Below are 229,836 nucleotides of genomic sequence, written 5' to 3' on the forward strand. Positions count from 1 at the left end.
CACTCAAGCGCAATCCAGTGCTCTTCGGCGACGGCATCCCGCTGTTTGAAGGGCGAGGTTACGCACCCGCCGATTTCCGCCCCACCGCGATCACGCCGTACGAGTCGGGAGTCGTGCTCGCCGAATACGTGCGCGGCTAAAGCCCCGCCCGCAGTTTCAACAAGCGCAAATGGCTCCAAATCCCGACCGGATGGAGTCATTTGCGCTTGTCGAACGCTGGAGAAGCCTCGTTCAGCCGGAACGGGTAGTGTGGCGACACCATGAGGATGACGCGTCGCGAGCTGCTGATCGGCGCCGGAGCCGGGGCCCTCAGCGTGCTGCTCGTGTCCTGCACGCCGGAACCTGCTCCCACGCCGACCCCCACTGGCACGCCCACTCCGCTGCCCACAACCACGGTGCCGGCTCCCGCCGCGAGCGTGCGCAGCGCGTGGTCGACAGACCCCTTCTCGCGCGGCGCCGTCAGCTTCACCCGCATCGGTGTGCAGTCGGCTACCCGCGAGACTTTGGCAGAGCCCGTCGGAGGGCGGCTGTTCTTCGCGGGCGAGGCGACGGATGCCGATAATCCCGGCACGATGCGCGGTGCGATCCACTCGGGTGAGAGTGCTGCGGTGCGCGTGCGCGCCACGGCAGGTCCCGGCGAGCGGATCGCCGTGATCGGGGCCGGTCTTGCCGGCGCGACAGTCGCCGCACGGCTCGCGGATGCCGATATCGAAGTCACCGTATTCGAGGCACGCGATCGGGTCGGCGGACGCGTCCACTCGCAGCTCGACGACGACTGGCCGATGCCGATCCAACTCGGCGGATGGCTGCTCGGCGACGCCCCGGAAGACGGTCGCCCTGTCCTTGACGGCCTCGAGACTGTGGACCTGGCATCCGCTCTCTGGCGCTCCCCAGAGGGCGACCTCGACCCGGTCAGCAACGCGTCGCTGGAGCAAGCGATCGCCGCAGCCCAATCCTTCCCGGCCGATGTCTCACTTACTGAGGCGCTGTCAGAGACCGGCGCCGATCCTGAAGAGCCGGGCCTTGCCGCGCTCCTGGCGTACCTCACCACCACCTCGGGTGCGGATGCCGACACCGTGTCATCCTGGTTCCCGCCTGCTCTGCCGATTCCGGCAAAATCAGGCATCGTCAGTGACTTCGGCGCAGTCGTGCAGCAGATGCTGGAGGGCGCGCAGCTGACCCTGTCGTCCGCAGTAACCCGCGTCGCCTATGACGATGCGGGTGTCAGTCTGCGTCTCGGCACGGGGGAGTCGACCTCGTTCGATCGGGTGGTGATCACCGTGCCGCTCGGCGTGCTGCAGCGCGAAGGAATCGAGTTCGCACCGCCCCTGCCGTTCACATACCGCGGCGCAATCAACGCACTGGGCATGGGGCACATCGAGACAGTTTGGCTGCGCTACGACGAGCCGTTCTGGGACACTGAGGCGACGATCTGGCACGCAGTGGACGGCGACCAGTTGGTCCGCACCTGGATCAATCTGCTTCCTGCCACCGGCGAGAACGTGCTGGTGGGAATCCTCGGCGGAGCGGCTGCCGAGGAGTTCGCAGGACTCGAAGAGGACGACGCCCTCGTCGCAGCCCTCACATCGCTGGACGCGTTCCTGCCTTCCGGCGTGACGGACTGATCCGACTAATCACCGCCAGCACCGTCGCGATGAGCGCGAAGATCGCCAGGGCGATGCCGCTCGTCAGCAGAAACTCCCCGGTGCCGCTGACCTGCCGCAGATCCAAGAAGTAGTACGGATACCAGCCGATCATCGGCCCACGCCACATCGTCACCCCGCCCCAGGCCAGGGGAAAAACGAGAGAGCCAGGGATGATCCACCACGGCACCGACCGGTGTCCGGGGGTGAGCGTCCACGCGATCGCAGTGAGGGCCGGCAGCCAGAAATGCAGCACTTGATCTGACCAGGGGACATCCACGCGGATGCCGCGGACTCCTGCCTGCCAGACGATCAGAGCGAATGCGAGGCCGGCCGTGATTGTCCAGGTCAGCACCAATGAGAGAGCGATGCTGAACCAGCGAGGGTCGTCGTCGCGGCGAAACGCCAGGATGCCACCTATGACGAGCAGGACGACGAGTGCGCAGTTCGACTCCACTGTGAGATATGCGAAGAAGTTGCGACCGGAAATGGTCTGCGAACCGAGGCCCCAGAACAAGCGGTGGATGAGCGCGGTCAGACACACGGCTGCCGTGACAAGACGAAGCACGCCGAACGTGGTTCGTGCCCTCACTGTCGCCAGCCTCCCCCGCGGCGCGGTCTCACGCCATCCGGCGATTCTACGGAGAACAGCACGTCTCTACGGCGCGAACATCCTGGTGGCATCCACGAGCGGTTCGGGCAGATCGTGTTTCCAGTCAGGCTGGATCGATCCGCAGCACGCCCGGTGTCTCGCCGCCCGTGACGTCGTCGGCGATGCGGATACTGCGCGCGAGGTCGTCGAGCGCCGGAATCACCGTGGCGAACATCTCCCGAGAGCCGCCGACGGCCGTGAGAGTGATCAGGTGCGTGCCGGTGTCCCAGGTGTAGGTGGCGAACGGGGGAGAGGACGGCTGCTCTGGGAACGAGATCACCAGCTTCTCGCCCGCGCCCAGTCGTGAGGTGAACGACTCGGTGTCGTCGTACTCCATAGGCATCATCGCTCTTGCGCGGCGCACATCGTGTGTGAGTTCCTGGGTCGTCGCCATGGCAACCACAAGTTCGGGGTCGGACTTCCACATCCAGACCAGCACGCGCCCATCGGCCCGCTTCATCATCGCCGGTGCGAGCTGGCTGATCGCCCACGCGCCGACGCGCGTTCCTCGAGGGACGGGTCCGCTTCCTGTCTGCACGGCCTGGCCCATCAGCATCCGCAATGCTGCCTTGCGCTGGCGGCGTCCCTTCCAGCCGAATGATTCCGTCACAGGAATCCAGAGTTGGTGGTCTGCGGATGAGGCGATGCGCATGACCCCACGGTAGAGGATGACCCTGCGTGAGTGCTCTGACCGCGGCTGGCCTACGAGGTGCTGCAGGCCCCTCCGGTAGAGTTGCCAGCGCCCGGATCCGGGCCCCCTGCCGCGTACCGTAAGGCTGCATATCCGTGACCTCCTCTGACGCTCCGTTGAAGATCCTCATCGGATGCGACACCTTCGCCCCTGACATCAACGGCGCCGCGCGCTTCGCTGAGCGCCTCGCGGCAGGGCTGGTGCAGCGTGGCCACGATGTGCACGTTGTCGCACCGAACACGAAGTACCGTCGGGCGACGCCTGCGACCGAGGTCATCGAGGGTGAGCCGATGACGCTGCACCGTCTGCCTTCGGTGCGGTGGATGCCGCATGACTGGCTGCGGTTCGTGTGGCCGTGGCGAACGACCCACTATGCGCGCAAGGTGCTCGATCGCGTGAAACCCGACATTGTGCACATTCAGTCGCACATTCTGATCGGTCGAGGTCTCGCGCATGTTGCAGCAGAGCGTGGCATCCCGGTTATTGCCACGAATCACGTGATGGCGGAGAATCTGCTCGACCACTCCATGTTCCCGAAGTTCGTCGATGATCTCTTGCTGAAGTGGGCATGGGGGGATGCGAAGCGCACCTTCGACCTCACGCGCGCCATCACGACGCCGACCCGTCGCGCCGCCGATTTTCTCGAGCGGACCGTCGACGTGCAGGGTGTTATCCCGATCAGCTGTGGGATCGATCGCACGCAGTACACGCCGGTGATCGCACCGCGTGAGAAGAACCGCATCATCTTCGTCGGGCGTCTGACGGCAGAAAAGCAGATCGAGGTCATCCTGCACGCGATGACGAAGCTCGACCCGGCATTGGAGACCACGTTCGACATCGTCGGCGGTGGCGACCAGCGCAAGAATCTCGAGCGGCTCAGTGATGAACTTGGCCTCTCTGATCGCGTCACGTTCCACGGTCGAACGACTGATGAGGAATTGCGGGCGCTGCTGTCGCGCGCAAGCCTGTTCGTGATCGCATCCATTGCCGAGCTGCAGTCGATCGCGACCATGGAAGCGATGGCCTCGGCGTTGCCGATCGTCGCCGCAGACGCTGTCGCGCTGCCTCATCTCGTACACAACGGCGAGAACGGATATCTGTTCGCGCCAGGTGATGTCGACGAGCTTGCGGCACGAATGACGGATGTGCTGACCGCGTCGCCAGATGAGTATGCGCGGATGCAGCAGGCTTCGTTGGATGGCGTGCTCGTGCACGACATCAACCGCACCCTCGACACATTCGAGGCCCTCTACCGTGACGAACCGCTGCCGGAGTAACCCATGCACATCGTCTTTTTCGGCGATCAGCACCTCGAGTCCCTCGGCGGAGCGCAGGTGTCGATGCGGTTGCAGCGACGATTCCTCGAACGTGCCGGCCATACGGTGACTGCTGTCGCGCCGAAGATGCATGCGCGCGGAATCGCGACGACGGATCCCGGATACCTGGACACACCGTCCATCCCGATCACCCTTGATCGTGAATACTCGATGTCATGGCCGGGACGTCGCACCGATCGTTTCCTTGACCGTGCCTTCGCTACCCGCCCGCCCGTCGACCTCGTGCACGTGCAGGGCGACTTCTGGGGTGCGTTCATCGGGCATCGATTCGCCCATCGCCACGGCATCCCGGTCGTGCACACGATGCACAATCGCGTCGATGTCGGCATGGCCGCGGTCACTCCGCTGCACAGGCAGGTGCTCGCCGTGCTGAATCTGTGGCGACGCCAGACGATGCGCGGCATTGGCTCACGGGTCAGCGGAAGCGACGGCTGGGCATTCCTTCGCGGTATCGCTCAGGGATCCAGTGCAGTCACCGCGCCCTCGGGTCATTTCGCACGACGGCTGGAACAGCACAGGGTCTTCGACAGTGTGGACGTGGTGTGGAACGGCATCGACGATGATTTGCTCGCCGAGACTCTTGCGGCCGAGACTCTTGCGGCCGAGACTCTCGCTGCCGAGACATCATCGTCTGCGCGAGACACCACGCCGGGTGTGGTGTCTCACGCGGTAGATGATGTTCCACGCACCAGGCGTCCGCGATTCGTGTGGCTCGGACGGATGAGTCCTGAGAAGAGGCTGCTCCCGTTCCTGGAGGCGGTTGTCGCATCTCAGGTGGATGCCGACATCGAAATCATCGGCGGCGGAGGGCAGCTGCGCGCAGCGGAGAAGATCGCCCGCCAGCATGCCGGGGTGCGATTCGCGGGGCGACTTAGCTATGCCGAGACCCTCGCCCGGATTGCCGCAGCGGATGCCGTGGTGCAGACCTCCATCGGGTTTGAAACTCAGGGGATGACGCCGTTCGAAGCGGCAGCCCTCGGCACTCCGACCATCGTCTGCGACCCTGACATCGCCGGTGAGCTGCGCGGCGGACTGTGGGCAGTTCCTGGGCCATCGGTCGCTGCGCTTTCCGAGACTCTGCAGCGTGCGGCATCCGACATCATGGCAGGAACCGCGCCGACTCCGGACTCCGAGGTCGCCGAGGCTTTCCGCCAGTCATCGCGCACCGCGGCGATGATCGAGATCTACGAGCGCGTGCTCGGCGAGCGTTCATAACTCCTCAGAGTCGAGTACGAATCACGGTCGCATGGGCGGTGTTGACGTTCACAACGCACATCGTTGAGGAGTTGTGAACGAGAACCGGCGGGTACGCTGGCCGAGTGACCAGCCCTTCAAGCGTGTCCGGCCCTGTTCTTTCGTCGAGCCTGCGAGTGCTGCTGACGCTCGCCGCATCAGTCGTCGTCATCGCCGGGCTTTCGTTCGCCCGCGAGATCGTCGGGCCCATCGCCCTGGCGATCGTGATCGTGGTCATCTGTGAACCGGCCCGCAGTGTGCTGACGCGCCGCGGGATGCCCACCTGGCTGGGATCCACGCTCGTCATAGCACTGGCGTACGTCATCCTGCTCGCGATGGGTGCGCTGCTGTGGTTCGCCGGAACGCAGTTCGCCCGCCTCGTCGTCGACCTCACCTCCGATAACGGTGTAATCGGCCAGTTCAACGAGTTCGTCGCATGGCTGGATGACCTCGGATTCGGGCAGGAGGCGACGGATGCCGTGAGTTCGCTGCTCGCGCCTGCGAACCTGCTGAAGATGGTGCAGAGCGTTGGAGGCACGGTCGTCGCCGTCGGCACCGCACTGTTCTTTGTCTTCGCATACATCATCTTCATGGCGGTGGATGCGGCACGCTACCGCCACGCGCCTGCCGTGTTCGGAGCAACGCGCAGCCACGTCATCGGACGCATCACGCTGCTGAATCGTGGCATCCGCCGGTATTACATCGTCAACGCGAGTTTCGGCGCGATCGTGGCGATCATCGACGGCCTCGCACTGTGGTGGATGGGGGTACCGGCTCCCATCGTGTGGGCGATCCTCGCGTTCGTGACGAACTTCATCCCGAATGTCGGTTTCATCCTGGGTCTGGTGCCGCCAGCGATCCTCGCATTCGCCGTCGGCGGCTGGCCGCTGCTGCTCGGTGTCGTCGCCGTGTACAGCGTCGTCAACGTCGTGCTGCAGGTGCTCGTGCAGCCGAAGTTCGTCAGCGACGCCGTTGATCTCAGCCTCACGCTGAGTTTCTTCTCGGTGATCTTCTGGACCTTCGTGATCGGGCCGCTCGGCGCGATCCTGTCGATCCCGTTGACGCTGCTCGCCCGCGCACTCGTGCTGGAGGGCAACCCGGATGCGCTCTGGCTGCGCTGGGTCACGGGCGATCGAACGGCCGTACCGCCGCCGGAGCCCGAAGCTGTGCCGGTACGGCAGCGACGCCGGCGCCGGTGGATCTGGTCGCGCTGATCTGGCCGCGCTGATCTTCGCTAACGCTGATCGGCGTCGACGCTGATCCGTTCTGGCGCTGATCGGCGGCAGGTAGCGGAGCTCAGTAGAACAGAGCGCCCAGCGAGCTGATGAGGAAAGAGAGGATGCCGCCCGCGACGCCGGCGATGCCGAGGCCGACGGCGATACCTGCCTGTCCGTGCGGAACGCCGACTCGCTTGAGGCCGACCAGGCCGAAGACCAGGGCGGCCAATGCGGCGATGAACACGAGAAGTGAGCCGAAGCCAGCGAAGATCGAGACGATCTGGAAGCCGACACTGCGGATCGTGATCTGAACGATCACGCTCATCAGCAGGCTCAGCGCCAAGCCGGTGAGCCCGATGATGAAGCCGATCCGTCCGGGAGTGTTGCCACCGGTTGAGTCTGGGCGTGATGGATGCGCGCTCTGCCCGTTCAGCACGTAGCCCTGCTGGGCAGCGGGCGGCTGGGGCTGGCTCTGGTAATACGGCTGCGCGGCTGCCGAGGGCGGTGTCGGATGCCCGGGTTGCGGGTGCTGACCGGGCTGGGACGCATACGGCGGAACCGGGGGCCGCTGAGGATCGCTCATGCCGTCGAGACTAGTCGCGACCAGGAACCTGGCCGCGGGTAGGCGGCGTCCAACCATCAGCGGTAGCTGATCGAGGCCTCGGCGCTGTCGAGGGCGTCGCGGTCGGCGACGCGCGACCAATCGGTGGCGACCGCGTGGAAACCATCGCGACGGAGTTCGACGACGGTGGCGATGAGTCCGACGAGGGCAAGTACTGCGAGGAGGATGAGAATGGACATGGCAGAAAAGCTACGCCTGTTGATTTCGTGCCACTAGTGGCAGAATTGACATAGGTCATCGAAAAACTGCCAAACTGGGCAAGGTCACACATCGTCGTTGAAGGAGCACCATGAGAACAGTCGCCTGCATCGTCCAAGACGGCTTCGCACCGTTCGAGTTCGGTGTCGCCTGCGAGGCGTTCGGCCTTGATCGATCAGATGACGGCGTCCCGAACTTCGACTTCCGTGTCGTTGCCGTCGAGGCGGGGGTCGTGGCATCCAAGTTGGGGTTCTCTATCAACGTCGAGAACGACCTCTCCTTCGCCTATGAGGCCGACCTCGTCGTCGTCTGTCCGATCCCCCGTGAATGGTGGGGTGCCACAGACCCACGCATTCTCGATGTGGTGCGGGATGCCGCGGCCAGGGGTGCCTGGCTGCTCAGCGTCTGCAGTGGCTCATTCGTCATCGCGGAAGCGGGCGTGCTCGACGGACGACGGGCGACGACACACTGGAAGTACACCGACGAGATGACGGCGATGTTCCCGCTGGTCGATGTCGACCCTGACGTGCTGTTTGTGCAGGATGGTCGCATCATCACCAGTGCGGGCACCGCGGCGGGCCTTGATGCCTGCCTGCACCTGCTGCGCCAGGAGATCGGCGCCGAGCTCACGAATCGTGTCGCGCGGCGCATGGTCGTGCCGCCGCAACGAGATGGCGGTCAGGCGCAGTACATCGATCGACCGATCGCTACGGTGCAGAACGACTCGCTCGCGGCTATCACCGACTGGACCATGGAGAATCTGCGCGAGGATCTGACGGTCGACCAGCTCGCCTCACGCGCGCACATGTCGCCTCGTACTTTCGCGCGTCGCTTCAAAGCAGAGCATGGCGCGACACCGGCGGCCTGGCTGGCGCGCCAGCGGATCATTCAGGCGCAGCGGATGCTGGAGCGCACCGACCTGGGTCTCGACGAGATCGCGCAGGAGTGTGGCTTCGGCTCGGCCGCAGTGCTGCGCCAGAACTTCGCCCGCGTACTCTCAACGACGCCGACCGCGTACCGCACGCTGTTCGCATGCGTCGCGGACGAATCGGCGGCCTGAGCTACCAGCGGCCAGGTGCCGACAGATCTGATTCGTGCACCTCTACGCCGGAATGATTCACCGCGGCGACGCAGTACAGCAGTGACTGGGTCGGATAGCCGTGCGGCCGGTTGTCTCGGATGATCGCCGCATCATCAGTGGGGTCAAGAACGGTGGATGCCGCGAGCATGTCGATCCATTCGCTTTCCCAGGCATCCGTCCGAGCGGCGTGAGCACGAAACTCCGGCAACCAGCGCGCGATGCGTGCGGTCGCCGGATCATCCAGACCGTCGTGCGCAATCATGTGCACACCGTGCGGAACCGGAGTCTCGCGCAGACTCTCGCCGTCCCACGACAGCACGCGAGCGGAGTCGGGTCCGACTTCGAGCAGGTTGAATCCGTGCATCGGCAGTGGAGCGACTGGCCCCCGGCCGGCAACGGACTCCAGCGCGAGACTGCCCCGGCTGAGTACCTGATCCTCGGGCAGGTCGAGGGTGTCGGCCCGGTTCAGGAGCACGGCGAGGCGTCGGGTCGCCGGGTTAGCGGCGAGCCAGGCACCGCCAGCGCGGCGGTCGCGGATGCCGATCACCCCCGGGTATTGCTCGGGCCACCACGGGCCGAGCGAATCCCACGCACGTTCGGGATCCTCGTCACGGACCGCAAGTAGACGCGACCCTCCGGGCTCAGCGACATCGATCACGACCGTACACACGCGGCCAGTCTAGGTGGCCGCGGTCCGGTGTCGAGCCTTGGCTCTGCCGCGCGCTCGGGCGGAGAAAACACGGTTGGGCGGAGCCCCAGCTCTCAAAGCTCAGCCCATCGCTGCGTTCTCCGCCCATCGCTGCGGGATGGATCCGCGCGGCGTGGGTGTGTTGCGACAGGATCCTCCAGAGGCCCACAGCGATGCGCAGCTCAGGCAGAATCAAGGAATGAACATCGTCGTTGGAGTCACGGGCGGCATTGCCGCATACAAGACCGTTCACCTGGTGCGCCTGCTGATCAAGGCCGGTCACGAAGTCACGGTGATTCCGACCGATGATGCGTTGCGGTTCGTGGGCGCACCGACGTGGGAGGCGATCAGTCGCAATCCGGTCACCACGAGCGTGCATGACGACGTCGCGAAGGTTCGGCACGTCGCTCTCGGCCAGGCCGCTGAGCTCGTAATCATCGCTCCGGCAACGGCCAACACGATCGCGAAGATGACGGCGGGGCTTGCCGATGATCTGCTCGGGACGACTCTGCTGGCGACAACGGCGCCGGTCGCGATCGCCCCGGCCATGCATACGGAGATGTGGCGGCATCCGGCAACGCAAGCCAACATCGCGACCCTCCGCGAACGCGGCGTGCACGTGCTGGGGCCGGGCGACGGCGAGCTGACCGGCGGCGACTCGGGACCAGGTCGGATGCTCGAGCCGGAGGACATCTTCGATGCCGCTCTTGCACTGCTTGCTCCGCAGGATCTTGCCGGACTCCGCGTTGCTGTGTCTGCCGGTGGCACGCGCGAGCCGATCGACCCGGTGCGCTTCCTCGGCAATCGCTCCAGCGGCAAGCAGGGCGTCGCGCTCGCCGCCGAAGCCGCAGCCCGCGGTGCCGAGGTCGATCTGGTCGCTGCGAACATTGCGTCTGACGTGCTCGCCGAGGCGCGGCATCCGCGAATTCGGGTGCATCCGGTCGGCACGGCTGCGCAGTTGGGTGAGGCGATGAGGGATGCCGCGGCATCCAGAGATGTGGTCATCATGGCGGCGGCCGTCGCGGACTACCGCCCGGCCGAGGCCTCGGAACAGAAGCTGACCAAGGAAAGCGGTGTTCTCGACCGCATCGATCTGGTCGAGAACGAAGACATCGTGGCGGGGCTTGCCGCGGCGCGCGCGCAGGGCCAGACCATTGTGGCCTTCGCCGCCGAAACCCTGCGTGACCCGGAGGAGCGGCGCGAGCGAGCCCGTCGCAAGCGCGCGCGCAAGGGAGTCGACCTGCTCGCCGTGAACCTCGCGGATGCCGAGCACGGCTTCGAGAAGGCAGACAACGCGGTGGAGATCATCGGCGCAGAGGGAGTGGTCGTGGCATCCGCCGAAGGTTCAAAGCGCGAGGTCGCTCGCGTGATTTGGAATGCCGTGCGCGCAGTGCGCGGGTGAGGTAAAGTTGCGCCAACGCGACTCAACTTGATGAAAACTTCACTGGAGGGAATGCGATGACCAACCCCGCACAGCCGCAACAGGACGACCAGCAGTCTGCACTTGAACAGTTCGGCATCAACCTGACCGACCAGGCCCGCCAGGGCAAGCTCGACCCGGTGATTGGCCGTGACAGCGAGATCCGGCGCGTCAGCCAGGTGCTCACCAGGCGCACGAAGAACAACCCAGTGCTCATCGGCGAACCAGGTGTCGGGAAGACCGCCGTCGTTGAGGGGCTCGCACAGCGGATCGTCGCGGGGGATGTCGCAGAATCGCTCAAGGACAAAGATGTCATCACCCTCGACATCTCCGCTCTCGTCGCCGGCGCCATGTATCGGGGCCAGTTCGAGGAGCGGCTGAAGCAGGTACTCAAAGAGATCACCGAATCCGAAGGTCAGATCATCACCTTCATCGACGAGCTGCACACGCTGATGGGCGCTGGCGGCGGCGAGGGATCGGTCGCGGCATCCAACATGCTCAAGCCGATGCTCGCCCGCGGGGAACTGCGCCTTATCGGTGCCACCACGCTCAACGAATACCGTGAGTTCATCGAGAAGGATGCCGCGCTTGAGCGCCGCTTCCAGCAGGTGTACGTCGGTGAGCCAACGGTCGAGGACACCATCGCGATTCTGCGCGGGCTCAAGGAACGATACGAGGCGCACCACAAGGTCGCGATCTCGGACAACGCGCTGGTCGCCGCGGCATCCCTGTCGAACCGCTACATCCCCTCGCGTCAACTGCCGGACAAGGCGATCGACCTGATCGATGAGGCAGCATCCAGGCTGCGCATGGAGATCGACTCGGCCCCTGTAGAGATCGACGAACTGCGCCGTTACGTCGACCGGCTGAGGCTCGAAGAGCTCGCGCTCAAGAAGGAGAAGGATGACGCATCCAAGGAGCGCCTCGCCGCGCTCCGCGAAGACCTTTCTGCGAAGCAGGCGACGCTCGGCGAGTTGCAGGCGCGGTGGGAACTCGAGCGCGCCTCGCTGAACAAGGTCGGCGATCTTAAGGCCCGCTTGGATGCCGCCCGCGGCGATGCGGAACGTGCTCAGCGCGAGGGCAATCTCGAGAGGGCATCGCGCCTGTTGTACGGGGAAATCCCCGCGCTCGAACGCGAAGTGTTCGCGGCAGAGCAGTCCGAGGGTAACGGTGACGGTCGCATGGTCAATGACCAGGTCACCGAAGAGGACATCGCCAGCGTCATCGCGGCGTGGACCGGCATCCCAGTCGGTCGTCTTCTGCAGGGCGAAAGCGAGAAGCTGCTGCATCTGGAGGCTGAGCTCGGCAAGCGACTGGTCGGTCAGAAAGAGGCCGTCGGGGCGGTTGCGGATGCGGTGCGCCGCTCACGCGCGGGCATCAGTGACCCAGGCCGGCCGACCGGATCGTTCCTGTTCCTCGGCCCGACCGGTGTCGGCAAGACCGAACTCGCCAAGGCGCTCGCCGACTTCCTCTTCGATGATGAGCACGCCATGGTGCGCATCGACATGTCGGAGTACGGCGAGAAGCACTCGGTGTCGCGGCTCGTCGGCGCCCCTCCCGGGTACATCGGCTATGAGCAGGGTGGTCAGCTCACCGAGGCCGTGCGCCGCCGCCCGTACAGCGTCGTGCTGCTGGATGAGGTCGAGAAGGCGCATCCAGAGGTGTTCGACGTGCTGTTGCAGGTGATGGACGACGGTCGCATGACCGACGGCCAGGGGCGGACGGTGGACTTCTCGAACGTCATCCTGATCCTCACCTCGAACCTGGGCTCGCCGATCCTCATCGACCCGATGCTGTCGCTCGACGACAAACGGGAGCGCGTCATGGCGCTGGTGCGTCAGGCGTTCAAGCCGGAGTTCGTGAACCGCCTCGATGACATCGTCATTTTCCAGGCGCTCACTGAGGATGATCTCGCGCAGATCGTCGAACTGTCGGTTGATCAGCTGCACACGCGGCTGCGCGAGCGCCGGCTCACACTGGCTGTCACACCCGATGCCCGAGCGTGGCTCGCCGAGCGCGGCTACGACCCGGTGTACGGGGCGCGGCCGCTGCGCCGGCTCATCCAGAATGAGGTGCAGAACAAGCTCGCCACGGGGTTGCTCTCCGGCAGGGTGCGCGACGGTGACACCGTGCGCGTGGACGTGTCTGCCGACGGTGCGGGGCTGGTGCTGACGAGCGAGGGGCCGCCTGAAGTTGAGGACGAGGTCGTCGAGGCGGAGCTGATCGACGACTGAGGCAGATTCCGTGCGCGAGGGCGGCCGGGCTCGTGGCCCGGGGCCCCTGGCGGCGGCCCCGGGCCCCGGCCCGGTCCCGGTCCCGGCGCGGACGCGTCCTGCAGCTGATGCGGGAATGAAAACCCGGCTCCGAGCGCCTTCGGAGCCGTTTTTTCATTCCCCCACGCGCGCGGCCGGCGCTGGAGTCGGTGTCAGACTTTCACAAATCTCAAAGAGCGCGATTCTTTCGAGTCCGAGGGCCGCAATCCTTGCCGAACCTGCACGTCCGGCCCAATATGGTCGTAAGTCAAGTGCCCCGCGCCGGCCCGATCTGGGTGGCCGGCTGATGGCCCGCGACGTGCAAGGGAGCAGTGGATGATGCGAATCGGCATCGTGAAGGAACAGAGCGGTGAGACGAGAGTCGCCGCGACGCCGCAGACGGTGGGTGCGCTGCGAGGGCTCGGCTACGACGTCGCGGTCGAACGGGGCGCTGGCGCGGCATCCGCCTTCCTGGATGATGCGTACGCCGCGGCTGGCGCCGAGATTGTGGAGGCCGATGAGGCGTGGTCGTCACCGATCCTGTTGAAGGTGAACGCCCCGACGGATGCCGAGATTGCTCGCATCGCGGACGGCGCAACGTTGATCGCGCAGCTCAGCCCGAACCTGAAGCCAGAGCTGCGTCAGGCTCTCGCGACGCGGGGGATCACGGCGCTCGCGCTGGATGCGGTGCCGCGCATCTCGCGCGCGCAGTCGATGGATGTGCTCAGCTCGATGTCGAACATCTCCGGTTACCGTGCGGTGATCGAGGCGGCGAATGAGTTCGGGCGCTTCTTCACCGGCCAGGTGACCGCGGCGGGCAAGGTGCCGCCGGCGAAGGTGCTCGTCGCCGGTGCAGGTGTCGCCGGTCTCGCCGCCATCGGTGCGGCCTCGAGTCTCGGCGCGATCGTGCGTGCGACTGATCCTCGCCCGGAAGTTGCAGATCAAGTGAAGTCGATCGGTGGGACGTATCTCTTAGTCTCTGTTCCCGATGAGCAGAAGGAGGTCTCCTCCGACGGCTATGCCAAGGCGACCAGCGAGGCCTACGATCGTCGGGCCGCTGAGCTCTATTCCGAGCAGGCCGCCGACGTCGACATCATCATCACCACGGCGCTGATTCCGGGGCGCGCAGCGCCCAGACTGATCACCGCAGCTGACGTCGCCGGCATGAAGCCGGGCAGCGTCATCGTCGATATGGCCGCGGCGCAGGGCGGCAACGTCGAAGGCTCCGTCGCGGGTGAGAAGTACGTGACCGAGAACGGTGTGATCATTCTCGGCTACACGGACTTGGCCGGGCGTCTGCCCACCCAGGCCTCGCAGCTGTACGGCACGAACCTCGTCAACCTGCTGAAGCTGTTGACGCCGGAGAAGGACGGCCAGCTCACACTCGATTTCGATGATGTGGTGCAGCGGGCGGTGACGGTGGTGCGTGACGGTGAAGAGACCTGGCCTCCGCCTGCCGTGCAGGTATCAGCGGCTCCTGCGGCCGCCGCAGTCGAGGTCGTCGAGGTCGCGCCGAAGCGCACCCTCGGCGCTCGCGGCAAGGCCGCGCTGATCATCGCGGGCATTGCCGCATTGTTCCTCGTGAACGCGGTCGCACCCGCTCCGCTGCCGCAGCATTTCACGGTGCTGTTGCTGTCGATCGTGATCGGGTTCTACGTGATCGGCAAGGTGGCGCACGCTCTGCACACACCGTTGATGAGCGTCACGAACGCCATTTCCGGCATCATCGTGGTCGGTGCGGTCGTGCAGATCGCGAGCCCGAACCTCGTGGTGCAGATTCTCTCCGCGGTGGCTGTGCTCGTGGCATCCATCAATATCTTCGGTGGCTTCGCGGTGACCAGAAGGATGCTGAAAATGTTCTCCAAGGGTCCTGAGCAATCCGCGGATAAGGGGGCCCGTCGATGAGCGCCGTTGAGATCTCGGCATCCGTTGCCGGAGCTGCGTACATCGTCGCGGCACTGCTTTTCATCATGAGCCTCGCCGGCCTCAGCCGGCACGACTCCGCTCGCTCGGGCGTTGGTTACGGCATTGCCGGAATGGTCATCGCTCTCGTCGCTACGGTCTGGGTCACGTTCCAGGGGGCGTGGGCACAGCCGCAGGCCCTCACCGGTCTGGTGCTGCTCGTTGTCGCGATGGTGGTCGGCGCGAGCATCGGTCTCTGGCGCGCACGCAAGGTCGAGATGACCGGGATGCCGGAACTCATCGCACTGCTGCACAGCTTCGTTGGTCTCGCCGCGGTATTGGTCGGCTGGAACGGGCACCTCGCCGCTCCCGACTACACCGGCGCGCTGGCCGATATCCACCACGGCGAAGTGTTCATCGGCATCTTCATCGGTGGTGTGACTTTCACTGGCTCCATCGTCGCGTTCCTGAAGCTCTCGGGGCGGATGTCGTCGAAGCCGCTCATGCTGCCGGGCAAGAACGTGCTGAACCTCGGTGCGATCGCCGTCTTCATTGCGCTGACCGTCTGGTACGTGATCACCCCTGGCCTCGCGCTGCTCATCGTCGTGACGCTGCTCTCGCTAGCTCTCGGCTGGCACCTGGTCGCGTCGATCGGCGGTGGGGACATGCCGGTGGTCGTCTCGATGCTCAACAGCTACTCGGGATGGGCGGCCGCGGCAGCGGGCTTCTTGCTGAACAACGACCTGCTCATCGTCACCGGCGCGCTGGTCGGCTCCTCCGGTGCGTATCTGTCGTACATCATGTGCAAGGCGATGAACCGCTCCTTCATCTCGGTGATCGCCGGAGGTTTCGGCATCGCAGCGCCCACAGGCACCGAGGTCGACCACGGCGAGCACCGTGAAATCGATGCGGCATCCGTCGCCGACATGCTCAGAGAAGCATCGACCGTTGTGATCACGCCCGGCTACGGAATGGCCGTCGCTCAGGCGCAGCATCCGGTCGCCGAGCTCACGCAGAAGCTGCGTGACCGAGGGGTGGATGTGCGATTCGGCATCCATCCGGTCGCCGGTCGTCTGCCAGGGCACATGAATGTGCTGCTGGCGGAGGCCAAGGTGCCGTACGACATCGTCCTCGAAATGGACGAAGTCAACGATGGCCTGGCATCCACCGCCGTCGTGCTCGTGATCGGCGCGAACGACACGGTCAACCCCGCCGCGGCGGAAGATCCTTCAAGCCCCATCGCCGGGATGCCGGTGCTGCGGGTGTGGGAGGCAGAGAACGTCATCATTTTCAAGCGATCGATGGCGTCCGGTTACGCGGGCGTGCAGAATCCGCTGTTCTTCCGCGACAACGCGCAGATGCTGTTCGGTGATGCCAAGGAGCGCGTCGACGACATCCTCCGCGTGCTCTAACGCCGCGCGTCCCGCCGGCTGCCGCCGCCGCCGCTGCCGCCGAGAACACGCAAACCGTCCTTCCACATGCTTGGGAAGGACGGTTTGCGTGTTCTCGACGCTCGGATGCCGGATGGCCCCTGGCGGAATGGTGGCCGCGGGTGCGTGTTCTCGACGCTCGGATGCCGTGCGCTAGTCTCGGCGGCATGAGACTCTCCGGCCGGTTCGTTCGCGTCTTCCAATGGATCGCGCCCGTGCTCCTCCCACTCCTCGTCTTGTTCGGGCGAGGGTTGCTGGGGGCGCCGATGGGCTGGATGTTGTTTATCGGCATATTTGCCGCACCGTTCGTGATCATCGCGTTGTTTATCCCTCCGATCATCGTGGCCTTCGATCGCGACGCGAAGGCGGGACGCAGTACACGGCTGGGCTACAACGTCGCGAGCTGGGTTATTTGGGGTGCACTGCTCGTGATGATGCTCACGCTCACTGACGGCGGCGACTCCCCGCCCGTCGGGTCTGTGCTCTCCACCTGGGGGCTGGCGAACGATGCCGTGACCGGCGTGCTCTTCGTCGCCGCGATGTTCGCCGTCTTCATCGGCTGGATCGTGGCGTTGGTGTACGCCATCGCCGGTGTCGTGGCGTCCCGCAGCGAGGTGCGGGTTGCCCCCGGAGCCCAAACAGTGGTCCCGCCGCTCACTGGCCGGTGAATTGGGGCTGCCGCTTCTGCTGGAATGCGGCGAAGCCTTCGCGGTAGTCGGCGGTGTCGCGTAGAGCCGCCTGGTTCGCGTTCTCGGCGGCGACGGCATCCCAGAGTGCGAGGCGCTCATCGCGCAACCGGGCGACAAGCGACTTACTGGCCAGGAACGCCTGCGTCGCGCCGGTGGCGGCCCGGGATGCCGCGGCATCTGTCGCGGTCGTGACCTCATCAGCGGGGAACACCTGTGAGAATAACCCCGACTGCACAGCTTCGGCGCCGCTCATGAGACGTCCGGTGTAGATGAGGTCGAGCGTCTTGTGCGCGCCGAGACGCTCGAAGAACAGCGCGTGCCCGCCTGAGTCGAGCGTCGCGCCGAGCGCGGCGAACGGGGAGCCGATCTTCGCGGTGTCGGCGACGTAGACGACATCCGTTGCGATCAGCAGCCCGAGCCCGACGCCGAGGCAGGCGCCGTGTGCGGCGGCGAACGTTGGGGCAGGGAATGCGGACATCTTCTTGAGCAGCGGAGTCACGAGGCCGTCGAGGTAGCCGGTGACATCGTCAGTGACGGGGTCGACTCCGGCGATGTCGCGTCCAGCGCAGAAGCCAGCGCCCTCGCCACGCAGTACGAGCGCACGGACACCTGCCGCCGCGGCCTCGTCATATGCAGACCCAAGGTCAGTGAGAGCCTGCTCGTTGAGGGCGTTGCGCTTCTCTGGAGCATTCAGCACGACGTGGGCGACCGCGTCGGTGATGGTCAGGTCGATCATGTTCGCTCCTTCATTCAGGCATTCAGGCATTCAGACGTTTAGGCGTCGTAATCGACGACGACACTCTTTGTCGTCGGGTGGGATTGGCAGGTCAGCACGAAACCCCGCTCGATCTCGTCCGGCTCGAGCGCGAAGTTCTGCGTCATACGCACCTCGCCCTCCACGAGTCGTGCGCGACACGTGCCGCAGACACCGCCGGCGCACGCGAACGGCACGTCACCACGGACGCGCAGTGCAGCATCCAGAATCGCCTCATTGGCCGAGGCCGGAGACTCCACTGTGGACGACAGCCCATCGAGGGTGAATTCGATGCGGCGCATCTCGTCACCCTCGTTCACGATGACGGGGCGTCCGCGGTCAACGCGAGGACCGTCGGCATCACTCGTGAAGAGTTCGAAACGGATGCTGGAGGAGGGCACACCGCGGTGTTCGAGCGTCTCGCGGCACAGCGCGACGAGATCGAATGGCCCGCACAGGAACCACTCGGTGACGGTGTCCGGCGGCAGCAGCCCGTCGAGGATTGCGCCCAGCTTCTCCGCGTCAATGCGACCGGAGAGCAGAGGAGCAGTGCGCTGCTCGCGAGAAAGCACATGATGGAGAGCAAGACGGGCCGGGTAACGGTCCTTCAGATCGGCGAGCTCGTCGAGGAACATGACGTCCTGCGTGGCGCGGTTGGTATAGACGAGGCTGACCTGCGCCGTCGGTGAGGATGCCAGCACATGAGCGGCCAGCGCCATCATCGGTGTGATGCCCGAACCAGCCGCGATGCCGGCGATATGTGCCCCGGTGAGGTCGGGAAGGTTCGTCGTGAAGGTTCCCTCCGGACTCATCACTTCGATGCGCTCACCGGGAGACAGGTGCTCGTGTGCCCACACTGAAAACAGGCCGCCGAGGTCGCGCTTGATCCCTACGCTGATGTGGCCGGGGGTCGGCACCCGGCAGATCGAATAGCTGCGCCGCACCTCTCTTCCGTCGACATGTGCGCGCAGTGCGACGTACTGCCCTGGCAGGTATTCGTAGTCGCTCTGCAGCTCCGGCGGCACGGTGAAGGTCACCTCGATGCTCTCCGGGGTCAGCGGCCTGACCTCAGAGACCACGAGTTCATGGAAGCGCCCTCGGCGGCGGACGGTCGTATTCATCAGCGCGGTGTTCACAGCACTTTGAAGTGGTCGAAGGGTTCGAGGCAGGCACGGCACTCGAAGAGCGACTTGCAAGATGTCGAGCCGAACCGGGAGACCTCGCGAGTGTCGAGGGATCCGCAACGCGGGCACTTCACCGCGAGCCGAAGGCGGATTGGGCCCTGACCGATCAGACCCTGCCCATTCAGACCCTGCCCGGTCGCCGCGCGGGTATGTGGGGGAGCGATGCCATAGTCGCGGAGCTTCTGCTTTCCGGCATCCGTCATCCAATCGGTCGTCCACGCGGGCGACAGAGTGGTTCGCACCACGACGTCGTCGAACCCGGCGGCGGTCAGCGCGAGCACGACATCGTCGCGCATGGTGTCGAGAGCGGGGCAGCCGCTGTAGGTGGGGGTGAGCGTGACGATCACGCGCTCACCGTCGACGGCGACCTCGCGGAGCACGCCGAGATCCTCGATCGTGAGGACGGGGACCTCAGGGTCGGTGACGGTCGCGGCGATCTGCCAGGCCATGTTCCGTGATGCGAGGGTCACCATGATGCCCCCGGATGTTGCCTCGCCAGCACCTGCATCTCGGCAAGCAGATGCCCCATCTCTGGAAAGTGGCTTCCGCGGCGACCGCCGCCTGCTGATGCGTGTACCTCTGGAATCTCGAGTGCGGCCTCGGCGAACACTGCTGCGATCACGGCATCGAAGCCGTCGCGCAGTGTCGACGGTCGCACCGCGATCCCGTCCAACTCGTCGATCAGTGGTTCATCGCGGAACAGCTCATCGACGTATGGCCAGACGTTGCCGATTGCGCGGATCATCCGGCCGCGTGACTCTGCGGTGCCGCCGGCCAGGCGCAGCGTCCACTGCACCGCGTGGTCGCGATGGTAATCGACCTCCTTCAAGGCCTTCTCGGCGACTGCGGCGAGCGTCGCATCCGTCGAGGAGCGAAGCGCCGAGTACAGCTCGAACATGTAGGCGGATGCCGCGAGCTGCCGCGCAATCGTCTGCGCGAAGTCGCCGTTGGGCTGCTCGAACAGCCACGCGCTGCGGAACTCCGACTCATCGCGGAAGTACGCCAGATCGTCTTCGCTTCGGCGGTTGGCGGTGCCTGCGTAATGCAGCAGAGAACGCGCGTGGCCCAGCAGGTCGAGCGCGATGTTGCCGAGCGCGACGTCCTCTTCGAGCTCGGGGGCATGCGCGATCCACGCACCGAGTCGTTGGGAGAGGATCAGAGCGTCATCGCCGAGCCAGAGCGCGTACTCAGCGGTGGCCATCGTGGCGACCGACGCGTCGGCCCCGGTCAGTTCGTCGGCGAGGTCGAGCGCATCCACGGTAACTGCGCCGTGCGGGAGGGGGCGCACATTGTCGCTCGTGCGCGGGGAGGGGTCGCGGATGGTCGCTTCGCCCGCTCCGATGCGGCCATCTGCGACCCCTGCAGGTGGAGCGGATGAATCGCGGCGCGAGGAGGGGTCGGAGATTGTCGCCTCGGCCGGGTCAATCCGGCCATCTGCGACACCTGCCGCGTGCGTGTCATCAGTCATAGGTGCGGCACCCCCTCGGATGCCGTGTAGTACACCGCGTGGCGGTAGTTCTTGCCCGCAGGGCTCTCGAAGAACGCGCCCTTGGCATCCGGATCGCTCGTGGTGATGGCATCCGCTGGCACGACCCAGATCGAAGTACCCTCGCCGCGCCGCGTGTACAGGTCACGGGCGTTGCGGATCGCGAGCTCAGCATCCGGCGCGTGCAAGGAACCGGCGTGCACGTGACTCATGCCTCTGTTCGCGCGGACGAACACCTCCCAGAGCGGCCACGGCTCGGTGAGGTCGGTGCCCGGTGTCGCCATCACGCCACCGCCTTCGCTGCGCGCATTTCCTGCTTCCTGGCATACTCCGAAGCCGCTTCGCGCACCCAGGCGCCCTCTTCGTGGGCCTCGCGACGCGCTCGCAGCCGCTCGGCATTCATCGGCCCGTTGCCGCCGAGTACCTCGAAGAACTCGGTCCAATCGATCTCGCCGCCGATGTACTGCTGGGTCTCGTCGTCGAAGTGCAGTTCAGGATCTGGCAGGGTGATGCCGAGGATCTCGGCCTGCGGCACCAGCATCCCGATGAAGCGCTGACGCAACTCATCGTTCGAGAAGCGCTTGATGTTCCACGCCATCGATTGCGCAGAGTTCGGAGAATCGCCATCGGGAGGCCCGAACATCATCAGGCTGGGCCAGTACCAGCGGTCCACGGCATCCTGCGCCATCTTCTGCTGCGCATCCGTGCCCTTCATGAGGGTGAGCAGAATCTCGAAACCCTGTCGCTGGTGGAAGGATTCCTCTTTGCACACGCGGATCATCGCGCGCCCATACGGCCCGTACGATGCTCGGCACAGCGGCACCTGATTGCAGATCGCGGCGCCGTCGACGAGCCAGCCGATCGCGCCCATGTCGGCCCAGGTCGGGGTCGGGTAGTTGAAGATCGACGAGTACTTCGCCCTGCCGGTGATCAGCTGATCGGTCATCTCCTCGCGAGTGATGCCGAGGGTTTGGGCTGCGGAGTAGAGGTACAGGCCATGGCCTGCTTCGTCTTGCACCTTCGCCATCAGGATCGCCTTGCGCTTCAGGCTCGGCGCCCGCGTGATCCAGTTGCCCTCGGGCTGCATGCCGATGATTTCCGAGTGTGCATGCTGTGAGATCTGGCGGATCAGCGCGCGGCGGTAGGCATCCGGCATCCAATCGCGCGGTTCGATCCGAGAATCTGCCGCGATGATCTCGTCGAAGCGGCGCTGTTCGTCGGAGTATTCCTCCTCGACGGATGAAGGACCTTTGGGGGCGGTCATCTTCGGCTCCTTTGCCATACACGTCTTTACTGACCGATCGTTTAGTTATTCTCCCATAGTGGGTCGGGGAGTGCAAAGGCCGTTCGGTCGAGGCGACGCGAGGGGCGAACGCGATGTCAGTCGAGTGAGGCAGAGTGGGGACATGACATTCGACGCGCCGAGCTCACCCGCACCTACAGCGGATACTCGCGACGCAGCCCTCGCTGCGCTGCGCGACCTGGTGGGGCGCCCTGATGTCTCGTTCCATGACGGGCAGTACGAAGCGATCGAGGCGCTGGTGGCAGAGCGTCGGCGGGCGCTCGTCGTGCAGCGAACGGGATGGGGAAAGTCCGCGGTGTACTTCGTCGCGACCCTGCTGCTGCGTAAGCAGGGTGCGGGTCCGACGGTGCTCGTTTCGCCTCTGCTGGCGCTCATGCGCGACCAGGTCGCTGCAGCCGAGCGGGCCGGCGTTCGTGCGGTCGCGATCAACTCGACGAACGCGCATGAGTGGAGCGACGTGCTCGCCAGTCTCGACCGCGATGAGGTCGACGTGCTGCTGGTCTCGCCGGAGCGGCTCAATAATCCCGCATTCCGTGAGCAGCAGTTGCCTGCCCTTGTGAAGCGCATCGGCATGCTCGTCGTCGATGAGGCGCACTGCATCAGTGATTGGGGGCACGACTTCCGCCCCGACTATCGACGGTTGCGCGATCTCATCGCACAGATGCCCGCCGAGGTGCCCGTGCTCGCTACGACGGCGACCGCGAACAGCCGCGTCGTGGCGGATGTCGCGGAGCAACTGGGAACAGGTCCGACGGGCGGAGGCGAGGTGCTCACCATTCGCGGGCCTCTCGCGCGTGCATCGTTGCGGCTCGGCGTGCTGCGATTGCCCGACGCCTCGAGTCGTCTGGCATGGCTGCTCAGCCACCTCGACGAACTGCCTGGTTCTGGCATCATCTACACGCTGACCGTAGCGGCGGCGGTCGACACTGCTCGTCTGCTGCGCGAGCGCGGCCACGAGGTGCGCGCCTACACCGGGCAGACCGACACCGATGAGCGGATGGAATCGGAGGGCATGCTGAAGCGCAACGAGGTGAAGGCACTCGTGGCAACCAGCGCGCTCGGGATGGGCTTCGACAAGCCCGACCTCGGATTCGTGTTGCACCTCGGCGCGCCCTCGTCACCGGTCGCGTACTACCAGCAGGTCGGGCGCGCGGGGCGCGCGAGTGAGAGCGCTGACGTGCTCCTCCTTCCCGGCGTTGAAGACCGTGACATCTGGCACTATTTCGCAACGGCCTCGATGCCGAATCAGGAGCGCGCCGAGCGCGTGATCGCTGCGTTGGGCGACTCGCCCGTCTCGACTCCGGCGCTCGAGGCGATGGTCGACATCCGCCGCACGCCACTTGAACTGCTGCTGAAGGTGCTTGACGTCGACGGCGCCGTGCGCCGAGTGCAGGGCGGCTGGGTCGCCACCGGCGAGCCGTGGGCCTATGACGCGGAGCGCTATGAGCGCATCGCTGCCGAGCGTCTCGCCGAGCAGCAGCACATGATCGACTACGAGCAGACTGGCGGGTGCCGCATGGAGTTCCTCCAGCGTTCGCTCGACGACGACACGGCTGTGCCGTGCGGTCGGTGCGACAACTGTGCAGGCATCTGGTTCCCTCGGGAAATCGCGACAGCCGCGAGCGCGGTGGCCGCCGAATCGCTCGACAAGGTCGGCGTCGCCATTGAACCTCGACGTGCGTGGCCGACCGGTGCTGACCGTCTCGACGTCCCTGTGAAGGGGCGCATCTCTGCTGCGGAGCAGGCCACTGAGGGCAGGGCGCTCGCGCGTCTGACCGACCTCGGATGGGGTGGCACGCTGCGCGCGCTGTTCGCGGCCGGCGCTCCCGATGAGCCGATCTCGCCGCAGATGCTCGCGGCGTGTGTTCGGGTGCTCGCCGAGTGGGGTTGGGCAGAACGTCCGGTCGCTGTCGTCGCTATGCCTTCGCGCTCCAGGCCACTCCTCGTCGATTCGCTCGCTCGAGGACTCGCAGAGGTCGGGCGACTGCCCTACATCGGGGCACTCGAGCATGCGAGTGGCGGCCCGACTGGCCAGCCGGGCGGAAACAGTGTGTTCCGCCTCGCCGGACTCTGGGACCGCTTCAGGGCCGATGGGCTCGAGATTCCTGCGGGCCCGATCCTGCTCGTTGACGACCAGGCCGACAGTCGGTGGACGTTGACTGTCGCCGCCCGCATCCTGCGTCAGTCCGGCGCGACCGAGGTGCTGCCGTTCGTGCTCGCGCTGCGCGGGTGACGGGGCGGGATGCGTGACTACCCCTTCTTCACGGTGCTCTTCTCCGCAGCGCCCTTTTCGACCAGGGTCAGTACGTCGTAGGTCGCGACGGTGTCATCGTTCTGATTGCGGATCACGGCATCCCAGCACACTTCGCCGTAGTCATCCGTCTCACGCGGAGTGATTTTCTTGGCAGTTAGCTCGACACGGATGCTGTCGCCGGGCGAAACCGGAGTCACGAAGCGCAGGTTCTCCAGCCCGTAGTTCGCCAGCACCGGCCCTGGCTCTGGATCCACGAAGAGCCCCGCAGCCCACGACACCAGGAGGTAGCCGTGCGCGACGCGTCCGGGGAAGAAGGGGTTGGCGGCGGCCGCTTCCTCGTCCATGTGAGCGTAGAAGGTGTCTCCGGTGAAGTGCGCGAACGTCTCGATGTCGTCGAGGCTCACTTCGCGGGATGCGGACGAGATTCGGTCGCCCAACCGCAGCTCGGCCAAGGATTTCCGGAAGGGATGGATGCCGTCTTCCCTGACGGCAGCGCCCGCGTGCCACACTCCGGTCAATGCCGTGAGCATGTCGGGGGAGCCTTGCACGGCCGTGCGCTGCATGTGGTGCAGTACGGCGCGGATGCCACCCAACTCCTCGCCCCCACCGGCCCGGCCCGGCCCGCCGTGCACGAGACCCGGCAAGGGGGAGCCATGACCTGTGGATGAGCGCGCATCGTCACGATCGAGGAACAGCACACGCCCATTGGATGCCGCGATCCCGGCCATGATCTCCGTCGCGAATGCTGCGTCGTGTGTGGCGACACTCGTGACGAGTGAACCGCCGCCGCGCGCGACGAGGGTCGCCGCTTCGGAGGAGGTGTCGTAGGTCAGCAGCGATGCGACCGGGCCGAACGCTTCCACCTCGTGTACGGCATTCGTCTGTGCGTCATCGAATCGCAGCAGCATCGGTGAAACGAAGGCGCCGTCTGCCGACACCGAGGCGGGCGGCTCGGTGGACCCGACGACGATCCGCCCACCGGCATCCTGCAGCACCCGCACCTGCCGCAGCACCTCGTCGCGCTGCGCGAGCGATGCCAGGGGACCCATCGTGACGGCCTCGTCGCGCGGGTCACCGATCACCACCTTGTCGGCGATCCGAGCGCGGACGGCGTCGATCACGGCATCAGCTTGCCCGGTCGGCACGAGCGCTCGCCGGATCGCGGTGCACTTCTGCCCGGCTTTCGACGTCATCTCCATGACAAGCTGGCGCACGTAGGCATCGAACTCGGCCGTGCCCGCCACGGCATCCGGGCCGAGCACCGAGGCGTTGATGGAATCTGTCTCGGCGGTAAATCGCACGCCGGCGGGGGTGCGCTCGCGCAGCGCTGAAGCGGTCGACGCGCTGCCGGTGAATCCGACGGCATCGCCCAGACGCAGGTTCTCGAACAGCGTTGGCACGCTGCCGCTCACGAGCTGCAACGATCCCTCGGGCAACAGGTTCGAGTCGACCAGGATGCGCACGAATGCCTCGGCGAGATAGCCGGTCGGCGTCGCCGGTTTCACCAGTGTCGGCATCCCGGCGAGGAAGGCGGGCGCGAACTTCTCCAGTGACCCCCACACCGGAAAGTTGAATGCGTTGATCTGCACGGCGACACCGGGCAGTCGTGTGTAGACATGTCGGCCGAGGAAGCTGCCATCCTTCGACAGCGGCTCGACCGGGCCGTCGACGTACACCTGCGCGTTCGGCAGCTCGCGTCGGCCCTTGCCTGAGTACGCGAACAGCACGCCGATGCCGCCGTCGATGTCTACCCAAGAGTCAGCTTTCGTCGCTCCTGTTCGCGCGGACAACGCGTACAGCTCGTCTTTGCGTTCGGTCAGCGCCAGGGCGAACTGCTTCAGCAAAACCGCTCGCTGGTGGAAGGTCAGCGTGCCGAGCGTCGCCTGTCCGGTGGTGCGCGCGTAGTCGAGCGCGGCGGCGAGATCGAGGCCATCCGTGCTCACGCTCGTGACTTCCTCGCCAGTGGTGGCATCGCGCACGATGCTCGCTCCGGTCGCGGCTCCGCCCATGGCTCCGGTCGCGGTGGGTGTCCACCACGAACCCTGCACGTAGCTCGGCAGGATCTCGGTCATCTCGCATCCCATCTGTAGAAGCCTTCACCGCTTTTGCGGCCGAGTTTTCCCTCCGCCACCATTTGGCGCAGCAGGACGGGCGGGGCGAAGCGCTCGCCGAGGGTGGCGTGCAGTTCTTCCGCGATACCCAGGCGCACGTCGAGTCCGACGATGTCGGTCGTGCGCAACGGACCCATCGGATGCCGGTAACCGAGCTCCATCGCGGTGTCGATGTCTTCGGCGGATGCTACGCCAGCATCGAGCATTCGGATCGCCTCGAGAGCGAGCACGAGACCGAGCCGGCTGGATGCGAAACCGGGGGAGTCGCGCACCAGGATCGGGGTCTTGCCGAGCGCCTCGACCCACCCGTGAGCCTGCGCCGTGACGGCAGGATCGGTGGCTGTGCCGGCGACGATCTCGACGAGGGCGGATGCCGGGACGGGATTGAAGAAGTGCAACCCGAGGAAGCGTTCTGGGCGCGCGAGAGATGCCGCCAAGAAGTCGATCGAGATCGATGAGGTGTTCGACGCGAGCACGGCGGTCGGGGCGAGCACCCTCTCGATGCGCGCGAGTGCTTTGGTCTTCAGGCCGCGGTCTTCCGGAACGGCCTCGATCACGAGGTCGCAGTCAGCGAAATGGGTGATCTCGGTGCTGAGATGCAATGCGGCGTGCAGTTCGTCGGCGGAGGCGCGGGGCGCCCTGTGCTCACTGGCACTGCGCTGTTCACTGGTTTCGCGCTCGATGGATCGCTCCACGTTCTCGCGGATCCGCAGTGCCGCGGCATCCGATGCCTCTTGGTCTCGTTCGACGACCAGCACTTCGCTGCAGGCCAGCAGGAAGGCGTGGGCGATGCCGGCGCCCATGCGTCCGCCGCCCAGCACTCCAACTCTCAGATCGCCGGCATTCAGAACCCCGCCATTCAGAACCCCGACCGTCATCTGTGGCCGCGTCTCTCGAGGAACTCGGTCATCCGGCGCATCTTCTCTGGACTCTCGAACAGCTCCGCCTGCAGGTCGCCGTCGAGCGCGGGGTGGGCGTCGCGGGGTGCGCGCAGGGCGGTCTTGGTGTGTCGGATGGCGAGGGGGTCGGCCGCGGCGATCCGATCGGCGATCGTGTGCGCAGCCGCGAGTAGATCGGCGGGAGGATGGATGCCGGAGATCAACCCCGCAGCCAGCGCCTCGTCGGCGGTGAGCGCACGCCCGGTGAGCAGCATCTCGCTGGCCAGGCCCCCGCCGATGATCTCGCGCAAGCGCCAGGTGGCACCGGCCGCGGCCATGATTCCGAGGCATGGTTCGGGGTTGCCGATCTTCAGAGTCGGAGTCGCGATGCGGATATCGGCGGCGTAGGCGAGTTCGGCGCCGCCACCGAGTGCGTAGCCGTCGAGTGCGGCGATCACTGGCATCGGCAATTCGTGGATGCGGATGAACGCGCCCGCATTGATGGCGCGATGCGCGTCTTCGGCGCGGCGGGCGCGCAACTGAGTGATGTCTGCTCCGGCGGCGAAGACGCCGTCTGTTCCGGTGAGGATCAGTGTGCGGGGTTCGGCTTCGAGTTCCTCGCAGAGGGCGTGGAACGCGTCGATCATCTCGCGGTCGATCGCATTGCGTTTGTCTGGTCGGTTCAGTTGAGCGATGACACGGTCAGAGTGGCGTTCAATGACGAGGGGGATCTCGTTCATCTGCGCTCCTGACTGAATCTTGGGTTGGTCAGGAATTTCTGACCATTCGTTCAGTATTTAATTATGGCAAGGAAGTGTCGGGTCGGCAATGGTGCCAGACTGGAGCGCGTGTCAGTGTCTGAAGAGTCAGTGTCTGAAGAATCGATCGAGGCAGTGCCCGCACGTCGGGGCCGCCCCGGCTACGATCAGCGACAGGTTCTCGAGGTCGCCGTGCAGGTATTCATCGAGCAGGGCTACGACGCGACCTCTGTGGCATCGCTGGCTGGACGTCTTGGTTTGACGAAGTCAGCGCTTTACCACCACTTCGAGTCCAAGGAGGCTCTGCTGGAGGTCGTGCTCGAAGAGGCGATCGGCTCGCTGGAGGGAGTGCTGCGTGAGCCCGGCGTGCAGAGCGGCTCCGCCCGTGAGCGACTTGAGTACGTTCTTCGCGGTGCGGTGCACGTGCTTGTGGAGAAGCTTCCCTACGTAACCCTGCTGCTGCGCGTGCGCGGCAACAGTGATATTGAGCGCGCGGCTCTCGAACGACGACGCGCGTTCGACCGCGAGGTCACCGCGCTCGTGCGTGCGGCCCAGGTCGAGGGCACAGTGCGCGCCGATCTCGATGCCTCGGTGGCCACTCGCCTGCTGTTCGGCATGGTCAACTCGATCGTGGAGTGGTACCGGCCGACCGGTTCCGAAGGCGCGGCCGAGCTGGCTGACGATGTACTGGCGGTGGCGCTGGACGGCCTGCGCACGCGCTGACTCCGCGTCGTTCTTGGTCCGAAATCAGGAGGTTGGCCCCAGATCAGGAGGAATCTGCAGAAGCATCCTGATCTCGGGAGGTTCTCCTGATTTCGGCGACGGATGCCCGCGCAATCAGGCGCTGGCGATGACCGTCTCCGACAGCGAGCGACGTGCGCGCGGTGCGAACTCGCGCTGCTGCAACTTCTCGGACAGCATCGACGGGTCGCCGAGCTCGCCGAGGGCGATCACTGAGATCGGGGCGAAGCGGGCTTCGACGCCGGCCAGGGCGGCGAGCTGCTCGCGCTCGATGCCACCCATCTGGTGCGCGAAGAGGCCGTCGGCGTGCGCCTGCACAGAGAGGTGGGCCACGGCCTGACCCAGGTCGTACTGCGCCCACGGACGCGGCGTGCCTTCGGCATCCGTCATTTCGGCGAAGGCCACGATCAGCACCTGGGCGCCTCCGGCCCACTCCCGGTTGAATCCCATGAGGGCGTTGTCGATCTGGGCGTGCAGCGCGGTGCCACGACGGGCCACGATGAAGCGCCACGGCTGGGTGTTGCTCGCGGACGGTGACCAGCGAGCAGCCTCGAGGGCGGCGGCGAGCTTGTCCTCATCGATCGGCGCGCTGGAGTCGAACGCGCGGGGGCTCCATCGCTCGGCGAGGACGTCGAGAAGGGGGACGGAGGTCTCAGCGGTGCGCTCAATGGTGGGAATGCTCATGATGTCCTTCAGGGTCGGAAGTTCAGGGGGACCCCGTCGTCCGGCACTGCATTCAGGCTAATGGACTGCACTGGGTGCTCGTCACAGACGGCGGCGGATGCCGTGACCACTGTGGCCACGGCATCCGCCGTTCATCGAGACATACTCAGCGAGCGTTGCGTCAGCGTCGCAGCGCCTCCCAGAACTTCACGCGAGCGCCCATCTTCAACAACGAATTCTCGTAGATCTTCGCGCCGATCGAGATCACCACGGCGCATGCGACGAGCATGATAGCCATCGATGCGAGCGGCTCCCACCAGTCGGCCTCATCGAAGAAGAGCCGGATCGGCATCGCCACCGGTGCGGAGAACGGCACGTAGGAGAGCACGGTCATCACCACGGGGTTGTCGCCGAAGAAGATCACCAGGAAGTACGGGATCATCGTCAGATACATCACCGGGGTCAGCGTGGCGCCGACATCCTCCTGACGCGAGACCATGGAGCCGGCAGCAGCGAACATCGCCGCGAGGAGGATGAACCCGAACAGGAAGAACACCGAGAACCAGATCACCGGCCCGCCGATGCCCTGCAGTACTTCGATCTGTCCGGTGACGATGAGTCCTATGGTTCCGATCACCACCAGCAGCAGAATCTGGGAGATCGCGAGGATCGTGTTGCCGATGACCTTCCCCGCCAGCAGTACACGCGCGGGGATTGCGGAGAGCAGGATCTCGATGACGCGGGTTTGCTTCTCCTCCACGACGTTGGTCGCGATCGGCGACCCGAACATCATCGCCGCCATCATGAACACCAGCCCGAAGGCGATGCCGAGGATGTATCGGATCGCTCCGCTGGCGCCATCGGGGTTGAGCAGTTCCACCGTCGGCGAGACAGACAACATCGCCAACAGGCTTTGCGGTGCATCCTTGTCGGCGATGATGAGCAGCCCGGTCGGTGAGGAAGAGTCGTCGACGATCGCGGCGTCCGCGTCGCCTGCACGCACCAGCTCCTCCGCGGCATCCCGGTCATCGACCACCGTGACGTCGTAGCCGTCGACACCTTCGAGCGTGGATGCCGCGGCACTTGTCGCCGCAATCGGCGTCGCGCTCGGGTTCGCACTGGCGATGCCGGCCCAGATGACTCCGGCCAGAGCGAGGAGCATCAGGATCGCGGTCGAGATGAGATAGGCCTTGCTGCGCAACTTGGTGCTCAGCTCGCGCTCGGCGACAAGCCAGATCCCCTGGGCAGGGGAGAGAGACGTCGCCCGCGCCGGTGTGGTGGAAATAGTCACTGGATGACCTCCTTGAAGATCTGCGAGAGAGAGGGATGCTGCGGCGCGAAGCGCGACACGTCGCCGCCGTCGAGGGCCCGGCGGAGGACCCGCTGCGCGGTGGCAGGAGCATCCACGTCGAACACAGCGCTGCCGCCCTCGAAGTCGACGACCTCGACTCCGGGCTCTTCACGGATCCAGCCGACGTCGCCCGTGCTCTCCAGCTCCCACCGGGGTGCGGAGTGCTGCTCGCGCAGTTGTTCACGGGGGCCGGCGGCGCGGATCGTGCCGCCGGCGATGATGACGAGGTCGTCGCAAAGCCGTTCGACGACGTCGAGCTGGTGGGAGGAGAACAGCACAGAGACGCCGCGCGCTGCGCGCTCTTGCAGCACGCTCGCGACCGTCTCGACGGCGAGCGGGTCAAGGCCGGAGAAGGGTTCGTCGAGGATGAGTACCTCCGGATCGTGCACCAGGGCTGTCGCTATCTGCGCACGCTGCTGGTTGCCGAGGGAGAGCGCCTCGATGTTGTCGCCGAGTCGTTCTTCGAGTCCGAGCTCGGTGAGCAGAGCGGAGGATTTCGCCGTGGCATCCGCCTTGGAGAACCCGTGTAGACGAGCGAAGTAGACGACCTGTTCGAGCACCTTCATCTTCGGGTACAGGCCGCGCTCCTCCGGCATATAGCCGAACTGGCGACGGGCGTCGGCGGTGAGCTCGTTGCCGCCGAGGGTGACAGAGCCGCCGTCCGAGTTGAGGAGGCCCAGGATGATGCGCATCGTGGTGGTCTTGCCCGCACCGTTGCCGCCGACGAAGCCGGTGAGGTGGCCGGCCTGGACGGAGAAGGTGATGTCGTCGAGCACGCGGCGAGTGCCGTAGCTCTTGGTGATTCCTGTCAGTTGCAGGGTTCCTGTGGTCATACCTCCACGGTACGAAGGTGCGGTGTGCGGCGGCATCCCCCGTAGGGCGGATCTTCGGTGTCCGCCTTGCGGCGGGGTAGCCGGGAGGTGTCGCGGGTGGTCGCGTCGGGGTGGCGTGAGCGGCCATGTGCGACCCCCGGGCGGGGCGGGGTGCCCGCGTGCGGCGGCGGGGTAGCCGGGAGGTGTCGCGGTTGGTCGCGTCGGGGTGGCGTGAGCGACCATGTGCGACCCCCAGGCGAGGCGGGGTGCCCGGGCGGGCGGCGTCAGCCGAGGTCGAGCAGGCGGGCGGGGTTCGCGACCAGCATTCGGTCGACGGCGTCGGCGCCGATCACCTCGCGCAGGCGCGGCAGGTACCGGTCGCCGAGGTAGGCGAGACCGGGCATCCCACCGTACGAGATGTAGCGGGTGCGGCGGGCGACATCGCCGCCGAGCAGGATGCGATCACCCGCGCCGCGCTCGACTACTGCTGCGGTCAACTGCAGAAGCTCCACGTCGCTGCGCGTGCGTGGCCTCGCGAAGCCGTCGTAGCCCAGGTACGCGCCGCGCTGGGCGAGAGAGGAGTGCAGCCCGGGATCGGGATCACGGTCGGCGTGCGCGAGCACGATGCGATCGGATGCCACGCCCTGGGTCGCGAGCAGATCGAGCACCTCGTGCGCAGCGGTGCAGAACTCCAGGTGCACCATGACCGGCACGTTGGTCTCCCGGTGGGCTGCGGCCACGGCATCCAGCGTCGTTCGCTCGAACGCGCTGATGCGCCAGTAGTCAATGCCACCCTTGAGCATGCCGGCGCGCACCGGAGCGCCCGAGTGCGTGCGGGCGGTGGGGACATCGGGGCTCTCGAAGACGGTCGCATCGTCCGCCGCCATCCCCTTCGTGAGGTCTGAGATGAACAGCTCCGCCAGCTGCTCGACGCTCCAGACCTGCATCGGATGATCCTCGCCGTAGTGCGCCTCGCGGTGCCGTCCGGTCGTTGCCACCACGTGCAGTCCGGTTGTCCTGCTGATGCGCGCGACGCCCTCGGGGTTGCGGCCGAGGCCGAAGGGTGTGGCATCCACCATCGCGGCGAAGCCGCTCGCCTTCAGTAGACCCGCTTCGGCAGTCGAGGCTTCTTCGTCGTTGAGTTCGTCGCCCGGCAGCAGCGGGGTGACCTGGAAAAGATGCTCGTGATAATTCGTCTGACCCAGCAGCGCAGGCTCGATGTCGCCGAGGACGGTGCGGATCATCAGCGCGCAGCCTCTGCGGCGTCGGCGAGCTTTTCGACGATTTCGGGCGTCAGTTCCAGTTCGAACACATCGGCGACCACCTGCGACCAGCCGTGGATGAAGTAGCGCCAGCCGTCGACGACGTGCAGGTCGCGGTCCTCCTCCTGGGCGCGGGCCTGGTGCAGGAATTCCAGTGTGCCGCGGTAGTTGAACTCCCAGACGTACGCGCCCTCAGGGAACACGACGTCATCGGGTACGGGAGAGCCGGGGCGATCCTTGCCGAGGCCGGTGGCGTTGACGACCAGCGAACCGCGGGGCGCGGCAGCGACGAGAGCGGCGGCGTCCGCCGGGGTGTCAGTGCGCACGTACTCGATGAGCCCTTCGCGCGTGCCGTGCTGGCGGTGCACCCCGCGCAGGTGTTCGAGTTTCTCATCATCGCGCGCGGTGACCGTGATCTTCGTGGGGGCGTCTGCCCGCTCGGCGAGCGCCCAGCTGAGCGCGGTGCCGGACCCGCCGGCCCCGAGGATGATCACTTCGCTGCCGGTGGTGGCGAAGTACTCAGCCGGCAGGAAATCCTTCAGCGCGAGGTCGACGGTGATTGGGTCCTTGGCGCGCCCAGACAGGCGAGAGCCGCGCTTGGCGATGCTCGAGATCTCCGAGCACGACACCGCGAACGGGTCGAGCTCATCGAACAGATCGGATGCCGCGGCATACACATTCATCTTGTGCGTGGTGACCAGGGCGCCGCGGTGCTGCGGGTCATCGCGGATCTGCTTCACCAGGTCGACGTATTGCTCGGGGGTGGCATCCATTGGCAGGTCGTGACCGACCAGCGTGCGGGTCGGGAGGCTCAGTATGTCGGCCCAGAGCGGGAACACCTTCATGATCGACGATGACCCGGTGGTCACGCCGACGAAGCCCATGTAGTCACTGTTCATGACTGAACCTTTCATCTTCTGTTCCCGTCGCAATTGGTGCGGTTAAGGCGCTGTTTTACCCGCGTCAACTGCGACGGGAGCGGGGACGGGGACGGGGAAGCGGGGCTCGACGCCGGCGAGGACGGCGAGGACATCACCGAGTGAAAGCGAGCCCATGTTATCGACGGCCTGCGTCGTCTGCGCCCCGAGGTGCGGGGTCACGATCACGCGATCGGCCAGGTCGTCGGCGAGCAGCGGGCTGTTGGATGCCGCGGTGTCGCCGTCGAGTGTGTCAGCAGCGTAGCCTGCCAGACGTCCCTCGCTGAGGGCCGCCGCGACGGCCCGCTCGTCGATCAGGTCGGGGCGGGCGGTGTTGATGATGATCGCGGCGGGGGTGATCGACTCGAGCCGTGCCGCATCGACGAGCCGCTGTCCGCCGGGGGCGTGCAACGAGATGAGATCTGCAGTCTGAAACAGGTCGTCGAGTTCTGCGGGCTCTGCGCCGAGTTCGCGGATCCGATCTGACGGGAAGAAGGGATCGGCGGCGAGGATGCGCGGCCCGAAGCCGCTGAGGCGACGAGCGACGCCCTGTCCGATGCGGCCGAAGCCGATGATGCCGACCGTGGCAGATCCCAGTTCGCGGCCGCGGCGAACGCTCCAGTCGCCCTGGCGCACGCGTCGGTCGCCGTCGGGGATGAAGCGGAGGGCTGCGAGCATGAGACCGATCGCATGGTCGGCGACGGCATCCGCATTCGCGCCTGGAGTGTTGGTGACTCGGATGCCGCGGGCCTCGGCCGCCGCAATGTCGACAGCCTCTGTGCCGACGCCGTAGCGTGCGATCACTTTGAGATTCGGGGCGGCATCCATATGAGCGGCAGTAACAGGGCCGGTGCCCGCGATCCAGGCATCCGCTGTCGCAAGCAGTGGCGCAAGCGCGGCGAGATCGTGGTGTGCGGGGCCGCGGACGATCTCGTGCCCTTCCGCGGCAGCGACGGCGACCAGGTCGATGTCGCCGTCCGAGAAGGAGCGGCTGGTGGCGAGGATAGTGCCCATCAGTGCGTCCTTCCGGCGACAGATGCACGATCACTGTACGGATGCACGACGAAACGGGGCACACGGTCGTGCATCCGTCGCCCAGTCGTGCAGGTGTATGCGGCAGCCATCAGGGCGTCCCGCCCTGGAGGGCCGTGCCCTGAGGAGCCGCATCTCGAGGTGCGGCGGCGAACCACGGCGCGAGCGCCTCGTAGGCGGAGGTGAAGCGGGCGTGCCGCTGGGCGTAGACGCCGTGGCGTCCGTCATTCGGCGTGAACTCCGCCGTCACCTCGCTGAGCGCGCGTGCGGCGGAGAAGTCGGCGAGTCCGAGGCCGACGGCGCCCGTCACTGCTGCTCCGAGGCTGTTCGCCTCCTCGACGATCGTGCGCCGGCGCACCGGTATGCCCCACACATCGGCAAGGATCTGCAGCAACGCGTCGCTCTGCGCTCCGCCGCCGACGGCGTCGATGCGGTCGATTGCGGCGCCCGACTCGCGGAAGGCATGGATGCTGGTGAGCAGGTTGTATCCGATGCTCTCCAGCACGGCACGAACGAGGTGCTGACGGTTGTGATGCCTGCCGATGCCGACGAAGGCGCCGCGGGCATTCGGATCCCAGATGGGTGAGCGTTCGCCGAGCAGGTAGGGCAGGAAGTAGAGGTCCTCGGTGTCGAGGTCACCGCCGGCCTCGGCGGTGAGTCGTGCGGTCTCGGGCTTCGTGGGGTCCTGCGAGAGCGCCTCTGAGACCCACTGGATCGAGGCGCCGCCGGCCTGCATCGTCGCGGTCGGCACGAAGCTGTTCGGTACGACATTGTCGAAGGTGAAGGTGCGAAGGCCCTTGTCAATGAGGGGAGCGTGCGAAGCGAAGGAAATCCAGGAGGATGTGCCCAGGCTCACGTAGGCGCCGTCCTCCGGTGCCACGATGCCGGACCCGACGGCGGCCATCGGGCCATCGCCGCCGCCCATCACCACTCGCACGCCCGTGTGGAGTCCGAGAGCTTCGGCGGCTTCGGCGGTCAACGGGCCTGCGATCGCGGTCGAATCGAGGATCTCGGGGAACAGCGAGCGGTCCAAGCGTGCCGCCTGCAGAACCTCCTCGGACCAGTCGCCGGTGCGCTGGTCGTAGGCGTTCGTGCCGGAGGCATCCGAGCGATCCGTTGCGAGGCGCCCGGTGAGGCCGAGCACGATGTAGTCCTTGGCGACGCAGAAGCGGCGCACTCGTGACCAGACATGGGGCTCGTTGTCGCGCACCCACATGACCTTCTCGATCGAGTAGGTCGGGTTCAGCCGGTGACCCAGCAGCTCATAGGCGTGCTCGGCGCCAAGGGCCTGCTCGAGTTCGCGCTGTTGTGCGCCCGCACGGGTGTCGGCCCAGATGATCGCGGGGCGCACTGGCGCACCATCGCCACCGAGCAGGACCGCGCCCATCATCTGGCCGCTGACGACGAGGCCCTGAACCGCCGAAGCTGCGGTGCTGGTGCGAGCGAGGAGGTCGCGGGTGGCGGATGCGACGGCATCCCACCAGTCCTGCGGGTTCTGCTCGGCGATGCCCCCGGCCGCAAAGTGCGCGGGATAGCTGACCGTCGTGGCGGCGATCAGGCGTCCGTCGTCGTGGTGCAGCGATGCCTTGTTGCCGGTGGTTCCGAGGTCGTGGGCGATGATCACGGGGTGAGCCTATGCCGTGTAGGGGCGCAGTTCGAAGCCGCTTTCGGTGCGGAAGGCGCGCGATCCTAAGCCGTGCTCGAGCACCCAGCTGTAATCGTGTCCTGCGCCGCCGGGGTAGACAGCCAGGAACGCATAGGGTTCAGTGCCGGTGTTGACGGAGCGGTGCGCCCAGCCCGGCGGGATGTAGCCGATGGTGCCGGGGAGCATGTCGAGCCACTCGGTGCGCTCGCCGTCGAACATCAGCAGGCCGCCCTGTCCCTTGAGTGCCAGGTAGATCTCGCCCTGATGGTTGGGATGCTGGTGGCCCTTGGTCATCCAGAGCTCACCGCTCGTGTCGCCCGGCAGGATCGTCGTGATCGACTGGGGGAGTTCGCGATCGACCTCTGGCACCGGGGAGCTGGTCACGGTGTAGACGACAGGGTTGTCGCCCGCGGCTGCAGCAGCGCGAGCATCCTCGTCGCGGAACAGGCCCTCGAGATCTGACATCCGCCGGGTGAGAGTGGGGCCCTCGGGGGAGAGGGTGAGTTTCTCCGCGTCGAAGGTGATCGCCATGGGCAAGATCGGCGGGGTGTGGAACTCGGGCATCGGGGGCTCCTCGTGCAGCGGCGGTGATGCGTTCACGGCGTGACAGAGCATCCGCGAACCTGTAATGACAAGTTGAGTGTACCTGTTATGACAGGTTGCGTCCACGCGTCGCAGTGGCCTCGATCAAGTCGGCTCCGGCGGAGGAGCCGTTCTGTGACCGCAGGCGCTCGCCGATGCGCGTGGCGGCGCCGCGGATTTCAGGCTTGGTGAGCAGATCCCTGATCGTTTCTCGTAGGGCTTCCGGGGAAGACGAGCGAGGGAGGGCGCGGCCGGCGCCAGCGTCCTCTACTGCCCGGCCGATCATCCGCTGATCGGATGTTGGATCCAGTGGGAGGATCAGGATCGGCACGCCGTGAGCGAGTGCGCGCAGAGTCGTGGAGTGTCCACCGTGGCCGATCACGAGATCTGCGTGGGGCATGATCTCGGCGTGCGGAGCGCGTCCGCGGATCTCTATTCCGTCAACCGTATGCAGTGAACCGTCGATCTCGGCGCCGCCGGTCGTGACGATCGCATGGATCGGCATCCCTGTCGCGATGAGCTGCCCAATGGCGGCGATGATGCGCCGGTAGACCTGTCCCTGCTTCCGCTGCCAGGCGCTGCTGAGGCTGACGAGTACCAATGCCGGCGTGCCAGGCGCGCGCTTCGCAGGAGGAATGGCCCGCTCGGTCGTGCCCAGCCAGGCGAAGGGGAATCGTGAGCCGCCTGCCCCAGCCGGATCCAGCTCGCGATCCGTCGGAAGGAGGAGGACATCGGTGTGGGCGAGCAGCTGTTTCGGGGAGAGTGCCACCGGGCGAAGAAACAGATTCGCGACCGGGTTTCCCATTCCGTCGCTCCAAAACTGACCGAGGGAGTGGAAGAGTGCGGCGGACGGGATGCCTCGGCGCTGCACCTCCCGGAGTGAGGTCAGCATGACACCGTCGACGACGACGGCATCGGCGGGATGCCGGACTAGGAGGGCGCGTACATCCCGGGTGACAGCGGAGCCGATTGCCATGCGGCTGAGACTTGGCATGTGTCCGAGGGGTCCGGCGGGTCGGGTGACATCGAGCCCGTCCAGGGCGGGAAGTGGGATAGTCGTGATGCCGTCGGGCCAGGAACTCCCGAGTCTCGGTCGGAGTCCCGCGATCGCGACCGAGTGGCCGCGGCAAGCCAGCTCGCCAGCGATCGCGAGTGTGGGCGGGACGTTTCCGCCGATGTCGCCGCTGATGAAGAGTACTTCGAGAGGATCCATGGCCGCTCCCTTTGGCCGTGATGTTACTCCGCGCATGGCGGGAGCGGTACTGGGTGCCTCAGCGCTGGCGTGCGCGGTATGCGGCGACGGCGTTGCGGTTCGAGCACGCCGTGGAGCAGTACCGGCGGGAGCGATTTCGGGAGAGGTCCAGGGTGACGCCGGAACAGGTGTCGTCGGCGCACACCGAGATTCGGCTGCCTTCGTCGGAGCGAACGACATCGATGAGGGCCATCGCGGTCTCCACGAGGATGCGCTCGTCAAGGGGGTGATCGTCTGCGACGGCGTGCAGGTGCCAGTCCATCGTGTCGTGGCGCACGAGTCTGGCATCTAGGGTCACGTCTTGGAGGGCGTCGTTGACACCGGCGACCATCGCATCTCTCGGTGCGAGCAGCATTCTGCGTAGCCGTGGCCGCAGGGCGCGCAGTGCCGCCAGTTCGGCGGCGTCGTGGTCGATCCGACCCGTGTAGGGGAAGTCGAGGAGGAAGGCGTCGACATCCTGGACAGAGGTGAGTGTGTCCGGATCCTCCGCAGTGTTGGCGAGGTGGACCGCGGCACGCAGCGACTCGACTGTGTCATCTGTGAAGAGCATGTTGACACCTTACACGTGCGCTCGCTAGTGTCATTGATCATGACCACTTTGGCGAATGACACTGGCGTTCGGCCGGGATTGCGGCTCGGGCTCCCGCTCGCGATCGGTGCGGCGTTCGCCTTCGGGATGTCCGGCGCATGGGCGCGCGGTCTCATCGATGCGGGGTGGACGCCGGGTGCTGCGGTCACGGCGCGCATCTGGGTCGCGTCGCTGGTGCTGCTTGTCCCCACGATCATCGCGCTTCGCGGACGCTGGCGGCTGCTGCGTCGAAACGCTGGGATCATCGTCGCCTATGGGCTGCTCGCCGTGGCGGCGACGCAGCTGTTCTACTTCCAGGCGGTCGCTGTGATGGATGTCGGCCTCGCCCTGCTCATCGAATACACGGCGCCGATCGCCGTCGTGCTGTGGTTATGGATGCGGCGGGGAGAGCGGCCGACCTCGCGCAGCATCCTCGGCGCTGCCGTCGCGTTCATCGGACTCGTGCTCATGCTTGACGTGCTCTCCGGTCGCAGCGTCGACATCGGTGGCGTCCTGTGGGCGTTCGGTGCGATGGTCGGCGCCGCGGCGTACTTCCTGCTCTCAGGGAAAAGCGACACCGGACTCCCGCCGATCGTTCTGGCGGGGTCGGGCCTCATCGTCGGCGCTGTCGGGCTGACCGTAGCTGGGCTCATCGGCATCCTTCCGATCGCGTGGAACACGGCTGACGTTACCTATCGCTTCGGTACTGTGCCGTGGTTCGTCCCCGTGCTCGCCATCGGCATCATTGCCACCGCTCTCGCCTACGTGCTCGGCATCACGTCTACGCGGATGCTGGGCTCGCGGCTGGCATCCTTCCTCGCGCTAGCGGAGGTCATCGCCGCCCTGCTGTTCGGCTGGCTGCTGCTCGGTCAGCTACCAAACGTTCTGCAGGGTGTCGGTGCCGCACTCGTGCTGGTGGGGGTCGTGATCGTCAAGCTTGGCGAGCCGGTTGCGACTTCGGAGTCGCTTGTGCCGCCCGTTCCGAACGCCCCTTGAACTCGTCGGCACGTGGGACGAGACTGGCCGCACCGGTGTCCGATCGGGCCCGGCAACGGTTCAGAGAGGACAGGGCCATGGCTCACGGAGACATCACGCACATCGACATTCCGGTGACCGATATGGCTCGGGCGCAGGCGTTCTATTCGAGTCTGTTCGGGTGGAACATCGCCGAGATGCCCGGCTTCGAGGGATACCCGATGTGGCAGGCGCCGAATCAGATCAGCGGGGGAGGGCTCGCGCCACGCAGCGCGGATTTCGATCAGCCGCGCTCGTACGTCGAGGTCGATTCGATTGATGAGACCGTCGCCGCGGCTGTGAGCGCCGGCGCGACCCTCGCGATGGAGAAGCAGCCGATCAGCGAGACGAGCTGGTGGGCTGTGATCACCGACCCCGACGGCAACTCGATCGGTCTGTATGAGGGTGTGACTGACGCCGAAGGGTGAGGTGCTTGTATACGCTGTGCCCTCCTGTTCATAGGAAATTGAGCCCGCAAGCGGAATTGTGTATACACTGATGGCGTGAGTACCGCAATTGAGCGAACCAGAGCGAGTGATCGCGCCTATGCGACTTTGCTGGAGGAGATCCAGTCCGGCGAGCTTGCTCCCGGCACCGTTCTTGCCGAGGTCGAGCAGGCCGCACGTCTCGGCGTGAGTCGCACCCCGCTGCGCGAAGCGCTGCAGCAGCTCAGTGCCGACGGGCTCGTTGAGCAGCAGTCGCCGCGGGTCACCGTCGTTACCGACATCGATGCCGACGACATCCGTGCGCTGTTCGAGATCCGGCGCGCGCTGGAGGAGTCCGCTGCCCGCCTCGCCGCTGCGCGCGGCGACGCGGTGCTGTTCGCGGGCCTGGCATCCGAATTCGCTGCCGCCGGGGCATCCCTCGCTGCCTCGACCGGGCGCGATGACTACTACGCGCTGATCGCCCGCTTCGATCGCGCCGTCGATGCGGCAGTCGCCAACGACTACATCGCCGCAGCTTTGCGCACGGTGCGCACGCATCTCGTGCGCGTGCGCCGTCTGTCGCGCGACAATCCGACCAGGCTCACCGCTTCAGTGGCCGAACACCAGCTCATCGCCGAGGCGCTTGCCGAACGTGACGGCGATCTGGCCGCTCATGCCACGCATGTGCATCTGCGCAATGCGCTCACCAGCATCCTTGAATCCCTCCCCTCCGACAGCCCGCTCGCGACTGAAAGAAGAGCACACCCATGACCGTCAACCACCACGTCCGTGTCTACAAGAGCGAAGAAGATCTGCCCCGCGAGAACCAGCTGGCCTGGAAGATCGCCGAGGTCGCGACCGATGCGGTCGAGGTCGAGCAGGACGTCGTAGACATGATCATCAACCGTGTCATCGACAATGCTTCCGTCGCCGCGGCATCCCTCACGCGAGGTCCGATCAAGGCGGCCCGCGACCAGGCCTTCAGCCACCCGGTTTCGACCGGCGGTAGCGGCGCGACGGTATTCGGCGCCCCGCTCGAGCGGCGCACCAGCCCCGAATGGGCGGCATGGGCCAACGGCGTCGCCGTGCGTGAGCTCGACTACCACGACACGTTCCTCGCTGCCGAGTACTCGCACCCCGGCGACAACATCCCGCCGATCCTTGCGGTTGCTCAGCACGTCGGCGCCGATGGCCGTGCGCTCGTGCGCGGACTTGCCACCGGCTACGAGATCCAGGTCGACCTGGTGAAGGCGATCTGCCTGCACAAGCACAAGATCGACCACGTCGCCCACCTCGGCCCGTCGGCTGCTGCCGGCATCGGCACGCTCCTCGGCCTCGACGCCGCGACCATCTACCAGGCCGTCAGCCAGGCGCTGCACACGACCACCGCCACGCGCCAGAGCCGTAAGGGCGAGATCTCGACGTGGAAGGCGCACGCGCCGGCATTCGCCGGGAAGATGGCCGTCGAAGCCGTCGACCGTGCGATGCGCGGACAGACGAGCCCCTCGCCGATCTACGAGGGCGAAGACGGCGTCATCGCCTGGATGCTGGATGGCCCGGATGCCGCGTACGAGGTGCCGCTGCCCGCAGCGGGCGAGGCCAAGCGCGCGATCCTGGATTCCTACACAAAGGAGCACTCGGCCGAGTACCAGGCGCAGGCCTGGATCGACCTGGCGCGCAAGCTCCACAATGAGGGCATCGACACCGCGGCGATCGAGTCCGTCGTCCTGCACACCTCACACCACACGCACTATGTGATCGGCTCCGGCGCGAACGACCCGCAGAAGTACGACCCGACCGCGTCGCGCGAGACGCTCGACCACTCGATCCCGTACATCTTCACCGTCGCGCTGCAGGACGGCTCGTGGCACCACGTCGATTCTTATGCTCCGGAGCGTGCTGGCCGTGCTGACACCGTCGAGCTGTGGAACAAGGTGACCACCCGTGAGGATGCCGAGTGGACGCGCCGTTACCACTCGAACGACATCGCGGAGAAGGCCTTCGGCGGTCGCGTGGAGATCACGCTCACCGACGGCTCGAAGCTGATCGACGAGATCGCGGTCGCTGACGCGCACCCGCTCGGTGCTCGGCCGTTCGCCCGCGAGAACTACATCGCCAAGTTCCGTCTGCTCGCCGAGCCGGTGCTCGAGCAGGCCGAGATCGAGCGCTTCCTGTCGCTGGTGCAGCGCCTTCCGGAGCTCACTGCCGCCGAGGTCGCCGAGATCTCGATCATCGCGAAGCCGGGTGTGGTGGAGACCGAGCCGACCACCAAGGGGTTGTTCTGATGTTGTACTCGCACACCACTCCCGCCGAGAAGCGGCGGCTGTTCCGTGAGCGTCTCGCTTCTGGCGAGCTGCTGCGTTTCCCCGGCGCGTTCAACCCGCTCTCCGCACGCCTCATCGAGCAGAAGGGGTTCGAGGGCGTCTACATCTCGGGCGCCGTTCTCGCTGCCGACCTCGGTCTGCCCGACATCGGCCTGACGACGCTGACTGAGGTCGCCGCTCGCGGCGAGCAGATCGCGCGGATGACCGACCTACCGGCGATCATCGACGCCGACACCGGCTTCGGTGAGCCGATGAACGTGGCGCGCACGATCCAAGAGCTCGAGAACGCCGGTCTCGCCGGCGCCCACATCGAGGACCAGATCAACCCGAAGCGCTGTGGTCACCTCGACGGCAAGGCTGTGGTCGATCTGGGCACGGCGGCAAAGCGCATCCGTGCCGCTGTTGACGCGCGCCGCGATGAGAACTTCCTGATCATGGCACGTACCGACATCGCGGCCGTCGACGGTCTGGAGGCTGCGAAGGACCGTGCGAAGGCGCTGGTGGATGCCGGAGCCGACGCGATCTTCCCCGAGGCCATGCGATCGCTCGAAGAGTTCGCGGCGATCCGCGCTGCGGTCGACGTGCCGATCCTTGCGAACATGACCGAGTTCGGCAAGAGCGACCTGTTCTCGGTCGACCAGCTGCGAGATGTCGGCGTGAACATTGTCATCTGGCCGGTGTCAATGTTGCGCATCGCGATGGGTGCGACCGGTCGTGCACTCGATACGCTGATCGAAGAAGGACATCTCACGAGCAAGCTCGGCGAGATGCAGCACCGCGCCGACCTCTATGACCTGATCGACTACGAGTCGTACAACCACTTCGACTCTGGCGTCTTCAACTTCACCATCACGAAGGAGTGAACAATGGCTGACAACGACATCAAGAAGGGCCTGGCAGGGGTCGTCGCTGACGAGACTGCTGTCAGCAAGGTCAATCCCGAGACGAATAGCCTGCTGTATCGCGGCTACCCGGTGCAGGAGCTGGCGGCGACCCAGCCGTTCGAAGCTGTTGCGTACCTGCTGTGGCATGGAGAGCTGCCGACTGATGCCCAGCTGGCGGAATTCCGCGCCACCGAGCGCGCCAACCGCGCGCTATCGCCCGCCGTCAAGGATGCGATCGATCACCTGCCGATCGACTCGCACCCGATGGACGAGGTGCGCACCGCGGTCAGCGTGATCGGTGCGATCGAGACGGCAGGCATCAGCAATGTGCTGGATGCCGTCGGAACTCCCGAGGAGAACCTCGAGCGCAGCCTGAAGCTGTTCGCGACGCTCCCGGCGATCGTGTCGTACGGCCAGCGTCGCCGTCGTGGACTTGAGATCGTCGAATCGCGTGATGACCTCGACTACGCGGCGAACTTCCTGTGGCTGACCTTCGGCGAAGAGCCTTCGCCTGTGGTGGTGGACGCGTTCAACCGCTCGATGATCTTGTACGCGGAGCATTCGTTCAACGCATCGACCTTCACTGCGCGCGTGATCACCTCGACCCTGAGCGACCTGTACTCGGCAGTCGTCGGCGCGATCGGCGCGCTGAAGGGTCCGCTGCACGGCGGCGCGAACGAGGCCGTGATGCACATCTTCGATGAGATCGGATCTGCTTCGGAAGTCTCTGGATGGTTGGATACCGCGCTGGCGGAGAAGCGCAAGATCATGGGCTTCGGCCACCGCGTGTACAAGCGCGGTGACTCGCGCGTGCCGACGATGAAGGCGGCGCTCGACACTCTGGTCGCGCACTACAACCGTCCGGATGTCGCCGAGCTCTATGACACCCTCGAGAGCGAGTTCGTCTCGCGCAAGGGCATCTACCCGAACCTCGACTACCCGTCGGGTCCGGCGTACAACCTCATCGGCTACGACACGCTGACTTTCACGCCGCTGTTCATCGCGGCGCGCATCACCGGCTGGACGGCGCACATCCTCGAGCAGCAGGCCTCGAACGCGTTGATTCGCCCGCTGTCTGCGTACAACGGTCCGGATGAGCGGCACATCGAGGAGTATGTGCCGGACACAGCGGCGATCGATGTGCTGGAGCGAGCTGAGGAAGCGGCTGGGTGATGGCTGCCTCTCGGGAGAAGATCGCGATCGTCGCCGGGGCGCGGACCCCGGTGGGTCGTTTCGGCGGGGCGTTCAAGGACACTCCTGCGCATGAGCTCGGTGCTGCGGCGACGGTTGAGGCGCTGAAGCGCTCGGGTATCTCGGGAGACCGCGTCGGCGAGGTCGTCATCGGCAACATCGGTCAGGTTGCGGGGGATGCCTATATCTCGCGTCGGATCGCGCTCGCCGCAGGCCTCGACGTCAATACGCCGGCGTTCACGGTGAACCGGCTGTGCGGATCAGGTCTGCAGGCCATCTGGTCGGCGGCGCAAGAGCTGCTGTGGGGCGGTATCGACGTCGCTGTCGCCGGTGGCGCAGAGAACATGACGCGGATGCCGTTCTACGACTTCAACGCGCGGTTCAACGACCGGCTCGGGCATCGTTCACTGCTGGATGGCACGATCGCGATGCTAACGGATCCGTTCACCGAGAAGCACATGGGTACGACGGCCGAGAATGTCGCGTCTCGTTTCGGTGTGACGAGGGAAGAACAGGACGCGTTTGCGCTCGAGTCGCAGCAACGGGCGGCGACAGACGCCGCGCAAGCGGCGTTCGCGGAGGAGATCGTTTCGGTGACCACGTCGGGTCGTAAGCCCGTTGAGGTGTCGCGAGATGAACACCCGCGACCGGAGACAACTCTGGAGACGCTGGCAGGGTTGCCTTCGGCGTTCGCCAAGGATGGTACGGTCACTGCCGGCAACGCGTCGGGCATCAACGATGGTGGTGCGGCGACGGTGCTGATGCGCGAAGCGGATGCTCGTGCCGAGGGCGCCCCGGTGCTGGCCACGATCGAGGCTGTGACGACGGCGGCGCTCGAGCCGGAGATCATGGGCTACGCGCCGACGCTCGCGCTGAAGAAGCTGTTCAAGCAGACCGGGCTCACGCCGGCCGACATCGACACGGTGGAGCTGAATGAGGCGTTCGCGTCTCAGGCGATTGCCGTCATTCGTGATGCGGAACTCGACCCAGCGAAGACGAACCCGTATGGTGGGGCGATTGCGCTCGGGCACCCGGTCGGCGCGACCGGTGCGATTCTCGCTGTCCGTGCGGCGCTGACGCTGCAGCGCACGGGTGGCGAGTACGCGATCGTGACGATGTGCATCGGCGGTGGGCAGGCGCTCGCCGCGCTGATCCGGCGCGGGAAAGACTGATGTCCGCCTCGATCCGCGGCGCGATGAACGAGCAGAAGCGCGGACGATCGATCGCGATGACCCCCGACGAGCTCGTCAGTTTTATGAGCGAACAGCGGACCGCGCGGGTTGCCACTGTGGACAGGCAGGGCAGGCCGCATGTGACCCCGCTATGGTTCCTCTGGGACGAGGGCGAGGTGTGGTTCTCCTCGATCGTTAAAAGCAGTCGCTGGACCCATCTGCGAGAACGAAGCGAGATCGCGATCGTCGTCGATGCCGGCGAGAGCAAGGCGGATCTGCGTGGTGTCGAACTACAGGGTGACGTCGATGCGGTCGGTTCGATACCTCGCGGCACCGAACCTCACGCGACTCTAGAACGTGTCGAAAGCCGCTATTGGGAAAAGTACGGCAATGGGTCCGGTTTCGTGCCAGACGGGAGACACGCATGGCTTCGATTCACGCCCAAGGCCGTCATCTCCTGGGACTTTCGTAAGCGGGACTGGAACTGACAGACGCCGGGTCCCGGCGGGCAAGCCGCGGGACCCGGCGCATTGTTGCAACTGCGATACCTGTTAGTTCGGCAGTTGGATCTGCTTTGTCTCGAGCATCTCCTCGATGCCCTCCAGGCCACCTTCTCGGCCGAATCCCGACATCTTCACCCCGCCGAACGGTGCGGTGAAGACAGCTCCAGACGTGTTGATGGAGACTGTGCCGCTCTCGATCCGCGGCGCAAGAGCGATGGCTCGGTCAATATCGGGCGTATAGATACCGGCGCCCAATCCGTACTCGCTGTCGTTGACAGCAGCAATTCCGGCGTCGAGGTCGGCATAGGCTTCCACCACGATCACCGGCCCAAACACCTCCTCGCGGTAGATTTTCATCTCTGGTCGGGTGTCGGTGATGAGAGTGGGGGTGAACCAGTGCCCCTTCTCGAATTGCGCGCCTTCAGGCCGCGTCCCGCCGGTCAATATCGTCGCCCCATCCGCCCGAGCAGACTCGACGTAGGATTCGACGCGCTCCACCTGGGCCTGCGAGATGAGCGGACCCACGTCGGTGACGGGATCGGCGGGATCTCCGACCTTCAGCTGCTCGAATGCCGTCGTCAGAGCCGAGATCCATTCATCCTTTCGGCTTTCGGGAACCAGGATGCGGCTTTGAGTAGTGCAAACCTGGCCGGTCTGCACTACGGACCCGCCGGCGAGTTTCGGTGCGAGCTCTTGCGGGTCGGCGTCATCGAGCACGAGCGCGGCGGACTTCCCTCCGAGCTCGAGCGTCAGGCGGGTCATCCGATCTGCGGCTGTTTTCATGACCTGCTGCCCGGCTGCAGTGCTTCCCGTGAACGAGATGTGCGCGATGCCCGGCCGAGAAATCAGGTACTGTCCAACTTCACGGCCCCCGGGCAGGAACGAGATCAGACCGTCCGGAACGCCGACTTCGGCGAATACCTCAGCGAGGAAGAGCGGGCCCAGCGGAGTCTCTGGGGAAACCTTCACAATGACCGGGCAACCTGCCAGCAGGGCGGGTGCGATCTTGACCGGTGCGAGAAGCATTGGGGCATTCCACGGAACGATGGCCGCGACCGGACCGACCGGTTCGCGAAGGATGTAGACCGCCCCGCCTGCGGTATCGCGTCGGGTGGGTCCGAGATCCAACGAACCCGCCAGCTGGGCAGTATCACGGAAAGCGAGTGCGGCCGCCATCGGAGGGAATCCGGAAAAGCGCGTGATCCCGCCCTGATCCTCCACATAGAGCCGCTGGAACTCCGCAGCACGCCGATCGATACCGTCCGCAATCGCATTGAGCAGGTCGGCTCTGTCCGCCAGTGATGTCCGACTCCAGACTCCGGACCGGTGCAGGTCGACGGCCGCTTTGACCGCGCGATCAACGTCGGAATGCGTCGCCTCAGGAACTCGACCGATGATCTCTTCGGTCGCGGGATTCTCGATCTCGATCCACTGCCGGTCAGGCTCGACATCCCAATGTCCTCCAATGAGTACGCCCGGTCGTGACGTCGGTGTGCCGACTTCGCCCATGATTTCTCCTTTGAATGCTCTGTCCGAGCTGGACCAGTTTGAGCGGAGCGCGTGCAGAGCAGCGGCATCCGCATTAGACAGAATGATAGCTGAACGGACAACAAATGTCACTCGATTGCGTTGCCTGATCGACCTGACGAAACGACCCAGTCGACCGCTCACGGCGCCGCTGAGGTCTTCGCGAGGTCAGATGGACAACAATCCATTGCCATCACGCGGACTGCTTCTCGTGGTGGACCGGGTTGTCCGATCATCCGAAGATCCCGTTGAGGCGGCCGGTAAAATTTGTGGGTTGACAAAGTATTTATTCGGTTCCACGATTAGACATTGCGTCGGACTGACCGCCGCGCCGCAGATGTGACCATCCCCGACAAGGTCTCCAGTGCGCCAATACAGAGAGAGATGGCAATGAACGCGAAGACAGAGTTCTGGACGCACTTCAGTACGATCGACCCGCGTGAAGCGGGTGCTCACGCGCGCCGTCTGGAGGACGAAGGATGGGATGGCGCAGTCATGTATGACTCTCAGAGCATGATGCCCGACATCTGGCCCTTCCTCGCGGCCGCCGCCGGAGCGACAAGCCGCATCACTCTGGCGAGCGGCACGACCAACCTGGTGACTCGCCATCCTTCGGTCACTGCCGCGGCCGCGATTGCCATCCAGATGCTATCGGACGGGCGCATGGTGCTCGGAGTGGGTCGGGGAGATTCCGCGCTGGCATTCATCGGTGCATCACCGATGAGAATGGCGGCCTTCGAGCACTATCTCGATGTCCTTCGCGCCTACCTCCGAGGCGAGGATGTCGAGTTGGAGGTCGCGAGCGCTATGCTTGTCGGCGCCGATGCCGGATACAGCAATCTTGCCATCGCGTCCAAGCCGCGCTCGAGCTCGCTGATGTGGCTGAACTACTTCGATGTGGCACCGATCCCGATCGAAGTGATGGCCACCGGCCCTCGGGCGATCAGAGCAGGCGCTCGTATAGCGGACCGGGTAGTTCTCGGTCTGTCAGGTGAGATCAATCGCGTTGCCTGGGGAGCCGAACTCGCACGAGCTGCCGCAGCAGAGGCGGGCCGGGATGTCGGAGTCGGCGCGGTGGTCGTAGTCGTGCCGCACGAGGACATCTCAACTGCACGAGACCTCGCTCGCGTCGGTGCGGTGACGACGGCGAGATACTCGGTGATGAACGGCAAGGTGATCGGGCCCGCAACACCGAAACAACGCGAGACGCTCTTGCGGATCGCTGAGGTCTACGACATGAACCTGCATGGCGGGGACGGGTCCGCGCAGTCTGATGTCGTTGACGAGGAATTCATCGAGCAGTTCGCCATCGTCGGGGACGTCGACACGTGCGTTCAGAGGATCCAGGAGTTCGTCGCCCTCGGGCTGGATCGAATCACCCTCTCGCTCGGGTCCGCTGGCGTCTACGCCCATTCATATGATCTGTTGATCAACGAGGTGCTCCCGCGGGTGAGGCAGGTGGCGTAACGCGTGATCGACTCGAGCCCGCACCAGTCGGTGCGGGCTCAAGTGTTGCCGATCAGTCCTGCGGCGGACTCCACTGGCCGCTGCGGGCCATGCCTGCCGCACGTCCCTTTGCGCTCACCACGAGCGCCATCTTGCGTGACGCTTCGTCGATCATCTCATCGCCCAGCATCGCTGCGCCCCGGGATCCGCCAGCCGCAGAGGTGTACCACTCGTACGCGTCGAGAATCTCCTCGGCGCGATCGTAATCTGCTTGTCGCGGGCTGAACGTCTCGTTCACTACATCGATCTGCCCCGGGTGCAGCACCCACTTCCCGTCGAATCCGAGCGCGGCTGATCGCCCGGCCACCGCCTCGAGGCCCTCGATGTCCTTGATACCCAAGTACGGACCGTCGATGGCCTGTATCCCGTGCGCACGCGCGCTGATCAGAATGGACATGAGGATGTGGTGATATGCGTCGCCCACACCGTAGCCCGGAGGCTGCAGTCCGACGGTGAGCGTCCTCATTTGCAACGATGCCATCATGTCGGCGGGCCCGAGGATGAGCGTCTGCGTGCGCGGGCTTGCCGCGGCGATGCTGTCGATGGCGCGCAGGCCTTTGGCACTCTCAATCTGGACTTCGATGCCGAGGCGTCCTTCCTCAAGACCCATAGTGCGCTCGATCTGGGTCAGAAGCAGATCCAGCGAAGCCACGTGTTCGGGGGATTCGACCTTAGGCAGCATGACGCAATCTAGATTCGCGCCGGCGCCCTCGACGACCGTGACGACGTCACGATATGTCCACTCGGTGTCCCAACTGTTCACGCGCACGATCCGCACCTTCTCGTCGAAGCCGCCCTCATTCAGCGCCTCAATGACCGCTTTCCGCCCGCCCGCTTTCTCAGACGGTGCGCAAGCATCCTCGAGGTCGAGGAAGAAGGCGTCAACTGCCAGGCCTCTCGCCTTGTCGATCATTCGAGGGTTCGAAGCCGGTACGGCGAGGGTCGTTCGGCGCGGCCGATGGGCAGTGGTCGGGATCATTGATGGGTCTCCGCTTCGTAAAGAGGGGCGCACAGGCGCTCTGGGGGAATTCTGTGGCGGATCGGCATCACGAAGCCGCCGCGTCGCGGTCCCATCGATCCAGGATGTCCGCGACAGCCGCAGCATGGGTCGGTGGGGGCAGCGGAGTCCCGGTGTCGCTGCGCGAGAATCGTGGCGCCGGGAGCGGTTGAACGATCCCGTTCAGGTCTTCGACGACACGGCGCGCTACGACGTGCTCATCCTGACTGGCCTCGTCGAAAGTGAGGACGGGGGTGACACATGCGTCGATAGCTGTAAATACTTCCGTCCAGTGCTTTCTGGGAGCCGTCCGGAACGCGGCGCCGATGGCCTCGCGCAGCACGGGCCATCCGGTTCTCTCGTGCTGTTCGGGCAGATCGCTGGCGTCCAATCCGAGTCCGGTGAGAAGGGCGTCGAAGAATTGCGGCTCGACTGCACCGACAGCCATGAAGGTCGAGTCGCTGCACTCGTAGACGTCATAGAACGGCGCTGCACCGTCGAGGAAGTTCGTGCCTCGCTCGCCGTTCCATGCCCCGCCGCCGTACAGCGACCAGATGAAGTGTGCCAGCATGCTCGCACCGTCGAGCATCGAAGCGTCAACCACCTGTCCGCGCTCGGAATGCTGACGTTCCCAAAGCGCGGCAAGTATCCCAACGATGAGGAACATCGAACCGCCACCGAAGTCACCGATGAGGTTGAGCGGAATCGCCGGTCGTTCGCCCGCGCGACCTACCGCATTGAGGATGCCCGCGATGCCGATGTAGTTGATGTCGTGCCCAGCGCGCTGCGAGTAGGGACCGTCCTGGCCCCATCCGGTCATCCGTGCGTACACAATCCGCGGATTAACGGTGTCGCAAACGTCCGGCCCGATTCCGAGCCGCTCTGCCACTCCTGGCCGATAGCCCTCGATGAGGACATCGGCTCGACGCACGAGGTCGAGGACGGTGTCACGTCCGGCCACGGACTTGAGGTCGGCGGTCACGACACTGCGGCCGCGGAGTTGTTCGTTTCGTCCCTGGGTACCTAGCCCGAATGGCCGGTCTGGGCGCTCGACGCGGACGACATCAGCTCCGAGGTCGGCAAGGATCATCGCGGCATGGGGCCCCGGCCCGATGCTCGCGAGTTCGACGACGCGCAGTCCTTTGAGTGGGCCGGTCATGTCGCGGTGGTGTCCTTCGTTGGCGGCGGCGAGTCAGCGAGCTGCTTGAGGCACCCATCGATGTAATGAGTGAGTACGGCTGCGGCGTCAATGCCCTCGGGATCGAGCCTCCACACGTAGCCGACGCCGCGCAGTTGAGCAACGATCGATGCCGCGAACAGCGCGGGGTCGTGGTGTGAGCCGACTGATCCATCGGAGATGCCATCTCGGATGGTCACCTCGATTTCACTAATGAGGTGCTGGTTGAATGCAATGAAGCGCTCGTGCAGTTCCGGCAGCGGGCCGACGGCCTCGAAGATTAGTGCATAGAGGATCCGGAGAGACCGCGGGCTTTTCTCGTAGGAATCGCGGATACCGTAGAGAAGTACTTCGAGACGTTCGATTCCGTTGAGCCCTCGCGCTTCGGGAACGATCGTTTTCACGCTCCAGCGGACGACGATCTCGTCGACCAGAGCCTCGAGAAGCTGGGCCTTGGAGCCGAAGCGCGCCGTTGCGAGGCTCCTGCTGTATCCGGCGCGCTCTCCGACCATCGCGAGGGTCATCGCCTGGTAGCCGCCTTCGGCGATAAGGTCGCCGGCAGCATAAATTAATGCCTCTGTCGATCGGTGCGAGCGGATCTGGTGGCCGTTGAGTGCTTCTTTGGTGTTCACAGAAACGATGTTAGTTGAGGGTCTATCATTCCGCACGGATTGTCCCCCTAGCGGAACGGCGTGGGGGGAAGCAAGCGATCGGAGATGAGGCGCTGCATGATCTCCGATGTGCCTTCGAATATCTTCGTGAGCCGTGCGTCCCTCCAGTGCCGCTCGACCGCGAAGTCGGTCGTGTACCCCGCGCCGCCGTGGATCTGGAGTGCAGCCGATGTGACCTCTTCAGACATTTCCGCGGCGGCGTACTTGAGCATTGCTGCCTGCATTTCCGAAGCCGTGCCCGCGTCGACGTCCGCGGCGACCTGATACATCAGCGCACGGCACGTTTCAATAGCGGTGGCCATGTGCGCGATGCGGAACCTGGTCGCCTGGAAGTCGCCGATGGGGTGGCCGAATTGCTCCCGCTCTTGGACGTACTTGATCGAATCCTCCAGCGCGCCCCGCGCGAGCCCGATCGAGCGCGCCGCCGTGTGGATGCGCGGTACCAGCATGCCCTCCGCGACGCGCTTGAAGCCGCGGTCTGGAGTGTCTGACTTCTCGTAGCCCAGCAAGCAGTCATCGGGGATGAAGCAGCCGTCGAACGAGAGCTCGAACGTCCGCCACCCGTGGTATCCGATCTTGCGCACGGGGGTGCCGGAAACGCCTTCCGGGAACGAATCGCGTTCCTTGTGAAGAATGAAGCGGCGGATGCCCTCATGGCGATTCGCCGGATCGTAGGGAGAGATTCGGGCGACGATCAAGATGCCGTCGGCCTGGTCGGCGAACGTGCACCACATCTTCTGGCCTGTGATGCGCCAACCGCCGTCGACCTTGTCTGCTCGCGTTTGGATCGCGGAGATGTCGGATCCCGCGCCGGGCTCAGACATCGCGAAGGCGCCCAGCCATTCACCCTGCGCGGCACGCGGCAGGATCTCGGCGCGTTGAGTGGGGTCGAGTGCCTTGGCAACGCCGGAGCGAGTGATGATACTCGCGACACTCATCCACGCTCGAGCGAGCTCTTCGGTGATGAGCGCGTACTCGAACACGCCCAGGCCCAGGCCCCCGTCCTCTTCGGCGATTGTGATGCCGAAGAACCCCATCTCGGCCATTTGATTGCGCAGCGCGTCGGGAATGATCCCGTGTACGGGGTCAAGCTCGTTTGCGATGGGTAGGACCTGTTGCATGGCGAACTCGCGAGCCAGCGCCTGGATCGCCTCGCGCTCCTCGGTCCGGTATGCGTGCGGAATCGGAGGTCGTGGGTCGATGAGCGCGTGCTTTTTCATGCTGGCGGCCTCCTGGAGTCGCGACGCGATGTAGGCGTGGTTACTTATTTGTTCGTCGACTAGCAATCTACACGCTTTCGCGCCCCTCGTACAGCTTCTCGAAAAACTTGTTCGTTGACAAACATACTTCGAATGGCCATCATGGACCCATGACACACACGTCATCGCCATCGGGCGACACGCCTGATCTCGATTCATTCCCCCTCGTCGCCAAGGGCAATAAGTACGACGCATTCGCGATCGACCAGGTGTGGCACCATCACTGGGGGCGGACGCTCACGCAGTCAGATAATGCCATTTTCTCCACTTCGACGTGCGCGTGGCTACCCCTCTTTCTCAATGCGGAATATGCCCGTGGTCTCGGCTACCCCGACACGGTTGTCAACCCGATGTTGGTGCTGTGCACCGTCATCGGACTCTCCGTTGAGGACCTGAGCGAGGCAGGGGGGCCGTTCCTCGGAATCGATGACTGCGTCTTCCTCCAGCCTGTGTATCCCGGCGACACGTTGACGGCGCATTCGACTGTTCTGAACAAGCGCTCATCGACTAGCAAGCCCGGCGTCGGCATCGTGACTTGGCGCACAACGGGAATGAATCAGCGGGGCGAACCGGTCGTCGAGTTCGTCCGGACGAATCTGGTCGCCGCCGTTGGCGCGTCGGCCGTAAAGTGAGAGGAAAACACGATGAGGAAGAACCGACTGCGACGCAGCGAACTGTCGACTCCGGGCTTCAGCCCGAAGATGATCGCGAAGGCGGCGGCCAGTGACGCGGACCTGGTGTTCCTAGATTTGGAGGACTCGGTCGTCGCTGATCAGAAGGTGCCCTCGCGGGCCAACATCATCGAAGGTCTCAATACTTTGGACTGGGGCCGTAAGACGCGCGCGGTGCGAATCAATCCGGTGAGCACGATGTGGTGTCACGGCGACATCGTCGATATCGTCTCGGCGGCGGGTCAGAACTTGGATGTCATCATCATTCCGAAGGTCCTCGGTCCTCGTGACGTGTGGTTCGTCGACGATCTCCTAACGCAACTCGAGACGCTCCACGGCCTCGAGCCTGGAGGAATCGGCATCGAGGTGCTCATCGAGGAAACGCAGGCGCTCTCGCGTGTCGAAGAAATCGCGGCATGCTCCCCACGGCTGGAAGCGCTCATCCTCGGTGTGGGCGATCTCTCCGCAAGTCAGGGGATTCGTCTCGGCCATATCGGCGCGGCCGCAGCGGGTGCTTACGGTTATCCGGGCGATGTGTGGCACTACGCGCGCAACCGTATGATCGTCGCAGCTCGCGCGAACGGTATCGACGCCGTTGATGGTCCGTTCGGGGCCATCTCGAACCCCGACGGGTACGAGCGCGAAGCGACCTGGTCTGCCACGTTGGGCGCCGTAGGCAAGTGGGCAATCCACCCGAGTCAGATCCCGATCGCGAACGCGGTCTTCGCGCCGACGCAGTCCGAGATCGACCACGCGGCCGCGGCCGTCGACGCGGTGCGCGCGGCAGAGGCCCAGGGGCTGGGAGCCGCGTCTCTTGACGGGATGATGATCGATGCGGCGACCGCGAGGATTTTCGAGGCCGTGCTCGAGCGCGCGCAGTTGTGCGGTGTGGCGTGACCGAAGCCGTGAGGAGTGGGGGCCCGCTGGCCGGTGTCAAGGTCATCGATCTGACGTCCATGCTTGCCGGTCCGTACACCACCATGCTGCTCTCGGATCTCGGGGCCGACGTCGTGAAGGTGGAACCTCGCGGGGGCGATCGAACGCGCGCGGTGGGCCCTTTTCGTGCCGGCGACGGGGAAGGAGCGCTGAGTGGCTACTTCCAATCGGTGAACCGCGGGAAGCGCAGCGTCGTTCTCGATCTGAAACAAGAACGCGACGTCGAGAGCCTCCTCGCGCTCGTCGCAGTGGCGGACGTTCTCGTCGAGAACTACTCGGCGGGTGTCATGGAGCGTCTCGGACTCTCGTACGAGCGGCTGGCTGAAGTCAATCCTCGGCTTGTGTACGCTGCTCTTCGAGGTTTCGGCGACCCGCGCACGGGTGACAGCCCGTATCGGGAGTGGCCGGCGTTCGACGTGGTTGCCCAGGCCATGGGAGGCTTCGCAGGAATTACGGGCGAGCTCGGCGGCGCGCCGTTGAAAGCCGGCCCCGGTATTGGAGACATCTTCCCCGGGGCCTTGCTGACAACCGGCATCCTCGCAGCGCTTCGCCATGCCGACCGCACGGGAGAAGGCCAGTTCGTCGACGTGGCAATGTACGACGCGGTGCTCGCTCTGAGCGAGCGCATCGTTTATCAGCACTCGTATCTCGGCGTGGACCCCGCGCCGATGGGCAATGGGCATCCGCTACTTGCCCCCTTCGACATCATGCCCACAAGCGACGGCTGGATCGCCGTGGCGGCCCCCAGCAGCAATCACTGGCGCATTCTCACGGAGGCGATGGGCCGCCCAGAACTGGCCGACGACCCACGTTTTGCAGACAACGCGGCGCGGATCGTCAATGTCGTCGCGGTGAGAGAGGCGCTCGGGGCATGGCTCAGCTCGCACACGACCGCACGCATCGTCGAGATTCTCGGTGGGCGTGTTCCGATCGGGCCCGTGAACAGCGCATCGGATATCTTCCGCGACGAGCATGTCCGTCTGCGAGACATGCTGGTGGAAGTCGAACAACCTGGATCCGAGACTCCGGTGACGATCGCCGGGACGCCGATCAAGTTCACGCGGACACCTTCCGGGGTCCGCGGACGCGGCCCCCTGCTGGGGGAAGACGACGCCCAATCGGTCGTCAAGTCCTGGACAGAGAGCACAGTGGAAGTTGCGGCGGGATGCAACTCGCAAACGAAGGATGCTGCAGATGACGACGCCCATGGATCTTAACACCCTGGTCGCCGATCACGGCTGGTTCGAAGACTTCACCCCCGGCCAGCGGATGCGGCACTTCCGCTCTGCGACGGTTGGAGAGTTTGAGGGCAGCGGTCCCGCGAAGCAAGTGATGAACACCGCCCAGGCGCACTTCAACGACCACTTCATGGCTGGTTCAAAGATGGGAGACGACCGGATCGTCTTCGGCCTTTCGACCGCCTCGCTCGTTTACGGCCTTGCCTCACAAGACACCGCGGAGCACGTCGTTCGGGAGCTGGGCTGGTCACGCCTACGATTCAAGGCGCCCGTACACCACGGGGACACGATCACCGCGTTCACGGAGGTCATCTCCGTTCAGGATGCACCCGATGAACCGGATGTCGGCATCGTGGTATTCGCACATTGGGGGCGTAACCAGGACGCCGTTGTGGTGTTCGAAGGCGAGCGGTCAGCGCTCGTGAGCCGACGCCCGAAGCGAACGGGCAAATCGGCGTGACGACCCTCACGCAGCAGGTGATCGACCGGGCCCGGGCGCTGGGTCCGCTCCCGCCAGAGGTTGTGGCGGGAGCTCAGCACTGCATACTTGACACGCTCGGGGTCGCCATTGCCGGCTCGCATGAGCGCGTCGCTGTCGAGACGCGCCGATATGCGGAATCCGAGGGTGGGTCGCAGCTCGCGACGATCTGGGGCACGGCGCAACGGGCATCGCGCAGCCAGGCTGCTCTACTGAACGGGACCGCAGCGCACGCGCTGGATTTCGACGACGTCGTGGCGGCAATGGAGGGGCACCCTTCGGCGCCAGTTATTCCCGCGGTCTTCGCTGTGGCTGAGGGAACCACGGTGATTGGTTCCGACCTGATCCGTGCCTTCGTCACCGGATTCGAGGTGGAAGCGCTGGTGGGACAGCTTATGAAGCCGTCGCATTACGCGCGCGGGTTTCACACGACCGCCACGGTCGGCGCGTTCGGTGCGGCGGCGGCGTGTGCCGATCTGCTCCGGCTGGACGCCGATGCCTGGGTGAATGCATTCGGCATCGCGGGCGCGCACGCGTCGGGACTGAAGTCGATGTTCGGCACGATGACAAAGCCGCTGCAGGTCGGATCGGCCGCGGAGAACGGCGTGAAAGCCGCGCTTCTCGCGCAGGCTGGTGTGACGGCGCATCCGGACGTGCTTGGTGCCGTGCAGGGCTTTCGCGACACACAGTCCGAAGGTTCGGGGGAGTTGCCACCCAGTCGTGCTGGGCGGTTCGCGGTCAGCGACGTCCTCTTCAAATACCACGCGGCCTGCTACCTCACCCACTCGGCGATTGAGGGACTACTCCAGCTGGCCCGTGAAGGGCTCTCGCCGGAGGATGTGCATTCGGTCGAGTTGAAGGTCCCGGTTGGCCACCTGCGGGTGTGCAACATCGAGGACCCGGTCGCTCCGCTTGAGGGCAAATTCAGCCTCAAGTTCATAGCGGCATCGGCGCTGGTGACCGGAGACTTGAGTGAACAGGCATTCGATGACGACGCACTCCGGGATCCGCGTGTGCGCGCGCTCATGGAGCGAGTGAAAGTGGGTGTCCGAGACGATGCCGCGAGATCCACGATCGTCGCTGTGCGCACCGCTGACGGCCGTGAGCGGGAGATGGACGTGGATGTCAATGCGCCGACGCGTCCTGAAGATCTTGACGTCCGCTGGCAAGCGCTCTCGCGTAAGTTTGAGTCGATCGTGTCTCCAGTGCTAGGCGCGGCGGCGGCGGCGGAGGTCATCCGACGGGTCGCGGAACTCGACACCGCCGAGAGCGTCACCCCGCTCCTGCGTTCGCTATGCGCGGTCGACATCGGTTAATAGTTGGTTGTTCAGCTAGTATCATCCTGTGAGGGCCGCTGGATGGCGGACCTCGGCACTGGCGCTCTGCCGGTGCAAGGCAAGGCATCGAGCGCGAAGGAGCCGCGATGAGTATAGGTGCGAGTATCGTCGGAATCGGAACGAGCCGTTCATTCGGCCCGGATCTTGGCCGTAGCGCGCTTCGCTTGCAGTTCGAATCTTTTCGAGACGCGCTCGCGGACGCCGGAATCGATAAGAACGAGGTCGACGGCCTGGTGACGGCCTGGGGAGAGCCCCGGGGGGTCGACTACGACGAGTTCGCGATTGCGGCCGGTCTGGACATCCGCTGGGCGACGCAGTTGTGGACGCATGGTCGATGGGCTGCGAGTACCGTGCAGCAAGCAGTCATGGCGGTCTCGCTCGGGCTGGCGGACGTCGTGGCCGTCGTCAACAGTGCGGTCGCGGGTGCCGGATACGGTCGGAACTATCCGCCCACGGTCTCATCGCTCGGTGGAGTCGACGAAGCTCGTCGGGATCAGGGCGGACCGTACGCGAACTGGACGATCCATGGCACTCCCGGTGCCGGTGCCGGTGCCGCGTTGGCTGCGCAGCAGTACATGGATCGTTATGGCGCAACGTCTGAGGACATGGCCGTCATTCCGGTAACACAACGCTCGTACGCGCAGAACAACCCGCTGGCACTTCTTCGAGACGCGCCCTTGAGCTTTGACGACTACTTCGCTCAGCCGAAGCTGTTCGGCGAACTCCGTGCGGCCGATATGTGCGAGATGGTCGAAGGATCGACCTGCATGCTTATCACCAGTGCCGAGCGTGCGGCGGATCTCGGTCGCCCGGCGGTTCACATCACCGGTATGCAGGGAATGCAGGCCGGTCGAGAGAATGCGGTGTTCTTCTCGCGACCCGGTATGGGGGCCGGCACCGGCGCGGTCTTCGACTACAAGGCACCCGACAGCTTCCCTGTCTTCGAGATGGCCGGGATCTCCCGCGAGGATGTGGACGGGTTCTATACCTACGATCCGTTCTCGGCCCAGGTATGGATGGCACTCGAGCGTTGGGGCTATGTTGGCGCAGGTGAGGCAGCCGCATATTGCCGTGAAAGCGGGATAGACCTCAGCTCGCCCCTCCCCGTCAACACGTCAGGGGGGAGTCTCGCCGAGGGGCACCTGTATGGCTACGGTCACATGCTGGAGATGGTGCGTCAGTTGCGAAGTGAGGCTGGCGAGCGCCAGATCGCAGACGCGAAGGTGCTCCAATGGGGCGCCCCGTGGGGAGATTCATTGGTGATGACCAACGAACGGATTAGCTGACTCATGGAACAACACGACAAGACAAAATCGGCTACGAGGCTCGAACGATTCGATGCGCCGGCGGGCACCGACCCTATCGTGCACCCCGACGTCGCCGAATTCTGGAACAACATCGCCGCCAGTCGCCTGACCTTGCAACGGTGTGAGGAGTGCCGCGTACTCCGGTTCCCCAGTGCGCCGAATTGCTTCGCATGCCTCAGTGACGAATTCATCTGGGAAGACATCGACCCGCGCGGGACGACCGATGTCGCCATCGAGGCACACAGCGCCGTGGGTGCGCTTCCCAGCAGTGGGCTCAGCCTCACCGAGCCGTGGCGGTCTATGACACCGTACATGTCCGGTGTGGTGAGGATGAGCACGGAGGGCGTGAAGCTCCCGGGACGTATCTTCTGCACGTGCGGTGCGGCGCTCACGCCGGGGACCGAAGTTCAGGCCGTCGCCATCGCGACCATCGGCGAGGCGGTCAATTACGGATTCGTGCATTCGTGCACGCAGAGAAAGGACTCCGAGAGTGAGTGAACTGTCGGCAAGTGTTGTGAAGGACCTTTCGATTGGCATCGACGTCGGGGGTACTTTCACCGATCTCGCCTGTGGCGACGGCAAGACTCTCTGGCGTGCGAAGTCGCCGACTGATCCTGAAGACTTCGGGCGAGGCGTATTGGGTGCGTGTCGACTCGTCGCCGACCAGATCGGGATCACGCTTGAGCAGATGCTGGGCCAGGTGGCTCGGTTCGGGTTGGGTACGACGGCGGTCACCAATGCTCTCGTCGAGAAGCACGGGGTGAAGGCCGGCCTGCTGACGACGGTCGGATTCGAAGACACGCTTGATATGGCGCGCTCGCGTCGGGTGTCCGAAGATGGATTCCTCGTCCCGCCGTGGAGCCCTATCAGTCGTGATGCGGTGTTGGGCGTCGATGAGCGGATCGATCGTGACGGCAACGTGCTGGTTGAGGTGGATCTCGACCAGATTCGTTCCCAGGTTGACGAACTCGTCACCGTCCATGGCATCGAGGCGCTCGCCGTGTCTTTCCTGTGGTCATTCAAGAATCCGGCCAACGAGCGCAAGGTCGCAGAGTTCGTCCGGAGCGAGTTCCCCTCCATCCCGGTGTACTGCGGCTCTGAGCTTCACCCCAGCATCAGAGAGTACGAACGCACGCTGGTCGCGGCGTTGAACGCCGTCACGAGCAGTGCGCTCGACGGCATCGAGGTGCTCGCCGATACGCTCGCCGGATCGGGCCTCAAAGTGCCGCTGCTTCTGTTGCAGACCTCTGGTGGAACGCTTACTCTCGCGGAGGCGCGGCGCTCGCCGATCGTACTGGTCGCGTCGGGACCCGCTGCCGGTGTGATGGCCGCGGCGGAAGTTACCGTGAGCGAAGGTTTCACCAATGCGATCTGTGGCGATATGGGGGGCACGAGTTTCGATCTCGCGGTCATCGCCGGCGGCGAGCCGCAGCGCTCGGAGCGCGGAGAGCTCCACGGCATGATCATTGCGCAGCCGCGCGTCGACACGCTCTCGATCGGTTCTGGCGGAGGCTCGATCGCCTGGGTCGATGGCCGCGGTCTGCTGCGCGTCGGCCCGCGCTCGGCGCGTGCGTGGCCTGGACCGGCGTGTTACGGCAATGGTGGCACCGATGCGACGATTACCGACGCACTTGTGGTGCTCGGTTACATCGATCCTGCCAAATTCCTCGGCGGATCGATGACGCTCGATCGCGACGCGGCGCTGCGCGTGTGCAGTGACCTCGGTGACAAGCTAGGGCTCTCCGCAGAAGAGGCGGCGTGGGGGATCCGCGAGATCGCGCTGGCCGAGATGACCAAGGCCACGCGTCTGCACGCCGGCGGGAGCGGGCTGGACACCCGCCGCCTCGCACTGATCTCGTACGGCGGCAGCGGTGGGTTGTTCACGGGCAGCATCGCGCAGGCGGCGGGGATCGGAACCGTCCTCGTTCCCGCGGCTGCCTCCGTTCTGTCGGCCTTCGGCGCCGCTTCGGCCGATGTTCGACGTCAGCGCATCATCTCGATGACGACGCTGCTCGGCGCGGTCGACCCGGACCAGGTTACCGCCGACCTCAAGGAGCTCGGCCGCGCAGTGCTGGCGGATGTCGGCGATGACGGTGTGCCGGAAGACGCGCGGTCGGTCACATACGAGGTTGGTGTGCGCTTCTACCGCCAGCAGTCCGAGGTCTCGGTCCCCATCCATGAGGGCGTCTTTGACCCTGTCGCGATTCGCGAGCAGTTCATCGCGGCGTATGCCAACCGCTACGGTGAAGGATCCGTCGGGCGCAGTGCACCGCTGGAGATCACGGCGATCCGCGCCATCGGAATCGGGCGTCTCCCGCGCGCGACCTTCCCCCGATTCGAGCGCCCGGCGGGGCATACTGCCCCCCAGCCTGACTCGGTTCGCTCGGTCCACCTGTCGAAAGAGGGAGCGCAGGATGTCGCGTGCTATCGCACGCCCCAGCTGCACCCTGGCGACACGATCAATGGTCCTGCGATGGTCGATGACGTCGACACGACAGTGTTCGTCCCGGCCGGCGCGACTCTCACTATGGGCGAGCGACGCTCACTCCGATTGGAGATGAACTGATGACGATTGACAGCATCACTCTCGAGGTGTTGAGGCACCAGCTGGACGCATTCTGCGCCGAGGGTGCCGTGACGATTCAGCGCACAGCGGTGAGTCCGCTGGTCGCCGAGGGCGGGGACTACTCGTGCACAATGCTCGACGCGGGCGGGCGCCTGGTCACAGGCGGCGGGCACATCCCCTACCACTTCTATGCGGCCACCAACGCGATCGCGGGCGTGCTCGAGGAACACGGCGGTGACATCCATGACGGCGACGTGTTCCTCGCCAACGATCCTCATCGCGGCGGCGGACTGCACGCTCAGGACGTTTTCATCATGCGTCCGGTGTTCGCGAGCGGCTCTCTCGCCGCGTGGATGGCGAACTCGGCGCACGTCGTCGATGCGGGTGGGATGGTGCCGGGGTCGTTCGCGCCTGCCGCCACAGAGGCATACCAGGAAGCAGTCCGGCTGCCGCCGGTGAAGGTGGCGGCGCGCGGCGTGGAACAGGCAGATATTTGGCGGATCCTCCTCAACAACGTTCGCATGGCCGAGATCGTCGAGATGGACATCCGGGCGTTGTGGGCAGGAGTCGACGCTGCGGCGACGAAGGTTCAGGAACTCGCGGAGCGCATCGGCGTCGACGAGCTTCAGGAAGTGTTCAACGAGCTCAACAGCCGTACGGAAGCAGCGGTGCGCAGTGAGCTCGCTCTGCTCGAAGATGGGGTATACCGATCCACGAGCTGGACCGAGTGGAACGAGGAGCGCTATCGTATTCCGTGCACGACAACGGTCGCGGGCGACACGATCCGCTTCGACTACACCGGTGCCGCGCCGCAGACGCCCCACTTCTTCAACACGAAGCAGTACATCGTCAAGGGCAAGATCGGCGTCGAGCTGCGCCGGATGATGGGGCGGGAGCTCCCGCTGAACCAGGGGTTCTATGACGCGCTCGAAGTGATCTGCCCGGAAGGCAGCATCCTGAACTGCTTGCACCCCGCGCCCGTCGGCGCAGCGCACCTCATGGCATCGCACGATGCAAGCGAGGCCGCCCAGCGGACGGTGCACCAGGCGATCGCGGCGTCGCCGGACAGCCCTGCACGTCGGTTCCTCTCAAGCTCGCAGACGATGTCGGCGAACACGGTCGTCACGTTCCACGGACCTGGACTGAGCGGATCGACCGATTCCTGGATCATGGTTGATGGGGTCGCGGACGGCTCACCGGCGGGCATAGACCGGGACGGCACGGACTTTAGTTTCTACCTGCTCGGTTCGACCGCATCGGTGCAGACGAACGACGTCGAGGTCAGCGAGTCGTGGTACCCGCTCCGCTTCCGGCACCGCCGGCTTCGCACGGGTGTGAGCGGAGCCGGCCAGTATCGCGGTGGAGCAGGAGTCGACCTCGAGTTCGTCGTGGCAGGATCGCCCGAGATCAGCGGGTCGAGTATCGGCGGGCACGGTCTCGTTCCAATGGTCGGCACGGCCGGTGGCGCAGCCGGACTCCCGACCGAGGTCGAATTGCGTGATGAGGCCGGCCGCGCCACGCGTATCAGCACACTCACGCAGGGCTTCCCCCTTCCCGAAGGGCATAGCTATGTTGTCCGCGCCGCGGGCGGTGGGGGTTGGGGAGACCCTCTGGATCGGGAGATCGAAGCCGTCGTGCGTGACGTGGAGCGCGGTCGTTACTCGGCTGCGGACGCGGCAGAGGTGTACGGTGTGGATGTCGCAACGCGCACAGACGGTCTGCGGGAGGGCATTCTCGCAGCGAGGTTGCAGCGCGCGGAGCCGCCTTTGATGCCCCCGCCGAGCATCGACCCGAACGATCTCGTGAACGAGAGCGCGCCCATTGCACCGGGAGTCTCGCAACGCGCCGACATCGCTATCAGCGACCGCTCCGGAGCAGTTCTGGCGCGGGCACCGCACCATTGGACAGATGGTAGCCCCGTACTTCGCGGGGTCGTGGCCGACGGGATCGAGACGAGAAGCTATCTCGATCCACGCACCGGTCACATCCTGCATACGGAAGTCGTTGCCAACGGGGAGCTTCGGAGCTTCGAATCGATGCCTCTCCGTTGGGCGTCGGCAGGACTATGACGGCAGCGTCGGGTGGAGACACGGCGCACTCCACATGACCTCGCCGTGAGTAGAATTGGTAGTTGGATAGCTAGCTAATATTTGGAAGGTTCAACGATGAACACATCACCTGAGTCCGGTACGGGCGCACGCACCAATGCCGTCGTCGCGGGCAAGCGGGTCATTGTCGTCGGCGGGGCGAACGGGATCGGCGCGGCATGCGTGCGTTCCCTTGTCTCATCCGGGGCATCCGTTGTGTCCCTTGATCGGGACGCGGAGGCCGGTCAGCAGGCGGCTGCGGATGCAGGGGCGACCTTCCACCGCTGCGACGTGACGGTGCGCGAGGAAGTGTTCGCGACGGTCGACAGGGCGGTCGATGAGTTGGGCGGGCTGGACGCTCTTGTGCATGCCGCAGGCATTCTCGTGCAGGGCCCCGCCGAGGAGATCACGGACGAGACCTGGAGGCGTGTGATGGAGGTGAACGCGCTCGGTCCGATGCATACCAATCAGGCAGTGTTTCCGCACTTGAAGGACGGCGATCGAAAGAGCATCACTAACTTCGCTTCCTCATCGGCACTGACCTCATATCCGAATGGTGCGCTCTACTCTGCGTCGAAAGGTGCTGTCACCTCGTGGACCCGCACGATCGCGCATGAGTGGGCCAAGTATGGCATCCGGGCCAATGTCCTTCATCCTTCCGCGGCGACCCCCATGTTTCACCAGCACCGCGCCAAGATGTCGCCCGAGGAGCTGGAGGCGTACGACGTGCTCCTGCGCGATAAGGTGCCGCTGGGCGGCACATTCGGCGATCCCGACACCGAGATCGCCCCCGTGATCACGTTCTTGGTGAGCGACGGCGCGCGTTTCATCACTGGTCAGAATGTCGCCGTCAACGGCGGCTATTACATCTGACCGAGGCGTCGCAGCCGCGATGACAGCGTGAGTGATGGGATGATCCCGCCGAGTGCTTCGCACGGAGCGGGATCATCCCATCGGCGCAGACATCTCAGCTGCGCTGGGCGAGGCTCGCACGAGCGACGGTGATGAGGTGTTCACTTTCATCGCCGAGCAACAGTCGGTCCACTTTTGCACGGCGCCAGAAGAGATGCGCGTCGTGCTCCCAGGTGAAACCGATCCCGCCCAGCATATGGACCAAGGTCTCGCTTGCACGTTCGAATGCCTCGGCACAATACGCCTTCGCAGCCGACGCCGCGATGGCGAGTTGGGCGGGGTCATGGTCGGCTGCCCACGCTGCCCACCAGACCAGCGAACGCAGATGATCAACGGCTACCCAGTCATCGACGATCCGGTGCTTGACGGACTGGTATGCCCCGATCTTGCGTCCGAAGGTCTCACGCGTCTTCGCGTGTTCGACGGCGAGTTCGACCACGCGAGAGGCCGCGCCTAGACCCTCGGCGGCGATGATCGTGCACGCGACCATGCGCGCGCGTTCCCACGTGGCGCGGGCGTCGGAGGCGACGACCTCATCTCGCACGAAACGGACGACTCCCAGCCCGCGTGTCGCATCGATCGGCTCTCCACTGGAGACGGTGCCTGTTCCGAGGATGATGTCGTCTCCGTCGAGCACGAGGAACCGGTCGGCGCTCGTCGCGTCGATCGTCGGAGTGCGGGAGTTCGGGCCTCCATCGATGACGGCGGCCTTCAGCCCCCCGGATGCTACCTGCTGAAGCAGGTCGGGTCGAGCCTCAAGGAGAACCGCCACCCGGGCGGCAGTGGACAGAGACGGGCCGGCCAGTCGATAGCCCGCTTGCTCGGCCACGAGCGCCAGGTTCAGGAGTCCGACTCCGACGCCGCCTGCGGCTTCGGGGATGGTCAGGGAGGAGAAGCCATACTCTGCGAGCGAATCGCGGCCGGGCGCGAGGACGTCTCTTCCGTCGAGGAGTGCTCGCGCAGCCGCAGCTCCCGCCTGCTGCGCGAAGAATTCACGAGCGTGCTGGGCAAACTCGCGTTGCTCGTCATCGATGTCGAAGTTCATGGCTGGTTGCCGCCTTCCGGTGTCGCTGCTGCGCGTGGTTGCCGTGGTGTGTCCGGGTCGAGGCCGAGAACGCGCTCTGCGATGACGTTGCGCAGAATCTCATCCGTACCGCCCGCAATGGCGATGCCCGGCACGGATGCCTGTGAGGTGGCCCAGCGCCAGTCGTCTTCCTGTGACCTTGCGAACACGGCATCGTCGCCCAGCAGGCGCAATCCGAGATCAGCTGTCGCGTATGCGACGCGGACAGCAGTCAGCTTGCCGGCGCTGGCTTCGGGTCCGGGACGTCCGCCCTTCTCGATGCTGGTCTGCAGTCGATATCCGGTGTATCGGGCAGCGAGGGACTCGACGAGTACTCGCCCGAGGCTCTCCTCGATGCCGGCTCGCCGCTCAGCGGGCACGCCGGGGAGTCGAGCTGCGGCGTGGTCGAGAAGCGCATCGCTTCGGATGCCGATCTCGCCACCGCCGCCACCCACTGCCATCCGTTCGTTCATGAGAGTGGTCAGCGCAACCTTCCAGCCTTCGCCGACCTCGCCGAGACGCTCCGAGTCGTCGATGAGGACATCGTCGAAGAAGACCTCGTTGAAGCTCGAGTGGCCGTTCATCTGCTGGAGCGGCCGCACTTTCACGCCAGGGGAAGCCATGTCCACCACGAACATTGTCAGTCCGCGGTGCTTCGGTGCTGCGGGGTCGGTGCGGGCGAGCAGAATGCCGTACCTCGCGTGCTGGGCGAGCGTAGTCCAGACCTTCTGTCCGTTGACACGCCAGCTGTCGCCGTCCCGCACGGCGGTCGTGCGCAGCGCGGCCAAGTCGCTTCCGCTGCCGGGCTCACTAAAAAGCTGGCACCAGATGTCGTCTGCGCGGAGGAGCCGTCGGATGTAGCGCTGTCGTTGCTCTTCGCTGCCATGTGCAAGCACTGTTGGCCCGCACATTCCGAGGCCGACGTGGCCGATCGGGCCAGCTACCCGTGCCCGGTGAAGTTCCTCGTTCACGATCGCCTGCTGGGCATTGCTTCCGTCCCCGCCGCCGTACGCCGCGGGCCAGGTGAGACCGATGTAGCCCGCATCGAAGAGCAGGGCCTGGGTCTTTCGGAGAGAGTCAGTTCGGTCGCCGCCGGGCTCTTCGAGATACGCGCCGTCGCCGTGATCGAGTTGCTCGGCATGTTCGGCAAGGAACGCACGCACCTCTGTGCGCAGCTGTGACTGCTCAGGGTTGTCGTCGAAATCCATGTCTATCTCTCTTCGTGAGGCGGCTTCAAAAGGAGCCACGGCGCATCGGCAGAAGCCGTGCGCACAAAGTTATCAAAAATATTGTTGGTTGACCAGTAATAGTCTCTTGAGGCATGCTGTCCTCATGCACAAGACCAAAGAATCCGCCGAGGAAGGTGCTCGAGTGAAGCGCTACGAGAACTGGATTGGCGGGCGCGCGACGCCGCCCGTCATTGACGCGCGCCGTTTTTCCAGGTCGCCCTGGAACAACGCGGTGATCGCTGACATTGCTGACAGCACCCCTGAAGACGTTCATCAGGCGGTGATGGCGGCGTCGGAAGCTCTGCGCGGTTGGCGTGAGATGAAGTCAGGTGCCCGCGGAAAGATTCTTTCCCGCATCGCGGACGGTATACGCGCCGAGAAGGAACTCCTGGCGGAGCTTGAAGGCGCCGAGGCGGGTAAGCCGGCCTCACAGGCGCTTCGCGAGGTTGAGGGCGCTGCGCAGTACTTCGACTTTTACGCCGGACTCTCCCAGATGCCCAGCGGTGACGTTATCGATATCGGTGCGGGCCTCCACGGGTATACGCGGTACGAGCCATTCGGTGTGGTGGGTGTCATTACGCCATGGAATGCACCGCTCAATCAGGCTGCGCGGGCGGTGGCCCCGGCGATCCTCGCCGGCAATACCGTCGTGATCAAGCCAGCGGAAGTGACTTCGGCAACGACGCTTGAGCTTGCGCGCATTGCAACCGACGCAGGCCTGCCCGACGGTGTGCTTAACGTGGTGACGGGCAATCGGATCGGCGTCGGCGCACCGCTCGTCGAACATCCGGGGATTCGCAAGCTCGCGTTCACCGGATCAGTGCGCGGAGGGCAGGAGATCGGCAAGGTTGCTGCCGAGCGGATCCTTCCGCTCACGCTCGAACTGGGCGGCAAGTCGGCGAACATCGTGTTCGCGGATGCCGATCTGGATGCAGCTGCGGCAGGTGCCATCCGCGCTTTCACCGGAAATGCTGGTCAGATCTGCAGTTCGGGCACGCGCCTGCTGGTGCAGGAGGAAGTTCGGGATGCCTTCACCGCGAAGTTGCTCGAACGCCTCGCTGACGTGGAACCCGGTGTCGCCTACGGCCACATCACTACCGAAAGTCAGTTCGAGCAGGTGCAGGCGTACTTCGATATCGCTCGGCAAGACGGCGCCACTCTGGTTGCAGGAGGCCGAGCCACCGGCGACGGATGGCTGGTTGAGCCGACTGTCTACACCGACGTGACGAACGACATGCGGATAGCCCGCGAGGAGGTCTTCGGCCCGGTACTCGCAATGATTTCCTTCACGGAGGAGGACGAGGCGATCGCGATCGCGAACGACTCCGACTTTGGGCTTGCGGCGGGAATTTGGACGAGGGACGTCGGACGCGCACATCGGCTGGCGGGTTCACTCGAAGCCGGTCAGGTGTACATCAATAACTGGCTCTCTGGGCTGGTAGAAGGCCCGTTCGGTGGGATGAAGAACAGTGGCTACGGCCGTGAGAAGGGGATGGAGTCATTGCGCCAATACACGCAGGCCAAGTTTGTGGTGGTCACGCTGTGAGCGGTTTCCTGAACCTTGAGGAGCGCTACGTCCGCTTGCGAGAGCAAGCGAAAGAGCTCGCTGCCGCTGTTGCTCCTATCGCTGGCCGAGCAGACGAAAGCGATTCGATCGACGATGAAACGCGGGCGCTGCTGAGGGAAAGTGGCCTTACGACCATCCAAGTACCGAGCGAGTACGGTGGCATGTTCGCTGCGCCCGATTCGCTCGGCGTCACGATCGTGCGAGAGCAACTCGCCGGTTCATCCAGCCACCTCGACTCGATGTTCGCAATGCAGGGGATCGGTAGCTACGCAATCTCGGTCGGCGGGTCCGATGAGATCAAGCGCGAGTGGTTGCCTCGGGTCGCGACGCTCGACGCCATCTCTGCGCTGGCGCTGACGGAGCCCGAAGTGGGATCAGATCTCAAAGCGCTGAGCACAACCGTCGTCGCCGATGGGGACGAGCTGGTCATCACCGGACATAAGAGCTTCATCACCAATGCGGGCGACGCCGACTACTACTGTGTGCTGGGCAAGGAGGTTGTCGACGGCGTCGAAGCGTTTTCGCTCGTCTTCGTCCCCGCTGACAGGCCAGGGGTCCGCGCGAGCAGACCGCACCAGATCATCGCGCCGCACGTGCTCGGAGATGTCGAGTTCGACGGAGTGCGAGTTCCTGCCTCTTACAGGCTCGGTGGGCCGGGCAAGGGGTTCTCGCTGGTGCTTGCCACGCTCTCGACGTTCCGTGTGACAGTCGCGGGTGCCGCCATCGGCACTGCTCAGGCCGCGCTCGACGATGCGCTGGAGCTCACGACGACGCGCCAGCAGTTCGGTGGACCCGTGGCTCGGCTCGGCTCGGTCTCGCAGATGCTGGCGATGTCTTGGGCAGAGCTAGAAATGGCGCGGTCATTCACCTATCAGGTTGCGCGGGCGGCAGCGTCCGATCCTCGCGGCAGTCTGCACCTCTCCTCGATGGCGAAGATCACAGCAACGGAGATCGCTGGCCGTGTTGTAGACCGCGCAGTGCAATCCATGGGCCGCTTTGGGCTCGTGCGCGGATCACGAATCGAGCGACTGTATCGCGAAGTACGACCCATGCGGATCTATGAGGGTGCCACTGAAGTGCTGCTTGATGGCCTCTCGAAGCAGCTGATCAAGAAGTACACCTCATGATTATCGACGCCCACTGCCATGTATGGCCGGACCAGATCGCTGCAAAGGTCCTCGCTGATCGGCCCGTCGGACTCGACGCGCAGCATGATGGAACGCTCGACGGTCTCCTTCGCACTATGGATGCGGCAGGCATCGACATGGCCATGACGCTGGCTGTCGCCAATATCGCTCGTACGGTCGAGCGGACGAATGAGTTCATCGGCACAGTTGACCGATCGCGATTCGTCCCCTTCGGAACCGTTCATCCAGAGCTCACGGTTGATGAGAATATCCGCGCGCTCAAGGACAATGGGGTAGTGGGCGTAAAACTGCATCCATTGTTTCAGGAAGTCGATTTCGCGGCTTCCAAGACGCGCGAGATTCTTGTCGCGCTCGCTGAGAACGACGTGCCGGTGATCTCGCATGTTGGTTCAGGGGGGGACGACGACGGGAACCGCAGAGGAGCTCCGAAGTACTTGCCCGCGTTCGTCGCAGAGATCCCCGGACTGCGCTTCATTGCGGCGCACTTTGGAGGCTACGAGGTCCTCGATGAGGCCGAGGAGTGGGCGGTGGGACTGGACAACATCATGCTCGAGACGTCCTGGCCACCCACGATGGGCAATTTGTCGAAGGCGCGGGTCGTGGACATTATCAGCCAGCATGGCGCTGACCGGGTAGTTTTCGGCTCTGACTGGCCGATGACTGACCCCGCCACTGAAATCGCCGCGATCCGTGCTCTCGGCCTGAGCTCTGCGGATGAGGACGCTGTCCTCGGGGGGAACCTCGCGCGTTTCCTCCGCCTCGACGGCCATGCGTAGGCCAGCTGACTCGCAGCGATCGATCGCGCGACAGACCCAACTAGGAGTTTTCACATGACGAACAACCAGCCACTGATCGTGACAGATAGCGGAGGGGTACGCACGTTTACCCTCAACCGACCCGATCAGCGCAACGCGGTCAACCTCGAGCTCGCGACAATGATGGACGAGGCGATCAGCGAATTCGACGAGCGAGCAGACCTCACGGTGGGCATACTCGCGGCCAATGGGCCGACGTTTTGTGCGGGGATGGATCTGAAGGCGTTCCTGAAGGGGGAGAGGCCACTCACCCCCGGGCGGGGTTTCGCGGGCATCGCCCAGAAGCCTCCCCGCAAACCGATGATCGCGGCCGTGCAGGGTCCGGCGGTGGCGGGTGGGTTTGAGCTGGTGCTGAGTTGCGACATGGTGGTGGCGAGCGAAAATGTGTTCTTCGCACTTCCCGAGGTTAAGCGCGGCCTTGTCGCGACCGGAGGTGGCCTGTTGCGCCTGCCCGGCCGAATCCCTTACCACCTGGCGATGGAGATCGCTCTCACTGGGAACTCGATCTCCGCAGCTGACGCGCAGCGTTTGGGGCTTGTCAACCGTCTGGTGGCGGAGGGCGCTGTTGCTGACACTGCAACAGATCTTGCCCGCCAGATCGCCGAAAACGGACCGCTCGCCGTCGCGGCTACGAAACGAATCCTTCAGGAGAGCCCTGGATGGGCACCGGACGAGGCATTCGACCGGCAGTTCGAAATCAGCGCACCCGTGCGCACATCGGCGGATGCTGCCGAAGGTGCACGTGCTTTCACTGAAAAGCGTCTACCAGTCTGGACTGGCGCCTGAGCGCGTCTAGAAAGAAAGTGGGATAGAAGATGGATTTGTCGATGACTGGTCACGGAGTGATCGTCACGGGCGCCAGTAGGGGGCTCGGTCGTGCTGCGGCTCGGCATCTTGCTGCCGAGGGTGCCAATGTTCTCGCTGTGGCACGCACCGAGAGCAGCCTCGAGTCGCTTGCAGCGGAGGATTTCGCGGGCACGATTCACCCCCAGGTTTGCGACATGAGAGATCGTGAACAGGTCGCCGCTCTGGTGGACGTCGCCGTCGAGCGGTTCGGTCGCCTGGATGCCGTGGTGAACAATGCAGGCATCGCGCCGGCTGTCGACTTCCTCGAGATGGATATGGCACTGTGGGACGAGATCATGGATGTCAACGTGGCCTCTATCGCGGTCCTGTCGCAGGCTGCCGGTAAGAGGTTTATCGCTCAAGGGCATGGTGGGCGCATCGTGAACATCGCGTCGATCTCCGGAATTCTCGGCAAGGCATCCCTCGTCGGGTATTCAGCCTCGAAGGGGGCAGTGCTTCAGCTGACGAAGGCTCTCGCCTCGGAGTGGGCCCGTCACGACATCCAGGTCAACGCGATCGCTCCAGGGGCGTTCGCGACGGAGGCGCAGGCGAATGTGACCGGGAACCCTGAGGTGCTTGCGCGGCGAGTGCGCAAGGTTCCAGCACGCCGGATGGCTGACCCCGCTGAGATCGGTCCGCTGATCAGCTTCCTGTCGTCGCCGGTTTCGAAGTTCGTTACCGGGGCGGTCTACGTCATCGATGGCGGCGAAACCGCCCGTATTTGACAGGCAGCGAACAAGAAATTCGCAGCCACTTGATATTTGCTAGCCAACAAGCAATGATTATGAAAACTACTGTGAGAATTGAGGAGCACTGATGAGAGACGCCGTCATCGTAGAGGCCGTACGCACGCCAATCGGCAAGCGGGGAGGCGCGCTCGCGGATGTGCACCCTGCGGACCTCGCCGCCGCATCGCTGATAGCCCTGATTGAACGCACCGGCTTTGACCCGGCCCGTATCGATGACGTGATCTGGGGCTGCGTCAGCCAGGTGTCCGAACAGGCCAGCAATATCGCCCGTAACGCGGTGCTCGCTGCGGGTTGGCCCGAGAGCGTACCGGGCACTTCCGTCAACCGTGCGTGCGGCTCCAGCCAGCAGGCGGCAAGCTTCGCTGCGGCCGGCGTGATCGCCGGACACTACGACTTTGCAGTCGCCGGCGGTGTCGAGTCGATGTCACGAGTTCCCATGGGCAGCGCGGCTCAGGGCGCGAAGTCAGTGCCCGATCACGTTCTCGAACGCTATGGGGTCGACGGGTTCAATCAGGGCATCGGTGCTGAGATGATCGCTCAGCGTTGGGGCCTCTCGCGCACGCAGCTCGATGAGTATGCGTTGCGTTCACACGCGCTGACCGCCGCAGCTGTGGATGCAGGAGCGTTCGACGCGCAGCTCGTTCCGGTTGCCGGACTGCAGGCGGATGAGGGACTCCGGCGCGGCGGGAGCCTCGAGAAGCTGGCGACCCTCGCGACCCCGTTCAAGGAGGACGGTGTCGTCTCCGCGGGCAACGCATCGCAGATCTCCGACGGTGCAGGCGCGCTCTTGATCACCACTTCGGAGCTGGCCAAGACAAACGGCCTTACGCCTATCGCCCGTATCCACACCTCGGCGGTCGTCGGAGATGATCCGGTGATCATGCTGACGGGGCCGATCGCCGCGACTGCGAAGGCGCTGAAGATGTCCGGCCTTTCGCTCGGCGACATCGGCGCATTCGAGGTCAATGAGGCTTTCGCATCGGTCCCTCTCGCGTGGCTTCAGGAGACCGGCGCGGACCTGGATCGGGTCAACCCCGTCGGTGGCGCGATCGCCGTCGGCCACCCCCTCGGGGGATCCGGTGCGATCCTCGCCACCCGACTGCTCCACCACATGCGCGACAACGGGATCCGCTACGGACTTCAGACAATGTGCGAGGCCGGCGGCCTCGCGAACGCGACCATCTACGAGCTGCTTTCCTAAGAGGCTCCTCGTTCAACAAAAGCCAGGTCGGATCGATGTTGCCGTCGATCCTCGGACTCAGGAGAAATATGAACATCAACGATTCCGTCATCGCTGTCACCGGCGGTGCGTCGGGGCTGGGATTCGCCACAGCCAGCCGTCTCGCAGCGCATGGCGCAAAGGTGGCACTCGTCGATCTCCCGTCGGCGAACGGTGAAGCCGCTGCGGCCGAGATCGGCCCCAACGCGCTCTTTACCCCGGCTGACGTCACCGACGAGGTGGCGTTCGCAGCTGCGCTCGACGCTGCGGAAACCATGGGACCGCTCCGCGGCGTGGTGCACTGCGCCGGTGCCGGTAGGACGACCCGCCTTCTCGACAAGGAAGGCAACCCAGGTTCACAGGCTGATTTCGAATGGGTTATCCGCCTCAACCTGGTCGGGTCGTTTAACGCCCTGCGCCTCGGCGCTGAGCGGATGGCGAAGCACGACGACATCGAGGGTGAGCGGGGCGCGATCATCATGACGGCTTCGGTTGCCGCATTCGAAGGTCAGATTGGCCAGATTCCCTATGCCGCTTCAAAAGCGGGCATCGTCGGGATGACGATTGTCGCGGCGCGGGATCTCGCGAGCAAGGGCATTCGCGTCAACACGATCGCGCCGGGAATCATGGACACGCCGCTGCTCGCCCGCGTGAGCGAGAAAATCCGCGAGAGCCTTGGAGCCGCTGTGCCGAACCCGCGGCGACTCGGGCGCCCGGAAGAGTATGCGCAACTTGCGCAGAGCATTCTGGAGAATGCCTACCTCAACGGTGAGACCATCCGTCTCGACGGCGCAATCCGCATGGCGCCCCGGTAGAAGGGCTGATCGTGGCCGACCTCGAGTACAGCGTCGCCGATGGAGTGGGCACAATCCTACTCAACCGCCCACAGGCGAAGAATGCTTTTACCTTTGAGATGATCGAGCAGTGGGCGAGCGCTCTGCGGGAAGCGCAGCGCGACCCCGATGTGCGCGTGGTCGTGCTCACTGGCGCAGGAGACGCCTTCTGCGCCGGAATCGATATGTCTGTCCTTGAATCAGTCGGCGACCAGCCGATTGATCTCAAGCACATGCTCACCAAGGGCGTGCACAGCGTCGCTTTGGCGGTCGAGGATCTCGATAAGCCCTTGATTGCAGCGGTCAACGGCGTCGCTGTGGGAGCTGGCATGGACATGGCGCTGATGTGCGACATTCGGCTCATGTCGAACACTGCACGTATGTCGGAGGCGTACGTCAAGGTCGGCCTGGTCCCGGGTGACGGTGGTTGTTACTACTTGCCTCGGATCGTCGGGATGTCGAAGGCTCTTGAGCTGCTGTGGACGGGTGAGTTCATCGATGCGCAGGAATGTGAGCGGATCGGGTTAGTCACGCGCGTGTTCGATGCGGACGGCTTTGCGGATTCCTGCGCTGAGTTTGTCGCCCGTATCGCTGCGCAACCGGCGCTGAACGTGCAGATGATCAAGCGTGCGACGTATCAGTCATCGCGCACCGACTTGCGGACAGCTCTCGACCTGATTTCGTCACACCTGGCCGTGGTGCACGGCACCGCGGACTCACACGAAGCCCGTGCCGCGATGCGCGAGCGCCGAGCGCCGCAATTCGACGGCCACTGATCAGAGGTTATGGTGATGGAAACACAGGAGACGGTTCTCTACGCAGTCGAAGACGGTGTAGCCCGAATTACGCTCAACCGCCCTGAGCGTAAGAACGCGGTGGATGATGCGACGTGGCGGGTGCTGTTGGGCATCCTTGCGGACGTGCGGGTGCACCCCGATATACGCGTAGTCGTCCTCACCGGCGCGGGAGGAGACTTCTGTAGCGGGGCGGATGTGGCCAAGAGTGCGCACGATGAACATCCGATCCCGCGTCTTCGCCGGATCGGCGACGTCGCTCAAGGGATCTTCGAGCTCCCGATGCCGGTGATCGCGCGCGTGGACGGAATCGCGGCGGGCGCAGGATTCAATATGGCGCTGGCGTGCGACTTCGTTATCGCCTCGGATCGAGCCCGATTCAGTGAGATATTCTCCAAGCGCGGTCTGTCGATCGATTTCGGTGGCTCCTGGCTTCTTCCGCGCATCGTCGGTCTTCAGCAGGCGAAGCGGTTGGCGCTTCTCGCCGAGATGATCGCGGCTCCCGAGGCGCTCCGTTTGGGCCTGCTCACCGAGATGGTGCCCGAAGCTGACCTCGACCGCGTCGTCGAGGACTACGTCGCACGACTCACAGCCTTGCCGCCGATCGCTCTCATGCAAACAAAGCGACTCCTGAACGAGGGCGTAGATGCGAGTCTTCGTGACGCAATCGCCAATGAGAGCGCGGCGCAGGCCGTCAATTTCGCGACGGAAGACGCTCCGGCGGCCTTCCGCGCTTTTCTCGACAAAGCAGAGCCCCCGAAGTACTCGGGTCGCTGGGCAGTTCGCTGAGCAGTCAAGGGGTTTCAAATGGACGCGTTTACGCTCGCACCGGTGGTCTTTTCCGATGCGCTGAAAGTGCTCCGCCGGGATGTGCGCGCATTCTTGCGCGATGAGGTGGAATCGGGCTCTATTGTGCCCAAGAGTGACCAATGGCTCTCAGGGTGGGACCCAGACTTCAGTCGTCGCCTCGCGGCGCGCGGCTGGGTGGGCATGGCCCTTCCCGAAGAGTATGGAGGTTCGTCCTCGGGGCCACTCGCGCGATTCGTCGTGATCGAGGAACTTCTCGCCGCGGGCGCGCCAGTCGCCGCCCACTGGATTGCAGACCGTCAGTCGGGCCCATCGATCCTCAAATTCGGCACGGATGAGCAGAAGCAGACGTATCTTCCGCGTATCGCAAAGGGCGAGTGCTTCTTCGGGATCGGTATGAGCGAGCCGGACACCGGGTCCGATCTGGCTTCGGTTCGAACCCGAGCGACGAAGGTCGAAGGCGGCTGGCTTCTCAACGGGACAAAGATCTGGACGAGCGGTGCGCATCGTGCCCATGCGTTGATCGCGCTCGTGAGAACGGAGCCGCTCGGAGATCGCCGCCACGCAGGGCTCTCGCAGATGATCATCGACCTCCCGAACCCAGACGTCGAGATCCGTCCGATTCGTCTCCTGACCGGTGAACACGACTTCAACGAAGTCGTGTTCACCGACGCCTTCATTCCGGATGCGCGCGTCCTCGGTGAGCCCGGCGCAGGGTGGAACCAGGTCACCAGCGAGCTGGCGATGGAACGCAGCGGCCCGGAGCGCATCCTCTCCACCTTTCCGCTGCTCGTTGTCGCGCTGAAAGCGCTCGAGAGCGCGGGAACAGCTGTGGACAGGGTGGGACTCGGAACCCTGATCGCCCGCCTCTGGTCCTTGAGGCAGCTGTCCGTTGCCGTCGCGGGCCGCCTCGAAGCGGGTGAAGAGCCCGCTGTGGCCGCAGCGCTGGTCAAGGACCTGGGAACGAGGTTCGAGTCGGTGCTGGTCGACGGCGTACGTGCTCTGGTGGATATCGAGCCTGACCTTGGATCCAGCGACGATCTTCCGCGCATGCTGGCATACGCGGTGCTCCATAGCCCGGGATTCACTCTGCGCGGCGGAACAAACCAGATTCTGCAAGGAATTGTGGCCAAGGCACTAGGAGGCCGCGCATGAACGAGATCACCGAAGCGCTGATCGAGGCGGTCACTGACGCCTGTGAGCGGCACCCTTCTTTTACGGAGGCCGGTGGCGAGGTCACGTGGAATGCGGACCTCTGGGGCGCCCTTGAACAGATCGGTGTGACGCTGCTCTCGGTACCTGAGCATGCGGGAGGTGCCGGTGGAGACCTCGGAATGGCCGTCTCGGTGCTGGGCGTTCTCGGGGAGCACTCAGCCGCAGTACCGTTCGCGGAAACGGCTCTTTTAGGAGGGTGGCTGCTCGCTGAGTGCGGGGCGCCAATTCCTGAGGGGGTAATCGCCGCCGCGGTGGGCGATGGCGATGTGACACTCGTCGAGGGGTCGGGCGGAGCGTGGGTCGTCGATGGTGCGTTGGGGCGAGTGCCTTGGGCGCGCTACGCGCGCCATCTCGTGGTCTTGGTCGGTCGGCGCGTCTTGTTGCTCGGCATCGACCAAGTGCGGGTGGTCCCCGGCTCGAATATCGCGGGTGAGCCTCGGGACCGAGTGGTGCTCGAGCAGGTCGAGGTCTCGGAGGTCTATGAGCTCGGAGCGGAGTCGATAGTCACGCCACAGGCATTTGCCGTTCGCGGAGCTCTCGCACGTACGGCTTCCATCGCGGGCGCCGCGCGCCGTGCTCTCAATCTCAGCGTGCGCTATTCTGACGAACGCCATCAATTCGGGCGTCCTCTGAAGGCCTTCCAAGCAGTGCAGCAGCTCCTGGCATCCCTTGCCGGTGAAGTTCTCCTCTGCGGCGTCGCGGCAGAGTCAGCCGCACAAGCACTTGACGCTGATGCCGCCGCGCTGCTTCCCATCGCCGCAGCCAAGGCTTCCGCATCGGTCTCGGCGAATGATGTCGCCCGTGCTGCCCACCAGGTGCATGGTGCCATCGGGGTCACGGATGAGCATCAATTGCGTCTGAGCACTACCCGGCTGTGGGCCTGGCGAGACGAATTCGGTTCGGCGCAGACGTGGGCTGCCCACCTCGGAGACCTAGGTATTGCTGCGGGCTCGGATGCGCTTTGGGCGGCTCTCGTGGATGCCTGATGCCGCGAGCCCTGCGATCTCGAGCGGCGCCGTCGGCGCGGTGGGTGAAGGGTGCTTTTTCATCTATGTCGCGAATCGGATATCCGTGTTGCTGGCGAGCAGAGTGTGACTCGGCATCCTGATATCGACTTGTGGGCGCCCGCGCGATCACATGATTTCGAGCACGCCGCGGATGACCACAGCCACTGCGCCGAGCAGCGCCACGGCAAAGCAGAACAGGCGCCCGGCGCGGACGCTGACGCGACGGGCGAGGACCTTGCCACCCATGATGCCGACGACAAGACCAGTGAGACATGCTGCCCACTCGAGAAGCGAGATGGTCGGAGCGACGCGGCGGGCCAGAAGAGACGTCACTCCCAGAACCACTATGTAGAACTGCGCGCTGGCGGCAAATCGGCGCTGATCCCAACGCGAAGCGACCGCGTAGGCCACGAGTGCCGGGCCGCCGACGCCTGCCACTACATTCATGAATCCTGACGTCGCACCCGCAGCGATCTTCATCCAAACCGTATCGATTTGGGGGAGTCGTCGGGCCGCGAAGCTCAGAGAGAGCGCGACGATGATGAGCAGGCCCGCGCCGATTCCTAGCACTGGCTTGGGCAGCGAGGTGGCAAGCGTCGCTCCCGCGATTGCCGCGACCAACGCGGCGGCCAGAATGGGAAGTACTTTGCGGTACTCGACTTCTCTGACGTGAAACACGAAGAAGATGAGTGCCGTTGCCGCACCGAGGATGTTCGTCATCACGATGGCCTGCAGGGGGCCGAGGGCGAGCATGAGGAGCGGAGCCGCCACGAGAGCGAATCCGATCCCGGTGATGCGCTGCGTGAGCGCTCCAAGGAAAACGGCGGAACCCAGAATGACCGTTGTATCCATCACCGTGCTCCGCGAGGGACTATCGAAGAATTCTCGCATGGAGGGACTTCGACGTGGCGTAACGAGTCCATGCTGACGGAAGCCCCCAGAGACATAATTTGATTGTCGAATAGCTAATAATAAGGCAAGGTATAAGTCAGTTGTCCGCCGTCTACTGGCGGTGACGCCGCTCATGGCTGACGCGGCAGATATTTCGCTGCGATCGAAGGGAAATGAACTGTGAGCACATCGGACGAGACGCGCGCACTTCCACACCAGCAGTTGTGGGACCTGCTCGCGAAGCAGGCGCTGTACGACAACATGGTTCGCTACTGCCGGGGAATTGATCGTCGCGAGATCGAACTCATGAAGTCGACCTTCTGGCCGGAATCGACCGACGACCAGGGGATGTTCGTTGGCCGTTCGCACGACTTCTGTGAGCTCATGTGTGCGACGGGGTCCGAATTGCCATTCCGGTCCGGTCACTATGTGACGAACATGGTCATCGATCTCGACGGGGATCGTGCGAGACGCGAGACCGCGTTCGCGTTTCTGAAGATGCCGAGGGATGGCTCGCCCACAGACATGCTCTGGGGTCGCTACCGAGATCTGTGTGAGCGGCGCGATGGAGAGTGGAAGGTTCTCGCCCGCACCTGCATCTGGGACTCGGCGGTCCGGCTCGGCTCCCAGAATGATCTTGCCGAGCTATTCGGCATTCCGGCTTCCTCGAATTTTGGAGGACTGTTTCCCGACGACCCGAGCTATGCCGACGATTGGCAGACGAGCCAGTCGTAGGGCGTCCTGGGCGGCAGTCGATTGGCGGAAACTATATTTTGTTTGTTGACAAACCCGTGACTTTCGACAAGATAGATGGATCGGCGTCGTGCCGGCAGGGAAGCCCGCCATAGCCCGGGTTGCCTACATCACAGAATCTGGAGTGGGACATGAAGGTCGGGATCCTTGGAGCGGGACGCATTGGCGGAACAATTGCAGCGCGACTGGCGAGCGCCGGGCACGATGTGTGGCTCGCGAACTCACGGGGGCCGGAGACCCTGCGGGAGGCGGCGGCCGCGGCCGGCGCCACAGCAGCGACTCGTCGCGAGGCGGTCGCTGGTGCAGATGTGGTCATCACATCTGTGCCCTTTCCTCAGTTGCCGTCACTCCGTGCGGACGTCGAGCGAGCGCCCGCATCTGCGGTCTTCATCGACACATCCAATTATTTCCCGTTCAAGGACGGGGCGATCGAGGGGATGGGGCAGGGGCAGGTAGAAACGCGGTGGGTGTCGGAGCAACTCGATCGTCCGGTCATCAAGGCGTGGAACGCCATTCTCGCCGGCAGCTTCGCGACCAAAGCCCTCCCGCAAGGGAGCTCCGGCCGAATCGCTCTGCCGGTCGCGGGCGACGATGCCAGCGGGAAAGCGCTGGCAATGGAATTCGTCAACCTCACGGGGTTCGACGCTTTCGATGCGGGGTCCATCTCGGAGTCCTGGCGACAGCAGCCGGGTAGCCCCGCTTACACCACGGAACTCGACCTTTCCGACCTCCGTGCGGCCCTGGCGCGTGCGGACCAGTCGACTCTTGCTACCAAGCGCAATCTCATGGTCGCTCGAATGAAAGACGTCGGTGCGGACATCACCAACGAGGATCTCCTTCGGGTTTCGCGCGAGACATACCTCTGATCGCGTTCGCCGAACCCCGAGATAACCGTCCCAACAAGTGAGGAAATCATGAAAGCAGCAGTTGTCAGAGAAGGCAGCACGAAGTTCGAGATCGCCGAGATCGAGATCGCCGAACCCATGGCCCACGAGGTTTTGGTCGACGTACGTGCCTCGGGGCTGTGTCACAGCGACATCCAAGGAGCGCAGCGCGGCGACGGGCCGCGGCCCATGGTCTTCGGTCATGAGATCGCGGGCGTGGTGGCTGCTGTCGGCAACTCCGTCACGCGGGTGACTGTAGGGGATCACGTCGTTGCCGCGGCGCTCCAGCCCTGCGGACGGTGCGCGGCGTGCGTGCGAGGAGCAATCTGGGCCTGCAGTGTTCCCGGCGCGCTCGACCGGGAGCAGTCCGACATGCCACGACTGCACGACGAGCAGGGGGCGATCGCGCAGCTCCAGGGATTGGGCGGATTTGCCGAGCAGGCCCTCATTCATGAGAACCAGCTCGTCGCGATCGATCCCGCGATGCCGTTCGAGCAAGCATCTCTCATCGGGTGTGCGGTGGCGACCGGCGGCGGGAACGTCTTCAACGTCGCGAAGGTGCAGCCGGGCCAGTCGGTTGTGATCTTCGGTTGCGGCGGAGTTGGATTGAATGCCATCCAAGCGGCTCGTCTCGCGGGGGCTGGCCGAATCATCGGAGTGGACGTCCAGTCGGCGAAGCTTGAGCTCGCCCTGACGTTCGGTGCCACCGATGTGATCGACTCGCGTCACACGGATCCGGTGGCGGCCATCTCGGAGCTCACGGATTCTGACGGGGTGGACCATGCCTTCGTCATGGTAAACGTGCCCTCGGTGGCGGAGGCCGCGCTGAAGGTCCTCGGGCACGACGGAACTGTATACGTTGTCGGCGGGATGCCTTCCGGCACCGAGCTGCCGCTGCTTCTTTCGCCAGCAGACAGCAAGATGCTGTCGTTCCAGCAGGGGATCAGGGGAACCTGGCTGGGTTCGTCCAACTTCTACGACGACATACCCATGTACGTCGACCTGTATCTGCAGGGACGCTTGAACTTGGATGACCTCGTGTCGCGCAGGATCTCGCTGGAGGAGATCAACGACGCCTACGAAGAACTCGAAGGCGGCGCCATCGCGCGTAGCGTGATCACGTTTCCTGTGAAGGCGTAAGACGGTTCCGTGCTCTCGGGCGATGGCGCCCTCGCAAGAATATAGATGGTTGACAAATTATTGCCAGCTGACCATGATTGAAATCACCACCTGAACCGAAGAACCATTAGGTAACACGCGGATGGGTGGCCGCATGTATACATCCGCTGCCCGGGCGAGCGGACCATTGAGGGTCCGAACTGGCATCGCTGCCAGTGAGCTCGTCTGTCCGGGCGTGTCCTCGAGGAGAGTCAAGTTGATTGATTTGAAGTTGCTGAGTGACCCCATAACCGCCGACCCGGCCATCTACGACCCCGAGTTCCCGATCTCAGGTGCAATCACGCACTTCCTGAGCGCGGGTGAGGTGGTGCACGCCACCCTCCACTGCGCACAGGGCCCGGAGATCAAGCCCACGGTGATCCTTCCGCCGACGGCATACGGCTGGCACGGGATGGGCAGCCTGATCACGCCGCTGACCTACGCCGGCGTCAACGTGTTCGAATTCCACCCGCGTGGAATGTGGGATGGGAAGTCGGCGTACTCGGTGCAGAGCGCGACAGATGATGTGCTCGCTGCGGTCGAGTTCCTGCGGACCTCTGACGAGGTGGGCAAGAAGACAGGCTTGGGCCAGTCGTACCGCGTCGACCCGCGACGCATCGGGGTGATTGGTCTCAGCGGTGGCGGGGCGACCTCCGGCTTCATCGCCGCCGCGGAGTCGGAGGACGTCACCTTCTCTATCTCGATGGCCCCCGCCAACTATGAGCTCCATCGCGACCTCTCCATCCTTGACATGGGCAAAGCCACCTTTGATTTCGTCAAGGCTGAGAGCGCCGGCCGGATCGACGTCGAGACTCGGGCACGAAACATGTCCGAGGCGGACATGAACCGACTCTCGATCATCGCGAACGCCGACAAACTCATCGACAAGAAGCTTCTTCTGGTTGGCGCAGTAAAGGACAAGGCGACGCCGTACGAGCACTGTCATGTGCCGATCGCCGCGGCGCTGCGTGCCGCGGACGCGCGTCACTTCACGGAAGCGACCTTCGACACCGATCACAGCTTCAGCAATGTTCGTATCGCGTTGGCGCGCCTCATCATCGAGTGGATGCGCAGCGAAGCGATTCTCTGACGGGAGCGGACAGCTTCCTCGCTGTGATCCGCGGCGAGGAAGCTGTCGACCTGGCGGCCAGGGGCGCCGCGCGAATCGCCCCTTCCGTGCAGGTGGGCGTGCAATGGACCGTTGCGAAGACGCGATGGCCAGGTGACGACGGAGTTATCGCTGAGGTTCACTCCGAAGGTGCGCTGTGGCAATCAGAGTTGGCTGACAGTGTTTTCTGCCTGACATGTTGCCGTTGACTGACGCCACCCTTTGGGGTGGACGACTGAGAGTAGGGGACAAAATGAAGATCACACGCCCGAGCTACGTGGTGGGACTGGTGGTGGCTGCGTCGTTCTTGGCAGGTTGTGCAGGTGGCAGCGACGGAGCCGTCTCGTCGAACTCGCCCACGGGAGCAGGCACGATCGTCAAGGGCGGTGACGCCGTCGTCGCAATGTCGGGGGATATCGATGTTATCGATCCCGCGCTGACCGCGTGGCAGCCTACGCGGCAGGTGATGAACGCAATATGTGAAGGGCTATACGACGTCAATGCTGAGGGTGACGTTGTCCCTCAGTTGGCAACGGCGATGCCTGAGATCTCAGCCGATGGTTTGACCCTCTCGATCCCGCTGCGCGAAGGCGTGGTTTTCAACGACGAGACACCATTTAACGCAGATGCTGTGAAGTACAATCTGGATCGCGCGCGAGCCCACGAGGATTCGCTGAGAACTGTCGCTAAGCAGGTGATCAACTCAGTCGACGCTGTGGACGAGCACACCGTATTGATCCGTCTGAACTATGCGTACTCACCGATCGTCGTGGAGCTCGCCGACTTCCTTGGCATGATCGCATCTCCGACCCAGCTGGAAGCGGGGGATGACGTCTTTGCCGCGGCGCCTGTGTGCGTTGGCCCCTTCGCGTTCTCTGAGCGTGCGCCAGGTGACAAGGTCGTCGTCACGAAGTCGAAGGTTTACTACGACAATGCCCTGGTAAACCTAGACTCGGTCACGTTCAAGTCGATCACAGACGCGAACGTGCGCGCGACGAACGTTGAGTCCGGGGACTTGGATGTTGCGCTCATTTCTGAGACTGCGTACAAGCGACTGAAGGATTCGCCGGCTGTCGACACGGTTCTCATGACCGGTCTTGGCTTCGACGGTGTTTCGTTCAACCTCGGGAACGTGGCCGGAGTTGGTGCGCCGGTAGGCGATGCCGACAACATCATGACTAAGCATCCTGAACTCCGTGAAGCATTCGCATTGGCGATTGACCGCGACGCGCTCGCTGCTGCTGTCTCTGCTGGACTTGCATCCGCCACGTGTTCGCCGATTCCGAGTAGTAGTCCATTCGCCGTCGATGTACCGTGCGAGTCGAGGGATATCGAGAAGGCCAAACGTCTAGTCGCACAGTCGGGGGTCGAAACTCCCATCAGACTCAGGTTCGATGTTCCCAGCTGGGAGTCTGTCTCCAGGGGCGCGGAGGTAATCCAAGACATGGTCAGAGAAGCGGGCTTCGAGCTTGAACTTGTCCAGGGAGAGGGCCTCGCTGTGCTGAACGACGCCCGGGCTGGCGACTTTGAACTTACGATCCTCCCCTGGTTGGGAGGATTCGACCCGGCGGCGAACGTCATGTTCAACACGGGGCACCAGGCGAACTACGCCGGGTACAGCAACCCCGAAACTGATGCTCTACTTGACGCCGCGGAGGCCACGTTCGACATCAATGAGCGTCGGGACCTCTACGAGGACGCAATCGCAATTTTCAACCGTGATCATGCGTACATCTACTATGCCGAGCGGGCCGCCCCATACGCTATGGCGAACGGTTTCACGGCTCCTTTGCGTGGCGACCTGATCGTGCAGGTCAAGATGGCGGGGTTCACGCAATAGCTATTCGAAGCACATCTCCCTTTTATGGCCAGGCGTGGTAGCGAGGCAAGCGGCGGGGACCCGTCCCAGGTTCAGTATTCAAGTCCAAGAGGGCTGTCCTCACAGTTGCCAAGTACTGACGCGAAAGGATAATCCATTTGTCATCGTCACTAAGATCGCCGGTAGATGTGCTCCTCGGAGAACTTCTCGACAAGCAGGCGCTGACCGAGAACATGACGCTGTATTGTCGCGGTCAAGACCGCAAAGATCTCGAGTTGATGAAATCGGCGTTCTGGCCCGATGCTACAGATGACCATGGCGCGTTTAGCGGGCTCGCGCATGACTTCTGCGAGTGGGCATATACCAACCAGAAGACGACCAAACACCGCTCGCATCACTACATAACGAATACGTTCATCGAGTTGGATGGAGATCTCGCAAAGCGCGAATCGGCGTTCATATACGTGATGGTGATGCCTGACGGTCTCACCAACGTGCAGGGTGGTCGCTACCGCGATCTGTGTGAGCGGCGAGACCGTGTTTGGAAGGTGATTCGCCGGGTAGTGATCAGTGATCATGGTGCGCAGTTCGCCGCGTCGAGTGATGCCCGGTTCATTTATGGCAGTCCGAAGTCCGCCCGACTTGGTGGTATCTACCCGGACGACCCCATCTACGATCCAGAGTGGTGATGCGAGTCGGAACCTGCAAGGCCGAGGAAAATATGGTTGTCAACCAACCACGTTTATGAGTAAGGTAATCCTTCGTATACCACCGATCGACGAGAACGGTGTTGCCAAGCAAGCGGTCGCCTTGCGTGAAGGCGTCTAGACGTCGCTACGAGTGTCGAGCCAAACTGACTGTGCAAGGGGCAGGATCAATGACATCTTCGTCAGAAGAAAAGTGGGACTTCATCGTCGTCGGGGCAGGCTCGGCGGGGGCTGCCTTCGCAGCTCGTCGCGCGGACAGAGGAGACCGTGTCCTCCTTCTCGAAGTCGGACCGGACTATCGATCGACGGACATGCATGAGGCATGGCGATCTCCCAACACTCTCCAGGCGCTGCGGCGTCCGGACGTTGCAGCGGAGCTCATGCACAAGGATCTCGACGCTCGTCGTACCGCTGTGCAGGAACCTCGGCTGTACGCGCGAGGCAGTGGGCTTGGCGGCAGCTCGTCGGTCAACGGCCAGATTGCGATACGCCCTCCGTTGGAGGACTTCGATGACTGGGCGGCGAAGGGCTGCGTCGGGTGGACATCGACCGATGTGTTGCCTTACTTCAACCGGCTGGAAGCTGACGCACAGTACGGCGACGCCGACTATCACGGCGACGAAGGACCCATACCCGTGTATCGAATGCCCCGGGTCGAGTGGGGGCTGGTCGACGATGCCCTCGCCGAGGCGGCTCTCGCGATGGGTTTTGAGTGGAGCGACGACGTCAATGCTCCCGGCGCCAGCGGCGTTTCGCCCTATCCGATCAATTCAAGGAATGCTCGACGCGTCACTACCAACGATGCATATCTTGAGCCGCGACGCGCCGACACGAATCTCGTGATCCGGGGCGGGGCCCTGGTGGATCGTGTCCTGTTCGAAGGCACCCGCGCGTATGGGGTCAGCGTGGTCACGGAGGACGGCGAGGGTCGTTATGAAGAATATGCCGATCAGGTGGTGCTCTCGGCCGGTGCTATCCATTCGCCGACTATCCTCGTCCGCTCTGGCATCGGACCTGCAGAAACTCTGGACGCCCTTGGCATCGAGCACATTTCGGTGCTCCCCGTCGGCGAAGGACTGCAGGATCACCCGCTCATCAGCGCCGGCTTCCGCCATGCTGACCTCCCAGGGCGTCCTGGACCGCACGACCGCTTCACAAACTGTGTCGTGCGGTACGGCAGCGGCGATCCCGAGGGGAAGCCTCTCGACCTCATCCTTGTGGCTATGAACAACACCGTGCTGGCGATGGACGACTCCAATCTCGACGCCGGGGTCGGCGGCATCGGCGTGTGGTTGAACTCGCCTTACTCTCGAGGGCGCGTTGAGGTGGTCTCTGCCGATCCCCGGGTGCAGCCTGTTATCCACGAGAACATGCTGGACGATGTCCGTGATCGTAGACGTCTCCGCCACGGAGTGCGCCAACTCGTGAACCTCATACAGCACCCGTCCGTGCAGCGCATTTCGCTCAGCCCCATCCAGGAGGAGAATGCCCCACTCTTCGCTGCTGCTGCCGCTGGCGACAGGGAGCTCGACGAGTACATCCTCACCAACGCCGCTGATACCCAGCACGCGACAAGCACGTGCCGTATGGGTGCCGACGACGATCCTCACGGGGTCGTGGACGCCGCGTGCCGCGTGCGCGGGGTGACAGGATTACGGGTCGTCGACGCCTCCATCTTCCCCGATTGTCCGCGTTCCAACACTCATCTCGCAACGGTGATGGTCGGCGAACTCATGGCCGACCGTGTCGACCAAGACTGACAACTCGGGCCCGAAGAGATCGCTGCGGCTCAGTCCACGGCGCCGGGCCCGAGATTCGCGTCACCTTTCTTACGTGATGAACGAGATGCGCCAGCCGCCCAAGAGAGAAGGGCGGGGTGTCGCAATGGATGAACGTCCTGCAGCGCTGCTGGATGCTCTCTACAAGTCCATCACCGCATCACACGATGTCTCAATGCTGAGCTAAGGAGAAAAATAGTGGTCACTTCCAATGAGCGCACGATCAACGTGGACGGCGTTGTCGCTGAAGGATTCGAGCGGGTCCGCACAATCTTCGAAGAGAACTTTTCCGAGCGGGGTGACATGGGGGCGAGTTTCGCAGCCCGCGTCAACGGTGAACCGGTAGTCGATCTCTGGGGAGGGACGGCCGACCCCGCGACCGGTCGACGGTGGGAGCGGGATTCCGTCACGATCATCAACTCGGGCACCAAAGGGATGGCATCGATGTGCCTCCTCGCTCTGTACGATCGCGGACTCTTCGAACTCGACATGCCTGTGGCGCAGATTTGGCCGGGGTTCGGAGAAGGATACGACGAGGTGGTGACTATCCGTCACGTCCTCACCCACAGCTCCGGGATCATCGGCCTGCGCGATGGAGCGACCGCTGCGGAGAAGCTCGACCTCGACGGGATGATCGACCGCGTGGCTCATGAGAGGCCTTTCTGGGAGCCGGGGACAGTGGTGTGCTACCACGCGATGACGATCGGCTGGCTTGCCGGCGGAATTGTGAAGCATCTCGATGGGCGCGACATCGGCACCTTCTTCCGGGAAGAGTTTGCAAATCCGCTAGGCCTGGACGCGTGGATGGGCTTTCCGTCCGATCAGATGCATCGCTTCGCTCCTTTGGGGCTCGCCCCCGACTGGCCGACCGCTGGCCTGTACACTGCCGAGGACAGCGACGCCCCCGAGATCGTGCGGGCGCTCTTCCTGCAGAAGAAGGGCACGGATTCCGCGTCGGTCGGGCCGGAGCGCAACGATCCCTCATCGCTGGCAGCAGTGCTTCCTGCGGGTGGCGGAGTGACCGAGGCGCGCGCGATGGCTAAGATGTACGATCTGCTATCGCTGGGCGGTACAGTCGACGGCAGGCGGTACTTTTCAGAGCAGACGGCGGCCGCGGCAGTGACGAACTCGGTGCCCGGAATCGACTGGATGAGCAAGAAACCGCGTCGGTGGTCCTTCAGCCTCATGCTCGACTACACTCGCCCGTCGCACGATCACAGTGTCATCGATGCCGGCCATCCGGGTGCCGGCGGCTCGCTGCACGGGTCGTGGCCGGAGCTTGGCGTGTCGTTCTCGTACGTGATGAACGAGATGCGTCCCACCGATGTCGATCGTCGAGGTCAGCTCTTGCTCGACGCATTGCACGACGCGGTGACGACGCGTGTTGACGCGTGACTGCGCGACGGTACGGCGATGACTTCACGCCCTCGCGTCGTCAGCCTCACAAGGGTCACCCCTGCGCGTCGGGTCCAACGCTGATCGCACGCAGGGCACGTGAACGAGGGTGGGGCGTAAATGATCGGTGACGCACGGGGCCCGCTCGAGGGCCTTCAGATCCTGGAGATCTCCGCCTTCGTTGCGGCGCCTCTCGCCGGAATGACGCTCGGGCAGTTGGGAGCGGGGGTAGTCCGCATCGATCCGCTCGGGGGCGCCGCAGATCGCGGGAGGTGGCCGGTAACCGAGTCCGGCACAAGCCTGTACTGGGCTGGGCTGAACAAGGGCAAGCAATCCATCAGTCTTGATCTGCGTCAGGCTGCCGGACAGGCGCTTGTTCACCGCTTGGTGGCCGCGCTTCCGCGGGGCCGTGGAGTCGTGGTTACGAATATCGGGTCCCAGCCGTGGTTGTCGTTTGAAACGTTGAATGCGCTGTGTCCCGACCTCGTGTACGTGTCGGTGGAAGGGAAGAGCGACGGTTCGGCGGCGGTGGACTACACAGTCAATGCGTCAATGGGATTTCCGCTGGTAACCGGGTCAAGTGCCCTGGCTGAGCCGGTCAACCATGTCCTCCCAGCGTGGGATGTCGCATGCGGGCTGTACGCGGCCCTGGGCGTGAGCGCTGCCGCGCGGCAACGGGAGCTCACCGGTGAAGGGGCGCAACTCCGCGTGTCATTGGAGGACGTGGCCCTCGCGACTGCCGCGAACCTCGGGTTCCTCGCAGAATCGCAATTGAACTCGGAGCCGCGACACAGGATCGGAAATCACCTCTACGGTGGATTCGCTCGGGACTTCCGCTGCTTCGATGATGAACGCGTGATGGTCGTCGCGCTCACCAAGCGACACTGGCGCGACTTGGTCTCGCTGACCGGACGGGAAGAAGCAACGAGGGCTCTCGAGATCGCGCTGGACGTCGACTTCGAGATCGAGAGCGATCGATATAAGTATCGCGAGGCACTGGCTGCTCTCTTCGAGCCATGGTTCGCTGCGCACACACGCCCGGACGTGGAGGCATTCATCGCCGGAACATCATTGCTTGCAGCGCCATATCGAACGTTTTCGGAAGTCGTGAACCATCTCGAAAACGCCGACGCGATCTCGCCGATTGTGGGTCGGCTAGATCAGCCGGGCGTGGGTGACCACCTCACGGCCGGTTTGCCGTTGCGCGGACCTGTGCCGTCTCCGCTCGAGCCTGCACCGCTCCTCGGAGCGGACACCGCAGCCATTCTGCGCGATCGGCTGGGCATCAAAGATGCGGAGCTGGCACGCCTGACCAACGCCGGGGTCATCGCTGACGAGACGGTGACACCCCGTTAAACCGTTACGAAATCCAATCAAGACAAGAGGAGTGTCAATGGATCGCCTGACCGCCACCGACGATCTCACTGATGAACAGCGCGAGATTGTCGCCGCCGTGAGGCAATTCGTCGAGAGGGAGATCATCCCCGTGGCGACCCGACTCGAGCACAGCGACGAGTACCCCACCGACATCATCGAGGGGCTCAATGAGCTCGGCATCTTCGGACTGACGATTGCCCCGGAGTACGGAGGACTCGGCGAGTCGCTCCTCACCTACGCTCTGGTCGTCGAGGAGATCGCCCGCGGCTGGATGAGCGTGTCCGGTGTCATCAACACGCACTTCATCGTCGCTCACATGCTGCAGTCGCATGGAACCGAGGAACAGAAGGCCCGGTACTTGCCTCGCATGGCCTTAGGCGAGGTACGCGGCGCGTTCTCGATGTCTGAACCGGAACTCGGTTCGGATGTCGCAGCGGTCAAGACAAAGGCGATCCGGCTGGACGATGGGTCGTATGAGATCACAGGGCACAAAATGTGGCTCACCAACGGCGCCACTTCGAGTCTCGTCGCTGTGTTGGCCAAGACCGACGAGGGCGAGGACTCGGTTTACCGGAACATGACCGCGTTCCTCGTGGAGAAGGACCCCGGCTTCGGTGAGATGGCGCAGGGGGTAACGGTTCCTGGGAAGATCGACAAGATGGGCTACAAAGGAATCGAGACCACCGAGCTCCTCCTCGACCGCCACCGCATCGCGGCAGACCGTATCCTCGGCGGCGTGCCGGGCGAGGGCTTCTACCAGATGATGGATGGTGTCGAAGTGGGACGGGTCAACGTCGGTGCACGGGCGGTGGGCATCGCACACCGCGCCTTCCAATTGGCGATCGCCTACGCGCAGCAGCGCGAGACGTTTGGCAAGCCGATCGCTGAGCATCAGGCGGTTCTCTTCCGACTCGCCGAGATGGCGACGAAGGTCGAGACCGCGCACGCGATGGTCGTTCGCGCCGCTCGCAAGAAGGATGACGGGGAGCGAAACGATGTGGCCGCCGGAATGGCGAAGCTCGTCGCGTCGGAGTACTGCAAAGAGGTCGTCGAGGATGCCTTCCGAATCCATGGCGGATACGGGTATGCGAAGGAGTATGAGATCGAACGCCTCTATCGAGAGGCCGCCTTCATGCTGATCGGCGAGGGCACGTCCGACATTCAGAAGATGATCATCGGCCGGCGCCTGCTGAAGTCCTACCGGATCTGAGGACGGACCATCTCCGGGCGATGTCGGCAGGCGAAGACTGCAGAAAGAAGGGCGAGGAATGTTGAGCGAGACGGATGTGATTGATGCGCGAACCGCGCGCACCGTCGCGGCCTTCTTCGATCTCGATGTTGAGAGTTTCGTCGACGGGCGTGAGCTACCGCTGATGTGGCATTTCTTCTACTTCCTTGCGCGACCCCGGCGATCTGAGATCGGTCCAGACGGACACCCCACTTCAGGAGCAGCCACGCCACCGGGCACCCGCCGCATGTTCGCTGGCGGCAGAGTGAATTTGCGCCCTGGTGCGCGGATCGGTGACGTTTTGACGGCAACTCAGGAGGTCGTTGGCGAAAAGGTCAGGGAGGGCCGTTCCGGAGATCTGCACTTTGTGACCCACCGCACGACGATTGCCTCGTCCGGTGGTCATCCGGCGCTGATCGATGAGCGAGACATCGTCTACATTCCGCTCGATCAAGCGGAACGGAACACGAGGGCGCGCGCGGCGCATCCGCCAGAGCCCGGGTTCTCGACGGATGTGGAGCGGCCGTTCCCAGTAAACCCAGCGGTGCTATTTCGATTCTCCGCGCTTACATATAACGCTCACCGCATACATTATGATCGCGATTACGCGCGCGTCGAGGAGGGCTACCCCGGGCTCGTCGTCCATGGTCCGCTGCAGGCGGTGCTCATGGCTGGTCTGGCGATCGAGCAGTGGGGCGACTCAGGTAGGCCGGTGCGCTTCAGCTACCGGTTCACCGCGCCCTTGCTCGAAGACGACGGGCTTTGGGTGAGGGCCGCTCGTCGGGACGGTGCGATCGTCACAGAAGTAGTCGACGCTACGGGACGCGTCACCGGTAAAGGGCGCCTGGAGTAGCTTCCCGACTAGTTCCCCGCGGATGCCGCACCGTCGGCTCGTTGGTGGTGAGCCACCCGGGCAGTGCCCCGAGTATCTGTTCGACGAGGATCTCCTTCGGCATTGCCGATCGGTTCGAAGCCATGCAGTCATCACCGCGCTGAGGCCCCGGCGGTGAATGTCGCGAACACTTCTGTCTCGGACGGTGGTGGGATGCGAAAGTCATCAGGTGCATCGCGTCGCGCGAGGGAGCAAAGGGCCCAGATCTGCGCCGCGTAGTCGTGGCGTCGTGGACTCTGAGCGACACCTTCCATGGCGCCGCCGCCGTATAGAAGGCGCTGGGGGCAACGGCGTCGAGATCGATGCTTACGGACGCACCAGCCTTCCGGACATCTACGCTGTCGGCGACTGCACCAACTTCCCTCTGGCGGGCGACGCCACCGACTCGAATCCTGCAGAATGCCGTGGAGCAGGGCAAACTGGTGGCAGCGTCGATCATGGGCGGTGCCGAGGAGTATCCGCTCGTCCCGTCCTCTGGTCGCACCAATACCACCTCAAGATCAAGATGATCGGGTTGTTCACCGGTTACGAGGAAGCGATCGTCCGCGCCGGCGACGACGCCGACTCGTTCTCGGTGATCTATGTATCGAAGCGATCGGCGCTTTGACGCCGTGACGGAAACTGAACCGGCCCATACTGGCAGCCTCTCCTACGGTGGGTTGGTGGAGTTCCGCGGCTTTGGCGGACTGCTGCGTGTGCAGGTGCCTGACCCGCGGATCCACGTCGCATCCGATCGAGGCGGCTCGGTTTCGGCCGCTCGCTCGACGGACCGGAGGGTGGTGATCGCGACGTTCACCGAGTGCGTCACTCGTGGGCGAACACTCTCCGTCGTCGCCCCCAGACTGACGTCGGCGGGCGTCTCCCTGCTCGGGGCCGTGTACGCGCCCGGGGGCCTTCTCGACCCGATTGAGGTGCGACACCTGGCGGCACCTCTGTCTCCTACGAGCATGAACTCTTGCATGAAAACGAAAGGATTTCGCAGATGAGAATCAGCGGTTCATCCCACGATCGTGACCGGTGGGGCGTCCGGCCTGGGTTTTGCCACCGCGAAGCGGCTTGCATCTCAGGGCGCTCGGGTGACGATCCTCGACCTCGCCTCGTCGCAGGGTGATGCGGCGGCGGTCGAGATCAGGGGCGTGTTCGTGCCCACCGACATCACGGACGAGACCAGGCGCGCGGGACTTGCCGCCGCTCCCGGTTCGATTCGTGCCGTGGTCCACTGCGCGGGCGGCCCCGGTCGCAGTGGCGTGCTTTAGGCGGACGGTTCCGCCGAGCCGCTGTCCAATTTCACCTTTAATGTGCTGCGGTTCGCGGACGAGGCAATGGCAGCCAACGGCCCGGAAGACGGCGAAGGAGGAGTGTGTGTACTCACTTCCTCGATCGCCGCGTACGAGAGCAAGATCGGGCAAGTATCGTACGCGGCGTCGAAGGCGGGCATCGTGGGCCTGACGCTGGTCGCCGCCCGCGATCTCGCGAGTCGTCAGATCCGAGTGTGCACCATCGCACCGGGTCTTTTCGATACCTGGCTTCCCGCCGCGACCTTCGACCGATTCTCCAGCTCGATTCCGCACCCCAACAGGTTCGGACGACCAGACGAGTTCGGTCTCCTGGCCGCTCAGATCATTGAGAATCCGATGCTCATGGGCGAGACGATCCGTCTGGATGCCGCGTCACGACTTCCGGGGAGCTAGCGCGGACATCCAGCGGTCGGGTCAGGATCGGATTGTACCCGTGAAGTGGGTAACGAATTGATGAAGGGTGTCATAAAAATAGTTGACAGTCCAACAAGCGCCTACTAGCGTCAGCGTCAGAGGCCATTGTGGTTTCTGAGGCGGAGGCTCGAAGACTGTATTTCGAGGCCAGACCGTGAGCAGCGAAGCTCGCGTGTGACGCGGGGGATCGCTGCCGCGCGAGGAGGTGCCGCCTTCCAAGTGAACAGTTATGAGGCAAAGAGATGAAGCACAAAGGCGTGAAGTATCTTGTCGCGATCGTGGCCGCGGGGTTGTTGGTGGGTTGCGCAAGTGGCGGCGGGGGAGGCGACGGTCCGGCACCCGAGCCATCCGCGGACGCGGGTGCCATCGTCAAGGGTGGACACGCGGTGATCGCGTTGAATAACGATACGCAAAGTCCCTTTGATCCTGCGCAAGGCACCAACGATCAGGCGCTCCGACAGATCATGGACCCGATCTGCGAGCGGTTGTACGAGGAGCTGTCGGACGGGTCAGCCGTGCCGATGCTCGCGACCGAGATGCCCGATGTCTCGGAAGATGGGCTGACGCTCACTGTGCCATTGCGCGAAGGAGTCGTCTTCAACGACGGGACACCGTTCGATGCCGAGGCCGTGAAGCATAACCTCGACCGCGCAGTGAATGACCCCCTATCGGTCCGTCAAATCGCAAAAGATTACATAGAGTCGGTCGAAGTGGTCGACGAACTCACCGTCACCATCAACCTCACTCGCGCGTACAGTCCGATCATCGCGGAACTGACGGACTTCACCGGAATGATCGCCTCGCCCACCGCACTCAAGGAAGAGGGCGAAAACTTCGTTAACGCTCCGGTGTGCGTAGGGCCCTTCGAATGGACCAGTCGCACGCCAGGCGATTCGACGGTGGTGACGAAGTCTGACCTCTATTACGACAAGGACAAGGTCAACCTCGACGAGGTCACCTTCAAGGTCATCCAGGACTTCCAGGCGAAGGAGAACAACGTCGAGTCCGGTGACATCCAGTTCGCGGCCATCGGTGATGCATTCTACGAGCGGATGAAGGGGTCCGACTCGGTCGACGCCTACATGACTCCGCGTCCGGGTGGCACGCTGTTCACGTTCAACGTCGGAAACGTGGCGGGCGTGAGCGAGCCATACCGCGAAGCAGACAATATCATGGCCCAGCACCCCGAGCTTCGCGAGGCGTTCGCGTTGGCAATCGACGCGGCTGCGCTGACTCAGGCGACACAGGGCGGGGACGCCCCGGCGGGCTGCACGCCGATTCCGCCGATGAGTCCGTTCGCGTCGGAGATCGAGTGCACGCCGTTCAACCTTGATAAGGCGAAGAAGCTTGTCGAGGAGTCTGGTGTGCCCACGCCGATCAAGCTGAAGTTCAAAGTACCGACCTACGCTTGGGTGTCCAAGGGTGCCGAGGTAATCCAAGCAATGGTCAAGGAAGCCGGCTTCGACGTGGAGATAGTCACGCAGGAGGCGCTGTCGGTATTTGATGACCTTCGCTCAGGCAACTTCGTGCTGGCGGCGATGCCGATGGCCGCGACGGTCGCCGACCCCAGCCATGTGATGTTCTTCGAGACCGGGAAGCCGACGAACTGGGGCGGCTACTCCGATCCAGAAGTGGACGGCTGGATCGCAGCTGCGCGCGAGACGTTCGATGAGGAGGAGCGCACCGAGCTCTACAAGAAGGCGCTGGAGAAGTACAACAAGGAGCACATCTATGTCATGACCGCGGGGCTTGTCACGCACTGGGCCACGCCCAGCAACTTCGTCACCCCGCAGGGCATCAGCCCGAGTGCGAACGTCTACCTCAAGGAAGCGGGATTCACCAAGCTCCCCTGATCAGCCACGCGCCAGCGTGGGTGGCCACACTGCGGGGGCCACCCACGCTGCCGTACGAGTAGTGGACGAGCACGCAGACCCCGCAATGCGGAAATGGTCGAGAACGTAAGGAGAGCTGATGGGTCAGATGCATGGGAATGTGGCAGTTGGGTTCGAGCACGTCCGTGAGGTGTTCGAAGAGAACTTTCGAGTAAGAGGCGACGCCGGCGCGGCCTTCGCAGCGACGCATCGCGGAGAACTCGTCGTCGACCTTTGGGGAGGGATCGCTGACCCGGACACCGGGAGGGCGTGGGACCGAGACACGGTGTCGGTAGTCAACTCAGGGACCAAGGGGATGAGCAATTTCTGCCTGATGCTCCTCTACGATCGCGGCTTGTTCGGGCTCGATACCCCGCTCGCCGACTTCTGGCCCGGCTTCGGGGCGGCGTATAAAGAGCAGGTGACTGTGCGACACGTCGTCGCCCACACGGCCGGCCTTCACATGACGCGAGAGCCGGTGACATTCGCGGACTTCGTGGACAGTGAGGGAATGATGCGACGCGTTGCGACGGATGAACCGTTCGCCACGCCGGGAACCGCTTTCGCATACCACGGATTGACGTTCGGCAGCCTCGCCGCGGGCATCGTCAAGCACATAGACGGTCGCAGCATCGGACGCTTCTTCGCAGAGGAGTTCGCAGCGCCCCTGGGGATCGACGCGTGGATTGGCTTTCCGTCAGAAGAGGGGGCCCGACTGGCCCCGTTGCACGGTGACTCCTGGTACACCCTGGAGCCGGACAATCTCTATCCGTTCAATGATCTGACTGCTCTTCGAGCCGAGATTCCAGGGGCGACCGGAGTCGCCAGCGCGCGAGCGATGGCACGCCTCTACGAGTTGCTTGCGCTGGGCGGGACTGTCGACGGCCGCCAATACTTCTCGGAGGAGACGGCTGCCCAGGCAGCGAAAGTCTTGGCGGAAGGGCTCGATCAGGCGATCCGGCGGCAGTGGAAGCGCGGATTTGGCTTCATAGTCTCGCTCGACCCGCCGAGCAACCCGCAGGTCACAACTCTCGGTCACCCCGGCGCGGGCGGATCGGAGCACGCGGCATGGCCGGAGCTCGGAGCGGCCTACTCGTATGCGATGACGCAGATGAGGCTGGGTCCATTTGAGGACGGCGCCCCAGTTGTGATGGATGCGCGTCCTGCTGCACTCGTCGACGCTCTGTACGGTTGCGTTGTGAACGCCTCAGCCTGACAAGGACGAGGTTGGTTGAGGCTTCGGGCCCGGTAGGTGGGAAGCCCACCCTGCCGGGCCCTGCTCGTGTGAGTGGGTCGAATCAACTGATCGCGTCGACGTCACTGATCGTCGCCGTGGCACGCTGCGCGGATGCCACCAGCTCGTCTGTCATGAAATTGACCCGACCCAGTTCGGTGCCCAGCGGGATGTCGGCGAGCGTGAACATCAAGGAAACTTTTGCGTCCGCGCCGAAGATGGGCGCGGACAGCGCCTGCACCTTCCCTGCGGTATCGCTGTTGATGTCGGACGGGTTAGGGAGCGCACCCAGATTCGCGATGGCCTGTGCGAGGCTGCGATCGAGCCCCGGCGTCTGTCCGAACTCGGCGATCTTTGCCATGGTCTCCCAGACTTCGTCTAGCGCGTCGGAATGGAAGTTCGGCACCCAGCCGTGGGCCCGTGCCGATTCCAGCGAACGCTCCATCTGCTCCACTGCACCGGCATCGGAATGATTCGGAGTCCGGGCGTACCAGGCTTCGATGACCTCGCGTTCCTCCCACGCGACGAAGAGCCGCCCCCGGGGTGGCGCGAGAGGGAGCTGGATTCCTACCCGCGAGGGCACTGACGTCTGCGTGGGGGTGGCCGACGCCAGGAGGACCACACTGTCACCGGCCGGACCATAGATTTGGACTTCGACACCGACGGTTTGCGCCAAGTGCTCGGCTTCCGCCCGAACCCGGCTGGCGAGTACGATCTGCTCGTTACGCGCTTCTCCCGCACCGGCCAGAAGCGAGCTCAGGGCGAAAGCACCGTAACCGCCCTGGAAAAACAGCAGGGGCAGCGTCGGGTTGGCAATATCAAGCTCCTGGACTCGGCCGAGCGCGATGTAGTGATCACCCGCTTCGTGCACGTCCTCGAGCGTGCAATCGATCCATGCGACGACGCCGTCTACGATCGGTGCTCCGGAGGGTGCGGGATGCCAGTCGATGCCGGCGAATTTGTCGGTACCCCTGCTGGCGAACGCGCGGCATGCCGCCTCTTGCGTAGCGGCGAGCACGTTCACGCAGAAGGATGCGGCCTCCCGGATCTTGGGGAATGTGGACGAGTTCTTATCAGGAAGAAAAGCGACCAGCGGTGGGTCGAGCGAGACGGACGTGAACGAACTCACGGCCATACCGATCGGTCGACCGTCCGCGTCCATGGCCGTTATCACTGCGACGCCGGTCGGGAAGTGCCCGAGCACGTTGCGGAACTGACGAGGGTCCACGGCGGGGAAGGAGGTCGACATACTGGCCATAATAGACATATATTAGCTATGCAACAAACTATTTCTGTTTTGGGAGGACGATGATGACCGGCGAATCCAGCGACCGTGAGATGATTCTCGGATGGCTGTTCCATCCCACTGGGGCGCATCCGTCCGCGTGGATGGATATCCATACCGAAGAGGATCCAATTACCAGCTTTGAGCGTTTCAAGGCGATGGCCCAGGAAGCGGAGCGAGCGAAGTTGCACTTCGTCTTCCAGCCGGACTGGCCCTCGGTACGCACTGGAACTCCGGAGCGAATCGCCCTCAACACGTACTACAACGTGATCCTCGAGCCGATCCCGTTGATGTCAGCGCTGTCATCTGTCACCTCGAAGATCGGGCTCGTCGGCACGGGATCGACGAGCTTCACCGAGCCGTATAATCTTTCCCGGCAGTTCGCGGCGCTCGACCACATCAGCGGGGGTCGCGCAGGGTGGAACATCGTCACCACGCGCTCTCCTACGGCCGCATGGAACTACGGCCTCGACAAAGAGATTCCGCACGAGCTGCGCTACCAGGTCGGCGAGGAGTTCGTAGACGTCGTCAAGCAGCTGTGGGACAGTTACGAGGATGACGCGATCATCCGGGACGCCGAGTCTGGCCGCTACTTCGACCCGAAGAAGCTCCACATCACCAACTATGAGAGCGAGCAGTTCAAGGTTCGGGGCCCGCTCAACATCTCGCGACCCCCTCAGGGGCATCCCGTGATGTTCCAAGCCGGTGCTTCGCCCACGGGAATGAAGCTCGGTGCGCGCGTAGCGGACGTGATCTTCTGCATCCACGAGAAGCTCGAGGACATGCAGAACTTCTCGAACAAGGTTCGGGAGTTGGCGGTCGAGCACGGTCGGGCGGCATCGGATGTCAAGATCTGCTGCGCATTCGACATAGTCGTCAAGAAGACGGCTGCCGAAGCGGACGAAGCGATTGCACGCTTGGATGCGATGGTCCATCCGGATGCGATCAAGGACAAGGTGTCTGAGGACATTGAGGCAGACATCACCCATCTCGACGTCGATGATCTCCTCACCGTCGATCACCTCCCGGCGGAGGCCAACTCCAGTAAGTCGGGTGATTCCGTAATCCGAGGATGGCTTCAGGAAGGGCCGATGACGGTTCGTGAAGTGTACAAGCGCTTCATGTCCCGCTCAGCCGTGAAGATCCACGGTGATCCCGTTCAGGTTGTGGAAAAGATGGAGGAGTGGTTCAGGTCCGGAGCCACCGACGGATTCATGCTGTTCTTCCCATTGCCTTCGGGCATGTGGGACTTCAACGAGCTTGTCGTCCCGGAACTTCAGCGCCGCGGCCTCTTCCACACCGAGTACACCGGCAACACGTTCCGGGAGAGCCTGGGATTGTCCCGCCCGGAACACCCGGCAGCCGCCGATCGTCGCGAAGGTGAGTGAGCGACCCCGCGAGTCGTGAGATCCGGGTTCTTCGTCAGCCGGCAGAGCCATCGGCGGTGGCACGTGCTCGCAGAGCCCCGCCTTCGCTCATCGGTGGATCGAGGCTAAGACGTATCCGTAACCTCGCCCGTCGGCCGGCGCCGGCGCCCGATACTGGCGTCGATGATCGCGATGAGGAATCCCACGGCGACGAAGCAGGCGACGGCGATCATGGCGTAGGCGTACGCGTTGCGATAGACGACATCGACCGAGGCCCCGCTCGCCTCGTCACTGTAGATCGTCGCATAGAACACGGACAACGCCACTGCTATGCCGATCGAGTTCCCGATGCGCTGGCCGAGCTGACCGACGGACCCGGCGAGTCCGCCGTGCTCGACCGGAATTTCCTCGAGCGAGAGGGTCTGATTGGGTGAGATCACGAGACCGATGCCGAATCCTGAAAAGGTCATGATCACGGCCATGATCCAGGGAACCCAGCCCGATGGCGCAGTGACGGCCACCGCGGTCAGACCAATGACACCCAGGAGCATCGCTGCCAGACCGCATCCTACGAGACGGCGGCCATAGCGAATGACGAGGCGTCCCCCTATCCACGAGGAGATGGAGCTCGCCAGCGCGGCGCCAATCGACACCATTCCTGCGTAGACCGGGGAGATGCCGAGGCCCATCTGCAAGAAAAGCGCCGTCAGCAGGAACGTCGGCTGCAGGGCAGTGTTGACGGCGGTCTGTATGAGAGTGCCATTGCGGAACGACGATATCCGGAATAGCCGCAACGGCATGAGCGGCGCTCGTCCGTGCGCCTGATATATGCGCTCCCAGGCGACGAACGCCGCAGCGAAGAGCACGAATAGGACGAGCAGCCACCAACGCCGTGGGTCATCGGTCGACGAGCCGGTTGTGAAAAGAAACGGCCACATGAGCGCAACCACCGTGAGCCCGAGGAGAATCACGCCGAGGGGATCCAACGCGAGCTTCTTCGCCGAGGTCCACCGGCTTCTCGGCAACAAGCGGACCGCGAGAAAGATCGCGATCAGGCACAACGGCACGTTCATCCAGAAGATCCATCGCCAGCCATCGGTCGGGCCACCCAGTTCGATCAGCAGGCCGCCGATGGTGGGACCGAAGGCGGTTGCAACGCCCACAGTGGCACCGAACATACCGAACGCGCGACCGCGTTGGGTTCCTTGAAACAGTTCCTGGATGAAGCCGATCACTTGTGGCATTTGCATACCTGCCGCGACTCCCTGCAGTAGACGTCCGATGAGGAGCATTTCGCTCGTGGTCGCTATGCCGCATATGAAGCTCATAACGGTGAACAGCGCAAGACCAAGAAGAAGGAGGGTGCGGCGCGAACGCTGGTCACCGAGTCTTCCCATCGGCACGATGACCAGGCCGAAGGTCAACACATAGCCAGAGATGATCAATTGCAGTGTGGTAGACGACGCGGCCAACCCGGTCTCGATCGAGGGCAGGGCGACATTCAGCTTCGACATGTCGAGAATCGTGAGCGCACCGACCGCGGCGCAAATCCAGAACGCACGCCATCGTTGGCGTTCGGTGAGCTGACTCATGAGGTCACGTGGAGTCGGTCCAAGATCGACAGACCACGCATGTTCCGTCCGATCGGCCTGGCTCCGTATCCCGGATCTCCCGCCTGGTCAGGCAGAGCATCACCGCAGGGCTTCCGCAGGCGTCGGTCGTCTAGCTGATAGATGTGTGCACCGCATCCAGAAGAAGCTGTCCGCGCTCATCTCCTTCCGTCGCCCGCATCTCATTCATGACGTACGAGAACGAGATTCCGAGTTCCGGCCATGCGCCATGGAGAGAGCCGCCGGCACCCGGGTGCCCAGGATCCACGATGGTAGGGTCACCGGCTGGCCGCATGAAGTCGAGCATGAAACCGAAGGACCACCGCCGCGGCTTCTGGCTCGTCCAGTCCCGGCCGGGGATCGAGTGCGCGACAGCATCTGCGGCGGTCTCTGCCGAGAAGAATTCGCGTCCGTCGACCGTCCCGCCCAGGGCGAGCACGTCATACATCCGTGCCATGGACCGTGCGTTCGATACGCCTCCGCCAGCAGGCAGAACGGCGCGGAGGATCGACGGCTCGTTCCAGAAGATGGGGTAGCGCTCGGTATCGAACCCGTGGTGGAGGTCGATGGTCCGAGACATTGCTCGGAAGAGTTCGGGGTCGGGGGAATCCTCGGCTCGGTAGAGTCCACCGGTGGGCCACGTCGCTCCGTGCCGAAGTGGCGCATGGCGATCGAACTGTTCCGTAGGAAATGCAAGCCAGGCGTCAAGACCGAGCGGTGTGGCGAACTCTTCCTCGAAGAACACGTCAATGCTCCGCCCGTCGAGATGCTTGACGATCCCCGCGGCCAGCCACCCGGCCGTGATGGCGTGATATGACACGACGGTACCGGGCTCCCAGAATGGCTTCTCCTGAGCGATCCGCTCGATCATGTGATCCAGATCGACGAGCTCGTCGTGTCCCGCGCCATCGCGGAGTGCCTGCAGTCCCGCGGTGTGGGTGAGAACATGGCGGACCGTCACCGTGTACCCGTGGCCGCTTCCGAAGCCGGGCCAGATCTCCGACATCGGCGAATCCAGCTCGAAAAGGCCTCGATCATAGAGTGCGAGCACGCACAGCGCGGCCATTCCCTTGGTCCCGGACATGAGACCAGAGACGGTGTCGCGCTCCCATGCACGTCCGGTCTCGGGATCTGCGACGCCGCCCCACAGGTCCACGACCGGCTTGCCGTGCTGCCGCACGGCGAAACTCGCGCCGAGATCGCCTCGCTCGGAGAAGTTCTCCTCGAACGTCGCCTTCACTCGCTCGAACCCCTCGGCGACGGTGCCTCTGACGAGGTCCGTCTTCTGATAGCTACCACTCATGTACTCGCATCCTTCCGTTCATCGTTGAACGCCAGCTGGCCGCCTGATGTCATCCTCTCGAGGCAAACATAGATTGTCAACCACATTTTTTGTTGAGAGCGAAGGGGTGCCCAGGCGTGAGCCCGGACACCCCTTGTCGACGCGTGAACGCGCCTACTTCGTGATGAATCCCGCTTCCTTCAGGTAGATGTTCGCGGCCGGGCTGATGCCCAGCGGCGAAACGAAGTCTCCTGAAGTTGCCCAGTGGGTGATCAGGCCACCGGTGATGACGTACGCGTATGCGGAGTTGTACTTCTCCACAGCCTTCTCGTACAGCTCAGTGCGCTCCTCGACATCGAACGTCTCTCGCGCGGCCTTGAGCCAAGCCTCGACCTCGGGGTCGGTGTAGCCCGCCCAGTTCTCCGGCGCACCGTGCCAGTAGGGAGTCGCGAACACGGGATCCGCGTTCGTCGGCGCCATCGGCATGGTGGCCAACTCGAAGTTGCCTGAGCGGAGATCGTTGAAGACCGAAAGGGGCTCCTGAGTCACGATCTCCACGTCGAAGCCGACCTCCTTGACCATTGCTTGGATGACCTCGGCGCCCTTGGCCACCCACGCGTACGTCGGGACGGTGAACTTGAGCTTGATCGGCGTGGGAACGCCGGACTCCTCGACCAGCTTCTTCGCCTTCTCTACGTCATACGGAGTGCACTCGATCTCCGCCGCGTATGCGCTGTCCGCCGGGATGGGCGTGCACGTGGTCGGGGCACCCGCGCCCTGCGTCGCAATCGCCAGGGCCTCGCGGTTGATCGCCAGTGTGAACGCTTCACGAAGCTCGGGGTGCTGCGCCATGATGTTGTCGGCCTCAGCGTAGGGTTCCGTAACCCCCGCTACATTGCCGAGGTTGAATGAGAAGCCGGTCGCACCTGGGCGAACAGTCACGTTCGCGTGCACCTTGTCGGAGTCTTGCATGCGCTCGTAGAAGGCGCTCCCGACGCTCCCAAACTGAAGATCGCCGGACTCGATGTTCGTCTCCTTGGCAGTGAAGTCGACGACGATATTGAAGGTGACGGAGTCAAGGTTGACGAGGTCTTTGTCGTAGTACACGTCCGATTTCGTGATCGTGACGCTCTCGCCAGGCACGCTGCTGTCGAATTGGAAGGGTCCCACGCACACCGGAGCGTCCGCGAACTTGTCGCCCGCAGCCTCCACAGCCGCAGGCGATGCCATCATGCCGGTGAAGTCGGTCAGCTCGGCAATGATCGGGCTATACTGCTGCGTCAGGCTGATGGCGAAGGTGTGCTCGTCGACAATCTCGACCGACTGGAAGTACTCCTTGGCCACGGTGCGGACCGATAGTGGGTCAGTCAGGGCGCGGTCCAGGTTGAACTTGACCGCCTCCGCGTTGAAGGGCGTACCGTCGTTGAAGACGACTCCTTCACGCAGCGGCACCGTGAGTGTCAGTCCATCTTCCGAAACCTTGGGCAACTCGGTGGCCAGCATGGGTGCCGCCGAGCCGTCAGGCATCTCTTCATAGAGGCGCTCGCAAATTGGGTCCATAACCTGACGGACGGACTGCCCGCTCGCCTGCAGGGGATCCAAAGGGCTCTGGATGCCGTTGTTTAATGCGATCGCCGCATTGCCACCTTCGACGAAGGTCACGGATTCCGTCGACGGTCCAGTCGGGGATGGGCTGGCGCCCGTTCCTCCTGTGCAGCCGGCGAGCAGGGCCACCGCGGCCACCGTCGTGAGAATCTTCACACCGTTGTGTTTCATAGTTTGCCTCGTAACAGGATTGATGATCGACTTTTACTGAAAGGTGCACAGCATGTTCGGCTGCGTTGCCGCCCTATGGCTCGGGTGGGCTCAATTGCCCATTTCCTGTGCTGTCTATTTCGGTGCTGCCTGCACCCCGCGCTGGGCTTGAATCACCCATGCGACACGATAGCATGAATAGATTGTCAACTAGCTAATTATTTTGATCCGCAAATCCCGCCTGTTGCTAGTTGACAAGCTAACATTCGTGGGGTTAGCTTCAGTACAGCTTCATCCCGCGCGGCAGCGGGTTAATCTCGGCTACCGAGTATGACAATCAAGGGAGATTTCGTCGTGAGCTTTGCACGTTGCTTGCCGGAGGTCGGAGACGACCAAACGGGGATGTCGCGTGCAGCAAACGTGAAGATATCCCCCGATGCGAACGAATCGGAGACAGTGTGGTCAGGTTCATCCTGAGACGATTGCTTGCGGCGCTCGTCGTGATGTTCTTCGCGGCGGTATTAGTATTCCTGGCCATGCGAGCGCTACCTGGCGGACCCGCTTTCGCGCTCGCTGGTGGTGAGTCCGCGACCCCGGAGATGATCGAAGAGATCAATCGGCGCCTCGGGCTCGACCAGCCGCTCCCGGTGCAGTTCTGGACGTATCTGACAAGTTTGCTCAGTGGCGACCTCGGCACCTCGACCCTTGCTCGCGCACCAGTCGCCGATCTGCTCGCGCTGCGGGTGCCCGTCACGTTGCAACTCGCCGCGGTGGCCATTCTCATCGGCGTCGCACTAGGCATCCCGGCTGGCATCATCTCGGCGTCCAAGAAGGGCAGCCCCCTCGACTTCGGCGCGTCGATTGTCAGCCTCCTCGGACTCTCGATTCCTCACTTCTGGCTGGGCATGCTCCTGATCCTGCTGTTCTCGCTCACGCTCGGTTGGCTCCCCGCTTCAGGCTTGGTCCCCTTCTCAGAGAGCCCTGTCGACTGGCTGCGGTCGATTATCATGCCGGCGTTTGCGTTGGGCACAGGCCTCGCGGCCGTTCTCATGCGTCAGACGCGCTCCGGCCTCCTGGGCCAGCTGGGAGAGGACTACGTCAGAACGGCTAAGGCCAAAGGGCTCCGCCGGCGAACACAGATTCGGCATGCCTCAAGAAACAGCATGACGACAGTCATCACCGTTTTGGGTCTGCAATTGGGCGCTCTCATCAGTGGCGCCGTCATCGTCGAGACTGTGTTCGTGCTTCCTGGACTGGGGAAGTTGATCATCGATTCGATCAGCGCTCGCGATTACGCCGTGGTGCAGGCCACCGTCCTCATCACGGTCAGCGCCTACGTCGTCATCAACCTCGCGATCGACATCCTCTACGCGGTGGCCAACCCCCGCGTGCGACTGGCAGGAGTGAGCGAATGACGCATCCAGGCAAGTTCCTCGTGGAACCGACGGATACGGTGCCGGTTCAGAGTCCCGCACCAGACCCGGGTGAAGGAGGTGTCTCGCGCTTCGCCATTCTTCGCAAGCAGCTGGGGCAGCGAAAGATCGTCGGCGTTGCGATGGTCTTTGTCGTCGCCTTCGTGCTCTTCGCCCTGCTGGGTCCGTTCTTCACTCTGGATCCCAACAAGCAGGATTACGCGGCGATGCTGATGCCACCCTCCGTCGAACATCTGCTCGGCACCGATCAATTGGGTAGAGACGTCCTGGCTCGGTCTGCACACGGTGCGAGGGTCTCCCTCATCGCGGGACTCGGTTCGACTGCCATGGCGATGGCCATCGGAGTTCCCCTCGGGTTGCTTTCGGGCTACTACCGCGGATGGCTGGACTCTGTACTGTCTCGGGCAACCGACCTTGTGCTGGCGTTCCCCTTCCTGATCTTCGCGGTCCTGCTGGCCGCCGTCTTCGGACCCTCGCTCTTCAATGTCATCATTGCGCTCGGTGTGGCTTTCACTCCGTCGGTGATCAGAGTGACGCGCGGCGAAGTCATGTCGTTGCGAGAGATGGACTACGTTTCCGGGGCGGTCGCGGACGGCGCGAGCGACGCGCGAATCCTCTTCCGCTACATCCTTCCCAATGGACTGAATCCACTGATCGTGCAGGCGACGATTTTCATTCCTGGTGCGATCATCGGCGAGGCTGCGCTCAGCTTCCTGGGGCTCGGTGTGCCGCCGCCCAACTCCTCGTGGGGCGTGATGCTCACAGCTGCTCAGCCGTACCTGAGCACAGCGCTCTGGTTGTCCCTCGTCCCTGGTTTGATGATCGTCATCACCACGCTGGCCTTCAATCTCTTCGGAGACGGAGTTCGCGACGTCCTAGATCCGAGGAGTTCCTGATGCCACTTCTTAGCGTGCAGAACTTGGCCATTACGTTCCCAACCTTGCGGGGCGAGGTCTACGCAGTGAAGGACATCTCCTTCGAGTTGGAACCGGGTGAGATCCTGGCCCTTGTCGGGGAGTCGGGATGCGGGAAGTCGGCGACCGCGATGGCGATACCACGGCTCCACCCTCCTCATGTGCGGATCGACGGAAGCATCGAATTCGACGGCAGAGATCTCGCCTCGGTAAGTGAGGAGGAGATGCAGCGGATCCGCGGCGACCAGATTTCGATGATCTTCCAGGAACCCATGACGTCTTTGAACCCCGCGTATACGACGGGATATCAGATCGTCGAAGTGATCCGTCGACACGAATCGATCAGCAAGTCGGAGGCGCGCAAGCGCGCGGTCGATCTGCTGCGTCTCGTCGGCATCTCCGACCCCGAGAGTCGAGTCAATGCCTACCCGCACCAGATGTCCGGAGGTATGCGCCAGCGCGTCATGATTGCAATGGCTGTGGCGTGCAATCCGAAGCTCCTGATTGCGGATGAGCCGACGACGGCGCTCGACGTCACCATCCAGGCAGGCATTCTTGAGTTGATCCAGGAACTCCGGGAAACCCTCGGAATGGCGGTCATCTTGATCACGCACGACCTTGGCGTTGTCTCGGAGCTCGCCGACCGTGTGACGGTGATGTACTCAGGTCGGAAGGTCGAGGAAGCCCCGACGACAGACCTCATCATGCGCCCGCGCCACCCCTATACCGTGGGCCTGCGAGATGCTCTTCCGTCGACAGCGGCGCTCTCCGGCGGGCCGCGGCGATTGCGCGAGATCCCCGGACTCGTTCCGCTGCCTACTTCGGATCCGGATCTGTGTCAGTTCAATGACCGTTGCACTCTCGCGACGGAAATGTGTCGGCTGAAGCGGCCGGAATTCGAACAGATCGAGCCCGGGCATCACCTTGCTTGTTATCACCCGATTCCGGCGACACAGACCCAGCTCCTCGTCGATGTAGACCGTGAAGGATCCGCCCATGAGTGACAGTGAAGCCACACTGAAAGTGGCCACGCAAACGGACCAGGTCGCGGATCCGATTCTTGAGGTGCGTGATCTTAAAAAGCACTACACCGTCGGTAAGCAGGTCGTGCGAGCACTCGATGGCGTTGATCTGACCATCGGTCGTGGAGAGATCGTCGGCCTCGTAGGCGAATCAGGCAGCGGCAAGTCGACAATGGGCAAGTGCATCGCCAACCTCGTCAAGCCCACTAGCGGAAGCGTCCGCCTGAATGGTGTGGAGATCGCGTCCGCATCTCGCCGGCAGATGCGCCCGATGCGCCGCGTGGTGCAGATGGTGTTTCAGGACCCCTATAGCTCGCTCAATCCGCGGATGACGATCGGCGATATCGTCGCCGAGCCGCTGCGGCAGCAGAAGACCGGCCGCAAGGAAATGGAGCGCCGCGCCGGAGAGATCATGGAACGGTGCGGCCTACGACGGAGCATGGCGTCCCGGTACCCTCACGAGTTGTCGGGTGGTCAGCGCCAACGCGTCGGATTGGCGCGAGCGCTTGCGATCGGACCCGAACTGCTCATCGCCGACGAACCGGTCTCGGCGCTGGATGTGTCGGTACAGGCGTCGATCCTTAACCTGATCCTCGATCTCCAGAGTGAGATGGGTTTCTCTTGCCTTTTCATCACCCATGACCTTTCTGTCGTCGAGTTCATCAGCGACCGTCTCGCTGTGATGTACCTCGGAAAGATCGCGGAGATCGGCCCGCGCGAGAGGCTTTTCACCGACCCGCAGCACCCTTATACTCAGTCGCTTCTGTCCGCGGCTCCCGTCCCCGATCCGGAGCAGCAACGGCGTCGCCAGCGCATCGTGCTCAAGGGAGAGCTTCCCAACCCAGCCAACCCGCCGAGTGGATGCACGTTCCACACGCGGTGCCCGATCGCGCAGGACATCTGCGCCGAGAAGGTGCCCGCGTTGCTCGAGCGCAAGACGCCGGGGCAGGGCGTCTCATGCCACTTCGTGACGCCGGAGGGCGTCCCTGACATCACCCGGCTCGAGCATGCCGATGGCTGACCAGCGCAGGGCTCGACGAGGAAACACACAGCGATCCAAGACGGCGTTGCGCCAAGGAGGCAGCAAATGAGTTCAAGCGTGGAGTTTTGGACCGGCATCGGCGTCAGCGACCCGCGCGACGCGGCTGCGCGGGCCGAGCAGCTTGAGACGGATGGCTGGGACGGCCTATTGGCGTACGACTCTCAGAGTATGTTTCCGGATGGCTGGTCGTTCCTCACGTTGGCGGCCACGGCGACCAAGCGGGTCAAGCTTGCTCCCGGCGTGACCAACCTCGCAACTCGACATCCGTCGATCACCGCATCCGCAGCCGCGACTTTGCAGTTGATCTCCGGAGGTCGGGCGGTTGTCGGCGTCGGACGAGGCGACTCGGCCCTCGCATACATCGGGGCTTCGCCCCAGAACATCTCAACTTTCGAGCACTACCTGTCTGTGCTCCAGACGTATCTCCGCGGCGAGCAGGTTCCCATGGAGGTGGCCAGCGCGATGCTCGTCGATGTGAAGCGGGGCTTCGAAAATCTCGCAGTCGGATCCGCGCCTGCTGGCAGCTCGCTGAAGTGGCTCCCGGGCTACGACCTGCCCAAGGTTCCTGTCGATGCGTATGCCACCGGGCCTCGGGCGATCGCCGCATCCGCACGCACGGCGGACCGTGTCGTGCTGGGCCTCACCGCGGAAGTCAACCGGTTGGCGTGGGGGATCGACCTCGCGCGCACCGCAGCAGCTGAAGCCGGGCGCGAGGTCAGCGTGGGTTGTGTCGTCGTGGTCATTCCTCACGACGACGTGCGAATCGCCCGAGATATGGCGCGTTCCACTGTCGCAACGACAGCGCGGTTCTCTGTCATGAATAAGAAGGTCGTCGGCCCGGCTACTGCGAAGCAACGCGAGACGATGCTTAAGATCGCCGAGGTCTATGACATGAACAATCACGGCGGCGACGGCCCCCAGTCAAGGGTGGTCGATGACGAGTTCGTCGACCAGTATGCGATCGTCGGCAGCGTGGACACGTGCGTCGAGCGGCTCAACGAGCTCATTGCCCTGGGGCTCGACCGGTTTAACCTCGGTGTGTCCAAGGATCACCCCGACACGTACGACCGTTTAGTCAACGAGGTTCTTCCTCGTGTGAAGGCCGCGTCATAGCCGGCTGTTGTCACAACGACATGAGACGCTCGGCTGATCGAAGCCGTGCTGGAGGAAAATGATGACAGAACCCTTCCGCAATATGGATTTTACGGTGAACGATTACCCCGTGTACGACCCGGCGTACCCTCTTGGGCACTTCCCGATGCACTACATGAGTGCGGGTGAGCCGGTCCAAGCGTTCATATGGCTCGCCGCGGGGAAGGAGGCGCGAGGTTGCGTCATCATCCCGCCGCAGAAGAACGGGGGTGACAGTTTCGAGAGCCTCATCACTCCGCTGATCTCGTCCGGCATCCATGTCATGAAAATTCATCCTCGCGGCATGTGGGATCGCATTCCCTCGACCAACTCGCCCGCATCCACCATCGATGACATCCATGCGGCAGTCGAGTTCCTGAGATCCAACGGTGGCGCGCACCAGGGTTACGGGGTTCGTGAGCGGCCCTACTGGGTCGACCCCGACCGGATCGGCCTGATCGGCAAGAGCGGTGGTGGCGGCACCGCCGGCATGATCGCTGCGGCAGAGAACCCGCATCTGAACTCTGTCGTCGCGATCACCCCGGCAAATCTGGACCATTTCCGCGGCATGCCCGATCACATCAACCACGGGATCGGTGGGGCTGCCGAGAGGTCGGCCATCGCATTCTTCGCCAGAGACAAGGAAATCACGGCCGGCCGTGTCGACCATGCTCACAATATGGCGAACATGACCCCAGCGGAGTTTGATCGCGTGAGTATTGTGAGACGCGCTACCGAGCTTGTGGATAAGAATGTGCTGCTCGTCGGTGCGTCAGCCGACCCTGAGCATCTGGCAGGAACGCACCAGCCCATCGTGGACTCGATGCGCGCCGCTGGGGCGCGGAACTTCACTGAGGTCGTTCTCGAGGCAGACTCGTATTTTCTGACCGCCCGCATCGCGCTCGCACGTCTCGTCATCGATTGGTATCGACAGCAGAGCTTCTAGCTCTATGGAAACCACACGAGTCGTTGCGGCAGGGCATGTAACACGGCGCATTGCTCGGCCTACCGTGGGTCAGCCGAGCAATGCGTGATCGTCTTTGGTCAGAGTGTCAGTGTGGCGGGCGTCCGCGTCATCTGGACGAAAACGAGGACGGCGATGGCGATGCCGGTCACGACCAAGCCGAGTCCCGAGAAACCGATTCCTTGGAGGAGCGGACCTGCCAGAAGCGCTGCCATCGCCGCGACGATGTTCATTGAGGCGTCCGTGAACCCCTGGACCGAGATCCGGTACGAACCAGGAACGCTCCCGCTCACTTCGGCGGACCCGGTGATGGATCCGATCGACCACGCGACTCCGAGCAGGAACAGAGGTATCTCGACCAGAATCGGATGATCGCCCAGGGTGGAGGCGGTTGCGCCGGCGGCTATGAAAACGCACTGGCCAACCGTAGCGGCAAGCCGTGGTCCGATCCGGTCGATCATCATTCCCACCAGCGGGGCGAACGCGTACATCCCGACGATATGAATACTGATCGTCAGCCCGATCAGTTCCAGCGACGCACCATGATGATTCATATGCACTGGGGTCATCGTCATGAGCATGACCATCATCAGATGTGACGCCACCGCGGTGACGAATCCCATCCGCGCAGGGCTGTTCGACCAGATCACAACGATGCTCGGTCGTCCCTCGCCCCGGGCGCGCCGTCGCTCATTCGTCGCTTCGGTACCGCTCAGGCGACTGGCTTCCTTGAGCGGATCGGGTCTAAGAAGTACGAGCACGACGAGCGCTGTCACGATGAGAGCGACCGCTGAGATAACGAATGCCCCGGCGAGAGGCGGCATTCCCAGCATCTCCGAAACGACGCGACCGGGTGCTCCGAGATTCGGGCCGAGCACGGATCCGACGGTGCCGAGCCATACGACGTTAGATAGTGCGCGGCCGCTTCGCTCAGGCGTCGCGAGGTCGGTTGCCGTGAACCGCGTCTGTAGCATCACTGCATTGGCGGCTCCGAACAGGAGCATCCCAGCGATCATCAGAGCAGGGCTGTTGTACACGGATGCCGCGATCAACACGACCGCACCAAAGGTGGCGGTTCCAAGCCCGATGGTCAGACTGGTGCGCCGACCTGCTCGTATTGCGATCATTGCGAGGAGTATCCCGAAGATCGCCGCGCCGAACGTGGTCGACGTGCGTCCGATACCTGCCAATACTTCGGAGCCGGTGACCTCTTCTGCGAGCAGAACGCCGACAGAAGGTCCGGCGCCCATCCCGAACGACCCGAAGATCTGGATGATCATCAGCGCACGGACTGTCTTGCGCTGCTTCCTTGCGGTGTCTGGCTGGCGTCTCCAGTCGACTTCCGCGTCGGCCTGCTCCGATTGCGATCGGGCGTCTCCCGTGGAAGCCTCGCTCATGCGTGCGGTTCTGCATCCAGCCCGAACTTGAATCCGAGCCGGCCATGAGCGAATCCCCCACCGGCGCGGATCGCCGAAGCAACCCAGGCGGCCTCGGCGAGCTCCCCTTGCGACGCTCCAGCGGCGACGGCCTTCTTGCTGTGGGACTCGATGCAATAGACGCACTGCGTGGTGAGGGTCACCGCGAGCGCGATCAACTCGCGGTACTTGAGAGGAATTTCTCGTCCCTCCTCGGCGAACACAGCGCCGTTGAACTCGGCCCAGGTCTTGAGGATGTCGGGCGTGCTCTCCTTGTAGCGGGCGGTGTACTTGCTGTCGTCTTCGTCGAAGTAGCTCATACGATTCCTTGCGTTAGCGGTGGTGGTGGTGTCCTTGCTAACAAATAAGTTGTTGACAAGTTATTTAATAATCTCCCTCAACATAGCGCAACATCCCTAAACGGGGCTAGGTCTGTATCGTCTTGCCATTAGTCCTCTCCGAAGAGGGCGCGGCTATGTCCCGTGGGCTAGGCGGGGAAACGGCCGGTGCCAGTTCTTCCGCGATCCAAGCGCCTCACGTGAACGGTGGGCGAGGCCGCAACCCCGAGCGCTGCGATGGCATCTCGGCCGAGGGGATCAGAGCCGAGTCGTCGAGAACTTGGTAGCCGTCAGCGGGCCACCCGCGGGCCCGTCCGCCGCAACTCCATATCTGATTGATAAATAAGCAGTTTTCTTCGTTCCATTTTTGTCGTTGGAGTGCTCAATCCTTCCGTACCGTCGAATCATGACCACCCCCACAGTCCCCGACGTCGCTACCCCGCGCGCCGCGTACTTCGTCTCGGACAGTACGGGTGTCACCGCCGAAACCCTCGGCAATGCACTTCTCGCGAACTTCCCCGGCATCCGCTTCCTCAAGCACACGATCCCGTTCGTGGTCACCGATGCCGAGGCGCGCGCCGTCGCCGCTAGCATCGACGCGGATGCCGATGCCGGCCGCGCACCGCTCGTGTTCACAACGGTCAAGCACGCGGCGATCCGCAGCATCCTCGCCACTTCCAAAGCCACACTCATCGACCTCCTCGCCGGTCACCTGACCGAGCTGGAGACAGCGCTCGGCACGACCGCATCCGAACAGCTCGGCCAGTTCCATGGCCTCGGTGACACTGACCGCTACTTCGCGCGCATGCGCGCCGTCGAATACGCGATCGAGCATGATGACGGTCAGAGCTCCAGGGCCCTCGACCAGGCCGACGTCGTCATCATCGCCCCGTCGCGCTGCGGGAAGACGCCCACGACCATGTACCTCGCGCTGCAGCACGGCCTTCGCGTAGCGAACTACCCGCTGACCGACGACGACTACCCGACGGAGGGGTTGCCGCGCAGCGTCGCGAAGTACGGCGCCCGCTGCTTCGGGCTCACCACCACCCCACTGCGGCTGAGCCAGGTGCGCCACGAACGGCGCCCTAGCTCGCAGTACTCCAGCCTCGAGCAGTGCACCATCGAGCTACGCCGCGCCGAAGACCTCTACCGACGAAACCGTGTTCCCTTCCTGAACTCCTCGACCAAAAGCGTCGAGGAGATGTCCGCGGTCATCATGCAGACCATGAAGCTGCGCGCGTGACCGCGCCTTATATAACCCCAGTGAAAGAAGCATTCCTATGAGCAACATCCTGTGGTTCGACGAGGTCGGCATGGCAGACCTTCCTCAGGTCGGCGGCAAGAACGCCTCCCTCGGCGAGATGGTCTCTCACCTCTCCGATCTTGGCGTGCGCGTTCCCGGCGGCTTCGCGACGACAGCGGATGCTTATCGCTCCTTCCTCTCGACAAGCGGCCTCGACCTGCGCATCCGCGAAGCCGTCGAAGCGATCGATGTCGATGACGTGACCCAGCTCTCTCGCGTGGGTGCAGCGGTGCGCGAATGGATCGAGCAGCAGCCGCTGCCCGACGACATCGAACGCGACATCCGCTCCGCCTACACGCGGCTGGTCGAGAACGACCCGGCACCGGATGCCGTTTCCTGGGCAGTGCGCTCCTCGGCCACCGCAGAAGATCTCCCCGACGCCTCCTTCGCCGGCCAACAGGAAACGTTCCTCAACATCTCCGGCATCGAGCACATCCTGCAGGCAGTGAAGCAGGTGTTCTCCTCGCTCTACAACGACCGCGCGATCTCATACCGGGTGCACAACGGCTTCGACCACCACGACGTCGCGCTCTCCGTCGGCGTGCAGCGGATGGTGCGCTCTGACATCGGAGCATCCGGGGTCATGTTCACCGTCGACACAGAATCCGGTTTCGAGGACGCCGTCTTCATCACGAGCTCCTACGGACTCGGCGAAGCGGTGGTGCAGGGCGCAGTGAACCCGGATGAGTTCTACGTCTACAAGCCCGCGCTCGCCGCCTTCCGCCCCGCGATCCTCAAGCGCTCCGTCGGTGAGAAGGCCATCGCGATGCGCTACACGGAGAGTGAGCAGGTCGGCGGAACGACCGTCTTCGAAGACGTCCCGGCCAACCAGCGTCGTCTTCTCAGCATCACGGATGCCGAGGTCGAAGAGCTCGCCCGTCACGCAGTCACGATCGAGCAGCACTACGGACGCCCGATGGACATCGAGTGGGCGCGCGACGGCGTCGACGGCAGGATCTACATCCTCCAGGCCCGTCCCGAGACCGTCGTCTCTCGCGCCGACGCGAACGTCATGCGCCGCTTCGTGCTCGCCGAGCGCAGTGAGGTGCTCTCGACAGGACGCGCGATCGGGCAGAAGATCGGTTCCGGCGCGGTCAGTGTGCTCCGCAGCATCGATCAGATGGCGAGCTTCAAGGCCGGTGACGTACTCGTCGCCGACATGACCGACCCCGACTGGGAACCGATCATGAAGAAGGCATCCGCGATCGTCACCAACCGCGGCGGACGCACCTGCCACGCGGCGATCATCGCGCGCGAGCTCGGCATCCCCGCCGTCGTCGGTACGGGAGATGCGACCAGCGTGCTCCCAGACGGCCTCGACGTCACCGTCTCGTGTGCCGAAGGCGACGACGGACTCGTGTACCAGGGCCTCCTCGACTTCACCGAGGAGGAGACCCACCTGGATCGGATGCCGGAGGTCCCGGTCAAGATCATGATGAATGTCGGCACCCCCGATCAGGCTTTCTCGTTCTCTCGCCTGCCCAATCGCGGTATCGGACTCGCGCGCCTGGAGTTCATCATCAACCGCCAGATCGGCATCCATCCGCGTGCTCTGCTCGAATACGACTCGCTCCCGGATGACCTGCAGGCCCAGATCGCCGAACGCATCGCGGCGTACCCGACACCGCGCGAGTTCTTCGTGCAGCGCGTCGTCGAGGGCGTAGCGATGCTGGCCGCGGCGTTCGCTCCAGAACCTGTGATCGTGCGCATGAGCGACTTCAAATCGAACGAGTACGCGAACCTGCTCGGCGGCGACCGCTACGAGCCGCACGAGGAGAACCCGATGATCGGGTACCGCGGAGCATCGCGCTATATCTCGGCTGACTTCCGCGAGTGCTTCGACATGGAGTGCGAGGCGATCCGCCGCGTGCGCGATGACATGGGCCTGAAAAACGTCAAGATCATGATCCCGTTCGTGCGCACGGTCGCCGAGGGCGCGGCGGTTATTGAGCTTCTCGCCGCGAACGGTCTCCGTCGCGGCGAGAACGGACTCGAGGTCGTGATGATGTGCGAGGTGCCGTCGAACGCCCTGCTGGCGGATGAGTTCCTCGACCACTTCGACGGATTCTCGATCGGGTCGAACGACATGACTCAGCTCACCCTCGGCCTTGACCGCGACTCGGCGCTCGTCGCGCAGACGTTCGACGAGCGCGATCCTGCCGTGAAGAAGATGCTCGCGATGGCGATCGAGGCGTGCCTGCGCCGCGGCAAGTACGTTGGCATCTGCGGACAGGGCCCCTCTGACCATCCCGACCTCGCCGATTGGCTGCTCGATCAGGGCATCGAATCGATGTCACTCAATCCAGACACGGTCGTGGAGACCTGGATGCGGTTGGCGCAGCGCGCGGATGCGGTGGTGCCCGCGCGTGGCTGACACTTCGCCGGGCGCCGTGCCTGCTCCCGCGCGCAATAAGCTTCCGGTATGCCCTCCAGCTCGATGAATGCCACGCCCGGTGAGGTTCATCACGTCGTCGCGCTGGAGCAGTTCGCTCCAGATGCCGCGGTCGAACTGGCGGCCGCGGCCGACAAGAGCGGATTCGCCGGCACGGTCGTCGCCGACCGTTTCCAGCCGTGGTTGCCCAGCCAGGGAAACGCCTCGTTCGCGTGGGCTGTGCTGGGAGCGATCGGGCAGCAGACCGCCGGAATGGTGACGGCCTCGGCCGTTCCCGGCTATCGGATGCATCCGGCGACGGTGGCGCAGGCCAGCGCGACACTTGCCGCGCTGTACCCTGACCGACACCGGCTCGTCCTTTCTGCGGGTGATGCGATTGACGAGCACATCGTGGGCCAGTATTGGCCGGAAGCCTCCGAGCGTGCGGCGAGGCTGTTCGATGCGGCAGAGATCATCCGCAAACTCTTCGCAGCCTCGGCCAAAGGCAATGACACTCGGCATTCCGGCCCGCACTTCCGTCTCGAATCGTCGCGCCTGTGGACGATGCCCGCGTCGCCGCCCAGGATGCAGGTCTGGGCAGGTGGCCCGATGACTGCGCGTCGCGCGGGGCGCACCCTCGACGGAATGGTCGTGCAGGCGGGCCCAGCGGAGCGACTGACGGCACTACTCAACGCGTTTCGGGAGGGCCGGCGGGAGGCCGGACGTTCCGCGGAGTCAACGCAGACGGTGGTCCACGCACAGCTGTCGTGGGCGCCCACCGATGACGAGGCGATGGCCCAGGCATTGCGGGACTGGCCGATGGCCGGTCTGCGATTCCCCAGAGGCGACATCCGTTCTCCGTTCGACGTCGATCAGCTCGCGCGTTCCGTCACGGCGGACGACATCCGTGCACGCATTCCCATCTCGTCTGACCCGGAAGTTCATCGCACTTACCTGCAGTCGTTCTTCGATCTCGGGTTCGACGCGGTGCATGTGCACAACGTCGGGTCCCGTACGCAGGATGCATGGATCGAGATCGCCGGCCGTGAGATTCTTCCGAAATTGGTGAAATGACATGAATGACCGGATGCAGGTGTGGGCACTTGTGGGAATCCCCGAAGTGACCGCAGACGCAGACCTGCCAAGGATGATTCTGGATGCCACCGCCGGAGACCAGCTGATTGACGGCGACATCCTGGTCGTTACATCGAAGATCATCTCGAAGGCTGAAGGGCGGTCGGTGCGAGCGGAGGACCGCGAGGACGCGATCACCGCCGAGACCGTGCGCGTCGTCGCGACGCGTCAACGGGCGGATGGTGGTGTGACGCGCATCGTGCAGAACCGGCTCGGAATCGTCGGGGCTGCCGCGGGAGTGGATGCCTCGAACACTGAACCGGGAACGATCCTGCTGCTGCCGCTGGACCCGGATGCATCCGCTCGAGCGATCGCGTCGGCGATCCGCGCTGAGACCGGCGTGGACGTCGGCATCATCGTGAGTGACACCCTGGGGCGCCCGTGGCGCGATGGGCAGACCGACGTCGCTATCGGCGCGGCGGGAGTGCACGTCTTCGATCAGCTGCATGGCGAGCTCGACAGTGCGGGTCGGCCGCTCATTGTGACGCAGCCCTGTGTCGCGGATGAGTTGGCGGCTGCCGGCGACCTGGTCAAGGGCAAGATCAGCGGATGCCCGGTTGCTGTTGTACGGGGACTGGGACGCCTCGTGGGCGATCTTGATCTTCCCGGCGCCTCGAGCATCGTGAGATCTTCCGAGAAGGACATGTTCCGGCTGGGTGCCGACGAGGCGCACCGGATCGGATTCGACGAGGGATATAAAGCTGCCGGTGCGGCCGCCGCTACCGAGCAAGAAACTACACAATCGAAGGAGACAGTCAATGACGCTGACACTGGGATATAAGGCATCCGCTGAGCAGTTCGCTCCGCGTGAGCTGGTCGACATCGCTGTCGCGGCAGAGCGGCACGGGTTCGAGTCGGTGGCAGTGAGTGACCATTTTCAGCCGTGGCGCTACACCGGCGGTCATGCGCCGTTCTCGATCGCGTGGGCGGCGGCTGTCGGCGCACGCACCGAGCGCATCCGGATCGGTACGAGCGTGATGACGCCGACGTTCCGATACAACCCTGCCGTCATCGCGCAGGCGTTCGCGACGCTCGGATGCCTGAGCCCTGGACGGGTATTCCTCGGCGTCGGCACCGGTGAGGCGCTGAACGAGATCGCCACCGGATTCCAGGGTGCGGGCGAGCAGGAGTGGCCGGAGTTCCGTGAGCGCTTCGCGCGGCTGCGGGAATCGATCCGCCTGATGCGTGCGTTGTGGACGGGGGAGCGGACGAGCTTCGACGGCGAGTACTACTCCACGCACGATGCATCCATCTATGACGTCCCAGAGGGTGGTGTCCCGGTGTATATCGCCGCGGGTGGCCCGACGGTGGCGAAGTATGCCGGGCGCGCGGGTGACGGGTTCATCTGCACCTCGGGCAAGGGTCGGGAGCTGTACGTCGACAGTCTCGTGCCCGCGGTCAAGGAGGGGGCGGCGGCTGGCGGCCGTAGCTTCGAGCAGATCGATCGGATGATCGAGATCAAGCTGTCCTATGAGGAGACGACTGCGGCGGCGCTTGAGAACACCCGCTTCTGGGCGCCGCTGTCCCTCTCGAAGGAGCAGAAGCACGACATCACCGACCCGATCGAGATGGAGAAGGCCGCTGATGCCCTCCCGATCGAGCAGGTCGCGAAACGTTGGATCGTGGGTACTGACCCGGATGAGGTCGTCGCGCAGATCAAGGAGTACGTCGACTGGGGCTTCAACCACCTCGTTTTCCACGCCCCCGGCCATGACCAGGAACGCTTCATGACGCTGTTCGAGCGGGACCTGGCTCCGAGGCTGCGGGCGCTGTCAGAGTGAGCGACTCCCGTGCTCCGCGGATCGTGGTGCTCGCCGGGGGCGTTGGCGGCTCGAAGTTCGCACTCGGCGTGCGCGAGGCGCTGCGACGCAGGGGAGCGGAGGCTGCTTCGCATCTGACGATCATCGCGAACACCGGCGATGATCTGTGGCTGACAGGAGTGCGGCTCCAACCTGACGTCGACTCCCTCGTTTACGCGCTCGCCGGGGTCAACGATGCTCAACGCGGGTGGGGCCGCGCCGGCGAATCCGAGCGGGTCAGCGCGGAACTCACACAGTGGGACGCCGGCTGGCCATGGTTCACTCTCGGAGACCTGGATCTAGGATTGCATCTCGCCCGGACGGGATGGCTGCGCGATGGTGCAACACCCAGCGAGGTGCTCGGTCGGATGGCGCGACGATGGCCTCTGGATGCGCGGATCCTTCCTATGACCGACGCGGAGGTCGACACGATCGTGACCGTTCGCGAGGGCACCGCTGAGCGCTCGATGCATTTCCAAGAATGGTGGACCAGACACCGTGCGGCGTTGACGCCGGTGCGTTTCGAGAATCCAGGAGTCGCCACGGCATCCCCTGCGCCCGGCGTGATCGAGAGTATCGCCGGCGCGGATCTGGTGCTGCTCGCCCCGTCGAATCCTGTTGTCTCGATCGGGCCCATCCTCGCTGTTCCTGGTATCCGTGACGCGCTGCGCGACACTCCGGCATCCGTTGTCGGAACGTCGCCGATCATCGACGGCAGCGTTGTCAGAGGCATGGCCGATGTCTGTCTGGCGGCGATCGGTGTCGAGTCGAGCGCGGCGGCGATCGCGGCGCACTACGGAGCGCGTGCACACGGAGGATTGCTCGATGCATGGCTGATCGCCGAGGAGGACTCTGCGCTCGCCGCCGACATCGACGCAGCCGGCATCACTGCGGTCGTCCGGCCCCTGTGGATGCGGGACCTCGACACGTCGGCCGTGCTCGCGGAGGACGCCATGCGCGCCGGTGAGTCGCACCGGCCGAAACGTCGTCAGGCCGCTTTGTAAGAGGTGCGCCAGGCCGCGGTATGCACGCCAAGGCCGAGTTCAGCGGCGTGGGCGAGTCCGGCAACCGTGTCGACGTCGCGACGCAGGGACGACTGAGCGGAGACATCGATGGCGACGCATCCCATCCGCTGGTGCGCCGCGAACGATCCCGGTCCGAACATCGACTCCCAGGCGAGGCCTGCCGACGCGGTCACCAGCGTGGATCCGACCTCCTCAGCATCCGCCACCACCCCGCGGGGCACGCCGCACGCAATGTGCAGCGCCGCGCCGAGATCGACAGGGGTGAGCGCCGGCAAATCGCCGAGCAGTGCCGCCCGCCAATGGAGTGACGCGGCTGCCGCGCCGGCGGCGATCGCCGCGTTCAGCCCCGCCCCTGGATCGGGCACGAAACGCACGGTGTCGGGCAGCCACAGGGGAAGGTCATCGTCATCGGTCACGACGATGACCTCGCCCACCGCGTGACAGGCCATAGCGGCGAGAACGGTGTCTGTCGCGAGTGCCAGAGCGAGGGCAGCGCGCTCGCCTTCTGCGACGTTGAACCTCGATTTCCCGTGCTTGGTGTTCTTGATCGGCACGATCACCGTCCACATGCGCGCCGCGCTTCCGTGGCGCGGCAGCACCGGTGCGTTATTGCCCACGTGCGCCGCCCGTGCTCGGGGCGCTGGCAGTGAGCGCAGCACTCAGATTGGCGGGTGCCGCGAGAGGGCGGCCGGTGAGCATGGGCATGGATCTCCTGAGCGCAAGTCGATGATGAAGACGAGCGGCCAAGATTCCGGCCGAGAAACCCTGCCAATGCGGGCGAGGTGTGCGGCGAGTCTAGCGGAACCGTCGGTTACGCGGAGAGCGCGCTCACAAGCCGTCGCCGAGGCTGCGCGCGCTGTAGCCCTAAGCTGGCCGCATGCGCTTCGGAACCTTCATTCCCCAAGGCTGGCGATTCGATCTCGTCGGCATCGATCCTGCCGAGCAGTGGACGGCGATGCGTGATCTTGCGCAGGCCGCGGATGCCGGGCCATGGGAATCGCTGTGGGTGTATGACCACTTCCACACGACCCCGGTTCCCAGCGAGGAAGCGACCCACGAGGCATGGACGCTCATGTCGGCGTTCGCCGCCTCGACCAGTCGCATCCGCCTTGGGCAGATGTGCACATGCATGACGTACCGCAATCCGGCGTACCTCGCGAAGGTTGCAGCGACGGTCGACATCGTCTCCGGTGGCCGCACCGAGATGGGGATCGGCGGCGGATGGTACGAGCACGAGTGGCGCGCCTACGGCTACGGGTTCCCCTCAGCGGGTGACCGGCTCCGCCGCCTCGACGAGGGTGTGCAGATCATGCGCCAAGCCTGGACGACGGGCGAGGCCACTCTGGATGGGAAGTTCTACCAGGTCGATCATGCGATCGTCCGGCCACTCCCGCTCCAGGAGGGGGGCATCCCACTGTGGATCGCTGGTGGCGGTGAGAAGGTCACGCTGAAGATCGCCGCAAAGTACGCGAACTACACGAACTTCGCTGGCACACCAGACGAGTTCAGCCGCAAGAGCGAGATTCTGCGAAAGCACACGCTGGATGTCGGAACGGATTTCGACGCGATCGTGCGGTCAACCAACTTCAACACGGTGATCGGTGCAACCGAGGCCGAGGTCACCGAACGACTCACTGCCATCGAGGCGCGGGTCGCTCCCCACCTCGGCGATCACACAGACGCATACATGCAGAACTATCGTGGCGATCAGGCGCTCGTAGGTACTCCGGAGCAGATCGTCGAGCGACTGCAGGAGATGTCGACCCGCGGGCTCGGCTACGCGATCCACTACTTCCCCGAAGCCGCCTACGACCGCTCAGGGATCGAGCTCTTCGAGCGGCAGGTCATTCCCGCGCTGAACTGAAATGACCTGACCTGCTCTGAGAAGAGTCGGCGCCTCAGCGCCCGATCACGCGGTCGATCGACATCACGAGGATGACGCGGTCGGCGCTGTCTGGCGGTGCAGGGGTGTCGGGTGTGCCGTATCGGCGGCCGAGCTGTTGGTAGAAGGCCCCGGTGGGGTCTTCCGTAATCTCGACGAGGCGCCCGCGTACCTCGACGTATCGGGACGGATTGTTGGGATCGAACACCGCCAGGCTCATCGACGGATTGCGCTTAAGATTCCGGTACTTGGCGCGCTTTGTCGTGTGGGTGAAGCGGATGGTGTCGCCATCACGCTCGAACCACATCGGGCTCACGTTCACGGCGTCATCGCGGCCGACCGTGCCCAGTGCGCCGTGCAGCGGTCGCTCCAGCAGGTCGATCAGGTGGTCGGGGAACTCCGGGGTGCTCATCCCATCGAGACTACCGACGCCCGCGTCGGGGAGAGCACTTCGTCCGAAGCGCGCGCCGCAGGTTCCACCTCGAGCGGCGAAAACGCGATCAACGGCGAGCCATCCACCGGATGCGGGATGACGTCGGCGCGCACCCCGTAGACGAGCTGGATCAGCTCCGGAGTGAGAGTGTCGGCCGGCGCTCCGGATGCCACGACCCGGCCACGGTCCACGACGATGACCTGGTCGGCGTAGCGGGCAGCGAGCGGGAGGTCGTGCAGCGCAGCGAGGATAGCGATGCCGTCGTCGGCAAGTGTGCGCATCAGCCCGAGTGTGTGCAGCTGCGCGTGGATGTCGAGGTGATTGGTCGGCTCATCCATGAGCAGCAGCGTCGGCTCCTGTGCGAGCGCGCGGGCCAGCAGCACTCGCTGGCGCTCGCCGCCGGAAAGCTCCTGGAACCGCCGCTCAGAGAATGCATCCGCACCGGCTCGGTGCAGTGCCGTTCGGGCGATCTCGGCATCGGTCGCATCCGGGCTACCGAGCATGGAGAGGTGGGGGGTGCGTCCGAGAAGGACGACATCGAGCACACTCAGATCGAGATCGGTATCTGCCTGCTGCTCGACGAGCGCGGTGTAGCGTGCCCGCGCACGGCGCCGCATCGTGCGGGCATCCGTCCCGTCGAGCTCGATCGCGCCCGCTGTCGGCGCCTCCGCTGCGGCGATCAGATGCAGCAGCGTCGACTTGCCGGCACCGTTCGGGCCCACGAGCGCGGTGAGAGATCCGGCCTCGACAGTGCATTCGATTCCGTCAATCAGCATCCGGCCGCCCCGGCTGAACGAGACGCCGTCGGTTCGCAGTGGAGGCCCGGAAGTAAGGGGTGGTCGAGTCATGAGATCCTCCGAGAGCGCAGCAGCAGGAGCCCGAACAGTGGGGCACCGATGAGTGCCGTGACGACGCCGACGGGCAATTCCCTTGGGTCGAAGAGCGTGCGGGCCAGCGTGTCAGCCCAGATCAGCACGATTGCCCCGGTCAATGCCGACAGCGGCAGCAGCACGCGGTGTCGCGCGCCGACGATCAGTCGCACGGCGTGCGGAACGACCAGACCGATGAAGCCGATCGAACCGCTCACCGCGACCAGGCACCCGGTCAGCAGCGCCGTGGCGCCGAGCAGGATCCAGCGAGTCCGTTCGACCGAGACCCCGAGGGAGGCTGCTGCACGGTCGCCAAAGGCGAAGGCATCGAGTGCGCCCGCGCTGAGCATCAAAGGCCCGCCCACGAGCACGATCGCCGCGAGTGCGAGGAGCGCCATCGGCCAGGTGACCCCGGCCAGCGATCCGAGCAGCCACCCGAGGATCTCCCGGTAGGTGTCGCCGGTCGCGCTCCAGAAGATCACCAGGCTGGTCAGGGCGCCGAGCGCCGCAGAGACGGCGACGCCGGCCAGGATCGTCCGCGACGCGGTCATGCGTCCGATCGCACCGGCCATCAAGAGCGTCAGCGCCAACGCGCCCAGTGCGCCGCCGAATGCGGCGAGAGGAAGTGCGATCGAGAATCCCAGCACGATCACCAGGACTGCCCCGAATGATGCACCGGAGGAGAGGCCGAGCAGATAGGGGTCAGCGAGCGGGTTGCGCAGCACCGCCTGCATGATCGCCCCGCAGATCGCGAGACCGGCGCCTACTGCGGCTGCTGCGAGCACGCGCGGCATCCGCAGTTGCCAGATGATTCCGTCGCGCAACGTCATCAGAGACGACTCCCCGATCCCCAGGTGAGACAGGATGCTTCCCCACACCTCGCTCGCGGATATCTGTGCCGGGCCCAGGGTGACACTGACTACGACGGAGAGCCCGAGGGCAATGACCAACGCGACCGTCCACGCGCCGGTGCGCGCACCGGAGCGATCGCGCCGATCGGAATCGGGCGCGATAGCCGGTTGGTTCGAGGTGAGGGCGGTCACGGTAGGTCGATCGCCTCCAATTGGGTGAGCAGAGATTCGACCGCCTCGACATTACGGACTCCGGCCTCGCCGGCCGGGAACGGCACGATCAGGTACCGACTGTTCAGGACTGCCGGAAGCTGTGCCGTCGCCGGATTCGCCTCGAGCATGTCGATCTTCTTCTCCGCCGAACTCCACGCAGAATCGACCAGCACGATGACATCGGGGTTGGCGTCGACGATGACCTCCCAGCTGAGGCTCGACCAGGTCTCGTCCACGTCTTCCGCGATGTTGGTGAGGCCTGCGGCATCCATCATCATCTGCGGTGCGCCGATGCCGGCGCCGACGAACGGGGTGTCGCTGCCGGAGCTGAACCAGAGGGCGGTCAGCCCGCGGTCATCAGGGGTGACCGCATCGAGTCGGGTCTGCAGATCGGAGACGAGGTCTGCTGCGGCATCCGATGCATCGAAGATCGCACCGACCTGCTCGATCTCGGCGAAGACGTCATCGAACGTCAGCGGAACGGGCTGATAGTCGGGCCCCTGACAGGCCGACGGCGAGACGAACGTGTTCACACCGAGCGAGGCGAGCACCTCGCGGTCGCCGGCACCATCGGCGGTGACATTTGACTCCCACCCCGCGTAGACGAGGTCGGGTTCGAGTTCGAGTGTCGCCTCCTGGCCGGGAACTTTGTCGGAGATCACCGGGACCTCGGTGCCGCGATCGGCCCATGCTTCTGCGATCGGTCCGTCCGAGAAGGCGGTGCCGATCAGGTGATCTTCGAGGCCCAGCGCGAGCATCATCTCGATCGATGTCGACTTGATCGCGAGAACGTCTTCGGGCGCCTCGTCGAACGTGACAGTGGTGCCGCAGTTGTCGATCGTCAGCGGGTAGGTGGAACTCGCGGCGGGAGCCGGAGCATCCTCGACCGCCGCGCTTGGGGCGCTGGCGGAGCATCCACTGGCGACGAGCGCGGTGAGCAGAATGGCGGATGCCGCGAGGGGGCGGCCGGTGAACATGGGCATGGATCTCCTGAGCGCAAGTCGATGATGAAGACGAGCGGCCAAGATTCCGGCCGAGAAACCCTGCCAATGCGGGCGAGGTGTGCGGCGAGTCTAGCCGAACCGGTGTCTACGCGGAGAGCCCGAGCTCGCTCGCGAGCGGGCGCAGGGTCTCCAACGGGTCCTCCCCGGCGGGCAGAACCTGGACGCAGACGTGGTTGGCGCCGGCATCGAGATGTCCCCGAATAGTGGTCGCGAGCTGAGCTGCCGTTCCGTGCGGGGTGAGCGCATCCACGGCCGCGTCGGTTGCGCCGTCGTCGAGATCTTCGGCGGTGAAGCCGTGGCTCTCCAACGTGCGGCGGTAGTTCGACAGGGAGAGGTAGCGGGAGAGGAAACGGCGACCCGCTGCGCGGGCTTCCTCTGGGTCCGTGTTCAGGATGAGCCGCTGCTCTGGCGCAACGAGAGTGTCGTCGCCGACGATTTCTCGTGCGAAGCGGGTATGCGCAGGTGTCGTCATATACGGGTGGGTGCCCGCTGCGCGCTCGGCCGCGAGTGTGAGGGTCTTCGGTCCGAGAGCTGAGATCACCCGGCGTTCGGCTGGCACTCCTGCGTTGTCGAGTGCGTCGAGATAGGTGACGAGTGCGGCGTAGGGCTTTTGGTAGGTGTCGCCCAAGGATTCACGGTGCCCGATACCGATCCCCAGGAGGAACCGGCCGGGGTGCGTCTGCTCGAGGCGGTGGAAGGATGCTGCGACTTCAGCAGCGGGGGCGGTCCAGATGTTCACGATCCCGGTGGCGATCGTCAGGTGCTCGGTGGCATCCAACAGTTCCTCGGCGATGGCGAGATCGGCTGCGGGTGAGCCTCCGATCCACAGTGCGCCGTATCCGAGCTTCTCGATGGATGACGCGATGTCAGGGGTGAGGAGGCTGCCGCCGCGCCACACACCGAACTGTCCGACGGCCTGGATTGCCGACGCTGAAGAGATGGGCATATGGTTCCCCTTCGATGGTGGAATCGGCTGCTTCGTTGCCGGTGAGGAGGATCGTGGGCAGCACTGCGCAGGAGCCTACACGTCGCGAACTATCCGACGGCGATGAGTCGATGCATGCCAAAGTGGAATCTATGAGGGAAACGGCGCGAAGAGTCACTGCCAGCACCAGCGCTTCTGCTCGGAGGAAGGCGAAACTCGCCCTGTGTGCCGCGGTGATCGCGGTGAGCTTCGTGCTGACAGGATGCACCTCGCCGACGGCGGAGCAACCTGCGCCGCACGTCGAGCAGACGCCTTCCGAGGTGACCGAGCAGACAGCCGAGCCCGACCCCACGCCCACGCCCGAGCCCACGCTGGGGGCGACCGAGAGCTTTCGTGCGTGGCTGGAGGCCTCGCGCATCCCCGAGGTCGATGAGGCCTGTGCCGCGCTGGCTCCGGAGCTCGTGGCGCGCATGCTCGCGGAGATGGCGGAGTCGGGCATCGAAGCGTCCACATGCGAGGAGATGATCACGGTCGCCGCAGATCTCTACCGCTCATTCGATCAGAACGCAGACATCACTATCGCCGTTGAGTCGGAGACCGAGACGGATGCCGTGCTGCACGTCACCTATCTCGCTTCCGGCGACTGCGGAATGGTGGTTATGACGCGGCCGGCATCCGAATGGATCATCACCGAGCAGACGCAGGAAGAATGTGAGTAGTCGCCGGTCTGACAGGTTCAACAAGCGCAAATGGCTGCATCCATGCCCCGGATGCAGCCATTTGCGCTTGTCGAACGCGGGGAGTTAGGCCGCGAGCTCGATCACTGACCAGGACAGCGGGGGCAGCGTCGCGCGGACGGCACCCTCGACGACCTCGGCCGCGACGAGTGGCACCATGCGCACGGCATCCGGTGTGGTCTCGAGGTTCGCGGTGTGACGATCGCCGGACTCGGGAATCGTCAGCGTCTCGGCGTTCGTAACCCGCAGATCGCCAAGGCCGCGAAGGTCGATCGTGAGATCGTTAGACTCCTCCAGCGACCGGTTCGCTACGAATACAACGACCCGACCCGTCTCCTCGTCATAGGTCGCCGCGGCGTCCACAGCGTCGACGTCGCCGTAGCGCTTCGTGCTGATCTGCGACGACGAGACGGCCAGGCGCAGGATGCGGCCACGCGCGAGCTGGGACATCCGAGCGAATGGCCAGAAGCTTGCCTGTCGCCACGCCGCGCCACCCTCTTCAGATCGGATCGGCGCGATCACGTTCACGAGCTGAGCCTGGTTCGCGATGCGCACCCGGTCGCCGTGACGCAGCAGGCTGTTCAGGAAGGTGCCTACGACGACGGCATCCGTGACCGAATACGTGTCCTCGATCAGGCGAGGGTGGGTGCGCCAGGACTTCGATACCTGGTGCGGCTGGTCGTCGCTGTCGAGGCCGCTCTGGTACCAGACGTTCCACTCGTCGAACGAGATGTCGACCTGCTTGGTGTGCTTGCCCGCGGCCTTGACCGCGTCGATCGTCGCGACGACGCCCTCGATGAAGGCATCCATCTCCACCGCCTCGGCGAGGAACGACTCCGCGTCGCCGTCGTGCTCCTGGTAGTAGGCGTGCATGGAGATGTAGTCGACCTCGTCATAGGCGTGCGTGAGCACCGTGTGCTCCCACGTCCCGAAGGTTGGCATCCCGCGATTGGAGGATCCGACTGCCACCAGCTCGATAGACGGATCGACCAGCTTCATGGCCTTCGCTGACTCCTGCGCGAGCCGGCCGTACTCGTGGGCGGTCTTGTGCCCGATCTGCCACGGTCCGTCCAGTTCATTGCCCAGGCACCAGAGCTTGATGTCGAAGGGATCAGCAGCGCCATTCTTGCGACGCAGGTCTGACCACGCCGTGCCGCCGGGGTGGTTTGCGTACTCGACGAGCGCGCGCGCTTCCTCGACGCCGCGGGTGCCCAAGTTAATGGCCTCCATCACCTCGACGTCAGCCTCCTTCGCCCAGTCCACGAACTCGTGCAGGCCGAACGCGTTGGTCTCGATCGTGTGCCAGGCGCCGTCGATGCGCGTCGGACGCTCGGACACAGGGCCGACGCCGTCTTCCCAGAGATACCCGGAGACGAAGTTGCCGCCCGGATAGCGGATGACGGTCGGTCCCATCTCACGTACAAGCTCTAGCACGTCCTTGCGGAAGCCGCGGTCATCCGCGGCCGGATGGCCGGGTTCGTATATGCCGGTGTACACGCAACGACCCATGTGCTCGACGAAGGAGCCGAAGAGCCTACGCGGCACCTCGGCGATCGTGAAGTCGCGGTCGATGGTGATGCGGGCCTTGCTCATTGCACTCCTTGATTCTGGCTCTGACGCCGGGTGGGATGGATTACTGACCGCCGAAGCCGCTGGTCGCGACTCCCTTGACGATCTGCTTCTGGAAGATGATGAACACGATGATGAGCGGCAGTGCTGCGAGCACAGCCTGCGCCATGACCTGGGCGTACTGCACGCCATAGGCGCTGATCACGGTCTGGAGACCGACAGGCAGGGTCATCAGCGTGGTGTCGTTGATGACGAGGAAGGGCCAGAGGAAGTTATTCCACGCGCCGATGAACACGAAGATCGCGACGGATGCCATGATCGGCCGAGACAGCGGCAGCACGATCGACCAGAAGATTCGCAGCCGGCTGGCACCGTCGACGCGGGCAGCGTCCTCGAGCTCGATCGGAATCGCATCAAAGAACCGTTTGAGGATGAACACCATGGCAGGTGCCACCACCTGAGGGAGAATCAGCCCCCAGTACGTATCGATCATGTTGAACGCGAGCATCTCGTAAAACAGTGGAATGATCAGCACCTGCGGCGGCACCACGATCGAGGCGATAATCGCCACGAACAGCCACTTCCGTCCGGAGAAGTCCAGGCGCGAGAACGCGTAGGCGGCGAGAGCCGAGATCGTCAGTGTGATCAGAGTCACCGCGACAGACGTCCACAGGCTGTTGAATGCCCAGGTGTAGACGTTGCCCTGCGATAGGATCGCGACGAACGCTTCGATGGTCGGCCCGGTCGCGCCGATCCAGCCGGGGTCGCCTGATGCGGCATCCGTCTCTGTCTTGAACGCCGTCGCGATGGCCCACAGGAACGGAAGCAACCAGCCGATGGCGAGCAGTGCGAGCACCACGAATGCAGCGACGCGCAACGGGCTGAAGGGCTTCTGACCCGGCAGACGAGGACGACGAGAGCGACGGGCCTTCGGCACGGTGATCGCCTCGGTCGGAGACAGGGTTGCGGTGGACATCACTGCTCCTTCCGGCGGCGCATGACCAGGGCCTGCGCGATGCCGATGATGACGATGAGGGCGAAGAAGACATACGAGATCGCGGCCGAGTAACCGAAGCGATAGCTCACGAATCCGGTCTCGTAGATGTACTGCACGATTGAGCGGGTCGTATCGCTGGCGACGCCGCCGAGCATCTGGTACGCCTGGTCGAACAACTTCAGCGAGGCGAGGATCTGCAGGATCAGGATCAGCACGGTCGCCGGGCCAAGCTGCGGCAGCGTGATCGTCCAGAACTGACGCCAGGCACCCGCCCCATCGAGCGACGCGGCTTCGTACTGCTGAGAGGGGATGTTCTGCATCGCAGCGAGGTACAGCAGGAAGTTGAACCCGACCGTCCACCACACCGTCGCGATGACGATGGACAGCATGTTCGTCTCCGGGTTCTGCAGCCAGGCGATCGGCTCAAGTCCGAAGAAGCTCAGGATGTTGTTCGCCGCACCGATCTGCGGGTTGAAGATCCACACCCAGATCTGCGAGATCACGGTCGACGCCAGCAGGTACGGCATGAAGAAGGACAGCCGCCAGAGCCACTGACCAGGCAGGCCGCGATCGACGAGCGCCGCCATCAGCAGTGCGATCACAATGAGCGGCACCGTGGACAGCAGCGTGAACCAGACGGTGTTCCACAGCGACTGCCACATCACGGGGTCGGTGAGCGCCTCGGCATAGTTGGCGAACCCGACGAATGCTCCACCGGCGCCGGTGAGCGACTGGTCGGTGAAGCTCAGGTAGATGCCGAATACGATCGGCCAGGCGAGGAACAGGATGAAAGCGACGAGGAACGGGGCGAGGAACGCCCAGCTGATCAGCTGTTCGCGACGCTGGAACCCGGCGCGGCGGGGGCGGAGATCGGATGCCCCGGCGGTGACGATCGCGCGCGTGGCGCTGGCGGTGGTCGTCATGGCTTCCACGTCCCTTCGGGGTCTGCCGGGTTGGGCTGGGCGAGCAGCGTGTTCACTCGGGACTCGAAGCGATCGATCGCGGCGGCAGGGTCGTCGCCGCTGAGCAGCACGCCCTGCACTGCGGCACCGAATTCGCCCTGGAAGTTGGATCCGGAGCCGGTGAACCACGCGGTCGGGTCGTAGACGACATGCTCTGCGGCCTCGGCGTAGTTGGCCTGGGGGATCAGCTCGGCGTACTCGGGGGAGGACGTCACCGGAAGGAAGGCGGGGATGTGCCCGGCCTCGGCCCACCCGAAGGAGCCCTTCAGCATGTCGGCGACGAATTGATAGGTGAGGTCACGCTTCGCCGGATCGGCGTTCGCCTGATGGGGGAGAACGAACGAGTGCGAGTCCGCGTAGACGGCCGGCGTGCCGTACAGGGTGGGGATCATCGTCGCGTCGAACGGGATACCGGCGTTCTGCATCGTGCGCAGTTCCCAGACCCCGGTCATCAGCATGCCGCTCTTGCCGGTAGCGAACTCGGCGATCGCGCTGCCGTAGTCGTTCTGCGCGGCGGCGATCTCGCCATCGAGCAGCGTTTGCATGAGAGTGAGCACCTCGACCGCGGCATCCTTGTCGATCACGGCCTTGCCGCCGACGGGCAGTTCCATGGCGAGCCCGTGCTGCGCGTACAGGCCGTAGAAGAGGCGCCACATCTGCGCGCCGTCTCCGAGATACCCGTATGAGAGGGCGTGTCCGCCAGCTGCGCCGCTGACTGTGCGGAGCTGATCGAGGAACTCCTCGGGGGATGAAGTCTCCTGCAGTCGCCCCTTGGAGTCGAGCACACCTGCCGCATCGCAGATATCGGTGTTGAACATCAGGACGAACGGATGCGCGTCAAGCGCGACGCTGAACAACCGGTCTCCCACGAACCCCTTCTCCCAGATGGGGGCGGGGAAGGTGGATGCGTCGACGCCGAGCTCGGAAAGCCGATCGAGATCCCAGTCGTCGAGGAGTCCGCCAGGCGCCCAGCCGTTGACGCGCGTGGCGTGCATGATGGCGACGTCCGGCGCGCGGCCGCCGGCACCCGCCATGGCGAGTTTCGTGTAGTACGGCGTGCCCCAGGCGAGCACTGTCGGGCGGATGTTGTACGCGTCCTGCGCGGTATTGACCTGGTCGAGAAGGGACGACATGGTGACGCCGTCCCCACCGCTGAGGAGATGCCAGAACTGCAGGGTTTGGGCGTTCGATGCGGGGTTGGAGCCGGGGGCGCATCCTGCGAGCAGGGCAGCGGCGGCAGCTACTGAGGCAGCAGTCATGAACTGCCGGCGGGACAGATTGAGCGGGGGCGTCATCGTCACTCCTTCGTGACCGGGGCGGGGCGTCTACATCATTACATCGATGTAATCTACGACGCAAGCGAAAGCCCTCAATCCGTTGCTACCCATCTCAGGGGCGGTAGCCGGAGGGCGTTCGCGCTGTGCTCGCTCGTTCAAGGAGCCGGTGCGAGAGGGTGAGCGAGCGCGCGGGAGCGGTGCGATCGTCCATCCGAGATTCGAGCAGCCCCAGTGCGGCCTCGGCGAACTCGCGGCGGTCGAACGCGACGGTTGTCAGCGACGGTGAGGTGAACTCCGAGAACTCGACGTCGTCGAATCCGGTGACGATCACGTCGTCCGGGACGCGGATTCCATGATCGTGCAGAGTGTGCAGCACGCCGAGCGCGAGGGAGTCAGTAAGCGCCACGACGGCGTCGAAGGGGATATCCCGGGCGAGCAGGCTCTGCGCGGCGTCGGCGCCGGATGCCATCGACCACGGCAGTCGGTTCACTTCCAGGCGCGGATCCCGCGGGATGCCGGCTTCGCGCAACGCATCGTGGACACCCTCGAGGCGAAGCCTGCTGGTGGCGGTCGCGATAGAGGCGTCGTCGTCCGCGCCGATCACTGCGATCCTCTTCGCGCCGCGCGACAGCACGTGCCGGGTGGCATCGGCCGCCGCGAGGCGGCTGTCGATGCGCACGTGGTCGGCGCGGTTCTGCTCGACCTCGCCGATCACGACGAGGGGCGGCAGGCGGTCCGCATAGCGGATGACGCTGTCCTCGAGGCGGATCGGGTTCAGGATAAGTCCGTCGATGAGGTGCGAGCGTGCTCGTGAGAGGAGTTCCTTCTCGCGTTCAGGCTCGGCGGCGGTCTCCTCGATCAGTACGGCGAGTCCGCGCTCATGCGCGGCGGCGACGATCCGGTGCAGCAACTCGGCCGAGTACGCGGTGGCGAGGTCGGGGAGCGCGAGCGCGATGATTCCGGAGCGCCCCTTCCGCAGACCGCGGGCGCTGAGGTTCGGGACGAAGTCGAGCTGCAGCATGGCTGCCTCGACCTTCGCCCTGGTCTCCTCGCGAACGGCGACAGTGCCCGTGACGACGTTGGACACCGTCTTCGGAGACACCCCTGCGAGAGCGGCGACATCCTTCATCGTCGCGCGTGGCGGCAGCGTCGCTGTCATCCGGTCAGTTTAGTCGGGCGGATCGCGGATACCACGATGTAGTCGACGCTGCGCTACACCTGGTCGCGCCAGGAATGGCGCGGCTCGAAGCCGAGCACGCGCCGCGCCTTCTCGATCGACAGCAGCGTCTCGTTCGCAGTCACGTCGCGGGTGAGAGGGACGTCAGGGAAGACCTCGGCGATCAGTTCCGCATTCGGGCGCGACATCACCGTGTCAGCGGCGGCGATGATGAACTGGTCGAAGCCTGGTACGGCCGCCTCCAGTGCACGCTCCACGGCCTGAGCGCCGTCACGCGCGTCGATGTAGCCCCAGAGGTTCCACTTGCGCAGCAGCGCGTCGTCATCGAAGTCGGGGAATGCCGCATAGTCCTCGGGGTTCATGACGTTCGAGAATCGCAAAGCGGTGATCGAGACATCCGGATGCCACCGCACCAGCTCCGTGGCCATCCGCTCCTCCAGCGTCTTCACGAGCGAGTAGACCGACTCGGGGCGAGGCGGGTACTCCTCGTCGACCGGGATGTACGGCGGTGAGACATCAAATGGCAGACCCAGTACCGTCTCGCTCGACGCATAGACGATGCGTCGGATGCCGAGTCGGACCGCGGCCCAGAACACGTTGAACGTCGCGGGCATGTTGTTGTGAAAGGTCGTGACGTCACTGCGGATTCCCGGCGCGGGAATCGCGCCGAGGTGAACGATCGCATCGAAGCCGTGGTGCTGGTCGCCTCGTTCGCCGACGCCACTGAAAGCGTCGATGACCTGCCCGTAATCGGTGAGGTCTACCTGCACGAACGACGGCCCACGCTGACCCGTGACGTCCATACCGATCACATCATGTCCACTCGCACGTAGTTCGCGGGCGACGACGGTGCCGAGCTTGCCGGATGATCCAGTGAGAGCGATGCGCATGAGTCCAGGGTGTCACAGCGTGCGCGCCGGAGGCGTGAAGGTCGGAGTCGAGCTCGTGCCTTGCCAGTACTATTGCGAGTGTTCGGGTCACGAGTCTGAGGGGGCGTCTTTGAGGATGGAATCGAAGACGCTAGGTGGTGGGTCGCGTCGGCCGAGTATCTACGACGTGGCAGACCGTGCGGGTGTGTCGCACATGACGGTGTCGCGCGTGTTGAATGATCACCCGAACATCCGCGATGCCACCCGTGAGCGCGTTCTGAGCGCGATCGACGAGATGAGTTATACGCGCAGCACGATCGCCCGCGCACTCGCGACCAAGAAGACGATGCGTATTGGAGTCCTGGTCGACAGCCCAGGCCAGTACGGACCCAACAGCACCCTGCGCGCGCTGGAAAATGCTGCGCGTGAACATGGCTACTCGGTCAGCACCTTCTCCGTTGCCGATGACGAACATCACCGCGTCGACGCCGGTGTGATCGACCTGCTCACGCAGGGTGTGGATGCGTTGTGTCTGATCGCACCGCGGTCATCATCGCTCGACCTGCTGCGCCAGCAGTCACTCGGTCTGCCAATCCTCGTCATCAAAGAGGAAGCGGATGCCGAGATGCACACGGCCTCTGTCGATCAGCGTGCGGGTGGGGAACAGGCAGTGCGCCATCTCATCGATCTCGGTCATCGTGTGATCCTGCATCTGGCAGGTCCTCCGGACTGGTTTGACGCTCGGGCGCGTGCCGAGGCGTGGCGCGACTGTCTCAAGAACGCTGGCCTCGAGGAGCGCGAGCCTGTGATCGGCGACTGGTCGTCTGACTCCGGCTACGACTATGGACTGACTCATGAGTTTGGTGACGCCACGGCAGTATTCGTCTCGAACGATCAGATGGCGCTCGGCGTGATTCATGGTCTGACCGAGCGAGGTATCCATGTTCCAGAGGACATGAGTGTTATTGGTTTCGACGACGTGCCCGACGCGCGGCACTACCTGCCTCCGCTGACGACCGTTCGGCAGGATTTCGTTGAACTCGGGCGACTCGTGATCCGGGAGTTGCTCGCCGCCATCGCGGGCGACGAAGGCGAGGAGCGGGCGCTGATCAAGCCGACGCTCGTCGTACGCTCTTCGACGGCACCTGCACGGTCGCGATAACGAGGTCATAACGGGGTTAGGTGCGACTTGCATTCCCAATTGTTAGCGCGCACAATCTAAATGCACAGTGTCCACGGCGGACAAACACATACCCGACGGCGATGCGCCTTAGGACTCAAAGAGGAGATGACATGGCTAATTCCAAGCGACTGCTCGGCATCATCGGCCTGGTGAGCGTAGGCGCGCTCGCGCTGGGCCTGACCGGCTGCAGCGCCAGCACCGACAACGCCGATTCCGGTGCCGGTGACGGTGGCGGCACGGCCGACGTGATCACGGTTGGCTTCGTGGCAGTGGGCCCCGAGGGCGGCTGGCGTGAGGCTAACGAACAGAACATCCAGGACACGTTCACCGAGGATGCCGGCTTCGACCTGAAGTACGCTCCCGCGGCGAACCTCGACCAGAAGTCGCAGATCGACAACTTCACGTCGTTCGTCGATGAGGGCGTGGACGTCATCCTGCTGTCGGCTACCGAGGCCACCGGCTGGGAAGACTCGCTCAAGCGCGCGCAGGAGGCCGAGATTCCGGTCGTCCTGCTCGACCGCGGTATCGAGCCTGACGACGACAGCCTCTACGTCACGCGTATCGCCCCGGACAACGTCGAGGTCGCCAAGGAGGTCGGTACGTGGGCTGCGGCTGAGTTCCCCGACGGCGGCAACTACATCGTCCTCGAGGGCCCCGCCGGCGTCGGCGTCGTCAACGAGCGCAATAAGGGCTTCGACGAGGGCCTCGCGGACTCGTCGCTGGTCAAGGTCGCAGCGCAGACGGCAAACTGGTCGACCGAAGAGGGCAAGAGCGTCACCGAGACGCTGCTGAAGTCGAACAACAACGACATCCAGTTCATCTTCGCGCAGAACGACGAGATGGGCCTCGGAGCCGCTCAGGCTGTCGAAGAGGCCGGACTGGCCGTCGGCACCGACGTGAAGATCGCCACGATCGACGGCACGAAGAACGCCATCCAGGCGCTCGCCGACGGACAGCTCAGCTACGTGCACGAGTACAACCCGCTGTTCGGCGAGACAGCACTCGACGTCGTTGAGAAGGCACTTGCCGGCGAGTCGGTCGACTCGTACATCATCGTTCCGAGTGAGGCGTTTGACTCGGCCGAAGCTGCCCAGGCAGTGCTTGCGGACCGTAAGTACTGAACGAACTACCCGGAGGCGTGACCTCCGGTGAGCACAAGCGGTGCGGGGCCTCGTGCCCCGCACCGCTGAGCGCGGGGTGGTCCCCCGCAGAACGGAGAGGCAGAGATGTCCGAAGAACTGCCCATCGTCGAGATGCGCGAGATCTCGATCGAGTTCCCGGGTGTGAAGGCGCTCGACGGCGTGAATTTCCGTCTCTTCCAGGGTGAGGTGCACGCCCTGATGGGCGAGAACGGCGCCGGCAAGTCGACCCTCATCAAGGCGCTCACGGGTGTCTACGGAATCGATTCCGGAGTGATCGTCGTCAACGGTCAGGAACGTAGTTTCAAGGGCCCAGGTGACGCTCAAGCCTCCGGTATCTCCACCGTCTACCAGGAGATCAACCTGGTCACCAACCTCTCCATCGGAGAGAACGTCATGCTCGGCCACGAAGTGCGCGGGCCCCTCGGTATCAACTGGCGAGCAACCCACAAGGCCGCGACTGAGGCACTTGCTAGGCTCGGCCTCGATTACCTCGACACGCACAGGCCGCTTTCGAGCCTGTCCATTGCAATGCAGCAACTCGTCGCAATCAGCCGAGCGATGGCCATCAAGGCGAAGGTACTCATCCTCGACGAACCGACTTCCAGCCTCGATGCCGCAGAGGTTGAGGGCCTGTTCCGGGTGATGCGCACGCTCCGCGACCAGGGTGTAGCCATCCTGTTCGTCTCGCACTTTCTCGACCAGATCTACACGATCAGCGACCGTCTCACGGTTCTGCGCAACGGCCAGTATGTCGGTGAATACCTCACCCGCGACCTCGGCCGCCACGACCTTATTTCGAAGATGATCGGCAAGGACCTCGATGCGCTTTCGGCCCTCGGCGGAAACCGACGCACTGAGGAACGCCAGACCGGCGAAGAGCTCGTCATCTCGGCGAAGGGTCTCGGGCGCCGCGGCTCCGTCGAGCCAACCGATCTCGACATTCACCGCGGTGAGGTGGTCGGCTTCGCCGGCCTGCTCGGCTCTGGCCGCACCGAGCTTGGTCGTCTGCTCTACGGCGCGGATCGCGCCGATACGGGCACCATCGAACTCAACGGACGCAAGAGCGACATAAAGTCGCCCTCGGATGCACTTGCCAAGCGCATCGCTTTCTCGACCGAGAACCGCCGTGATGAGGGCATCATCGCCGACCTCTCCGTCCGCGAGAACATCATCCTCGCATTGCAGGCAGAGCGCGGTTGGGCGCGTCCCATCCCCAAGAAAGAGCAAGACGAGATCGTCGACAAGTACATCTCCGAGCTCAACGTGCGCCCCGCAGACCCTGAGCGGCCGATCAAGAATCTCTCCGGCGGAAACCAGCAGAAGGTGCTGCTCGGCCGATGGCTCGCCACGAAGCCAGAGTTGCTGATCCTTGACGAGCCGACTCGAGGTATCGACGTCGGTGCAAAGGCAGACATCCAAGAAGCCGTTGCGCAACTGGCCGAGGATGGCATGTCGGTGGTGTTCATCTCCTCCGAGCTGGAGGAGGTCGTGCGCCTCTCCGAACGCATCGTCGTGCTCAAGGACCACCAGAAGATCGGCGAAATCCACAACGGCCCCGACGTCACCGCGCAGTCGGTCGTCGACATCATTGCTGCTCACGGTGTGGAGCACGCTGCAGACACCCTTGATGAGGCTCCAGGCGGAGAGCCCGAAGCGGCGAACTCCGCGAACAACGATGCGACCATCGCAGCAGAAGAGGAGACGCGATGAGCATCGCAGGAACTGCCCGCACCCGTTGGTGGCGGGACCTGATCCACAAGCCGTGGTTCTGGGGAATCGTCGCCCTTGTCGCGTTGCTCGCGCTGAACGTGCTGAAAGACCCCACCTACCTCGGCATCTCGATCAACCCGAACAACGGCAACCTCGTCGGCAACCTGATCGACATTCTGAGGGCCGCAGCACCAATCATGATGATCGCGCTGGGCATGGCGCTCGTGATCGCCACCGCTGGCATCGACCTCTCGGTCGGCTCGCTGATGGCAGTCGGCGGTGCCGTGTCGATGGAGTTTCTCAAGGGGGTCGGAAACTCAAGCTCGGTCGGTATCGCGTTCGCAGCGGTCGGTCTTACCCTCCTCGTCACCGGAATTCTCGGCGCCATCAACGGAGTCCTGATTGCTTACGTCGGACTGCAGCCGTTCATCGCCACCCTGGTGCTGATGCTTGCTGGACGCGGCATTGCCAAAGTGATCACTGGCGGCCAGAACACTTCGGCTTCTAACGAGCCCTTCCGGTGGATTGCGAACGGGTACGTCATCGGCATCCCCGTGGTATTCCTCTTTGCGGTGCTCATTGTGCTGGTTGTCGCCGCGGTCGTGCGCCGCAGCGCATTGGGCCTCATGATCGAGGCGATCGGCATCAACCCGAAGGCCAGCCGGATGGCAGGGATCAAGCCGCGCGGTCTGCTGTTGACCGTCTATATCCTCAGCGGAGTCCTTGCGGGCGTCGCCGGCATCCTGTCAGTGGGCACTGTGATGACGGTCGATATCTCGCGCACCGGGTACCAGCTTGAGCTCGACGCGATCTTGGCGGTCGTCATCGGCGGGGCTTCGTTGGCGGGCGGAAAGTTCTCGCTCAGTGGCGCCTTCGTCGGCGCGTTGCTGATCGCGACGCTCGACAAGACCGTGGTGTTCCTTGGAATCTCGTCGTCGGCGACTCCCGCCTTCAAAGCGATCGTGATCGTCGTGTTGTGCCTGCTGCAGTCCGAGCGGGTGCGCAGTTGGTTTGTCTTGCGTAGGAGGGTGCTGCCCCCGATTCCACCGAAATTCGCAGCATCGAAAGAGGAGGTGACGGCGTGACCGCGCTGATCGAAGCACCGACCCGCACAGGTGTCGGGTCGAGCATCCTGTCTCGCGTTCGCCGACTCGTCTCGACGAACCCCTCAGCACTGCCCACTGTGGCCTCCGTCGTCATCCTCGTCGCCATGATCATTTACGGCGAGATCGCGTATGGCCGCATCGTGCAAGCCAGCACGCTGTCGAACCTGCTGATCAATAACACGCACCTCATCGTGCTCGCCGTGGCGCTGACGTTCGTCATCCTTACCGGCGGCATCGACCTTTCCGTCGGATCGATCATCGCCTTCTCCTCAGTCGCGGGCGTGATGCTCTCGAACGCGGGCTGGCACCCGATCGCTGTGCTCATCGTCATGATCGGCTCTGGTGCTCTGTTCGGCCTCGTGTCCGGCATCCTGATCCGCTACTTCAACGTGCAACCCTTCATCGCCACACTGGCGATGATGTTCCTCGGCCGCGGCCTCGCGTCGCTGCTGAGCACGGTGCCGGAACGCCTCGGCGAGGACTCGCCGCTGCGCTGGATCGGCTCGCAGATGAAGATCATCGATGGTCCGAAGGTCAACGATCTGGTGATTACCCCTGCGGTGATCATCGCGATCGTTGTCGTGCTTGCGGCCTTTTTCGTCCTGCACCGCACTCGCACCGGCCGGACGGTGTACGCGATCGGCGGGTCCGAAAGCTCCGCCTCGCTGATGGGGTTGTCGGTGCAACGCACCAAGGTCCTCGTCTACGTCATCAGTGGCACGCTCGCGGGCATTGCGGCTGTGCTCTACACCTCGCGCTTGGGCACAGCCCAGAACATCACCGGCGTAGGGTGGGAGCTCGACGCGATCGCTGCGGCAGTGATCGGCGGCACCGTACTCACCGGTGCGTACGGCTACGTACTCGGTTCCGTGGTCGGAGCCCTCGTGCTCGGACTCATGAACGTGCTCATCACTCGTGATGGCAAGATTCCGCCAGAGATGACGACAATCATCACCGGTGGAATCCTGCTGATCTTCGTGCTGCTGCAGCGCGCTGTCACCCGCAAGAAGGAGTAGTAGATGACCTCGTCCACCTTCAGCCGAGAGGCCGAAGCATCCATCGCAGCCGTCCGCGCCGACGTCGCACGTTTGCACGGCGAACTGGTCCGCAATGGACTCGTCGTCTGGACCGGCGGAAATGTCTCTGGCCGCGTGCGCCTTTCGGAAGACGGGGGCGCCGACCTGCTCGTGATCAAGCCGTCCGGTGTTTCTTACGACGACCTGACTCCAGAGAACATGATCCTGTGCGACCTCGACGGCAACGTCATCCCAGGCACGCCCGGCAGCGATCGGTCCCCGTCGAGCGACACGGCGGCTCACGCCTACGTGTACCGGAACATGCCAGGCGTCGGCGGTGTCGTGCACACGCACTCCACGTTCGCGGTCGCATGGGCTGCGCGCGGCGAGGAGATCCCGTGCGTCATCACCGCGATGGCTGACGAGTTCGGCGGCCCCATCCCGGTCGGCCCGTTCGCGATCATCGGAGATGATTCCATCGGCCGCGGCGTCGTAGAGACCCTGACAGGTCACCGTTCGCGCGCGGTTCTCATGCAGAATCACGGACCCTTCACGATCGGCGTCGATGCGAAGGATGCCGTGAAGGCAGCGGTCATGGTCGAAGACGTCGCCCGCACGGTGCACTACGCGCGTGAGGCCGGCCCGGTGATTCCGATTCCGCAGGAGGCGATCGACAGCCTCTTCAACCGATACCAGAACGTGTACGGCCAGAACTCGGATGCCCGCCGATGACTCTTGGACAGGGCGCGAGCGCCGCAGCTGACATCGCCGCAGGCCGCACAAGTCTCGGCATCGAGCTCGGCTCCACCCGCATCAAGGCCTGCCTGATCGGCCCGGATGTCACCGAGGTTCTCGCCACCGGCTCATTCTCCTGGGAGAACAGCCTCGAAGACGGCCTCTGGACCTACGGCATCGACGAGGTCTGGCAGGGGCTGCAGGCCGCGTATGCGGAGCTCATCAACGATGCCGAGAAGCGTCATGGCACCCGCCCTGAAACCTTCGGCGCCATCGGGATTTCGGCGATGATGCACGGCTATCTGGGCTTTGATGAGGCGGGGGAACTGCTCGTGCCATTCCGCACCTGGCGCAACACCAACACCGGTGTCGCGGCTGCGGAGCTCACCGAATTGCTGGGCGTCAACATTCCGCTGCGCTGGTCGATCGCGCACCTGCACCAGGCCGTCGTCGACGCCGAACCGCACGTGCCGAACCTCGACTTCGTCACGACGCTTGCCGGCTACGTGCACTGGCGCCTCACCGGTGAGAAGGTGCTCGGCGTGGGAGATGCCTCCGGCATGTTCCCGATCGACTCCGCCACACGTGACTACGACGCGCGGATGCTGCATGCCTACGATGCGCTCGCCGCTAATCGTCTTCGCTCACCGGTGACGGAGCTGCTTCCACGCGTGCTTCCCGCGGGTGCATCCGCTGGCTCGCTCACCGTCGACGGAGCAGCCCTGCTGGATCCGACTGGCGTGCTGGGCCGTGGAATTCTGAGCCACGGCATCCCGCTCTGCCCGCCAGAGGGCGACGCCGGCACTGGCATGGTCGCGACCAACTCGGTCGCTCCGCGCACCGGCAACGTCTCAGCGGGCACGAGCATTTTCGCGATGGTGGTGCTGGAGCATCCGCTGGATGAGGTGCACCACGAACTCGATCTCGTCACCACGCCAGCCGGAGACGGCGTCGCGATGGTGCACTGTAACAACGGAGCCAGCGAGCTGGCCGCATGGGTGGGGCTCTTCTCCCAATTCTCGGCGGCCGCCGGTCAGCCGATCGACATTGACGCTGCCTTCGACGCACTCTTCCGCGAAGCGCTGGAAGGCGAAGCGGATGCCGGCGGACTTCTCGCCTACAACCACCTGGCGGGGGAGCCGATCGCTGGCCTGACCGAGGGACGTCCGCTGTTCGTGCGTACCCCGGACAGCACCTTTTCTCTGGCGAACTTCATGCGCGCGCAGCTCTACGGCGTGTTCGGCACGCTCGCGCTCGGCATGAAGGTGCTTGAGGCAGAGGGTGTGGGGCTTGATCGAATGTTCGCGCACGGCGGGATGTTCCGAACGGCGGGTGTCGCCCAGCGCTTCCTCGCCGGTGCGCTCGGAGCACCGGTTGCTGTCGGAGAACTCGCGGCTGAGGGCGGCGCCTGGGGTATCGCCGTGCTGGCCTCATACCTCTCGCACGCCGAATCTTCAGATCTCGCCGCCTTCCTCGACGAGCAGGTGTTCGCCACGGCATCCATCTCGACCGTCGATCCGAACCCGGCTGATGTCCAGGGTTTCGCCACCTACCTCGATCGCTACCGCGCCGGCCTCGCCATCGAGTCCGCCGCCGTCAACTCGCTCTAACCCCGTCCCAGCTCGCGAAACTTCACGTACGTCACCTTTTCGGGCCGAAAACGTGACACACGCGAAGTCTCGCGAGCTAGTGAAAGGAACACCATGGCAACGCTCAACACAACACTCGACGGCTTCGAGGTCTGGTTCCTCACCGGCAGCCAGCACCTCTACGGGCCGGAGACTCTCGCCCAGGTCGCCGCGCAGTCGCAGGAGATTGCTCGTCTGCTCGACACCGCGGACGACGTTCCCGTGAAGATCGTGTGGAAGCCCGTCCTCACCGACAGTGACGCGATTCGCCGCACCGCGCTCGAGGCCAATGCTGACGACCGGGTCATCGGACTCGTCGCCTGGATGCATACCTTCAGCCCCGCGAAGATGTGGATCGCTGGCCTGGATGCATTGAAGAAGCCGCTCGCGCATCTGCACACGCAGGCGAACGTCGAACTGCCGTGGGCAGACATCGACTTCGACTTCATGAACCTCAATCAGGCGGCGCACGGCGACCGTGAGTTCGGTTACATCCAGACCCGTCTCGGCGTGCCGCGCAAGACGATCGTTGGCCATGCCAGCGATCCGCGCGTGCAGCAGGAGCTCGGCACATGGCAGCGCGCAGCGGCCGGGTTCGCGGCATCCCGTTCGCTGAAGCTGGCTCGTTTCGGTGACAACATGCGCTTCGTCGCGGTCACCGAGGGCGACAAGACCGAGGCCGAGCTTCGCTTCGGTGTGCAGGTGAACACCTGGGGCGTGAACGAGCTGGCAGAGGCTGTGGATGCAGCCACCGATGCAGAGATCGACGCGCTCGTCGCCGAGTACGAAGAGCTCTACGAGGTCGTTCCTGAACTCCGAAAGGACGGCGACCGGCACCAGTCGCTGCGCGACGGGGCGGCGATCGAGATCGGACTGCGGTCGTTCCTCGAAGAGGGCGGCTTCGGTGCATTCACGACTTCGTTTGAAGATCTCGGATCCCTGAAGCAGCTGCCGGGTCTCGCCGTGCAGCGGCTGATGGCCGAAGGCTATGGCTTCGGCGCCGAGGGCGACTGGAAGACCGCCGTCCTCGTACGCATCGCGAACGTGATGGGCGCTGGCCTTCCGGGTGGTGCGAGCCTCATGGAGGACTACACCTACGACATGACACCCGGCGACGAACTCATCCTCGGCGCGCACATGCTCGAGGTATCGCCGTCGCTGACCACAGCGAAGCCCACGCTGGAGATCCACCCGCTCGGCATCGGCGGCAAGGATGACCCGGTGCGCCTGGTCTTCACCGCTGACGCGGGACCTGCGATCGTCGTCGCCATGAGCGACATGCGCGACCGCTTCCGCCTCACCGCCAACGTGGTGGAGAACGTCGCGCCGCGCGCCTCGCTGCCCAACTTGCCGGTGGGTCGTGCCGTCTGGAAGCCGCAGCCGGACTTCAACACCAGCGCCGCAGCCTGGCTGACCGCTGGGGCCGCACACCACACCGTCATGTCGACGGCCGTGGGCTTGGAGGCCTTCCGCGACTTCGCCGAGATGGCCGAGGTAGAGCTGCTCGTGATCGACGACGACACCACGCTGCCGGAGTTCCAGAAGCAGGTCCGCTGGAACCAGGCCTACTACCGTCTCGCGCAGGGGCTGTAATGGTGTCGGTTTCTGTCGAAGAGCGCTCTGGCCGGCAGCTGCGTCTCGCGGCGCACGGGTACGAGGTCGATATCGCCAGTGTCGGCGCCTCGCTGCGGACTCTGCTGCATGAGGGCCGCCACCTCGTCGTGCCATTCGACGCTGACGAAGTCCGCCCCGCCTACCGCGGCGCGACTCTTGCGCCGTGGCCGAACCGCATCGTCGACGGGCAGTATTCCTTCGCGGATGCCGAATATCAGCTGCCACTCACCGAGCCTGCGCGCGGGCATGCGCTGCATGGTCTTCTGGCGTGGACGGAGTTCGCTGACCGTCTCGTCGAGAGCGACCGCGTCGTGCTGGTCGCGGTCATCGAACCACAGCTCGGCTACCCCTTCCGCGTCGAGGTCGAGGTCGAGTTCCGACTTGGCGTGGACGGTCTCACGCAGACGGTGACGGCGCGCAACCTCGGGGCGGATGCTGCGCCCTGGGGCACCGGGCCGCATCCGTACCTCGTCGGAGGTGACGGGCGCGTCGACGACTGGACGCTCACGCTTCCGGCATCCGAGGTGCTCACGGTCACCCCCGATCGGCTGAGCCCGGTCGCGGTGGAGCCTGTCGAGCAGCAGCCGGAATGGGACTTCCGTAAGGCGCGCACGATCGGCGACGTCTTCATCGACCACGCGTTCACCGAACTCGATCGCACCGACGGCATCGCGGAGGTACGCGTCGTGGCTGCGGACGGTCACGGTGTCGCGCTGAGCTGGGACGAGAACTGCCCGTGGGTGCAGGTGCACACCGCAGATACTCCGGACCCGGCCACTCATCGGATCGGCCTTGCCGTCGAGCCGATGACATGCCCTCCGGACGCGTTCAACTCCGGCGTGGACCTGATCGTTCTTGAGCCAGGCGCACAGTCGTCGGCATCCTGGCGGTTTCAGGCCGTATGACAGCCCTGACCCCGCCGATGGGGTGGAACAGCTGGGACTGCTACGGCACGACTGTGACCGAGGCAGAGGTGCTCGCCAACGCCGAGTTCATGGCCGAGCACCTGCTGCCCTACGGTTGGGACACGATCGTCGTCGACATCGACTGGGCCGACCCCACCGCCCGCTCGCACGGCTACAACGCTGACGCCCCGCTGCACCTCGACGAGTACGGCCGACTGATCCCTGATCCGCAGCGCTTCCCGACCTCGGTAGACGGGGCCGGCTTCGGGCCGCTCGCTGCGCGGGTGCACGAGTTGGGGCTCCGCTTCGGCATTCACACGATGCGCGGTATCCCGCGGCGTGCGGTCGCGCAGAACCTGCCGATCCTCGAAGCGGATGCCGGTGCCGCCGACGTCGCCGACCCGACGAACGCGTGCGAGTGGAATCCCGATATGGTCGGACTCGATCACACGCATCCGGCCGCGCAGGCGTACTACGACTCCACGCTCGCGCTCTACGCCGGATGGGGCGTGGACTTCATCAAATCCGACGACATGCTGTGGCCATACCAGGCCGCAGACGTCGAGGCCTATGCCACGGCGATCCAGCGCTCAGGGCGTGACATCGTACTGAGCCTTTCGCCCGGCCGTGATCTGTCCCTGGAGCGACTGGACCATCTTCGCGCCCATGCGGACATGTGGCGCATCTGCGACGACCTTTGGGACAACTGGCGCGACGTGGAGGCGAACTTCGCCCGCTTCGCACGGTGGGCCCCGTTCGCGGGCGACGCTGGTTGGCCGGACGGAGACATGCTGCCGCTCGGGCGCATCGGCATCCGTGCCGAACGAGGCGAGCCGCGCGACGATCGGCTGACGCCGGACGAGCGGGTGGCACTGCTGACGCTGTGGATCATCGCGCGGTCACCGCTCATGATCGGCGGCGACCTGCCCTCCTCTGACCCTGCCACCATCGCCCTGTTCCAGAACGCGGATGCGCTGGCGGTGCTGCGTGATTCGCGACGGGCCCGTGAGGTGTTCCGCGAGGGTGCGCTCGTGCTGTGGGCGGCTGATGGTGTTGATGGTGAGCAGTACGCCGCGGCGTTCAACCTCGGTGACGATCCGATGGATGCCGTGCTCGACGCAGGCAACCTCGGATTCGGCCGCGTTGGTGAGGCGATCGAGCTGTGGAGCGGTGCCACCATATCGCTCGATCCGGTGCATGCGCAGAGCGTTGCCGCCCGCGGTGTCGCGCCGGGCAGTGCCGCGCTCCGGCTGACGCTGCCGCCGCACGGCGCGGCGCTCCTTCGTTATCGCGGCTGAGCGACAACGAAGGAGCAACAAAGGGCGTCGATCAGGCGAGAGCCGCGATAAGGGCCTGCGCTACGGATGCGGACGACTGCGGGTTCTGCCCGGTGATCAGCAATCCGTCGATGACCGTGTGGTCACTCCACGGTGCGGCGATATCGAGGGACGCGCCCTGTTCGCGCAGCGTCGACTCGAGCAAGAACGGTGCGCGATCGGCGAGCCCGCCGAGGCGCTCCTCCTCATCCGTGAACGCAGTGATGCGGTGGCCTGCGACGATCGGCGTGCCGTCTGCATCACGTGCAGGCAGGAGCGCGGCGAGACCGTGGCAGACGGCAGCGAGTGGACGCCCAGCGGCGAGCGTCGCCGTGATGAGGGCGCCGGATGTCTCGTCGACGGCGAGGTCCTGCATCGGGCCGTGCCCGCCGGGGTAGTACACCGCGTCGTATGCCGCAGGGTCGACGGATGCGAGGTCGAGAGGCGTGGCGAGATCGTCGATTGCGGCGATCGCATCGGCGTCTCCGTCTTGCAGGCTGCCAGCATCCGCGACGGGGACGACGCCGCCAGGTGTGGCGAAGACGACGTCGTGGCCGGCTTCAGTGAGGAGTCGATACGGGGCGAGCAGCTCTTCGGCCCAGTAGCCGGTGGGGTGCTCGGTGCCGTCCGTCAGGGTCCAGGTGCGGGCTCCGGTGACGACGAAGAGGACGGTTGACATGGTTCTCCTTGATTCAGACGGCAGATGCCGCGGGCTGGTGACACTGAGGAGAACCGAGCTTAAACTATCGTCATTCCGATATATTTTCGATATGAGAAATCGGTATTCAGATGGCTTGGAAGATCTGGCGCTGTGGCGGGCGTTCCTCGCCGTACATCGAGCGGGATCGGTGTCTGCCGCGGCCAGAGTCATCGGCGTCGCGCAGTCGACATTGACGGCGCAGTTGCAGGCGCTGGAGCGCACGGTCGGGGAACCGCTGTTCACCCGGACAGCGCGCGGGATGCTGCCGACACCCGGGTCAGATGAGCTCGCATCTCGGCTGGCTGCGCCCTTCGATCAGTTGGCGCAGGCCCTCGACGGCTCGGCTCCCAACGCACCGGAGCCGGTGGTCAGACTCGGGGCGGCATCGGATTTCACGGCATCCGTCATGATGCCGGCGCTCGCACCCGCGATCGCGGGTGGACTCCGGGTACAGGTGACCACGGGGCTCGCCGACGGCCTGCTCGATGATCTGCGCGCAGGGCGTCTCGACCTCGTTGTCTCGGCGGTTCGCCCGCGGGGACGGGTACTGGCGCACACCGGGCTCGTCGACGAGGAGTTCGTGCTGGTCGCAGCCCCATCGCTCTGCGTCGACGTGGCGGATGTGGCCGCGCGCGGTGAGCAGGCGCTGGCGGAGCAGCCCCTGCTCGCCTACGCGCATGACGTGCCGATCCTGCGCCGGTACTGGCGGCATGTGTTCGGAGTGCGCCTGGAGCGCGAGCCGGGGCTCACGGTCCCCGATCTCCGAGCCCTTGCGGCCGCGGCGGTGGCGGGCGCGGGTATCACAGTGCTGCCGAGCTACCTGATCCGCTCCGAGCTCGCGGATGGTCGGCTCGTGGAGCTGGTCGCCACGGATGATCCTCCGATCAATACGCTCTTCCTCGTGCGCAGGCCGGGGGCGCCGGCATCCGCCGTCTCGATCGTCGAATCGTCGCTGCGGCGGGCGGTCAGCGCGCCAGCCAGCGGCGCAGCAGCCTCGTGACCCAGGGGAGCACCCAGTAGGTCATGATCGGCGTCAGCACGAGCGTCGTTGCGAGCACGCGCAGCCAGAGGGGGAGTTCACCCCAACCGGGAACCGGTGTCATCGCAAGGCTGAAGAGCAGATTGACGGGGAAGAATCCGAGCCAGATCGTCACGGCCTGCTTCCACCGCGGAGGGGCAGCTGGCGCATCCTCGAGCGCTGCGGCATCCGGCAGGCTGATCGAACCGGTCGCCGGCTCGTCGAACCATCCCTCGATTCCGGTGCGGCGTCTTGAACGCTCGCTGCGGACGAAGCCCTGACCCATCGACAGCCACCAGCCGCGCTCGGACGAGTTCTCCCACGCTTCGAGCGTCTCGGTGCTCGCGAAGCGGTAGAGCATGTGCCAGACCTGGGAATCATCGCCAGCGCGCACCCAACCTGAACCCAGGAATCCGGGGTACTTGTGGGCAAGGTTCACCCCGGTCTGCACCCAGGTCGTCGCCTCGGAGATACGTGCGGGATCGACCTCTCGGCGGATCGAAACGGTGATCGGTTCGCTGGACATGGTGGGCCCCTCGGGAAGGAAAGCTGCTTGTGGCGAATCCGAGTGTACGTCGGCTGTGTTTCGCGTTTGCTACTTGTCCAACAGGGATGCAAAACCTGTAAGCGCTTGCAGTCGCACGATGAATCCTGCTAGCTTCACTCCCGGGCACATAGTCGTGCCATTCCCCACCCCTCCAGGGAGACCTCGTGTCGAAGAAGACCGCTCCACGCCGTACCGCGCTGTTTGCCACTGTGATGCTGGTGGCCTCTGGCTTCGCCGCATTCGGCATTGCCCCGGCATCCGCCGCCGATCGCACCGTCGCCCTGGTTGGCGATTTGCAGTCCGAACTCGGCTGCGCGGCCGACTGGGCGCCCGACTGTGCCGAGACCGAACTCGCGGCGACCGCTGCCGAAGGGATCTACAGCGCCACGTTTGACGTCCCGGCGGGCAGCTACGAGTACAAGGTCGCGCTCGATGACGGCTGGGACGAGGCTTACGGGCTTGACGGCACAGACACCAACATCCCGTTGACCGTCGCAGGCCCTGCGACCCTTCGGTTCACATTCGACGATGCCCTCAAGCGGGTCGGCGTCGAGGTTGAAAATCTCCGCGGCAGCTACACGGCCGACGACGGCGCCCTGATCTCGGACCCGGTGCGCCAGGCCGGTGCCGGTGAGCAGTTCTACTTCGTGATGACCGACCGGTTCGCCAACGGCGACACCACGAACGACACCGGTGGCCTCGAGGGCGACCGCCTCACGACCGGCTACGACCCCACCAATAAGGGCTTTTACCAGGGCGGCGACATCGCAGGTCTGCACGACAATCTGGACTACATCGAAGGCCTTGGCACCACGGCGCTCTGGCTGACCCCGAGCTTCGCCAACAAGCCGGTCCAGGGTGTGGGCGAGAACGCATCCGCCGGCTATCACGGCTACTGGATCACCGACTTCACTCAGATCGACCCGCACCTCGGCACCAACGCCGAACTCGAAGCGCTCATCGCCGATGCGCACGAGCGCGGCATCAAGGTCTACTTCGACATCATCACCAACCACACCGCTGACGTCATCGACTACGCCGAAGCCTCCTACGGTTACATCGACCAGGCGACCTCGCCTTACACGGATGCCACGGGCACGGCCTTCGACCCGGCGGACAGCGCCGGTACAGGCGACTTCCCTGACCTCGACCCAGCGACGAGTTTTCCCTACACCCCAGTGGTGACCGAGGACATCAAGGTTCCCGCCTGGCTGAATGACCCGACGCTGTACCACAACCGTGGAAACTCGACCTGGTCAGGGGAATCGGTCACCCATGGTGACTTCGACGGCCTGGATGACCTGATGACCGAGCATCCGACGGTCGTGAACGGCTTCGTCGAGGTGTACGAGGACTGGGTCGACCTCGGCATCGACGGCTTCCGCATCGACACGGTCAAGCACGTGAACTTCGAGTTCTGGGAGCAGTGGTCAACCGCGGTGCTCGACTACGCCCACGCGCAGGGAAACGACGAGTTCTTCATGTTCGGCGAGGTCTACGACGCCGACCCGGTCAAGCTCTCCCCGTACGTGCGCGACACCGACATGAACTCGGTGCTGGACTTCACCTTCCAGTCCGCGGGCGTGAGCTTCGCTTCTGGCAACTCCACCAAGGGACTGCAGTCGCTGTTCGCCGGCGACGACTACTACACGACCTCCGATTCGTCATCGACGGCTCTGCCGACCTTCCTCGGCAATCACGACATGGGTCGGGTCGGATCGTTCCTGCAGAACACGGATGCCCCGTTGGAGCGCGACGAGCTCGCCCACGAATTGCTGTTCCTCAGCCGAGGCCAGCCCGTCGTCTACTACGGCGACGAGCAGGGATTCGCCGGCGCCGGCGGTGACAAGGACGCCCGCCAGAGCCTGTTCGCCACCGAGGTCGACGAGTACGCGAACCAGAACCTCGTCACCGGTGAGGTTGCCGGGTCGGTCGATCGATACGACACCGAGGCGCCGCTGTACGCGCACATCGCGGCGCTCTCCGAGCTGCGCAGCACCCACCCCGCACTCGCCGACGGCGCACAGATCGAGCGGTATGCGGCATCCGGAGCTGGCATCTACGCCTTCTCGCGCGTCGACGCCGACGAGAAGGTCGAGTACCTGGTCGCCCTGAACAATGACGCGACGGCCCAGACGGTCGACCTCAACACGCTGACGGCGGATGCCGGATTCACGCCGCTCTACGGGGACGCCGGCAGCTTCACCACCGATCAGGGAGCAGCTGCGACGATTACGGTCCCCGCACTCTCTGCAATCGTGTGGAAGGCGGATGCCACCGTCACCGCCCCCGAGGCGGCGGCCCCGCTGACCCTCTCCGTTCCTGCTGCGGGCGCTGGCGTCACAGGTCAGGCGGCCGTTCAGGCCGAGACTGCCGATCAATGGCTGCAGACGAGCTTCGCCTGGCGAGTCGTCGGATCCGACGAGTGGCACGCGCTCGGCACTGCCGAAGACACCGCTCCGCGCGTCTTCCATGACCTCGACGGGCTGGCCGCGGGCACGCTGGTCGAGTATCGCGCCGTGACGACGGATGCCGCAGGCCACCATGCCGCAGCATCCACCTACGCGTCCGTCGGAAACGCCGTGACGCTCTCTCCTGGCGAGGAGCCAGAGACCGAGTTCGAGTCGGTCGTCGTGGCGGGCAGCCTGAACTCCGAGATGGGGTGCGCGTCCGACTGGGACCCGGCCTGCGAGAAGGCGAAGCTGACCCTTGGTGCCGACGGCGTCTGGACGGGCACGTTCGACCTGCCGGCTGGCGACTACGAGTACAAGGCGGCGATCAACGGCAGTTGGAGCATCAACTACGGCGCGAACGGCGCCGCCGACGGCTCAAACATCGCGATCTCGCACGCGGGCGGACCGATCAGCTTCTATTTCGACCCGCGGACGAACATCGCGCAGTCCACCGCCCAAGGCCCCATCGTGACCTTGGCCGGCTCTCTCCAGAGTGAGCTCGGGTGCGCCGCAGATTGGGCACCGGACTGTCTCGGCACGCTCATGGCCGACGGCGATGGAGACGGCATCTACGAGTTCTCGACGTCGGATCTTCCGACCGGTGCCTATGAGCTGAAGGTTGCACACGGCCTGAGCTGGGATGAGAACTACGGCGCAGACGGCGTCCGCGACGGTGCGAACATCTCGTTCAGCGCGAGCGAGGGCAAGGTCACCACGTTCCGATACACGCTCGAAACCCACCTACTCGAGGTGATCAGTGATGACGCACCGCTGCCGGGTACCGGTGAGCTGCGCGCGCACTGGATCGACGCGCAGACGATCGCATGGCCTGCGACGCTCGGTGCCACCGCGGATGCCGGATACCGGCTGTACTCGGCATCCGATGCGTCGCTGGCTGTCGAGGACGGCGCGGTAACCGGTGCGGAGCCGATCGAACTGACTGCCTCCGGCACCCTGACCGAGGATCAGATTGCACGGTTCCCTGCGCTGACCGGCTACCTCGCGCTGAAGATCTCCGATGTGGATGCTGCAGCACTCCTGCGCACGCAACTCGCGGTCGCGCAGGTCGGCGTCGACGGTGCACTAATGGCGTACACGGGAGTGCAGATTCCCGGCATCCTCGATGACCTGTACGCGTCCGCTGTCGATCAGGTCGAGCTCGGTGTGAGCTTCGACGGGAAGAAACCGAGCTTCCGACTGTGGGCACCGACGGCGCAGAGCGCCACCCTGCTCACCTGGAACGCCGGCTCCGATTCGGACCCAGTGCGCCACGAAGCGGCGTGGGATGCGGCATCCGGCGTCTGGGCGGTGAAGGGAAACAAGGACCTCAAGAACGATGAGTTCCTCTGGGAGGTCGCGGTCTACGCGCCGAGTACAGGGAAGATCGAGACGAACGCCGTCACCGACCCGTACTCGGTGGCACTCACCCTGAACTCCGAACGCTCGGTCGCCGTCGATCTCGACGACAAGACCTGGCGGCCGAAGACATGGCAGAAGGCTGAGGCTCCCGAAGTGGACCGCGCCGTCGACCGCGCGATCTACGAGCTGCACATCCGCGACTTCTCGATCACAGACGAGACGGTGCCAGAGGAGAAGCGTGGCACCTATCTCGCGTTCGCCGAAGACAGCGCCGGCACGGATCAGCTGCGAGAACTCGCGGATGCCGGCATCAACACCGTGCACCTGCTGCCGTCCTTCGACATCGCCACGATCGAGGAGGATCGAGCAGTCCAGGCAGTTCCTGACTGTGACCTCGCCTCCTACGGCCCAGCGGACGAGGCGCAGCAGGCGTGCATCCAGGCGGTGGCGGGCGAGGACGGCTTCAACTGGGGCTACGACCCGTACCACTACTCGGCACCTGAGGGCTCCTACGCCGTCGATGCCGATGGTGGGGCGCGAGTGGGCGAGTTCCGCACCATGGTCGGGTCGCTGCACGAGATGGGTCTGCAGGTCGTGCTTGATCAGGTTTTCAACCACACTGCGTCGTCTGGTCAGGCCGACACATCGGTGCTCGACCAGGTCGTGCCCGGCTACTTCCATCGCTTGAATGCGGCGGGCGGCGTGGAGACTTCCACCTGCTGCCAGAACGTGGCCACCGAGCATCTCGTCGCACAGAAGCTGATGGTCGATTCGATCGTGACCTGGGCGCGCGACTACAAGGTCGACGGGTTCCGATTCGACCTGATGGGTCACCACTCCACGACCAACATGCAGGCGATTCGCGACGCGCTGGACGAGCTGACCCCCAAGAAGGACGGCGTCGACGGCAAGGCGATCTACCTGTACGGCGAGGGCTGGAACTTCGGCGAGGTGGCAGGTAACGCCCTCTTCGAACAGGCCGTCCAAGGACAGCTCGGCGGTACCGGCATCGGCACCTTCAATGACCGGCTGCGCGACGCCGTGCACGGAGGGAGCCCGGTGGACTCCTCGTCCACGTTCCGGCAGGGTTACGGCACGGGCCTCGGCACCGACCCGAACGGCGATGCGATCAACGGCACGACTGAGCAGGCGATCGCCGACTTGGGCCATGAGACGGACCTCGTGAAGCTTGGGCTGGCGGGCAACCTGCGGAACTTCGCGTTCACGACGAGTGACGGGCAGGTGACCGCTGGCTCCGACATTGACTACCGCGGGTCTCAGGCCGGCTATGCCGATGAGCCGGGCGACGTGATCAACTACGTCGACGCGCACGATAACGAGACGCTCTACGACCTGTCGGTGCTGAAGCTCCCGGTAGATACGGCCATGGCCGACCGGGTGCGCATGAACACGTTGTCGCTCGCGACCGTCACACTGTCGCAGTCGCCGTCGTTCTGGCATGCGGGCACCGAACTGCTGCGCTCGAAGTCGTTGGATCGGAACAGCTACGACTCCGGTGACTGGTTCAATCGCATCGACTGGACCGGCCAGGAATCGACCTTCGGCTCCGGGCTTCCGATGGCGGCAGACAATCAGGAGAAGTGGCCGATCATGGCACCACTCCTGTCGGATGCTGCGCTCAAGCCCGGCGCCGCCGACATCCAGGCGGCCGAGGCCGCATCGCTGGACTTGCTCCGAGTGCGTGGCGAGGTCGACCTCCTGCAGCTGGGTTCGGCAGAGCTCATCGAGCAGAAACTGTCGTTCCCGAACAGTGGGGCAGAGGCCACCCCCGGCGTCATTGTGATGCTCATCGATGACCTGGTCGGCACCGATGTCGACCCGGCTCTGGCGGGCGCGCTCGTTGTGTTCAACTCGTCGCCGGATGCTGTGACGCAGACCGTCGACTCGCTCGCCGGTCGCGACTTCGCGCTGACCGCCGCCCAGGCGAACGGAGTGGATGCCGTTGTGAAGACGACGACCTGGGATGCCGCGACCGGCACTGTCACCGTGCCCGCCCGTTCGGTGGCCGTGCTCGTGGATGATCAGGCTCAGCCGGTGGATACGAAGATCCGCCTGTTGTCCCAGAAGGTTCTCGTGAAGTCTGGATCGACGTACACGGTGAACGCCGCAGTGACCGCCGCGGATGGCAGCGTGCCGGTCGGCACGGTCACTCTCAGTGACAGGGGCAAGGCTGTCGCGACGGTCGAGCTGACGGCGGATGCGGACGGGAAGGTCTCGGTGGAGTTACCGAAGATCGCCCGCGGTCTGCACTTGCTCACCCTGCAGTTCGAGGGGGTCGGGCTCTTGCAGCCGTCCCACACGCGGATCCCGCTGCCGGTGATCGCGTACTGAGTCGCGCGCCGCGGCCTGAGCGCCGTTCGACAAGCGCAAATGGCTGCATCTGACCGCCGGATACAGCCATTTGCGCCTGTCGAACCTCTGCACTGCGCAAAAGGAAAGATCCCCGCCGACCCGATTCGGCGGGGATCTTCTCATCCGGGAGCTGAGCTCACCGTGGCGCAGGAGGAGTCTGAGTTACCCGATCCGGTCTGAGATTCTCCCGCGCACAAGTAGTTGTACGTGTCGAAGGTGGCCGGATGGTGAACGAGGGCAGAACAGGCGGGTGCGTCTGATTCTGCACAGATCGGGAGTTTGCCCCGACTTATCCACAGCCGCCGGAATCTCGCGAGCGGGCATCACGCGATTCGGTCATCATCGGGGCATGACTAATACGACCAACTCCCTGAAGGGTCGAGTTCTTGACCGCGACGATGACCTGCGTGACGTGCTGGAGGTGCTTTTGCAACGCGCGAACAGGCGGCAGATGTGGCTGATGTTCATGGATCAACGCGGATGCCTCGGTGACCTGCTCATGCCGATCGCCGACTATCCCGAAGATCCGAACAACGTGGTGATGCTCGATGATCTCGGCGAAGTGTCCGAAGCGCACGTGCTCATGCATCGCGCGGACGCGCTCCGCCAGATGACGGGCAATGCCAGTGTCGTGCTCGCGTGGGAGAGGCAGGGGACAAGTGCAGTCTTTCCGGATGATCGAGCCTGGGCACAGGCGATGGCCGGGGCGGCGCAGAAGCTCGAGGTGCCGCTGCGCGCGCAGTTCATCGTGCACTCGCGTGGCGTGCGGCAGCTTCATCCCGACGACTACCTCTGAGATGTGGCTCGCGGCGCGCGCGGGTGCGAACCGCACTGACGCGATCATCCGCTCGACCGCGGTGCGATGGAAATGCATGGATACCCTAGTAAATCTCAGGATGCCAGAGTAATCTGGTCATCGTGCCAACGACGGCACGAAGGGACATCGCATAATGACTCGCACTATCCCCCATTTCGTAGGCGGATCGCTCCTCGCCCCGGATGCCGGACGCTTCAGTGACGTGTACGATCCAAGCTCCGGCACGGTGCAGGCGCGCGTGCCACTCGCCTCTGCCGACGAGGTTCGTCGCGCGATCGACAACGCCGAGGCCGCGCAGCCGGCCTGGGCTGCGACCAATCCGCAGAAGCGTGCGCGCGTGCTGCTGCGCTTCCTCGATCTCGTGCACCGTGACATGGATTCGCTGGCTCGCCTACTCTCCAGCGAGCACGGCAAGACCATTGACGACGCGAAGGGCGACATCCAACGCGGTCTGGAAGTCATCGAGTTCTCCGCGGGCGCACCGCATCTACTCAAGGGGGAGTACTCCACAGGTGCCGGAGCCGGCATCGATGTCTATTCGATGCGCCAGCCTCTTGGCGTGGTCGCCGGGATCACTCCGTTCAACTTCCCGGCGATGATCCCGCTGTGGAAGGCAGGCCCGGCGCTCGCCGCGGGCAACTCATTCATCCTCAAGCCGAGCGAACGCGACCCCTCCGTGCCGGTGCGGCTCGCCGAGCTCTTCCTTGAAGCCGGACTGCCGGCTGGCGTTTTCAACGTCGTCCATGGCGACAAAGAAGCCGTCGACACTCTGCTCACTGATCCGCGCATCCAGGCGGTGGGATTCGTCGGTTCGACTCCGATTGCGGAGTACATTTACTCGACTGCTGCCGCGCATGGCAAGCGTGCACAGTGCTTCGGCGGGGCGAAGAACCACATGGTCGTGATGCCGGATGCTGACCTCGACCAGGTTGCCGACGCGCTCATTGGCGCTGGGTACGGCTCTGCGGGGGAGCGCTGCATGGCGATCTCCGTCGCGGTCCCGGTGGGGCAAGAGACTGCCGACGCGCTGGCGGCGAAGCTCGCCGAACGCGTGGCGGAGTTGAAGGTCGGACCCTCGCTCGCGGAGGGCGTCGACTATGGTCCGCTCGTTGCCCGCTCGGCCGTCGAACGCGTTGAGGGATACATTCAGCAGGGCATCGACGAGGGCGCGACACTGCTGGCTGACGGTCGCGGCTTCACCGTGCCCGGCTACGAAGAGGGCTTCTACCTCGGCCCGACCCTGTTCGATCACGTCACGACCGACATGGCGATCTACCGCGAAGAGGTCTTCGGGCCGGTGCTCGTGATCGCACGTGCTGATGACTATGAGCAGGCGCTGGCAATGGCATCCGATCACGAGTTCGGCAACGGCGTCGCAATCTTCACGCGAGACGGAGACGCCGCGCGTGACTTCACCGCGCGAGTCAACGTCGGCATGGTCGGGGTCAACGTGCCGATCCCCGTACCCATCGCCTACTTCAGCTTCGGTGGATGGAAGAAGTCGGGATTCGGCGATCTGAATCAGCACGGCACCGATGCCTTCCGCTTCTACACGAAGACCAAGACCGTGACGAGCAGATGGCTTTCAGACACCGTTCGTGAAGGTGCCAGCTTCGTCATTCCGACGATGAGTTAGGAGCTGGCCATGACGATCACCAGCACTGTGACCACAGCCGAGGAGCGCGAGGCGATCCTCGGTGCCGTTCGCGAGTATGCCGAAACCGAACTCGCGCCCTTCGCTATTGAGCGCGATGAGAAGCACGAGTTCCCGCGCGAGTCACTGCGCCGAGGTGGTGAGCTGGGCCTCGGCGGCATTTATGTGCGCGAGGAGTCCGGTGGCACCGGGCTCGGCCGCGTTGACACCGTGGCGATTTTCGAGGAACTTGCCAAGGGCGATCCCACGATCGCGTCGTACATTTCGATCCACAACATGGTCGCCTGGATGATCGACACCTACGGCGATGACGCGCAGCGCGGCCAGTGGCTGTCGAAGCTGACGGCCATGACGGAGTTCGGCAGCTACTGTCTCACCGAGCCTGGTGCCGGATCGGATGCCGCTGCGATCGCGACGAGTGCGCGCCGTGAAGGTGACGAGTACGTGATCACCGGTGTCAAACAGTTCATCTCGGGTGCGGGTGAGTCGGGCGTCTACGTCGTCATGGCGCGCACGGGTGATGCATCGAGCGGAGCCCGCGGCATCAGCGCCTTTGTGGTTCCCGCCGATGCCACCGGCCTCAGCTTTGGCGCGCTGGAGAAGAAGATGGGCTGGCACGCTCAGCCCACGCGGCAGGTCATCTTCGACGGGGTGCGAGTGCCGGCATCCGCAATGCTCGGCGACGAGGGCCGAGGCTTCGCGATCGCGATGTCAGCGCTCAACGGTGGTCGCCTCAACATCGCGGCATGCTCGCTGGGCGGCGCGCAGTGGGCGCTGGATCGCGCGGTGCAGTACGTGCAAGAGCGCGTCGCGTTCGGAGAGCCGCTGGCAGAGAAGCAGTCGATCCTGTTCTCCATCGCCGATATGCGCACCGAGTTGCAGGCCGCGCGGCTGATGGTCAGGGACGGTGCACAGGCCGTTGATGAGGATGCTCCGGATGCCACGATGCGCTGCGCGATGGCCAAGCGATTTGCCACCGACGCAGGCTTTGATGTCGCCAATCGAGCTCTTCAGCTGCATGGCGGCTACGGGTACCTTCAGGATTACGGGATCGAGAAGGTGGTGCGGGATCTGCGAGTGCACCAGATCTTGGAGGGAACCAACGAGATCATGCGGCTGATCGTCGGACGAGAGATGCTGCGCCCGGCCGGATCCGCGTCGATGCGAAGCGCCGCGAACGAAAACCTGAGGAGCACGTCATGACCGTTATCGCTTTCCTCGGTCTCGGCCACATGGGTATGCCGATGGCCGTCAATCTGATGAAGGCCGGCCATGATGTGCATGGCTTCGACCTGGTGCCCGCCGCGATCGAGGCGGCGAAGTCGGCGGGAATTCCGATCGCAGATAGCGCGGCGGACGCCGTGGTCGATGCGGATGTCGTCATCACGATGTTCCCCGCAGGCAAGCACGTCATCGAGGCGTACCAGGGTGGACTGCTTTCAGAGGCTCGGCCAGGCACGCTGTTCATCGAATCGTCCACGATCGCGGTGGCTGAGGCGCAGACCGCGCACTCGCTGGCAGTGGAGGCCGGTCATCGCAACATCGACGCACCGGCCTCGGGTGGCGTTGTCGGTGCGGAGAACGGGACGTTGGCCTTTATGGTTGGCGCATTGGACGAGGATTTTGGTGCAGCACTGCCATTGCTGGAGGCGATGGGCAAGCGCATCGTGCACTGCGGTGGTCCTGGTCTCGGGCAGGCAGCGAAGGTGTGCAACAACATGATCCTGGCGGTGTCGCAGATTGTCGTGGCAGAAGCGTTCGTGCTGGGGGAGCGGTTGGGCCTCGAGCATCAGGCGCTGTATGACGTGGCATCCAATGCAACCGGTCAGTGCTGGGCGATGTCGACGAACTGTCCGGTGCCGGGGCCGGTGCCGACGAGTCCAGCGAACCGCGACTATCAGCCGGGCTTCGCAGGAGCGTTGATGGCGAAGGATCTCGGACTCGCCCTGCAGGCGATCGAGGGCACGGGGACGGATGCCAGGATGGGCATGCTCGCCCAGCAGATCTACGCAGCGTTCGCCGCGGGGGGTGGCGCAGGCCGCGACTTCTCGGGCATCATCACCGACATTCGCGACTCGTCTTCTGCTGATCTTTGACCGATGAGTATGCGCTACCCGGGATAGCCTCGCATCTGTCAAGGTCATCATCTTCGGCGCCAACGGTGCCACCGGGCGGCTCGCGAGCGCTCAGGCGCTCGCCGAAGGGTACACGGTCACAGCCGTCACGCGGCATCCGGATCAGTTCTCGCTCGAACATGAAAGATTGACGGTCGCCGTGCAGCCTACGATGGCGGGTGTCTTCTGGAACGAGGCGCTCCAGAGCGTGTCGAGGTGACGGGGATGGGCCGATACTGGATGAGAACCACGGCGACTCTGGACGAAAACCAAGAAGCGGTGAAGGGAACGAGATGACCGAGTACGAGACGATCCTGGTCGAACAGCGAGGTCGCGTGGGGTGGATCACCCTTAACCGTCCGCAGGCGCTGAATGCCCTGAACGCCAGGCTCTCCCAGGAGGTCACTGCCGCGGCGGTCGCCTTCGATGCGGATGACGGTGTCGGCGCCATCGTGCTGACCGGCTCCGAGAAGGCGTTCGCTGCCGGAGCTGACATCAAGGAAATGGAGTCGATGTCGGCCGCCGAGATGCGCGAGACCGACCACTTCGGTGCGTGGAGCGACTTCGCCGCAGTTCGCACACCCGTGATCGCGGCGGTGAGCGGCTTTGCTCTCGGCGGGGGATGCGAGCTGGCGATGATGTGTGACATCATCCTGGCCGCTGACACGGCGAAGTTCGGGCAGCCAGAGATCAATCTCGGGGTGATCCCAGGGATGGGTGGCACACAGCGACTCATCCGTGCCATCGGGTATTACAAGGCTGCCGAGCTCGTTCTCTCCGGTCGCATCATGGGTGCCGAAGAAGCGGAGCGTGCTGGCTTGGTGTCTCGGGTTGTTGCGGCATCCGATCTTCTTGCAGAGGCCACGAAGCTGGCCGAGACGATCGCGTCGAAGTCGCTGCCGTCGGTGTTTGCGGCTAAGGCGGCACTGGATGCTGCCATGGAGACGTCTCTCGCCGACGGGCTCGCGCACGAGAAGCAGGCATTCGCCGCGCTGTTCGACACCGCCGACCAGAAGGAGGGCATGTCTGCCTTCCGTGAGAAGCGCACGCCGAACTTCAGCAACAGCTGAGACGCCAGCCTCGGGTTTAGCAACATCCGCTGCGTGAAACACCATCGAGGACGTGGTGTCTCACGCAGTGGATGTTGCGGTGCGCGCCCGGTGGTGTGTCAGTCCCGGAGATCGGCGAGGATCTTCGCCAAGCGACGCTCGCGGGTCTCTTCCGCCTTGGCCTCGGCGATCTGGCGGGCCAGTTCCTTGCGCTTGGAAGGGGCGAGGGCGTCGAACGCCTGTTGCAGCGTTGGATCGGATGCCAGTGCGTCAGCGAGTGCCGGCGGCACCTCGACGGTGCGCTCGGCCGCATCGACGGTGATCGTCACCTCGATCTCTTGGTCGATTTCCACTCCGGCCTCCGCGCGGGCGGCCTTGCTGAACCCGATCAGATTGTCTCCGCCCATGCGGGAAAGGCGTAGCCGGATGCTGCGGTCGCCGAAGTCGACTAAAACGGGGAATGCTTTGCCTGCGCCGAGTTTGGCGACCTGCTCGTCGGTGAGCTTGATAGCGGCGGCGGGGCCGCGGCCTTCGAGGACGGTCTTGAGATGCAGTTCACCCATGGCGCCCAGGGTACAACGCCGTGCGCCCAGGATCGAGAACACGCAAACCGTCCCTCGGATGGTCGGGGAAGGACGGTTTGTGTGTTCTCGATCTCAGTGTTCGAGGGATGCCTGCAGCCGATCGCCTCGCTCGTCAATCAGGCGGCGCATGTACTCGCGCATGAAGAGGCGGTCGACGATGCTACCGATCGGTCCGAACGGTGAGCGAAAGGTCACCGTGTCGCGCATCAGCGTCCCGTCCGGATGCTCAAGAAACTCCGCCATTAGAGCGGATCGGGCTGCGGGCGCGGATCGGTGAAGTCTCCGGCATCCTTACGCAGACGGGCGACGATCGACACGAGATCGGCGGCATCCGACTGGTTCACGCCAGGTTCGGTGAAGACGTCCGCATTGAGTGCAGTTGTTGCCTGCTCGACGAGGGCGCGGCCCTCTTCGGTGAGCGCCAGCATCGCCGCGCGCCCATCGTGTGGATGCGGCTCACGCAGGATCAGTCCGTCGCGCACCAGCCGGTCGGCCGTACTCGTGACAGTGGTGGGGTGCACCTGTAGGCGAGCGACGACGCTCGACAGGGGCAGGCGACCTGAGCGGCTGAAGGCCAGCAGTCGCAGAACCTCGAAGCGGGCGAACGAGAGCCCGAAGGATTTGAGGGATGTATCCACTCGTGCCAGCAGCAACTGCTGCGCGCGCATGATCGAGGTCACGACGGCCATGCCGTCTGCGGCATCCGTCCATCCGTGCGCGATCCACTGACGCTTCGCCTCGGCGAGAGGATCGATCGGGAGCGGACGAGGTTGGGCCACGGAGTCTACGGTACCGGGAAGCGCGTCGTACGGATGAATTGTTCGTTCTGTATACATTAGGCATCGGTTCCGGGAGTAAGTTCGGGGGATACGACCCGGATTGGCTACATTGCCCACGATATAGGTAGACTCGGCCCCATCGTGAGGAGTAGTCGATGAAGATCTTCGTCTTGGTCAAAGAGGTGCCGGACACCTATGGCGATCGCAAGCTGAATCTGGAGACCGGGCTGGCTGATCGTGCGGCCGGTGATGTGGTTCTCGATGAGATCACTGAGCGCGCTCTTGAGGTTGCGCTGTCGTACGCCGACAAGGCTGAGGGCACCGAGGTTGTGGCTCTTACGATGGCTCCTGGGTCCTCTACTGCCTCGCTTCGTCGTGCGCTTGCGATCGGTGCAGCATCCGCTGTGCACATTGTCGATGAGCAGCTTGCCGGAGCCGATCTGGGCTTGACGGCTGAGGCGCTGGCCGCGGCGATCCGCCGGGCCGAGCCTGACCTGGTCATCACCGGGAACCTCTCCACTGACGGGTCTGGTGGTGTGATTCCGTCGATGCTGGCGGAGCACCTCGGATACGCGCAGGCCACTGCCCTCAACGCGGTGGAGATCACCGCCGAGGGTGTCTCTGGTACGCGCGCCGCTGACGATGGCTCGCAGCCTGTCTCCGCGTCGTTCCCCGCCGTGATCTCGATCACTGAGGCGCTGCCGGATGCGCGGTTCCCGAACTTCAAGGGCATCATGGCCGCGAAGAAGAAGCCGCTTGAGGTGTTGTCACTCGACGACCTTGGCGTCTCGGCGGATCCTGCCGCGGCACCGCGGACGATCATGACGGCCCTCTCCGAGAAGCCCCCGCGTGCGGCGGGCGTGAAGATCATCGATGAGGGTGACGCTGGCACGAAGCTGGTCGAATTCCTCGTGCAGAACAGGCTGGTGTGACGATGAGCTACCCCGAGAAGTCGATCCTCGTCCTGGTGGATGTGACGCCCAACGGTGACGCGGCAAGCTCTACCGCCGCGCTCCTGGGTGCGGCATCCCTGATCGGTTCGCCGGTCGCGTTGGTGCCCGGTGGCTCACCCGGTGCTGATGTACAACGTGCTGTGGATGCCGCGGCTGCTGCCGGTGCATCCGTCGTGCTGACCGCCGATGCTGATGCCGGATCTCTCACCGTGCCGCTGGTAGATGCTCTTCAGGCGGCGTATCAGCGCGTGCAGCCCGACGCGGTGCTGGTGTCGAACTCGATCACCGGCCGTGATGTCGCCGGCCGTCTCGCGGTGCGCGAGAAGCTCGCACTCTCGGTCGATGCGATCGGCGTCTCCCGAGATGACGAGGGCATCGTCGCGCACCACTCTGTGTACGGTGGCGCCTACCTTGTGGATTCTGCACCCACTTTCGGTGCTCCCATCATCACCGTTCGTCAGGGTGCGGTGGATGCTCGCGCCGAGGCGGTCGCCTCGCCGACTGTCGAGGCAGTTGAGGTCACGGCATCCGGATCCACCGCCGCGACTGCAGGCGTGACTGAGGTCATCGAGGTTGAGTCGTCTCGTCCTGAACTGCGTGGAGCCGCGAGGGTTGTCTCCGGTGGTCGCGGTCTCGGTTCGAAAGAGAAGTTCGTGCTCGTCGAACAGCTCGCAGATGTGCTGGGCGCAGCCATCGGCGCCTCGCGCGCAGCCGTCGACGCCGGCTACATTCCCTACGCGCACCAGGTCGGTCAGACCGGTGTTTCGGTGTCGCCGCAGCTGTACATCGCGCTTGGTATCTCTGGTGCGATCCAGCATCGCGCGGGGATGCAGACTGCCAAGAACATCGTCGCGATCAACAAGGACGGCGAGGCGCCGATCTTCGACGTCGCCGACTTTGGCATCGTCGGTGACCTGTTCACCGTCGTGCCGCAGGTGGTTGCCGCGCTCGAAGCGCGAAAGAAGTAGCGAACGATGGGTGCGCAGAAGCTGCGACGGGGCCTGCCCCGCGTTGTCGGCGGCGAGGCCTGGCCGCCGGCCGGTGAGGTCGAGACCGCGGATGCCGTGGTGGTGGATGTCGCAGTGGTGGATGTTGTTGAGGTCGCTCCGGTAGCGGATGCTGCTCCCGCGGCTGCGCCTGCCACCGCAACTGCTGAAGCTTCTGCCGCCGAGGCGCCAGCCGTATCTGAGCCGCCGGCACCTGTCGCTGCTCCTGTGACCGCTGCCCCGGCCGTGGCCGGCGGCGTGCGCCGTGGACTGCCACGCACGCCCGGTGGTGAACCGTGGCCGCCGTCGGATGCTGCATCGCCGGCCGCTGCACCCGAGGCACCTGTCGCGAGCACTGCGTTAGGTGCTCCCACAGCGGCCGTTGCGGCTGCCGCGAGCACTGCGCCTGCCACGTCAGACGTAGCATCCGTTACGCAGACACCCGTTACACTCGCCGCCGGCGCGCCGAGCGCCGGCTCGACTGGCGGAGGCTCTGCCCTGCGCCGTGGTCTGCCCCGCACGCCCGGTGGTGAGCCGTGGCCGCCTGCGGGCACGAGTGCACCGGTCGCTGCTGTCGCTCCCGAGACCGCCGACGTACCCGCGACGGCGCCGTCCGAAACCACCGCAGCCGTGGCATCCGTCGAGCCCACTCCGTCGACAGCCCTGGCGCCGGTCGACGTGAGCGCACCGCTGCCTTTCCAACGCACAGTCTTCCCCGGCAAATACGCCTACACCCGCCCCGCTCCTACCCCCGAGCCGGTGCGCATCGGTCCCTTCACTAAGGGACAGTGGGCGGGTGCCGTCATCGTCGGCGGTATTGGCCTGTTGGGCGCCGCGGCGATGGCCGTGCTGTTCGTGCGCTGGCTGCTGAGCCTTTCCGGCATGCAGGACTTCCTACAGGCATTCCCCGGCGAGTACCACCTGCCAGAGGGTGCCCCGGTGGGCTTCCCCAGCTGGCTCGGGTGGCAGCACTTCTTCAACGTGTTCCTGATGGTTCTGATCATTCGCACAGGCCTCAGCGTGCGACATGACAAACGCCCGACGGCGTTTTGGACCGCACGCGGAAACGCGAAGACCAAGATCAGTCTGACGCTGTGGTTCCACCAGTCACTCGACATCCTGTGGCTCGTGAACGGCATCGTCTTCGTCATCCTGCTATTCGTCACAGGGCAGTGGATGCGGGTCATCCCCACCAGCTGGGAAGTCTTCCCGAACGCGCTGTCGTCCGCGCTGCAGTACGTGTCGCTGGACTGGCCGACCGAGAACGGTTGGGTGAACTACAACTCCCTGCAGCAGCTCGCCTACGGTACGACGATCTTCATCGCCGCGCCGCTCGCAGCCATCACCGGAGTGCGGATGAGCGGCCTGTGGCCGAAGAACGCCGCGAAGCTGAACAAGCTGTACCCGGTCGAGTTGGCGCGTGCACTGCACTTCCCGGTGATGCTCTACTTCGTGGTGTTCATTGCGATCCACGTGTTCCTCGTTTTTGCGACCGGTGCGCTGCGCAACCTGAACCATATGTATGCCGCTCAGGGATCGGTCGATCCGAACGCGTATGCCGACAACTGGACCGGATTCTGGTTCCTCGTGGCAGGCCTCGTCGTCATCGCCATCGCATGGGTGGCCGCGCGACCGTTGGTGCTCGCGCCGATCGCCAAGCTGTTCGGCACCGTCTCAGCGCGGTGATACCGGCGCCATACGAAGGGCCGCGGCCGAGGGCTACTGCGCTGACGCCCCGCGACAGCGTCGAGGCCCTTGGCTGCTGACGTCAGCAACCAAGGGCCTCGACGGTAACCAGGGGCCCCGGCGGAAGTGCCAGGGGAAACCAGGCCTCAGCGTACGAAACGTACTTCGGTCAGCGTCTCGCCGAGGAAGGGCTCGGTGTGCTTCGCGCCGTCGAGCTTAAAACCGTTGCGCTCGTAGAAGCGGTGGGCGCGAGGGTTGTCCTCGGCGACCCAGAGGTACAGCGGCTCGTCCTTTTCGACAGCGGCATCGAACAGCTTCTGGCCGAGGCCGGTGGAGTGATACTCGTGCAGCAGGTAGATGAAGTACAGCTCGCGGAACGCGGGGGCATCCTTGTCGCGTGCGGGGCCAGAGCCGACGAAGCCGACGATCTCGCCATCGACGAGCGCTGCGCTCATGCGGAAATCTTCACCTTGCGCGGCCCAGTGCGTCCACAGCTCCGCCAGGCGGCGGGGGGAAACTTTCTCGAGGGCCGCCTTGCTGATCAGGTGATCGTAGGTCTCGTGCCAGCACTTGGCGTGCACGCGTCCTAGCGCTTCCGAATCAACATCACGGACCGGACGGACAATGACTTCTGGTTGGGCTTCGGCGCTCATGCCGCGACTCTACGCGCGACCCGCGCGAAGGAGAAATCGAGCGACTCTCCTGTGTGATTTCCACAAAGGAGTGCGCGGATCATGCGCCGGTGACTACGATCGACCCTCGTGAACGTGATCTGGCGAACCCTACTTGTGATGTGGAGCGCGCGCCGTCGCCTGCGCAGGGAAGGGCGTCTCTCGCCCACCGAAGTGGGGCGCGTGCGCGTGACGACCTTGCCTACCGACATCGACATCCTGCGGCACATGAACAACGGCCGCTACCTGTCGCTGTTCGACTTGGGCCGCTGGGATCTGCTGGTGCGCACCGGCATGAGTGATGCGATGAAGCGCCATGGCTGGTATGCCGTCGTGTCTTCTGAAACGGTCACTTTCCGCAAATCCCTCGAGCTCTGGCAGCGCTTCGACATCGAGTCGCGCCTGATCGGTCACGATGACAAGGCGATCTATCTCGAACACCGTGCCGTGGTCGATGGTGAGATCTACGCACGAGTGATCGTGCGCGCGCGCATGCTGAAACGCAGCGGTGGCACGCTCTCGCATCAGGAGCTGTTTGCGGCGATCGGACGGCCGGAGGGCCTGCCGGATGTCGATCCATGGGTGCACGAGTGGGCCGCTGCATCCGCTCTCCCGCCCACCCGCGCGGATGCGCCGAGCGTGTGGAACTGACGTAGACGCGAGCGGCACTGTAGTTTGGGGGCGTGCTGGCGATTCTCTCCACAACGGGCCGGGTGCTCTGGCGGCACTGGCCCGCCTTGTTAGCGTGGTTCATCGCGGGGGTGACGGCCCGTTACTTCATTATCTGGGCTGCGGGTTTCGTCGGTGGCCAATCGGCGATGCTGGGCATGCTGATCCTGCCGCTCGGTGCGCTCGCCCGGCTGGTGAGCTACGTCGGGATGTTCCTCGTCATCCGCGACGGCCTGTCGAATCTTCAGCAGGTCGCGCCGCCGGTGCAATCCGCGCAGGAGCGGCGCGCCGAGTTCTTGAACACGCTGCTTGCCAGCATCCTCCCGTTCTTCGTCGTCTACGTAGCGTCGGGATACCTCGCGGAGGATGCCTCTGATTACGCTCTGATCGCCCTTGACCGTGCTTTCGCGATCAGACTGGGAACGATAACCACGGGCGAGCAGGCTCCGGAGGGCGACGTCGCCCTCGACGTGTCGCTCGGGCCGTGGACGCTGCTGATCGTCGCGATCGCATACTCCGGTCGATGGGCATGGAAGAAGTGGTCGGCGAAGATCCCGCGCGCATTCGCGCTCGGTGCGGTCTACCTCGAAGTGATCTGGGTGGCTTTCGCGGTCGCGCTGATCCAGGACAGCGTGGGAACGGTTGGTGGCTGGGTCGAGTCCCGTGTCGCGATGGTATGGCTGGCGAACCTGCGCGCCTGGGTGACGGACCAGCTCGTTCCGGTCGCGTGGATCTGGGACGCGATCGAGTGGCTGCTCGGCGAAGCCGGCGGAATCATCCTGCAGCCCTTGGCCTGGCTGACAGTCGCCGGTGTGATTTACGGGCAGACGATCGTCGCGGAGAAACTGAGAATCGAGATCCGGCTGATCGAGCGCGCCAAGGCGCGCGCCGAACGGGTGCCGAGCGCCGTGCGTCGCCGCGCGGGTGATCTCGCCGATGAGCTCACTTCGCGTTTCCGGCCCATCGGGCGCGCGATTCTGCTGATGTGGCGAGCGGGGCCCCTCGCGACCGCGAGCTACATCCTGCTCTACACGGCGGTGCTCGCCGTCGCCCCGCTGCTCGAATGGGGAATCATCCTACTGATCGGTCCGCAGGACTTCGTCGTGTGGAGGACCTTCTCGACCTTGATCGTGATGGGGGCGCTGATGATCGCGGAGACGGTGCGCATCGCGCTGATCGGCGCCGCGTACGATCGCACGCTCAGTGCGATGCGTCCGACCGGTCAGCTCGGGTCGATCGAGAATCTGACGAACCTGCCGTCGAGCCCCGTACCGCCTTCGCCGTCGGGGTCGGCGTCCTCGGGCCCGACGCCGGGGTCTGCATATGGAACGACGTCGACCCAGTAGGGTCCTATCGAGTCCTCCGGCACGACGAACGGCACGATGATCTCATAATCCTCGAGCGCGTCAAAGAGACAGTTGATGGCATCAGTCGAACTGACCTCGAGCCCGATTTCGTACGACATCTCGTTCCATTGGCGGCCCGTGCTCTGCTCGATGAGCAGGGGGGCGTCGCAGTGCACGGGATCCGACGGATCGATATCGACGGGGATGGCGACGGCGATGATCTTCGTATTCGGTGGCGGAGTCATCCCTGACGTGTCCGTGATCACTGTCGACCGGATCGGCCCCCAGGTCGCGCCCGCCAACTCGGTCGTTTCGCCGTCTCCGGCGAGCGATGGCGTCACGCGGTCAAGATACGTCGAGTTCTGGACGTGCCGATCGTGCCAGGTGATCGACCACGCGCTGGCGGGTATCAGGACCACCAGGATGCCGAGCGACAGGGCGTTCCTGCGCCACCAGCGAGGTGCGCTCACGAGTCGCTCCAATCGACGGGGATGAGGCGGATCTCGTCTTCGACCTGCAGGGCCGAGAGGTCGATCGTCAGGGCGATGATCGAGTCGTATACGGGGGCGATGCCGTTAGCGAACTCGAGCGTTGCGCTCCCGGAGACGGCGTCATCCGGGATCTGGAAAGCGAGCATCCCCCGCTTCGGGATGCCGGGGACGAGCTGCGCCTTCGCAAGGGAAATGTACTCGAGGCTCTCTGCGACGCCGCGTTCGGTGGCGGTGAAAGTGCGATCGCCGATAGTCAGCGTGGTGGTGCTCAGCAGTGTGCCGTACTGGGCGAGCACCGCTTCGGCATCGAGGTCGACGACGACCCATGTGCCTTCCGCACGCCATCCTGTCGAGGTGGTGATGGCCTCGGCCACGCGCACGTCGTGCACGGTGATGGCGAGGTTGCGTCCTTCGGTGCGTTCGCCGATGGTGGTCTGCACGATGAACGCACGGGTGGCCGCTGATGTCTCCGGTGTGGCGAAGGCGACCAGCCATGCGCCGACCAGCAGGGCGATGGTGATGAGCCACGTGATGATGCGCTTCATCGGGAGTCTCCCTCGCCGAGGTCGGTGAGCGGAGCCGTGACATAGGCCGAGACGCCGTTGTTCGACCAGTGCAGGTCATGGTCGAGGAACTCCCACCGCGCCGACTCGGGGTTCGCGAGCGCGATGCGCACCTCGTCGCCTTCATGGTACTGATCCGCATCGACCAGCCAGGACAGGATGAACCGTTCGGTGACTCCCGGCTGCATGGCGATGGAGCTGTTCGCCGTCTCGCCCGGGCGACTCACGTCGGGAGTGTCGTCGGATCCGTCGACGATCCGTGTTTTGCCGAGGCCCTCGAGATCGCTGCGCACGAGACGGGACCTGCCGAAGAGGTTCGTCGTCTCGAGCTCGACCGCCAGCACGCGGACGCCGTCATCGGGATCGACGCTCACGCCGCCGACGACGCGATCCGAGACGAAAGCCCGGGTAACCGTCATTTCGAGGTTCGGCGTCGTGATCTTCACGTCGGAGCCGACCTCAGCAGGTCCCGCAGGCGGCGGAACCTCTGCGAGTCCGCCGAACAGCGCCGTCGCCGCGAGGAAGATGCCGATCCCGATCGCGCTCGCCCACTTGGTCGGGACGCGATCCAGAGTCGCGCGCGCCCAGTGCCGCGGCGACTTCACATCCGTCGACGCCGATGCGTCGTCGACCTGCTTCTCCCCCACGCGAACAGCATAGAGGCCGATCTCACTATTCGCGATGCAGCGCTTACCGGCGTCCGCTGTGTGTCACGATCCGCCGACGCCGGTGCGCTCCTAGGCTGAACACATGTCAGAGTCGTCAGCGCCAGGCGCCGTCTCGCTCGCCGAGCAATCGGTCGAATTGGCGCGTCGATGGATCGCCGAAGCCGCAGGTGCCGAGGTCGACCCTGCTGCCGCTCGACTCGCCGATGTGCTGCAGGACGAAAAGGGCCTGCCTTTCACGCTCGGCTTCGTCGACGGCGTCATGCGGCCCGAAAGTCTTGCGGCTGCGGCGTCGCAGTTGCAGCGCATCGCACCGTCCGTTCCCGATTTCCTGCCCTGGTATCTGCGCGGCGCCGTGCGCCTCGGCGGCGGTGTCGCCCCAGTGTTGCCTTCTCCGGTCGTGCCGATTGCCAGGCGTGTGCTGCGCGACATGGTCGGCCACCTCATCGTCGATGCGCGGCCCGCTAAGCTCGGCGACGCGATCGAGAAGCTTCGAGGCAGCGGCGCGCGGCTGAACCTCAACCTGCTCGGTGAGGCCGTGCTCGGCGAAGCCGAAGCGCAACGGAGGCTGGACGGCATCCACGACCTCATCCGTCGTGACGACGTCGACTATGTCTCGGTGAAGGTCTCGTCAGTGATCAGCCACATCTCGCTGTGGGCCTTCGATGAGATCGTCGACAAGGTGGTTGAAAGACTGCTGCCGCTGTATGTCACTGCTGCTAAGACCGGAACCTTCATCAATCTCGATATGGAGGAGTACCGCGACCTTGATCTGACCATCGCGGTGTTCATTCGCATCCTCGAGGATCCTCGCCTGCAACTGCTCGAGGCTGGAATCGTATTGCAAGCGTATCTGCCCGATGCGCTCTCCGCCCTGCGTGAGCTGACGGCGTGGGCGAAGGATCGTGTCGAGCATGATGGTGCTGCGATCAAGATCCGCCTGGTCAAGGGCGCGAACCTTGCGATGGAGCGAGTGGATGCCGTGATGCACGGGTGGCCGCTCGCAACCTACGAGACCAAGCTCGACACCGACGCGAACTACCTGCGGATGCTGGACGAGGCGCTCCGCCCGGAGAACACCGAGGCCGTGCGAATCGGCGTTGCCGGTCACAACCTGTTCGGCATTGCATACGCCTGGCTGCTGGCGGGTGAACGCGGCGTGCGGAGTCAGATCGAGTTCGAGATGCTGCTGGGCATGACGCAGGGACAGGTTCAGGCAGTCTCCCGCGAGGTCGGGCACGTGCTGCTGTATGTGCCGGTCGTGAAGCCAGACGAGTTCGACGTCGCGATCAGCTACCTCGTCAGGCGCCTGGAGGAGAACGCGGAGCCTGCGAACTTCCTCTCGGCGGCATTCCAGATGCACACCGATGAGAGCCTGTTCGATCGAGAGCGCGATCGCTTTGTTCGAGCGCTGGAGCGCGCTGAGGACCGAACGCTGCGGGTCGTCCCTCGACGTACGCAGAATCGCCAGACTCCGGTGCACGAGTCGTTGCGGCCATCAGCGGCATCACACGTCGAGGATGCCGACCTCACGAACGTCGTGCTCGGCATCGCCCGTGGATCCGGCGGAGAGCCCTTCGTCGAGACCGCCGTGTACTCCAAGCGCGAGGTGGATTCCGACTCCGCAGGGGCGCCCGGCTTCACGAATACGGCCGACAGCGACCCCGCGTTGCCTGCGAATCGCGACTGGGCGCATGAGATCCGCTCTCGCACCGAGACCTCCGCTGCGGGTGTGGCCACGCTTCGCGAAGCACGGATCACTGATCCCGCAGCGCTGGAGAAGACGATTGCGCGAGTGAGCGCCGCGGCATCCGCGTGGGGTGCTCGCCCGGCAGCAGAGCGGGCCGAGACGTTGATAAGGGCGGCCGTCGCGCTTGAGTCTCGTCGCGCGGAACTCATCGAGGTCGCGGCATCCGAAACTGGCAAGGTGCTCGCCGAGGGTGACGTCGAGGTCAGCGAGGCCGTCGATTTCGCTCGCTACTACGCCGCGAAGGCAAGAGAGCTGGATGCTGTCGCAGGCGCCAGCTTCGTGCCCGCACGCGTGACCGTGGTCACGCCGCCGTGGAACTTCCCGATCGCAATTCCAGCCGGGGGAGTGCTCGCCGCGCTCGCCGCAGGCTCTGGCGTTGTGTTCAAGCCAGCGCCGCAGGCTCGCAGATGCGCGGCGGTCGTCGCCGAGGCGCTTTGGGAAGCCGGAATTCCGCGGGACGTCCTCACTCTCGTCGACCTCGAAGAGGGCGAGCTCGGACGGCAGCTCATCGCGCACGACGCGGTGGATCGCGTCATCCTCACCGGTGCATGGGAGACGGCAGCGTTGTTCCGGTCCTGGAGGCCAGACCTGCCGCTTCTCGCGGAGACCAGTGGCAAGAACGCGATCGTGATCACGCCGACGGCAGATCTGGATCTCGCCGTCGCCGACCTGGTCAAGAGTGCGTTCGGTCACGCCGGACAGAAATGCTCGGCGGCGTCGCTGGCGATTCTCGTCGGGCCGGTCGGCCGGTCCAAGCGTTTCGCGCGTCAGCTGGTGGATGCCGTAGCGTCGCTGCACGTCGGATGGCCGAGTGATCCGCTGGTGGAGGTGGGTCCGGTGATCGAGGAGCCGCAGGGCAAACTCGCCTGGGCGCTCAACGAACTCGAGGGCGACGAGCAATGGCTGATCAGGCCTTCGCGTGTTGAGGGAGATGAGACCGGTCGGCTGTGGCGCCCTGGCATCCGCGTCGGTGTGCAACCGGGCTCGCGTTTCCATATGGAGGAGTTCTTCGGGCCGGTGCTCGGCATCATGCACGCCCCGACCCTCGGCCGCGCGATTGAGCTGCAGAACGCGGTGGACTACGGGCTGACGGCGGGGTTGCACACGCAGAATCCCGATGATCTGTCCGAGTGGCTTGATCGGGTGAAGGCCGGAAACCTGTATGTGAATCGCGGAATCACCGGTGCCATCGTGCAGCGTCAGCCCTTCGGCGGTTGGAAGCGCTCCTCGGTCGGCCCCGGCACCAAGGCAGGCGGGCCGAACTACCTCATCGGCCTCGGATCATGGCGATCTCGCGGAGGCGGTCAGGCATCCAGCACTCTGCACCTGCGTGGTCTCGACACGCGGATCACGGAGCTGATCGAATCAGCGCAGCCGTCGCTGGACTTCGAGAGCTTCGAATGGCTACGCCGCGCCGCGCTTTCGGATGCGATCGCCTGGGACCGCGAGTTCGGACAGGTACGCGACGTCTCGCAGCTCGGCGTCGAGCGCAACCTGTTCCGGTATCGACCGGTGCCAGTGATGATCAGGGCGTCGGGGGATGCCGCATGGCACGAGCTGTTGCGGGTGGTGATCGCCGCAATCCGCACCGGCGCGAGATTCTTCCTGAGTACGCCGGTCGGGCTGCCGGCCGAAGTGCGGCGCGCGCTGTCGGAACTCCGCGTCGCTGTCGCCGTTGAGAGCGATGAGGAGTGGATCGATCGGATGTCGCGGAGCGATGATCCGGCCGATGTGCTCAATCCCGCGGTCGAGCACCGTGCGCAGCGGGTGCGCCTGGTCGGCACCAGGGATGCCGTGGCCACCGTGCATCGCGCACTAGCCGAGGCAGTGCACGGCGACCCTGACCTGTCCGTATATGACGGCGAGGTGACGTCGGCCGGTCGCATTGAACTGCTGCCTTTCGTGCACGAGCAGGCGATCAGCATCACTGCGCATCGCTTCGGCAACCCGGACGACTGGAGCGCGGCCGTCATCTGAACTCCATGTAAAAGATTCTTGACACGCGCGCAGTGCCGCGCTACATTTCAGGTGTCAAGAATCTTTTACATCAAGGAGTTCTCATGGTCTATCACGAGCGCGCCGCTTGGGCGGGAATCGTCGCCGCGGTCGCCACCCTCGTCACCTATGTCGCCCTGGTTCTCGGTCAGTCCGGTGGTGACGCGCTGACGGATGCCGACTGGTGGCCGCTTATGCTCTGGGCCATCGGAGGCGGCATCGCCCTCAGCATCCTGCTCACGATCATCTGGGGCATCGTCGTCGGTTCACGTGACCGCGAGTCGGCCACGGCATCCGATGTGCGAGACGTGGACATCAGCAGACTGGGCGGCCGAGTCGAACACGCTTTTCTCGTCATCGCGGGGCTCGGCGTCATCGTGCTGTGTGCCGTCGGGGCCGATGTCTTCTGGATCGCGAACACGATGTTCCTCGGCTTCGCCGTCTCGGCGATCATCGGCGGCATCGCCCGTGTGATCGCCTACCGTCGGGGCCTCATCTGATGGTCAAGCCCACCCTCGTGACAAATGGCATCCGCGTGCGTCGTGAGGATGCCGGCATCACCCAGGCCGAACTCGCTCGCCGCATCGGCGTGACACGTCAGACACTCATCGCGATCGAGCAGGGGAAATACTCACCGACGCTTGAGCTCGCATTCCAGATCGCCCGCGCATTCGAGGTTGGTATAGACGACCTCTTCCAGTACCCGGAAGGCTGACATGAACGCTGTAGTAATTCCCTCGAGTATGACGGCGTGGAGCCGTTCGGACTACGGCTCCGCAGACGGTGTTCGGTCGGTGGAGACATCCGTTCCCACGCCCGGCAAGGACGAGGTGTTGTTGAAGATCCGCGCCACGGCACTCAACGCAGGGGACGTGCGGTTGATGCTCGGCGATCCGCTGCTCGTGCGCCTCGCCTTCGGGTTGCGCGGACCGAAGCAGCCGATTCGCGGGATGGATGTCGCGGGCACCGTCGTCGCGGTCGGCGACGGAGTCTCAGCGGACAGGCTGGGGGAAGAAGTCATCGCCGAACTGAACGGGGGTGGCGGCCTGGCACCCTTCGCCGTGGTGCGTGCCGACAGGCTCTCGACGCGTCCCGTCGATCTGGATCCCGTCGTGGCCGCAACGCTGCCGATCGCCGGCGGCACAGCCGTTCAGGCGCTCGATCTCGCAGCCGTATCGGCCGGCCATCGGGTGCTCGTTCTGGGCGCATCTGGGGGAGTCGGAACTTTTGCCGTGCAGCTCGCGGTCTCGCGCGGAGCGGAGGTGTGGGCCACCTGCGGCGCCAGCAATCGTGCGCTCGTCGAGGGCCTCGGCGCGACCCGCACGTTTGACTACCGCTCGACGTCAGTGGCTGAGCTGCCGGTCAGCAGTTTCGACGCGATCATCGACCTGGCAGCTTCCGCGCCGCTCGGGCAGCTGCGACGATTGTTGGCAGTGCCAGGCACGCTCGTGATGTGCGCGGCCGGCAACGGCCGCTTGTTCGGGCCGATCCCGCGGATGCTGCGCGGCGCGGTGCTGTCGATCGGCTCACGCCGACGCATCCGCGCACTGGTGGCGGTATCGAAGTCAGCGGTGATCGACCAGCTCGTCGAGCTGGCGGTGAGTGGTCGGATCTCGCCGGTGATTGAGAGTGTCCGGCCGTTCTCTGAAGCAGGCGCTGCGCTCGCCCGCCTGGAATCCGGGCACACGGTCGGGAAGGTCGTCGTGCTCGCAGAGTGAAGCGTGATTCGACGAGACTCGCTCCGCTCTTACCACGAGACGGATCCGCCTCTGGCGCGCACACAGTCGCGGATGCCACAATGAGAACTGGCGTGCCAGCGTCGCATCTTCCCCCTCGTCTCTGCGATGAGCGGAGGGTCGAACTTCCGCCTGGCCCCTGGACAGCGTCCGCCGCATCCCTCTCAAGGAGACAGATGTCGACGCCCGAAACGATCACCGCACCCGCAGCCGCCCCCGCACGCACGGCGCAGCACCGCCGCTACCTGATGTGCAGGCCGGAGCATTTCACGGTCAGCTACACGATCAATCCGTGGATGGAGCCGGCCAAGCCCACCAACACGGCGAGGGCCGTTGCGCAGTGGCAGATGCTGTACGACCTTTACCTCCAGCTCGGCCATGAAGTCGAGCTCATCGAGCCGCTCGCCGGCTACCCGGACATGGTCTACACGGCCAACGGCGGTTTCGTGATCGGCGGACGCGCCTACGTGCCGAAGTTCCGCTTCACAGAGCGTGCCGGCGAAGCCCCGGCATTCGCGGACTGGTTCCGCGCGAATGGCTACGACACGATCGAGCCCGAAGAGGTCAACGAAGGAGAGGGCGACTTCCTGCTCGTCGGCGACACGATCCTCGCCGGCACCGGCTTCCGCTCCACCGGCGACAGTCACCGCGAGGTGGGCGAGATTTTCGGTCGCGAGGTCATCTCGCTGAACCTGGTCGACCCGCGCTTCTACCACCTCGACACCGCGCTCACGGTGCTCGACCCGGTGCAAGGCGAACAGAACGGCGGTCCAGAGCACGCGAACATCGCGTATCTGCCCGGTGCCTTCGATGACGCCAGCCGCGCGATCCTCGAGAGTCGCTTTCCGGACGCCATCCTGGTCTCGGATGAGGACGGATCCGTCTTCGGCCTGAACTCCGCCAGCGACGGATACAACGTCATCATCTCGCCGCGGGCGAAGGGCTTCGAGGCTCAGTTGCGCGAACGCGGATACAACCCCATCACCGTCGACCTGTCCGAGCTGCTGCTCGGTGGCGGCGGCATCAAGTGCTGCACGCTCGAGCTGCGCGCGGCGGAGCAGGAGGAGAGCGCATGACCGCTTCGACCACCCCCGTGCACACCGAGGCACACGTCGCCGAGAACTACCACCCGCTGCCCGTCACGATCGCCTCAGCTGAGGGCGCGTGGGTCACCGATATAGAAGGCAAGCGCTACCTCGACCTGCTCGCGGCATACTCGGCCGTGAACTTTGGCCACCGGCATCCGAAGCTCATCGCTGCGGTGGCCGAACAGCTCGACCGGGTCACCCTCGTCAGCCGTGCGTTCATGAGCGACCGGCTCGAACCGTTCTCAGAGGCACTCGCGCGCATGTGCGACAAAGAGCTTGTGCTGCCGATGAACACCGGCGCAGAGGCCGTCGAAACCGGCATCAAAGTTGCCAGGGCGTGGGGCTACCGGGTCAAGGGCATCGCGCCCGAGAAGGCGCGCATCATCGTGGCGGCCGGCAACTTCCACGGCCGCACGACGACCATCGTCAGCTTCAGCGATGACGAGTCGGCACGCGATGACTTCGGACCCTACACGCCGGGTTTCGACGTGGTGCCCTTCGGAGATGCGGATGCTATCGCCGCAGCCATCACGGATGACACCGCGGCGATTCTGGTCGAGCCGATCCAGGGTGAGGCGGGCGTCATCGTCCCGCCGGAGGGGTATTTGCGTCGCATCCGGGAGCTCTGCGATGAGCGCAATGTGCTGTTCATCGCCGATGAGATCCAGGCGGGGCTCGGCCGCGTCGGCGAGACATTCGCGTGCGATCGCGAAGGCGTCGTGCCCGACCTCTACCTGCTGGGCAAGGCACTCGGCGGCGGCATCCTGCCGGTGTCTGCGGTAGTCGGCAACCGCGATGTGCTGGGCGTCATTCGCCCCGGCGAGCACGGTTCGACCTTCGGCGGCAACCCGCTGGCCGCTGCCGTCGGACTGCGCGTGGTCGAGCTGCTGGAGACCGGAGAATTCCAGGAGCGCGCGAAGACGCTCGGCGCTCACCTGGCTATCGGGCTGGAGAAACTCGTCGGACACGGAGTCATTGGCATCCGCGTTGCTGGTCTCTGGGCCGGAGTCGATATCGACTCCGAGCGTGGAACCGGACGCGAGATCAGCGAGAAGCTGATGGAGCGCGGCGTGCTCGTAAAGGACACTCATGGTCAGACGATCCGCATCGCCCCACCGCTCGTGATCCGCGCGACCGAGATCGACTGGGCGCTGGAGCAGCTGCGGCTGGTGCTGGAAGGCTGAGCGCGGCCCGCGGGCGGCGTCGCTCGGACACACGGCCGCTGACGCCGGAAGAAAAACCCGGCTGGGAAGGTGATCCCAGCCGGGTTTATTCTTCCTGCGCCGCACGGTGCGGCACGGCACCGCACGGCACCGCGCCGCACACCGCGCCGCGCCGCGCACGGCGGTGGCCGCGACCTCGTCGCTGAACTGGGACCTGTTTACGGCACTCGGAGCACGCCATTGCGGCGGTGCGGGAGTGCTGCGAGAGCCTCGTCGCGCAGCGGGGCGGGGAGCAGGTGGGTCGGCGCGTCCTGGTAGACGATCGGACGCAGGAACCGGCGGATCGCAGTCGAGCCGACTGATGTGTGCAGCGACGTCGTCGCTGGCCACGGACCGCCGTGGTGCTGCGACCAGGTGACGGCCACGCCTGTCGGCCAGCCGGCGAAGAGCACCCGTCCTGCGCGACGCTCGAGTAGCGCGAGCGTGGTGGTGACCTCGTCGTCGTCCTCAGTGTGCAAGGTCGCAGTGAGGCTTCCTGGCACTGCACGCAGGGCCGCGTGCAGGTCGTCGTCGTTGTCGTAGCGGACAAGCAGAGTTACCGGCCCGAACACTTCGGTCAGCAGCACCTCCGGGTCGGACGCCACTGCCGCGGCATCAGTGGCCAGCACCACGGGCTGCGCACCGAGCTCGGTGGGCGCACCGTGCCCGATCAGCTCGACCGACGGGGACGCGAGCAACGCCTCGATACCGACGGGGAAGGCATCTGTGATGCGGTCCGTCAGTAGTGGGCCGCCGGTCGCATCGACGACGGCGGCGGCGACGGATGCCTCGAACCCAGCGTCGCGAGGCACGAACACGACACCAGGTTTCGTGCAGAACTGTCCGACGCCGAGGGTGAAGGAACCAACCAACCCGGTCGCCAGCGATTCGCCGCGTGCAGCTGCCGCCGCCGGAGTGATCACGACCGGGTTGATGCTGCCGAGCTCACCGTAAAACGGGATCGGATCCGGTCGGCTGTTCGCGAGATCGAACAGTGCGCGGCCCCCGGAGACCGAACCGGTGAAACCGGCGGCCTGAATCAGCGGATGCTGTACGAGGGCGTTTCCCGCTTCGCGCCCTTCGATGAGCGCGAATGATCCCTCAGGTGCGCCAGCGGCCTGCAGCGCCTGTGTGGCGATCTCGGCGGTCCGGCGTGAAAGTTCGGGATGCCCCGAATGTGCTTTCACGATCACCGGATTGCCCGCCGCGAGAGAGGACGCAGTGTCCCCGCCGACGACGGAGAAGGCGAACGGGAAATTCGAGGCAGAGAACACTGCGACGGGCCCTACGCCGGTGAGCTGGCGCCGCAGCTCTGGACGGCCAGACGTGGCGTCCGCGTCGTCGACGGTGAGCTCGAGGTACGACCCTTCCTCGACGACCGTTGCGAACAGGCGAAGCTGCCCCGTCGTGCGCCCAACTTCACCGCGCAGACGGGGCTCACCGAGCCGCGTCTCGCGGTCAGCGATCGAAACGAGCTCATCGATGTTGGCGTCGAGCGCGTCGGCGATGGCGCGCAGCCAACCCGCACGCACGTCAGCGTCGGCCGCGCGCCAGATCGGAGCGGCCTCGGCTGCGGCGGCGGTGAGAGCGTCGATCCTTGCGGGAGTCGTAGTCATGAGGGAGTTCTTTCGCGTCGGTCGTGGAATCGGATGCCCAACCCGAGATGTTCGCGTTCGGTGAGCTGTCCGGCGGAGATGATGACAGGGGATGGTTCGGAAAGCACGCCGAGCTCGCCGAACCCGGCATCCTCGACATCCTCGACGAGAACCTCCGCGTCGAGGGTGAGCGCGAGCTGACCGGAGAGTTCAGGGAGCAAATGCGGATGCAGGATCGCTCCGGCGTCCGAGACGGATGCGGCGATTCGACGGAACGGGGTGATGCCGCCGACCCGTACGATGTTGGGCTGCAAAATCTGAGCCGCCCCCGCGCGGAGGAAGTCCTCGAAGCGGTACGTGTTGTGGAGATTCTCGCCGACCGCGATCGGCACACCCGACCCGGAGCGCAGTCGCCGGGCGAGTTCTGTATAACCAGTGAGGTCGTCGGCGCGTAGTGGCTCCTCGATCCAGGCGATGTCGTGCGTGGCCAACGCCTCGATCGAGCGCGTGGCCCGATCCAGGTCCCAGCGTTGGTTCGCGTCAACCATGAGCGCGCGATCGGGGCCTAACGCCTCGCGCACCGCAGCGAGGCGTTCGAGATCTTCCTCGATGGTGGGCTTTCCGACTTTGACCTTGACCGCATCGAAGCCAGCGTCGGCCCAACGTTCTGCCTGTGCGACGAGGTCGTCGAGCGAGTAATGCAGATTCACGCCGCTGCCATAGGCTCGCGCGCTCGTGTGTCGGGATCCGAGCAACCCAGAAACAGACATCGCCTCCGCACGCGCGGAGGCATCCCACAGCGCGAGGTCAAGCCCCGCCAGTGCGATCGTGGTGATGCCGCCGCCGCCAGCCTCGTGCAGATGAGCCCATGCCTGCCCCCAGAGATCGGACGGCTCGCTGGTGCGTCCGATCGCGAACCTGGCGATGTCATGCTGCAGGAGCGCAAGCACGGCCTCCGCGCCGATCTGCGGTGTCCAAGAGAACCCCCAGCCTTCGGCGCCGTCGCTACGTACGACGTGCGTCACGATTACTCCGAGCGAGGTGACATCGGCCGCCCATGGACGAGTCAGCGGCACCCTCAGCAGCCGCGCGTCGAACGCCGAGACTGTAGTCATGCCAGCGCGCGCCCCGCCTCGAGTATGGCGGCGAGGCGACTTGCCTGCTCGGGTGTCGGGTCGACCAGTGGCGCACGCACTGAACCAACGGGGACACCAGACAGGCGCAGGCCGGTCTTCACAAGCGATACCCCGAAGCCGGGCGTCTCATCGCGCAGGGCCACCAGCGGTCCGTAGAACGTGTCGATGAGCTCGAGGCGACGAGCCTCGTCGCCGTCAATGTACGCCCGGTAGAAGGCGTTCGCGACCTCGGGGGCCATGGCGAAAGTCGACGACGAGTACAGTGGGATTCCGATTGCGCGGTAGGCAGCCTGGGTCAGCTCAGCCGTCAGCAATCCGTTGAAGAAAGCGAAATCCTCTCGTCCGGCATCCGCCACGGCGCGCACGATGAGCTGTGCGACGCCGATGTCGCCGGCGCCGTCCTTGAAGCCGATCACCTTCGGATCGTCTGCCAGACGACGCATGGATGCGGCGGTGAACTGCGCATTGGCGCGGTGGTAGACGATCACCGGAAGGTCAGATGCCGCGGCTACAGCTTCGATGTACGCGACGAGTCCGGCCTGCGGAGCGCCCACGAGGTACGGGGGCATGACGAGCAAGGCATCGGCCCCGGCATCCGCCGCTCCGCGCGCCGCGTCGATCGCGTGTCCCAGCGGACCGCCTGAGCCGGCAATCACCGGCACGGCACCTCCGACCGTGTCGACAGCGATTCGGGTCACGCGCGCATGTTCAGCAAGGCTCAGCGCATGGAATTCTCCGGTGCCGCAGGCCGGGAACACTCCACCCGCCTGATGCGCGACCCCGTTCGCGACGTGCTCCGCGAGCAGTTCGGTGTCGAGGTCGCCTTCGTCAGTGAATGGCGTGACAGGGAAGAACAAAATGCCTTTGAAGTTCATGCTGGTTGCTCCTTTCGAGCAGTCTGTAGCTGGTCCCGCCAGCCACACGTGGGTCGCCAGCCCAGGAGATTTCTGGCCTTGGCGTTGGAGAATGCCGGCGCCGTGCCAGTGAGCGAGGACGCGACATCCTCAGTGCCGGGGAAGAACTGCGGTATAAGAGAGGCGAGCGGTTCGCGCGCCAGCGCGTCGTCCGCGCTGACGAAGTAGGTCTCGGCGTTCGGAGTGTGGGGCAGGGCCGTCAGCAACGTGTCGGCGAAGCCTGCCACATCACGCGCGTCGACATAGTTGAACAACGCCGGCGCAGACAACGCAGGATCATCGAGACGCTCCTGCACGGTGTGACCCTGCTGGGTCACAGCGCCTTCCCATTCCTCTGGCGCGATCACGTAGCAAGGGCGGAACGCGGCGTATCGCACGTCATCTCCGGTCTGCCGGCGCAACATCGAGATCGTCTGCTCGATCACGAGCTTCGACAGCGCGTAGGCGTTCGACGGCTTCGGCGGAGTGTGCTCGTCCAGAGGCATCCGATCCGGGATCCAACCGGCGGCGTCGTAGCCGAGGACGGTCGGGCTGGATGCGGCGACGATACGGCGGATACCCGCGCGCACTGCTCCGCCCATGACGGAGATGGCAAGCCCGGAGTTGACGCGGAGGATGACGTCTTCCGGGGCGCTGAAGGGCACCGCGATAGCGGCCAGGTGAATCACCGCGTCGGCGTGCGCAGCCGTGAGGGCATCGGCCGTCGCAACAGCATCGGTGAGGTCTATGGCGAGTTGCTCGACCTCGTGGAGTTCTGTGGCGCTGGAGACGACGCGGTCGAACGAGACGATCTCGTGGCCGCGGGAGGCGAGGCCTGCGACGAGACTACGGCCGAGGCGCCCGGCTCCACCGGTGACGACGATGCGGCTCATGATGCCAGCAGACGGGGGCCGAGATCTGCGATGCGCACGGCTTGCCCGGTTTCCATCGAACGGTTGCCGGCGATGCCGACCGCGATCGAACGCAGACCATCCGTCCAATCCGCGGGGCGGGCGAGCGGGTCGTCGCCTGGTCCTTCGAAAACGTCGCGCAGCAGTAGCGAGTCGCCACCGCCGTGACTGCCTTCGCTATTGACGATGGGCACCTCGACGGCCTCTTCCCAGTGCCGCTGTACGAGCAGTCGTTCTCCGTGCGGGCGCAGAGCGTCGGAACTGCCGACCGCCGTGGCGCTCGGGTCGAGCGTCGGATGCAGACCAGTGTCGACGAGCACGGCACCCCGTTCCACGACGTCGAGTTCGGCGCGTCCCAGCGTGCCGTTGACGGCGACGCGGTACCCCTCCCAGGGGGCGTGGGCGTTGAGCGAATACGACATGGTCGCGCCGGAGGCATAGTCCACGATGAGCGCGAGGTTGTCCTCGATCGTGATGCCGTCGCCGAAGACGGACTGGTCACGGATGTAGCCATCATGCTGTTCGGCGTTGAGGTAGAGGTCCTTCAGCCGCTGGTCGTCGCGGAGATCCAATTCAAATGCATCGTGGACTCCGTCGTGCGTCCCCCGGTCAGGTAGTGCATCGACACCGCGCCTGGCCGCTTGGTGGGCGCCATAGAATCGCAGCCCGCCGGATGCGAAAACTCTCGTCGGTGTGGAAGCGATCCACCAGTTAACGAGGTCGAAGTGGTGGCTGGACTTGTGCACAAGCAGGCCCCCGGAGTTCACCTTGTTGCGGTGCCAGCGGCGGAAGTAGTCGGCGCCGTGCTTGGTGTCGAGCATCCACTGGAATTCGACCGATGTGACCTCGCCGATCTTGCCATCCTGGATGACCTCGCGCAGTGCGCTGTTGCGGGGCGAGTAACGGTAGTTGAAGGTGAGCACGACGTTGCCGCCCGTGCGTGCGACGGCCTCCTCGATTGCCGTCGCACTGGCGGCGTCGATTGTCAAAGGCTTTTCAACGATCACGTCGGCGCCCGCGTCGAGGGCGCGGACAATGAGCGGTGCGTGCTGATCATCGCGTGCGCAGATGATGACGCGATCAACGCGTTCTTCGCGGATCATGCGCTCGAGGTCGTCGGGCAGCCATAGGGCCGGCGCGGCCAGACCTGCGGCGGTGACGACGTCGGCGTAATACTGAGACCGCACGGGATTGGGCTCGCAGATCGCGACGAGTTCGGCGCGATCCGCGTAGGTGCCGATGATCGCGCCAACGTACATCTGTGCGCGGTGTCCGGCGCCGACGAGGGCGTAGCGAGTGCGGGCCATTTCACATCCATCCGATTCAGGAAACGTTTTCTCAGCGTAGCATCCGCATCAAGCGAGTGTGCGTGATCGCGTCCGCTACTGTCTCGCGGGGGCGGGACCGGTACTCGCACGCACCACGATTTCGGGCGTGAGCAATGTCGATTCGGGAGCGGAGGATTCCTCCAGTAGTGCGTGCATGGCTGCCCATGCGTCGCGTCCGAGTTGCGCTGATGGCACGGCCGCCGTCGTGAGCGGGGGTGTCGTGTACGCGGCGAACGGGATGTCATCGAAGCCGGTGACAGAAATGTCAGTTGGTACGCGGACGCCGCGTGCGGCCAGTGCTGAAAGAAGGCCCATTGCGACGAGATCGTTGAACGCGAGCACGGCGGTCGCATCGGTCGCGATGACCTCGTCGGCGACTGCGGCGCCGCTATCGAATCCCACACCGGTCGCGATCTCGGTGACCTGCAGTTCTGGGTGGGCGTCGCATGCAGCATTGAGGCTCGTGCGGCGGGCGGCACCCGAAGAGCTGCCTGCCACTCCCGAGAGGTAAGCCAGATGGCGATGCCCGAGCCCGTACACGTGTTCGACGAGCTCGGCCATCGCAGAGCCGTAGTTTGCCGACACAGTGGGGGCGGCAATCTGTGGTGGGCGGTTCACGACGACAGCGGGCGCGACAGTCGGGAGGAGCGCTTCGAGCTGCTCGGCGGTCATTCGAGGTGCGCACAGCACGACGCCGTCAGTGCGGCGGCGGGTGGCCGAGACGAGATCGACTTCGGCGCTCACCTGTTCGGCACTGTCCGCGATGAGCACGTGGTAGCCGTCGTCGGCCGCGGCGCGGCTGAGGCCGTGCAGGATCATTTGGAAGGTGGGGTTCGCCAGGTCGGGGATCACCACGGCGATGGTCTGGGTGCGTCCGAGGACGAGGCTGCGCGCAAGAGGGTTCGCGGAATAGCCAAGCTCGTCGGCGACCGAGCGCACACGTTCGGCCATGTCGGCGTCGACGGTCGGATTGTTGTTCATCACCCTTGAGACCGTCGCCAGCGAGACTCCCGCAGCCTGAGCTACATCCGTGATTCTCACGCGAGATGTCGGATTCTTCATCGGTACCGCCTTTCGAGAACGCGGTCCATTCTATCGAGAAAGCGTTTTACGTGGAGTGTGCCTGCGGCGTGTGACTTCGGCGCCGTGGAGTCGCCGATTGTGGGTAGGTCTGGTGGACAGGAACCGGTTTCTCAGGTAGCTTGAGCAGGATGAACCTCGTCGACGATGCGAGCCTGTATCGCAATCCGATCATCGATGCCGACGTGCCAGATCCGGATGCCATTCGCGTGGGAGATCGTTTCTACCTGGTGGCATCGAGCTTCCATCGTGCCCCTGGACTTCCGATCTTCGAAAGCTCCGATCTGGTGTCGTGGGAACGCATCGGCTACGCCCTTGACGGCAACAGGCCGGAGGCCTGGTTCGCCCTGCCGAGGCACGGTGGTGGTGTGTGGGCGCCGTCGATCCGGCACCACGATGGTCGTTTTGTGGTGGTATACCCTGACCCTGACCAGGGCATTTTCGTCGTTACCGCGACCGATCCTGCCGGCCCATGGTCTGCGCCACACCTGCTGCTGCCAGGGCTGGGAATCATCGACCCGTGCCCGCTTTGGGACGACGACGGTCGGGCATATCTGGTGCACGGATGGGCGCGCTCGCGCTCGGGTCGCAAGAACGTGCTCACTGTGGTCCCCGTGGATCCCGAGTTGCGTCACCCGCTGGGACCTCCTGTCGATGTGATCGACGGGGCACTGCTTGATGGCTTCACCACGCTGGAGGGGCCGAAATTCCACAAACGTGGAAATGAGTACTGGATCTTTGCGCCGGCCGGAGGTGTTGCGACCGGCTGGCAGACGGTGTTCCGTTCCGATAGTCCGTTCGGGCCATATGAACACCGCATCGTGCTCGCGCAGGGTGATACCCCGGTCAATGGTCCGCACCAGGGCGCGTGGGTCGATGATGGCAAGGGTGGCGATTGGTTCCTTCACTTCCAAGACCGTGGCATCTATGGCCGCGTTCTGCATCTGCAGCCGCTGGCCTGGGGCGAGGATGGATGGCCGCTCGTGGGTGAAGCCACTCGCGGCGGCGCCGCCGAGCCCGTGCTCGAGCATCCGATGCTCCATGGTGAACGCCAGGGCGCGCGCACGCTTGCCCGATCGGACGACTTTGCCAGCGGTGCCCCGAGCATCCATTGGCAGTGGGAGGCGGATGTCGACTCCCGTGCGGTCGTAGGAAGCGGGCCTGGGCTGGCGCTGCGCGGCAGTGCCGACGGCGGCAACCTGCGGACGCTTCCGCGTGTGCTCTCGCAGGCTCTTCCCGGTCAGCCATGCACAGCAGGTGTCGACGTCGCGCTGGAGAGTGCCCGCACCGGTGAGCGCGCCGGGCTTGCCGTGCTCGGCCTCGCATACGTATGGGCGGGCGTTCGGATGACGGACATTGGTGCCGAGGCCATCGTCGCGGTGCGAGAGCAGGACGACCTCGACGAACGCGTCATCGCCACCATGCCGCTGGGCGAATCCAGTGCCAGGGTCGAACTGAACGTCGACGGCGATGCACGGGTTCGCGTGAGTATCACCGACGGTGAACGCGTCGTGCGGGTTGACCCGCAGTTCCGCGCGGTCGAAGGGCACTGGGTCGGCGCGGGGCTCTCATTGTTTGCGGCAGGACCGCAGGGTGCACCGGAGGCGGTCGGTCGATTCGCCGACTTCACGGTCGATGTCTGGGAAGGCTGATCATGGCGGCCAAACGAGCCAGAACATCGCCGACCCGGGCGACGACGATCACCGATATTGCCAGGGTCGCTGCCGTCTCGAAAGCGACCGTGTCACGCGTTCTCAACGGCGTGCCGACGGTCAACGAGGACATCGCCGAACGAGTCCGACAGGTGATCGCGGAGCTCGGGTACACGCCCAGCCAGACCGCCCGTTCGCTGTCGCTCGGAGTCAGCCGCACGGTCGGTGTGCTGGTGCCGGATCTCGGCAACCCGATGTTCCACCAGGTGCTGAACGGTTTCAACCGCGCAGCAGCACGTGACGGCTATTACGTCGTCGTCACCGACTCATTCGAGGATGACGAGCGAGAGTCTGAGCTCGCCAAGGATCTGCGCGATCGCACCGATGCCGTCGTGCTCTTCTCGCCTCGGATGAAGCGTGAAAATCTACTCGCGCTGTTACCGAGGGTCTCCCCGGTGGTGGTGTTCAATCGCACCACCGGCAAGAATGCTGGCTCCGTGCTGATCGACTATCACGAGGGGATTCTCACACTCGCGCGTCACCTCATCGCTCTGGGGCACCGCCGCATCGCCTACCTCGCCGGGCCCGCGTACGCCCGCTCGAACTGGGAGCGCGAACGCGGTCTGGAAGAGATCCGAGCATCCGAGCCCGGCATCGAGATCCTCGATATTCCGTGCGGTCACTCGTTCGAAGACGGCTACAACGTCTGGCCCGCGCTGCGCGAATCCGGTGCGACCGCCGTGCTCGCCTTCAACGACGTCGTCGCGCTGGGACTATGCGGCCGGCTTTCGGAGGAAGGTGTCTCGGTGCCCGACGACATCTCGGTCGCTGGTTTCGATGACATCCCCTTCTCGCGATATTCCTCGCCATCGCTCACGACGATGGCTGCACGTCTTTCCGCGATCGGCGAGCAGATCTGGACGGTACTGCGCGCGGAGATGACGGATGCGCCGCTGCGCGACCCCATCATGTTCTCGCCGGAACTCGTCGCTCGAGGCAGTACGAAGGAGCTCGGGTGACCATCCAGATATTGCGCGGCGCCGAAGCCCTCGTCGAGTACGACGAGGGGACGGGGACTGCCCCGATGCTCTCTCAGCGGCCGTTCCTCGTCGCGACAACCGCCGCCGGTGTGCCGGTCACAGAAGTCGAGCCGGGGGATCACCCGCATCACATGGGTCTCAGCGCCGCGCTGCCCGATGTGAACGGCACCTCGTTCTGGGGCGGACGCACGTACGTGCGCGACCAGGGCTCGAGTCTTCTCGACAATCACGGTGTGCAGCGTGTGCGTGAGCGCGAACTTGCCGACGGGGTTCTCGTCGAACATCTCGACTGGGTCGACCCGCTCGGCGAAGTGCTCATCGAAGAACGTCGCACGATCACGGTGCGCGAGGCATCCGATGCCATCGACGTCGTGTGGGTCTCCGATCTGACGGCTGTTCGCGACATCAGTTTCGGCAGTCCGCAGACCAACGGTCGCGATGGTGCCTTCTACGGTGGACTGTTCTGGCGGGCCCCGTTCGGCGCGGCACGCGTACGTGCCGCAGACGGAGAGGGTGTGAATGCTGCGCACGGTTCGACTTCGCCCTGGCTGGCTATCGACGGTGCGGATGCCTCGCTTGTCGCCGCGACGACGACAGGCATGGCCTGGTTCGTGCGCGTCGAAGGATACGTAGGTTTCTGTCCTGCTGTCGCGGTCGCCACACGCCGCGTGCTCGAGGCCGGCGAGACGCTGCGCCTGGACCTGGCGGTTGCGATTCTGGATCGAGCGACAGACGCTCCGGCAGAAGTCGCCGACCGTCTCCTTGCAGATCGGCGCAACACGGTATGAGCGTTCCTCGGCTGGCAGTCATCGGCGTCGGTGGGCACGGCGCCAAGCATCTTACAAACGCGGTACGGCTTGACGCGGCAGGTCGCGCGCACCTCGTCGCCGTCGGCGATCCGAGTCGACCGGCAGACGGGCTTATCCCAGGTCACACGCGCTGGTACGGCGATGGCCTCGCGCTACTTGAAGCGGAGCAGATCGATGTCGTAGTGATATGCACGCCGATCCAGACGCACTTCCCGATCGCGGCTGCCGCTGTGCGTGCCGGTGCCGACGTGCTGCTGGAGAAGCCGACGACGGCGACACTCGCCGAATACGACGATCTGGTCGCGCTTGCTGACGCCTATGGGGCGCTGATCCAGGTCGGTTTCCAAAGCCTCGGATGCGCAGCGATCGACGTAATCCGGCGTCGGGTCGCCGCCGGTGAGATAGGCGAGGTCGTCAAGTACTCGGCGACCGGTGTCTGGGTCAGGGATGAAGCGTATTGGCAACGGGTGCGTTGGGCGGGTCGACGCATCCTCGACGGCGTCGTGGTGGCAGACGGAGTTCTCACCAATCCTCTCGCTCATGCGACCGCAACGGCGCTGGCGCTTTCCGGTGCGGCCCGCCGAGATGACGTCAGGAGCATCGAACTCGAACTGCTGCGCGCGAATCCAATTGAGGCTGACGACACATCGGTGGCGGTGTTGGAGCTCGTGGACGGACGTCGACTCACGACGGCGGTGACTCTGGCCGCCGCGCGGTCGGAGGAACCATATGTTGAGGTGGTGGGAGATCGTGGGACGCTGCGCCTGCGCTACAAGACTGGTGACGTACTCACGTTCGGAGCGGATGGTGCGCTGATCGCCGAGGAACGATTCGGATTCGAAGATCTGCTGGAAAACCTTCTTGCCGCGCGTGCGGGATCATCGGCTCTGTGCGCGCCGATCGAGCAGACCGGCGCGTTCATGCGTTTGGTCGAAGCGGTGATGCAAGCTCCTGCGCCGCGGGCGATCCACACGCGACACCTTTCCAGGATCGATGATGACCTCGGCGTGCACCTCGCTGTGAACGGCGTGGAGGCCGCGATCGATGAGGCGCTGCGCATGGAGTGCACCTTTGCCGAATTGGGCGCCCCGTTCTCCCTTGAGGCGGCTCGGTCATGACCACCGGTCTGCAGCGGTTCGTCACGCAGGCGCATGCGGCAGACATCGCGATCCACTCGCTCGAAGTGAGCGTGTCTGGCCGCACCGTCGCGCGCGCGGGTGTCGAGCCGTTCGGCCTGGATGTGCCGCACCGAATGTACTCGGTGGCCAAGACGTTCACGGGTCTGGCAATCCTGCTTCTCGCCGAGGAAGGGCGGCTTTCGCTGGACGACCCGATCATCGCGCACTTCCCTGAGATGGAGCCGGTGCATCCGTGGCTGGCGGCCACCCGCATCGATGACATGCTCGCGATGGCCGGTCCGCACAGCCGCACGACCTATGACAGCGACGGCGTCGGCTGGTTGGAGTCGTACTTCCGCGTCGCGCCGACGCACCGATCCGGAACACTTTTCACATACGACACGAGCGCGAGCTATGTGCTGAGCGCGCTGGTGGAACGCCTGGCCGGCGAGCGGATGCTCGACTACCTGCGACCGCGTCTGCTCGAGCCCCTTGGCGTCGGGGCGAGCGCCGGGTTCCTCACCGGTCCGGAGGGAATCAGCCACGGCGGGTCCGGGCTGCTCATGGCGCCCGGAGATCTGCTGCCGATCGCGGAGACGTTGAACGGCCGCGGTGTCCGCAGAGGTTCCCGTATCCTGCCCGAACAGGTTGTCGAGTGGCTGCTCGAGCGGCGCTCCGATGCCGGGACCCAGAGCTGGGGTGCGCCGCTGAAGGGTGGGTACGGACGGCAGATATGGCTTCCCGAAGGCGGATGCTGGCTGATGTTCGGACTCGGCGGCCAGATCGTGTTCGGGGATCCTGCTCGCGAGATCGCTGCGGTTGTCACTGCCGATGCCACCGCCCTCGGCAGCGGCGATCAGCGGCTTGTCGAGATGCTGTTGGCGGCGCTCTCCGAACCCATCACCCGCAGTGCCGAACCCCTCACGCTCACCCCGCCGACGCCGTTGCACGTACCGGGCCACGGCCGTGCAGTGCGCGCAACCTTTGGACTGATCACGGGCGAGGGCGCGCCTGACGTGCTCCGGATCAATGTCGACCACGCGGGTGGAACACTGAGCGTGGATGATAAGACCCTGCGCTTTTCGACGGGGGAGTCGGTCAACGTCTCAGACGTTCTCGGTCCGGCGGTCGCGAGCGCCGGCTGGTCCGCTCCGGGTGTTCTCGACGTACGGATCAGCGCGGCCGCTGATGACATCGCTACATTGCGGGTCCGCCTGGTCGTCACGGACGATGGCGTCATCACGGTGCTGTCCCAGGGCTCCGGGCCCGCGGTGGATCCTGCCTGGACATGGCGGGGGAGCTACTCCCCTCAGGTCAGGTGACTCGGAGGAGTCCCTGCGCGTTGAGCGAGTCTCGCACGAGCCTGGCGACGAGCCCTGCCCCGGATGCGGTCAGGTGCGTGTCGTCCTCGGCCCCGTTGGGGTGCCCAGGCCACTCGCCGGGCGTCAGCCACAGGAACGAGCCTTTGCTGGGTTCTGCACCCTGGCTCTGCCACAGCTCGTGGGTCAGTGTGGTGAGATCGATCAGCGCCACCAATTCCTCGGCCGCGACCTTGCGGGTCCGCTGTGGGTACACACCGTGAGTCGAGTACAGCGTGCCATCGCGTGTGAATTTGCGCCGCTCAATCGGTGTCAGCAGCACGGGAATCGCATCGCGATCACGCGCCGCCGCCACGAACCTGCCCAGATTCGTGGGAAACGCGATATCCGCGTCGGTGAACCGATGATCGTCCTTCGGATCGTTGTGCCCGAAGCAGATCAGAAGCAAATCCCCGGGTTCCAGATCGGATGCCGCCGCATCCAGCAGCCCCGCTTCGATGAAACTGCGCGTGCTGGCGCCGGAGAGTGCGTGGTTGCGTACGTCTAAATCTGAATGCCAGGCCAGCGCCTGGCCCCAGCCGGTGCGTGGCGCGAGTGCGGCTTCGTAGTCACTCGCCGTCGAGTCGCCTGTGATGACGATGCGCATGTGATCAGCCCTTGACGGAACCAATCAGTGCACCCTTGACGAAGAAGCGCTGCACGAACGGGTAGACGACGAGCATCGGCAGGGTCGCAACGAAGATCACGGCCATGCGGATCGACTGGGCCGGCGGCACGACGTCCACGGCGGTCTCGTCGGCGTTGAGCCCGCTCGCCACAATCACGATCTGGCGCAGCAACACCTGGATCGGCCATTTCTCAGAGCTGTTGATATACAGGATCGCGCTCTGATAGGTGTTCCAGTAGTACACGGCGTAGAAGAGTCCGATCGTGGCGATCGACGCCAGCGAGAGCGGCAGCACGATGCGCCAGAAAACACCCAATTCTGAGCATCCGTCGATCCGAGCGGATTCCTCAAGACTCTCAGGAATGGCCTGGAAGAAGCTGCGCATGATCACGAAGTTGAACGCGTTGATGGCGACCGGGATGATCAGCGACCACAGCGAGTCGATCAGTCCGAGGTTCTTGACGACGATGAATGTCGGGATCATGCCGCCGCTGAAGAGCATTGTGAACACGACGAGGAAGTTGATGAGCTGGCGGCCCTTCAAATGTTTCTTCGAGAGCGCATAGGCCATGAGCGATGTCATGATCAGGCTCACCATCGTCCCACCGACGGTGACGATCGTCGAGACGCCGAGTGCGCGGAAGATCGTCGGTGTGGACAGGATGTACTGATACGCGGTCAGCGTGAATGTTCGTGGCCAGAGAATGAACGACCGGGTTGCGAGTTCGCCGGGTGTGGCAAGGGAGCTCGCGAGCACGTTGATGAACGGCAGTATGCACACCAGGGCGAACGCGGTGAGGATGACCACGTTGACGATACCGAAAGCGCGGCGACCAGGGGTGAGACGGCTCTTGTTGCGCGCTGCGCGTCGTATCTGGATCGGAATGGTCTCGTCGGTGACGGGACCGGAAGCTGTGGTGCTCATGTCGTACTCCGATGCTGAATGGGGCGCACCGCGAACAGGCCCGCGGCGAGGAAGAAGAGGAACGCGACCGGATACAGCAGAAGCTGCGTTCCGATCAAGCAGACGAGTCCGGCGGCCAGGAACCACCAGGCGGTGCTGCGGCGACTAGGTCGGTGGGTCGCGACGAAGAAACCGATCGCGCACAGCAGTGCCACCACGATCAGAGAGAAGCCGAACCAGGCGGCAAGTGTGTTCAGCGCTTCGAGCGCGTCGGCTTCGGCGACGTCGATGCCCGATGCGCGAAGAGCTGGCAATAGCGTCTCCTGGACTACCGCGTCGTCACTTCTGTTGACGGTGAGAGCAAACCCGCCCTGCAGCAGCACGGCAAGGCCCATGCCGATACCCGCTATCCACAGTTCTGCGCGGCGACGCATGAGTGGAGGAGTCGTCTGTTCGGTGGCGACGTCGCGCTGAGTCATGTCAGCGCTCCTGCCTGGACATCGATGTCGGCATGGTTCGCGGTGATCGCCGGTCCCTGCACACCGACGACACGCACGTTCGTGATGCGCATCCGAGTCGCGAAGCTCGCATAAATGCCGGCGGCGGCCATCGGTGGCACACCGTCGGCCATCGCAGGGATCGCAGCTACCGGGTCTGGCGCGAAGGAGATGTACACGTCATCCAGAGTGAGGTCCTCCAACGGCGCCTCTGGCAGGCCAGAGACGAAGGCCGCTGCGGATTGGACGTTGGTAGCGGTGATGTGCGAGAGGTGGATGCGTCGAAAGCGGGGAGTTCCGGCATTCGTCGGCTGGGGAGTGCGATCGGAGACCAGGGGCAACTTGCCCTCGGGGCCACAGAAGTAGAAGGGGTTGATGACCAACGGGCACAGCACGCTGTCCATGATCACGTTCGTCACCCGAAGATCTTCGACGGTGCCTCCGCGGCCGCGACGCGATTTGATGCGGATTCCACGATCAGTGCCCTGGAAGACGCAATTGGAGATGGTGACGCCGCGTACGCCGCCGCTCATCTCGCTGCCGATGACGACACCACCGTGGCCGTGAATCATTGTGCAGTTGGTGATTGTGATGTTCTCGCACGGGACGCGAACGGGAGAGCCTTCGCTGCCTGCCTTGATCGCGATGCAGTCGTCACCGACGTCAATGTGGCAATCGCTGATACGCACGTTGCGGCACGACTCGGGATTAATTCCGTCGGTGTTGGGCGAATCGGGCGGATTGATGATGCGGATACCAGAGATGCGCACGTCATCGCACAGCAGAGGGTGCACCGTCCACGACGGAGAATCGCGCAGTGTGATGCCGGAGATTTCCACGCGCGAGCACGAGTGTATGCCGATGAGGGTGGGTCGAGGGTGGTCGAGCTCGCCGTCGCGGAATGCCTTCCACCACCAGGCGCCGGAGCCGTCGATCTCACCGCGACCGGTGATGGAGACATCGACCTCGCCGTCGGCGTACAGGCACGGGGAATGGATGGTGGTGGCTGCGCCCTCCCAGCGCGCGTCGACCAGGGGGTAAAGGGCGGGGTCGGCCGCGAAGCGCAGCACCGACCCCGCCTCGAGGTGCAGCTCCACGCCCGAGCGTATGCGCAGGGACCCCGTCACGTGCACACCGGCCGAGATGGTGACTCGGCCACCGCCATCGGCCGCGGCGCGGTCGATGGCGTCCTGCAGTGCGCGCGTCGTGTGCGCCGCTGCGGATGTGGCGTCCGGAGAGTTCATGGTCTGCACCTGATCTGTACTCGTCAGTTGGTCTCGTTGTGCGAGGCCGTGAGCTGATCGACGATGTCGGTCAGCCCTTGGCTGTCCAACTCAGCGATGGCTGCTTCGTAGCCGTCCATGTCGAGCTGGCCGACCATGAACTTGTTGTAGGCGTCGTTCGCGGCCTGCTTGATGACCGACCAGCGCTCGTCGAATGCGTCGGAGCTCAGAGGGAGGGAAGGGTCGATGACTGCGAACTCGGCGTTCTCCTCGGTCAGAGCGTTCGCTTCGTCAACGTAGGGTGTCGTGTTACTGAATTGCACAACCAGCTCGGAGGGGCGGGATGAAGAGAATGACTGCACTTCCTGCTCCCACAGCGTCTGGTCCAGAACGGTCACGACGTTGTCGGACATCTCGTAATGGGTTCCCTCGATGCCGTTGGTCATCAGCATGAACGCCTCTTCGTCGAGCAACTTGTCGAGGTAGCCGAGTACCGCGCGCAGGTCATCTTCGGTCTTGACTCGCGTAGTTGAGATGGCCAGCCACCCGCCGAAGCCGCCGTTGGTGTCGGAGAGGATACGTCGGGGGACATCGTCGTAGGTCATGTCGTTGACCAAGGCCCACGCCATCGGAGTCTCGGGGTCTGCGCTGAGCGCCAGAGCCATGTAGTTCTTAGCCTCGAACAGGCCGGTGATTACGATGCCGCCCTTGCTCTGAGCGATTGCATCCTGCTGGTTCTGCTTCTGCACGGTGACGAACTCGTTGTTCACCGCTCCCTGTTCGTAAAGGTTGCGGTACCACTCCATGGCGTCCTTGAATTCGTCGGACTGGAATGAGGGCGCGATCTCACCGTCGTCGGTCAGATCGAAGTTGTTGCCGGCGCCGAAGTATCCGGCGATCATCCGGAAGCCGAGGGTGAAGCTTTCGGCGCGATCGATGAATCCAGTGGTGTCGGCTGCGCCATTGCCGTCAGGATCGTCGTTGGCGAAGGCAATTGCGACCTCGCTGAGCTCGTCGACAGTGTGGGGGACTTCGAGGCCGAGGTTGTCGAGCCAGTCCTGACGGATCAGCACGCCATAGCGGGCCTTCGGCTTCTGAAACGGCACGCCGTAGAGGTGGCCGTCGACGCGGGCAGACGCGATCGTCTGTTCATCGATCTGGGACAGGTTCGGGTAGTCGGCGAGATACGGCTCGACGTCCCAGAACTGGCCGGATGCAAGGGCCGTGCGCACAGACGCATTGGACGTGTTCGTCAACGATGTGATGTCGGCGACGGTGTCCGAGGCGAGAACTGCGTTGATCTTCTCGTCTTTGGATGCGTCGGGCACCCATTGGAACTCGACGTCGGTTCCGGTGTACTCGGCCAGCGCCGCCTCGATCGGACCGTCAGGGGTCGGAGTGGTGGGAGTGTGCAGCATGGTCATCCAGGTGAGGCTGCTGGCGACCTCGGACGGTGCGTCGTCGTTCGGTTCTGCGGCCGAGCTGCACGCCGAAAGGGCGAGTGCTGCTGCGGTGATGGATGCGACGGCCAACGCGACTCTGCGGTGGTTCCTCATGATGTGATTCCTCTCGCGACAGGGTGGTGGGACGGAGCGGTGTTGCGCCGCCCGGGGGGTGAGGCATGGGGGTTGTCATCTGTGATCTGCGTGAAGATGATGCGGGTGATGAAGCCGATGGCGGCGGCGGGGATGCCGATGCCGAACAGCACGAGTGCGGGGAGGGCGTACGTGGCAAGCAGCCACCAGGTGAGCGCGACAGCGCCAGTGGCTACGATCGTCCAGTGCAACGAGCCGATGCCGAGCATGAGCGCGGTTGCGATCTGGCGGTGAATGCCGCGCACATCGGTGGCGGCTATCACCGGGAACACATACGCGGCGATGATGCCGATGACGATCAGGGCGAGGACGTTGGCGAACTGGAGCAACCAGATCGTGACGTTGAACAGGTTGGTGATGGCGATGGCGCCGGCCGACAGAAGGATCCAGCTCACTGCCGCTGAGCGCCAGTACTGGGCACGCACGAGGCCGAGGAATGTTCGTGTCACTGGCGGGGTGTCGCCGAAGCGGAACCAGCGGTCGATGTACGCGGCGACCGCGTAGGAGGCAGGGCCGATGCCGAAGATGACCAGGCCGAGCACAGTCGTGGCAATCCATAACAAGTTTAGGTAGGCGAGGCGGTACACGCCGCGCAGAAACATGTTGAGGCGCACGAAGCCATCGACCGAGAACATCAGTACACGCCCTCTTCGCCGAGCTTCTTCGCGAGTTTGTTCGCGCCGACGACGAGGATCAGCCCGACGAGGCCCTTGAACATGCCGACGGCTGCGGCGTAGCTGAACTGTCCGTTTTGAATGCCGGCGGTGTAGACATACGTGTCGAAGATCTCGCCGACCTCGCGGTTGAGTGAGTTCAGCAGCAGGAACATGTGCTCGAAGCCGAGTTCGAGGAAGTCACCGATCATCAGAATGAACATGACGATGATGGTGGGGCGGATGGCCGGGAGCGTGATGTGCCAGGTCTGCAACCAGCGACCGGCGCCGTCAAGCTCTGCGGCCTCGTACAGCTGCAGATCGACCGCGGTCATGGCGGCGAGATAGATTATGGTGCCCCAGCCGGCCGTCTTCCAGATCTCTTGGACGACGTACATCGGGCGCAACCATGCCGGGTCGGTGAGGAACGGGATGGCATCGAAGCCCCAGGACTGCAAGAGCGAGTTGAAGCTGCCGCCGTCAGTGGTGAACATCACGTAGAACAGCGACACCACGATGACCCACGACATGAAGTGGGGCAGGTAGATGATCGTCTGCACGCTGCGCTGGAAGAGTTTGGTGCGCACCTCGTTGAGCATGAGGGCGAGGATGATCGGGATGGGAAAAGAGAAGACCAGCAGCAACAGCGACAGGGTCAGAGTGTTGACCATGAGCATCGCGAAGGTCGGCTCGGAGAAGAACCGGATGAAGTGTTCGAAGCCGACCCATGGACTGCCCGCGATGCCACGGAAAGGCGAGTAATCCTGGAAGGCGATGACAAGGCCGCCCATGGGAACGTACTTGAAGATGATGAAGTACGCGATGCCTGGAAGTGCCATCAAGTAGAGCGCCTTGTGGCGCAGGAGGAATCTCCACCATGACCGCCGCGGGCGAGAGTCGGCGGTCGGCCGGTTGTGTTCTGTCGACGGAGAGGGCTGCACGACGGATTCACTTTCGGTGTTCAGCACGGTCATTCCACCGGCCTCGCGATCGCGCGATGTCTCACCATCGGGTGCCTCTTTCTGTCCTCAGCGTCGAGTCCGGGAGATGAGAGCATGCTTTGAGAAAGCGCTTTCGGTAACCGGTTTCCCGAGAGTAGCACGTGAGGTGGATCGCGACAACAGTCATGTCGGCGGGGTTGTCTGAGGCCTCGATCTTCGGCCTCCGCGCGGGACGTGCGGGCGCGGGCGCCGGAAGAAAAACCCGGCGGGGAAAGTGATCCCAGCCGGGTTATTCTTCCCGCATTACCCGCGCCCGCGGCCTTGGCCGCGTTGACGCCAGTGGCCGCGTCTGCGCAGGCGGCTCCTTCGGCGCAGGCGGCCGGCTCAACCCTTCGGCGCCGTGCGGATCGGCGTGGTGGCAGCCGCGACCTCGTCGCTGAACTCCACCGGATCGACGCGCATGACCGAGATCGGCAGGGTCTCGTCGAGCGTCAGCCGAAACCGTGAGTTCTCCTGGCGGCGCAGGCGACCGGATGCCAGGATCCACGCGACACCGATCGCCATGGCAACGAGTCCGGCGATGCCGCCGACAAGGATGGCGGCGCGGGGGCCGGCGGCATTCGTGATCCACCCTGCGATCGGGGCACCGATCGGGGTCGAGCCCATGACGACGGCCATGTACAGCGCCAACACGCGCCCGCGCAGCGCGGGGTCGGTCGTGGTCTGCACGTAGCCGTTCGCAGTTGTCAGCATGGATACCGTCGAGAATCCGACGAATATGAGCACGGTGGCATACGTCCAGTAGGTCGGCATCCACGCAGAGATGATGGATGCGACACCGAACCCACCGGCGGCGAAGATCAGAACTCTGACCCGTGCTCGCTCGCGTCTGGCAGCGAGCAGTGCTCCGGCCAGCGACCCGATCGCCAGTACCGAGCTCAATATTCCGTAGCCGTCGGCGTCACGGCCGAACTCCAACGCCATCGTCGAGGCGAAGATCGGGAAGTTCATCCCGAAGGCTCCGATCAGGAAGATCATCACGAAGGTGATCTTGAGATCGCTCCGGCCCCATACATAGCGGAAGCCCTCGGCGAGGCCGTTTCGTCCCTTGCTTTTGATTCGAGGGAGGAGTTCCCGCGTACGGATCAGTACGAGCGCGATGAGCATGGCGAGGAAGGTCGCCGCGTTGAACACGAACACCCATCCGGTGCCGACGACGACGATCAGCAGGCCTCCGACAGCGGGCCCGATGAGTCGTGCCATATTGAATGACGCAGAGTTAAGTGCGACCGCATTTGAAGCGTCTTCGAGTGTGACCATGTCTGAGACGAAGGCCTGGCGTGCCGGTGCGTCGAAGGCGTTCGTGATGCCGAAGGCCAACGCAAAGCCGAACATCACCGGCAACGTCATGACACCGGTCAGCAGCAGCGCCGCGACACCGATCGCGAGCATCATCAGCACTGTCTGGGTCAGCAGCAGGATCTTGCGTCGGTCGAACCGATCGGCGACCCAGCCGGTCACGCTCACCAATGCCAGTGGCGGACCGAATTGCAGCGCCATCGTGATGCCCATCGCGGAGGCATCATTGTCCGTCAGTTCGGTGAGGACCACCCAGTCCTGAGCGGTGGCCTGCATCCAGCCGCCGATGTTCGATACGAGGGCGCCAAGGAACCAGATCCGATAGTTGAAGTTCGAGAATGACCGGAACATCGCGCTCATCGTTCGGCCACCTTCCGCATCAGGGCCGAGGCTGCTCGCAGTGTCGCCAGTTCCTCACCGGTGAAATCGAACTCGGCCAGCGCCGCGGCGAGGGTGGCATCGCGCTTGCGCACGGTTGCGGTGACGATTTCGATGCCGGCATCCATGATCTCGATGTACACCCGGCGACGGTCATCTTCGTCGGGAACCCTCACGACGAGGCCGCTTTCCGCTAGGGCATCCACCGTGTTCGACATCGTCGGTGCGCTCACTCGCTCGCGTTGGGCCAGCTCACCCACCGGCAGGCGGCCGTTCATCCTCAGACAGGCGAGCACGGCGAACTGCGCGTCGCTGAGGGTGTCCACCGCTCTCTCGCGGCGCAGCCGACGAGCGAGACGGAAGGTTGCGAGGCGGAGATCAGTGGCGGTGGCGAGTACGGGATCGTCTGGTTCAGTCATTACTTAGGTAGTCTAACTAAATTTTCCGAAAATGGGGGCAGAATGGATGCCGTGAACATCGCGCTCGAACTCGCCGTCCAGGATCCCGCAGGGGTTCGCATCGCACGGGAGGTCGGCGCTGCGCGCGTCGAACTCGCCCAGGCCCTCGCTCTTGGCGGGCTCACGCCGTCGCCCGCCACTGTTGAGTTGGCGCTGGACGCCGCGGGGGAGGCAGGGCCCGAGATCCACGTTCTTGTTCGTCCTCGCGCTGGCGGATTCCACTACGACACCGACGAGATCGCGCTCGCAGTGCGTGACGTGGAGAGGGCGGTTGCCGCCGGTGCCGCCGGGGTCGTCATCGGTGCGCTCGATTCCACTGGTGCGCTCGACCTTGACGCGATGGCTCGGCTGCGCGATGCCGCAGGTGAAGCCGCCGTTACTCTGCACCGTGCGATCGACGTCACCGCCGATCCGGTGGCGACGCTCGACAGCGCAATCGACCTGGGCCTGCGGCGCGTGCTCACCTCTGGTGGTGCATCCGCCGCCATCGATGGCATCGAAACGCTGCGCGCGATGGCGGTAGCCGCGGATGGTCGCATCGAGATCATGGCAGGCAGTGGTGTGAACGCATCGAGTGCGGCGGCTTTGGCCGCCGCGGGCGTCGACGCGCTGCACTTCTCCGCCAAGCGCAACGTTGTCGTCGACGGTGGCGGCGGTGGTGGCGTGCGGATGGGATCGGCTGCCGACGGCGTCGGAGGGTATGAGGTCACCGACCGCGACGCCGCGTTTGCGGTGCGAGCGGCGCTCGGACTCTAAGTCGGACTCTGACACAGGACTAGCCGTTTGCCGCCGCGTCCGTAGACTCGACCCATGCCCCAGACTTCGGAGTTCACCGACGCGCACGGCGTCGTGATCGTCTACGACGTCCACTCCGCACAGGGCGAACCACGAGGCGTGGTGCAGTTGATACATGGCGTCGGCGAGCACGCCGGTCGCTACGGCGCGTTGATCGGCGCTCTCACCGCGGCGGGTTTCACCGTGTACGCAGATGACCACCGCGGTCATGGGCGAACCGGCATCCGTCAGCATGGGGGCCCTGCGAAGCTCGGCAGGCTCGGCAAGGGCGGGATGAACGCGGCCAAGGATGCGATCTGGCAGCTGACCGGGATCATCCGTGCCGAGCATCCTGACCTGCCGCTCGTGTTGCTCGGCCATTCCTGGGGATCGTTTCTCGCACAGATGCTGGTCAACGACCATCCACAGGCGTGGGATGCCGTCATCCTCTCCGGTTCCGGGCTGCGCACTCCGCGCGATCTCAACGCCGGTCCGTTGAATGCCCGATGGGAGGGGACGGCTGCCACCGGCTACGAGTGGCTAAGCCGCGATCCCGCCGTCGGTAAGGCCTTCGACGATGATCCACTGACGACGAATGTGCCGATTCGGAGGCTGTTCGGCCTGATTGAAGGGGTCAAGATCTACGGCCTCCCGAGCAAGGCTCTGAACCCGTCGAAGGGCGGGCGCGACATTCCGATGCTGCTGATGGTCGGTCGTGATGACCCTGCGGGTGGGCCGCACAGCGTGCACAAGCTCGCTGATGCATACCGCACGCGCTCTGGCCAGACAGATGTCACCACACTCGTCTACCCCGATGCGCGCCACGAGATCTTCAACGAACTGCAGCAGGAAGAGGTTCGCGCTGACCTGCTCGCCTGGCTCGATAAGCACGTGCCAGCCCGGTCCTGACGAGAGCGGCTTAAGCTGGACTCGTGCATGGTGAATACAAGGTTCCAGGTGGAAAGCTCGTGGTCGTCGACGTCGAGATCGAAGACGGCAGGCTGAGCGACTTCCGCCTCGCTGGCGATTTCTTTCTCGAGCCAGACAGCGCGCTCGAAGACATCAACGCGGCCGTCAACGGGCTGCCAGCGGAATCGGATGCCACGGCCATCGCCGCTGCGGTTCGAGCAGCACTGCCTGATGGCGCCCAATTGCTCGGGTTCAACCCGGAATCGGTCGGCACGGCCGTGCGCCGCGCACTCATCACCGCACCAGGCTGGCGCGACTTCGACTGGGAGATCGTGCATGAGAAGGCCGTCTCACCACGGATGAACCTCGCCCTCGATGAGGTGCTCACCTCCCGCGTCGGTGAGGGGCGTCGCCGCCCGACGCTGAGGATCTGGGAGTGGGATGAGTCCGCGGTCGTGATCGGCTCATTCCAGTCGTACCGCAACGAGGTCGACCCTGAGGGGGCTGCCAAGCACGGCTTCGACGTCGTGCGTCGCATCTCCGGCGGCGGCGCGATGCTCATGGCGGCGGGGCAGATCATCACCTACTCGCTGTACGTTCCGGCATCCCTCGTTCAGGGCATGACGTTCGCCGATTCCTATGCGTTCCTCGATGACTGGGTGCTGCAGGCGCTGCGCACCGTCGGTATCGACGCGACCTATCAGCCGCTCAATGACATCGCGAGTCCCACCGGGAAGATCGGCGGTGCCGCGCAGAAGCGTCTCGCCAACGGCGGCGTGCTGCACCATGCCACGATTTCGTACGACATCGACGGGCAGGTCATGACCGAGGTGCTGCGCATCGGGCGCGAGAAGCTCAGCGACAAGGGCACTACTTCGGCCGCCAAGCGCGTCGACCCGCTGCGCACCCAGACCGGGCTTAGCCGCGCCGAGATCATCGACAGCTTCAAGGCGACGTTCCGTTCGCTGACAGATGCCGAAGACGGTGCGATCACGGCGGATGAGTACGCCGACGCCGAGGCGCTCGTGGAGTCGAAGTTCGCGACCGATGCGTGGCTGCATCGGGTGCCGTGATCCCCACGCCCGCCTCCGGCCCGCGCTCGTCGGAATCAGTCCCCCAGCCTCAGCCTGGATCCGTATCGATCCTCCACGGCGACAACCTCACCGCTGCGCGATCACTGCCTTCGGCATCCTTCACGCTCGTCTATCTCGACCCGCCCTTCAACACTGGCCGCACGCAGAGCAGGCAGGTGGTTACCGCCCGTCGTGCGTTCGCAACTTCGCAAGAATCGTCGGAAACGGACGATTTAGGGGCTGTAGAGGCGGGGGGTGACGGTTCTCTGAGGAGTTATGAACCGGAAGCGCGGCCGAAGGAGATCCGGCACGGCTTCCACGGCCACGAGTACGAGCGCGTGCGCGGCATGCTGCGCACCTACGACGACAGCTTCGACGATTACGGCGACTTCCTCATGCCGCGACTGGAGGAGGCCTGGCGCCTGCTCGCCGACGACGGCACGCTGTATCTGCACCTGGATTATCGTGAGGCGCACTACGCCAAGGTCATGCTCGATGCCGTCTTCGGGCGCGAGGCCTTCCTCAACGAACTGATCTGGGCATACGACTACGGTGCGAAGTCGCGGCGCCGCTGGCCGACCAAGCACGACACGATCCTCGTTTACGTGAAAACCCCTGGCCGGCATGTCTTCAACGCCGACGACATCGATCGCGAGCCGTACATGGCGCCTGGCCTCGTCACGGCGGAGAAGGCGGCCAGAGGCAAGCTCCCCACCGACGTCTGGTGGCACACGATCGTGCCCACCACCGGCAAGGAGAAGACTGGTTATCCGACGCAGAAGCCCGAGGGGATCCTTCGCCGGATCGTGCAGGCCTCCAGTCGCCCAGGCGACCGTGTGCTCGATCTCTTCGCCGGCAGTGGCACCACGGGAGCGGTGGCATCCGCGCTTGGACGCGACGCCGTGCTCGTCGATGACAACCCGGAGGCGGTGCGCGTGATGCAGATGCGGATGCCGCACGCCGAGGTCACGACGCTCTGATCATCCGCCCGTCCTGAAGCTCGAGGACGTCGTCGACAGCGGTGAACTCCGTGATGTCGTGCGTGACGGCGATGACGCCAGATCCCGTCGCGGCGAGCTCATCGATCGTTTCCGCGATGATCGCGCGGGATCGCGAGTCGAGCCCGGCCATCGGTTCATCGAGCAGCACAAGATCGGCGCGTTGTACGAGCGCCTGTGCCAGAAGGGCGCGCTGTCGCTGCCCGCCGGAGAGCGTGCCGATAGGGCGCCGGGCGAGGTCGGAGAGACCAACGGTGGTGATCGCGTCCTTGATGCGGTCTCGATCTGCCCGGCGCGCCGGCCGCCACGCACCGAGCTGACCCCAGGTGCCCATCGCGACGATGTCGGTGACACTCAGTGGCAGGTGTGGTGCGAGCGGAGTCGACTGCGGCACGAGCGCGATGCGGAGACCGGGCCGCATATCCACGATTCCGCGATGCGGTGTGATGAGTCCTGCCGCCACCGCGAGCAGGGTCGATTTTCCTGAGCCGTTGGCTCCGACGACAGCGAGCAGACGCCCGGCATGTGCCTCCGCATCGACGCCACGCAGGGCAGGATGACCCTCAAGATCGACGGCGATGTCGCGTAGCGAGAGCACCCGAGTGGTCGGCAAGAGCAGAGAGGAGGTGGTCACGCCACTCATTATTGCAAATGAAAATCATTCTCAATAACTGCTACAGTCACTCACTGTGTCCTCCTTGCTTGATCCATTCACCGTCTCCTTCGTGCAGCGTGCACTCCTGACCGGCGCGCTCGTCGCGGTGATCTGCGCCGTCGTCGGCACCTGGGTCGTGCTCCGTGGGATGGCGTTCCTCGGAGAGGCCATGGCGCACGGAATGCTCCCGGGCATCGCCGTCGCGACGCTGCTCGGCATTCCGCCGATTCTCGGCGCGGCGGTCAGCGCCGCCGGCATGTCCGTAGGCATCGGCGCGCTTCAGCGGCGGGGACGACTCTCCGCCGACACCAGCATCGGACTGCTCTTCGTGGCCAGCCTCGCGCTCGGCGTGATCGTGATCTCTGCCTCGCGCAGCTTTGCGACGGATGCGACAGCCATCCTGTTCGGCGATATCCTCGCTGCCGAACCGTCAGACATACTCACGCTCGCAATCGTGGCCGTCATCACGCTGACTGTCGCAGTCGTAGGCCACCGCTCGTTCGTTGCAGTGACCGTCGACCCGCGGCAGGCGCAGCTGCTGGGGCTCCACCCCCGGATCGCGCACGTGCTCCTGGTCGGACTCATCACACTTGCCGTCGTTGCGGCATATCAGGCCGTCGGCTCGCTGCTCGTCGTCGGCATGCTGCTCGGTCCTGCAGTCGCCGCAGGGCGTTGGGCCACGCGCATCCCCTCGACCATGGCACTCGCCGCACTCATCGGCACCGCGTCCGTCGCCATCGGTCTCCTCGTCTCCTGGCACGCCGGCACCGCCGCCGGCGCCACGATCGCCTTCGTCGCGATCCTCTCGGCCGCAGCGTCCGCTGCGCTCCACGGGCTGCTGTCAGCCCACATCACCTGGCGCCGTCGCGCCCTCACTGAAATGACCGCATGAAATACCGCGCCGCCGGAGTATCCGGCATCCTGCTCCTCGCCCTTGTCGGATGCGCCGCAGCCCCTGCCAGCTCCGACCCGTCGGCGGGCACCGCCATCGAGGACAGCCATGGCGAGATTGCGGGCGCGCACGAGCTCGCAGAACCCGCTCTGCATCTGACCACCGTGGACGCGGAGGGAACTGTGCATCACCTCGACCTCCTCGACGAAGAGTCATCGGTCCTCGCCGAGATCGAGCCGATTGATGACCTCGTGACGGACGGGCGGTACCTCTTCGGCATCCGGAACGGATCGGTGACCGTCATCGACAGCGGCGTCTGGACTTGGAGCCACATCGACCACTTCCATTACTACGAAGCGCCTTCGCACGTGATCGGAGAGATCGAAGGCAGCGGCCTCGCGACAGTGACCGCCGGAGAGACAGGCGCCGGCATCCTGTTCGACGATGAAGCCGTGCTGATCGACACTCCGGCGCTGGCCGAGGGGCAGATCGTGGAGGACTTCCGCATTCCTGTCGAGCCGCACGTGGGTCTCGTCATCCCGCTGACCACTGGCGCGGTCATGACTGAGGCGGATGCCGAGGGGACGGCACAGACGCTGCGCATCGTCGCCGCGGACGGAACAGCGGGTGACTCCATCCCGTGCGCGAACGCGGCGGGAAGCATCACGACGGTCGTCGGCGTCGTCATCGGATGCGCAGACGGAGCGGCGCTCGCCGTCGGTGGCGATCCCGAGAAATGGGAACGAGTTCCGTACCCCGTGGACGCTGCGCCGATCGCGACCGCTTTCGATGCGCGGAAGGCACGCCCGACCGTGGCCGCACTCGCAGGGGATGAGGGAGTGTGGCTGCTTGACACCCGCGAACGCAGCTGGACGTTCCACGATGTCGGGGAGGAGATCGTGCAGGTTGCAGCGGTTGATGATGAGGCGGAACGAGTGCTCGCCCTGGCTGCGGACGGCTCGGTACTCGTGCTCTCTGACGGCGAGATCGTCGCCAGGACCGCCCCTCTCGTCGCGGCATCCCTCGCTGACCCTGAGCTCGCGACGGGCGTGACCCTCGTCGTCGATCAGAACCGGGCGTATCTGAACGGTCCGGCAGAGAACGTGATGTGGGAGATCGACGCGGCCGACAATGCGCGCATCGCCCGCGTGTTCGAGTCGGCGACGTCGCCGTTGCGTCTCGCTGGGACAGGCCGATGAACCGCGTGCGCAGAATCACTGCTGCCGTGCTTGCGGCGGCAGCCGTCACCGCCGGCCTCGCCGGCTGCACTGGTCTTCTGATGGATGCCGACCGGCCACGCGTCTACGTCACGACGAACATCCTCGGCGACGTGGTCTCCGAGATCGCGGGCGATCAGCTGGAGGTCATCACGCTCATGGCGCCCGGCGCCGATCCGCACTCCTTCGAGCTTTCCGCGCAGCAGGCTGCTGGTCTGCGAGACGCAGAGCTCATCGTGGCGAACGGCCTCGGTCTCGAGGAGGGACTCGCGCAGCACGTCGACGCCGCAGCTGCAGAGGGCGTGCCCGTCGTGGCGGCCGGTGATCATGTCGAGGTTCTCGAGTATGCGGAGGGCGCAGGCCCCGACCCGCACTTCTGGACCGACCCCGCGCAGATGGTCCTCATCGTCGATGCGCTCGCGCCGACACTCGCGGAGCTCGCTGGTGCGGGGCAGGCGGATGTGCTGGCCGCAGCGGCGGCATACCGGGAGGCTCTCGTCTCGATCGATGATCAGATGGCGCACGCGCTGGCGGAGATTCCGGCAGAGCGCCGCGCGCTCGTGACCAATCACCATGTCTTCGGCTACCTCGCTCGCCGGTACGACGTGACGCTGCTGGGGGCAGCCATCCCCGGTGGCACCACGCTCGCCGCACCCAGCCCCGCTGACCTCCAGGAACTCGTCGACGCGATCGACGCTGCCGGGGTCCGCACGATCTTCGCCGAGTCCTCGCAACCCGACCGACTCGTGCAGGTGCTCGCCGAGGAGGCCGACCGCGAGGTAGCGGTCGTCGAGCTCATTACCGAGTCGCTCGCGCCGCCCGGAGAACCCGGCGACACGTACCTCGACATGCTGCGCGTCAACACCGAGCGCATCACAGCGGGCCTCAACCGCTGAACTCCACCTGAGCCCCCCGAAAAGAACACCCCCTGAAAGACCACCGCCTGAAAGGGCGACACGAAAGGAAGACAATGACACAGCTGAACCGAACCGCACGATTCGCGGTCGGCGTGGGAGTCACCGCGCTACTGCTGGCAGGGTGCAGTGCCCAACCAGCGGCGGAATCTCCGGGCTCCGCTCCGACCACCTCGGATGCTCCCGCCGCCTCGGATGCCTCCACAGACGGACCGCGCGTCGTGGTGGCCTACGCCGGAGGCGTGCTCGTCGTCGACGGTGAGACTCTCGAGGTGATCGATGACCTGCCGACCGAAGACTTCGTCCGGCTCAACGACGCGGGCGACGGGAGTCACGCGTTCGTGACCACGTCAGAGGGCTTCCAGCTGCTCAATGTGCGCGAGCCAGAGCTCACCGACCTGGTCATCGAGGCGGACGCCGCCGGACACGTCGTCCGACACGGAGGCAAGACCGTGCTTTACGACGACGCGACTAGCGACACCACGATCTTCGACACGGCATCCCTCGCGGATGTCGACGGCAGCCTGCCGGAGGCGCAGGTCATCGAAGGGGTCGAGGCTCACCACGGTGTATCCGTGCTGCTGGAGGATGGCACCTTCGTGACGACCGTCGGCGACGCGAGTGGCCGCACCGGCATCCGTGCCGTTGATGCCGCTGGCACTGAGATCGCGATCAGCGCCGAATGCCCCGGCGTTCACGGCGAGGGCACCGCGCAGCATGAGGCGGTCGTCTTCGGCTGCGAGAACGGCGCGCTCGTGTTCGACGACGGAGCGATCACCAAGCTCACCTCGCCGGATGACTTCGGCCGCATCGGCAACGCGTACGTTTCCGAGAACAGCCCGCTTGTCGTCATGGACTACAAGGATGACCCCGACCTTGAGGGTTACCTCCTGACGGACATCGCGCTGATCGACACCGAGGCGAAGACCCTCGAGAAGGCTGAGCTTCCAGAGGGGATCAGCTACACCTTCCGCGGCGTGACCCGTGTGGAAAATGGTGACGCCGTGCTTATCGGCTCTGACGGACAGCTGCACGTCATCGATCCGGCGACCGGTGCGATCACGGCATCCTACGACGCGATCGATGCCTGGGAGGGGCCCTCCGAGTGGCAGCAGCCGCACCCGGCGATTGCTGCCTATGGCGACGTCGTTTACGTGACGGATGCCGCAAACAGCACGATCCTCGCGATCGATGCCACCACAGGTGAACAGCTTGCCGCTGCGGAGCTGCCACAGGTTCCGAATGAGATGACCGTGGTCGGCTAGACGCAGCACTGAGGCTGTCGGCGAATGCGATGCAGTCGCCGACAGCCTCAGCTGGTCAACGCTCAGCGGATCAGGCCGAGAGTCTCCGGCAGCCACATCGACAGCGCAGGTACGAACGCGACGATGAACAGGCCGACCACGAGTGCCCAGAAGAACGGCCAGAGCCGCGCGATGACCTTCTCCAGGCGCACGTTCGCGACGCGGGCGGCGACGAACAGGTTGTTGCCGATCGGGGGCGAGATGTTCCCGAGGCACATGTTGAAGACCATCATCGCGCCGAAGTGGATCGGGCTGACGCCCATGGCGACGACGACAGGCAGGAAGATCGGCGTGAAGATCAGGATTGCCGGTGTCGGGTCCATCACGGTGCCGGCGAGCAGGAGAACGATCATGATGATGATCAGCACAACTACCACGTTGTCGGTGAACCCGAGCAGTCCCTCGGTCACCAGTTGCGGGATGCGAGCGAACGCGAGCACGTAGCCGAGGATGCCGGAGACGCCGATCAGAAGCATGATGATGCCGGTGACTTTGGAGGCCTCGAGGATGATCTTCGGCAGTTCCCTGATCGGAAGAGTGCGCTGCAGTAGGCCGAGCACGAAGCAGTACAGCACGGCGATCACCGCGGATTCGGTCGCAGTGAAGATGCCGCTGAGGATGCCGCCGATCACGACGAAGATCATCAGCAGAGCGGGCAGCGCCTTCAGGAAGACGATCATGACCTGCCCGAAGTTCGGGCGTGCCGAGCCCTTGGGAAGACGCAGCTCCGGGTGCTTGCGGGCGTAGAGGGCCACGACCACGATGCACACCGCAGCCCAGAGGAGCCCGGGGCCGACTCCGGCCATGAAGAGGGCGCCGATCGAGGTACTCGAGACGAGTGAGTACACGATGAAAGTGTTGCTCGGTGGGATCAGCATCCCTGCCGGCGACGAGGCCGCGTTGACGGCGGCGGAGAACGCCGGGTCGTACTTCTCTCGCTGCATGCGCGGCGTCATCACGGTGCCGATGGCGGCGGCGGAGGCGACGGACGCACCGGAGACTGCGCCGAACATCGTGTTTGCGACGATGGTGGTCTGCGCGAGCGATGCGGGCAGGCGACCGGCGACGACCTGGGCCAGATCAATGAGGCGGGCGGCGATGCCGCCGGTGTTCATGAGTCCGCCAGCGAGTATGAAGAACGGTATCGCGAGCAGACTGAAAGAATTGCTGCCCTGGAAGATCTTCTGGGACGCAGTGAATGTCGCACCCTCCCAGTCGCCAAGGAGGATGAAGATCGCGATTGCCGAGGGCAGGCCCATGGCGACAGCGACCGGAAGGCCGATCGCGATACCGATGGCGATGCCGGCGATCAGGACGATCGACGCGACGAGTGTGATGGTGTCCATGTCAGATCGCCTCGCTGATGTCGTTGGTGTCGGGGGTGGGATCCTCGACACCGGCGAGGAGGCCGATGATCTGCACGATGGAGTAGAAGAGGATGAGCACTCCAGCGATCGGCATGATCAGGTAGATCTGCCCGATTGTGAAGGGGAGTGATGAGAGGCTCTGCTGCCAGGAGTTCTGGGCGACGGCGATGCCGCCGATGATGAACACTGCGACGATGAAGAAGATCACGATGAGCTCGATCACCACAGCGGCAGCGCGACGTGCGCGCAGCGGGAGCTTCTCGATGAGGATCTCGACCGCGATGTGCCCTCGCTCGGAGAAGACATACGCCGCAGCGATCATCGCCAGGATGACGAAGCTGTACTGTGCGGCCTCCTGCGTCCACGGTGCGGTGTTGTTGAGCACCTCGCGGGTGAAGACCTGCCAGGCTACGATGACGACCAGCGCCACGAAGACGATGATGCACAGCCATCCGAGCAGTCGATCAACGCCCTTGCGGGCAGTGCCAAGCACAGTCATCAGGCCATGCCAGCGGGTGGCGCCGGCCGGAGGGTTCGCCTCGCCGGCGTCATCGGGTGGGTTCGTGGTCACGGTGTCCTCCGTTCCGGCCTGACAGCAGAATGCTGTCGCCGATTTCGCACGTCGTCGTTGCGGGATGGAGCCTGAGCGGACCGGCGAGGACGCCAAGCGGTCTAAGCGACCGCCCTGCGCCCTCGCCGGGTGCGTCAAGTCTTACTCTGCAGCGCTGCGGATGCTTTCGTAAAGAGCGATCTGGGAGTCCTCGGTGAGGAACTCGTCGATCAGGGGCTCGAGGGCTTCTGCGAAGGCCTCGGTGTCGACCTCAGCGAACTCGGCGCCGCCGGCCTCGGCATCGGCGATGGCCTTCTTGGTGTCGGTCTTCCACAGTTCGGTGTGGTGCTCCCATGCGCCGGTCCAGCCCTCGTCGAAGGCTGCGCGGTCCTCGTCTGACATCTCGGCGAGCGTGTCGCTGTTGATGATCAGGAAGTCCGCACCGACCAGGTGACGCGTCAGCGAGAAGTAGGGTGCGACCTCGTGGTGCTTGTTGCTGAAGTACGAGATCTCGTTGTTCTCAGCGCCGTCGACGACGCCGGACTGCAGACCGCTATACACGTCGCCGAACGGCAACGGGGTGGGGGAGGCGCCGAGGGCTTCGATCATCGCGAGGAAGACGGGGCTCTCCTGTACGCGGATCTTCTTGCCCGCCAGGTCGGCTGGCGTTTCGACGATGCCGTCCTTGGTGTAGATGCTGCGCTCACCCTGTGTGAGGCCGCCGACGACGGAGATGTTGTTGCTCTCCTCGAGCGATGAGTACACGTCGCCGACGAGTTCTTTATCGTCCAGCACCGACATCTGGTGGTCGATGTTGTCGAAGACCTTGGGAAGGCTGAAGAGGACGAAGTCCTCGTTGAGGTTCTCCAGCTGCGGCGCCGAGACGATCGCGAGGTCGATGACGCCCTGGCTGACGGACTGCAGGTACTCGTCTTGGTTGCCGAGGGTGCTGTTCGCGTGCACCTCGATGTCCCAGCGGCCGTCGGTGGCCTCCTTGAGCTGCTCACCAAAGGCTTCGAGCGCGATGTATGAGGGGTGGGTCTCAGGCTGGTTAAGTGCCAGCTTCATGACGGTGGTGCTGGTGCTCCCGCCGTCGGCGCTGTCGCCGGCGTCGCTGTCGGCACCGGTGCCGGAGCATCCGGCCAGGGTGAGCGCTGCGATCGCGGTGGCCGCCATGAAGGCGATCCGAGTATTGCTTCGCATGAAGTTCTCCTTTGAAATGCTGTGAGTGTGGGGACAGCGGTCTGCAACGACCGGTTTTATACATTCATCCATCTGCATCGAGATCTTGGCAACCAGTTGCCATGCTTTGCCTCGCGCTCGTGATCGGGATGCTGACACCCCTGGGTCAGCTGTCGTCGTCGTCCGTGAACGCCGGACGGCCGCCGTTGGGCCAGTCGTTCGTCGGGTTCGCTGGCCCCGTGGACGCCCTGGTGACAAGGCGAGCGGGCAGTAGCGCCGTCTTCAGCGGGCCTCCGGGCGACGTGCGCGGAATCCGAGGCGTGCCACGCAGATCATCAAGCAGCATCTGCACGGCGACGGCTCCCAGCTGGCGAAGGGGCGCGGCAACTGTTGTCAGCTGCGGGGTGCAGAAGTCTGCGCCGAAGATGTTGTCAAAGCCGACAACCGAGACGTCTTCAGGAATGCGTATGCCGAGACTCTGCAGTCCGCGCATTAGACCGATCGCGAGCAGATCGTTGTAGGCAATCACGGCCGTGCTCGGCGACGAGGTGAGTTCACCGGCTGCGGAGAGTCCGCCGGCCTGTGTCGGAGAGAAGGGTCCGATGCGTCGTGCGCGGAGCCCGAGCTCATGGCACGCCTCGCGCAGCGCCTGCCACCGGATGCCGTTGGCCCACGACGCGTCGGGGCCCGCGACGTACGTGATGCCGGTGTGTCCGAGTGTGCCGAGATGCTCGACGGCTCGGCGCATGCCGCGCGCATTGTCTGTCGCGACGCTGGCGATATCGCTCATCGAGCGGTTGAGCACCACTGTCGGGCGCTGCTTCGCGGCGACACGGATGGACGAGTCGGACATGCGAGAGGTGGCGAGCACAACGCCCTCGACCATGGGCAACACGCGGTCGAGCGCTTGTCGCTCGGCCTCGACAGATTCCTGCACATCGGCGACCAGCAGCGTGTAGCCGGCCTTGGTCGCGGCATCCTCCGCGCCGCGCAGCAGCTCGAAGAAGAAGGGGTTGGTCACATCGGCGACGATGATCGCGAGCAGCGAGGTCTTACCGGTCGGTAGCGCTCTGGCGAGGGGGTTGGTGCGGTAGCCCATGCCGGCGGCGATCTGTCTGATTCGCTCTGCGGTCTCGGCGTTGACGCGGCCAGGGCGAGAAAACGCCCTGGATACGGTGGAAGGTGCGACTCCGGCGGCTTTGGCAACGTCGTAGATCGTCGGGCGCGCTTTGCGCACGGCGTCGGTAGAGGGCTCCTCAGTCATGCCGTGAGCCTAGGTCAGCTATGCAACTGATGGCAACCGATTGCTGCTTTGTTGCCGCGAGGACTGAATGGAGTTGTCATGAACTACGACAGCGCTGAGCGCACGACGATGAGGACCCGCGTGAACAACGACGACATGCTTGCTGAGGCCGAGATGGCAGAGGCAGAACTGGGCAGGCTGGGCCTCGGCCACGTGCGGGTCCGTGCCCACGGAGAGCTCGCGTGCCTTGACGTTCCGTTGAACGAGATTCCGGTGCTCACCGGTGATCCGCTGCGCTCCGAAGTGCTGCGTGCAGTGCGCGGAGCCGGATTCGAGCGCGTCGCCGTGCACATCGACACGCAGTGACATCATGACCGAACCGCTCCACGGCCACATATGGCAACCGGTTGACGTCCGCGCAGACCGTCTGAATTATGGAGGGATGCCAGTGCCGCTCGAACTAGACGATGACCGCCTTCTGCCTGTAGACCCCGCAACCAGGGCGGTCGCACGCGACCTCTATGCCTTGGTCGCCGACCTGCCGATCATCTCTCCGCACGGGCACGTGGATCCTGCCATGCTGCTCGATGATCTGCCCTTCTCCGACCCGGCCGAGCTGTTCATCACCAAGGATCACTACGTCACGCGGCTGTTGCATGCCGCGGGTGTCGACCTCGCTTCTCTCGGCGCAGGCAGCACGAAAGGCGCCGACCCGCGCTCGGTGTGGCGACTGTTCGCCGAAAACTGGCATCTGCTGGCGGGCACGGCATCCGGCTACTGGCTCACGCACGAGCTCGTCACCCTCTTCGGGATTGACGTCGAGCCGTCTGCCGAGACAGCGGACACCATCTACGACGCAATCGCGGAGCGGCTGGCCGAGCCCGAATACCGGCCTCGTGCACTGTTCGAGAAGTTCGGCATCGAGGTGATGGCCACCACTGACGATCCGATGGACGACCTGGCCGTGCACGCGGCGCTCGCCGCCGACGAAACCTTCACCGGACGCGTGTTGCCGACCTTCCGCCCTGACGCGTACCTCGACCCGTCGGCTGCAGGATTCCGTGAGCGGATCGAGCGGCTAACGGCATCCAATGGCAGTGCCCCGGACGATTTCCAGGGTTATCTCGCCGCTCTCGAAGCGCGCCGCGCCCACTTCATCGCCCACGGTGCGGTCTCGGCAGATCACGGCGTCATCGATCCGTACACTGTCGATCTCAGCGATGACGACGCCGCCACGCTCTACCGCCGCGCGGTCGCCGGCGAGTTGGATGCTGCCGGTGCCCGCGAGTTCCGTGGCAACATGTTGCTGCGGATGGCGGGGATGAGCGCGCGTGACGGTCTCGTCATGACCATCCACCCCGGCGTGTACCGCAACCATTCCTCGGCGACGTTCGAAGGGTACGGCGCGGACACTGGACACGACATTCCGCTGACGACGACGTACACGCAGAACATTCGCCCACTGCTCGAGAAGCACGGGCTGGAGCCGAACCTCCACCTCGTCCTGTTCACCGTGGATGAGACGGTCTACTCGCGTGAGATCGCTCCGCTCGCGGGGTTCTATCCCAGCGTGTTCATCGGAGTGCCCTGGTGGTTCCTGGATGCTCCGGATGCTGTGCTCCGCTTCCGTTCGGCCGTGACGGAGACCGCCGGCTTCTACCGCGGCTCCGGCTTCATCGACGACACCAGGGCGTTCCTGTCGATCCCCGCCCGTCACGACATGGCGCGCCGCCTCGATGCCGCTTTCCTCGCGCGATTCGTCGGCGAAGGACGCCTGTCTCGTGCGCAGGCCGAGCGCATTGCGGTCGACCTCGTGACGACCGTGCCGCGAAAGGCCTTCAAGCTGTGACCGACTCTCAATCAATGACCGGTACCGTCACCTCCGGGCTCGACCGCGCGTCGGCCTCTGCTCGCACTGGGCGCGCGTTTGATCGCGCGCCGGTGCGCATCGTGCATCTCGGTCTCGGCGCCTTTCATCGCGCACATCAGGCCTGGTACACCGACGTCGCCGACGAGGCGAACGAGTGGGGAATCCGCGCGTTCACCGGGCGCAGTGCGACCGCCGCGGAAGAACTCGCGGCCCAGGACGGCCTCTACTCGTTGATCGAGCGTTCCGGTGCTGGTGACAGCATCACGCTCATCGACTCCATCGTCGATGCGGTCGATGGAGCCCGTGTCGATGTCCTTGCTGCAACACTCGCCGACCCAGCAACAGCGCTCGTCACCCTCACGATCACCGAGGCGGGCTATGCGGTGGATGCCGAGCATCGCCCCGACCTGAGCAACCCCGTGGTCGCGGACGACGTCGACTGGCTGCGCTCGAACCTGGGTGCGGATGTGCTTCACCTGTCGACGGCGCCTCGGACGGCACTCGCCCGACTGCTCGTCGGTCTCGAGGCCAGGCGTCGTTCGGATTCCGGACCGATCGCCGTCGTCTCATGTGACAACCTTCCTGGCAACGGCGAGCTGACCCGGAAGGCGCTGACCTCGTTCGCAGAGCTGGCCGGAGCATCCGACACCCTCGCTTACCTCAACGCGCACGTGAGCTTCCCCTCGACTTCGATCGACCGCATCACGCCTAAGACGACATCCAGTGAGATTGCGCTGGTGCGCGAGCAGACCGGATGGGACGACCGCAGCCCGGTCGTCACCGAGCCCTTCCACGACTGGGTGATCAGCGGGGAGTTCCCTGCAGGACGGCCGGAGTGGGAGAAGGCTGGGGCGCGCTTCGTCGACGATATTGACCCCTTCGAGCGTCGAAAGCTGTGGCTGCTCAATGGCTCGCACTCGTTCCTCGCCTACGCGGGTGCTGCTCGCGGCCACGAGACAGTGGCGCAGGCGATTGGTGATCCGCAGATTCGTGCCTGGGTGGGTGAGCTGTGGGACGAAGCAGCACGCCATCTCACCGAGCCTCACCTCGGCATAGACGACTACCGCACGGCTCTGCTGGAGCGGTTCGACAACGCTCGCATCCAGCACCTGCTTGCGCAGATCGGCCAGGACGGCACCACCAAGCTGCGAGCCCGCATCCCCGAGGTGCTGTTCGCAGAGCGTGCTGCCGGCCGTGAAGGCGCGGCATGTATCCGCGTGCTCGCAGCCTGGGTTGCGGGTGCGTTGGACGGCCGGCTTCCGGCAGACAGCAATGGCGCCGCAGTGGCGGATGCCGCCACACTGGATACATCGGCGGCAGTGCCAGCGCTGCTGGCGCTGATCGATCAGCGCCTCACCGAACCTGAGATCGTGGCGGCGGTCACCAACGCCGCTGCCGAATTCGCACAGAACTGATGAACACCACTGGAGGACCCATGATCATCGACAAGGCTGAAGTGATTGTCACCAGCCCAGGCCGGAACTTCGTCACGCTGCGTTTGACGACGGATGAGGGGCACGTCGGCATCGGCGATGCGACGCTCAACGGACGCGAGCTCGCAGTCGTGAGCTACTTGAAGGACCACGTGGTGCCGTTGCTGCTGGGCAAGGATGCGCACCGCATCGAAGACACCTGGCAGTTCCTTTACCGCTCGGCGTATTGGCGTCGGGGTCCGGTCACGATGGCGGCCATCGCCGCGGTCGACATGGCGCTGTGGGACATCAAGGGCAAGGCTGCCGGGATGCCGGTGTACCAGCTGCTGGGCGGCGCGAGCCGCACCGGGCTGATGGCATACGGCCACGCCTCTGGCAAGGAACTGCCGGAGCTGTTCGACTCCATCCGCGCGCATCAGGAGCAGGGGTACCGTTCGATCCGCGTGCAGACCGGCGTGCCGGGGCTGAAGGCGATCTACGGGATCGCCTCGCAGGCCGCGGACACCGGCGACGGCAGCATCCGCTACGACCACGAGCCGGCACGTCGTGGTGCCACGCCCACGGAAGAGGACTGGGACACGCGGGCATACCTGCGCACTCTGCCCGGCGTGTTCGAGGCGGTGCGCAACGAGTTCGGCCCCGAACTGCCGCTGCTGCACGACGGACATCACCGGATGACGCCGATCCAGGCGGCGCAGCTTGGCAAGTCGCTGGAGCCGTACGACCTCTTCTGGCTCGAGGACTGCACGCCGGCCGAGAACCAAGAAGCGCTGCGCCTGGTGCGTCAGCACACGACGACGCCGTTGGCGATCGGTGAGATCTTCAACACGGTCTGGGACTTTAGGGACCTGATCAGTGAGCAGCTGATCGACTACGTCCGCGGTGCGGTGACGCACATGGGTGGAATCAGCCCGTTGAAGAAGACGCTGGACTACGCGGCGCAGTACCAGATCAAATCCGGTATGCACGGACCGACGGACATCTCCCCGGTGGGGATGGCTGCGGCGATGCATCTGGGCTTGAGTATTCACAACTTCGGAATCCAGGAGTACATGCAGCACTCCGCAGCGACGGATTCGGTGTTCCAGCAGTCGTACACCTGGGAGAACGGCATGCTTCACCCCGGCGACCAGCCAGGCCTTGGCGTCACTTTGGACGTCGACGAAGCAGGCAAGTACCCGTACGAGCAGGCCTACCTGCCCTACAACCGCCTCGCCGACGGAACAGTGCATGATTGGTGAATGGGCATGATTGGTAAGTGGGCATGATTGGTGAAAACGCGCCGTTGATCTGCGTGATGGGTGTGTCGGCGGCGGGTAAATCCACCGTCGGCATCGCCCTCGCCGAGCAGTTGGGCGTGCCGTTCACTGACGCCGACGCGCTGCATTCGGACGCCAATCGCGCCAAGATGGTCTCTGGCACACCGCTGACAGATGATGACCGTTGGCCGTGGCTGGAAACGGTCGGTGACCGCTTCCGCAGCAGCGCCGACACCGGTCTCGTCATGGCTTGCAGCGCACTTCGGCGGGTGTACCGCGACCGGATCCGCTCGGTCGCACCCGACGTACTGTTCGTGCACCTGCATGGTTCACGCGACCTGTTGCTCGAGCGTGCGCAGGCCAGGACTGATCACTTCATGCCTGCCGCGCTGTTCGACTCGCAGCTCGCAACGCTGGAAACGCTGGGCGCCGATGAGGCCGGTTTCGTCACCATCGTCGATCGAGGGCGGGACGAGCTCGTGCAGGAGATCCTCGAGCGCCTAGCTGCTCAGATCAGCGCGAGCACGCTGTCATAGGCGTCGTTGGTGACCTCTTCGCCTGACCCGCCGAAGATCCGGGTCGTGCCGGGGTCTGTGCGCCACGTCGCCCAACCAGGATCTCCGGCGGTGATGAGCGCCACCGCAGCGCCGTGCACATCGTCGGCCAGTGATTGCGGTGGGTGCGGGCCCGCGAGTGCGTCGACGCGCACTCTGTCGAGCCCGTCGAACCAGAACGGCACGTCAAGGCAGTGGCACGCCCAGCCCTTGGTGGGGGAGACCCACGAGAATCGATACGCCCAGTTGGAGGCATCCGCGTTCTGCCTGGCCTCTGCTACTCGCGGCACGATCGCTCGGAAGATGTGGTCGCTGATGTAGCGGCCGACCATCGCGGCGGTGCCCTTCGCATGCTGCGCGGCGTTCGCCTCCAGGTACGCCTCCCGTATCGTGCGGTCGCGCAGGAATGGGCGCAGCAGCAGCTGCGCCGGGATTCGGCGCAGCGCTGCGCCCTCACGCTCGGCGATCATCGTGAATTCGTCGTCGACCGCGCCGAGCAACAACGGCTTGTCGGCGCCGATTCCTGCCCGCAGTGCATCCACCGTGGGCTGAGCGATCAGTGTGCCGTCGATCATCGGTCCCCACGGCAGCCCGTTCTCGATGAGATCGGCGATGACTCCGAGCCCGCGTTTGGCACTGGCAGCCTTGCCCTGGAACCCATGCAGTGTCGTCTCGTCGACAGAGCGGAAGCCCTGGGCCGTGGCGTCGACACCGGCCGATTTCGCCAGCCGGGCCGAACGCGCTTTGGCCTCCGCCATCGGGACGTCGGCCAGCGCTCCGGATGCAGACAGCGCCCGGTGGAAAAGGTGCTGCGCGGATGGCATCGCGAGCAGGGTGAGCACGGCGCCGCCACCTGCTGACTGTCCACCGATCGTCACCTGTTTCGGGTCTCCGCCGAAGGTCGCGATGTTCTGCTGCACCCACTCGAGGGCGGCGATCCAGTCGAGTACGCCGCGATTGTGTGGAGCGCCCTCGATGTAGCCGAAGCCGTCAAAGCCCAGCCGGTACGAGAGCGACACGGTGACGATGCCGTCGCGATTGAACCGGGCGCCGTCGTACCAGGGGCTGGCCGGGGAGCCCTCGGTGTAGCCGCCGCCGTGAATCCAGACCAGCACTGGCAAGGATTCGACGGTCGACGGTGTGAACACGTTGACGTTGAGAGTGCTGTCGCCCGGAACTGCGGGCTCGGGGATGAGAGTGTCTGTGCCCGTCGTGCGCAGTGCGGTTGCGCCGTATTCGGTCGCATCGAGCACCTCAGACCACGGCGCAGGCGGCACGGGTGCGGCGAAGCGCAATTCGCCGACGGGCGGCGCCGCGAAGGGGATGCCGAGAAACGCCAATGACCCGTCCCGCGCGAGACCACGCACCGGCCCTGCGTGGGTGATGACGACGGGGGTTTGCGACACGTTGTCTCCTCGGATGTGGGCGGCATCGCCAGCGTAGCGGCGCGTCGGTGGAGAAATGTGACGAGAAGTGTCGCTCTTGTGTGACACTTCATGTCATACTGTTGCCGACGATGCACGAGGACATACTGTGACGAAACCTCTGGCGGGGCCGCAAACCCTGCTGCGTACGCTGAATTCGAGAGCGATTCTGGAGGCTTTGGCTCAGCGTGGGCCTTTGACTCGTGCGGAGTTGATGGGCGAGACCGGGTTGTCACGGACTGCTGTGACTCAGGTCCTTAGGATGCTCGAGGCTGGGGACGCCGTAGCATCCGCTGGGGTGGACCGAGACACGCGAGGACCGGCGGCAACCCGGGTCTCCCTTCATCCTCGGCTGGGTTTCGCTGCCGCAGTGCACGTCGACCACTATGCGATGCACGTCAGCCTGATCGACCCAACCGGCACCGTACGCGCGCAGCATGACGCCCCGCTCGGCAGCGTCGAGAACCGCGCCGCCGACATCGCCCGCATGATCGCGGATTGCGCCCAGACCGCCCCAGGCCGGTTGCGCCATGCGGTTGTCGCTATGCCGGGGATAGTCCGGCCTGACGGTGAGATCAGAGACGACCAGGGCCCGGATGGCGGTGCCTTCCGTGCGGCTTTGGAAGGGCTTCTCGGTTGCCAGGTGCAGGTCGAAAACGATGTGAACCTCGCGGCGCTCGCCGAAGCAGAGTCTGGTGTCGGGCGTGAGCTGGAGAGCTTCACCCTGCTGCTGATCGATCAGGGCCTTGGTGCGGGCACTGTGCTGGGCGGCGTTCTGCATCGCGGCTTTGCCGGCGTTGCTGGCGAGGTGCAGTATCTGCCGCAGCCGCCGGTGCCGATCGGAGTTCCGGTCATCAACGAAACGATCGTCGAGGACCTCGCGCTCAGCAATGGGCGTGATCCGGCTGACCTGCTCTCCGTACACCTCGACGCGTGCGCGGCCGGCGAAGACGCTGCCCAGGCGATGATCGATGAGCTGGCTCGGCGGCTGGTGCTCGTCGCAGGAAGTGTGACACTGGTCGTCGACCCAGAGGCCTTCGTACTGGCCGGGCACGCGGCACATCCGTGTTTCTTTGCGGCAGTGGTCCGGGCCGCTGAAGCGATGTCTCATCTGCTGACCTTGCATTTCGTGACCTCCGCCTTCGGGCGAGAAGCGACGATGATTGGTGCGATCGGTGAGGCCACTTCGGCGCTGCGCGAGCGCGAGTTCACCGGCATCCTTTCTGGAAAGCTCGGGCTCTCGGGAAAGGTCAGGGCGACGCGATGACATCGCTCGTTTCCCGACTCGGCCTTGCGAGTGATGCCAGAGTGATCATTCTCAACGCCGACGATTTCGGCATGTGCCATGCGGCGAATGAGGCCATCACCGAGCTTCTCGCCGGCGGGCATCTCGACTCGACGACCGTTATGGTGCCCTGCGCGTGGGCGCCGGAAGCGCTCGCCTTCGCCGCGGCCAACCCGACGCTGGATGTCGGAGTACATCTGGTGCTCACCAGTGAGTGGAGCCGGTATCGCTGGCGTCCGCTGACTGGCATCGGATCCACCCTCGTCGATGCGGATGGCTACTTCCCGGCAGAAGTCCGCTCTGTCGAAGAGGGTGTCACTGCCGCTGACGTCGCCGCCGAGCTTGAAGCACAGCTCGTCGCGGCGTTGGCTGCTGGCGTTGACGTCACCCACATCGATAACCACATGGGCTCGGTCTACGGCCTGCACACCGGACGTGACCTGCTCGCCCCGGTTTTCGAGCTTGCAGTGCGGCACGGTCTGCCGTTTCGGCTGCCACGGGTTGTTGACGGTGCTGAGTTCGGGGCAGACCTCCAGCCGGTGCTCGATCGTGCAACGCAGGCGGCGGATGCCGCGGGGATCGTCATTTTGGACAGGCTGTGGACGCACCCATTCGCGTTGGCAGATGAGGGCACGGATGCCGAGGAAACATATGCACAGGTCAGGGACGGGTTCCTCGAACTGCTGCGCGCAGTGCCGGCCGGAGTCACCGAGATCTACCTGCATCCGATGGTCGACTCTGTAGAGCTGCGCGCGGCCGTCGACCACAGTGCGAGCAAACGTGGCTACGAGCGTCGATTGCTCGCTGATCCGATTGTTCGCCAGACCATCGAGAAAGAGGGGCTCATCCGGATAGGCTGGCGTGCGCTGCGCGACGTGCAGCGCCGATAGGAGCCCCGCAGATGAGTCTCACCGTGCGTATCCGCGACCGTCGTCTGGATGCCGCGCCCACCCGCGCACAATCCATGGCTTTCGGTGCATCGGGTTTCCCTGTGCAGCTGATGGGTCAGACCTTCTCGGCCTTCGTCGTCTACTTCTACGTCGCCCACCTCGGCGTTGCTGCAGAGTGGGTGGCTGCGGCGATGATCGCCCACGGCATCCTGAACGCGGTGCTCAATCCCCTGGTCGGTGCGCTGTCTGATCGAATTCGCACTCCCTGGGGGCGACGCATCCCGTGGATCGGGCTCGGCATTGTGCCGCTGGTTGTCGCGTTCGCGCTGGTCTGGATGCCGCCGGAGCTGCCCGCCGGCGGATTGATCGTGTGGTTCCTCGTCGTCGTGGCCGTGTACGACATCGCATTCGTGGTCGTCGTGCTGAACATCTCGGCGCTGTTTCCGGAGATCTTCCGCACGACCGAGGAACGCGCCAGGGGAAATGTGCCGCGACAGGTCTTCGCGATCGTCGGCATGATTCTCGGCACGGCCGGAGCGCCGCTGCTTTACGACAGCATCGGCTGGCCGGGGATGGCAATCGCACTCGGGTTCGTGTGTCTCGTGATGTTCGGCTGGTCATTCGCCGGCGGAATGGTCGAGCGTCGGGGTGAGGTCGCTGTGTCGTCGTCGACCTCGTCGTCGATGACGTGGAGGGACCAACTGCGGTACACCTTCGCCAACCGTGCCTTCGTGCCGTATGTGCTCGGGTCGCTGTTCGTGCAGACGTCGATCGCCGTGATTCTTGCGGCCATCCCGTTCTACGTGCGCTATTCGCTGCACGCGGCAGAGGGAGAGAGCAGCATCCTGCTCGGTGTGATCTTCGTGGTCGCGGTGCCGGCGATCTTCCTGTGGAGTTGGGTCGTCCGTCGCACCTCGCCGCGTGCTGCGCTGCTGTGGGCAGTCGGAGTGTTCGGCATCGCGGTGCTCGGCTATCTGCTGCCCTCGGGCGTGCTCGGCGCAGCGCTGGTCGGCGTCGCGGTCGGCGTCGGGGTTGGTGGCCTGCTGCAATTGCTCGAGGTCGTGCTCGCGCAGATCATCGACGACGATGCTCGACGCACCGGACTTCGCCGTGAGGGCGTGTACTTCGGGGTCAACGGCTTCGTGGTGAAGGGCTCTGTGGTGCTGCAGGCGATCGTCGCCGCCTGGGTGCTGAACGCGAGCGGCTTCGATGCCACGCTCGGCGATGTGCAGCCGGATGCCGTGGATGGTGGCATCCGAATCATGCTCGCCGTCGTGCCGATGGCGTTCACCGCGCTCGCGTGGGTGTGCTTCTGGATGTACCCGATCAAGGTGCGCGATGTCGAGGTCGCTTCGGCCTGAGCGCCGCGGTCGCGGTCGCGCCGCGGGTATCGGGTGGCGGAGATGGCCGCTTGCGCGCGGTGGAAGCGGCAAAGTGTGACACCTCGGGGGTGGCGCGTGCGGTGGCGGTGGCTGTGGCGCGGTGACGATGGGTATGGCTGTGGGCAGGTGTCGGAGATGGCCGCTTGCGGGCGGTGAATGCGGCAAAGTGTGACACCTCGCCCGCGGGCGCGGGAGGATGCCGCCACGAGGTGTCGCAGATGGCCGCCGGATCGCCGTCTTCGCGGCAAAGTGCGACACCTCGCAGGTTCAGTGACATGCGCCGCGAGCGCGTCACAGTTCCTGCTGGTCGGATGCCGTGGCACCCGCAGCTTCTGTGACGCGGCATCGGATACGCGAGGGCGCACGGCGGGCTACGCAGCGCGCGAGGGACTACTCGGCGTTGCGGCGAGCTTCCCAGCCGGTGCGCACCATCTCGTCGACGGTGTAGCGCATCTTCCAGTCCAGATCTCGGGCGGCGAGCTCGCCGGTGGCGACGATGCGGTCGGGGTCGCCGGGGCGGCGGGGCCCGATTTCAGGGCTGAAGTCGATGCCGGTGACGCGGGCGACGGCATCCATGATCTGCTTCACGCTCAGGCCGTCACCGGATCCGAGGTTGTAAGCGGCCTCGATGGATGCGCCGGACGCAAGGCGCTTCGCGGCCTCGACATGCGCTGCGGCGATGTCGCCGACGTGCACGTAATCGCGGACGTTGGTGCCGTCAGGGGTGTCGTAGTCGTCGCCGAAGATCTTTGGAGTCTTCTCTGCGATCAGCGCCTCGAACACGATCGGGAAGAGGTTGTGTGGGCTGACGTCGTACACCGTGGGGTCTGCGGATCCGACGACGTTGAAGTACCGCAGCGAGGTGTGGCGCAGCGGCTTGTCAGAGTCGGCGGTCGCGATCGCCTGGTCACGCAGCAGCCACTCGCCGATGAGCTTGGACTCGCCGTATGGGCTGGCGGGCTTCTTCGCGGTCTCCTCGACGACGAGCGACACGTCAGGGGTGCCGAAGACAGCGGCCGACGAGGAGAACACGATGTTCGCGACGCCCGCGGCATCCATCGCCTCGAGGATCACGCGAGTGCCCTCGACGTTCTGCGCGTAGGTGTGCATCGGGCGCTGCACCGAGACACCGGCGTACTTGTAGCCTGCGACGTGGATGACACCCTCGGCGTTGTGGTCGCGGAGCGTCTTCTCGACGAGTTCACGATCGAGGATGCTGCCCTGCACGAACGGCACGCCTTCCGGGACGAACGACTTCTGCCCGCTGGACAGGTCATCCAGGATCACCGGGGTGAGTCCGGCATCCGCAAGTGCGCGCACGACGTGCGCTCCGATGTAGCCGGCGCCGCCGGTGACGATCCAGGACATTCGTTCCCTCTTCCTCGTGTTCCTTCTCATTCTCCCAGAGGTCAGGCGTCGCGGTGGGCGCCGGCGGCGGGAGTCACCGTGAAGATGTGCGGTGCGGTGAACCCGGATGCGGCGAACGCCGCGGTCACGGCATCCGACACCGCCTCGACATCAGACTGCTCGATCAGCGCGATCGCCGCGCCACCGAAGCCGCCACCGGTCATGCGGGCACCGATTGCGCCTGCGGCGAGGGCCGTCTCCACGGCGGTGTCGAGTTCGGGAACCGAGATCTCGAAGTCGTCGCGCATCGAGGCGTGGGATGCGACGAGCAGGTCGCCGATCGCCCGCGGCCCCTGTTCGCGCAGCGCGGTGACGGTGTCGAGCACGCGCTGATTCTCCGTCACGACGTGGCGCACGCGACGGAAGGTCACGTCATCCATGAGCTCCTCGGCACGCGGCAGGTCATCGACGGACACGTCGCGCAGCGACGGAACGCGCATGGTCGCGGCTCCCCGCTCGCACGCCGCTCGCCGCTCGCCGTAACCGCCAGTCGAGTGTGCGTGCTTGACGCGAGTGTCCATGACGAGGATGGCCAGGCCGGTCTCCGCCAAGCTGAGGGGCACCAGATTTGCGTCGAGAGTGCGGCAGTCGAGGAACAGTGCGGCGTCGGTCTCGCCGAGCATCGACGCCATCTGGTCCATGATCCCGGTCGGGGCACCGACGGCCTCGTTCTCGGAGCGGCGGCCGATGCGGGCGAGGGCCCTGCGGTCGAGCTGCGCGTTCCAGAGATCGTTCAGGGCGGATGCCGTTGCACCCTCGATCGCAGCCGAAGAAGAGAGGCCGGCCCCGACCGGAACGTCCGAGACGATTGCGATGTCGACGCCCACTCCTGTGGCGCCGGCCAGCTGCAGCGCCCATGCGACGCCGAGCGGATATGCGGCCCACTCCTGCACTGCCGGCGCTGAGCCGGTCGGCGTCGGGAAGAGGGTGCTCAGCTCATCGAGGGCGACCTCGACCGGCTCCTCGGCGAACGTTGAGGCAACGCGGATGCGGCCGTCCTGACGCATGCCGACAGCGGCATATGTGCGGTACGGGATCGCGAACGGCAACACGAAGCCGTCGTTGTAGTCGGTGTGCTCGCCGATGAGGTTGACGCGGCCCGGCGCCGACCAGACGCCTGCGGGGGCGTGCCCGGTGAGCTGCTCGAAGAGGGTGCGTGCGGAATCTTGAGGAGTGGTCATGCGCTGAACTCCTCTGCGCTGTCCTTTGCGCGCTCGATGGCTTCGCGGATGCGGACGGCACCCTGCTCTGGAGTGACTTCAGCAGCCCAGGCCCACATGGCAGCCTCGGAACCGGCGAGGAACTTCAGCTTGTCGGCGGCGCGACGCGGACTCGTCAGCTGCAAGTGCAGACGCACCGTCTCGCGTCCGACGTTCACCGGAGCCTGATGCCATGCGGCGATATACGGTGTGGGGCGGGCCCCGAGCGCGGAGGCTCCACCCGGCGCGTCAGCGACGAGTGGAGTGCGCTTGGGATCGTAGAGGGCGTCGACGCCCTTCAGCAGCTTGAGGTACAGCGGAGCGAGCTCATCGCGTTCGGCGACGGTCGTCTCGGCGAAGTCCGGCACGTGGCGGTGCGGCATGAGATGCACTTCAAGAGGCCAGCGTGCGGCGAAGGGCACGAAGGCGGTCCAGTGCTCGCCGCGGAACACGACGCGCTCCGACGCCTGCTCCGACTCGAGGATGCGCTGGTACAGATCCGGCGCGGTGCGGTCGATGCTCTCCAGTGCACGGGCGGTGCGCGGGGTGACATACGGGTAGGCGTAGATCTGGCCGTGCGGGTGCGGCAGCGTGACGCCGATCGCTTCGCCGCGATTCTCGAACGGGAAGATCTGCTCGATGCCGGGGATCTGCGACAGCGCGGCGGTGCGGTCTGCCCAGGCTTCGATCACGGTGCGGGCACGGGTCACCGACTGGGTGCCGAAAGAACCCGAGTGGTCCGGGCTGAAGCACACGACCTCGCAGCGGCCGACCGAGGTGCGGGTGCGGCCGAGGCCGAGCGCGGCGAGATCATCCAGTCCGCGCGGCGGGTTGGAAGCGACCGGCACCCCACCGAAACCATCGGGCAGGGCAGGGCCGAAGGCGGGGGAACGGTTCTCGAACACCGCGACGTCGTAGAGCGACGGCACCTCTGAGGGGTTCGTCGGCGACTGCGGTGCCAGCGGGTCGGCGTCGGCGCCGGGCATCATGACGCGGTTCTGGCGGTTCGCGGCGACGGTGATCCAGTCTCCGGTGAGCACATCCAAGCGCATGTTCGCGGTGTCAGGACGCGGGTCGAGCGCACGGGCATCGACCGCGCGCTCCGCGCCGAGTGTGGTGCCCGGGTCGTCGTAGTAGACGAGATCGCGGCCGTCGGCGAGCTTCGTGGCGCGCTTGACGACGCCGGCGCTCAGTTCGGTCGTTCGTAACTCCGCAGATTCTTGCATGTTCACGTAAACACGGTACCTTCTGGGCGGTGGTAACGTCAACATTGCGGAGTTATGAGTGGCGAAGTGGCGGAGTTGTGAGCGGCGAAGCGGCGAAACTGTTGAAGGAGACGGATGCTCGGGGAAGATGACCTGATCCAGCCCAATCGGACGCGCAGGGCGCGGCCTTCGTCCGGTCGGGTGTCGATGGCGCAGGTAGCCGGCCGCGCCGGAGTCTCCGGTCAGACCGTGTCACGCGTCGTGAATGATAGCCCTCGTGTCGACCCCGCTACTCGTGTGCGCGTCGAGAAGGCGATGGCAGAACTCGGCTACCGGCCTCATCGCGCCGCCCGCGCCCTGCGCACTGGGCGTACTCAGACGGTCGGTCTCGTCGTCACGACCCTCGCCACGGTCGGCAACTCGCGGATGCTGCAGGCCACCGCAGAAGCGGCCGAGCGGCGTGGCTACGCGCTGCTCGTCGTCACGGTTGGTGACTCAGTCGCAACGGCGTTCGACCGTCTATACGACCAGGGTGTCGACGGTGCGATCGTCCTGAACGAGGCCTCGGCGATGATGCAGGCCGCCGATCTGCCGGAGGGGCTCCGCGCGGTCGTGGTCGATGCGCCGGCGGCATCCGATCTTCACGTCGTTCACAGCGACCACGCCGGGGGCGCAGCGGCGGCGACCAGGAGGCTGCTCGATCTCGGACATGACACCGTGTGGCACCTGGCGGGTCCCGCAGATTCCTTCGCTGCGGCTGAGCGCGAGCGCGGCTGGCGGGAGACGTTGGAGGCCGAGGGCATCGCGCCGAACTCCATCGTGCGCGGAGACTGGTCGGCCGAGTCGGGCCATGAGGCGGCGGCCGCCCTCGACGCAGCGACAGCAATCTTCAGCGCCAACGACCAGATGGCGCTCGGCCTCATCCGTGCGCTCGCTGAGCAGGGTCGCCGCGTTCCGGAGGACGTCAGCGTGATCGGCTTCGACGACGTTCCGGATGCAGCGAACTACCGGCCGCCGTTGACGACGATCCGGCAGGACTTCGCCGCGCTCGCGAACGATGCTGTCTCGGCGCTCGTTGCCGAGATCGAGGGGAAAGAGGCGGTTCCGCCCGCAGTCATTCCCGCCACGCTCATCGACCGAGCCAGCACTCGGGCGGTATAGGTCACGACCGAGGCGTGAGCCTCAGAGCCCTCCGACGATCGCGTTGTCGAGCTCGTCAATATTGACGCCTTCACGCATTGCCCGGTTTGTCAGCAGCACCCACGCGACGCCGGCGGTCGGATGTACCCAGAACTCGGTTCCGGCCCAGCCGCCGTGGCCGTACACATCGCGGTCGACGAGGCCGGGCGCGCGCGTGCGCAGGTTCCAGGTGAAGCCCCAATCCTGCCCGCGCTCCGCGGTGTACGGCTCAAGTCGGGGGATCTTGCCCGTCAACGGGCGACGCATCATCTCCAGGGTCGCCGGATGCAGGATCCCGCCGTGCTCGCCCTCGCCGATGCGCAGCAGTGCTGTGCCGAGCCGCAGCAGGTCGTCGGCGCGTCCGGCAAGACCCGCGCCGGGGGAGCGCTTGCGCGCGAAGCAGGTCATATCGAGACTCGCCGCCGCCGCATCGGCGACCGGATGCGCGTCGGACAGGTCGAGGCTCAGCCCGTCGGCGCCGATCTCGGCGGCCCAGGTGGCGACCTCGGCGTCCCACGTCGTGCCGGTGGCCTGCTCGATGAGCGCGGCGATGCCTTCGAAAGCGAGCGTCGAGTACCGCGATGCTGTGCCAGCGATGAAGTCGCGGCCCTGTGCGAGTAACTCCTCGCGCAGCGGCGGCGCGGAGTCCATCGGGGGTTCGCTGATCCCGGACGTGTGGCTGGCCAAGTGCCGCAGCCGCACGATGTCGTCGCCGATATCGTCGCCGCCCCGCGTGGCGCCGAACGCAGGCAGCGCGGTCGTCAGCGGCGTATCCAGCGTGAGCTGGCCGCGCTCGATCGCGCGTGCCGCGGCGATGCCGACGAGAGGCTTGGTGATCGAGAACAGCGGATAGCGGTCGTCAACGCCGGCGTCGCCGAACGACTCCAGGGCGACCGTGCCGTCGGCGGAGGCGATACCGAGCACGGCGGCGGGCAGGCGGTCAGCCTCGACGTGCTGGCGGACCCAGTCGAATGCAGCGGAAAAGGTCATCATTCGGTGACCTCGGCGAGGTGCGCCGGCTTCGAGCCGCGCAGCAGCATGGCCTTGTTGGCGCGTGGGAAGAAGTCGGTCTCGCCGACCCAGAATCGGGAAGTCACGCCGTCAGCCTAGTGGCCTCCAGCACGCCTTTTCCTGTCGCGGAGGGTCGGTGAATCGTCTTGTATTGCTGCGCAGCGGACGGATGCCACACTCGAGGGGCTAGCATGGAGCCGTGACACGGAGAGCGCTTTCCCGCATCCCCGACCTCATCGATGGGTCTCACCCGACGTGGTCGGTGCTACGGCTGCTCATGCGCCGCCCCGGACGGATACTTGTGGCCGTTCTCGCCTTCACGATGAAGGAGATCCCACTGTGGTTCCTCCCCGTCGTCACGGCGGCCATCATCGACATCGTGGCCGAACGGGGTGAGCCATCCGCCGTGCTGTGGTGGTTCGCACTCGCCGCTGTCCTGCTGCTGCAGAATTACCCGAACCACATCCTCTACACCCGCAACTTCATGACGGTCGTGCGTGATACCGGCGCAGATCTGCGTAATGCGCTGGCTGCGCGACTGCAGAGTTTGTCGATCGGATATCACACCAGAGTCAGCTCCTCGATCGTGCAGACCAAGGTCGTGCGTGACGTCGAGAACGTCGAACTCATGCTTCAACAGGTCACCCATCCACTGCTGTCCGCGGCGATGGTCATGACCGGGGCGATCGCGATGACGTCGATCGTGGTGCCGCAGTTCCTGCCGGTCTATGCGCTGACCGTGCCGATCGCAATCGGCATCCGCTACGGCATGCGCAACCGCTCGCGTACGCGCAACGAGGTGTTCCGCCGCGAGGTGGAGACGCTGTCGGCGAGGGTGGGGGAGATGGCCTCGCTCATCCCGATCACCAGAGCGCACGGCCTCGAGCAGACCGCGGTCACCCGTGTGGCCAGCGGCGCCGATGGTGTGCGCCGTGCGGGCCTTCACCTCGACATGCTCAACGGGCACGTCGCCTCGATCTCCTGGGTCGCGATGCAACTGCTCGGCGTCGGCTGCCTCGTGCTCGCCGCAGTGTTCTCGCTCACCGGCTTCCTGCCGGTCACTCCCGGCGAGGTCGTGCTGCTGTCGACATACTTCACGCTGCTCACCGGTGGCCTGACCCAGCTGCTCATGCTGATACCGGTCGGTGCGCGCGGCCTGGAGTCCGTGCGCTCGATCGCCGAGGTGCTGCAGGAGCCAGACCTCGAGCTGAACGAGGGCAAGCTCTCGGTCGACGCCGTCGAGGGTTCGATCACGCTCGAGGATGCCTCGCACCGTTACGACGGCGCGGACGTCGACGCCTTGCATCGTATCGATCTCGTGATCCCCACCGGAACGACAGTCGCCTTCGTTGGCTCGTCGGGATCGGGCAAGTCGACGCTCATGAACCTGGTGCTTGGTTTCGTGCGCCCGAGCGGGGGACGCATCCTGCTCGACGGCGCCGACATGCGGGAACTCGATATGCGCACCGTGCGCCGATTCGTGTCGGTCGTGCCGCAGGAGTCGGTGCTGTTCGAAGGATCGATCCGCGACAACATTGCGTATGGGATGCCGGATGCCACGGACGAACGCATCCGCCAGGCGCTGCGCGATGCCAACGCGTGGGAGTTCGTGCAGGACCAGCCGAAGGGCTGGGACGCCGTCGTCGGTGAGCGGGGT

General features: G+C 64.7%; 208 protein-coding genes and 2 pseudogenes (2 of these 210 cut by a window edge). 127 read left to right on the forward strand and 83 right to left on the reverse strand.

Annotation, left to right across the window (positions count from 1 at the left end; genetic code table 11):
- Both AC1C2Q_RS11010 and AC1C2Q_RS11015 read left to right on the forward strand, forming a co-directional pair.
- Positions 1-140, forward strand: partial view of a dihydrofolate reductase family protein gene (locus tag AC1C2Q_RS11010; RefSeq protein ID WP_495450111.1) — the 3' portion only. The gene continues 433 nt to the left of window position 1, outside the view; 140 of the gene's 573 nt are visible here — the last part of the coding sequence; its start codon lies off the left edge, out of view; the stop codon is at positions 138-140.
- 126 nt (positions 141-266) lie between these two features.
- Entirely contained in the window at positions 267-1,625 is a 1,359-nt protein-coding gene (locus AC1C2Q_RS11015) for a flavin monoamine oxidase family protein (RefSeq protein ID WP_495450112.1), read from the forward strand.
- Here the strand turns inward: AC1C2Q_RS11015 and AC1C2Q_RS11020 are convergent.
- On the reverse strand, positions 1,582-2,235 hold the full coding sequence (locus tag AC1C2Q_RS11020; RefSeq protein WP_495431158.1) for a Pr6Pr family membrane protein: 654 nt from the start codon (positions 2,233-2,235) through the stop codon (positions 1,582-1,584). The genes AC1C2Q_RS11015 and AC1C2Q_RS11020 overlap by 44 nt on opposite strands.
- A gap of 124 nt (positions 2,236-2,359) precedes the next feature.
- Positions 2,360-2,947, reverse strand: coding sequence for a hypothetical protein (locus AC1C2Q_RS11025; protein WP_495450113.1), 588 nt, complete (start codon positions 2,945-2,947; stop codon positions 2,360-2,362).
- Between the two features lie 128 nt (positions 2,948-3,075).
- Between AC1C2Q_RS11025 and AC1C2Q_RS11030 the strand changes: the two genes are divergently transcribed.
- The 3 genes from AC1C2Q_RS11030 (at position 3,076) to AC1C2Q_RS11040 (ending at position 6,770) form a co-directional block, all read left to right on the forward strand.
- The gene (locus AC1C2Q_RS11030) at positions 3,076-4,263 is read left to right on the forward strand and encodes a glycosyltransferase (RefSeq protein ID WP_495450575.1); all 1,188 of its coding nucleotides are present in this window, start codon (positions 3,076-3,078) and stop codon (positions 4,261-4,263) included.
- Positions 4,264-4,266: 3 nt separating this feature from the next.
- Positions 4,267-5,538, forward strand: a complete 1,272-nt coding sequence (locus AC1C2Q_RS11035; protein WP_495450114.1) for a glycosyltransferase family 4 protein — start codon at positions 4,267-4,269, stop codon at positions 5,536-5,538.
- A gap of 104 nt (positions 5,539-5,642) precedes the next feature.
- A complete protein-coding gene (locus AC1C2Q_RS11040) occupies positions 5,643-6,770 on the forward strand; it encodes an AI-2E family transporter (protein WP_495431161.1) in 1,128 nt (375 codons plus the stop codon).
- Positions 6,771-6,852: 82 nt separating this feature from the next.
- Here AC1C2Q_RS11040 and AC1C2Q_RS11045 read toward each other — a convergent pair whose 3' ends face one another.
- Positions 6,853-7,356, reverse strand: a complete 504-nt coding sequence (locus tag AC1C2Q_RS11045) for a hypothetical protein (protein WP_495450115.1) — start codon at positions 7,354-7,356, stop codon at positions 6,853-6,855.
- 56 nt (positions 7,357-7,412) lie between these two features.
- A complete protein-coding gene (locus AC1C2Q_RS11050; protein ID WP_495450116.1) occupies positions 7,413-7,574 on the reverse strand; it encodes a hypothetical protein in 162 nt (53 codons plus the stop codon).
- Positions 7,575-7,684: 110 nt separating this feature from the next.
- Between AC1C2Q_RS11050 and AC1C2Q_RS11055 the strand changes: the two genes are divergently transcribed.
- A complete protein-coding gene (locus AC1C2Q_RS11055; RefSeq protein WP_495431165.1) occupies positions 7,685-8,653 on the forward strand; it encodes a GlxA family transcriptional regulator in 969 nt (322 codons plus the stop codon).
- Between the two features lies 1 nt (position 8,654).
- Here the strand turns inward: AC1C2Q_RS11055 and AC1C2Q_RS11060 are convergent, their stop codons facing one another.
- Complete coding sequence (locus AC1C2Q_RS11060) at positions 8,655-9,344, reverse strand: NRDE family protein (RefSeq protein WP_495450117.1); 690 nt, start codon at positions 9,342-9,344, stop codon at positions 8,655-8,657.
- 136 nt (positions 9,345-9,480) lie between these two features.
- On the opposite strand from AC1C2Q_RS11060, the gene coaBC reads away from it, so the two are divergent.
- From coaBC to AC1C2Q_RS11085, 5 genes are all read left to right on the forward strand, one after another.
- Positions 9,481-10,764, forward strand: coding sequence for a bifunctional phosphopantothenoylcysteine decarboxylase/phosphopantothenate--cysteine ligase CoaBC (gene coaBC, locus AC1C2Q_RS11065; RefSeq protein ID WP_495450118.1), 1,284 nt, complete (start codon positions 9,481-9,483; stop codon positions 10,762-10,764).
- 56 nt (positions 10,765-10,820) lie between these two features.
- A complete protein-coding gene (locus AC1C2Q_RS11070; protein ID WP_495431167.1) occupies positions 10,821-13,016 on the forward strand; it encodes an ATP-dependent Clp protease ATP-binding subunit in 2,196 nt (731 codons plus the stop codon).
- Positions 13,017-13,370: 354 nt separating this feature from the next.
- On the forward strand, positions 13,371-14,939 hold the full coding sequence (locus AC1C2Q_RS11075; protein WP_495450119.1) for a Re/Si-specific NAD(P)(+) transhydrogenase subunit alpha: 1,569 nt from the start codon (positions 13,371-13,373) through the stop codon (positions 14,937-14,939).
- Positions 14,936-16,348: a Re/Si-specific NAD(P)(+) transhydrogenase subunit beta gene (pntB, locus tag AC1C2Q_RS11080; RefSeq protein WP_495450121.1), complete on the forward strand. Its 1,413-nt coding sequence runs from the start codon at positions 14,936-14,938 to the stop codon at positions 16,346-16,348. Before AC1C2Q_RS11075 ends, pntB begins: the two co-directional genes overlap by 4 nt.
- 185 nt (positions 16,349-16,533) lie before the next feature.
- Positions 16,534-17,034 carry a hypothetical protein gene (locus AC1C2Q_RS11085; RefSeq protein WP_495450122.1) on the forward strand — a complete coding sequence of 167 codons (501 nt, stop codon included), beginning with the start codon at positions 16,534-16,536 and terminating at the stop codon, positions 17,032-17,034.
- On the opposite strand, the gene AC1C2Q_RS11090 is transcribed toward AC1C2Q_RS11085, so the two are convergent.
- From AC1C2Q_RS11090 to paaA, 6 genes are read right to left on the reverse strand one after another with little or no spacing between them, the layout of a single operon-like run.
- Positions 17,021-17,791, reverse strand: a complete 771-nt coding sequence (locus AC1C2Q_RS11090; protein ID WP_495450123.1) for an enoyl-CoA hydratase/isomerase family protein — start codon at positions 17,789-17,791, stop codon at positions 17,021-17,023. The genes AC1C2Q_RS11085 and AC1C2Q_RS11090 overlap by 14 nt on opposite strands.
- Positions 17,792-17,829: 38 nt before the next feature.
- Complete coding sequence (gene paaE, locus AC1C2Q_RS11095) at positions 17,830-18,930, reverse strand: 1,2-phenylacetyl-CoA epoxidase subunit PaaE (protein ID WP_495450124.1); 1,101 nt, start codon at positions 18,928-18,930, stop codon at positions 17,830-17,832.
- Between the two features lie 11 nt (positions 18,931-18,941).
- Positions 18,942-19,466 carry a 1,2-phenylacetyl-CoA epoxidase subunit PaaD gene (paaD, locus tag AC1C2Q_RS11100; protein ID WP_495450125.1) on the reverse strand — a complete coding sequence of 175 codons (525 nt, stop codon included), beginning with the start codon at positions 19,464-19,466 and terminating at the stop codon, positions 18,942-18,944.
- On the reverse strand, positions 19,460-20,461 hold the full coding sequence (gene paaC / locus AC1C2Q_RS11105; RefSeq protein ID WP_495450126.1) for a 1,2-phenylacetyl-CoA epoxidase subunit PaaC: 1,002 nt from the start codon (positions 20,459-20,461) through the stop codon (positions 19,460-19,462). Before paaC ends, paaD begins: the two co-directional genes overlap by 7 nt.
- Positions 20,458-20,763, reverse strand: coding sequence for a 1,2-phenylacetyl-CoA epoxidase subunit PaaB (gene paaB, locus AC1C2Q_RS11110; protein ID WP_495450576.1), 306 nt, complete (start codon positions 20,761-20,763; stop codon positions 20,458-20,460). The genes paaC and paaB overlap by 4 nt, the downstream gene beginning before the upstream one ends.
- Positions 20,763-21,743, reverse strand: coding sequence for a 1,2-phenylacetyl-CoA epoxidase subunit PaaA (gene paaA / locus AC1C2Q_RS11115; protein WP_495450127.1), 981 nt, complete (start codon positions 21,741-21,743; stop codon positions 20,763-20,765). The genes paaB and paaA overlap by 1 nt, the downstream gene beginning before the upstream one ends.
- Positions 21,744-21,885: 142 nt before the next feature.
- On the opposite strand from paaA, the gene AC1C2Q_RS11120 reads away from it, so the two are divergent.
- A complete protein-coding gene (locus tag AC1C2Q_RS11120) occupies positions 21,886-24,015 on the forward strand; it encodes a RecQ family ATP-dependent DNA helicase (RefSeq protein WP_495450128.1) in 2,130 nt (709 codons plus the stop codon).
- 17 nt (positions 24,016-24,032) lie between these two features.
- On the opposite strand, the gene paaZ is transcribed toward AC1C2Q_RS11120, so the two are convergent.
- From paaZ to AC1C2Q_RS11135, 3 genes are read right to left on the reverse strand one after another with little or no spacing between them, the layout of a single operon-like run.
- Entirely contained in the window at positions 24,033-26,108 is a 2,076-nt protein-coding gene (gene paaZ / locus AC1C2Q_RS11125) for a phenylacetic acid degradation bifunctional protein PaaZ (RefSeq protein ID WP_495450129.1), read from the reverse strand.
- Entirely contained in the window at positions 26,105-27,025 is a 921-nt protein-coding gene (locus AC1C2Q_RS11130; RefSeq protein WP_495450130.1) for a 3-hydroxyacyl-CoA dehydrogenase family protein, read from the reverse strand. Before AC1C2Q_RS11130 ends, paaZ begins: the two co-directional genes overlap by 4 nt.
- Positions 27,022-27,765, reverse strand: a complete 744-nt coding sequence (locus AC1C2Q_RS11135; RefSeq protein WP_495450131.1) for an enoyl-CoA hydratase/isomerase family protein — start codon at positions 27,763-27,765, stop codon at positions 27,022-27,024. Before AC1C2Q_RS11135 ends, AC1C2Q_RS11130 begins: the two co-directional genes overlap by 4 nt.
- A gap of 108 nt (positions 27,766-27,873) precedes the next feature.
- Between AC1C2Q_RS11135 and AC1C2Q_RS11140 the strand changes: the two genes are divergently transcribed.
- Positions 27,874-28,506: a TetR/AcrR family transcriptional regulator gene (locus AC1C2Q_RS11140; protein WP_495450132.1), complete on the forward strand. Its 633-nt coding sequence runs from the start codon at positions 27,874-27,876 to the stop codon at positions 28,504-28,506.
- Positions 28,507-28,620: 114 nt separating this feature from the next.
- Here the strand turns inward: AC1C2Q_RS11140 and AC1C2Q_RS11145 are convergent, their stop codons facing one another.
- From AC1C2Q_RS11145 to AC1C2Q_RS11190, 10 genes are all read right to left on the reverse strand, one after another.
- Entirely contained in the window at positions 28,621-29,208 is a 588-nt protein-coding gene (locus AC1C2Q_RS11145; RefSeq protein ID WP_495450133.1) for a nitroreductase family protein, read from the reverse strand.
- A gap of 160 nt (positions 29,209-29,368) precedes the next feature.
- Positions 29,369-30,478: an ABC transporter permease gene (locus tag AC1C2Q_RS11150; RefSeq protein ID WP_495450134.1), complete on the reverse strand. Its 1,110-nt coding sequence runs from the start codon at positions 30,476-30,478 to the stop codon at positions 29,369-29,371.
- Entirely contained in the window at positions 30,475-31,371 is an 897-nt protein-coding gene (locus tag AC1C2Q_RS11155) for an ABC transporter ATP-binding protein (protein ID WP_495431183.1), read from the reverse strand. The genes AC1C2Q_RS11150 and AC1C2Q_RS11155 overlap by 4 nt, the downstream gene beginning before the upstream one ends.
- Positions 31,372-31,634: 263 nt before the next feature.
- Positions 31,635-32,594, reverse strand: a complete 960-nt coding sequence (locus AC1C2Q_RS11160; RefSeq protein WP_495450135.1) for a phosphotriesterase family protein — start codon at positions 32,592-32,594, stop codon at positions 31,635-31,637.
- Positions 32,594-33,511 (reverse strand): shikimate dehydrogenase family protein, encoded by a 918-nt coding sequence (locus tag AC1C2Q_RS11165; protein WP_495450136.1) that lies wholly within the window; start codon positions 33,509-33,511, stop codon positions 32,594-32,596. The genes AC1C2Q_RS11160 and AC1C2Q_RS11165 overlap by 1 nt, the downstream gene beginning before the upstream one ends.
- Positions 33,512-33,553: 42 nt before the next feature.
- On the reverse strand, positions 33,554-34,543 hold the full coding sequence (locus AC1C2Q_RS11170; RefSeq protein WP_495450137.1) for an NAD(P)-dependent oxidoreductase: 990 nt from the start codon (positions 34,541-34,543) through the stop codon (positions 33,554-33,556).
- 109 nt (positions 34,544-34,652) lie between these two features.
- On the reverse strand, positions 34,653-36,185 hold the full coding sequence (xylB, locus tag AC1C2Q_RS11175) for a xylulokinase (RefSeq protein WP_495450138.1): 1,533 nt from the start codon (positions 36,183-36,185) through the stop codon (positions 34,653-34,655).
- Positions 36,186-36,194: 9 nt separating this feature from the next.
- Entirely contained in the window at positions 36,195-36,770 is a 576-nt protein-coding gene (locus AC1C2Q_RS11180; RefSeq protein ID WP_495450139.1) for a glucose-6-phosphate isomerase family protein, read from the reverse strand.
- Positions 36,771-36,855: 85 nt separating this feature from the next.
- Entirely contained in the window at positions 36,856-38,001 is a 1,146-nt protein-coding gene (locus AC1C2Q_RS11185) for a glycosyltransferase (protein WP_495450140.1), read from the reverse strand.
- 58 nt (positions 38,002-38,059) lie between these two features.
- Positions 38,060-38,590, reverse strand: a complete 531-nt coding sequence (locus AC1C2Q_RS11190; protein ID WP_495450141.1) for a CGNR zinc finger domain-containing protein — start codon at positions 38,588-38,590, stop codon at positions 38,060-38,062.
- A gap of 39 nt (positions 38,591-38,629) precedes the next feature.
- Here AC1C2Q_RS11190 and AC1C2Q_RS11195 point away from each other — a divergent pair, with 39 nt between their 5' ends.
- From AC1C2Q_RS11195 to AC1C2Q_RS11230, 8 genes are all read left to right on the forward strand, one after another.
- Positions 38,630-39,604 carry an EamA family transporter gene (locus tag AC1C2Q_RS11195; RefSeq protein ID WP_495450143.1) on the forward strand — a complete coding sequence of 325 codons (975 nt, stop codon included), beginning with the start codon at positions 38,630-38,632 and terminating at the stop codon, positions 39,602-39,604.
- A gap of 77 nt (positions 39,605-39,681) precedes the next feature.
- On the forward strand, positions 39,682-40,050 hold the full coding sequence (locus tag AC1C2Q_RS11200; RefSeq protein ID WP_495431191.1) for a VOC family protein: 369 nt from the start codon (positions 39,682-39,684) through the stop codon (positions 40,048-40,050).
- Positions 40,051-40,125: 75 nt separating this feature from the next.
- Entirely contained in the window at positions 40,126-40,818 is a 693-nt protein-coding gene (locus AC1C2Q_RS11205) for a GntR family transcriptional regulator (RefSeq protein ID WP_495450145.1), read from the forward strand.
- Positions 40,815-42,332 carry an MmgE/PrpD family protein gene (locus AC1C2Q_RS11210; protein ID WP_495450146.1) on the forward strand — a complete coding sequence of 506 codons (1,518 nt, stop codon included), beginning with the start codon at positions 40,815-40,817 and terminating at the stop codon, positions 42,330-42,332. Before AC1C2Q_RS11205 ends, AC1C2Q_RS11210 begins: the two co-directional genes overlap by 4 nt.
- Positions 42,332-43,234: a methylisocitrate lyase gene (gene prpB, locus AC1C2Q_RS11215; protein WP_439283056.1), complete on the forward strand. Its 903-nt coding sequence runs from the start codon at positions 42,332-42,334 to the stop codon at positions 43,232-43,234. Before AC1C2Q_RS11210 ends, prpB begins: the two co-directional genes overlap by 1 nt.
- 3 nt (positions 43,235-43,237) lie before the next feature.
- Entirely contained in the window at positions 43,238-44,428 is a 1,191-nt protein-coding gene (locus AC1C2Q_RS11220; RefSeq protein WP_495450148.1) for a bifunctional 2-methylcitrate synthase/citrate synthase, read from the forward strand.
- Complete coding sequence (locus AC1C2Q_RS11225; protein ID WP_495450149.1) at positions 44,428-45,618, forward strand: thiolase family protein; 1,191 nt, start codon at positions 44,428-44,430, stop codon at positions 45,616-45,618. The genes AC1C2Q_RS11220 and AC1C2Q_RS11225 overlap by 1 nt, the downstream gene beginning before the upstream one ends.
- Complete coding sequence (locus tag AC1C2Q_RS11230) at positions 45,618-46,106, forward strand: pyridoxamine 5'-phosphate oxidase family protein (RefSeq protein WP_495450150.1); 489 nt, start codon at positions 45,618-45,620, stop codon at positions 46,104-46,106. Before AC1C2Q_RS11225 ends, AC1C2Q_RS11230 begins: the two co-directional genes overlap by 1 nt.
- Positions 46,107-46,169: 63 nt before the next feature.
- Here AC1C2Q_RS11230 and AC1C2Q_RS11235 read toward each other — a convergent pair whose 3' ends face one another.
- Positions 46,170-47,630 carry an aldehyde dehydrogenase family protein gene (locus tag AC1C2Q_RS11235; protein ID WP_495450151.1) on the reverse strand — a complete coding sequence of 487 codons (1,461 nt, stop codon included), beginning with the start codon at positions 47,628-47,630 and terminating at the stop codon, positions 46,170-46,172.
- A gap of 408 nt (positions 47,631-48,038) precedes the next feature.
- Between AC1C2Q_RS11235 and AC1C2Q_RS11240 the strand changes: the two genes are divergently transcribed.
- Complete coding sequence (locus AC1C2Q_RS11240; RefSeq protein ID WP_495450152.1) at positions 48,039-49,115, forward strand: LLM class flavin-dependent oxidoreductase; 1,077 nt, start codon at positions 48,039-48,041, stop codon at positions 49,113-49,115.
- Positions 49,116-49,167: 52 nt separating this feature from the next.
- On the opposite strand, the gene AC1C2Q_RS11245 is transcribed toward AC1C2Q_RS11240, so the two are convergent.
- The 4 genes from AC1C2Q_RS11245 to AC1C2Q_RS11260 all read right to left on the reverse strand — a co-directional run bounded on the left by AC1C2Q_RS11245 (position 49,168) and on the right by AC1C2Q_RS11260 (position 53,219).
- Positions 49,168-50,133, reverse strand: a complete 966-nt coding sequence (locus AC1C2Q_RS11245) for an HpcH/HpaI aldolase/citrate lyase family protein (RefSeq protein ID WP_495450153.1) — start codon at positions 50,131-50,133, stop codon at positions 49,168-49,170.
- Between the two features lie 67 nt (positions 50,134-50,200).
- On the reverse strand, positions 50,201-51,310 hold the full coding sequence (locus tag AC1C2Q_RS11250; RefSeq protein ID WP_495450154.1) for a CaiB/BaiF CoA transferase family protein: 1,110 nt from the start codon (positions 51,308-51,310) through the stop codon (positions 50,201-50,203).
- Positions 51,307-51,960 (reverse strand): TetR/AcrR family transcriptional regulator, encoded by a 654-nt coding sequence (locus AC1C2Q_RS11255; RefSeq protein ID WP_495450155.1) that lies wholly within the window; start codon positions 51,958-51,960, stop codon positions 51,307-51,309. Before AC1C2Q_RS11255 ends, AC1C2Q_RS11250 begins: the two co-directional genes overlap by 4 nt.
- A gap of 47 nt (positions 51,961-52,007) precedes the next feature.
- Positions 52,008-53,219 carry an acyl-CoA dehydrogenase family protein gene (locus AC1C2Q_RS11260; protein ID WP_495450157.1) on the reverse strand — a complete coding sequence of 404 codons (1,212 nt, stop codon included), beginning with the start codon at positions 53,217-53,219 and terminating at the stop codon, positions 52,008-52,010.
- Positions 53,220-53,368: 149 nt separating this feature from the next.
- Here AC1C2Q_RS11260 and AC1C2Q_RS11265 point away from each other — a divergent pair, with 149 nt between their 5' ends.
- The 10 genes from AC1C2Q_RS11265 (at position 53,369) to AC1C2Q_RS11310 (ending at position 64,751) form a co-directional block, all read left to right on the forward strand.
- Positions 53,369-53,890 carry a MaoC family dehydratase gene (locus AC1C2Q_RS11265; RefSeq protein WP_495450158.1) on the forward strand — a complete coding sequence of 174 codons (522 nt, stop codon included), beginning with the start codon at positions 53,369-53,371 and terminating at the stop codon, positions 53,888-53,890.
- A gap of 12 nt (positions 53,891-53,902) precedes the next feature.
- Positions 53,903-54,826 (forward strand): HpcH/HpaI aldolase/citrate lyase family protein, encoded by a 924-nt coding sequence (locus AC1C2Q_RS11270; RefSeq protein WP_495450159.1) that lies wholly within the window; start codon positions 53,903-53,905, stop codon positions 54,824-54,826.
- Positions 54,823-56,082 carry a CaiB/BaiF CoA transferase family protein gene (locus AC1C2Q_RS11275; protein WP_495450161.1) on the forward strand — a complete coding sequence of 420 codons (1,260 nt, stop codon included), beginning with the start codon at positions 54,823-54,825 and terminating at the stop codon, positions 56,080-56,082. Before AC1C2Q_RS11270 ends, AC1C2Q_RS11275 begins: the two co-directional genes overlap by 4 nt.
- Positions 56,060-56,563, forward strand: a complete 504-nt coding sequence (locus AC1C2Q_RS11280) for a MaoC family dehydratase (protein ID WP_495450162.1) — start codon at positions 56,060-56,062, stop codon at positions 56,561-56,563. Before AC1C2Q_RS11275 ends, AC1C2Q_RS11280 begins: the two co-directional genes overlap by 23 nt.
- Positions 56,560-57,897: an MmgE/PrpD family protein gene (locus AC1C2Q_RS11285; RefSeq protein WP_495450163.1), complete on the forward strand. Its 1,338-nt coding sequence runs from the start codon at positions 56,560-56,562 to the stop codon at positions 57,895-57,897. Before AC1C2Q_RS11280 ends, AC1C2Q_RS11285 begins: the two co-directional genes overlap by 4 nt.
- A gap of 107 nt (positions 57,898-58,004) precedes the next feature.
- Positions 58,005-59,204: a thiolase C-terminal domain-containing protein gene (locus AC1C2Q_RS11290; RefSeq protein WP_495450164.1), complete on the forward strand. Its 1,200-nt coding sequence runs from the start codon at positions 58,005-58,007 to the stop codon at positions 59,202-59,204.
- 3 nt (positions 59,205-59,207) lie between these two features.
- A complete protein-coding gene (locus AC1C2Q_RS11295) occupies positions 59,208-59,723 on the forward strand; it encodes a Zn-ribbon domain-containing OB-fold protein (RefSeq protein WP_495450165.1) in 516 nt (171 codons plus the stop codon).
- On the forward strand, positions 59,716-61,791 hold the full coding sequence (locus tag AC1C2Q_RS11300) for a hydantoinase/oxoprolinase family protein (protein ID WP_495450167.1): 2,076 nt from the start codon (positions 59,716-59,718) through the stop codon (positions 61,789-61,791). Before AC1C2Q_RS11295 ends, AC1C2Q_RS11300 begins: the two co-directional genes overlap by 8 nt.
- Positions 61,791-63,860 (forward strand): hydantoinase B/oxoprolinase family protein, encoded by a 2,070-nt coding sequence (locus AC1C2Q_RS11305; protein WP_495450168.1) that lies wholly within the window; start codon positions 61,791-61,793, stop codon positions 63,858-63,860. Before AC1C2Q_RS11300 ends, AC1C2Q_RS11305 begins: the two co-directional genes overlap by 1 nt.
- Positions 63,861-63,956: 96 nt before the next feature.
- Positions 63,957-64,751, forward strand: coding sequence for an SDR family NAD(P)-dependent oxidoreductase (locus tag AC1C2Q_RS11310; RefSeq protein ID WP_495450169.1), 795 nt, complete (start codon positions 63,957-63,959; stop codon positions 64,749-64,751).
- Positions 64,752-64,845: 94 nt separating this feature from the next.
- Here AC1C2Q_RS11310 and AC1C2Q_RS11315 read toward each other — a convergent pair whose 3' ends face one another.
- Together AC1C2Q_RS11315 and AC1C2Q_RS11320 are read right to left on the reverse strand one after the other, a co-directional pair.
- Positions 64,846-65,835 carry an acyl-CoA dehydrogenase family protein gene (locus AC1C2Q_RS11315; protein ID WP_495450171.1) on the reverse strand — a complete coding sequence of 330 codons (990 nt, stop codon included), beginning with the start codon at positions 65,833-65,835 and terminating at the stop codon, positions 64,846-64,848.
- Positions 65,832-67,061: an acyl-CoA dehydrogenase family protein gene (locus AC1C2Q_RS11320; protein WP_495450173.1), complete on the reverse strand. Its 1,230-nt coding sequence runs from the start codon at positions 67,059-67,061 to the stop codon at positions 65,832-65,834. The genes AC1C2Q_RS11315 and AC1C2Q_RS11320 overlap by 4 nt, the downstream gene beginning before the upstream one ends.
- 124 nt (positions 67,062-67,185) lie before the next feature.
- On the opposite strand from AC1C2Q_RS11320, the gene AC1C2Q_RS11325 reads away from it, so the two are divergent.
- From AC1C2Q_RS11325 to AC1C2Q_RS11375, 11 genes are all read left to right on the forward strand, one after another.
- A complete protein-coding gene (locus AC1C2Q_RS11325) occupies positions 67,186-68,628 on the forward strand; it encodes an aldehyde dehydrogenase family protein (RefSeq protein WP_495450174.1) in 1,443 nt (480 codons plus the stop codon).
- Positions 68,625-69,776, forward strand: coding sequence for an acyl-CoA dehydrogenase family protein (locus AC1C2Q_RS11330; RefSeq protein WP_495450176.1), 1,152 nt, complete (start codon positions 68,625-68,627; stop codon positions 69,774-69,776). The genes AC1C2Q_RS11325 and AC1C2Q_RS11330 overlap by 4 nt, the downstream gene beginning before the upstream one ends.
- Entirely contained in the window at positions 69,773-70,573 is an 801-nt protein-coding gene (locus AC1C2Q_RS11335) for an amidohydrolase family protein (RefSeq protein WP_495450177.1), read from the forward strand. The genes AC1C2Q_RS11330 and AC1C2Q_RS11335 overlap by 4 nt, the downstream gene beginning before the upstream one ends.
- A gap of 54 nt (positions 70,574-70,627) precedes the next feature.
- Positions 70,628-71,398: a crotonase/enoyl-CoA hydratase family protein gene (locus tag AC1C2Q_RS11340; protein ID WP_495450178.1), complete on the forward strand. Its 771-nt coding sequence runs from the start codon at positions 70,628-70,630 to the stop codon at positions 71,396-71,398.
- A 41-nt stretch (positions 71,399-71,439) separates the two neighbouring features.
- Positions 71,440-72,183 (forward strand): SDR family NAD(P)-dependent oxidoreductase, encoded by a 744-nt coding sequence (locus tag AC1C2Q_RS11345; protein ID WP_495450179.1) that lies wholly within the window; start codon positions 71,440-71,442, stop codon positions 72,181-72,183.
- A 91-nt stretch (positions 72,184-72,274) separates the two neighbouring features.
- Positions 72,275-73,408 (forward strand): thiolase family protein, encoded by a 1,134-nt coding sequence (locus AC1C2Q_RS11350; RefSeq protein ID WP_495450180.1) that lies wholly within the window; start codon positions 72,275-72,277, stop codon positions 73,406-73,408.
- 68 nt (positions 73,409-73,476) lie between these two features.
- Complete coding sequence (locus tag AC1C2Q_RS11355; protein ID WP_495450181.1) at positions 73,477-74,241, forward strand: SDR family NAD(P)-dependent oxidoreductase; 765 nt, start codon at positions 73,477-73,479, stop codon at positions 74,239-74,241.
- An 11-nt stretch (positions 74,242-74,252) separates the two neighbouring features.
- Entirely contained in the window at positions 74,253-75,035 is a 783-nt protein-coding gene (locus AC1C2Q_RS11360; protein WP_495450183.1) for an enoyl-CoA hydratase/isomerase family protein, read from the forward strand.
- A 15-nt stretch (positions 75,036-75,050) separates the two neighbouring features.
- Entirely contained in the window at positions 75,051-75,842 is a 792-nt protein-coding gene (locus tag AC1C2Q_RS11365; protein ID WP_495450184.1) for an enoyl-CoA hydratase/isomerase family protein, read from the forward strand.
- A gap of 18 nt (positions 75,843-75,860) precedes the next feature.
- Positions 75,861-77,015 (forward strand): acyl-CoA dehydrogenase family protein, encoded by a 1,155-nt coding sequence (locus tag AC1C2Q_RS11370; protein WP_495450186.1) that lies wholly within the window; start codon positions 75,861-75,863, stop codon positions 77,013-77,015.
- Positions 77,012-78,061 carry an acyl-CoA dehydrogenase family protein gene (locus AC1C2Q_RS11375; protein ID WP_495450188.1) on the forward strand — a complete coding sequence of 350 codons (1,050 nt, stop codon included), beginning with the start codon at positions 77,012-77,014 and terminating at the stop codon, positions 78,059-78,061. Before AC1C2Q_RS11370 ends, AC1C2Q_RS11375 begins: the two co-directional genes overlap by 4 nt.
- 147 nt (positions 78,062-78,208) lie before the next feature.
- On the opposite strand, the gene AC1C2Q_RS11380 is transcribed toward AC1C2Q_RS11375, so the two are convergent.
- Positions 78,209-78,934 carry a TSUP family transporter gene (locus tag AC1C2Q_RS11380; RefSeq protein ID WP_495450190.1) on the reverse strand — a complete coding sequence of 242 codons (726 nt, stop codon included), beginning with the start codon at positions 78,932-78,934 and terminating at the stop codon, positions 78,209-78,211.
- Between the two features lie 219 nt (positions 78,935-79,153).
- Between AC1C2Q_RS11380 and AC1C2Q_RS11385 the strand changes: the two genes are divergently transcribed.
- The 16 genes and pseudogenes from AC1C2Q_RS11385 (at position 79,154) to AC1C2Q_RS11460 (ending at position 96,871) form a co-directional block, all read left to right on the forward strand.
- Complete coding sequence (locus AC1C2Q_RS11385; RefSeq protein ID WP_495450191.1) at positions 79,154-79,708, forward strand: nuclear transport factor 2 family protein; 555 nt, start codon at positions 79,154-79,156, stop codon at positions 79,706-79,708.
- A gap of 149 nt (positions 79,709-79,857) precedes the next feature.
- Positions 79,858-80,592, forward strand: coding sequence for an NADPH-dependent F420 reductase (locus AC1C2Q_RS11390; RefSeq protein WP_495450192.1), 735 nt, complete (start codon positions 79,858-79,860; stop codon positions 80,590-80,592).
- A gap of 48 nt (positions 80,593-80,640) precedes the next feature.
- A complete protein-coding gene (locus AC1C2Q_RS11395; protein ID WP_495450193.1) occupies positions 80,641-81,750 on the forward strand; it encodes a Zn-dependent alcohol dehydrogenase in 1,110 nt (369 codons plus the stop codon).
- Positions 81,751-81,985: 235 nt separating this feature from the next.
- Positions 81,986-82,858 carry an alpha/beta hydrolase family protein gene (locus AC1C2Q_RS11400; protein ID WP_495450194.1) on the forward strand — a complete coding sequence of 291 codons (873 nt, stop codon included), beginning with the start codon at positions 81,986-81,988 and terminating at the stop codon, positions 82,856-82,858.
- A 271-nt stretch (positions 82,859-83,129) separates the two neighbouring features.
- Positions 83,130-84,716, forward strand: coding sequence for an ABC transporter substrate-binding protein (locus AC1C2Q_RS11405; RefSeq protein WP_495450195.1), 1,587 nt, complete (start codon positions 83,130-83,132; stop codon positions 84,714-84,716).
- Positions 84,717-84,883: 167 nt separating this feature from the next.
- Complete coding sequence (locus AC1C2Q_RS11410) at positions 84,884-85,384, forward strand: nuclear transport factor 2 family protein (protein ID WP_495450196.1); 501 nt, start codon at positions 84,884-84,886, stop codon at positions 85,382-85,384.
- A gap of 188 nt (positions 85,385-85,572) precedes the next feature.
- Entirely contained in the window at positions 85,573-87,162 is a 1,590-nt protein-coding gene (locus tag AC1C2Q_RS11415) for a GMC family oxidoreductase (protein ID WP_495450197.1), read from the forward strand.
- Positions 87,163-87,378: 216 nt separating this feature from the next.
- Positions 87,379-88,575: a serine hydrolase domain-containing protein gene (locus AC1C2Q_RS11420; protein WP_495450198.1), complete on the forward strand. Its 1,197-nt coding sequence runs from the start codon at positions 87,379-87,381 to the stop codon at positions 88,573-88,575.
- 120 nt (positions 88,576-88,695) lie between these two features.
- Positions 88,696-89,931 carry a CoA transferase gene (locus tag AC1C2Q_RS11425; protein ID WP_495450199.1) on the forward strand — a complete coding sequence of 412 codons (1,236 nt, stop codon included), beginning with the start codon at positions 88,696-88,698 and terminating at the stop codon, positions 89,929-89,931.
- A gap of 37 nt (positions 89,932-89,968) precedes the next feature.
- Entirely contained in the window at positions 89,969-91,162 is a 1,194-nt protein-coding gene (locus tag AC1C2Q_RS11430) for an acyl-CoA dehydrogenase family protein (RefSeq protein WP_495450200.1), read from the forward strand.
- A gap of 58 nt (positions 91,163-91,220) precedes the next feature.
- Positions 91,221-92,033, forward strand: coding sequence for a MaoC/PaaZ C-terminal domain-containing protein (locus AC1C2Q_RS11435; protein WP_495450201.1), 813 nt, complete (start codon positions 91,221-91,223; stop codon positions 92,031-92,033).
- Positions 92,034-92,301: 268 nt separating this feature from the next.
- Positions 92,302-92,679, forward strand: a complete 378-nt coding sequence (locus AC1C2Q_RS11440; RefSeq protein ID WP_495450202.1) for an oxidoreductase C-terminal domain-containing protein — start codon at positions 92,302-92,304, stop codon at positions 92,677-92,679.
- On the forward strand, positions 92,654-93,058 hold the full coding sequence (locus tag AC1C2Q_RS11445; RefSeq protein ID WP_495450203.1) for an HtaA domain-containing protein: 405 nt from the start codon (positions 92,654-92,656) through the stop codon (positions 93,056-93,058). The genes AC1C2Q_RS11440 and AC1C2Q_RS11445 overlap by 26 nt, the downstream gene beginning before the upstream one ends.
- A gap of 24 nt (positions 93,059-93,082) precedes the next feature.
- Positions 93,083-93,763: pseudogene (locus AC1C2Q_RS11450) on the forward strand (SDR family NAD(P)-dependent oxidoreductase).
- Between the two features lie 263 nt (positions 93,764-94,026).
- Positions 94,027-95,637, forward strand: a complete 1,611-nt coding sequence (locus AC1C2Q_RS11455; RefSeq protein WP_495450204.1) for an ABC transporter substrate-binding protein — start codon at positions 94,027-94,029, stop codon at positions 95,635-95,637.
- 118 nt (positions 95,638-95,755) lie between these two features.
- Entirely contained in the window at positions 95,756-96,871 is a 1,116-nt protein-coding gene (locus tag AC1C2Q_RS11460; RefSeq protein WP_495450205.1) for a serine hydrolase domain-containing protein, read from the forward strand.
- A gap of 82 nt (positions 96,872-96,953) precedes the next feature.
- Here AC1C2Q_RS11460 and AC1C2Q_RS11465 read toward each other — a convergent pair whose 3' ends face one another.
- Complete coding sequence (locus tag AC1C2Q_RS11465) at positions 96,954-98,138, reverse strand: flavin reductase (RefSeq protein WP_495450206.1); 1,185 nt, start codon at positions 98,136-98,138, stop codon at positions 96,954-96,956.
- A gap of 62 nt (positions 98,139-98,200) precedes the next feature.
- On the opposite strand from AC1C2Q_RS11465, the gene AC1C2Q_RS11470 reads away from it, so the two are divergent.
- Entirely contained in the window at positions 98,201-99,562 is a 1,362-nt protein-coding gene (locus AC1C2Q_RS11470) for an NtaA/DmoA family FMN-dependent monooxygenase (RefSeq protein ID WP_495450207.1), read from the forward strand.
- Between the two features lie 104 nt (positions 99,563-99,666).
- On the opposite strand, the gene AC1C2Q_RS11475 is transcribed toward AC1C2Q_RS11470, so the two are convergent.
- The 3 genes from AC1C2Q_RS11475 to AC1C2Q_RS11485 all read right to left on the reverse strand — a co-directional run bounded on the left by AC1C2Q_RS11475 (position 99,667) and on the right by AC1C2Q_RS11485 (position 104,209).
- Positions 99,667-101,133, reverse strand: coding sequence for an MFS transporter (locus AC1C2Q_RS11475; RefSeq protein WP_495450208.1), 1,467 nt, complete (start codon positions 101,131-101,133; stop codon positions 99,667-99,669).
- Positions 101,134-101,263: 130 nt separating this feature from the next.
- Positions 101,264-102,454, reverse strand: a complete 1,191-nt coding sequence (locus tag AC1C2Q_RS11480) for a serine hydrolase domain-containing protein (protein WP_495450209.1) — start codon at positions 102,452-102,454, stop codon at positions 101,264-101,266.
- A gap of 153 nt (positions 102,455-102,607) precedes the next feature.
- The gene (locus AC1C2Q_RS11485) at positions 102,608-104,209 is read right to left on the reverse strand and encodes an ABC transporter substrate-binding protein (protein ID WP_495450210.1); all 1,602 of its coding nucleotides are present in this window, start codon (positions 104,207-104,209) and stop codon (positions 102,608-102,610) included.
- 437 nt (positions 104,210-104,646) lie between these two features.
- Between AC1C2Q_RS11485 and AC1C2Q_RS11490 the strand changes: the two genes are divergently transcribed.
- From AC1C2Q_RS11490 to AC1C2Q_RS11515, 6 genes are all read left to right on the forward strand, one after another.
- On the forward strand, positions 104,647-105,603 hold the full coding sequence (locus tag AC1C2Q_RS11490) for an ABC transporter permease (protein WP_495450211.1): 957 nt from the start codon (positions 104,647-104,649) through the stop codon (positions 105,601-105,603).
- Positions 105,600-106,517 (forward strand): ABC transporter permease, encoded by a 918-nt coding sequence (locus AC1C2Q_RS11495; protein WP_495450212.1) that lies wholly within the window; start codon positions 105,600-105,602, stop codon positions 106,515-106,517. Before AC1C2Q_RS11490 ends, AC1C2Q_RS11495 begins: the two co-directional genes overlap by 4 nt.
- Positions 106,517-107,539 carry an ABC transporter ATP-binding protein gene (locus AC1C2Q_RS11500; protein WP_495450213.1) on the forward strand — a complete coding sequence of 341 codons (1,023 nt, stop codon included), beginning with the start codon at positions 106,517-106,519 and terminating at the stop codon, positions 107,537-107,539. The genes AC1C2Q_RS11495 and AC1C2Q_RS11500 overlap by 1 nt, the downstream gene beginning before the upstream one ends.
- The gene (locus tag AC1C2Q_RS11505) at positions 107,532-108,578 is read left to right on the forward strand and encodes an ABC transporter ATP-binding protein (protein ID WP_495450214.1); all 1,047 of its coding nucleotides are present in this window, start codon (positions 107,532-107,534) and stop codon (positions 108,576-108,578) included. The genes AC1C2Q_RS11500 and AC1C2Q_RS11505 overlap by 8 nt, the downstream gene beginning before the upstream one ends.
- A gap of 66 nt (positions 108,579-108,644) precedes the next feature.
- Complete coding sequence (locus tag AC1C2Q_RS11510) at positions 108,645-109,712, forward strand: LLM class flavin-dependent oxidoreductase (protein ID WP_495450215.1); 1,068 nt, start codon at positions 108,645-108,647, stop codon at positions 109,710-109,712.
- Between the two features lie 94 nt (positions 109,713-109,806).
- Positions 109,807-110,676, forward strand: coding sequence for a poly(ethylene terephthalate) hydrolase family protein (locus AC1C2Q_RS11515; protein ID WP_495450216.1), 870 nt, complete (start codon positions 109,807-109,809; stop codon positions 110,674-110,676).
- A gap of 98 nt (positions 110,677-110,774) precedes the next feature.
- Here the strand turns inward: AC1C2Q_RS11515 and AC1C2Q_RS11520 are convergent, their stop codons facing one another.
- Together AC1C2Q_RS11520 and AC1C2Q_RS11525 are read right to left on the reverse strand one after the other, a co-directional pair.
- On the reverse strand, positions 110,775-112,091 hold the full coding sequence (locus AC1C2Q_RS11520; protein WP_495450217.1) for an MFS transporter: 1,317 nt from the start codon (positions 112,089-112,091) through the stop codon (positions 110,775-110,777).
- The gene (locus AC1C2Q_RS11525; RefSeq protein WP_495450218.1) at positions 112,088-112,429 is read right to left on the reverse strand and encodes a carboxymuconolactone decarboxylase family protein; all 342 of its coding nucleotides are present in this window, start codon (positions 112,427-112,429) and stop codon (positions 112,088-112,090) included. The genes AC1C2Q_RS11520 and AC1C2Q_RS11525 overlap by 4 nt, the downstream gene beginning before the upstream one ends.
- 424 nt (positions 112,430-112,853) lie before the next feature.
- On the opposite strand from AC1C2Q_RS11525, the gene AC1C2Q_RS11530 reads away from it, so the two are divergent.
- The 6 genes from AC1C2Q_RS11530 to cofD are packed head-to-tail and all read left to right on the forward strand — an operon-like array spanning position 112,854 to position 120,058.
- Positions 112,854-113,690, forward strand: coding sequence for a pyruvate, water dikinase regulatory protein (locus AC1C2Q_RS11530; RefSeq protein WP_495450219.1), 837 nt, complete (start codon positions 112,854-112,856; stop codon positions 113,688-113,690).
- Between the two features lie 37 nt (positions 113,691-113,727).
- A complete protein-coding gene (gene ppsA, locus AC1C2Q_RS11535) occupies positions 113,728-116,124 on the forward strand; it encodes a phosphoenolpyruvate synthase (RefSeq protein ID WP_495450220.1) in 2,397 nt (798 codons plus the stop codon).
- 48 nt (positions 116,125-116,172) lie between these two features.
- Positions 116,173-117,195, forward strand: a complete 1,023-nt coding sequence (locus AC1C2Q_RS11540) for a TIGR03557 family F420-dependent LLM class oxidoreductase (protein ID WP_495450221.1) — start codon at positions 116,173-116,175, stop codon at positions 117,193-117,195.
- A gap of 1 nt (position 117,196) precedes the next feature.
- A complete protein-coding gene (cofE, locus tag AC1C2Q_RS11545; RefSeq protein ID WP_495450222.1) occupies positions 117,197-118,036 on the forward strand; it encodes a coenzyme F420-0:L-glutamate ligase in 840 nt (279 codons plus the stop codon).
- On the forward strand, positions 118,014-119,036 hold the full coding sequence (fgd, locus tag AC1C2Q_RS11550; RefSeq protein WP_495450223.1) for a glucose-6-phosphate dehydrogenase (coenzyme-F420): 1,023 nt from the start codon (positions 118,014-118,016) through the stop codon (positions 119,034-119,036). The genes cofE and fgd overlap by 23 nt, the downstream gene beginning before the upstream one ends.
- On the forward strand, positions 119,033-120,058 hold the full coding sequence (gene cofD / locus AC1C2Q_RS11555; RefSeq protein ID WP_495450224.1) for a 2-phospho-L-lactate transferase: 1,026 nt from the start codon (positions 119,033-119,035) through the stop codon (positions 120,056-120,058). Before fgd ends, cofD begins: the two co-directional genes overlap by 4 nt.
- Here cofD and cofC read toward each other — a convergent pair.
- Complete coding sequence (cofC, locus tag AC1C2Q_RS11560) at positions 120,043-120,696, reverse strand: 2-phospho-L-lactate guanylyltransferase (protein WP_495450225.1); 654 nt, start codon at positions 120,694-120,696, stop codon at positions 120,043-120,045. The two genes, cofD and cofC, sit on opposite strands and share 16 nt — an antisense overlap.
- Positions 120,697-120,956: 260 nt before the next feature.
- Here cofC and AC1C2Q_RS11565 point away from each other — a divergent pair, with 260 nt between their 5' ends.
- Complete coding sequence (locus tag AC1C2Q_RS11565) at positions 120,957-121,943, forward strand: LLM class F420-dependent oxidoreductase (RefSeq protein WP_495450226.1); 987 nt, start codon at positions 120,957-120,959, stop codon at positions 121,941-121,943.
- Positions 121,944-121,977: 34 nt separating this feature from the next.
- Here the strand turns inward: AC1C2Q_RS11565 and AC1C2Q_RS11570 are convergent, their stop codons facing one another.
- The 5 genes from AC1C2Q_RS11570 to AC1C2Q_RS11590 form a co-directional block, all read right to left on the reverse strand.
- Positions 121,978-122,373 (reverse strand): PPOX class F420-dependent oxidoreductase, encoded by a 396-nt coding sequence (locus tag AC1C2Q_RS11570; RefSeq protein ID WP_495450227.1) that lies wholly within the window; start codon positions 122,371-122,373, stop codon positions 121,978-121,980.
- The gene (locus AC1C2Q_RS11575) at positions 122,370-123,242 is read right to left on the reverse strand and encodes an ABC transporter ATP-binding protein (RefSeq protein WP_495450228.1); all 873 of its coding nucleotides are present in this window, start codon (positions 123,240-123,242) and stop codon (positions 122,370-122,372) included. Before AC1C2Q_RS11575 ends, AC1C2Q_RS11570 begins: the two co-directional genes overlap by 4 nt.
- Complete coding sequence (locus tag AC1C2Q_RS11580; protein ID WP_495450229.1) at positions 123,239-124,306, reverse strand: putative F420-0 ABC transporter permease subunit; 1,068 nt, start codon at positions 124,304-124,306, stop codon at positions 123,239-123,241. Before AC1C2Q_RS11580 ends, AC1C2Q_RS11575 begins: the two co-directional genes overlap by 4 nt.
- Complete coding sequence (locus tag AC1C2Q_RS11585) at positions 124,303-125,310, reverse strand: putative F420-0 ABC transporter substrate-binding protein (protein ID WP_495450230.1); 1,008 nt, start codon at positions 125,308-125,310, stop codon at positions 124,303-124,305. Before AC1C2Q_RS11585 ends, AC1C2Q_RS11580 begins: the two co-directional genes overlap by 4 nt.
- Positions 125,311-125,416: 106 nt before the next feature.
- On the reverse strand, positions 125,417-126,277 hold the full coding sequence (locus tag AC1C2Q_RS11590) for an LLM class F420-dependent oxidoreductase (RefSeq protein ID WP_495450231.1): 861 nt from the start codon (positions 126,275-126,277) through the stop codon (positions 125,417-125,419).
- 221 nt (positions 126,278-126,498) lie between these two features.
- On the opposite strand from AC1C2Q_RS11590, the gene AC1C2Q_RS11595 reads away from it, so the two are divergent.
- Positions 126,499-126,975 (forward strand): hypothetical protein, encoded by a 477-nt coding sequence (locus tag AC1C2Q_RS11595; protein ID WP_495450232.1) that lies wholly within the window; start codon positions 126,499-126,501, stop codon positions 126,973-126,975.
- A gap of 84 nt (positions 126,976-127,059) precedes the next feature.
- Here AC1C2Q_RS11595 and arfA read toward each other — a convergent pair whose 3' ends face one another.
- From arfA to AC1C2Q_RS11625, 6 genes are all read right to left on the reverse strand, one after another.
- The gene (gene arfA, locus AC1C2Q_RS11600; RefSeq protein ID WP_495450233.1) at positions 127,060-128,586 is read right to left on the reverse strand and encodes an arabinosylfuranosidase ArfA; all 1,527 of its coding nucleotides are present in this window, start codon (positions 128,584-128,586) and stop codon (positions 127,060-127,062) included.
- Between the two features lie 40 nt (positions 128,587-128,626).
- Positions 128,627-129,538: a carbohydrate ABC transporter permease gene (locus AC1C2Q_RS11605; RefSeq protein WP_495431268.1), complete on the reverse strand. Its 912-nt coding sequence runs from the start codon at positions 129,536-129,538 to the stop codon at positions 128,627-128,629.
- Complete coding sequence (locus AC1C2Q_RS11610) at positions 129,538-130,482, reverse strand: carbohydrate ABC transporter permease (RefSeq protein ID WP_495450234.1); 945 nt, start codon at positions 130,480-130,482, stop codon at positions 129,538-129,540. The genes AC1C2Q_RS11605 and AC1C2Q_RS11610 overlap by 1 nt, the downstream gene beginning before the upstream one ends.
- A complete protein-coding gene (locus AC1C2Q_RS11615) occupies positions 130,479-131,816 on the reverse strand; it encodes an extracellular solute-binding protein (RefSeq protein ID WP_495450235.1) in 1,338 nt (445 codons plus the stop codon). The genes AC1C2Q_RS11610 and AC1C2Q_RS11615 overlap by 4 nt, the downstream gene beginning before the upstream one ends.
- A gap of 94 nt (positions 131,817-131,910) precedes the next feature.
- A complete protein-coding gene (locus AC1C2Q_RS11620; protein WP_495450236.1) occupies positions 131,911-132,957 on the reverse strand; it encodes a LacI family DNA-binding transcriptional regulator in 1,047 nt (348 codons plus the stop codon).
- Positions 132,958-133,010: 53 nt separating this feature from the next.
- Positions 133,011-133,865 (reverse strand): NAD-dependent epimerase/dehydratase family protein, encoded by an 855-nt coding sequence (locus AC1C2Q_RS11625; RefSeq protein WP_495431272.1) that lies wholly within the window; start codon positions 133,863-133,865, stop codon positions 133,011-133,013.
- Positions 133,866-134,031: 166 nt separating this feature from the next.
- Here AC1C2Q_RS11625 and AC1C2Q_RS11630 point away from each other — a divergent pair, with 166 nt between their 5' ends.
- The 10 genes from AC1C2Q_RS11630 (at position 134,032) to AC1C2Q_RS11675 (ending at position 146,181) form a co-directional block, all read left to right on the forward strand.
- Positions 134,032-135,006, forward strand: coding sequence for a LacI family DNA-binding transcriptional regulator (locus AC1C2Q_RS11630; RefSeq protein WP_495431273.1), 975 nt, complete (start codon positions 134,032-134,034; stop codon positions 135,004-135,006).
- A 131-nt stretch (positions 135,007-135,137) separates the two neighbouring features.
- The gene (locus tag AC1C2Q_RS11635; protein WP_495450237.1) at positions 135,138-136,148 is read left to right on the forward strand and encodes an ABC transporter substrate-binding protein; all 1,011 of its coding nucleotides are present in this window, start codon (positions 135,138-135,140) and stop codon (positions 136,146-136,148) included.
- Positions 136,149-136,253: 105 nt separating this feature from the next.
- Positions 136,254-137,879 carry a sugar ABC transporter ATP-binding protein gene (locus AC1C2Q_RS11640; RefSeq protein ID WP_495450238.1) on the forward strand — a complete coding sequence of 542 codons (1,626 nt, stop codon included), beginning with the start codon at positions 136,254-136,256 and terminating at the stop codon, positions 137,877-137,879.
- A complete protein-coding gene (locus AC1C2Q_RS11645) occupies positions 137,876-138,964 on the forward strand; it encodes an ABC transporter permease (protein WP_495450239.1) in 1,089 nt (362 codons plus the stop codon). Before AC1C2Q_RS11640 ends, AC1C2Q_RS11645 begins: the two co-directional genes overlap by 4 nt.
- Positions 138,961-140,001, forward strand: coding sequence for an ABC transporter permease (locus AC1C2Q_RS11650; RefSeq protein ID WP_495450240.1), 1,041 nt, complete (start codon positions 138,961-138,963; stop codon positions 139,999-140,001). Before AC1C2Q_RS11645 ends, AC1C2Q_RS11650 begins: the two co-directional genes overlap by 4 nt.
- Before the next feature lie 3 nt (positions 140,002-140,004).
- Positions 140,005-140,733, forward strand: coding sequence for an L-ribulose-5-phosphate 4-epimerase (locus AC1C2Q_RS11655; protein ID WP_495450241.1), 729 nt, complete (start codon positions 140,005-140,007; stop codon positions 140,731-140,733).
- On the forward strand, positions 140,730-142,346 hold the full coding sequence (locus tag AC1C2Q_RS11660; protein WP_495450242.1) for a xylulokinase: 1,617 nt from the start codon (positions 140,730-140,732) through the stop codon (positions 142,344-142,346). The genes AC1C2Q_RS11655 and AC1C2Q_RS11660 overlap by 4 nt, the downstream gene beginning before the upstream one ends.
- Positions 142,347-142,439: 93 nt before the next feature.
- Positions 142,440-143,957: an L-arabinose isomerase gene (gene araA / locus AC1C2Q_RS11665; protein WP_495450243.1), complete on the forward strand. Its 1,518-nt coding sequence runs from the start codon at positions 142,440-142,442 to the stop codon at positions 143,955-143,957.
- Positions 143,957-144,883: an aldose 1-epimerase family protein gene (locus tag AC1C2Q_RS11670; protein WP_495450244.1), complete on the forward strand. Its 927-nt coding sequence runs from the start codon at positions 143,957-143,959 to the stop codon at positions 144,881-144,883. Before araA ends, AC1C2Q_RS11670 begins: the two co-directional genes overlap by 1 nt.
- Positions 144,880-146,181, forward strand: coding sequence for a glycoside hydrolase family 27 protein (locus tag AC1C2Q_RS11675; protein WP_495450245.1), 1,302 nt, complete (start codon positions 144,880-144,882; stop codon positions 146,179-146,181). Before AC1C2Q_RS11670 ends, AC1C2Q_RS11675 begins: the two co-directional genes overlap by 4 nt.
- A gap of 31 nt (positions 146,182-146,212) precedes the next feature.
- On the opposite strand, the gene AC1C2Q_RS11680 is transcribed toward AC1C2Q_RS11675, so the two are convergent.
- Positions 146,213-146,878, reverse strand: a complete 666-nt coding sequence (locus AC1C2Q_RS11680) for a type 1 glutamine amidotransferase domain-containing protein (RefSeq protein ID WP_495450246.1) — start codon at positions 146,876-146,878, stop codon at positions 146,213-146,215.
- Between the two features lie 91 nt (positions 146,879-146,969).
- Here AC1C2Q_RS11680 and AC1C2Q_RS11685 point away from each other — a divergent pair, with 91 nt between their 5' ends.
- Positions 146,970-147,899, forward strand: a complete 930-nt coding sequence (locus AC1C2Q_RS11685; RefSeq protein WP_495450247.1) for a LysR family transcriptional regulator — start codon at positions 146,970-146,972, stop codon at positions 147,897-147,899.
- On the opposite strand, the gene AC1C2Q_RS11690 is transcribed toward AC1C2Q_RS11685, so the two are convergent.
- On the reverse strand, positions 147,865-148,443 hold the full coding sequence (locus AC1C2Q_RS11690) for an antibiotic biosynthesis monooxygenase (protein WP_495450248.1): 579 nt from the start codon (positions 148,441-148,443) through the stop codon (positions 147,865-147,867). The genes AC1C2Q_RS11685 and AC1C2Q_RS11690 overlap by 35 nt on opposite strands.
- A gap of 233 nt (positions 148,444-148,676) precedes the next feature.
- Here AC1C2Q_RS11690 and pulA point away from each other — a divergent pair, with 233 nt between their 5' ends.
- The 7 genes from pulA to AC1C2Q_RS11725 all read left to right on the forward strand — a co-directional run bounded on the left by pulA (position 148,677) and on the right by AC1C2Q_RS11725 (position 160,304).
- The gene (gene pulA, locus AC1C2Q_RS11695; protein ID WP_495450577.1) at positions 148,677-154,628 is read left to right on the forward strand and encodes a pullulanase-type alpha-1,6-glucosidase; all 5,952 of its coding nucleotides are present in this window, start codon (positions 148,677-148,679) and stop codon (positions 154,626-154,628) included.
- A gap of 370 nt (positions 154,629-154,998) precedes the next feature.
- Entirely contained in the window at positions 154,999-155,445 is a 447-nt protein-coding gene (locus AC1C2Q_RS11700; protein WP_495450249.1) for a hypothetical protein, read from the forward strand.
- Positions 155,446-155,599: 154 nt separating this feature from the next.
- Entirely contained in the window at positions 155,600-157,102 is a 1,503-nt protein-coding gene (locus tag AC1C2Q_RS11705; RefSeq protein WP_495450250.1) for a CoA-acylating methylmalonate-semialdehyde dehydrogenase, read from the forward strand.
- A 9-nt stretch (positions 157,103-157,111) separates the two neighbouring features.
- On the forward strand, positions 157,112-158,323 hold the full coding sequence (locus AC1C2Q_RS11710; protein ID WP_495450251.1) for an acyl-CoA dehydrogenase family protein: 1,212 nt from the start codon (positions 157,112-157,114) through the stop codon (positions 158,321-158,323).
- Complete coding sequence (gene mmsB / locus AC1C2Q_RS11715; RefSeq protein ID WP_495450252.1) at positions 158,320-159,216, forward strand: 3-hydroxyisobutyrate dehydrogenase; 897 nt, start codon at positions 158,320-158,322, stop codon at positions 159,214-159,216. The genes AC1C2Q_RS11710 and mmsB overlap by 4 nt, the downstream gene beginning before the upstream one ends.
- A 49-nt stretch (positions 159,217-159,265) precedes the next feature.
- A complete protein-coding gene (locus AC1C2Q_RS11720) occupies positions 159,266-159,454 on the forward strand; it encodes an NAD(P)H-binding protein (RefSeq protein ID WP_495450578.1) in 189 nt (62 codons plus the stop codon).
- A 73-nt stretch (positions 159,455-159,527) separates the two neighbouring features.
- The gene (locus AC1C2Q_RS11725; protein WP_495431291.1) at positions 159,528-160,304 is read left to right on the forward strand and encodes an enoyl-CoA hydratase-related protein; all 777 of its coding nucleotides are present in this window, start codon (positions 159,528-159,530) and stop codon (positions 160,302-160,304) included.
- 98 nt (positions 160,305-160,402) lie between these two features.
- Here the strand turns inward: AC1C2Q_RS11725 and AC1C2Q_RS11730 are convergent, their stop codons facing one another.
- The 3 genes from AC1C2Q_RS11730 to AC1C2Q_RS11740 all read right to left on the reverse strand — a co-directional run bounded on the left by AC1C2Q_RS11730 (position 160,403) and on the right by AC1C2Q_RS11740 (position 161,646).
- A complete protein-coding gene (locus AC1C2Q_RS11730; RefSeq protein WP_495450253.1) occupies positions 160,403-160,846 on the reverse strand; it encodes a YdeI/OmpD-associated family protein in 444 nt (147 codons plus the stop codon).
- 93 nt (positions 160,847-160,939) lie between these two features.
- The gene (locus AC1C2Q_RS11735) at positions 160,940-161,110 is read right to left on the reverse strand and encodes a hypothetical protein (RefSeq protein WP_495450254.1); all 171 of its coding nucleotides are present in this window, start codon (positions 161,108-161,110) and stop codon (positions 160,940-160,942) included.
- Positions 161,110-161,646, reverse strand: coding sequence for a MarR family winged helix-turn-helix transcriptional regulator (locus AC1C2Q_RS11740; protein WP_495450255.1), 537 nt, complete (start codon positions 161,644-161,646; stop codon positions 161,110-161,112). The genes AC1C2Q_RS11735 and AC1C2Q_RS11740 overlap by 1 nt, the downstream gene beginning before the upstream one ends.
- 155 nt (positions 161,647-161,801) lie before the next feature.
- Between AC1C2Q_RS11740 and AC1C2Q_RS11745 the strand changes: the two genes are divergently transcribed.
- From AC1C2Q_RS11745 to AC1C2Q_RS11755, 3 genes are read left to right on the forward strand one after another with little or no spacing between them, the layout of a single operon-like run.
- Entirely contained in the window at positions 161,802-162,578 is a 777-nt protein-coding gene (locus tag AC1C2Q_RS11745) for an electron transfer flavoprotein subunit beta/FixA family protein (protein ID WP_495450256.1), read from the forward strand.
- A 2-nt stretch (positions 162,579-162,580) separates the two neighbouring features.
- Complete coding sequence (locus AC1C2Q_RS11750) at positions 162,581-163,567, forward strand: electron transfer flavoprotein subunit alpha/FixB family protein (RefSeq protein ID WP_495450257.1); 987 nt, start codon at positions 162,581-162,583, stop codon at positions 163,565-163,567.
- A 6-nt stretch (positions 163,568-163,573) separates the two neighbouring features.
- Positions 163,574-165,271 carry a cytochrome b/b6 domain-containing protein gene (locus tag AC1C2Q_RS11755; RefSeq protein ID WP_495450258.1) on the forward strand — a complete coding sequence of 566 codons (1,698 nt, stop codon included), beginning with the start codon at positions 163,574-163,576 and terminating at the stop codon, positions 165,269-165,271.
- A 146-nt stretch (positions 165,272-165,417) separates the two neighbouring features.
- Here AC1C2Q_RS11755 and AC1C2Q_RS11760 read toward each other — a convergent pair whose 3' ends face one another.
- Positions 165,418-165,924, reverse strand: a complete 507-nt coding sequence (locus AC1C2Q_RS11760) for a GNAT family N-acetyltransferase (RefSeq protein WP_495431298.1) — start codon at positions 165,922-165,924, stop codon at positions 165,418-165,420.
- Between the two features lie 108 nt (positions 165,925-166,032).
- On the opposite strand from AC1C2Q_RS11760, the gene AC1C2Q_RS11765 reads away from it, so the two are divergent.
- A complete protein-coding gene (locus AC1C2Q_RS11765) occupies positions 166,033-166,593 on the forward strand; it encodes a thioesterase family protein (protein WP_495450259.1) in 561 nt (186 codons plus the stop codon).
- A gap of 32 nt (positions 166,594-166,625) precedes the next feature.
- Positions 166,626-167,957: a hypothetical protein gene (locus AC1C2Q_RS11770; protein ID WP_495450260.1), complete on the forward strand. Its 1,332-nt coding sequence runs from the start codon at positions 166,626-166,628 to the stop codon at positions 167,955-167,957.
- A gap of 466 nt (positions 167,958-168,423) precedes the next feature.
- Here the strand turns inward: AC1C2Q_RS11770 and AC1C2Q_RS11775 are convergent, their stop codons facing one another.
- Positions 168,424-168,993, reverse strand: coding sequence for a hypothetical protein (locus AC1C2Q_RS11775; RefSeq protein WP_495450261.1), 570 nt, complete (start codon positions 168,991-168,993; stop codon positions 168,424-168,426).
- On the reverse strand, positions 168,990-169,658 hold the full coding sequence (locus tag AC1C2Q_RS11780; protein ID WP_495450262.1) for a hypothetical protein: 669 nt from the start codon (positions 169,656-169,658) through the stop codon (positions 168,990-168,992). The genes AC1C2Q_RS11775 and AC1C2Q_RS11780 overlap by 4 nt, the downstream gene beginning before the upstream one ends.
- Before the next feature lie 103 nt (positions 169,659-169,761).
- Here AC1C2Q_RS11780 and AC1C2Q_RS11785 point away from each other — a divergent pair, with 103 nt between their 5' ends.
- The 6 genes from AC1C2Q_RS11785 (at position 169,762) to rocD (ending at position 177,429) form a co-directional block, all read left to right on the forward strand.
- Complete coding sequence (locus tag AC1C2Q_RS11785; protein WP_495450263.1) at positions 169,762-173,403, forward strand: proline dehydrogenase family protein; 3,642 nt, start codon at positions 169,762-169,764, stop codon at positions 173,401-173,403.
- 83 nt (positions 173,404-173,486) lie between these two features.
- The gene (locus AC1C2Q_RS11790; RefSeq protein WP_495450264.1) at positions 173,487-173,921 is read left to right on the forward strand and encodes a hypothetical protein; all 435 of its coding nucleotides are present in this window, start codon (positions 173,487-173,489) and stop codon (positions 173,919-173,921) included.
- Entirely contained in the window at positions 173,921-174,136 is a 216-nt protein-coding gene (locus tag AC1C2Q_RS11795; protein WP_495431306.1) for a helix-turn-helix transcriptional regulator, read from the forward strand. The genes AC1C2Q_RS11790 and AC1C2Q_RS11795 overlap by 1 nt, the downstream gene beginning before the upstream one ends.
- A 1-nt stretch (position 174,137) precedes the next feature.
- A complete protein-coding gene (locus tag AC1C2Q_RS11800) occupies positions 174,138-175,139 on the forward strand; it encodes an NAD(P)-dependent alcohol dehydrogenase (protein WP_495450265.1) in 1,002 nt (333 codons plus the stop codon).
- 194 nt (positions 175,140-175,333) lie between these two features.
- On the forward strand, positions 175,334-176,233 hold the full coding sequence (gene ddaH / locus AC1C2Q_RS11805; RefSeq protein ID WP_495450266.1) for a dimethylargininase: 900 nt from the start codon (positions 175,334-175,336) through the stop codon (positions 176,231-176,233).
- Positions 176,230-177,429 (forward strand): ornithine--oxo-acid transaminase, encoded by a 1,200-nt coding sequence (gene rocD, locus AC1C2Q_RS11810; RefSeq protein ID WP_495450267.1) that lies wholly within the window; start codon positions 176,230-176,232, stop codon positions 177,427-177,429. Before ddaH ends, rocD begins: the two co-directional genes overlap by 4 nt.
- Positions 177,430-177,626: 197 nt before the next feature.
- On the opposite strand, the gene AC1C2Q_RS11815 is transcribed toward rocD, so the two are convergent.
- The 6 genes from AC1C2Q_RS11815 to AC1C2Q_RS11840 form a co-directional block, all read right to left on the reverse strand.
- Entirely contained in the window at positions 177,627-179,063 is a 1,437-nt protein-coding gene (locus AC1C2Q_RS11815) for an aldehyde dehydrogenase (NADP(+)) (RefSeq protein WP_495450268.1), read from the reverse strand.
- Positions 179,060-180,157, reverse strand: coding sequence for a mandelate racemase/muconate lactonizing enzyme family protein (locus AC1C2Q_RS11820; RefSeq protein WP_495450269.1), 1,098 nt, complete (start codon positions 180,155-180,157; stop codon positions 179,060-179,062). The genes AC1C2Q_RS11815 and AC1C2Q_RS11820 overlap by 4 nt, the downstream gene beginning before the upstream one ends.
- Positions 180,154-181,053, reverse strand: coding sequence for a 5-dehydro-4-deoxyglucarate dehydratase (locus AC1C2Q_RS11825; protein ID WP_495450270.1), 900 nt, complete (start codon positions 181,051-181,053; stop codon positions 180,154-180,156). Before AC1C2Q_RS11825 ends, AC1C2Q_RS11820 begins: the two co-directional genes overlap by 4 nt.
- Positions 181,050-181,964, reverse strand: a complete 915-nt coding sequence (locus tag AC1C2Q_RS11830; protein ID WP_495450271.1) for an NAD-dependent epimerase/dehydratase family protein — start codon at positions 181,962-181,964, stop codon at positions 181,050-181,052. Before AC1C2Q_RS11830 ends, AC1C2Q_RS11825 begins: the two co-directional genes overlap by 4 nt.
- Positions 181,961-183,289, reverse strand: coding sequence for a Gfo/Idh/MocA family protein (locus tag AC1C2Q_RS11835; RefSeq protein WP_495450272.1), 1,329 nt, complete (start codon positions 183,287-183,289; stop codon positions 181,961-181,963). The genes AC1C2Q_RS11830 and AC1C2Q_RS11835 overlap by 4 nt, the downstream gene beginning before the upstream one ends.
- Before the next feature lie 75 nt (positions 183,290-183,364).
- Positions 183,365-184,372 (reverse strand): LacI family DNA-binding transcriptional regulator, encoded by a 1,008-nt coding sequence (locus tag AC1C2Q_RS11840; RefSeq protein WP_495450273.1) that lies wholly within the window; start codon positions 184,370-184,372, stop codon positions 183,365-183,367.
- A 149-nt stretch (positions 184,373-184,521) separates the two neighbouring features.
- On the opposite strand from AC1C2Q_RS11840, the gene AC1C2Q_RS11845 reads away from it, so the two are divergent.
- Genes AC1C2Q_RS11845 through AC1C2Q_RS11865 form a run of 5 tightly spaced genes read left to right on the forward strand, consistent with a single transcriptional unit; the run spans position 184,522 to position 190,331 of the window.
- A complete protein-coding gene (locus AC1C2Q_RS11845) occupies positions 184,522-186,042 on the forward strand; it encodes a glycoside hydrolase family 43 protein (RefSeq protein WP_495450274.1) in 1,521 nt (506 codons plus the stop codon).
- A gap of 2 nt (positions 186,043-186,044) precedes the next feature.
- The gene (locus AC1C2Q_RS11850; protein ID WP_495450275.1) at positions 186,045-187,061 is read left to right on the forward strand and encodes a LacI family DNA-binding transcriptional regulator; all 1,017 of its coding nucleotides are present in this window, start codon (positions 186,045-186,047) and stop codon (positions 187,059-187,061) included.
- Positions 187,058-187,870, forward strand: a complete 813-nt coding sequence (locus AC1C2Q_RS11855; RefSeq protein WP_495450276.1) for a DUF6807 domain-containing protein — start codon at positions 187,058-187,060, stop codon at positions 187,868-187,870. Before AC1C2Q_RS11850 ends, AC1C2Q_RS11855 begins: the two co-directional genes overlap by 4 nt.
- A complete protein-coding gene (locus AC1C2Q_RS11860) occupies positions 187,867-189,009 on the forward strand; it encodes a Gfo/Idh/MocA family protein (protein WP_495450277.1) in 1,143 nt (380 codons plus the stop codon). The genes AC1C2Q_RS11855 and AC1C2Q_RS11860 overlap by 4 nt, the downstream gene beginning before the upstream one ends.
- Positions 189,006-190,331, forward strand: a complete 1,326-nt coding sequence (locus AC1C2Q_RS11865) for a serine hydrolase domain-containing protein (protein WP_495450278.1) — start codon at positions 189,006-189,008, stop codon at positions 190,329-190,331. Before AC1C2Q_RS11860 ends, AC1C2Q_RS11865 begins: the two co-directional genes overlap by 4 nt.
- Here AC1C2Q_RS11865 and AC1C2Q_RS11870 read toward each other — a convergent pair.
- The 9 genes from AC1C2Q_RS11870 to AC1C2Q_RS11910 all read right to left on the reverse strand — a co-directional run bounded on the left by AC1C2Q_RS11870 (position 190,324) and on the right by AC1C2Q_RS11910 (position 198,964).
- On the reverse strand, positions 190,324-190,974 hold the full coding sequence (locus AC1C2Q_RS11870) for a rhamnogalacturonan acetylesterase (RefSeq protein ID WP_495450279.1): 651 nt from the start codon (positions 190,972-190,974) through the stop codon (positions 190,324-190,326). The two genes, AC1C2Q_RS11865 and AC1C2Q_RS11870, sit on opposite strands and share 8 nt — an antisense overlap.
- A 4-nt stretch (positions 190,975-190,978) precedes the next feature.
- A complete protein-coding gene (locus AC1C2Q_RS11875) occupies positions 190,979-191,920 on the reverse strand; it encodes a carbohydrate ABC transporter permease (RefSeq protein ID WP_495450280.1) in 942 nt (313 codons plus the stop codon).
- Entirely contained in the window at positions 191,917-192,378 is a 462-nt protein-coding gene (locus AC1C2Q_RS11880; RefSeq protein ID WP_495450281.1) for a hypothetical protein, read from the reverse strand. Before AC1C2Q_RS11880 ends, AC1C2Q_RS11875 begins: the two co-directional genes overlap by 4 nt.
- Positions 192,375-193,640 carry a glycoside hydrolase family 28 protein gene (locus tag AC1C2Q_RS11885; RefSeq protein WP_495450282.1) on the reverse strand — a complete coding sequence of 422 codons (1,266 nt, stop codon included), beginning with the start codon at positions 193,638-193,640 and terminating at the stop codon, positions 192,375-192,377. Before AC1C2Q_RS11885 ends, AC1C2Q_RS11880 begins: the two co-directional genes overlap by 4 nt.
- A 23-nt stretch (positions 193,641-193,663) precedes the next feature.
- On the reverse strand, positions 193,664-195,175 hold the full coding sequence (locus AC1C2Q_RS11890; protein ID WP_495450283.1) for an extracellular solute-binding protein: 1,512 nt from the start codon (positions 195,173-195,175) through the stop codon (positions 193,664-193,666).
- The gene (locus AC1C2Q_RS11895; RefSeq protein ID WP_495450284.1) at positions 195,172-195,849 is read right to left on the reverse strand and encodes a YesL family protein; all 678 of its coding nucleotides are present in this window, start codon (positions 195,847-195,849) and stop codon (positions 195,172-195,174) included. The genes AC1C2Q_RS11890 and AC1C2Q_RS11895 overlap by 4 nt, the downstream gene beginning before the upstream one ends.
- Positions 195,849-196,841: an ABC transporter permease gene (locus AC1C2Q_RS11900; protein WP_495450285.1), complete on the reverse strand. Its 993-nt coding sequence runs from the start codon at positions 196,839-196,841 to the stop codon at positions 195,849-195,851. The genes AC1C2Q_RS11895 and AC1C2Q_RS11900 overlap by 1 nt, the downstream gene beginning before the upstream one ends.
- A 351-nt stretch (positions 196,842-197,192) precedes the next feature.
- Positions 197,193-198,518, reverse strand: a complete 1,326-nt coding sequence (locus AC1C2Q_RS11905; protein WP_495431751.1) for an MFS transporter — start codon at positions 198,516-198,518, stop codon at positions 197,193-197,195.
- 5 nt (positions 198,519-198,523) lie between these two features.
- The gene (locus AC1C2Q_RS11910; RefSeq protein ID WP_495450286.1) at positions 198,524-198,964 is read right to left on the reverse strand and encodes a MarR family transcriptional regulator; all 441 of its coding nucleotides are present in this window, start codon (positions 198,962-198,964) and stop codon (positions 198,524-198,526) included.
- Positions 198,965-199,006: 42 nt separating this feature from the next.
- Here AC1C2Q_RS11910 and AC1C2Q_RS11915 point away from each other — a divergent pair, with 42 nt between their 5' ends.
- From AC1C2Q_RS11915 to AC1C2Q_RS11930, 4 genes are read left to right on the forward strand one after another with little or no spacing between them, the layout of a single operon-like run.
- On the forward strand, positions 199,007-199,759 hold the full coding sequence (locus AC1C2Q_RS11915; RefSeq protein WP_495450287.1) for a copper homeostasis protein CutC: 753 nt from the start codon (positions 199,007-199,009) through the stop codon (positions 199,757-199,759).
- Positions 199,760-199,813: 54 nt separating this feature from the next.
- Positions 199,814-200,686 carry an alpha/beta fold hydrolase gene (locus tag AC1C2Q_RS11920; RefSeq protein ID WP_495450288.1) on the forward strand — a complete coding sequence of 291 codons (873 nt, stop codon included), beginning with the start codon at positions 199,814-199,816 and terminating at the stop codon, positions 200,684-200,686.
- Between the two features lie 23 nt (positions 200,687-200,709).
- A complete protein-coding gene (gene lplAB, locus AC1C2Q_RS11925) occupies positions 200,710-201,759 on the forward strand; it encodes a lipoate-protein ligase LplAB (RefSeq protein WP_495431313.1) in 1,050 nt (349 codons plus the stop codon).
- Positions 201,738-202,739, forward strand: coding sequence for a DNA-methyltransferase (locus AC1C2Q_RS11930; protein WP_495450289.1), 1,002 nt, complete (start codon positions 201,738-201,740; stop codon positions 202,737-202,739). The genes lplAB and AC1C2Q_RS11930 overlap by 22 nt, the downstream gene beginning before the upstream one ends.
- Here the strand turns inward: AC1C2Q_RS11930 and aztA are convergent.
- Entirely contained in the window at positions 202,726-203,391 is a 666-nt protein-coding gene (aztA, locus tag AC1C2Q_RS11935) for a zinc ABC transporter ATP-binding protein AztA (protein WP_495450290.1), read from the reverse strand. The two genes, AC1C2Q_RS11930 and aztA, sit on opposite strands and share 14 nt — an antisense overlap.
- Before the next feature lie 55 nt (positions 203,392-203,446).
- On the opposite strand from aztA, the gene aztB reads away from it, so the two are divergent.
- The 4 genes from aztB to aztD all read left to right on the forward strand — a co-directional run bounded on the left by aztB (position 203,447) and on the right by aztD (position 207,700).
- Positions 203,447-204,304 carry a zinc ABC transporter permease AztB gene (gene aztB, locus AC1C2Q_RS11940; protein ID WP_495450291.1) on the forward strand — a complete coding sequence of 286 codons (858 nt, stop codon included), beginning with the start codon at positions 203,447-203,449 and terminating at the stop codon, positions 204,302-204,304.
- A complete protein-coding gene (locus AC1C2Q_RS11945) occupies positions 204,301-205,503 on the forward strand; it encodes a hypothetical protein (protein WP_495450292.1) in 1,203 nt (400 codons plus the stop codon). The genes aztB and AC1C2Q_RS11945 overlap by 4 nt, the downstream gene beginning before the upstream one ends.
- The gene (locus tag AC1C2Q_RS11950; protein WP_495450293.1) at positions 205,500-206,417 is read left to right on the forward strand and encodes a metal ABC transporter solute-binding protein, Zn/Mn family; all 918 of its coding nucleotides are present in this window, start codon (positions 205,500-205,502) and stop codon (positions 206,415-206,417) included. The genes AC1C2Q_RS11945 and AC1C2Q_RS11950 overlap by 4 nt, the downstream gene beginning before the upstream one ends.
- A gap of 74 nt (positions 206,418-206,491) precedes the next feature.
- Entirely contained in the window at positions 206,492-207,700 is a 1,209-nt protein-coding gene (gene aztD, locus AC1C2Q_RS11955) for a zinc metallochaperone AztD (RefSeq protein WP_495450294.1), read from the forward strand.
- A 62-nt stretch (positions 207,701-207,762) separates the two neighbouring features.
- Here aztD and AC1C2Q_RS11960 read toward each other — a convergent pair whose 3' ends face one another.
- From AC1C2Q_RS11960 to AC1C2Q_RS11975, 4 genes are all read right to left on the reverse strand, one after another.
- Positions 207,763-209,085, reverse strand: a complete 1,323-nt coding sequence (locus tag AC1C2Q_RS11960; protein WP_495450295.1) for a TRAP transporter large permease — start codon at positions 209,083-209,085, stop codon at positions 207,763-207,765.
- A 1-nt stretch (position 209,086) separates the two neighbouring features.
- Entirely contained in the window at positions 209,087-209,677 is a 591-nt protein-coding gene (locus tag AC1C2Q_RS11965) for a TRAP transporter small permease (RefSeq protein ID WP_495450296.1), read from the reverse strand.
- Between the two features lie 141 nt (positions 209,678-209,818).
- A complete protein-coding gene (locus tag AC1C2Q_RS11970; protein ID WP_495450297.1) occupies positions 209,819-210,859 on the reverse strand; it encodes a TRAP transporter substrate-binding protein in 1,041 nt (346 codons plus the stop codon).
- 145 nt (positions 210,860-211,004) lie between these two features.
- Positions 211,005-212,102, reverse strand: a complete 1,098-nt coding sequence (locus AC1C2Q_RS11975; protein WP_495450298.1) for a LacI family DNA-binding transcriptional regulator — start codon at positions 212,100-212,102, stop codon at positions 211,005-211,007.
- Positions 212,103-212,180: 78 nt separating this feature from the next.
- Here AC1C2Q_RS11975 and AC1C2Q_RS11980 point away from each other — a divergent pair, with 78 nt between their 5' ends.
- The 5 genes from AC1C2Q_RS11980 (at position 212,181) to AC1C2Q_RS12000 (ending at position 217,179) form a co-directional block, all read left to right on the forward strand.
- Positions 212,181-212,447: a hypothetical protein gene (locus AC1C2Q_RS11980; protein WP_495431324.1), complete on the forward strand. Its 267-nt coding sequence runs from the start codon at positions 212,181-212,183 to the stop codon at positions 212,445-212,447.
- 76 nt (positions 212,448-212,523) lie between these two features.
- Complete coding sequence (uxaC, locus tag AC1C2Q_RS11985) at positions 212,524-213,930, forward strand: glucuronate isomerase (RefSeq protein WP_495450579.1); 1,407 nt, start codon at positions 212,524-212,526, stop codon at positions 213,928-213,930.
- Between the two features lie 14 nt (positions 213,931-213,944).
- Entirely contained in the window at positions 213,945-215,366 is a 1,422-nt protein-coding gene (locus tag AC1C2Q_RS11990; RefSeq protein WP_495450299.1) for a mannitol dehydrogenase family protein, read from the forward strand.
- A 20-nt stretch (positions 215,367-215,386) separates the two neighbouring features.
- The gene (manD, locus tag AC1C2Q_RS11995) at positions 215,387-216,625 is read left to right on the forward strand and encodes a D-mannonate dehydratase ManD (RefSeq protein WP_495450300.1); all 1,239 of its coding nucleotides are present in this window, start codon (positions 215,387-215,389) and stop codon (positions 216,623-216,625) included.
- Positions 216,626-216,648: 23 nt separating this feature from the next.
- The gene (locus AC1C2Q_RS12000) at positions 216,649-217,179 is read left to right on the forward strand and encodes a gluconokinase (protein ID WP_495450580.1); all 531 of its coding nucleotides are present in this window, start codon (positions 216,649-216,651) and stop codon (positions 217,177-217,179) included.
- Here the strand turns inward: AC1C2Q_RS12000 and AC1C2Q_RS12005 are convergent.
- On the reverse strand, positions 217,152-218,603 hold the full coding sequence (locus AC1C2Q_RS12005; protein WP_495450301.1) for a carboxylesterase/lipase family protein: 1,452 nt from the start codon (positions 218,601-218,603) through the stop codon (positions 217,152-217,154). The two genes, AC1C2Q_RS12000 and AC1C2Q_RS12005, sit on opposite strands and share 28 nt — an antisense overlap.
- A 127-nt stretch (positions 218,604-218,730) precedes the next feature.
- Between AC1C2Q_RS12005 and AC1C2Q_RS12010 the strand changes: the two are divergent.
- From AC1C2Q_RS12010 to AC1C2Q_RS12025, 4 genes and pseudogenes are all read left to right on the forward strand, one after another.
- Positions 218,731-218,883 (forward strand): annotated as a pseudogene (locus AC1C2Q_RS12010) (winged helix-turn-helix transcriptional regulator); the annotation flags it as partial.
- A 108-nt stretch (positions 218,884-218,991) separates the two neighbouring features.
- Positions 218,992-219,888 (forward strand): ROK family protein, encoded by an 897-nt coding sequence (locus AC1C2Q_RS12015; RefSeq protein WP_495450581.1) that lies wholly within the window; start codon positions 218,992-218,994, stop codon positions 219,886-219,888.
- Positions 219,885-220,796, forward strand: coding sequence for a polysaccharide deacetylase family protein (locus tag AC1C2Q_RS12020; RefSeq protein ID WP_495450302.1), 912 nt, complete (start codon positions 219,885-219,887; stop codon positions 220,794-220,796). Before AC1C2Q_RS12015 ends, AC1C2Q_RS12020 begins: the two co-directional genes overlap by 4 nt.
- Positions 220,797-220,807: 11 nt before the next feature.
- Complete coding sequence (locus AC1C2Q_RS12025) at positions 220,808-222,157, forward strand: MFS transporter (protein ID WP_495450303.1); 1,350 nt, start codon at positions 220,808-220,810, stop codon at positions 222,155-222,157.
- Positions 222,158-222,568: 411 nt separating this feature from the next.
- Here the strand turns inward: AC1C2Q_RS12025 and galE are convergent, their stop codons facing one another.
- From galE to AC1C2Q_RS12040, 3 genes are read right to left on the reverse strand one after another with little or no spacing between them, the layout of a single operon-like run.
- Positions 222,569-223,546 (reverse strand): UDP-glucose 4-epimerase GalE, encoded by a 978-nt coding sequence (gene galE / locus AC1C2Q_RS12030; RefSeq protein WP_495450304.1) that lies wholly within the window; start codon positions 223,544-223,546, stop codon positions 222,569-222,571.
- Between the two features lie 41 nt (positions 223,547-223,587).
- A complete protein-coding gene (gene galK, locus AC1C2Q_RS12035; RefSeq protein ID WP_495450305.1) occupies positions 223,588-224,766 on the reverse strand; it encodes a galactokinase in 1,179 nt (392 codons plus the stop codon).
- Positions 224,763-226,010 (reverse strand): galactose-1-phosphate uridylyltransferase, encoded by a 1,248-nt coding sequence (locus tag AC1C2Q_RS12040; protein ID WP_495450582.1) that lies wholly within the window; start codon positions 226,008-226,010, stop codon positions 224,763-224,765. The genes galK and AC1C2Q_RS12040 overlap by 4 nt, the downstream gene beginning before the upstream one ends.
- Positions 226,011-226,196: 186 nt before the next feature.
- On the opposite strand from AC1C2Q_RS12040, the gene AC1C2Q_RS12045 reads away from it, so the two are divergent.
- Positions 226,197-227,150 carry a LacI family DNA-binding transcriptional regulator gene (locus AC1C2Q_RS12045; protein ID WP_495431755.1) on the forward strand — a complete coding sequence of 318 codons (954 nt, stop codon included), beginning with the start codon at positions 226,197-226,199 and terminating at the stop codon, positions 227,148-227,150.
- Between the two features lie 21 nt (positions 227,151-227,171).
- Here the strand turns inward: AC1C2Q_RS12045 and AC1C2Q_RS12050 are convergent, their stop codons facing one another.
- On the reverse strand, positions 227,172-228,158 hold the full coding sequence (locus tag AC1C2Q_RS12050; RefSeq protein WP_495450306.1) for a serine hydrolase domain-containing protein: 987 nt from the start codon (positions 228,156-228,158) through the stop codon (positions 227,172-227,174).
- 220 nt (positions 228,159-228,378) lie between these two features.
- Here AC1C2Q_RS12050 and AC1C2Q_RS12055 point away from each other — a divergent pair, with 220 nt between their 5' ends.
- A protein-coding gene (locus AC1C2Q_RS12055; protein ID WP_495431334.1) for an ABC transporter ATP-binding protein crosses the window boundary here: on the forward strand, positions 228,379-229,836 show its 5' portion. It continues 318 nt past the right edge of the window; only the first 1,458 of its 1,776 coding nucleotides appear in the window; it begins with the start codon at positions 228,379-228,381; its stop codon lies off the right edge, out of view.

It is taken from the genome of Microbacterium sp. Y356, from assembly GCF_059445355.1.

Coding starts and splice junctions, on each gene's coding strand:
- AC1C2Q_RS11755 (WP_495450258.1), top strand. CDS start 163,574: ATGGGTGCGCAGAAGCTGCGACGGGGCCTGCCCCGCGTTGTCGGCGGC.
- AC1C2Q_RS11455 (WP_495450204.1), top strand. CDS start 94,027: ATGAAGCACAAAGGCGTGAAGTATCTTGTCGCGATCGTGGCCGCGGGG.
- AC1C2Q_RS11460 (WP_495450205.1), top strand. CDS start 95,756: ATGGGTCAGATGCATGGGAATGTGGCAGTTGGGTTCGAGCACGTCCGT.
- AC1C2Q_RS11280 (WP_495450162.1), top strand. CDS start 56,060: ATGACGACGCCCATGGATCTTAACACCCTGGTCGCCGATCACGGCTGG.
- AC1C2Q_RS11365 (WP_495450184.1), top strand. CDS start 75,051: ATGGAAACACAGGAGACGGTTCTCTACGCAGTCGAAGACGGTGTAGCC.
- AC1C2Q_RS12000 (WP_495450580.1), top strand. CDS start 216,649: ATGATTGGTGAAAACGCGCCGTTGATCTGCGTGATGGGTGTGTCGGCG.
- AC1C2Q_RS11815 (WP_495450268.1), bottom strand. CDS start 179,063: ATGACTACGACTCCCGCAAGGATCGACGCTCTCACCGCCGCCGCAGCC.
- AC1C2Q_RS11850 (WP_495450275.1), top strand. CDS start 186,045: ATGGCGGCCAAACGAGCCAGAACATCGCCGACCCGGGCGACGACGATC.
- AC1C2Q_RS11075 (WP_495450119.1), top strand. CDS start 13,371: ATGATGCGAATCGGCATCGTGAAGGAACAGAGCGGTGAGACGAGAGTC.
- paaB (WP_495450576.1), bottom strand. CDS start 20,763: ATGGCGACACCGGGCACCGACCTCACCGAGCCGTGGCCGCTCTGGGAG.
- AC1C2Q_RS11260 (WP_495450157.1), bottom strand. CDS start 53,219: ATGAAAAAGCACGCGCTCATCGACCCACGACCTCCGATTCCGCACGCA.
- AC1C2Q_RS11605 (WP_495431268.1), bottom strand. CDS start 129,538: ATGTCCACCGCAACCCTGTCTCCGACCGAGGCGATCACCGTGCCGAAG.
- AC1C2Q_RS11915 (WP_495450287.1), top strand. CDS start 199,007: ATGGATGCCGTGAACATCGCGCTCGAACTCGCCGTCCAGGATCCCGCA.
- AC1C2Q_RS11655 (WP_495450241.1), top strand. CDS start 140,005: ATGACCTCGTCCACCTTCAGCCGAGAGGCCGAAGCATCCATCGCAGCC.
- AC1C2Q_RS11290 (WP_495450164.1), top strand. CDS start 58,005: ATGAGTATAGGTGCGAGTATCGTCGGAATCGGAACGAGCCGTTCATTC.
- AC1C2Q_RS11845 (WP_495450274.1), top strand. CDS start 184,522: ATGAACCTCGTCGACGATGCGAGCCTGTATCGCAATCCGATCATCGAT.
- AC1C2Q_RS11620 (WP_495450236.1), bottom strand. CDS start 132,957: ATGACAGCGACGCTGCCGCCACGCGCGACGATGAAGGATGTCGCCGCT.
- AC1C2Q_RS11835 (WP_495450272.1), bottom strand. CDS start 183,289: ATGGCCCGCACTCGCTACGCCCTCGTCGGCGCCGGACACCGCGCACAG.
- AC1C2Q_RS11295 (WP_495450165.1), top strand. CDS start 59,208: ATGGAACAACACGACAAGACAAAATCGGCTACGAGGCTCGAACGATTC.
- AC1C2Q_RS11250 (WP_495450154.1), bottom strand. CDS start 51,310: ATGACCGGCCCACTCAAAGGACTGCGCGTCGTCGAACTCGCGAGCATC.
- AC1C2Q_RS11570 (WP_495450227.1), bottom strand. CDS start 122,373: ATGAGCACCCCGGAGTTCCCCGACCACCTGATCGACCTGCTGGAGCGA.
- AC1C2Q_RS11350 (WP_495450180.1), top strand. CDS start 72,275: ATGAGAGACGCCGTCATCGTAGAGGCCGTACGCACGCCAATCGGCAAG.
- AC1C2Q_RS11590 (WP_495450231.1), bottom strand. CDS start 126,277: ATGCCCATCTCTTCAGCGTCGGCAATCCAGGCCGTCGGACAGTTCGGT.
- AC1C2Q_RS12040 (WP_495450582.1), bottom strand. CDS start 226,010: ATGCAAGAATCTGCGGAGTTACGAACGACCGAACTGAGCGCCGGCGTC.
- AC1C2Q_RS11910 (WP_495450286.1), bottom strand. CDS start 198,964: ATGACTGAACCAGACGATCCCGTACTCGCCACCGCCACTGATCTCCGC.
- AC1C2Q_RS11415 (WP_495450197.1), top strand. CDS start 85,573: ATGACATCTTCGTCAGAAGAAAAGTGGGACTTCATCGTCGTCGGGGCA.
- AC1C2Q_RS11710 (WP_495450251.1), top strand. CDS start 157,112: ATGACGATCACCAGCACTGTGACCACAGCCGAGGAGCGCGAGGCGATC.
- AC1C2Q_RS11640 (WP_495450238.1), top strand. CDS start 136,254: ATGTCCGAAGAACTGCCCATCGTCGAGATGCGCGAGATCTCGATCGAG.
- AC1C2Q_RS11920 (WP_495450288.1), top strand. CDS start 199,814: ATGCCCCAGACTTCGGAGTTCACCGACGCGCACGGCGTCGTGATCGTC.
- AC1C2Q_RS11505 (WP_495450214.1), top strand. CDS start 107,532: ATGAGTGACAGTGAAGCCACACTGAAAGTGGCCACGCAAACGGACCAG.
- paaC (WP_495450126.1), bottom strand. CDS start 20,461: ATGACTGATGACACGCACGCGGCAGGTGTCGCAGATGGCCGGATTGAC.
- araA (WP_495450243.1), top strand. CDS start 142,440: ATGGCAACGCTCAACACAACACTCGACGGCTTCGAGGTCTGGTTCCTC.
- AC1C2Q_RS11470 (WP_495450207.1), top strand. CDS start 98,201: ATGACCGGCGAATCCAGCGACCGTGAGATGATTCTCGGATGGCTGTTC.
- AC1C2Q_RS11775 (WP_495450261.1), bottom strand. CDS start 168,993: ATGAAGCGCATCATCACGTGGCTCATCACCATCGCCCTGCTGGTCGGC.
- AC1C2Q_RS11690 (WP_495450248.1), bottom strand. CDS start 148,443: ATGTCCAGCGAACCGATCACCGTTTCGATCCGCCGAGAGGTCGATCCC.
- mmsB (WP_495450252.1), top strand. CDS start 158,320: ATGACCGTTATCGCTTTCCTCGGTCTCGGCCACATGGGTATGCCGATG.
- AC1C2Q_RS11645 (WP_495450239.1), top strand. CDS start 137,876: ATGAGCATCGCAGGAACTGCCCGCACCCGTTGGTGGCGGGACCTGATC.
- AC1C2Q_RS11860 (WP_495450277.1), top strand. CDS start 187,867: ATGAGCGTTCCTCGGCTGGCAGTCATCGGCGTCGGTGGGCACGGCGCC.
- AC1C2Q_RS11050 (WP_495450116.1), bottom strand. CDS start 7,574: ATGTCCATTCTCATCCTCCTCGCAGTACTTGCCCTCGTCGGACTCATC.
- AC1C2Q_RS11370 (WP_495450186.1), top strand. CDS start 75,861: ATGGACGCGTTTACGCTCGCACCGGTGGTCTTTTCCGATGCGCTGAAA.
- AC1C2Q_RS11160 (WP_495450135.1), bottom strand. CDS start 32,594: ATGATCCGCACCGTCCTCGGCGACATCGAGCCTGCGCTGCTGGGTCAG.
- cofE (WP_495450222.1), top strand. CDS start 117,197: ATGAATGACCGGATGCAGGTGTGGGCACTTGTGGGAATCCCCGAAGTG.
- AC1C2Q_RS11795 (WP_495431306.1), top strand. CDS start 173,921: ATGGTCAAGCCCACCCTCGTGACAAATGGCATCCGCGTGCGTCGTGAG.
- AC1C2Q_RS11975 (WP_495450298.1), bottom strand. CDS start 212,102: ATGACTGAGGAGCCCTCTACCGACGCCGTGCGCAAAGCGCGCCCGACG.
- AC1C2Q_RS11070 (WP_495431167.1), top strand. CDS start 10,821: ATGACCAACCCCGCACAGCCGCAACAGGACGACCAGCAGTCTGCACTT.
- AC1C2Q_RS11880 (WP_495450281.1), bottom strand. CDS start 192,378: ATGACTCAGCGCGACGTCGCCACCGAACAGACGACTCCTCCACTCATG.
- AC1C2Q_RS11905 (WP_495431751.1), bottom strand. CDS start 198,518: ATGTTCCGGTCATTCTCGAACTTCAACTATCGGATCTGGTTCCTTGGC.
- AC1C2Q_RS11945 (WP_495450292.1), top strand. CDS start 204,301: ATGAAATACCGCGCCGCCGGAGTATCCGGCATCCTGCTCCTCGCCCTT.
- AC1C2Q_RS11210 (WP_495450146.1), top strand. CDS start 40,815: ATGACCGTCAACCACCACGTCCGTGTCTACAAGAGCGAAGAAGATCTG.
- AC1C2Q_RS11425 (WP_495450199.1), top strand. CDS start 88,696: ATGATCGGTGACGCACGGGGCCCGCTCGAGGGCCTTCAGATCCTGGAG.
- AC1C2Q_RS11315 (WP_495450171.1), bottom strand. CDS start 65,835: ATGAACTTCGACATCGATGACGAGCAACGCGAGTTTGCCCAGCACGCT.
- AC1C2Q_RS11670 (WP_495450244.1), top strand. CDS start 143,957: ATGGTGTCGGTTTCTGTCGAAGAGCGCTCTGGCCGGCAGCTGCGTCTC.
- AC1C2Q_RS11530 (WP_495450219.1), top strand. CDS start 112,854: ATGACCACCCCCACAGTCCCCGACGTCGCTACCCCGCGCGCCGCGTAC.
- AC1C2Q_RS11430 (WP_495450200.1), top strand. CDS start 89,969: ATGGATCGCCTGACCGCCACCGACGATCTCACTGATGAACAGCGCGAG.
- AC1C2Q_RS11475 (WP_495450208.1), bottom strand. CDS start 101,133: ATGAGTCAGCTCACCGAACGCCAACGATGGCGTGCGTTCTGGATTTGC.
- AC1C2Q_RS11085 (WP_495450122.1), top strand. CDS start 16,534: ATGAGACTCTCCGGCCGGTTCGTTCGCGTCTTCCAATGGATCGCGCCC.
- pntB (WP_495450121.1), top strand. CDS start 14,936: ATGAGCGCCGTTGAGATCTCGGCATCCGTTGCCGGAGCTGCGTACATC.
- AC1C2Q_RS11230 (WP_495450150.1), top strand. CDS start 45,618: ATGTCCGCCTCGATCCGCGGCGCGATGAACGAGCAGAAGCGCGGACGA.
- AC1C2Q_RS11395 (WP_495450193.1), top strand. CDS start 80,641: ATGAAAGCAGCAGTTGTCAGAGAAGGCAGCACGAAGTTCGAGATCGCC.
- AC1C2Q_RS11525 (WP_495450218.1), bottom strand. CDS start 112,429: ATGAGCTACTTCGACGAAGACGACAGCAAGTACACCGCCCGCTACAAG.
- AC1C2Q_RS11340 (WP_495450178.1), top strand. CDS start 70,628: ATGACGAACAACCAGCCACTGATCGTGACAGATAGCGGAGGGGTACGC.
- ppsA (WP_495450220.1), top strand. CDS start 113,728: ATGAGCAACATCCTGTGGTTCGACGAGGTCGGCATGGCAGACCTTCCT.
- AC1C2Q_RS11375 (WP_495450188.1), top strand. CDS start 77,012: ATGAACGAGATCACCGAAGCGCTGATCGAGGCGGTCACTGACGCCTGT.
- AC1C2Q_RS11625 (WP_495431272.1), bottom strand. CDS start 133,865: ATGCGCATCGCTCTCACTGGATCATCCGGCAAGCTCGGCACCGTCGTC.
- arfA (WP_495450233.1), bottom strand. CDS start 128,586: ATGAGCAAGGCCCGCATCACCATCGACCGCGACTTCACGATCGCCGAG.
- AC1C2Q_RS11380 (WP_495450190.1), bottom strand. CDS start 78,934: ATGGATACAACGGTCATTCTGGGTTCCGCCGTTTTCCTTGGAGCGCTC.
- AC1C2Q_RS11225 (WP_495450149.1), top strand. CDS start 44,428: ATGGCTGCCTCTCGGGAGAAGATCGCGATCGTCGCCGGGGCGCGGACC.
- AC1C2Q_RS11405 (WP_495450195.1), top strand. CDS start 83,130: ATGAAGATCACACGCCCGAGCTACGTGGTGGGACTGGTGGTGGCTGCG.
- AC1C2Q_RS11145 (WP_495450133.1), bottom strand. CDS start 29,208: ATGAGCATTCCCACCATTGAGCGCACCGCTGAGACCTCCGTCCCCCTT.
- AC1C2Q_RS11120 (WP_495450128.1), top strand. CDS start 21,886: ATGACATTCGACGCGCCGAGCTCACCCGCACCTACAGCGGATACTCGC.
- AC1C2Q_RS11480 (WP_495450209.1), bottom strand. CDS start 102,454: ATGAGTGGTAGCTATCAGAAGACGGACCTCGTCAGAGGCACCGTCGCC.
- AC1C2Q_RS12020 (WP_495450302.1), top strand. CDS start 219,885: ATGACATCGCTCGTTTCCCGACTCGGCCTTGCGAGTGATGCCAGAGTG.
- AC1C2Q_RS12050 (WP_495450306.1), bottom strand. CDS start 228,158: ATGACCTTTTCCGCTGCATTCGACTGGGTCCGCCAGCACGTCGAGGCT.
- prpB (WP_439283056.1), top strand. CDS start 42,332: ATGTTGTACTCGCACACCACTCCCGCCGAGAAGCGGCGGCTGTTCCGT.
- AC1C2Q_RS11990 (WP_495450299.1), top strand. CDS start 213,945: ATGACCGGTACCGTCACCTCCGGGCTCGACCGCGCGTCGGCCTCTGCT.
- AC1C2Q_RS11790 (WP_495450264.1), top strand. CDS start 173,487: ATGGTCTATCACGAGCGCGCCGCTTGGGCGGGAATCGTCGCCGCGGTC.
- paaD (WP_495450125.1), bottom strand. CDS start 19,466: ATGGTGACCCTCGCATCACGGAACATGGCCTGGCAGATCGCCGCGACC.
- AC1C2Q_RS11180 (WP_495450139.1), bottom strand. CDS start 36,770: ATGCCCGAGTTCCACACCCCGCCGATCTTGCCCATGGCGATCACCTTC.
- AC1C2Q_RS11435 (WP_495450201.1), top strand. CDS start 91,221: ATGTTGAGCGAGACGGATGTGATTGATGCGCGAACCGCGCGCACCGTC.
- ddaH (WP_495450266.1), top strand. CDS start 175,334: ATGTCGACGCCCGAAACGATCACCGCACCCGCAGCCGCCCCCGCACGC.
- AC1C2Q_RS11885 (WP_495450282.1), bottom strand. CDS start 193,640: ATGAACTCTCCGGACGCCACATCCGCAGCGGCGCACACGACGCGCGCA.
- AC1C2Q_RS11335 (WP_495450177.1), top strand. CDS start 69,773: ATGATTATCGACGCCCACTGCCATGTATGGCCGGACCAGATCGCTGCA.
- paaE (WP_495450124.1), bottom strand. CDS start 18,930: ATGAATACGACCGTCCGCCGCCGAGGGCGCTTCCATGAACTCGTGGTC.
- rocD (WP_495450267.1), top strand. CDS start 176,230: ATGACCGCTTCGACCACCCCCGTGCACACCGAGGCACACGTCGCCGAG.
- AC1C2Q_RS11510 (WP_495450215.1), top strand. CDS start 108,645: ATGAGTTCAAGCGTGGAGTTTTGGACCGGCATCGGCGTCAGCGACCCG.
- AC1C2Q_RS11305 (WP_495450168.1), top strand. CDS start 61,791: ATGACGATTGACAGCATCACTCTCGAGGTGTTGAGGCACCAGCTGGAC.
- AC1C2Q_RS11950 (WP_495450293.1), top strand. CDS start 205,500: ATGAACCGCGTGCGCAGAATCACTGCTGCCGTGCTTGCGGCGGCAGCC.
- AC1C2Q_RS11705 (WP_495450250.1), top strand. CDS start 155,600: ATGACTCGCACTATCCCCCATTTCGTAGGCGGATCGCTCCTCGCCCCG.
- AC1C2Q_RS11745 (WP_495450256.1), top strand. CDS start 161,802: ATGAAGATCTTCGTCTTGGTCAAAGAGGTGCCGGACACCTATGGCGAT.
- AC1C2Q_RS11730 (WP_495450253.1), bottom strand. CDS start 160,846: ATGGGTGAACTGCATCTCAAGACCGTCCTCGAAGGCCGCGGCCCCGCC.
- AC1C2Q_RS11270 (WP_495450159.1), top strand. CDS start 53,903: ATGAGGAAGAACCGACTGCGACGCAGCGAACTGTCGACTCCGGGCTTC.
- AC1C2Q_RS11355 (WP_495450181.1), top strand. CDS start 73,477: ATGAACATCAACGATTCCGTCATCGCTGTCACCGGCGGTGCGTCGGGG.
- AC1C2Q_RS11055 (WP_495431165.1), top strand. CDS start 7,685: ATGAGAACAGTCGCCTGCATCGTCCAAGACGGCTTCGCACCGTTCGAG.
- AC1C2Q_RS11685 (WP_495450247.1), top strand. CDS start 146,970: ATGAGAAATCGGTATTCAGATGGCTTGGAAGATCTGGCGCTGTGGCGG.
- AC1C2Q_RS11565 (WP_495450226.1), top strand. CDS start 120,957: ATGCGCTTCGGAACCTTCATTCCCCAAGGCTGGCGATTCGATCTCGTC.
- AC1C2Q_RS11200 (WP_495431191.1), top strand. CDS start 39,682: ATGGCTCACGGAGACATCACGCACATCGACATTCCGGTGACCGATATG.
- paaZ (WP_495450129.1), bottom strand. CDS start 26,108: ATGACCGAGATCCTGCCGAGCTACGTGCAGGGTTCGTGGTGGACACCC.
- AC1C2Q_RS11325 (WP_495450174.1), top strand. CDS start 67,186: ATGCACAAGACCAAAGAATCCGCCGAGGAAGGTGCTCGAGTGAAGCGC.
- AC1C2Q_RS11960 (WP_495450295.1), bottom strand. CDS start 209,085: ATGGACACCATCACACTCGTCGCGTCGATCGTCCTGATCGCCGGCATC.
- AC1C2Q_RS11585 (WP_495450230.1), bottom strand. CDS start 125,310: ATGCCCATGTTCACCGGCCGCCCCCTCGCGGCATCCGCCATTCTGCTC.
- paaA (WP_495450127.1), bottom strand. CDS start 21,743: ATGACCGCCCCCAAAGGTCCTTCATCCGTCGAGGAGGAATACTCCGAC.
- AC1C2Q_RS11500 (WP_495450213.1), top strand. CDS start 106,517: ATGCCACTTCTTAGCGTGCAGAACTTGGCCATTACGTTCCCAACCTTG.
- AC1C2Q_RS11320 (WP_495450173.1), bottom strand. CDS start 67,061: ATGGATTTCGACGACAACCCTGAGCAGTCACAGCTGCGCACAGAGGTG.
- AC1C2Q_RS11635 (WP_495450237.1), top strand. CDS start 135,138: ATGGCTAATTCCAAGCGACTGCTCGGCATCATCGGCCTGGTGAGCGTA.
- AC1C2Q_RS11390 (WP_495450192.1), top strand. CDS start 79,858: ATGAAGGTCGGGATCCTTGGAGCGGGACGCATTGGCGGAACAATTGCA.
- AC1C2Q_RS11155 (WP_495431183.1), bottom strand. CDS start 31,371: ATGACCACAGGAACCCTGCAACTGACAGGAATCACCAAGAGCTACGGC.
- AC1C2Q_RS11130 (WP_495450130.1), bottom strand. CDS start 27,025: ATGACGGTCGGGGTTCTGAATGGCGGGGTTCTGAATGCCGGCGATCTG.
- AC1C2Q_RS11890 (WP_495450283.1), bottom strand. CDS start 195,175: ATGAGGAACCACCGCAGAGTCGCGTTGGCCGTCGCATCCATCACCGCA.
- AC1C2Q_RS11035 (WP_495450114.1), top strand. CDS start 4,267: ATGCACATCGTCTTTTTCGGCGATCAGCACCTCGAGTCCCTCGGCGGA.
- AC1C2Q_RS11825 (WP_495450270.1), bottom strand. CDS start 181,053: ATGAACTTCAAAGGCATTTTGTTCTTCCCTGTCACGCCATTCACTGAC.
- AC1C2Q_RS11465 (WP_495450206.1), bottom strand. CDS start 98,138: ATGTCGACCTCCTTCCCCGCCGTGGACCCTCGTCAGTTCCGCAACGTG.
- galK (WP_495450305.1), bottom strand. CDS start 224,766: ATGACCACTCCTCAAGATTCCGCACGCACCCTCTTCGAGCAGCTCACC.
- AC1C2Q_RS11485 (WP_495450210.1), bottom strand. CDS start 104,209: ATGAAACACAACGGTGTGAAGATTCTCACGACGGTGGCCGCGGTGGCC.
- AC1C2Q_RS11895 (WP_495450284.1), bottom strand. CDS start 195,849: ATGTTCTCGGTCGATGGCTTCGTGCGCCTCAACATGTTTCTGCGCGGC.
- AC1C2Q_RS11540 (WP_495450221.1), top strand. CDS start 116,173: ATGCCCTCCAGCTCGATGAATGCCACGCCCGGTGAGGTTCATCACGTC.
- AC1C2Q_RS11840 (WP_495450273.1), bottom strand. CDS start 184,372: ATGAAGAATCCGACATCTCGCGTGAGAATCACGGATGTAGCTCAGGCT.
- AC1C2Q_RS11445 (WP_495450203.1), top strand. CDS start 92,654: ATGTATCGAAGCGATCGGCGCTTTGACGCCGTGACGGAAACTGAACCG.
- pulA (WP_495450577.1), top strand. CDS start 148,677: ATGCTGGTGGCCTCTGGCTTCGCCGCATTCGGCATTGCCCCGGCATCC.
- AC1C2Q_RS11675 (WP_495450245.1), top strand. CDS start 144,880: ATGACAGCCCTGACCCCGCCGATGGGGTGGAACAGCTGGGACTGCTAC.
- AC1C2Q_RS12045 (WP_495431755.1), top strand. CDS start 226,197: ATGGCGCAGGTAGCCGGCCGCGCCGGAGTCTCCGGTCAGACCGTGTCA.
- AC1C2Q_RS11185 (WP_495450140.1), bottom strand. CDS start 38,001: ATGGATCCTCTCGAAGTACTCTTCATCAGCGGCGACATCGGCGGAAAC.
- AC1C2Q_RS11875 (WP_495450280.1), bottom strand. CDS start 191,920: ATGAGCACCACAGCTTCCGGTCCCGTCACCGACGAGACCATTCCGATC.
- manD (WP_495450300.1), top strand. CDS start 215,387: ATGATCATCGACAAGGCTGAAGTGATTGTCACCAGCCCAGGCCGGAAC.
- AC1C2Q_RS11495 (WP_495450212.1), top strand. CDS start 105,600: ATGACGCATCCAGGCAAGTTCCTCGTGGAACCGACGGATACGGTGCCG.
- AC1C2Q_RS11725 (WP_495431291.1), top strand. CDS start 159,528: ATGACCGAGTACGAGACGATCCTGGTCGAACAGCGAGGTCGCGTGGGG.
- aztD (WP_495450294.1), top strand. CDS start 206,492: ATGACACAGCTGAACCGAACCGCACGATTCGCGGTCGGCGTGGGAGTC.
- AC1C2Q_RS11245 (WP_495450153.1), bottom strand. CDS start 50,133: ATGATCCCGACCACTGCCCATCGGCCGCGCCGAACGACCCTCGCCGTA.
- AC1C2Q_RS11800 (WP_495450265.1), top strand. CDS start 174,138: ATGAACGCTGTAGTAATTCCCTCGAGTATGACGGCGTGGAGCCGTTCG.
- AC1C2Q_RS11660 (WP_495450242.1), top strand. CDS start 140,730: ATGACTCTTGGACAGGGCGCGAGCGCCGCAGCTGACATCGCCGCAGGC.
- AC1C2Q_RS11170 (WP_495450137.1), bottom strand. CDS start 34,543: ATGGGCACTATCCTCGCCACCAGCCGCTCCTTCTCGGACGGCGACATC.
- AC1C2Q_RS11345 (WP_495450179.1), top strand. CDS start 71,440: ATGACTGGTCACGGAGTGATCGTCACGGGCGCCAGTAGGGGGCTCGGT.
- AC1C2Q_RS11235 (WP_495450151.1), bottom strand. CDS start 47,630: ATGGGCGAAGTCGGCACACCGACGTCACGACCGGGCGTACTCATTGGA.
- AC1C2Q_RS11970 (WP_495450297.1), bottom strand. CDS start 210,859: ATGCGAAGCAATACTCGGATCGCCTTCATGGCGGCCACCGCGATCGCA.
- AC1C2Q_RS11980 (WP_495431324.1), top strand. CDS start 212,181: ATGAACTACGACAGCGCTGAGCGCACGACGATGAGGACCCGCGTGAAC.
- AC1C2Q_RS11575 (WP_495450228.1), bottom strand. CDS start 123,242: ATGACTCGACCACCCCTTACTTCCGGGCCTCCACTGCGAACCGACGGC.
- AC1C2Q_RS11680 (WP_495450246.1), bottom strand. CDS start 146,878: ATGTCAACCGTCCTCTTCGTCGTCACCGGAGCCCGCACCTGGACCCTG.
- AC1C2Q_RS11820 (WP_495450269.1), bottom strand. CDS start 180,157: ATGACTACAGTCTCGGCGTTCGACGCGCGGCTGCTGAGGGTGCCGCTG.
- AC1C2Q_RS12025 (WP_495450303.1), top strand. CDS start 220,808: ATGAGTCTCACCGTGCGTATCCGCGACCGTCGTCTGGATGCCGCGCCC.
- AC1C2Q_RS11090 (WP_495450123.1), bottom strand. CDS start 17,791: ATGATCGACCTGACCATCACCGACGCGGTCGCCCACGTCGTGCTGAAT.
- AC1C2Q_RS11610 (WP_495450234.1), bottom strand. CDS start 130,482: ATGACGACCACCGCCAGCGCCACGCGCGCGATCGTCACCGCCGGGGCA.
- AC1C2Q_RS11760 (WP_495431298.1), bottom strand. CDS start 165,924: ATGAGCGCCGAAGCCCAACCAGAAGTCATTGTCCGTCCGGTCCGTGAT.
- AC1C2Q_RS11735 (WP_495450254.1), bottom strand. CDS start 161,110: ATGGCGGAGTTTCTTGAGCATCCGGACGGGACGCTGATGCGCGACACG.
- AC1C2Q_RS11135 (WP_495450131.1), bottom strand. CDS start 27,765: ATGAACGAGATCCCCCTCGTCATTGAACGCCACTCTGACCGTGTCATC.
- AC1C2Q_RS11220 (WP_495450148.1), top strand. CDS start 43,238: ATGGCTGACAACGACATCAAGAAGGGCCTGGCAGGGGTCGTCGCTGAC.
- AC1C2Q_RS11310 (WP_495450169.1), top strand. CDS start 63,957: ATGAACACATCACCTGAGTCCGGTACGGGCGCACGCACCAATGCCGTC.
- AC1C2Q_RS11785 (WP_495450263.1), top strand. CDS start 169,762: ATGTCAGAGTCGTCAGCGCCAGGCGCCGTCTCGCTCGCCGAGCAATCG.
- AC1C2Q_RS11830 (WP_495450271.1), bottom strand. CDS start 181,964: ATGAGCCGCATCGTCGTCACCGGTGGAGCCGGGCGCCTCGGCCGTAGT.
- AC1C2Q_RS11195 (WP_495450143.1), top strand. CDS start 38,630: ATGACCACTTTGGCGAATGACACTGGCGTTCGGCCGGGATTGCGGCTC.
- AC1C2Q_RS11240 (WP_495450152.1), top strand. CDS start 48,039: ATGAACGCGAAGACAGAGTTCTGGACGCACTTCAGTACGATCGACCCG.
- uxaC (WP_495450579.1), top strand. CDS start 212,524: ATGCCAGTGCCGCTCGAACTAGACGATGACCGCCTTCTGCCTGTAGAC.
- AC1C2Q_RS11045 (WP_495450115.1), bottom strand. CDS start 7,356: ATGAGCGATCCTCAGCGGCCCCCGGTTCCGCCGTATGCGTCCCAGCCC.
- AC1C2Q_RS11870 (WP_495450279.1), bottom strand. CDS start 190,974: ATGCGCATCGTCATCACAGGCGACTCGACGGCGAGTGACTACGAAGCC.
- AC1C2Q_RS11700 (WP_495450249.1), top strand. CDS start 154,999: ATGACTAATACGACCAACTCCCTGAAGGGTCGAGTTCTTGACCGCGAC.
- AC1C2Q_RS11900 (WP_495450285.1), bottom strand. CDS start 196,841: ATGACCGTGCTGAACACCGAAAGTGAATCCGTCGTGCAGCCCTCTCCG.
- galE (WP_495450304.1), bottom strand. CDS start 223,546: ATGTCCTGGATCGTCACCGGCGGCGCCGGCTACATCGGAGCGCACGTC.
- AC1C2Q_RS11165 (WP_495450136.1), bottom strand. CDS start 33,511: ATGAACAGTGACTACATGGGCTTCGTCGGCGTGACCACCGGGTCATCG.
- AC1C2Q_RS11865 (WP_495450278.1), top strand. CDS start 189,006: ATGACCACCGGTCTGCAGCGGTTCGTCACGCAGGCGCATGCGGCAGAC.
- AC1C2Q_RS11190 (WP_495450141.1), bottom strand. CDS start 38,590: ATGCTCTTCACAGATGACACAGTCGAGTCGCTGCGTGCCGCGGTCCAC.
- AC1C2Q_RS11615 (WP_495450235.1), bottom strand. CDS start 131,816: ATGACGCCCCCGCTCAATCTGTCCCGCCGGCAGTTCATGACTGCTGCC.
- AC1C2Q_RS11265 (WP_495450158.1), top strand. CDS start 53,369: ATGACACACACGTCATCGCCATCGGGCGACACGCCTGATCTCGATTCA.
- AC1C2Q_RS11750 (WP_495450257.1), top strand. CDS start 162,581: ATGAGCTACCCCGAGAAGTCGATCCTCGTCCTGGTGGATGTGACGCCC.
- fgd (WP_495450223.1), top strand. CDS start 118,014: ATGACGCTGACACTGGGATATAAGGCATCCGCTGAGCAGTTCGCTCCG.
- AC1C2Q_RS11520 (WP_495450217.1), bottom strand. CDS start 112,091: ATGAGCGAGGCTTCCACGGGAGACGCCCGATCGCAATCGGAGCAGGCC.
- coaBC (WP_495450118.1), top strand. CDS start 9,481: ATGGATCCGCGCGGCGTGGGTGTGTTGCGACAGGATCCTCCAGAGGCC.
- AC1C2Q_RS11025 (WP_495450113.1), bottom strand. CDS start 2,947: ATGCGCATCGCCTCATCCGCAGACCACCAACTCTGGATTCCTGTGACG.
- AC1C2Q_RS11015 (WP_495450112.1), top strand. CDS start 267: ATGACGCGTCGCGAGCTGCTGATCGGCGCCGGAGCCGGGGCCCTCAGC.